General features: G+C 48.8%; 255 protein-coding genes, 1 pseudogene and 1 riboswitch (2 of these 257 running past the window's edge). Of the genes and pseudogenes, 128 read left to right on the forward strand and 128 right to left on the reverse strand.

Translation table 11 applies throughout. The features are described 5' to 3' along the window. On the reverse strand, positions 1-80 hold the beginning of the coding sequence (locus tag N7U64_RS03150) for a YebC/PmpR family DNA-binding transcriptional regulator (RefSeq protein ID WP_012370564.1). It extends 634 nt beyond the left edge of the window; the window shows 80 of its 714 coding nt (coding positions 1-80); it begins with the start codon at positions 78-80; the stop codon falls past the left edge of the window. 203 nt (positions 81-283) lie between these two features. Here N7U64_RS03150 and N7U64_RS03155 point away from each other — a divergent pair, with 203 nt between their 5' ends. After that, the gene (locus tag N7U64_RS03155) at positions 284-2,068 is read left to right on the forward strand and encodes a glycoside hydrolase family 13 protein (protein WP_318928479.1); all 1,785 of its coding nucleotides are present in this window, start codon (positions 284-286) and stop codon (positions 2,066-2,068) included. Positions 2,069-2,134: 66 nt separating this feature from the next. Here N7U64_RS03155 and N7U64_RS03160 read toward each other — a convergent pair whose 3' ends face one another. The 9 genes from N7U64_RS03160 to N7U64_RS03200 form a co-directional block, all read right to left on the reverse strand. After that, complete coding sequence (locus N7U64_RS03160) at positions 2,135-3,337, reverse strand: DUF1015 domain-containing protein (protein ID WP_318928480.1); 1,203 nt, start codon at positions 3,335-3,337, stop codon at positions 2,135-2,137. A 12-nt stretch (positions 3,338-3,349) separates the two neighbouring features. Beyond that, positions 3,350-4,507 (reverse strand): phosphoglycerate dehydrogenase, encoded by a 1,158-nt coding sequence (locus N7U64_RS03165; RefSeq protein WP_012370561.1) that lies wholly within the window; start codon positions 4,505-4,507, stop codon positions 3,350-3,352. Beyond that, positions 4,508-5,572: a 3-phosphoserine/phosphohydroxythreonine transaminase gene (gene serC / locus N7U64_RS03170; protein ID WP_318928481.1), complete on the reverse strand. Its 1,065-nt coding sequence runs from the start codon at positions 5,570-5,572 to the stop codon at positions 4,508-4,510. Positions 5,573-5,766: 194 nt separating this feature from the next. Next, positions 5,767-6,153, reverse strand: a complete 387-nt coding sequence (locus tag N7U64_RS03175; RefSeq protein WP_012370559.1) for a nuclear transport factor 2 family protein — start codon at positions 6,151-6,153, stop codon at positions 5,767-5,769. 88 nt (positions 6,154-6,241) lie between these two features. Then, positions 6,242-6,442: a cold-shock protein gene (locus N7U64_RS03180; RefSeq protein WP_012370558.1), complete on the reverse strand. Its 201-nt coding sequence runs from the start codon at positions 6,440-6,442 to the stop codon at positions 6,242-6,244. A 203-nt stretch (positions 6,443-6,645) separates the two neighbouring features. Continuing rightward, a complete protein-coding gene (locus N7U64_RS03185; protein WP_012370557.1) occupies positions 6,646-6,846 on the reverse strand; it encodes a cold-shock protein in 201 nt (66 codons plus the stop codon). A 202-nt stretch (positions 6,847-7,048) separates the two neighbouring features. After that, a complete protein-coding gene (locus N7U64_RS03190) occupies positions 7,049-7,249 on the reverse strand; it encodes a cold-shock protein (protein WP_012370558.1) in 201 nt (66 codons plus the stop codon). A 377-nt stretch (positions 7,250-7,626) separates the two neighbouring features. Next, on the reverse strand, positions 7,627-7,827 hold the full coding sequence (locus N7U64_RS03195) for a cold-shock protein (RefSeq protein WP_012370557.1): 201 nt from the start codon (positions 7,825-7,827) through the stop codon (positions 7,627-7,629). Positions 7,828-8,111: 284 nt separating this feature from the next. After that, positions 8,112-8,366, reverse strand: a complete 255-nt coding sequence (locus tag N7U64_RS03200) for a hypothetical protein (protein ID WP_290826436.1) — start codon at positions 8,364-8,366, stop codon at positions 8,112-8,114. 157 nt (positions 8,367-8,523) lie between these two features. On the opposite strand from N7U64_RS03200, the gene N7U64_RS03205 reads away from it, so the two are divergent. From N7U64_RS03205 to egtD, 4 genes are all read left to right on the forward strand, one after another. Next, positions 8,524-9,066, forward strand: coding sequence for a GNAT family protein (locus tag N7U64_RS03205; RefSeq protein ID WP_318928482.1), 543 nt, complete (start codon positions 8,524-8,526; stop codon positions 9,064-9,066). 253 nt (positions 9,067-9,319) lie between these two features. Then, positions 9,320-10,303 (forward strand): GMP reductase, encoded by a 984-nt coding sequence (gene guaC, locus N7U64_RS03210; protein WP_285801089.1) that lies wholly within the window; start codon positions 9,320-9,322, stop codon positions 10,301-10,303. Between the two features lie 135 nt (positions 10,304-10,438). Continuing rightward, positions 10,439-11,710: an ergothioneine biosynthesis protein EgtB gene (gene egtB / locus N7U64_RS03215; RefSeq protein ID WP_318928483.1), complete on the forward strand. Its 1,272-nt coding sequence runs from the start codon at positions 10,439-10,441 to the stop codon at positions 11,708-11,710. Further along, on the forward strand, positions 11,711-12,673 hold the full coding sequence (gene egtD / locus N7U64_RS03220; RefSeq protein WP_318928484.1) for an L-histidine N(alpha)-methyltransferase: 963 nt from the start codon (positions 11,711-11,713) through the stop codon (positions 12,671-12,673). It abuts the gene before it with no gap. Positions 12,674-12,752: 79 nt separating this feature from the next. Here the strand turns inward: egtD and N7U64_RS03225 are convergent, their stop codons facing one another. Next, entirely contained in the window at positions 12,753-13,091 is a 339-nt protein-coding gene (locus tag N7U64_RS03225) for a hypothetical protein (RefSeq protein WP_318928485.1), read from the reverse strand. Positions 13,092-13,191: 100 nt separating this feature from the next. Beyond that, on the reverse strand, positions 13,192-14,292 hold the full coding sequence (locus N7U64_RS03230; RefSeq protein WP_251139428.1) for an NAD(P)/FAD-dependent oxidoreductase: 1,101 nt from the start codon (positions 14,290-14,292) through the stop codon (positions 13,192-13,194). A 270-nt stretch (positions 14,293-14,562) separates the two neighbouring features. Here N7U64_RS03230 and N7U64_RS03235 point away from each other — a divergent pair, with 270 nt between their 5' ends. The 3 genes from N7U64_RS03235 (at position 14,563) to N7U64_RS03245 (ending at position 17,147) form a co-directional block, all read left to right on the forward strand. Continuing rightward, the gene (locus tag N7U64_RS03235; RefSeq protein WP_012370548.1) at positions 14,563-15,111 is read left to right on the forward strand and encodes a hypothetical protein; all 549 of its coding nucleotides are present in this window, start codon (positions 14,563-14,565) and stop codon (positions 15,109-15,111) included. A gap of 111 nt (positions 15,112-15,222) precedes the next feature. Next, on the forward strand, positions 15,223-16,179 hold the full coding sequence (gene corA, locus N7U64_RS03240; RefSeq protein WP_318928486.1) for a magnesium/cobalt transporter CorA: 957 nt from the start codon (positions 15,223-15,225) through the stop codon (positions 16,177-16,179). A 14-nt stretch (positions 16,180-16,193) separates the two neighbouring features. Beyond that, entirely contained in the window at positions 16,194-17,147 is a 954-nt protein-coding gene (locus N7U64_RS03245; protein ID WP_318928487.1) for a LysR family transcriptional regulator, read from the forward strand. A gap of 45 nt (positions 17,148-17,192) precedes the next feature. On the opposite strand, the gene N7U64_RS03250 is transcribed toward N7U64_RS03245, so the two are convergent. Both N7U64_RS03250 and N7U64_RS03255 read right to left on the reverse strand, forming a co-directional pair. Next, positions 17,193-20,780, reverse strand: a complete 3,588-nt coding sequence (locus N7U64_RS03250) for a dynamin family protein (protein ID WP_318928488.1) — start codon at positions 20,778-20,780, stop codon at positions 17,193-17,195. A gap of 261 nt (positions 20,781-21,041) precedes the next feature. Beyond that, positions 21,042-22,496 (reverse strand): NAD(P)H-binding protein, encoded by a 1,455-nt coding sequence (locus tag N7U64_RS03255; RefSeq protein ID WP_318928489.1) that lies wholly within the window; start codon positions 22,494-22,496, stop codon positions 21,042-21,044. Between the two features lie 199 nt (positions 22,497-22,695). Between N7U64_RS03255 and N7U64_RS03260 the strand changes: the two genes are divergently transcribed. The 5 genes from N7U64_RS03260 to N7U64_RS03280 all read left to right on the forward strand — a co-directional run bounded on the left by N7U64_RS03260 (position 22,696) and on the right by N7U64_RS03280 (position 27,777). Then, a complete protein-coding gene (locus N7U64_RS03260; RefSeq protein WP_318928490.1) occupies positions 22,696-23,082 on the forward strand; it encodes a hypothetical protein in 387 nt (128 codons plus the stop codon). Positions 23,083-23,356: 274 nt separating this feature from the next. Further along, on the forward strand, positions 23,357-24,715 hold the full coding sequence (locus tag N7U64_RS03265; protein WP_318928491.1) for a phenylacetate--CoA ligase family protein: 1,359 nt from the start codon (positions 23,357-23,359) through the stop codon (positions 24,713-24,715). Positions 24,716-24,945: 230 nt separating this feature from the next. Next, positions 24,946-26,292: a phenylacetate--CoA ligase family protein gene (locus N7U64_RS03270; RefSeq protein ID WP_214766940.1), complete on the forward strand. Its 1,347-nt coding sequence runs from the start codon at positions 24,946-24,948 to the stop codon at positions 26,290-26,292. A gap of 96 nt (positions 26,293-26,388) precedes the next feature. After that, complete coding sequence (locus N7U64_RS03275) at positions 26,389-27,120, forward strand: DUF5694 domain-containing protein (RefSeq protein WP_290826462.1); 732 nt, start codon at positions 26,389-26,391, stop codon at positions 27,118-27,120. Positions 27,121-27,132: 12 nt separating this feature from the next. Next, complete coding sequence (locus N7U64_RS03280) at positions 27,133-27,777, forward strand: hypothetical protein (RefSeq protein ID WP_318928492.1); 645 nt, start codon at positions 27,133-27,135, stop codon at positions 27,775-27,777. Here the strand turns inward: N7U64_RS03280 and N7U64_RS03285 are convergent. After that, the gene (locus tag N7U64_RS03285; RefSeq protein WP_318928493.1) at positions 27,742-28,665 is read right to left on the reverse strand and encodes a zinc-binding alcohol dehydrogenase; all 924 of its coding nucleotides are present in this window, start codon (positions 28,663-28,665) and stop codon (positions 27,742-27,744) included. The two genes, N7U64_RS03280 and N7U64_RS03285, sit on opposite strands and share 36 nt — an antisense overlap. 230 nt (positions 28,666-28,895) lie before the next feature. On the opposite strand from N7U64_RS03285, the gene N7U64_RS03290 reads away from it, so the two are divergent. The 3 genes from N7U64_RS03290 (at position 28,896) to N7U64_RS03300 (ending at position 30,500) form a co-directional block, all read left to right on the forward strand. After that, positions 28,896-29,471, forward strand: a complete 576-nt coding sequence (locus tag N7U64_RS03290; protein ID WP_318928494.1) for a hypothetical protein — start codon at positions 28,896-28,898, stop codon at positions 29,469-29,471. A 319-nt stretch (positions 29,472-29,790) separates the two neighbouring features. Next, on the forward strand, positions 29,791-29,988 hold the full coding sequence (locus tag N7U64_RS03295; protein ID WP_318928495.1) for a hypothetical protein: 198 nt from the start codon (positions 29,791-29,793) through the stop codon (positions 29,986-29,988). A gap of 116 nt (positions 29,989-30,104) precedes the next feature. Continuing rightward, the gene (locus N7U64_RS03300) at positions 30,105-30,500 is read left to right on the forward strand and encodes an RDD family protein (RefSeq protein WP_318928496.1); all 396 of its coding nucleotides are present in this window, start codon (positions 30,105-30,107) and stop codon (positions 30,498-30,500) included. 81 nt (positions 30,501-30,581) lie between these two features. On the opposite strand, the gene N7U64_RS03305 is transcribed toward N7U64_RS03300, so the two are convergent. Next, the gene (locus tag N7U64_RS03305) at positions 30,582-31,469 is read right to left on the reverse strand and encodes a hypothetical protein (RefSeq protein ID WP_214849124.1); all 888 of its coding nucleotides are present in this window, start codon (positions 31,467-31,469) and stop codon (positions 30,582-30,584) included. A 180-nt stretch (positions 31,470-31,649) separates the two neighbouring features. Between N7U64_RS03305 and N7U64_RS03310 the strand changes: the two genes are divergently transcribed. From N7U64_RS03310 to N7U64_RS03330, 5 genes are all read left to right on the forward strand, one after another. Further along, entirely contained in the window at positions 31,650-32,642 is a 993-nt protein-coding gene (locus N7U64_RS03310) for a LacI family DNA-binding transcriptional regulator (RefSeq protein WP_214849416.1), read from the forward strand. A 130-nt stretch (positions 32,643-32,772) separates the two neighbouring features. Beyond that, positions 32,773-34,047 (forward strand): extracellular solute-binding protein, encoded by a 1,275-nt coding sequence (locus N7U64_RS03315; RefSeq protein ID WP_214849126.1) that lies wholly within the window; start codon positions 32,773-32,775, stop codon positions 34,045-34,047. 57 nt (positions 34,048-34,104) lie between these two features. Beyond that, positions 34,105-35,361, forward strand: a complete 1,257-nt coding sequence (locus N7U64_RS03320; RefSeq protein ID WP_318928497.1) for a sugar ABC transporter permease — start codon at positions 34,105-34,107, stop codon at positions 35,359-35,361. A 5-nt stretch (positions 35,362-35,366) separates the two neighbouring features. Beyond that, complete coding sequence (locus N7U64_RS03325; RefSeq protein ID WP_012370531.1) at positions 35,367-36,215, forward strand: sugar ABC transporter permease; 849 nt, start codon at positions 35,367-35,369, stop codon at positions 36,213-36,215. Positions 36,216-36,261: 46 nt separating this feature from the next. Further along, positions 36,262-38,313, forward strand: coding sequence for a beta-galactosidase (locus N7U64_RS03330; protein WP_318928498.1), 2,052 nt, complete (start codon positions 36,262-36,264; stop codon positions 38,311-38,313). A 69-nt stretch (positions 38,314-38,382) separates the two neighbouring features. Here N7U64_RS03330 and N7U64_RS03335 read toward each other — a convergent pair whose 3' ends face one another. Beyond that, on the reverse strand, positions 38,383-39,267 hold the full coding sequence (locus tag N7U64_RS03335) for a LysR family transcriptional regulator (protein ID WP_318928499.1): 885 nt from the start codon (positions 39,265-39,267) through the stop codon (positions 38,383-38,385). Positions 39,268-39,379: 112 nt separating this feature from the next. Between N7U64_RS03335 and N7U64_RS03340 the strand changes: the two genes are divergently transcribed. Genes N7U64_RS03340 through N7U64_RS03355 form a run of 4 tightly spaced genes read left to right on the forward strand, consistent with a single transcriptional unit; the run spans position 39,380 to position 41,577 of the window. Next, complete coding sequence (locus N7U64_RS03340) at positions 39,380-40,117, forward strand: SDR family oxidoreductase (RefSeq protein WP_318928500.1); 738 nt, start codon at positions 39,380-39,382, stop codon at positions 40,115-40,117. A 5-nt stretch (positions 40,118-40,122) separates the two neighbouring features. Then, on the forward strand, positions 40,123-40,698 hold the full coding sequence (locus tag N7U64_RS03345; protein WP_318928501.1) for a DapH/DapD/GlmU-related protein: 576 nt from the start codon (positions 40,123-40,125) through the stop codon (positions 40,696-40,698). 1 nt (position 40,699) lies between these two features. After that, positions 40,700-41,167 (forward strand): cyclophilin-like fold protein, encoded by a 468-nt coding sequence (locus N7U64_RS03350; RefSeq protein ID WP_318928502.1) that lies wholly within the window; start codon positions 40,700-40,702, stop codon positions 41,165-41,167. Further along, complete coding sequence (locus N7U64_RS03355; protein WP_318928503.1) at positions 41,167-41,577, forward strand: cupin domain-containing protein; 411 nt, start codon at positions 41,167-41,169, stop codon at positions 41,575-41,577. Before N7U64_RS03350 ends, N7U64_RS03355 begins: the two co-directional genes overlap by 1 nt. A 75-nt stretch (positions 41,578-41,652) precedes the next feature. Here N7U64_RS03355 and N7U64_RS03360 read toward each other — a convergent pair whose 3' ends face one another. Both N7U64_RS03360 and N7U64_RS03365 read right to left on the reverse strand, forming a co-directional pair. After that, positions 41,653-42,123: an NUDIX hydrolase gene (locus tag N7U64_RS03360; protein ID WP_318928504.1), complete on the reverse strand. Its 471-nt coding sequence runs from the start codon at positions 42,121-42,123 to the stop codon at positions 41,653-41,655. Between the two features lie 40 nt (positions 42,124-42,163). Continuing rightward, the gene (locus N7U64_RS03365; RefSeq protein WP_318928505.1) at positions 42,164-42,913 is read right to left on the reverse strand and encodes an SDR family oxidoreductase; all 750 of its coding nucleotides are present in this window, start codon (positions 42,911-42,913) and stop codon (positions 42,164-42,166) included. Between the two features lie 142 nt (positions 42,914-43,055). Here N7U64_RS03365 and N7U64_RS03370 point away from each other — a divergent pair, with 142 nt between their 5' ends. Both N7U64_RS03370 and N7U64_RS03375 read left to right on the forward strand, forming a co-directional pair. After that, positions 43,056-43,604, forward strand: coding sequence for a DUF402 domain-containing protein (locus N7U64_RS03370; RefSeq protein WP_318928506.1), 549 nt, complete (start codon positions 43,056-43,058; stop codon positions 43,602-43,604). Positions 43,605-43,860: 256 nt separating this feature from the next. Next, positions 43,861-44,523 (forward strand): HAD family hydrolase, encoded by a 663-nt coding sequence (locus tag N7U64_RS03375; protein WP_318928507.1) that lies wholly within the window; start codon positions 43,861-43,863, stop codon positions 44,521-44,523. 63 nt (positions 44,524-44,586) lie between these two features. Here N7U64_RS03375 and N7U64_RS03380 read toward each other — a convergent pair whose 3' ends face one another. From N7U64_RS03380 to N7U64_RS03390, 3 genes are read right to left on the reverse strand one after another with little or no spacing between them, the layout of a single operon-like run. Next, the gene (locus N7U64_RS03380) at positions 44,587-45,291 is read right to left on the reverse strand and encodes an SAM-dependent methyltransferase (protein ID WP_290826499.1); all 705 of its coding nucleotides are present in this window, start codon (positions 45,289-45,291) and stop codon (positions 44,587-44,589) included. Positions 45,292-45,293: 2 nt separating this feature from the next. Beyond that, complete coding sequence (locus N7U64_RS03385) at positions 45,294-46,058, reverse strand: creatininase family protein (RefSeq protein WP_318928508.1); 765 nt, start codon at positions 46,056-46,058, stop codon at positions 45,294-45,296. Between the two features lie 14 nt (positions 46,059-46,072). After that, positions 46,073-46,426, reverse strand: coding sequence for a YciI family protein (locus N7U64_RS03390; RefSeq protein WP_318928509.1), 354 nt, complete (start codon positions 46,424-46,426; stop codon positions 46,073-46,075). A gap of 220 nt (positions 46,427-46,646) precedes the next feature. Between N7U64_RS03390 and N7U64_RS03395 the strand changes: the two genes are divergently transcribed. Next, positions 46,647-47,348, forward strand: a complete 702-nt coding sequence (locus N7U64_RS03395) for a hypothetical protein (RefSeq protein ID WP_318928510.1) — start codon at positions 46,647-46,649, stop codon at positions 47,346-47,348. 92 nt (positions 47,349-47,440) lie between these two features. After that, positions 47,441-47,809: a PH domain-containing protein gene (locus N7U64_RS03400; protein WP_318928511.1), complete on the forward strand. Its 369-nt coding sequence runs from the start codon at positions 47,441-47,443 to the stop codon at positions 47,807-47,809. A 117-nt stretch (positions 47,810-47,926) separates the two neighbouring features. On the opposite strand, the gene tnpB is transcribed toward N7U64_RS03400, so the two are convergent. From tnpB to N7U64_RS03420, 4 genes are all read right to left on the reverse strand, one after another. After that, positions 47,927-49,018 carry an IS200/IS605 family element RNA-guided endonuclease TnpB gene (tnpB, locus tag N7U64_RS03405; RefSeq protein ID WP_318928512.1) on the reverse strand — a complete coding sequence of 364 codons (1,092 nt, stop codon included), beginning with the start codon at positions 49,016-49,018 and terminating at the stop codon, positions 47,927-47,929. 5 nt (positions 49,019-49,023) lie between these two features. Continuing rightward, positions 49,024-49,422: an IS200/IS605 family transposase gene (tnpA, locus tag N7U64_RS03410; protein ID WP_012370514.1), complete on the reverse strand. Its 399-nt coding sequence runs from the start codon at positions 49,420-49,422 to the stop codon at positions 49,024-49,026. A 369-nt stretch (positions 49,423-49,791) separates the two neighbouring features. After that, positions 49,792-50,109, reverse strand: a complete 318-nt coding sequence (locus N7U64_RS03415) for a hypothetical protein (RefSeq protein WP_318928513.1) — start codon at positions 50,107-50,109, stop codon at positions 49,792-49,794. 85 nt (positions 50,110-50,194) lie between these two features. Beyond that, positions 50,195-50,815, reverse strand: coding sequence for a serine/threonine protein kinase (locus tag N7U64_RS03420; RefSeq protein WP_318928514.1), 621 nt, complete (start codon positions 50,813-50,815; stop codon positions 50,195-50,197). Positions 50,816-50,959: 144 nt separating this feature from the next. Between N7U64_RS03420 and N7U64_RS03425 the strand changes: the two genes are divergently transcribed. The 5 genes from N7U64_RS03425 to N7U64_RS03445 are packed head-to-tail and all read left to right on the forward strand — an operon-like array spanning position 50,960 to position 55,184. Further along, positions 50,960-52,438, forward strand: coding sequence for a carboxypeptidase M32 (locus N7U64_RS03425; RefSeq protein ID WP_318928515.1), 1,479 nt, complete (start codon positions 50,960-50,962; stop codon positions 52,436-52,438). Continuing rightward, entirely contained in the window at positions 52,435-53,166 is a 732-nt protein-coding gene (locus tag N7U64_RS03430) for a glycerophosphodiester phosphodiesterase (RefSeq protein WP_318928516.1), read from the forward strand. The genes N7U64_RS03425 and N7U64_RS03430 overlap by 4 nt, the downstream gene beginning before the upstream one ends. A 12-nt stretch (positions 53,167-53,178) precedes the next feature. Further along, positions 53,179-53,655 carry a hypothetical protein gene (locus N7U64_RS03435; RefSeq protein ID WP_290826515.1) on the forward strand — a complete coding sequence of 159 codons (477 nt, stop codon included), beginning with the start codon at positions 53,179-53,181 and terminating at the stop codon, positions 53,653-53,655. After that, positions 53,645-54,214 (forward strand): guanylate kinase, encoded by a 570-nt coding sequence (locus N7U64_RS03440; protein WP_290826517.1) that lies wholly within the window; start codon positions 53,645-53,647, stop codon positions 54,212-54,214. The genes N7U64_RS03435 and N7U64_RS03440 overlap by 11 nt, the downstream gene beginning before the upstream one ends. Positions 54,215-54,269: 55 nt before the next feature. Then, positions 54,270-55,184 carry a phosphotransferase family protein gene (locus tag N7U64_RS03445; RefSeq protein ID WP_318928517.1) on the forward strand — a complete coding sequence of 305 codons (915 nt, stop codon included), beginning with the start codon at positions 54,270-54,272 and terminating at the stop codon, positions 55,182-55,184. A 79-nt stretch (positions 55,185-55,263) separates the two neighbouring features. On the opposite strand, the gene N7U64_RS03450 is transcribed toward N7U64_RS03445, so the two are convergent. The 3 genes from N7U64_RS03450 to N7U64_RS03460 all read right to left on the reverse strand — a co-directional run bounded on the left by N7U64_RS03450 (position 55,264) and on the right by N7U64_RS03460 (position 57,842). Then, positions 55,264-56,187, reverse strand: a complete 924-nt coding sequence (locus N7U64_RS03450; RefSeq protein WP_318928518.1) for a tetratricopeptide repeat protein — start codon at positions 56,185-56,187, stop codon at positions 55,264-55,266. Positions 56,188-56,255: 68 nt separating this feature from the next. Beyond that, positions 56,256-56,699: a MarR family winged helix-turn-helix transcriptional regulator gene (locus tag N7U64_RS03455; RefSeq protein ID WP_014970479.1), complete on the reverse strand. Its 444-nt coding sequence runs from the start codon at positions 56,697-56,699 to the stop codon at positions 56,256-56,258. Between the two features lie 63 nt (positions 56,700-56,762). Then, positions 56,763-57,842, reverse strand: a complete 1,080-nt coding sequence (locus N7U64_RS03460) for a GTP pyrophosphokinase family protein (protein ID WP_290826526.1) — start codon at positions 57,840-57,842, stop codon at positions 56,763-56,765. A 136-nt stretch (positions 57,843-57,978) separates the two neighbouring features. On the opposite strand from N7U64_RS03460, the gene N7U64_RS03465 reads away from it, so the two are divergent. Then, on the forward strand, positions 57,979-59,118 hold the full coding sequence (locus tag N7U64_RS03465; protein WP_214849178.1) for a Six-bladed beta-propeller, TolB-like protein: 1,140 nt from the start codon (positions 57,979-57,981) through the stop codon (positions 59,116-59,118). Between the two features lie 203 nt (positions 59,119-59,321). Here N7U64_RS03465 and N7U64_RS03470 read toward each other — a convergent pair whose 3' ends face one another. Continuing rightward, positions 59,322-59,744, reverse strand: a complete 423-nt coding sequence (locus N7U64_RS03470; RefSeq protein ID WP_318928519.1) for an organic hydroperoxide resistance protein — start codon at positions 59,742-59,744, stop codon at positions 59,322-59,324. Between the two features lie 106 nt (positions 59,745-59,850). On the opposite strand from N7U64_RS03470, the gene N7U64_RS03475 reads away from it, so the two are divergent. After that, the gene (locus tag N7U64_RS03475; protein WP_214849180.1) at positions 59,851-60,285 is read left to right on the forward strand and encodes a MarR family winged helix-turn-helix transcriptional regulator; all 435 of its coding nucleotides are present in this window, start codon (positions 59,851-59,853) and stop codon (positions 60,283-60,285) included. Between the two features lie 22 nt (positions 60,286-60,307). Here N7U64_RS03475 and N7U64_RS03480 read toward each other — a convergent pair whose 3' ends face one another. Beyond that, positions 60,308-60,763 carry a hypothetical protein gene (locus N7U64_RS03480; protein WP_114595703.1) on the reverse strand — a complete coding sequence of 152 codons (456 nt, stop codon included), beginning with the start codon at positions 60,761-60,763 and terminating at the stop codon, positions 60,308-60,310. A 133-nt stretch (positions 60,764-60,896) separates the two neighbouring features. Between N7U64_RS03480 and N7U64_RS03485 the strand changes: the two genes are divergently transcribed. From N7U64_RS03485 to N7U64_RS03500, 4 genes are all read left to right on the forward strand, one after another. After that, positions 60,897-61,400: a PH domain-containing protein gene (locus N7U64_RS03485; protein WP_251135912.1), complete on the forward strand. Its 504-nt coding sequence runs from the start codon at positions 60,897-60,899 to the stop codon at positions 61,398-61,400. Then, positions 61,397-62,851 (forward strand): PH domain-containing protein, encoded by a 1,455-nt coding sequence (locus N7U64_RS03490; RefSeq protein ID WP_318928520.1) that lies wholly within the window; start codon positions 61,397-61,399, stop codon positions 62,849-62,851. Before N7U64_RS03485 ends, N7U64_RS03490 begins: the two co-directional genes overlap by 4 nt. A gap of 37 nt (positions 62,852-62,888) precedes the next feature. Beyond that, positions 62,889-63,815, forward strand: a complete 927-nt coding sequence (locus N7U64_RS03495; RefSeq protein WP_318928521.1) for an alpha/beta hydrolase — start codon at positions 62,889-62,891, stop codon at positions 63,813-63,815. Between the two features lie 66 nt (positions 63,816-63,881). Then, complete coding sequence (locus tag N7U64_RS03500; RefSeq protein ID WP_318928522.1) at positions 63,882-64,670, forward strand: protein phosphatase 2C domain-containing protein; 789 nt, start codon at positions 63,882-63,884, stop codon at positions 64,668-64,670. Positions 64,671-64,718: 48 nt separating this feature from the next. Here N7U64_RS03500 and N7U64_RS03505 read toward each other — a convergent pair whose 3' ends face one another. Continuing rightward, positions 64,719-64,868 (reverse strand): hypothetical protein, encoded by a 150-nt coding sequence (locus N7U64_RS03505; protein WP_012370495.1) that lies wholly within the window; start codon positions 64,866-64,868, stop codon positions 64,719-64,721. 144 nt (positions 64,869-65,012) lie between these two features. Here N7U64_RS03505 and N7U64_RS03510 point away from each other — a divergent pair, with 144 nt between their 5' ends. Further along, positions 65,013-65,606 carry a hypothetical protein gene (locus N7U64_RS03510; protein ID WP_318928523.1) on the forward strand — a complete coding sequence of 198 codons (594 nt, stop codon included), beginning with the start codon at positions 65,013-65,015 and terminating at the stop codon, positions 65,604-65,606. Between the two features lie 19 nt (positions 65,607-65,625). Beyond that, positions 65,626-66,828, forward strand: a complete 1,203-nt coding sequence (locus N7U64_RS03515) for a hypothetical protein (RefSeq protein ID WP_318928524.1) — start codon at positions 65,626-65,628, stop codon at positions 66,826-66,828. A gap of 58 nt (positions 66,829-66,886) precedes the next feature. Here the strand turns inward: N7U64_RS03515 and N7U64_RS03520 are convergent, their stop codons facing one another. Then, positions 66,887-68,356: a potassium/proton antiporter gene (locus tag N7U64_RS03520; protein WP_318928525.1), complete on the reverse strand. Its 1,470-nt coding sequence runs from the start codon at positions 68,354-68,356 to the stop codon at positions 66,887-66,889. A gap of 162 nt (positions 68,357-68,518) precedes the next feature. On the opposite strand from N7U64_RS03520, the gene N7U64_RS03525 reads away from it, so the two are divergent. The 9 genes from N7U64_RS03525 (at position 68,519) to N7U64_RS03565 (ending at position 78,725) form a co-directional block, all read left to right on the forward strand. After that, entirely contained in the window at positions 68,519-69,391 is an 873-nt protein-coding gene (locus N7U64_RS03525; RefSeq protein ID WP_290826549.1) for an SDR family NAD(P)-dependent oxidoreductase, read from the forward strand. Positions 69,392-69,624: 233 nt separating this feature from the next. Next, positions 69,625-70,110, forward strand: coding sequence for a GNAT family N-acetyltransferase (locus tag N7U64_RS03530; RefSeq protein WP_318928526.1), 486 nt, complete (start codon positions 69,625-69,627; stop codon positions 70,108-70,110). Between the two features lie 73 nt (positions 70,111-70,183). Next, a complete protein-coding gene (locus N7U64_RS03535) occupies positions 70,184-71,233 on the forward strand; it encodes an oxidoreductase (RefSeq protein WP_290826553.1) in 1,050 nt (349 codons plus the stop codon). 174 nt (positions 71,234-71,407) lie between these two features. Further along, entirely contained in the window at positions 71,408-72,487 is a 1,080-nt protein-coding gene (locus N7U64_RS03540) for a C39 family peptidase (RefSeq protein WP_318928527.1), read from the forward strand. Between the two features lie 146 nt (positions 72,488-72,633). After that, complete coding sequence (locus tag N7U64_RS03545; RefSeq protein ID WP_318928528.1) at positions 72,634-74,298, forward strand: DUF2339 domain-containing protein; 1,665 nt, start codon at positions 72,634-72,636, stop codon at positions 74,296-74,298. A 129-nt stretch (positions 74,299-74,427) separates the two neighbouring features. Continuing rightward, positions 74,428-75,258: an iron uptake system protein EfeO gene (efeO, locus tag N7U64_RS03550; RefSeq protein WP_214767015.1), complete on the forward strand. Its 831-nt coding sequence runs from the start codon at positions 74,428-74,430 to the stop codon at positions 75,256-75,258. A 3-nt stretch (positions 75,259-75,261) separates the two neighbouring features. Next, positions 75,262-76,503, forward strand: a complete 1,242-nt coding sequence (gene efeB, locus N7U64_RS03555) for an iron uptake transporter deferrochelatase/peroxidase subunit (RefSeq protein ID WP_318928529.1) — start codon at positions 75,262-75,264, stop codon at positions 76,501-76,503. Beyond that, positions 76,487-78,169 (forward strand): FTR1 family protein, encoded by a 1,683-nt coding sequence (locus tag N7U64_RS03560; RefSeq protein WP_318928806.1) that lies wholly within the window; start codon positions 76,487-76,489, stop codon positions 78,167-78,169. Before efeB ends, N7U64_RS03560 begins: the two co-directional genes overlap by 17 nt. 94 nt (positions 78,170-78,263) lie before the next feature. After that, positions 78,264-78,725, forward strand: coding sequence for a general stress protein (locus N7U64_RS03565; protein ID WP_114595719.1), 462 nt, complete (start codon positions 78,264-78,266; stop codon positions 78,723-78,725). A gap of 238 nt (positions 78,726-78,963) precedes the next feature. Here the strand turns inward: N7U64_RS03565 and N7U64_RS03570 are convergent, their stop codons facing one another. Next, positions 78,964-79,164, reverse strand: coding sequence for a hypothetical protein (locus N7U64_RS03570; RefSeq protein ID WP_318928530.1), 201 nt, complete (start codon positions 79,162-79,164; stop codon positions 78,964-78,966). 187 nt (positions 79,165-79,351) lie between these two features. Here N7U64_RS03570 and N7U64_RS03575 point away from each other — a divergent pair, with 187 nt between their 5' ends. Further along, complete coding sequence (locus N7U64_RS03575; RefSeq protein WP_318928531.1) at positions 79,352-80,020, forward strand: hypothetical protein; 669 nt, start codon at positions 79,352-79,354, stop codon at positions 80,018-80,020. Here the strand turns inward: N7U64_RS03575 and N7U64_RS03580 are convergent. Further along, entirely contained in the window at positions 80,006-80,854 is an 849-nt protein-coding gene (locus N7U64_RS03580) for an alpha/beta hydrolase (RefSeq protein WP_318928532.1), read from the reverse strand. The two genes, N7U64_RS03575 and N7U64_RS03580, sit on opposite strands and share 15 nt — an antisense overlap. Before the next feature lie 112 nt (positions 80,855-80,966). Between N7U64_RS03580 and N7U64_RS03585 the strand changes: the two genes are divergently transcribed. The 3 genes from N7U64_RS03585 to N7U64_RS03595 all read left to right on the forward strand — a co-directional run bounded on the left by N7U64_RS03585 (position 80,967) and on the right by N7U64_RS03595 (position 84,115). After that, positions 80,967-81,992, forward strand: a complete 1,026-nt coding sequence (locus N7U64_RS03585; protein ID WP_290826571.1) for a helix-turn-helix transcriptional regulator — start codon at positions 80,967-80,969, stop codon at positions 81,990-81,992. Positions 81,993-82,136: 144 nt separating this feature from the next. Continuing rightward, positions 82,137-82,463 carry a hypothetical protein gene (locus tag N7U64_RS03590; protein WP_012370479.1) on the forward strand — a complete coding sequence of 109 codons (327 nt, stop codon included), beginning with the start codon at positions 82,137-82,139 and terminating at the stop codon, positions 82,461-82,463. Positions 82,464-83,392: 929 nt separating this feature from the next. Further along, on the forward strand, positions 83,393-84,115 hold the full coding sequence (locus tag N7U64_RS03595; RefSeq protein ID WP_318928533.1) for a polymorphic toxin type 44 domain-containing protein: 723 nt from the start codon (positions 83,393-83,395) through the stop codon (positions 84,113-84,115). A gap of 269 nt (positions 84,116-84,384) precedes the next feature. Here N7U64_RS03595 and N7U64_RS03600 read toward each other — a convergent pair whose 3' ends face one another. The 12 genes from N7U64_RS03600 to N7U64_RS03655 all read right to left on the reverse strand — a co-directional run bounded on the left by N7U64_RS03600 (position 84,385) and on the right by N7U64_RS03655 (position 96,633). Next, positions 84,385-85,362, reverse strand: a complete 978-nt coding sequence (locus N7U64_RS03600; protein ID WP_318928534.1) for a hypothetical protein — start codon at positions 85,360-85,362, stop codon at positions 84,385-84,387. Continuing rightward, a complete protein-coding gene (locus N7U64_RS03605) occupies positions 85,359-86,405 on the reverse strand; it encodes a DUF58 domain-containing protein (RefSeq protein ID WP_318928535.1) in 1,047 nt (348 codons plus the stop codon). Before N7U64_RS03605 ends, N7U64_RS03600 begins: the two co-directional genes overlap by 4 nt. 1 nt (position 86,406) lies before the next feature. After that, positions 86,407-87,315, reverse strand: a complete 909-nt coding sequence (locus N7U64_RS03610) for a MoxR family ATPase (RefSeq protein WP_318928536.1) — start codon at positions 87,313-87,315, stop codon at positions 86,407-86,409. Between the two features lie 159 nt (positions 87,316-87,474). Then, the gene (locus N7U64_RS03615; protein WP_318928537.1) at positions 87,475-87,690 is read right to left on the reverse strand and encodes a DUF3006 domain-containing protein; all 216 of its coding nucleotides are present in this window, start codon (positions 87,688-87,690) and stop codon (positions 87,475-87,477) included. Positions 87,691-87,705: 15 nt separating this feature from the next. Beyond that, a complete protein-coding gene (locus N7U64_RS03620; protein WP_318928538.1) occupies positions 87,706-88,578 on the reverse strand; it encodes a ComEC/Rec2 family competence protein in 873 nt (290 codons plus the stop codon). Positions 88,579-88,580: 2 nt separating this feature from the next. Then, a complete protein-coding gene (locus N7U64_RS03625) occupies positions 88,581-89,132 on the reverse strand; it encodes a histidine phosphatase family protein (RefSeq protein WP_318928539.1) in 552 nt (183 codons plus the stop codon). 75 nt (positions 89,133-89,207) lie between these two features. Next, positions 89,208-90,002 carry a DUF3307 domain-containing protein gene (locus N7U64_RS03630; protein WP_318928540.1) on the reverse strand — a complete coding sequence of 265 codons (795 nt, stop codon included), beginning with the start codon at positions 90,000-90,002 and terminating at the stop codon, positions 89,208-89,210. Next, positions 89,999-90,646: a hypothetical protein gene (locus N7U64_RS03635; RefSeq protein ID WP_318928541.1), complete on the reverse strand. Its 648-nt coding sequence runs from the start codon at positions 90,644-90,646 to the stop codon at positions 89,999-90,001. Before N7U64_RS03635 ends, N7U64_RS03630 begins: the two co-directional genes overlap by 4 nt. A 238-nt stretch (positions 90,647-90,884) precedes the next feature. Beyond that, complete coding sequence (locus N7U64_RS03640; protein ID WP_233494529.1) at positions 90,885-91,355, reverse strand: NUDIX domain-containing protein; 471 nt, start codon at positions 91,353-91,355, stop codon at positions 90,885-90,887. 340 nt (positions 91,356-91,695) lie between these two features. Then, positions 91,696-94,101 (reverse strand): DNA topoisomerase IV subunit A, encoded by a 2,406-nt coding sequence (gene parC / locus N7U64_RS03645; protein WP_318928542.1) that lies wholly within the window; start codon positions 94,099-94,101, stop codon positions 91,696-91,698. A 1-nt stretch (position 94,102) separates the two neighbouring features. Beyond that, positions 94,103-96,064 carry a DNA topoisomerase IV subunit B gene (parE, locus tag N7U64_RS03650; protein ID WP_318928543.1) on the reverse strand — a complete coding sequence of 654 codons (1,962 nt, stop codon included), beginning with the start codon at positions 96,062-96,064 and terminating at the stop codon, positions 94,103-94,105. A 167-nt stretch (positions 96,065-96,231) separates the two neighbouring features. Continuing rightward, a complete protein-coding gene (locus tag N7U64_RS03655) occupies positions 96,232-96,633 on the reverse strand; it encodes a CoA-binding protein (RefSeq protein ID WP_290826600.1) in 402 nt (133 codons plus the stop codon). Between the two features lie 424 nt (positions 96,634-97,057). Here N7U64_RS03655 and N7U64_RS03660 point away from each other — a divergent pair, with 424 nt between their 5' ends. The 8 genes from N7U64_RS03660 (at position 97,058) to N7U64_RS03695 (ending at position 107,428) form a co-directional block, all read left to right on the forward strand. Then, positions 97,058-98,098, forward strand: a complete 1,041-nt coding sequence (locus N7U64_RS03660; RefSeq protein WP_318928544.1) for a tyrosine-type recombinase/integrase — start codon at positions 97,058-97,060, stop codon at positions 98,096-98,098. 41 nt (positions 98,099-98,139) lie between these two features. Beyond that, entirely contained in the window at positions 98,140-100,770 is a 2,631-nt protein-coding gene (locus tag N7U64_RS03665; RefSeq protein ID WP_318928545.1) for a DEAD/DEAH box helicase, read from the forward strand. 351 nt (positions 100,771-101,121) lie between these two features. Continuing rightward, the gene (locus N7U64_RS03670) at positions 101,122-101,799 is read left to right on the forward strand and encodes a 50S ribosomal protein L25/general stress protein Ctc (RefSeq protein ID WP_318928546.1); all 678 of its coding nucleotides are present in this window, start codon (positions 101,122-101,124) and stop codon (positions 101,797-101,799) included. A gap of 91 nt (positions 101,800-101,890) precedes the next feature. Next, positions 101,891-101,989, forward strand: a riboswitch (TPP riboswitch). 105 nt (positions 101,990-102,094) lie between these two features. Then, the gene (locus N7U64_RS03675) at positions 102,095-102,670 is read left to right on the forward strand and encodes an ECF transporter S component (RefSeq protein WP_318928547.1); all 576 of its coding nucleotides are present in this window, start codon (positions 102,095-102,097) and stop codon (positions 102,668-102,670) included. Further along, positions 102,670-104,229: an energy-coupling factor transporter ATPase gene (locus tag N7U64_RS03680; RefSeq protein WP_318928548.1), complete on the forward strand. Its 1,560-nt coding sequence runs from the start codon at positions 102,670-102,672 to the stop codon at positions 104,227-104,229. Before N7U64_RS03675 ends, N7U64_RS03680 begins: the two co-directional genes overlap by 1 nt. Further along, on the forward strand, positions 104,195-104,920 hold the full coding sequence (locus N7U64_RS03685; RefSeq protein ID WP_318928549.1) for an energy-coupling factor transporter transmembrane component T: 726 nt from the start codon (positions 104,195-104,197) through the stop codon (positions 104,918-104,920). The genes N7U64_RS03680 and N7U64_RS03685 overlap by 35 nt, the downstream gene beginning before the upstream one ends. Positions 104,921-105,000: 80 nt before the next feature. After that, a complete protein-coding gene (locus N7U64_RS03690; protein ID WP_318928550.1) occupies positions 105,001-106,041 on the forward strand; it encodes an FAD-dependent oxidoreductase in 1,041 nt (346 codons plus the stop codon). Positions 106,042-106,411: 370 nt separating this feature from the next. After that, complete coding sequence (locus N7U64_RS03695) at positions 106,412-107,428, forward strand: hypothetical protein (RefSeq protein WP_318928551.1); 1,017 nt, start codon at positions 106,412-106,414, stop codon at positions 107,426-107,428. Positions 107,429-107,568: 140 nt separating this feature from the next. Here N7U64_RS03695 and N7U64_RS03700 read toward each other — a convergent pair whose 3' ends face one another. Continuing rightward, on the reverse strand, positions 107,569-108,387 hold the full coding sequence (locus tag N7U64_RS03700) for an alpha/beta hydrolase (RefSeq protein ID WP_318928552.1): 819 nt from the start codon (positions 108,385-108,387) through the stop codon (positions 107,569-107,571). Positions 108,388-108,615: 228 nt separating this feature from the next. Here N7U64_RS03700 and N7U64_RS03705 point away from each other — a divergent pair, with 228 nt between their 5' ends. From N7U64_RS03705 to N7U64_RS03715, 3 genes are all read left to right on the forward strand, one after another. Beyond that, on the forward strand, positions 108,616-109,089 hold the full coding sequence (locus N7U64_RS03705) for a GNAT family N-acetyltransferase (RefSeq protein ID WP_214764749.1): 474 nt from the start codon (positions 108,616-108,618) through the stop codon (positions 109,087-109,089). A 522-nt stretch (positions 109,090-109,611) separates the two neighbouring features. Further along, positions 109,612-110,562: a hypothetical protein gene (locus N7U64_RS03710; protein WP_318928553.1), complete on the forward strand. Its 951-nt coding sequence runs from the start codon at positions 109,612-109,614 to the stop codon at positions 110,560-110,562. 2 nt (positions 110,563-110,564) lie between these two features. Continuing rightward, a complete protein-coding gene (locus N7U64_RS03715; RefSeq protein WP_318928554.1) occupies positions 110,565-111,785 on the forward strand; it encodes a hypothetical protein in 1,221 nt (406 codons plus the stop codon). A gap of 1 nt (position 111,786) precedes the next feature. Here N7U64_RS03715 and N7U64_RS03720 read toward each other — a convergent pair whose 3' ends face one another. The 7 genes from N7U64_RS03720 to N7U64_RS03750 all read right to left on the reverse strand — a co-directional run bounded on the left by N7U64_RS03720 (position 111,787) and on the right by N7U64_RS03750 (position 115,343). Further along, positions 111,787-112,017 (reverse strand): hypothetical protein, encoded by a 231-nt coding sequence (locus N7U64_RS03720; RefSeq protein WP_214849230.1) that lies wholly within the window; start codon positions 112,015-112,017, stop codon positions 111,787-111,789. 108 nt (positions 112,018-112,125) lie between these two features. Further along, a complete protein-coding gene (locus tag N7U64_RS03725) occupies positions 112,126-112,449 on the reverse strand; it encodes an antibiotic biosynthesis monooxygenase (protein ID WP_026828280.1) in 324 nt (107 codons plus the stop codon). Between the two features lie 71 nt (positions 112,450-112,520). Beyond that, complete coding sequence (locus N7U64_RS03730) at positions 112,521-113,132, reverse strand: hypothetical protein (RefSeq protein ID WP_318928555.1); 612 nt, start codon at positions 113,130-113,132, stop codon at positions 112,521-112,523. Further along, a complete protein-coding gene (locus N7U64_RS03735) occupies positions 113,129-113,581 on the reverse strand; it encodes a GNAT family N-acetyltransferase (protein WP_012370448.1) in 453 nt (150 codons plus the stop codon). Before N7U64_RS03735 ends, N7U64_RS03730 begins: the two co-directional genes overlap by 4 nt. A gap of 17 nt (positions 113,582-113,598) precedes the next feature. Further along, positions 113,599-114,312: a nucleotidyltransferase domain-containing protein gene (locus N7U64_RS03740; RefSeq protein ID WP_318928556.1), complete on the reverse strand. Its 714-nt coding sequence runs from the start codon at positions 114,310-114,312 to the stop codon at positions 113,599-113,601. Next, positions 114,305-114,787 carry a hypothetical protein gene (locus N7U64_RS03745; protein ID WP_318928557.1) on the reverse strand — a complete coding sequence of 161 codons (483 nt, stop codon included), beginning with the start codon at positions 114,785-114,787 and terminating at the stop codon, positions 114,305-114,307. Before N7U64_RS03745 ends, N7U64_RS03740 begins: the two co-directional genes overlap by 8 nt. A 151-nt stretch (positions 114,788-114,938) precedes the next feature. After that, positions 114,939-115,343, reverse strand: coding sequence for a hypothetical protein (locus N7U64_RS03750; protein ID WP_012370445.1), 405 nt, complete (start codon positions 115,341-115,343; stop codon positions 114,939-114,941). 143 nt (positions 115,344-115,486) lie between these two features. Between N7U64_RS03750 and N7U64_RS03755 the strand changes: the two genes are divergently transcribed. Then, on the forward strand, positions 115,487-115,870 hold the full coding sequence (locus tag N7U64_RS03755; protein WP_318928558.1) for a hypothetical protein: 384 nt from the start codon (positions 115,487-115,489) through the stop codon (positions 115,868-115,870). Here N7U64_RS03755 and N7U64_RS03760 read toward each other — a convergent pair. The 7 genes from N7U64_RS03760 to N7U64_RS03790 form a co-directional block, all read right to left on the reverse strand. Next, positions 115,867-117,204, reverse strand: coding sequence for an MATE family efflux transporter (locus tag N7U64_RS03760; protein WP_318928559.1), 1,338 nt, complete (start codon positions 117,202-117,204; stop codon positions 115,867-115,869). The two genes, N7U64_RS03755 and N7U64_RS03760, sit on opposite strands and share 4 nt — an antisense overlap. 158 nt (positions 117,205-117,362) lie before the next feature. Continuing rightward, a complete protein-coding gene (locus tag N7U64_RS03765) occupies positions 117,363-118,271 on the reverse strand; it encodes a methyl-accepting chemotaxis protein (protein WP_318928560.1) in 909 nt (302 codons plus the stop codon). Between the two features lie 179 nt (positions 118,272-118,450). Next, positions 118,451-119,209 (reverse strand): SDR family oxidoreductase, encoded by a 759-nt coding sequence (locus tag N7U64_RS03770; protein ID WP_012370441.1) that lies wholly within the window; start codon positions 119,207-119,209, stop codon positions 118,451-118,453. Between the two features lie 158 nt (positions 119,210-119,367). Then, the gene (locus N7U64_RS03775; protein WP_318928561.1) at positions 119,368-119,811 is read right to left on the reverse strand and encodes an Asp23/Gls24 family envelope stress response protein; all 444 of its coding nucleotides are present in this window, start codon (positions 119,809-119,811) and stop codon (positions 119,368-119,370) included. A gap of 47 nt (positions 119,812-119,858) precedes the next feature. After that, positions 119,859-120,065, reverse strand: a complete 207-nt coding sequence (locus tag N7U64_RS03780) for a DUF2273 domain-containing protein (protein ID WP_114595755.1) — start codon at positions 120,063-120,065, stop codon at positions 119,859-119,861. Positions 120,066-120,080: 15 nt separating this feature from the next. After that, entirely contained in the window at positions 120,081-120,623 is a 543-nt protein-coding gene (gene amaP, locus N7U64_RS03785; protein ID WP_214764760.1) for an alkaline shock response membrane anchor protein AmaP, read from the reverse strand. A 290-nt stretch (positions 120,624-120,913) separates the two neighbouring features. Next, the gene (locus N7U64_RS03790; RefSeq protein WP_318928562.1) at positions 120,914-121,354 is read right to left on the reverse strand and encodes a hypothetical protein; all 441 of its coding nucleotides are present in this window, start codon (positions 121,352-121,354) and stop codon (positions 120,914-120,916) included. A 108-nt stretch (positions 121,355-121,462) separates the two neighbouring features. Between N7U64_RS03790 and N7U64_RS03795 the strand changes: the two genes are divergently transcribed. Next, the gene (locus N7U64_RS03795; protein WP_214764762.1) at positions 121,463-122,191 is read left to right on the forward strand and encodes an SDR family oxidoreductase; all 729 of its coding nucleotides are present in this window, start codon (positions 121,463-121,465) and stop codon (positions 122,189-122,191) included. 37 nt (positions 122,192-122,228) lie between these two features. Here the strand turns inward: N7U64_RS03795 and N7U64_RS03800 are convergent, their stop codons facing one another. From N7U64_RS03800 to N7U64_RS03815, 4 genes are all read right to left on the reverse strand, one after another. Further along, a complete protein-coding gene (locus tag N7U64_RS03800; RefSeq protein WP_318928563.1) occupies positions 122,229-123,218 on the reverse strand; it encodes an LLM class flavin-dependent oxidoreductase in 990 nt (329 codons plus the stop codon). 62 nt (positions 123,219-123,280) lie between these two features. Then, complete coding sequence (locus tag N7U64_RS03805) at positions 123,281-123,973, reverse strand: ABC transporter ATP-binding protein (protein WP_318928564.1); 693 nt, start codon at positions 123,971-123,973, stop codon at positions 123,281-123,283. 93 nt (positions 123,974-124,066) lie between these two features. Continuing rightward, a complete protein-coding gene (locus N7U64_RS03810; protein WP_318928565.1) occupies positions 124,067-124,465 on the reverse strand; it encodes a hypothetical protein in 399 nt (132 codons plus the stop codon). A 55-nt stretch (positions 124,466-124,520) separates the two neighbouring features. Next, positions 124,521-124,937 (reverse strand): Rrf2 family transcriptional regulator, encoded by a 417-nt coding sequence (locus N7U64_RS03815; protein WP_214849244.1) that lies wholly within the window; start codon positions 124,935-124,937, stop codon positions 124,521-124,523. Positions 124,938-125,065: 128 nt separating this feature from the next. Here N7U64_RS03815 and N7U64_RS03820 point away from each other — a divergent pair, with 128 nt between their 5' ends. The 3 genes from N7U64_RS03820 (at position 125,066) to N7U64_RS03830 (ending at position 127,085) form a co-directional block, all read left to right on the forward strand. Continuing rightward, on the forward strand, positions 125,066-125,692 hold the full coding sequence (locus N7U64_RS03820; protein WP_214764765.1) for an NAD(P)-dependent oxidoreductase: 627 nt from the start codon (positions 125,066-125,068) through the stop codon (positions 125,690-125,692). A gap of 258 nt (positions 125,693-125,950) precedes the next feature. Continuing rightward, a complete protein-coding gene (locus N7U64_RS03825) occupies positions 125,951-126,493 on the forward strand; it encodes a recombinase family protein (protein ID WP_214764766.1) in 543 nt (180 codons plus the stop codon). 58 nt (positions 126,494-126,551) lie between these two features. Further along, on the forward strand, positions 126,552-127,085 hold the full coding sequence (locus N7U64_RS03830) for a DUF4256 domain-containing protein (RefSeq protein WP_318928566.1): 534 nt from the start codon (positions 126,552-126,554) through the stop codon (positions 127,083-127,085). A gap of 255 nt (positions 127,086-127,340) precedes the next feature. Here the strand turns inward: N7U64_RS03830 and N7U64_RS03835 are convergent, their stop codons facing one another. After that, positions 127,341-127,865 (reverse strand): transcriptional regulator, encoded by a 525-nt coding sequence (locus N7U64_RS03835; RefSeq protein WP_214764768.1) that lies wholly within the window; start codon positions 127,863-127,865, stop codon positions 127,341-127,343. A gap of 163 nt (positions 127,866-128,028) precedes the next feature. On the opposite strand from N7U64_RS03835, the gene N7U64_RS03840 reads away from it, so the two are divergent. The 4 genes from N7U64_RS03840 to N7U64_RS03855 all read left to right on the forward strand — a co-directional run bounded on the left by N7U64_RS03840 (position 128,029) and on the right by N7U64_RS03855 (position 131,016). Next, a complete protein-coding gene (locus N7U64_RS03840) occupies positions 128,029-128,271 on the forward strand; it encodes a PLDc N-terminal domain-containing protein (protein WP_012370427.1) in 243 nt (80 codons plus the stop codon). Beyond that, positions 128,255-129,145: an ABC transporter ATP-binding protein gene (locus N7U64_RS03845; protein WP_318928567.1), complete on the forward strand. Its 891-nt coding sequence runs from the start codon at positions 128,255-128,257 to the stop codon at positions 129,143-129,145. Before N7U64_RS03840 ends, N7U64_RS03845 begins: the two co-directional genes overlap by 17 nt. Beyond that, positions 129,142-129,906 carry an ABC transporter permease gene (locus N7U64_RS03850; RefSeq protein WP_214764770.1) on the forward strand — a complete coding sequence of 255 codons (765 nt, stop codon included), beginning with the start codon at positions 129,142-129,144 and terminating at the stop codon, positions 129,904-129,906. The genes N7U64_RS03845 and N7U64_RS03850 overlap by 4 nt, the downstream gene beginning before the upstream one ends. Before the next feature lie 207 nt (positions 129,907-130,113). Next, complete coding sequence (locus tag N7U64_RS03855; RefSeq protein ID WP_214764771.1) at positions 130,114-131,016, forward strand: sensor domain-containing diguanylate cyclase; 903 nt, start codon at positions 130,114-130,116, stop codon at positions 131,014-131,016. 1 nt (position 131,017) lies between these two features. Here N7U64_RS03855 and N7U64_RS03860 read toward each other — a convergent pair whose 3' ends face one another. Then, entirely contained in the window at positions 131,018-131,893 is an 876-nt protein-coding gene (locus tag N7U64_RS03860; protein ID WP_318928568.1) for an alpha/beta hydrolase, read from the reverse strand. 127 nt (positions 131,894-132,020) lie between these two features. On the opposite strand from N7U64_RS03860, the gene N7U64_RS03865 reads away from it, so the two are divergent. Both N7U64_RS03865 and N7U64_RS03870 read left to right on the forward strand, forming a co-directional pair. Then, entirely contained in the window at positions 132,021-132,686 is a 666-nt protein-coding gene (locus N7U64_RS03865; protein ID WP_318928569.1) for an HAD family hydrolase, read from the forward strand. 3 nt (positions 132,687-132,689) lie between these two features. Beyond that, positions 132,690-133,085 carry a GNAT family N-acetyltransferase gene (locus tag N7U64_RS03870; protein ID WP_214764774.1) on the forward strand — a complete coding sequence of 132 codons (396 nt, stop codon included), beginning with the start codon at positions 132,690-132,692 and terminating at the stop codon, positions 133,083-133,085. Positions 133,086-133,089: 4 nt separating this feature from the next. On the opposite strand, the gene N7U64_RS03875 is transcribed toward N7U64_RS03870, so the two are convergent. Both N7U64_RS03875 and N7U64_RS03880 read right to left on the reverse strand, forming a co-directional pair. Next, positions 133,090-133,917 carry a hypothetical protein gene (locus N7U64_RS03875; RefSeq protein WP_318928570.1) on the reverse strand — a complete coding sequence of 276 codons (828 nt, stop codon included), beginning with the start codon at positions 133,915-133,917 and terminating at the stop codon, positions 133,090-133,092. Further along, positions 133,914-134,441, reverse strand: coding sequence for an RNA polymerase sigma factor (locus N7U64_RS03880; protein WP_214764776.1), 528 nt, complete (start codon positions 134,439-134,441; stop codon positions 133,914-133,916). Before N7U64_RS03880 ends, N7U64_RS03875 begins: the two co-directional genes overlap by 4 nt. Positions 134,442-134,534: 93 nt before the next feature. On the opposite strand from N7U64_RS03880, the gene N7U64_RS03885 reads away from it, so the two are divergent. From N7U64_RS03885 to N7U64_RS03905, 5 genes are all read left to right on the forward strand, one after another. Continuing rightward, positions 134,535-134,936, forward strand: a complete 402-nt coding sequence (locus tag N7U64_RS03885) for a group-specific protein (protein WP_318928571.1) — start codon at positions 134,535-134,537, stop codon at positions 134,934-134,936. Positions 134,937-135,121: 185 nt separating this feature from the next. Beyond that, complete coding sequence (locus N7U64_RS03890) at positions 135,122-135,817, forward strand: ABC transporter ATP-binding protein (protein WP_318928572.1); 696 nt, start codon at positions 135,122-135,124, stop codon at positions 135,815-135,817. Between the two features lie 27 nt (positions 135,818-135,844). Beyond that, positions 135,845-138,481 (forward strand): ABC transporter permease, encoded by a 2,637-nt coding sequence (locus tag N7U64_RS03895; RefSeq protein ID WP_318928573.1) that lies wholly within the window; start codon positions 135,845-135,847, stop codon positions 138,479-138,481. Positions 138,482-138,575: 94 nt separating this feature from the next. Then, positions 138,576-139,163: a DedA family protein gene (locus tag N7U64_RS03900; protein ID WP_318928574.1), complete on the forward strand. Its 588-nt coding sequence runs from the start codon at positions 138,576-138,578 to the stop codon at positions 139,161-139,163. Positions 139,164-139,245: 82 nt separating this feature from the next. Continuing rightward, entirely contained in the window at positions 139,246-139,656 is a 411-nt protein-coding gene (locus N7U64_RS03905; protein ID WP_318928575.1) for a DUF2231 domain-containing protein, read from the forward strand. Positions 139,657-139,695: 39 nt separating this feature from the next. On the opposite strand, the gene N7U64_RS03910 is transcribed toward N7U64_RS03905, so the two are convergent. Genes N7U64_RS03910 through N7U64_RS03925 form a run of 4 tightly spaced genes read right to left on the reverse strand, consistent with a single transcriptional unit; the run spans position 139,696 to position 143,081 of the window. Further along, the gene (locus tag N7U64_RS03910; protein WP_318928576.1) at positions 139,696-140,079 is read right to left on the reverse strand and encodes a GtrA family protein; all 384 of its coding nucleotides are present in this window, start codon (positions 140,077-140,079) and stop codon (positions 139,696-139,698) included. Next, complete coding sequence (locus N7U64_RS03915; protein WP_318928577.1) at positions 140,076-141,026, reverse strand: glycosyltransferase family 2 protein; 951 nt, start codon at positions 141,024-141,026, stop codon at positions 140,076-140,078. The genes N7U64_RS03910 and N7U64_RS03915 overlap by 4 nt, the downstream gene beginning before the upstream one ends. Before the next feature lie 12 nt (positions 141,027-141,038). After that, positions 141,039-142,697, reverse strand: coding sequence for a DUF6044 family protein (locus N7U64_RS03920; RefSeq protein ID WP_318928578.1), 1,659 nt, complete (start codon positions 142,695-142,697; stop codon positions 141,039-141,041). Positions 142,698-142,727: 30 nt separating this feature from the next. After that, on the reverse strand, positions 142,728-143,081 hold the full coding sequence (locus N7U64_RS03925; protein ID WP_131503790.1) for a potassium channel family protein: 354 nt from the start codon (positions 143,079-143,081) through the stop codon (positions 142,728-142,730). A 161-nt stretch (positions 143,082-143,242) separates the two neighbouring features. Here N7U64_RS03925 and N7U64_RS03930 point away from each other — a divergent pair, with 161 nt between their 5' ends. Then, positions 143,243-143,764: an AAA family ATPase gene (locus N7U64_RS03930; RefSeq protein WP_131503791.1), complete on the forward strand. Its 522-nt coding sequence runs from the start codon at positions 143,243-143,245 to the stop codon at positions 143,762-143,764. A 2-nt stretch (positions 143,765-143,766) separates the two neighbouring features. On the opposite strand, the gene N7U64_RS03935 is transcribed toward N7U64_RS03930, so the two are convergent. From N7U64_RS03935 to N7U64_RS03945, 3 genes are read right to left on the reverse strand one after another with little or no spacing between them, the layout of a single operon-like run. Continuing rightward, entirely contained in the window at positions 143,767-144,150 is a 384-nt protein-coding gene (locus tag N7U64_RS03935; RefSeq protein WP_131503839.1) for a YkvA family protein, read from the reverse strand. A gap of 58 nt (positions 144,151-144,208) precedes the next feature. Then, on the reverse strand, positions 144,209-145,006 hold the full coding sequence (locus tag N7U64_RS03940; protein ID WP_318928579.1) for a phosphotransferase: 798 nt from the start codon (positions 145,004-145,006) through the stop codon (positions 144,209-144,211). Next, positions 145,003-145,242: a hypothetical protein gene (locus tag N7U64_RS03945; RefSeq protein WP_318928580.1), complete on the reverse strand. Its 240-nt coding sequence runs from the start codon at positions 145,240-145,242 to the stop codon at positions 145,003-145,005. Before N7U64_RS03945 ends, N7U64_RS03940 begins: the two co-directional genes overlap by 4 nt. Positions 145,243-145,377: 135 nt before the next feature. Between N7U64_RS03945 and N7U64_RS03950 the strand changes: the two genes are divergently transcribed. The 4 genes from N7U64_RS03950 to N7U64_RS03965 all read left to right on the forward strand — a co-directional run bounded on the left by N7U64_RS03950 (position 145,378) and on the right by N7U64_RS03965 (position 148,456). Beyond that, entirely contained in the window at positions 145,378-146,376 is a 999-nt protein-coding gene (locus N7U64_RS03950; protein WP_318928581.1) for an NADP-dependent oxidoreductase, read from the forward strand. 157 nt (positions 146,377-146,533) lie between these two features. After that, the gene (locus tag N7U64_RS03955; protein WP_318928582.1) at positions 146,534-146,773 is read left to right on the forward strand and encodes a hypothetical protein; all 240 of its coding nucleotides are present in this window, start codon (positions 146,534-146,536) and stop codon (positions 146,771-146,773) included. A gap of 40 nt (positions 146,774-146,813) precedes the next feature. After that, on the forward strand, positions 146,814-147,989 hold the full coding sequence (locus N7U64_RS03960) for a hypothetical protein (protein WP_318928583.1): 1,176 nt from the start codon (positions 146,814-146,816) through the stop codon (positions 147,987-147,989). A 119-nt stretch (positions 147,990-148,108) separates the two neighbouring features. After that, on the forward strand, positions 148,109-148,456 hold the full coding sequence (locus N7U64_RS03965; RefSeq protein WP_318928584.1) for a DUF2200 domain-containing protein: 348 nt from the start codon (positions 148,109-148,111) through the stop codon (positions 148,454-148,456). Positions 148,457-148,596: 140 nt separating this feature from the next. On the opposite strand, the gene N7U64_RS03970 is transcribed toward N7U64_RS03965, so the two are convergent. Then, positions 148,597-149,301 carry an alpha/beta hydrolase gene (locus N7U64_RS03970; RefSeq protein WP_318928585.1) on the reverse strand — a complete coding sequence of 235 codons (705 nt, stop codon included), beginning with the start codon at positions 149,299-149,301 and terminating at the stop codon, positions 148,597-148,599. Between the two features lie 105 nt (positions 149,302-149,406). On the opposite strand from N7U64_RS03970, the gene N7U64_RS03975 reads away from it, so the two are divergent. Continuing rightward, positions 149,407-149,880, forward strand: coding sequence for a M50 family metallopeptidase (locus N7U64_RS03975; protein WP_290826701.1), 474 nt, complete (start codon positions 149,407-149,409; stop codon positions 149,878-149,880). Between the two features lie 11 nt (positions 149,881-149,891). Then, positions 149,892-150,095: a hypothetical protein gene (locus tag N7U64_RS03980; RefSeq protein ID WP_318928586.1), complete on the forward strand. Its 204-nt coding sequence runs from the start codon at positions 149,892-149,894 to the stop codon at positions 150,093-150,095. A 74-nt stretch (positions 150,096-150,169) separates the two neighbouring features. Here the strand turns inward: N7U64_RS03980 and N7U64_RS03985 are convergent, their stop codons facing one another. Then, the gene (locus N7U64_RS03985) at positions 150,170-150,613 is read right to left on the reverse strand and encodes an Lrp/AsnC family transcriptional regulator (RefSeq protein WP_318928587.1); all 444 of its coding nucleotides are present in this window, start codon (positions 150,611-150,613) and stop codon (positions 150,170-150,172) included. Positions 150,614-150,762: 149 nt separating this feature from the next. Between N7U64_RS03985 and N7U64_RS03990 the strand changes: the two genes are divergently transcribed. Then, the gene (locus tag N7U64_RS03990; RefSeq protein WP_081578956.1) at positions 150,763-150,921 is read left to right on the forward strand and encodes a DUF1272 domain-containing protein; all 159 of its coding nucleotides are present in this window, start codon (positions 150,763-150,765) and stop codon (positions 150,919-150,921) included. A 47-nt stretch (positions 150,922-150,968) separates the two neighbouring features. On the opposite strand, the gene N7U64_RS03995 is transcribed toward N7U64_RS03990, so the two are convergent. Both N7U64_RS03995 and N7U64_RS04000 read right to left on the reverse strand, forming a co-directional pair. After that, entirely contained in the window at positions 150,969-151,436 is a 468-nt protein-coding gene (locus N7U64_RS03995) for a DUF4188 domain-containing protein (RefSeq protein WP_318928588.1), read from the reverse strand. Then, a complete protein-coding gene (locus N7U64_RS04000) occupies positions 151,433-151,978 on the reverse strand; it encodes a PadR family transcriptional regulator (RefSeq protein ID WP_131972695.1) in 546 nt (181 codons plus the stop codon). The genes N7U64_RS03995 and N7U64_RS04000 overlap by 4 nt, the downstream gene beginning before the upstream one ends. Positions 151,979-152,182: 204 nt before the next feature. Here N7U64_RS04000 and N7U64_RS04005 point away from each other — a divergent pair, with 204 nt between their 5' ends. Then, positions 152,183-153,268: a hypothetical protein gene (locus N7U64_RS04005; protein WP_318928589.1), complete on the forward strand. Its 1,086-nt coding sequence runs from the start codon at positions 152,183-152,185 to the stop codon at positions 153,266-153,268. Positions 153,269-153,318: 50 nt separating this feature from the next. On the opposite strand, the gene N7U64_RS04010 is transcribed toward N7U64_RS04005, so the two are convergent. Next, entirely contained in the window at positions 153,319-153,738 is a 420-nt protein-coding gene (locus N7U64_RS04010) for an SRPBCC domain-containing protein (RefSeq protein ID WP_114595800.1), read from the reverse strand. A gap of 162 nt (positions 153,739-153,900) precedes the next feature. Between N7U64_RS04010 and N7U64_RS04015 the strand changes: the two genes are divergently transcribed. From N7U64_RS04015 to N7U64_RS04025, 3 genes are all read left to right on the forward strand, one after another. Beyond that, positions 153,901-154,518 carry an ArsR/SmtB family transcription factor gene (locus N7U64_RS04015; protein ID WP_114595801.1) on the forward strand — a complete coding sequence of 206 codons (618 nt, stop codon included), beginning with the start codon at positions 153,901-153,903 and terminating at the stop codon, positions 154,516-154,518. Beyond that, positions 154,505-155,713 carry an MFS transporter gene (locus N7U64_RS04020; RefSeq protein ID WP_318928590.1) on the forward strand — a complete coding sequence of 403 codons (1,209 nt, stop codon included), beginning with the start codon at positions 154,505-154,507 and terminating at the stop codon, positions 155,711-155,713. The genes N7U64_RS04015 and N7U64_RS04020 overlap by 14 nt, the downstream gene beginning before the upstream one ends. 133 nt (positions 155,714-155,846) lie before the next feature. Further along, on the forward strand, positions 155,847-156,299 hold the full coding sequence (locus N7U64_RS04025; RefSeq protein ID WP_318928807.1) for a GNAT family N-acetyltransferase: 453 nt from the start codon (positions 155,847-155,849) through the stop codon (positions 156,297-156,299). Here N7U64_RS04025 and N7U64_RS15385 read toward each other — a convergent pair. Further along, positions 156,244-156,471: pseudogene (locus N7U64_RS15385) on the reverse strand (IS3 family transposase); the annotation flags it as partial. The gene N7U64_RS04025 and the pseudogene N7U64_RS15385 sit on opposite strands and share 56 nt — an antisense overlap. A 58-nt stretch (positions 156,472-156,529) precedes the next feature. Between N7U64_RS15385 and N7U64_RS04030 the strand changes: the two are divergent. Further along, positions 156,530-157,210, forward strand: a complete 681-nt coding sequence (locus tag N7U64_RS04030; protein WP_318928591.1) for a hypothetical protein — start codon at positions 156,530-156,532, stop codon at positions 157,208-157,210. A gap of 492 nt (positions 157,211-157,702) precedes the next feature. On the opposite strand, the gene N7U64_RS04035 is transcribed toward N7U64_RS04030, so the two are convergent. Then, a complete protein-coding gene (locus N7U64_RS04035) occupies positions 157,703-158,614 on the reverse strand; it encodes a methyl-accepting chemotaxis protein (RefSeq protein WP_318928592.1) in 912 nt (303 codons plus the stop codon). 238 nt (positions 158,615-158,852) lie between these two features. Between N7U64_RS04035 and N7U64_RS04040 the strand changes: the two genes are divergently transcribed. Both N7U64_RS04040 and N7U64_RS04045 read left to right on the forward strand, forming a co-directional pair. Continuing rightward, positions 158,853-159,194, forward strand: a complete 342-nt coding sequence (locus N7U64_RS04040; protein ID WP_318928593.1) for a PadR family transcriptional regulator — start codon at positions 158,853-158,855, stop codon at positions 159,192-159,194. Continuing rightward, the gene (locus N7U64_RS04045; protein ID WP_165871621.1) at positions 159,166-159,681 is read left to right on the forward strand and encodes a DUF2812 domain-containing protein; all 516 of its coding nucleotides are present in this window, start codon (positions 159,166-159,168) and stop codon (positions 159,679-159,681) included. The genes N7U64_RS04040 and N7U64_RS04045 overlap by 29 nt, the downstream gene beginning before the upstream one ends. Positions 159,682-159,728: 47 nt before the next feature. Here N7U64_RS04045 and N7U64_RS04050 read toward each other — a convergent pair whose 3' ends face one another. From N7U64_RS04050 to N7U64_RS04065, 4 genes are read right to left on the reverse strand one after another with little or no spacing between them, the layout of a single operon-like run. Next, positions 159,729-160,205, reverse strand: coding sequence for a VOC family protein (locus N7U64_RS04050; protein ID WP_318928594.1), 477 nt, complete (start codon positions 160,203-160,205; stop codon positions 159,729-159,731). After that, entirely contained in the window at positions 160,202-160,987 is a 786-nt protein-coding gene (locus N7U64_RS04055) for a hypothetical protein (RefSeq protein ID WP_318928595.1), read from the reverse strand. Before N7U64_RS04055 ends, N7U64_RS04050 begins: the two co-directional genes overlap by 4 nt. A 55-nt stretch (positions 160,988-161,042) precedes the next feature. Further along, entirely contained in the window at positions 161,043-161,222 is a 180-nt protein-coding gene (locus tag N7U64_RS04060) for a hypothetical protein (protein ID WP_318928596.1), read from the reverse strand. 27 nt (positions 161,223-161,249) lie between these two features. After that, positions 161,250-161,438: a PspC domain-containing protein gene (locus N7U64_RS04065; RefSeq protein ID WP_188004345.1), complete on the reverse strand. Its 189-nt coding sequence runs from the start codon at positions 161,436-161,438 to the stop codon at positions 161,250-161,252. A 136-nt stretch (positions 161,439-161,574) separates the two neighbouring features. Between N7U64_RS04065 and N7U64_RS04070 the strand changes: the two genes are divergently transcribed. Next, complete coding sequence (locus N7U64_RS04070) at positions 161,575-161,790, forward strand: hypothetical protein (protein ID WP_318928597.1); 216 nt, start codon at positions 161,575-161,577, stop codon at positions 161,788-161,790. Positions 161,791-161,860: 70 nt separating this feature from the next. On the opposite strand, the gene N7U64_RS04075 is transcribed toward N7U64_RS04070, so the two are convergent. Next, on the reverse strand, positions 161,861-163,171 hold the full coding sequence (locus N7U64_RS04075; protein WP_318928598.1) for a nitrous oxide reductase family maturation protein NosD: 1,311 nt from the start codon (positions 163,169-163,171) through the stop codon (positions 161,861-161,863). Positions 163,172-163,264: 93 nt separating this feature from the next. Between N7U64_RS04075 and N7U64_RS04080 the strand changes: the two genes are divergently transcribed. Beyond that, the gene (locus N7U64_RS04080; protein ID WP_318928599.1) at positions 163,265-163,879 is read left to right on the forward strand and encodes a hypothetical protein; all 615 of its coding nucleotides are present in this window, start codon (positions 163,265-163,267) and stop codon (positions 163,877-163,879) included. 44 nt (positions 163,880-163,923) lie between these two features. Here the strand turns inward: N7U64_RS04080 and N7U64_RS04085 are convergent, their stop codons facing one another. Next, positions 163,924-164,427, reverse strand: coding sequence for a DUF1572 family protein (locus N7U64_RS04085; protein ID WP_318928600.1), 504 nt, complete (start codon positions 164,425-164,427; stop codon positions 163,924-163,926). Between the two features lie 20 nt (positions 164,428-164,447). Next, complete coding sequence (locus N7U64_RS04090; RefSeq protein ID WP_318928601.1) at positions 164,448-165,626, reverse strand: hypothetical protein; 1,179 nt, start codon at positions 165,624-165,626, stop codon at positions 164,448-164,450. A 197-nt stretch (positions 165,627-165,823) separates the two neighbouring features. On the opposite strand from N7U64_RS04090, the gene N7U64_RS04095 reads away from it, so the two are divergent. Both N7U64_RS04095 and N7U64_RS04100 read left to right on the forward strand, forming a co-directional pair. Continuing rightward, positions 165,824-167,572: a methyl-accepting chemotaxis protein gene (locus N7U64_RS04095; RefSeq protein WP_318928602.1), complete on the forward strand. Its 1,749-nt coding sequence runs from the start codon at positions 165,824-165,826 to the stop codon at positions 167,570-167,572. 108 nt (positions 167,573-167,680) lie between these two features. Then, positions 167,681-168,082 carry a VOC family protein gene (locus N7U64_RS04100; protein WP_318928603.1) on the forward strand — a complete coding sequence of 134 codons (402 nt, stop codon included), beginning with the start codon at positions 167,681-167,683 and terminating at the stop codon, positions 168,080-168,082. A gap of 67 nt (positions 168,083-168,149) precedes the next feature. Here the strand turns inward: N7U64_RS04100 and N7U64_RS04105 are convergent, their stop codons facing one another. From N7U64_RS04105 to N7U64_RS04120, 4 genes are read right to left on the reverse strand one after another with little or no spacing between them, the layout of a single operon-like run. After that, the gene (locus tag N7U64_RS04105) at positions 168,150-168,515 is read right to left on the reverse strand and encodes a hypothetical protein (RefSeq protein ID WP_318928604.1); all 366 of its coding nucleotides are present in this window, start codon (positions 168,513-168,515) and stop codon (positions 168,150-168,152) included. A 33-nt stretch (positions 168,516-168,548) separates the two neighbouring features. Next, positions 168,549-169,091 carry a nucleotidyltransferase family protein gene (locus N7U64_RS04110; protein ID WP_318928605.1) on the reverse strand — a complete coding sequence of 181 codons (543 nt, stop codon included), beginning with the start codon at positions 169,089-169,091 and terminating at the stop codon, positions 168,549-168,551. Positions 169,092-169,106: 15 nt separating this feature from the next. Continuing rightward, on the reverse strand, positions 169,107-169,583 hold the full coding sequence (locus tag N7U64_RS04115; RefSeq protein ID WP_318928606.1) for a hypothetical protein: 477 nt from the start codon (positions 169,581-169,583) through the stop codon (positions 169,107-169,109). Continuing rightward, positions 169,580-169,756 carry a hypothetical protein gene (locus N7U64_RS04120; protein ID WP_318928607.1) on the reverse strand — a complete coding sequence of 59 codons (177 nt, stop codon included), beginning with the start codon at positions 169,754-169,756 and terminating at the stop codon, positions 169,580-169,582. The genes N7U64_RS04115 and N7U64_RS04120 overlap by 4 nt, the downstream gene beginning before the upstream one ends. A gap of 342 nt (positions 169,757-170,098) precedes the next feature. Here N7U64_RS04120 and N7U64_RS04125 point away from each other — a divergent pair, with 342 nt between their 5' ends. Next, positions 170,099-173,860 (forward strand): FtsX-like permease family protein, encoded by a 3,762-nt coding sequence (locus N7U64_RS04125; RefSeq protein WP_318928608.1) that lies wholly within the window; start codon positions 170,099-170,101, stop codon positions 173,858-173,860. Between the two features lie 18 nt (positions 173,861-173,878). Beyond that, complete coding sequence (locus N7U64_RS04130; RefSeq protein WP_318928609.1) at positions 173,879-177,577, forward strand: ABC transporter permease; 3,699 nt, start codon at positions 173,879-173,881, stop codon at positions 177,575-177,577. Positions 177,578-177,616: 39 nt separating this feature from the next. Here N7U64_RS04130 and N7U64_RS04135 read toward each other — a convergent pair whose 3' ends face one another. The 3 genes from N7U64_RS04135 to N7U64_RS04145 all read right to left on the reverse strand — a co-directional run bounded on the left by N7U64_RS04135 (position 177,617) and on the right by N7U64_RS04145 (position 179,484). Continuing rightward, on the reverse strand, positions 177,617-178,504 hold the full coding sequence (locus N7U64_RS04135) for a DMT family transporter (protein ID WP_318928610.1): 888 nt from the start codon (positions 178,502-178,504) through the stop codon (positions 177,617-177,619). Between the two features lie 178 nt (positions 178,505-178,682). Then, positions 178,683-179,120, reverse strand: coding sequence for a hypothetical protein (locus N7U64_RS04140; protein WP_318928611.1), 438 nt, complete (start codon positions 179,118-179,120; stop codon positions 178,683-178,685). A gap of 61 nt (positions 179,121-179,181) precedes the next feature. After that, a complete protein-coding gene (locus N7U64_RS04145; RefSeq protein WP_318928612.1) occupies positions 179,182-179,484 on the reverse strand; it encodes a putative quinol monooxygenase in 303 nt (100 codons plus the stop codon). Positions 179,485-179,603: 119 nt separating this feature from the next. On the opposite strand from N7U64_RS04145, the gene N7U64_RS04150 reads away from it, so the two are divergent. Further along, a complete protein-coding gene (locus tag N7U64_RS04150; RefSeq protein WP_318928613.1) occupies positions 179,604-179,951 on the forward strand; it encodes a hypothetical protein in 348 nt (115 codons plus the stop codon). Positions 179,952-179,961: 10 nt separating this feature from the next. Here the strand turns inward: N7U64_RS04150 and N7U64_RS04155 are convergent, their stop codons facing one another. Further along, positions 179,962-180,282, reverse strand: a complete 321-nt coding sequence (locus N7U64_RS04155) for a hypothetical protein (protein WP_318928614.1) — start codon at positions 180,280-180,282, stop codon at positions 179,962-179,964. A 104-nt stretch (positions 180,283-180,386) separates the two neighbouring features. Here N7U64_RS04155 and N7U64_RS04160 point away from each other — a divergent pair, with 104 nt between their 5' ends. Beyond that, complete coding sequence (locus tag N7U64_RS04160; protein ID WP_318928615.1) at positions 180,387-180,563, forward strand: hypothetical protein; 177 nt, start codon at positions 180,387-180,389, stop codon at positions 180,561-180,563. Positions 180,564-180,603: 40 nt separating this feature from the next. Here N7U64_RS04160 and N7U64_RS04165 read toward each other — a convergent pair whose 3' ends face one another. The 7 genes from N7U64_RS04165 to N7U64_RS04195 form a co-directional block, all read right to left on the reverse strand. Next, on the reverse strand, positions 180,604-183,072 hold the full coding sequence (locus N7U64_RS04165) for an FtsX-like permease family protein (protein WP_318928616.1): 2,469 nt from the start codon (positions 183,070-183,072) through the stop codon (positions 180,604-180,606). Then, complete coding sequence (locus N7U64_RS04170; RefSeq protein ID WP_318928617.1) at positions 183,069-183,812, reverse strand: ABC transporter ATP-binding protein; 744 nt, start codon at positions 183,810-183,812, stop codon at positions 183,069-183,071. Before N7U64_RS04170 ends, N7U64_RS04165 begins: the two co-directional genes overlap by 4 nt. Before the next feature lie 126 nt (positions 183,813-183,938). After that, positions 183,939-184,712: an ABC transporter permease gene (locus N7U64_RS04175; RefSeq protein ID WP_318928618.1), complete on the reverse strand. Its 774-nt coding sequence runs from the start codon at positions 184,710-184,712 to the stop codon at positions 183,939-183,941. Beyond that, a complete protein-coding gene (locus N7U64_RS04180) occupies positions 184,709-185,413 on the reverse strand; it encodes a phosphate ABC transporter ATP-binding protein (RefSeq protein ID WP_290826762.1) in 705 nt (234 codons plus the stop codon). Before N7U64_RS04180 ends, N7U64_RS04175 begins: the two co-directional genes overlap by 4 nt. Positions 185,414-185,520: 107 nt before the next feature. Further along, positions 185,521-185,895, reverse strand: coding sequence for a YciI family protein (locus N7U64_RS04185; RefSeq protein WP_318928619.1), 375 nt, complete (start codon positions 185,893-185,895; stop codon positions 185,521-185,523). Positions 185,896-186,143: 248 nt separating this feature from the next. After that, positions 186,144-186,608 carry a GNAT family N-acetyltransferase gene (locus N7U64_RS04190; protein ID WP_318928620.1) on the reverse strand — a complete coding sequence of 155 codons (465 nt, stop codon included), beginning with the start codon at positions 186,606-186,608 and terminating at the stop codon, positions 186,144-186,146. A 14-nt stretch (positions 186,609-186,622) separates the two neighbouring features. After that, entirely contained in the window at positions 186,623-187,060 is a 438-nt protein-coding gene (locus N7U64_RS04195) for an NUDIX domain-containing protein (RefSeq protein ID WP_012370370.1), read from the reverse strand. 161 nt (positions 187,061-187,221) lie between these two features. Here N7U64_RS04195 and N7U64_RS04200 point away from each other — a divergent pair, with 161 nt between their 5' ends. The 6 genes from N7U64_RS04200 (at position 187,222) to N7U64_RS04225 (ending at position 190,040) form a co-directional block, all read left to right on the forward strand. After that, positions 187,222-187,692: a GNAT family N-acetyltransferase gene (locus N7U64_RS04200; protein ID WP_318928621.1), complete on the forward strand. Its 471-nt coding sequence runs from the start codon at positions 187,222-187,224 to the stop codon at positions 187,690-187,692. A 21-nt stretch (positions 187,693-187,713) separates the two neighbouring features. Continuing rightward, on the forward strand, positions 187,714-188,283 hold the full coding sequence (locus N7U64_RS04205; protein WP_318928622.1) for a hypothetical protein: 570 nt from the start codon (positions 187,714-187,716) through the stop codon (positions 188,281-188,283). Between the two features lie 80 nt (positions 188,284-188,363). Next, on the forward strand, positions 188,364-188,747 hold the full coding sequence (locus N7U64_RS04210) for a hypothetical protein (protein WP_214764817.1): 384 nt from the start codon (positions 188,364-188,366) through the stop codon (positions 188,745-188,747). Positions 188,748-188,962: 215 nt separating this feature from the next. After that, entirely contained in the window at positions 188,963-189,169 is a 207-nt protein-coding gene (locus tag N7U64_RS04215; protein ID WP_131504147.1) for a helix-turn-helix transcriptional regulator, read from the forward strand. Then, positions 189,166-189,861, forward strand: a complete 696-nt coding sequence (locus N7U64_RS04220; RefSeq protein WP_318928623.1) for a DUF3169 family protein — start codon at positions 189,166-189,168, stop codon at positions 189,859-189,861. Before N7U64_RS04215 ends, N7U64_RS04220 begins: the two co-directional genes overlap by 4 nt. A gap of 17 nt (positions 189,862-189,878) precedes the next feature. Further along, positions 189,879-190,040 (forward strand): hypothetical protein, encoded by a 162-nt coding sequence (locus N7U64_RS04225; protein WP_214764819.1) that lies wholly within the window; start codon positions 189,879-189,881, stop codon positions 190,038-190,040. Between the two features lie 387 nt (positions 190,041-190,427). Here N7U64_RS04225 and N7U64_RS04230 read toward each other — a convergent pair whose 3' ends face one another. Continuing rightward, positions 190,428-190,952, reverse strand: coding sequence for a GNAT family N-acetyltransferase (locus N7U64_RS04230; RefSeq protein ID WP_318928624.1), 525 nt, complete (start codon positions 190,950-190,952; stop codon positions 190,428-190,430). 115 nt (positions 190,953-191,067) lie between these two features. Here N7U64_RS04230 and N7U64_RS04235 point away from each other — a divergent pair, with 115 nt between their 5' ends. Together N7U64_RS04235 and N7U64_RS04240 are read left to right on the forward strand one after the other, a co-directional pair. After that, positions 191,068-192,294: an MFS transporter gene (locus N7U64_RS04235; protein WP_318928625.1), complete on the forward strand. Its 1,227-nt coding sequence runs from the start codon at positions 191,068-191,070 to the stop codon at positions 192,292-192,294. Then, the gene (locus tag N7U64_RS04240; protein ID WP_318928626.1) at positions 192,291-192,779 is read left to right on the forward strand and encodes a hypothetical protein; all 489 of its coding nucleotides are present in this window, start codon (positions 192,291-192,293) and stop codon (positions 192,777-192,779) included. Before N7U64_RS04235 ends, N7U64_RS04240 begins: the two co-directional genes overlap by 4 nt. Positions 192,780-192,822: 43 nt before the next feature. On the opposite strand, the gene N7U64_RS04245 is transcribed toward N7U64_RS04240, so the two are convergent. Next, entirely contained in the window at positions 192,823-193,470 is a 648-nt protein-coding gene (locus N7U64_RS04245) for a hypothetical protein (protein WP_318928627.1), read from the reverse strand. Positions 193,471-193,621: 151 nt separating this feature from the next. Between N7U64_RS04245 and N7U64_RS04250 the strand changes: the two genes are divergently transcribed. The 4 genes from N7U64_RS04250 to N7U64_RS04265 all read left to right on the forward strand — a co-directional run bounded on the left by N7U64_RS04250 (position 193,622) and on the right by N7U64_RS04265 (position 196,001). Continuing rightward, a complete protein-coding gene (locus tag N7U64_RS04250; RefSeq protein ID WP_012370361.1) occupies positions 193,622-193,915 on the forward strand; it encodes a hypothetical protein in 294 nt (97 codons plus the stop codon). A gap of 21 nt (positions 193,916-193,936) precedes the next feature. Next, positions 193,937-194,824, forward strand: coding sequence for an NAD-dependent epimerase/dehydratase family protein (locus N7U64_RS04255; protein ID WP_318928628.1), 888 nt, complete (start codon positions 193,937-193,939; stop codon positions 194,822-194,824). Positions 194,825-194,864: 40 nt separating this feature from the next. Continuing rightward, positions 194,865-195,236: a hypothetical protein gene (locus tag N7U64_RS04260; protein ID WP_318928629.1), complete on the forward strand. Its 372-nt coding sequence runs from the start codon at positions 194,865-194,867 to the stop codon at positions 195,234-195,236. Positions 195,237-195,347: 111 nt separating this feature from the next. After that, complete coding sequence (locus N7U64_RS04265; protein WP_318928630.1) at positions 195,348-196,001, forward strand: homing endonuclease associated repeat-containing protein; 654 nt, start codon at positions 195,348-195,350, stop codon at positions 195,999-196,001. Between the two features lie 25 nt (positions 196,002-196,026). Here the strand turns inward: N7U64_RS04265 and N7U64_RS04270 are convergent, their stop codons facing one another. The 4 genes from N7U64_RS04270 to N7U64_RS04285 all read right to left on the reverse strand — a co-directional run bounded on the left by N7U64_RS04270 (position 196,027) and on the right by N7U64_RS04285 (position 198,804). Then, entirely contained in the window at positions 196,027-196,467 is a 441-nt protein-coding gene (locus N7U64_RS04270; RefSeq protein ID WP_318928631.1) for a DUF4362 domain-containing protein, read from the reverse strand. Between the two features lie 13 nt (positions 196,468-196,480). Continuing rightward, positions 196,481-197,773 (reverse strand): globin-coupled sensor protein, encoded by a 1,293-nt coding sequence (locus N7U64_RS04275; RefSeq protein ID WP_012370356.1) that lies wholly within the window; start codon positions 197,771-197,773, stop codon positions 196,481-196,483. A gap of 170 nt (positions 197,774-197,943) precedes the next feature. Next, a complete protein-coding gene (locus N7U64_RS04280; protein WP_318928632.1) occupies positions 197,944-198,459 on the reverse strand; it encodes an SRPBCC family protein in 516 nt (171 codons plus the stop codon). Positions 198,460-198,465: 6 nt separating this feature from the next. Next, positions 198,466-198,804: an ArsR/SmtB family transcription factor gene (locus N7U64_RS04285; protein ID WP_012370355.1), complete on the reverse strand. Its 339-nt coding sequence runs from the start codon at positions 198,802-198,804 to the stop codon at positions 198,466-198,468. Positions 198,805-198,947: 143 nt separating this feature from the next. On the opposite strand from N7U64_RS04285, the gene N7U64_RS04290 reads away from it, so the two are divergent. Next, a complete protein-coding gene (locus tag N7U64_RS04290) occupies positions 198,948-199,814 on the forward strand; it encodes a LysR family transcriptional regulator (protein WP_318928633.1) in 867 nt (288 codons plus the stop codon). Here N7U64_RS04290 and N7U64_RS04295 read toward each other — a convergent pair. Further along, on the reverse strand, positions 199,796-200,428 hold the full coding sequence (locus tag N7U64_RS04295) for a hypothetical protein (protein ID WP_318928634.1): 633 nt from the start codon (positions 200,426-200,428) through the stop codon (positions 199,796-199,798). The two genes, N7U64_RS04290 and N7U64_RS04295, sit on opposite strands and share 19 nt — an antisense overlap. A gap of 120 nt (positions 200,429-200,548) precedes the next feature. Here N7U64_RS04295 and N7U64_RS04300 point away from each other — a divergent pair, with 120 nt between their 5' ends. The 3 genes from N7U64_RS04300 to N7U64_RS04310 all read left to right on the forward strand — a co-directional run bounded on the left by N7U64_RS04300 (position 200,549) and on the right by N7U64_RS04310 (position 203,693). Beyond that, positions 200,549-201,316, forward strand: a complete 768-nt coding sequence (locus tag N7U64_RS04300) for an SDR family NAD(P)-dependent oxidoreductase (RefSeq protein ID WP_012370352.1) — start codon at positions 200,549-200,551, stop codon at positions 201,314-201,316. Between the two features lie 84 nt (positions 201,317-201,400). Further along, a complete protein-coding gene (locus N7U64_RS04305; protein ID WP_318928635.1) occupies positions 201,401-202,213 on the forward strand; it encodes an SDR family NAD(P)-dependent oxidoreductase in 813 nt (270 codons plus the stop codon). 628 nt (positions 202,214-202,841) lie between these two features. Beyond that, positions 202,842-203,693 carry an aminoglycoside phosphotransferase family protein gene (locus tag N7U64_RS04310; RefSeq protein ID WP_318928636.1) on the forward strand — a complete coding sequence of 284 codons (852 nt, stop codon included), beginning with the start codon at positions 202,842-202,844 and terminating at the stop codon, positions 203,691-203,693. 28 nt (positions 203,694-203,721) lie between these two features. Here the strand turns inward: N7U64_RS04310 and N7U64_RS04315 are convergent, their stop codons facing one another. The 3 genes from N7U64_RS04315 to N7U64_RS04325 form a co-directional block, all read right to left on the reverse strand. Further along, positions 203,722-204,711, reverse strand: a complete 990-nt coding sequence (locus N7U64_RS04315) for a hypothetical protein (protein WP_318928637.1) — start codon at positions 204,709-204,711, stop codon at positions 203,722-203,724. 24 nt (positions 204,712-204,735) lie between these two features. Further along, positions 204,736-205,722, reverse strand: a complete 987-nt coding sequence (locus N7U64_RS04320) for a hypothetical protein (protein ID WP_318928638.1) — start codon at positions 205,720-205,722, stop codon at positions 204,736-204,738. A 153-nt stretch (positions 205,723-205,875) separates the two neighbouring features. After that, positions 205,876-207,120 (reverse strand): polysaccharide deacetylase family protein, encoded by a 1,245-nt coding sequence (locus N7U64_RS04325; RefSeq protein ID WP_318928639.1) that lies wholly within the window; start codon positions 207,118-207,120, stop codon positions 205,876-205,878. Positions 207,121-207,310: 190 nt separating this feature from the next. On the opposite strand from N7U64_RS04325, the gene N7U64_RS04330 reads away from it, so the two are divergent. After that, positions 207,311-208,726: an NAD-dependent succinate-semialdehyde dehydrogenase gene (locus N7U64_RS04330; RefSeq protein ID WP_318928640.1), complete on the forward strand. Its 1,416-nt coding sequence runs from the start codon at positions 207,311-207,313 to the stop codon at positions 208,724-208,726. Between the two features lie 44 nt (positions 208,727-208,770). On the opposite strand, the gene N7U64_RS04335 is transcribed toward N7U64_RS04330, so the two are convergent. Both N7U64_RS04335 and N7U64_RS04340 read right to left on the reverse strand, forming a co-directional pair. Then, the gene (locus N7U64_RS04335; RefSeq protein WP_318928641.1) at positions 208,771-210,783 is read right to left on the reverse strand and encodes a Na+/H+ antiporter; all 2,013 of its coding nucleotides are present in this window, start codon (positions 210,781-210,783) and stop codon (positions 208,771-208,773) included. An 82-nt stretch (positions 210,784-210,865) separates the two neighbouring features. Then, entirely contained in the window at positions 210,866-211,753 is an 888-nt protein-coding gene (locus N7U64_RS04340) for a helix-turn-helix transcriptional regulator (protein ID WP_318928642.1), read from the reverse strand. 86 nt (positions 211,754-211,839) lie between these two features. On the opposite strand from N7U64_RS04340, the gene N7U64_RS04345 reads away from it, so the two are divergent. Continuing rightward, entirely contained in the window at positions 211,840-212,364 is a 525-nt protein-coding gene (locus tag N7U64_RS04345) for a dihydrofolate reductase family protein (protein WP_318928643.1), read from the forward strand. A 51-nt stretch (positions 212,365-212,415) separates the two neighbouring features. Here N7U64_RS04345 and N7U64_RS04350 read toward each other — a convergent pair whose 3' ends face one another. The 3 genes from N7U64_RS04350 to N7U64_RS04360 are packed head-to-tail and all read right to left on the reverse strand — an operon-like array spanning position 212,416 to position 214,398. Continuing rightward, the gene (locus N7U64_RS04350) at positions 212,416-213,636 is read right to left on the reverse strand and encodes a cation:proton antiporter (RefSeq protein ID WP_131972773.1); all 1,221 of its coding nucleotides are present in this window, start codon (positions 213,634-213,636) and stop codon (positions 212,416-212,418) included. A gap of 3 nt (positions 213,637-213,639) precedes the next feature. After that, the gene (locus N7U64_RS04355) at positions 213,640-214,140 is read right to left on the reverse strand and encodes a cation:proton antiporter regulatory subunit (RefSeq protein WP_131972774.1); all 501 of its coding nucleotides are present in this window, start codon (positions 214,138-214,140) and stop codon (positions 213,640-213,642) included. Positions 214,141-214,179: 39 nt separating this feature from the next. Further along, the gene (locus tag N7U64_RS04360) at positions 214,180-214,398 is read right to left on the reverse strand and encodes an AbrB/MazE/SpoVT family DNA-binding domain-containing protein (RefSeq protein WP_012370339.1); all 219 of its coding nucleotides are present in this window, start codon (positions 214,396-214,398) and stop codon (positions 214,180-214,182) included. A 192-nt stretch (positions 214,399-214,590) separates the two neighbouring features. Between N7U64_RS04360 and N7U64_RS04365 the strand changes: the two genes are divergently transcribed. Continuing rightward, positions 214,591-215,052, forward strand: coding sequence for a DUF2975 domain-containing protein (locus tag N7U64_RS04365; protein ID WP_318928644.1), 462 nt, complete (start codon positions 214,591-214,593; stop codon positions 215,050-215,052). Positions 215,053-215,352: 300 nt separating this feature from the next. Here the strand turns inward: N7U64_RS04365 and N7U64_RS04370 are convergent, their stop codons facing one another. After that, complete coding sequence (locus tag N7U64_RS04370; protein ID WP_318928645.1) at positions 215,353-216,591, reverse strand: hypothetical protein; 1,239 nt, start codon at positions 216,589-216,591, stop codon at positions 215,353-215,355. Positions 216,592-216,703: 112 nt separating this feature from the next. Then, positions 216,704-217,276 (reverse strand): GNAT family protein, encoded by a 573-nt coding sequence (locus N7U64_RS04375; protein ID WP_318928646.1) that lies wholly within the window; start codon positions 217,274-217,276, stop codon positions 216,704-216,706. Positions 217,277-217,363: 87 nt separating this feature from the next. Here N7U64_RS04375 and N7U64_RS04380 point away from each other — a divergent pair, with 87 nt between their 5' ends. From N7U64_RS04380 to N7U64_RS04390, 3 genes are read left to right on the forward strand one after another with little or no spacing between them, the layout of a single operon-like run. Continuing rightward, positions 217,364-217,570, forward strand: a complete 207-nt coding sequence (locus tag N7U64_RS04380; RefSeq protein WP_318928647.1) for a nucleic acid-binding protein — start codon at positions 217,364-217,366, stop codon at positions 217,568-217,570. 14 nt (positions 217,571-217,584) lie between these two features. Further along, on the forward strand, positions 217,585-217,758 hold the full coding sequence (locus tag N7U64_RS04385; RefSeq protein WP_318928648.1) for a hypothetical protein: 174 nt from the start codon (positions 217,585-217,587) through the stop codon (positions 217,756-217,758). Next, positions 217,755-218,234 (forward strand): GNAT family N-acetyltransferase, encoded by a 480-nt coding sequence (locus tag N7U64_RS04390; RefSeq protein WP_318928649.1) that lies wholly within the window; start codon positions 217,755-217,757, stop codon positions 218,232-218,234. Before N7U64_RS04385 ends, N7U64_RS04390 begins: the two co-directional genes overlap by 4 nt. A 40-nt stretch (positions 218,235-218,274) precedes the next feature. Here N7U64_RS04390 and N7U64_RS04395 read toward each other — a convergent pair whose 3' ends face one another. The 5 genes from N7U64_RS04395 to N7U64_RS04415 all read right to left on the reverse strand — a co-directional run bounded on the left by N7U64_RS04395 (position 218,275) and on the right by N7U64_RS04415 (position 223,569). After that, positions 218,275-218,808 carry a hypothetical protein gene (locus tag N7U64_RS04395; protein ID WP_318928650.1) on the reverse strand — a complete coding sequence of 178 codons (534 nt, stop codon included), beginning with the start codon at positions 218,806-218,808 and terminating at the stop codon, positions 218,275-218,277. Between the two features lie 13 nt (positions 218,809-218,821). Continuing rightward, positions 218,822-219,520, reverse strand: coding sequence for a permease (locus N7U64_RS04400; protein ID WP_318928651.1), 699 nt, complete (start codon positions 219,518-219,520; stop codon positions 218,822-218,824). Then, on the reverse strand, positions 219,511-220,008 hold the full coding sequence (locus N7U64_RS04405) for a hypothetical protein (protein WP_318928652.1): 498 nt from the start codon (positions 220,006-220,008) through the stop codon (positions 219,511-219,513). The genes N7U64_RS04400 and N7U64_RS04405 overlap by 10 nt, the downstream gene beginning before the upstream one ends. 175 nt (positions 220,009-220,183) lie before the next feature. Beyond that, complete coding sequence (gene bglA / locus N7U64_RS04410) at positions 220,184-221,644, reverse strand: 6-phospho-beta-glucosidase BglA (RefSeq protein ID WP_318928653.1); 1,461 nt, start codon at positions 221,642-221,644, stop codon at positions 220,184-220,186. A gap of 26 nt (positions 221,645-221,670) precedes the next feature. Then, positions 221,671-223,569: a beta-glucoside-specific PTS transporter subunit IIABC gene (locus N7U64_RS04415; RefSeq protein WP_318928654.1), complete on the reverse strand. Its 1,899-nt coding sequence runs from the start codon at positions 223,567-223,569 to the stop codon at positions 221,671-221,673. Positions 223,570-223,735: 166 nt separating this feature from the next. Here N7U64_RS04415 and N7U64_RS04420 point away from each other — a divergent pair, with 166 nt between their 5' ends. Then, positions 223,736-224,272, forward strand: the 5' portion of a protein-coding gene (locus N7U64_RS04420; protein ID WP_318928655.1) for a GntR family transcriptional regulator. Its footprint extends 174 nt past the window's final position; only the first 537 of its 711 coding nucleotides appear in the window; the start codon lies at positions 223,736-223,738; the stop codon falls past the right edge of the window.

The raw sequence follows: 224,272 nt of genomic DNA on the forward strand, positions 1-224,272 counted from the left end.
CCGAACTTCGCATAGACGCGACTAGTATTTTTGTCTTTCGACGCCTTTTTTTCTTTAATGTTATTCCATTTACGACCCATCAGAATCCACTCGCTTTCACATGACTTCGAATTAGTTAGGAACTGCTTGGTTCCTTCTGCTTCATCAGTATACCGCATAAGCTGTTGATTGCTAAACTGAAAAGATAGCAAATCCGCTGTTTTTTCGTGATTGACGTTTACATACAGTCTGAAATCGGGAAGTAAAAGAAGATGAAATGAAGAGGATGAAAGGGGAGGGACTTATGAATAAAGCAGCTGTGTTTCACCGGGCCCTGTCTCCGTATGTCTATACATACGATCAAGAAACGGTTCATATCCGCTTGATGTCAGCCAAAGGGGACCTGGACCGTATTGAACTGATCCACGGGGATCCTTATGAATGGGATGCAGAAAAAGAGGAAGATCGGGACTGGAACTTTGATCCTGATAAAGAAAAATTTTGGAAAACGGAGACGACAGACATGACGTTTGCCGGATCGGATGCGACACATGATTTTTGGTTCGTTGCCATCCGGCCCCCAAAGAAGCGGGTCCGCTACGGCTTTAACGTTCATGCTAACGGTGAATCGGCCGTCTATACGGAACGCGGCTGGTACGATGAAGTACCGCTCGATCATCCGGGCTACTACTTTGCCGTCCCATATATGAATGCGGTCGATGTATTTGATGCGCCGTCATGGGTCAAAGACACCGTCTGGTATCAAATTTTTCCCGATCGGTTCGCGAACGGGGATTTGACGAATGATCGTCCGGGTACCATCGCCTGGGGTGCCGAAGCACCGGCGTTTGACAATCATTTCGGGGGCGATTTTCAAGGAGTGATTGATCATATCGATTACTTAAAAGAGCTGGGGATTACCGGAATTTATTTTTGTCCGGTCTTTGTCGCACCGTCGAATCATAAATACGATACGTTAGATTATTTACGACTCGATCCGGCCTTTGGAACAGAAGAGACGTTCCGGGAAATGATTCAGTTGCTCCATCAAAATGGGATTCGGATTTTACTGGACGCCGTCTTTAATCACGTCAGCGTTGATCATCCGGCCTTCCAAGACGTCATTGCGCATGGCAATGAGTCGCAGTATGCGAATTGGTTTATGATGGACTCGTTCCCGGTCCAATCGACACCAGTGCCGAACTATGAAGTTTTTGCCTTTGAAGGGAATATGCCGAAACTTAATACGGCGCATCCTGATGTAAAAGAGTACTTGTTAAAAGTTGGGCGTTACTGGGTGGAAGAGTTCCACGTCGACGGATGGCGACTGGATGTCGCGAGTGAAGTGGATCATGCTTTTTGGCGTGAGTTCCGGCGTGAAGTCCGGGCAGCGAATCCGGAAGCCTATATTGTCGGCGAGTGTTGGACAGATTCACAACCGTGGTTGCTCGGCGATCAGTTTGATGCGGTCATGAACTACGGATTGACGGAAGCTTTCTTAACATTTTTTGCGACGAATGAAAGTACGGCGTCTGAATTCAGTCATGCAATCGTCAGGAATCTGAACAGCAATACGATGAATGTCAACGAAGTGATGTTCAATCTGGTGGATTCGCATGATACACCCCGTGCCTTGACGCGGGCGAATGGGGACCGTGACCGGATGAAACTGTTGATGCTGTCACTGCTGACATTCACGGGAAGTCCGGTCATCTATTACGGAGATGAAATCGGTATGACAGGCGGTCAGGATCCGGATAACCGGAAGTGTATGGTCTGGGATCAGGCGGAACAGGACAGGGATCTCTTGACGTATATCACAAAGTTGGTTGATTTACGGAAATCGCACCCCGCTCTCGCCAACGCGAGCGGCTATCAATTCGAACAAATGGATGATGAGACGGCAAGTTTCCTCATTCGTCGTCAGTCTGATGAAGCGACCTATTTGATTGGATTTAACAATGGTTCAGAAGAAATCCGCTTTGACTTGGACAAAGCAGCGGTTGATTTAATGGACGGACAACGGTATTTGGGAACCGTCACCGTACGTCCGTTGTCCGGAAAAATTCTCCGGGTGGAAACAACATAACCAAACTAAAACATCCGTTCAGGAACAATTAATTCCCTGAACGGATGTTTTGTTGTCTAAAAACGATCAGAAAAACGGGTGAATCAGCAAACCGCTTCTTAGTTTGGGTTCAAACCAGGTCGATTTCGGCGGCATGACTTCACCGGCGTCAGCGACCGCCATCAATTCGGTTAAGCTCGTCGGATGAAGGTGGAATGCGACGGCCATCGTGCCTTGGTCAACCAGTTGCTCGAGTCCATCATATCCGCGAACACCGCCGACGAACTGAATCCGTGCATCTGTTCGAGGGTCTTCAATTCCGAGGAATGGCGTCAATAATTCGTCCTGTAAAATGGCGACATCGAGATCTCCCTTAACAGATCCACGATTTTTCTCGTAATCCAGTGTATACCATTTTTGTTTGACATACATTTCGAAACGGTGTTTTTTGGTTTCCGTCGCACGTCCTTCGGTCACGTTGAACCGGCTGCTGAGTCTTTCGAGCAAATCATCAACCGACTGACCGTATAAATCTTCGACGACACGATGGTAGCCTTGAATGTTTAATTGATCACTTGAAAAAGAGACGGCGAGAAACAGACCAGCATCTTCATGAGGATTCAGCCGGGCGACTTGTGAAGCGGCTTCAGCCCGGTGATGACCGTCAGCAATATACAGGTGATCGTGACGGGCAAACTGGCTGCCGATCGTCATCATCGCATCACGGTCCGTAATTTTATAGATTGTATGCTCAATCCCGTCTTCAGCGGTAAATTGATAAAGCGGGGATTGACTCGTCTGTTCCGAGACGACACGATTCAGTTCATCATCCGGATGATGGGCCAGTAAAATCGGACCGGTATGGGCAGCGAGCGACTGAACGTGACGGACGCGGTCCCGTTCTTTATCCGGTCGCGTGAATTCGTGTTTCCGAATGATACCTTGGTCATAGTCCGCGACAGAGACACAACCGACAAAGCCGGTCTGCGTATGCGTCCCGTCGGTCAGACGATAGAGATAATAACTTTCGACGTCATCGGTCAGGAGAATCCCGCGTTCAATCGCTTCTTTGAAATGAAGGGCTGCTTGCTGATAAACACGCGAATCATGATCATCAATCAAGTCCGGTAATGTCACTTCGGCCTTATCGATTCGTAAAAAAGACAACGGACGGCGCCGGACTTCCAACCGTCCCTCCGCGCGATTGAAAACATCGTACGGGAGAGACGAGAACGCTTCTGCATATTTCGGATCAGGTCGCAAGGCATGGAAAGGTTCAAACGTAGGCATAGTCATCGCTCCTTAAAGTAATCTTGTTTTCAGTACACCGGGAATGGCGTTTAATTGTTCCAGTGAAATCGTTTCATCCAGATGGTTATCGATATCGATGATCGTGTAGGCGATACCATCCTTACTACCGTTGATCATATTGGCAATATTGATTTGTTCGGTCGCGAGGACAGAGGCGATTTGACCGACCATGTTCGGAATATTTTGATGGGCGATTGTCAGGCGACGTTTACCGGCATACGGCAATTCGACCGATGGGAAGTTCACCGCGTTCCGGATGTTGCCGGTCTCAAGGAACAGCTTCAATTGATCGACAGCCATGATGGCACAATTTTCTTCTGCTTCCGCCGTTGACGCGCCGATATGCGGCAGTGGAATGACACGAGGAAGAGAAAGAATGAAAGCATTCGGAAAATCAGTGACATAGTTAGATAACCGCCCTGATTTCAACACCGTTGCCAAAGCCTGTTCGTCAATTAATTCACCACGTGAAAAATTGAGTAATGTTGCTCCTTGTTTGACTTTTCCGAGTAACCGTTCATCGAGCAGATGTTGGGTGGAATCAATCAACGGCAAGTGGAGTGTAATGTAATCACTTGTCGTGAGCAATTCTTCAAGATTGGTGACGCGGTGAACCTGATTCGAGACGCGCCATGCAGATTCGACGGACATATGCGGATCGTATCCGGAAACCGTCATCCCGAGTTCGTGCAGTGTATTCGCTAAGCTGGCCCCAATCGCACCGAGTCCGACGATACCGATCCGTTTTCCGAGTAACTCTGTGCCGGCAAATTGTTTTTTGTTCGCTTCAATCCGTTCCGGGATGTCCGGTCCACGCAGGTTGTTGGTCCATAAGATACTGGGGATTAATTTCCGGGCAGTCAGGAATAAGCTTGCGATGACCAGCTCTTTCACGGCGTTGGCATTTGCGCCGGGGGTTGAGAAAACCGGAATTCCCCGATTCGCCAATTGGTCGAGCGGGATGTTGTTGACGCCGACACCGGCGCGGGCGACCGCTTTTAAGGAAGGCGGGAACTTCATGCCGTGTAAATCTTTGCTGCGGACGAGAAAAGCGTCCGCGGCCTCGATGTCTTGTTTGACGACATAGTGGTCGGTGAAGCGTTTTAACCCTTTTTCAGACACGTCATTCCATAGTTGTACATGATGCATTTACCGTTCCCCCTGTTCGAATCGTTCTAATACGGCAATCAGGGCATCGACGCCCGCCGTTGGCATTGCGTTATACAGACTGGCACGCATTCCTCCGACAGAACGATGTCCTTTTAAATTCACGAGCTGATGACGTTCTGCAAATTGCAGGAATTGTTCATCTAACTCTGTTTCACCGGTCGTAAAAGGAATATTCATTCGGCTTCGATCCTGTACAGCAACAGGATTTGAGAATAAGGTAGATTGATCCAAATAAGCATACAGGGAAGCGGCCTGCTTGCGGTTACGCTCGACGATTGTGTCGAATCCCTGCTCTTTGATCCATTCGAGGACCAGTTTCGTCAAATAGATGCTGTATGTGGGTGGTGTATTGTATAAAGAATGATGAGCAGCATGCGTATCGTACCGTAAATAGGATCCTAAACGGTCCGGTGTTCGTTGTAACAGATCCTCCTTTATGATGACAAGCGTCATACCGGCCGATCCCAGATTTTTTTGAGCCCCGGCATATATCACGTCAAACTGACTGACATCAATCGGTTCCGACAAGATGGAGGAGGAGAAATCTGCCACTAACGGGACATCGACTGTTGGAACCGAAGTAAACGTGGTTCCTTCGAGTGTATTATTCCAGGTGATATGGAGGTAATCGGCGTCAGAACGGATTGTATCGGTCGGGATCGAACGATAGCGGTCCGCTTTTGAGGAAGCAACGATATTGGTCTGAATAAAAGCCTCGGCATCCTGCATCGCTTTTTGTGACCAACTTCCGGTATCGATAAAGTCGACACGCTGACGGACAGTCGCTAAATTAAGCGGTAACATAGAAAATTGAAGGGTTGCACCGCCTTGTAAAAACAAGACACGGTAATGATCCGGAATTTGGAGAAGCTCCCGAAGCAGAGACTCTGTCTCCTCGATGATATGTTCAAATAAGCCGGAACGATGACTCAATTCCAAAACAGACTGTCCAGATCCTTGATAATTCAGAAGCTCGGATTGAGCTTTAAGTAAGACCGGTACCGGTAGGACTGCCGGACCGGCTGAAAAGTTAAATACAGTCATCGCATTCCGCCTCCAATAATTTTCAGAAAATATTCACAACTAAAGTGTAACGGAATGAAAACAGTTTATCAAACTTCATTTTGAGTATGATGAAGTTTCTGAAAGAGGAGGGCGAATCAATCCGTGCATTAAAAAAGACCAGCCCTCCTGAAGAGTGACTGGTCCGATCGGGAAATCCGTACAGCTTATTGTTCTTAAGAAGGATCAAGAGGTGTCAGCTGGTGAAAATGCCATTTCCATCCTTCGTTTGCCCAGTGATAAAGTGAAACACTTCGGAAACGGCCGATGTACATGCTACGACCGTATGAAAAATGATCTTCGACGATTTCCTGGACGAGAGCCGTCGTCTCGAAGACTTCAACCACCATCGATTCACTGATTTGATTACTCCATTGAATTTGGTCCGGATCGACATAATGATCGAGATACGTCTCAGCATCAAACTGCCGTCCCTGACCGTCAATGAATGAGAAATCACTTGAAAGCAGCTGATGCATCGCTTCTCGGTTTCCTTCCATCAAATAAGCATGTCGTTCGCTCAAGAGTGTTTGCAGTTGAAGGTGTTTAGCTGATGGTTCCATGAATATCATCCTTTCGGTCTTAGAATGAACAGTCAGTTCAAAGAAAAATCAAACAAAAAAGACCCTGCAACAGCAGAGTCTTGGAAAATTAAAGTTTAGTAACGTTAGTTGCTTGTGGTCCGCGTTGGCCTTCTTCAACTTCAAACGAAACTTCTTGACCTTCGTCAAGTGATTTGAAACCGTCTGTTTGAATAGCTGAGAAGTGAACGAAAACGTCGTCGCCGTTTTCACGTTCGATGAAGCCAAAACCTTTTTCTGCGTTAAACCATTTTACTGTACCTTGTTCCATGTGTGTTGCCTCCTGCGTATGACTGAGTCATACTGATTATTACTACCGTGATCAATTTCATCGAGTCAAAAGTGTAACCTTTGTATCTCCACCGAACAACAATAATTACTTAATAATATACCATGTCCGGTTTGAAAAAGATAGGGGAGATTGAAAAAGAATTAAAAAAAGAGGAAACGCGGCTGCGCTTCCTCTCAGGAAAATTAAAGTTTAGTAACGTTAGTTGCTTGTGGTCCGCGTTGGCCTTCTTCAACTTCAAACGAAACTTCTTGACCTTCGTCAAGTGATTTGAAACCGTCTGTTTGAATAGCTGAGAAGTGAACGAAAACGTCGTCGCCGCTTTCACGTTCGATGAAGCCAAAACCTTTTTCTGCGTTAAACCATTTCACTTTACCTTGTTCCATGTGTGTTGCCTCCTGCGTATGACTGAGTCATACTGATTATTACTACCGTGATCAATTTCATCGAGTCAAAAGTGTAACCTTTGTATCTCCACCGAACAACAATAATTACTTAATAATATACCATGTCCGGTTTGAAAAAGATAGGGGAGATTGAAAAGAATTAAAAAAAGAGGAAACGCGGCTGCGCTTCCTCTCAGGAAAATTAAAGTTTAGTAACGTTAGTTGCTTGCGGTCCGCGTTGGCCTTCTTCAACTTCAAACGAAACTTCTTGACCTTCGTCAAGTGATTTGAAACCGTCTGTTTGAATAGCTGAGAAGTGAACGAAAACGTCGTCGCCGTTTTCACGTTCGATGAAGCCAAAACCTTTTTCTGCGTTAAACCATTTTACTGTACCTTGTTCCATGTGTGTTGCCTCCTGCGTATGACTAAGTCACACTGATTATTACTACCGTGATCAATTTCATCGAGTCAAAAGTGTAACCTTCATATCTCCACCGAACAACAATAATTGTTCATAATATACCATGACGAGATATAAAAAGATAGGGATAGGCAAAAAAGATTGAATTCACTCCACTTACGCTTCATTAAGAGGTAGTAGATTCCTGAGTTATCCAACCGAGCGGTCGAAAATTGACGTGTCGCAAGACACGCTTTGCCCGAAGACGAGAATACTCCCACTCGCACGAGGGCTTCGGCCTGAATGTTAAAAAGTGGGAGTATTCTCGTCTAATTTTGATAACAAAAAGAGGATCCGCATCAGCGAATCCTCTAAGAAAATTAAAGTTTAGTAACGTTAGTTGCTTGCGGTCCGCGTTGGCCTTCTTCAACTTCAAACGAAACTTCTTGACCTTCGTCAAGTGATTTGAAACCGTCTGTTTGGATAGCTGAGAAGTGAACGAAAACGTCGTCGCCGCTTTCACGTTCGATGAAGCCAAAACCTTTTTCTGCGTTAAACCATTTTACTTTACCTTGTTCCATGTGTGTTGCCTCCTGCGTATGACTAAGTCACACTAAATTATTACTACTGTGATCAATTTCATCGAGTCGAAAGTGTAAACTTTGCATCTCCACCGAACAACAATAATTGATTATAATGTACCATAACTAAATAGAAAAAGGAAGTAATAAACAAAAAAAGTAGAAGTTCTCCCTAAAATTATCAAACTGATCTTTAAAAGATAAAGGGATTAATTTAAATTTTTCGAATATCTATAAAATCAATCATCTTCTTCTATAGAAGAAATACATCGTAAAAAGAAGAATTAATGAATCGGTTCGCGTTGCGATCGAACTTGTTTCACGGCTTTGATCAAATAACCGTGAATGGATGGGTATTGATTAGGACTTGTCCAGACATCCTGAAAGATTTGTCTTAGAGTAAGTTGGACTCTGTTTTCGTCATTCAACATACGTGTAAGGAGTAAGTATAAGGATTTCTCGTAACGGTCGTACAACGCTTCGAGAGCTTGCTTATTTTTTAATTCGATTTGTTTGAATAATTCTGTATCTGTACGCATGCTCTCCTCCTTTTCATGGTTTACATCCCCTCTGTAAACACTTTGTTACTTATTCAGGTTTTTATATTTTTCCCGAAAAACGAATTGTCAAACGCTTTAACTGTCTAAAGTTGAAGAATTATGAATTCATACTATTTTTTAATGGAGGAAATTAATCATGGGAACTATTTTTCTTCGCCCGTATCAGCTGTCTGATGCAGAACAGCTGCTCCAGTTAAACGTAAAAAATCAATTACATTTTGAATACTGGATGCCGGTGAAACCGCAAGCAAGTGCTTACACATTGACAAAACAACAAGAACGAATCGAACAGATGATGGAAAACAGCTTGTCGGACCGCTCGTATGCCTTTGGAGTGTTTTTAACGGAAAACAATCAACTGATCGGTGATGTATCTGCTGTATTCGTCGAACGGTTTCCGGCAGAGACCTGTATGATCGGATACCAATTGGACCGGGAACATAACGGGAAAGGGATCATGGCAGAAGCGGTCCGGCAAGCCGCAAGAATTTTGTTCGAGACGCATCAGTTTCACCGGTTGCGGGCAGAGGTCATGCCGGAAAATATTGGTTCCATCCGTGTGTTGGAAAAAGTAGGGTTCAGAAGAGAAGGCCTTGCTAAAAAAAGTTTGTATATTAACGGAGCATGGGAAGATTTTATTTTATTTGCATTGTTGAAAGAAGAATTTCTATTCGATTGAACCAATATCGGTTAAGTTTTTTTCTGAACATGTTGAAAAAAAGGAATAGATTCTATTTTTATGAAAAACACCTCTTAAATTGTTCTCTGAGGGGTTTTTTGATTTAAAAGACGAACATTAAATAAATTTAAAGGTAAAAAGTATGCTTTTTGGCAAAATATTTTTGACAAACCTTTAATCGTTCGTTATAGTATTATAGTGCGAACATTAAGAAACTATTTATAAAAAATATTCGTTATTTGGGGTGTTAATGATGGATGTAGTATTTGATTATGAAGATATTCAATTGATTCCAGCTAAATCGATCGTCGGAAGTCGTTCAGAGTGTGATACGACGGTTGAATTTGGAGGACGACGCTTTAAATTACCTGTCGTTCCAGCCAATATGCAAACAATCATCGATGAAAAAATCGCAACTTTTCTGGCTGAAAACGGCTATTTTTATATCATGCACCGGTTCGAGCCGGAAACGCGACTGAACTTCGTTCGCGAGATGCAACAGCGGGGATTGATTGCTTCGATCAGTGTCGGTGTGAAAACAGAAGAATATATGTTCATCGAAACGTTGGCGCAAGAAGGATTGACACCGGAATATATCACGATTGATATTGCCCACGGACACTCAGAAGCAGTCATCCGGATGATTCAACATATCAAACAAATACTACCGGAAAGTTTTGTCATCGCAGGTAATGTCGGTACTCCGGAAGCGGTCCGCGAACTGGAACATGCCGGCGCAGACGCTACAAAAGTCGGGATCGGACCGGGGAAAGTCTGTATTACGAAAATCAAAACAGGTTTCGGTACCGGCGGCTGGCAATTAGCTGCATTAAGATGGTGTGCGAAGGCCGCCAGCAAACCAATCATCGCAGATGGTGGAATCCGGACACATGGAGATATTGCCAAATCAGTCCGGTTCGGGGCAACGATGGTGATGATCGGTTCCTTATTTGCCGGACACGAAGAGTCACCGGGTGAAATGCAGGAAGTTGACGGTCTTCAAGTGAAGGAATATTTTGGTTCGGCTTCGGAATTTCAAAAAGGTGAAAAGAAAAACGTTGAAGGTAAAAAAATGTTCGTTGAATTCAAAGGCAGTTTATCTGATACGTTAACTGAGATGGAACAAGATTTACAATCGGCGATTTCATATGCCGGCGGTAATAAATTGCAAGCCATTCGAACAGTTGATTATGTAGTGGTTAAAAATTCAATCTTTAATGGTGATAAAGTTTACTAAAGAGATCGGAGTAAGGCCTATCCCAGGTCTTGTTCCGATTTTTTTATATTTATGAGAGCGCTTACTTTGACTGATAAGGGGTAAAGATAATGGTGTATATTTTCAGAATATTTCATAATAAAGGGAGTGAAAGCGTTGAGTCAGGAAACAACAACCTACTTAGCAGACAAATTTTATACAGTCAGGAACCAGACACTTACGTTGATTGAACCGTTAGAGCAAGAGGATTTTGTGATTCAGGCAAGTTCTGACGTCAGTCCGCCAAAATGGCATATTGCCCATACGACTTGGTTCTTTGAACGAATGATTCTTCAAGAATATGCTGATACGTATCAAGTTTTTCATCCCGCATATAACTATTTATTTAACTCATACTATAATTCAATTGGTCCTTATCAACCCCGTCATCAGCGGGGTGTGTTGTCCCGTCCGACAGTTAAGGATGTCATTGCTTATCGTAAACACGTCGATCAGGCTGTCCTGACATTTTTACAGGAAGAACGGGACACGTCGCTTCAACAGAAGATCGAGCAATTGATTGAAATGGGGTTGCAACATGAACAGCAGCATCAAGAGTTGATTCTGATGGATGTAAAATATAATTTCTTTACCAATCCGTTGTTACCGGCTTATCAGACGCGACAAGTCGAGCGTACTGAAACTGATCTTTCTCTGTCACTTGAGTTTACACGATTTGAGGGTGGACTCGTTGAAATTGGTCATGACGGTCGCGGATTTGCTTTTGATAATGAAAGTCCGGTGCATAAAGTCTGGCTCGAACCCTTTGAATTGGGGACACGCCCCGTCACCAATCGTGAGTTTTTAGCCTTCATCGAGGCGGGAGGATATGAACAGTCCGAATATTGGCTGTCGGACGGTTTCCAAGTCGTCAAGCAACAACAATGGAAGGCACCTCTGTACTGGATGAAAGATCAACAGGGAGACTGGTCGATCTTTACCTTAAACGGTGTTGAACCGTTGCAATGGGATGAACCGGTATGCCATGTCAGTTTTTATGAAGCAGATGCATACAGCCGATGGTGCGGTAAACGTCTGCCGACAGAAGCCGAATGGGAATATGTCGGACGGCAAGTCGCTCAACAAGGAAACTTCATGGAACAGGGATCCTTTCATCCGCGTTCGGTTTCGGATACGGACCACGCGATACACGGTATGTTTGGTGACGTCTGGGAGTGGACGGCGAGCGCCTATGCCCCGTATCCGAAGAGCCGCCCGCTCGAAGGCGCGCTCGGAGAATACAATGCCAAGTTCATGTGTAACCAAATGGTTCTTCGCGGCGGAGCGTGTGTGACCCCGGGTGACCATATCCGAGCGACGTACCGGAACTTTTTCCCGCCGGATAAACGTTGGCAGTTCAGCGGCTTCCGATTGGCGGGTGATCTTTAAATGCGGCAACGGGTCGAAAGTTTTGATATGTATACGGATCAGCAGAACATGCTGCAGGAAGTGTTGCACGGTTTGGCACAACCTCAAAAGGTATTGCAGGCAAAATATTTTTATGACCAAACCGGTTCCGAATTGTTCGAACAGATTACACAACAGCCGGAGTATTATTTGACACGGACGGAAATCGACATTTTATCCGAGTACCAATCCGCTATCGCAGATTGTATCGGACCCGTTCATACCTTGATTGAGTATGGGAGCGGCAGCAGCCGTAAAATCAAAAGTTTACTCAGCTCCCTTCATCAGTTGGAACAATATATGCCGATTGATATTTCCAAAGATTTTTTAATTCAATCCGCGCATCAATTGTCGAAAGATTATCCGTCACTCCGGATTAAAGCGGTTTGCGGCGATTATTCCGCGCCTTTACTTCTACCCGTCGAGGAAAAACAGAAAAAGGTAATTTTCTTTCCCGGTTCGACCATCGGGAACTTCCATCCGCAGGAAGCAGCCGACTTTTTACAACAGTCCAGTCAATTACTGGAGAAGGGAGACGGCTTCCTGATTGGAATTGATACAAAAAAAGAAGCCAGTGTGCTTCATGCGGCTTATAACGATCAAGCAGGCATCACGGCTCAGTTTAACTTAAACATTTTACGGCATATCAACGGATCGCTCAATGGAACGTTTGACGTCGACCTATTCGAGCATGTCGCTTTTTATAATGAACAGCAGGGACGGATTGAAATGTATCTGAAAAGTCGAATCGATCAAATCGTCACGATTGCCGATCAGCGGTTTACCTTTAAAAAGGGCGAAACAATTCATACGGAAAATTCCTATAAGTACAGTCAGGAAGAGTTTCAATGGTTGGCCAAGCAAAACGGATTTACACCGATCAGATGTTTCACGGATCCGCAACATCATTTCAGCGTGCACTACTTGGAAAAAACACGGGTCTGACTTAAAAAAAAGAAGGAATTGCGCATCTTTGATGGCGATTCCTTCTTTTTTTTAAGTCAGACCGGAGGTTCAGACAGTGTTAACTCAAGCGACTGCCGTCAGGAATCGGATGTTCCGGACAGGCGAGTACCGGCATCAGATGATCCCGTGTCCCGAGTTCCAATACACGACCGGTCGTACCGGCGACGATGCCGGGAACGTTGAGCAGGATCAAAGCTTGTTTCCCGATGATTTCTTCGTACTCGAAACGTGTTTCTTTCCAATTCAGAAAGACGGATTGCTGAAAATCTTCAAACACAACCGACAGAACTAATAAGTTTGCTTGAGTGTCTGAAAAGCTGAGGGAACGGATAGTGCCGACACGAATGTCCAACGCTTCAAATTGTTTAAGGGTCACCATAGCTTTTATCGGATGCACATCCAGAACTCCTTCATACGTCAAATTAAAAGAACGTTTGTTCTTGTTTTGTAAAGGGTATATCTACTATACAGATGATAATACGTAAACCGTGAACAGGTTACTGTAAAAGATAATCGTTCAAATCAATTTCTAACTCCTGATCGAGTGCCAGTTTCGCCAACTCTTGACCGAGATACGGACCAATCGTTAGGCCGGAGGCTCCGAGACCGTTAGCGATTAAAACATTCGGATGATTCGCCAGCCTGCCGATGACAGGTAAGGAATTACTTGTATACGGGCGGAGACCAACACGCATCTCATTAATGTTGGCTTCTTCGAGTACCGGTGCAACGGGAATGGCGCGAGTCAACAAGGCGTACATGCCTTTGACGGTCGGCTGAAGGTTATAATCGAGTTGTTTTTCATGTGTCGAACCGAGTGCGAGTTTGCCGTCCTCGATCGAGACGAGATATAAACCGCGCTGTCCCATGATGACGGGCCATTCTTTCGACTGGTCACTCGAGATATCCAGATGAAGAATCTGTCCTTTTTCGGCACGAATATCAAGTTTTGTTTGCAACGGTTCAAGTAACTCGTTGACCCAGACACCTGCAGTCAAGATGACCTGGTCGGCATAGTGGATGTCCTGACCGATTTGAACCCCTTGAACGTGACCGTCGACGACGACCAGCGAGGCGTCCGCTTCAAGGACGGTAGCCGCGTGTTTGATCGCTCCGCGTTCCATGGCAGCCCGTAAGGCACGACCGTCGACACGGGCGCCTCCTGAGACGAACAGAGCATCTTCGACGAACTCAATCAAAGGAAACATCGACCGGACCTGATCAGCCGTCAATCGTTCGATGCGTTGAATGGCCGGTGCTTCCGGGAAACGATTTTCCGCAATCATCTGCATTTTTTCGATTTTTGATGTTTCATGCAAGGCGATGGTTCCGACTTTTTGATAGCCTGTCGTTGTTTCGCCGAGCGCCTCCAGTTCCGGGATCAACTTATCGTAGTAATGGGCTCCGTTATTGGCGAGGCGGTACCAGGCTTTATTTCGTCGCTGTGTCATCCAGGGACAGATGATACCGGCTGCGACATGTGTGGCACGTCCGGCTTCTTTCCGGTCGACGAGGAGGACATTTGCTCCTTGTTTTGCTAAATGATAAGCGGTCGATGTTCCGAGGATTCCGGCACCGACAATGATGTGGCTGTACATGTTTTTCATCTCATTTCCAAAGTGATCTTTATTAAGTGTAAAGAAAAAAATCAAAATCGACAAATTTTGATGAGGCAGCACATTATAAATATGGGGAATGATGGGAAAGTAAAACTTTTTATCAAAATATTTCGTATACTGAATATAAACCGATATTTCACACGAAATATACGATTAGAAACGCTTCAATGAGGAAACATACCCTTATAGGCATCAGAACCCGACATCATCGACTCGAACATGTAGTCATCACTGAAGGAGGGGAAGGCAATGAACATTAGTCGCGCCATCGTACGCAAACGCTACACGGATCACACTTTGTTTTATTCCGCCATCCTAATTTGGAAGTTGCTCTTCTTCCTGCCCTTGCTCATGTATGTCAATAGTGGGTCGGACAACATTTTTCGTCTTTATTTTGTACCATATTTGACGGTCATTGTTTTATTTCGTGTCATGACGTATTTTGCAACGTATAAAGCTTCCTTTATGGAAATGACGGAGATGGGGTTATCCGTCTTTTTAATCGTTGCGGACTTTTATTTAATTGCGTTGTTTGATATACCGTTACCGTTCGGTATGATCATCATGCTGTTATCGATCCTACACTTTACAGCCGCATTTAGTCGGTTCCGTTGGTTCCGTCGCCGGTTGTGGTTGAATCGTCATCTAGAGATTCTAAACTTCTTGACGGATCACGGGGAAACACCGGTTAAGATTGCTGTCGTTTCGGAAGATGAAATGCTTGTGACGACTAAAAGCGGTAAAGAATTTACGTATCGTCATGTCTACTGGAGTGGCTTTTACTTCGAACGAGGATAAAGGAAGGGACTGTAGGGCTTGATAAAACCTGCAGTCTTTTTTTTATGGAAATCGAACAGATTGTTTGCGATACTGATTACACAAACCGTGACGAAAAGAAGGTGAATGTTCATGATACGCTGTCTTTTGGTGACGACAGATCATCAAGTTGTAGTGGACGATGGCTTGGGTCGGATTCACGCACCTGACATCAAATGGTATTTCGTTGATTTTAATCAGCCGACGGAGCAAGAAAAACAACAGTTGATTTCCGTCTTTGATTTTCATCCGCTGGCCCTCGAAGACTGTTTTCAATACTTACAGCGTCCGAAGCTGGAATATTACGACGGATACAGTTTTTTTGTGCTCCATGCCCTGGATACGGAGTCATTGAAAGGAAAAGAAATCAACCTGTTTGTCAATGAGAACTATGTGGTGTCCTACCACGAGCAGCCGTCAAGTGAAATTGACGTAGTGTTCCAAGCTTTCCAGCGTCTACATGATGATTCCGAGCACTGGACCATTGAAATTGTACATAAAATCATGGATAAAATCGTCGATGGTTATTTTCCGATCGTTCATGCGTTGGAAGACAAGATTTTTGCACTGGAAGGGCGGTATGAACAGCGTGGGAATGATAAACGGATCATGGAAGAGATATTTGAGATTCGGTCCGATTTATTAGTTGTTGCCCGAACGCTCTTACCGATGCGGGATTTGTTATACCGGGTCGTTGAATCCCGTCGGCTTGCGATTCATGCCAATAAAAAAGCATTTTTCCAGGATATTTACGATCATCTGCTCAAACTGAACGAAATGATTGAGTATAACCGGGAAATGACGTCCGAATTCCGGGATAATTTCATTTCCCTCAACTCGTACCGGATGAATAATATCATGAAAACGTTAACGATTTTTACAACCATCTTCATGCCGTTAACGTTCATTGCCGGCATCTATGGGATGAACTTTGAACATATGCCGGAACTGACGACACGTTTTGGTTATTTCTTTACACTCGGGGGGATGGCAGTCATTGCGCTGGGGATGATTGTGTACTTTAGAAAAAATCATTGGTTTGATGAGTAAGAGGGGGGAGTCCGGTGGATATCCGGCAATTGACGTTTTTTACGACGATCGTAGACCATGCGTATAATTTAACGCGGGCATCCAAACATCTGCATATTTCGCAACCGGCGCTCAGTCAACTGGTGCGAGAATTTGAAGAATTGGAACAAGTGGAATTGTTTTTGCGGCACCATGGACGACTGACCGGTCTGACAGACGCCGGACAACAATTTTATGAGGATGCCCTCAGTGTCCTGCACGGACATCAACAAATGATGGAACACCTGCACGAGCGGTCGCGTGTCCTGCGCGGGAAAGTCCGGCTCGGGATTCCGCCGGTCATTCTGCCCGTTCTCTTTTCGCAACTGATTCCGAAATTGATGGCGGAACATCCCGGTATCGAGTTGGAGATCATCGAAGAAGGGGCATTTGAATTGAAACGCCGGCTGCTGCTTGAAGAATTGGATCTGGCGATTTTAATTGAACCGGGGGAGACATACGGAATCGAACGGCATCGGTTGATTGAAGATGAAGTCGTCGTCGCGGTCAGACCGAGCCATCCGTTAAGCGAATCTGAAAGCGTGTCTTATCGTGATTTGGCAGAGGAACCGCTCGTCATCCTCAATGACAGTTTTATGTTGCATCATCAAATTTTATCCCAGTTCCGCCATGTACAGGTCGAACCACAAATCTTTTTTACGTCCGGTGCCTGGGATTTATTGATCGGGATGGTGCAAGAACTCGACGTTGTGTCGATTTTGCCGGAACCGATTCTCCGGTTTCATCATGCCGATGATATCCGTATCTTACCGTTTGACCCGCCGATGTTATGGGACGTCTCGTTAAACCGTTTGTCGGGAGTCGAGCAGCGTCCGCTTGTGCGCCACGTCGAAGACTATGTGCTGCATTATTTCAAATCGTATTGGCCGCATCCGTCTGATCGCACAGCAGACGCTAAAAAGAACCCGGACCAGCCGCCTCTTCTGTAGAAGAGCAGCTGATCCGGGTTCTTTGTGTACCGCCTACGGGAAAAATTAAACGGTTTGATTGAGATGGCTGATGCTGGTGTAAGCTTGTTTGAATTGCTCGAGATGGTCGGTCGTCGCCAAACTGGTTCGTTCCATCTCGATTTGTTTATGCAGGGTTTCGGAAATCCGGGCATACATCTCGTCGAGCAGACGGGCGACATGTTGCTGCGCGAGTTCGCGCAATCGCTGTTCTTCTGTTTCCAGATAAGAAGTCGCATCCGGTTTCGTCAACTGAATCAAAGCATCTTTCAATTGTTCCTTTTCATTGCGTTCAAAAAAGGCTTTTGGATTACGGAAATACTGTTTCACGGACTGATACGGCGTCGCATCCTGGAACGGCCCCTCGAAATGAACGGACGTCATCGCCGGCGCTTCGAATGGGGACAGTTGGAAAGAGGGATTCAACTTCACCGCATACCGTTCCTCTTCCTGGAAACGTTGGACGAGCACAGCTTTGATCCAGCCGTCAATCCGGAAGTGGGTTACACGTAATTCTTGTTCAAAATCATATTTCAAAAAGCCGAGCAGCTCGACAAGCGCTTCCTGCAACGCCTGCTGTTTTGTGGCATTCGCAAAGCGGACGGGATGATACGCTTCCTTGAAGAAGTCAGGGAAACGATAATAGATCCGTTGGTTGACATGGTGCAGCAGCTCATGAATTTCCGCAAACAAGGCATGACGAAGTAACTCGGTTCTTGGATCCGAAAAGTGTGCTTCAATCGTCTGTTTCAAGTCATCCAGTTCTTCGAGACGTGTTTCTTTACGGGCGATGTTGAACTCGGTCTGCTCCATCAATTGACGTAACCGGTGCACGGTTTTCTCCGTTTCCTCCGACAATACTTGGACAGCCAGTCCTTTCAGATCCCGTTCCAAAAACTGATGGAAGGCGTCTTCGAAGACAGGAAGACCCGAGTCGAGCGCTCGGTCCGTCTGCTTCTCTGCCAACGCCTGAAGACTCGAGACGCCGAACAGACGAGGGGTCCGAATCCCGAACCGCTGTAGTTCCGTCTCGACATACTGCAGCACCGCTTGTTTTTCACCCTCGTTTTGTGCGAGGTCAATTGCATTGACGATGAAAAACATCTTGTCCAGTTCGAAGGCATCCTTGACACGGCCGAGCTGAATCAGAAACTCCCGGTCCGCACGGGCGAACGCGTGATTGAAATACGTCACGAATAAGATGGCATCTGCATCCTTGATATAGTCGAACGCGACATCCGTATGACGGGCATTGATCGAGTCGGCACCCGGCGTATCGACCAATGTAATTCCGAGACGGGTCAACGGGCTGTCAAAGTACAAATCGATAACATCGACGAAGCAACTGAGGTGCTCTTTTGCGACGTAATCGGTGAACGTCGTTTGATCGACTGTTTGTGTCGTTCCGACGAACGGCGCAACAGTCGGATAACCGGTTGCAAAGGCCCGTAAGAAAGAAGCATCCCGTAATGTATGTGTCGGCTGGGATTCGATCCAATCCGCCGCTTCTTTCAAAGAAGTGACTGTGGCATTGAACGCCTGAAGGAGGTCGTTTAATTCAGCAACGAGTTCCTGCTCCGTCTTAAAGCAGATGGTCGCCGTCCCGTGCAGATGTGCTGCACTGACGGGGTTAATCCGGTTAATCGAAGCCGTCGTCGGATTAGGCGAGACAGGCAAGACTGGTTGTCCGAGCAGCGCGTTGCAAAAAGATGATTTTCCGGCGCTGAACGCACCGAATAAAGCAATCGTAAAGGTACTCGAAGCGACCCGCTTCAGTTTGTCTTGCAAGTAGGCGACCGTCTCTTCGAATCCGGGAACGGACGACAAAATCGTTTGAATCTGGTGCATTTCTTCCGGCGTATAGGCACGTGTGTCCTCGACATCGGTTAACCGAACCGCTTCTGCCGCGACGGCGACTTCCTCCAGCGTTTCCTGCGGTTGGAACGGGATTAACGCTTGCTCGGCCTGAATCAGTTCCTGTTGCCAAAGCAAAACCTGTTGTTTTGCGGTTTGCAATTGCTTGTCCGTCGGTGAGTCGGCCTGTTCGAGATACGTGTTTAAGACTTGCCGGGCGTCTGCTTCGGCTTTCAATAGGTCACATTTTTGACGTAAACGGGTTTGTTCTGTCAGCACCTCTTGTTTGACGCTGCCATCTGTTTGTTCGAGTTCCGCTCGAATTCCGTCCCGCCAGCGGTTCGTCTCTTTCGTATACCAGTCAGCCGTCAGACTGACGACACGATTCGTAAACTGGAGGACGGATTCACCGGTAATCGTAATGCCTTCCTGGACAGCATCCTCGATGACACGAAGCGGTGGATCAAGTGGATAGTTGTCGATCTGCATCGTATGCTGATCAGTTAAGATACCGGCTTCCGCCAACGATTGTTTCATCAATTTCCGAAGATGCAAGGCAATTTCGGATGTCGTGACGGATTGATACGCCCGCAAGAGTTCGTCTGCTACCTGTTGCTGGGTGGACTGTGTCTTTTTCGCACTTCTGAAGAACCCGACTTTAAAGGACGCTTGTCGTGTCTCTAAAAAGGTCCGCATTTTCTCGCGAAGTTCAAACGGCATCAAAGTGGCATTTCGCAACAAGCTTTCCCGGTGCTGTGAAAACCGGCTGACCCATTGTTCGGCAGCCATCAGTTCGAGTTGTAAATCCAGTTGGTGCAACTGTTCAAGCAATTCATCCGATTGTCGCCGTTCTGCCGGTGTCAATCCTTCATTTGTCGATTCGGCGGCTTCCTCGATCCGTGTTTCGAGGTACGCCACGTGTTCGGCATGTAAGGATTCCAGTGTAGTAGCCGCTGATTGCAACAGTTTCGGCTGGACGTCCCGGATGCTGTGATCGACGAGTTCTTTAACGGTCTGGAAGTCATTTTCCGGATGATCCGCTTCCCGTAAGCTCGTAAAGAAGATTCCTTTTGGTTCCACGCTGTGGGAAGCAAACGACTGAACGACGGAACGCTTAAAGGCGGCAAAAGATAATTCGCTGGACTGGTGTTTATCGATTTGATTAACGATTAAATACAGTTCAGGTACGGAAGTCAACAATTCACGAGTGACGGTGAAGTTCAACTCGGACTGGACATGGTTGTAGTCCATGACATAAAAAATCAAGTCAGCCAGGTGTAAAGCGGATTCGGTGGAAATCCGGTGGGCGTCATCGACGGAATCGACACCCGGTGTATCCATTAAAACAAGTCCTTGCGGTAAGTTTGAGCCAGCATGGGTGATATCAATCCGTTCAACGGTACCGTCACGTCCTAACGTCTCGAGATGCGGTAAATCGGCCGCTGCGAGCTTTACGGCAGGGCGGTCGTGAAAATGAATGATGGCAGCATCCTGTTCTTCCCGGCGTAATGTGACGATGTTGGCACTGGTCGGAATCGGACTGGTCGGTAAAATCGACTCACCGGTCAGTGCATTGATCATGCTTGATTTCCCGGCTGAAAAATGTCCGGCAAAAGCAATCGTAAATTCGCGTTTTAATAATTTCTCGGAAAATTTATTTAACTTGTCGAGCCGGAGTTGATCCGACGAGGGTTGAATCAATGTCGTGAGAAGCGCGGTCGCTTCAATGTGATTCGTTAACCGTTCTTCAAATGAGCGCATGCGTGTGAAACCCCTTTCTTACAATCCAGCTTCAGTGTATCACGCTTATTTTGGTTCCGTCATCTGTTCATCGGTAAGTTCCGCAGTCAAGCGACAGGCGAGACATTAAAACTTACGGATTCCGCAAAATGCTATATGATAATAACAGACTGATTACCAAGCGGTCCGTCGAAAACCCGGCTGGTGAAAAGTCATTAAAAAAGACTGAATCCCCGCTTCTCGGGGAATTCAGTCTGGTAGGAAATCTGATTTTGTTTAAAATCAAGCGTTTGTTTCCGGGACAATCATATCCGACTCGTCAGGAGCGTGTTCCGTCGTCTGCATCAGACGGAGAAGATGGAGCTTAAACAGGTACATGACGAGCAAATGAATATTGGCTTGCGTCGATTTGTAAATGATCCATGGTAAGGCCGGTACATATTCATGAATGGCAATCAGGCACTCCTGGGATCCGGGAATTTGTCGGAATTCAATCCGCCCTTTGCTGCCTTCCTGAACTTGCGCAAACATTCCGCCGGTAATCCGGTACGTAGCTTGCTCGGCATCCTGAAACGGTTCTTTCGTCAATTCGAGAAGCGGTGCATCGAGAAACGGCACTTGAATCTTTACGACGGTCTCGTTCGCAACAGAAGTGAGGAACGGCTTAGCGAAAGAGGAGAGCCAAGATACATAGTTATCTGCCGCCCAGTTGGCATCGCGTCCTTCCGGCAGACGGACACGCTGAACGGACCGGACATCGAGCACTTCGTCTTTTTCTTTTTTAGACGAATGACCCGATTGTTTTTTCTGATCCTTTTCCTTCTGCTCTTCTTTTAACGCCATCCGAACGGATTCCTCGAATGTGACTTTCCCGTCGCTGATGCCGTCCACCATTTTATCCGGATCTGCGACCATTTCGTGGACCATGCTCTCGACGAGCGGGTAGACCGTCTCCTTCGGCTCTCCGGAAACTAATGTCACCCAAAGGCGGGACAGTTTGACTGTCATTAAAGGAATATCGAACGTCGGTTGGTTTTTCCCCATGACTTCGGCTGTTTTCAAAATCATTTCTTTATACGTCATCGATTCCGGACCGCCGATATCGATGGCGCGGTCTTTCAAATCTTCCCGTCCGACGCTTGCTCCGAGGGCATGAATGACATCTGGCAATGCAACGGGATGCGTCTGATTCCGTGTCCATTCCGGCAACAACATGACGGGAAGCCGTTTGACGAGCTTCGATAAGATCGGGAAGGAAGATCCTTTTGGGCCGACGATCAACGCAGCCCGGATGGTCGTTACGGGAGTCCCGTAAGCACCAAGCACACGTTCCACTTCCAAACGGCTTTTCAAATGGCGGGACAAGTCTTCCGTTTCTTCCGGAATGATGCCGCTCAGGTAGACGATTTGCTGAATGCCGTTTTCTTTGGCGGCACGGGCATAATTGTCCGCTAAAATCAAATCCATATCTTCGAATGAGCCTTGTGTCAGTTTAGCGGACGGCATCATCGAATGGACCAGATAGATGGCGATATCCGCCCCCTGTAACCCGTCGATGGTATCATTCAGCGAAAATAAATCACACGAGCGCCACTCGACATGGTCTTCATCATCCTTGTCATCACCGTTTCGCGATAAGGCGATGACATCATATTTTTTCTTGAGTTCGTTTAAGAGATTATGTCCGATATATCCGGTTGCACCTGCAAGTGCCAACCGTTTGCGTGTTTGAGTCATGAGTTTTCCTCCTCGATTAACGTTACTCGTTGAATTTACCCGAATCAATCGGTTCGTAATCCCTTCAGATGTTTTCAGGAAATAACAGGCTTGAGGCATAAAAAACAGGGAAAAGAAAAAAGAGACCGAATAGGAGTGGTGACCTCCACCAACTTCCATGTACATATTACTTAATTTCTACTTTAAGGAGAGGGCGAAGATGAACGCAGTCTGTTTCTTAGATGAGCAACACCAGAAGCGGTACCAGATGATATTAAAACGTTTGAGTACGCGGAATCGTATGAAACCGCCGTTTCAAGCCATTTTGTTTTTGGCGACGGGAAATTTACAATTGATGCAATTATTCAGTGACTATTTTTTCCCGGAAACGGGTGAGTTTTTTTATCAGGAAATGTTGGCGGAGTCGATTGATGACCGGATGATCGATGTGGAGCGTCAACTCCTTGTGCAGTTGTATAATGGGCGGACGACGGTGACTGTGATCGAAATCATCGATCAGTTGAGTCCGACGGAATTGAAGTTGGCACTCGGAGCCATTCAGGTCCGGATGTTTGGAACAGCAGATGAAGAGGCGGAACGGCGTTAAACGTAACCGGAATTCGAACGAAGGAGAAGAGGCTGAAAGCAGTCTCTTTTTTTGTTTTTTACCGGAAACGGTAAAGAAAAGATAATTATAAGAATTTTATTAAAAGATGTTTGTGATGTAAGTTTACTATCATAAAACGGTATCCGAATAAAAGCTAAGCTTGTTTACTAAGATTTGATTGAACCGCCGAATCACTGGAAATAAGATGTAAGTAACAGGAAATGGATAACGGCTCAACTGAAATTTCTGACTGAGATGTGAGAGGAGTGGACATATGCAACTCAAGCAATCGATTTACTTTCATTCACCGATTTTTCTTCAAAATATCTTAACGACGATTTATGGTCGCGTGCTGTATCAGGAACGATATGGTCCGGTTTATCAGAAACGTTTACAGGAGTTGAAGGAAAAAGAACGTTTTCAGACGAATGCACAGGCAGAACAGTTGGCGCGTCTGAATCAATTTCTGCTGTTTTGTCAGACGTACAGCCCCTACTATCAAGAGCTGTTTGAGCAACACCGGATCACTTTACCGCTTGAAACATTAGACGAACTAAAACAGATTCCGATTTTAAGCAAGGAAATCCTCCGGACACGTAATGCGGACGTGCATGCTAAGATCCGAGCGCCGATCCTCGGGAAAACGGGCGGAACGACGGGGAAGTCGATTCAAGTCCATTATACAAAGGAAGACATGCAGATCCGGATGGCGCACCTCGATTACTTTAAGTGGACACACGGGATTGAACGCGGCATGCGGCGCGCCAGCTTTACGGGACAGACACTGGCGGCAGAATCACAGAAAGCACCTGTTTACTGGCGGATGAATAAAGTCATCAATCAGATGCTTTTTACGATCAAAAACATTAATCCGCAAACGGCAGCCTTGTACATCGAACAATTGAACCGATTTAATCCGGAATCGATTGACGGCCTCCCTTCAGGTATGATTGAAGTGGCGCGTCATGCCAAAAAGTACAATATTCCGTGTACGTTCCGACCGAAGGCGATTTTCCCAACAGCGGAAATGATGACGGCGGCGGAACGCCAATTGATCGAAGAAGTGTTCCATGCGCCGATTTTTGATCAATACGCATCGTCTGAAGGAGCACCGATTGTCGCGGAATGCCGTTACGGAAAAAAACACCTTCACTATGAAATGGGCATCATCGAGGTTGAGGAAGATGGTCAGATTCTCGTGACGAGCTTTGATACCCATGGCACGCCGCTCGTCCGGTACCGTGTCGGGGACCGGATGACGTTAAGTGAAACCACGTGTCAGTGCGGACACGCCGGTCCGGTCATAGCATCCATTGACGGACGGGGACGAAGTTTCATTCAGCTGAAAGACGGTCATCGGATTTTTGAAGGAGAACTGGCCGGGATCGTACGGGCCTTCCCGAACTGTATCGAACGGGTCCAGTATATTCAATCCGACAAAGAAGAAATCGTCATGTTGTATGTACCGGACGAACGTTGTTTCAAAGAAGAACATGAAAAAGAACTGTACTTCGTCTTAAAACGTTTGTTCGGCGGACAAATGGAAGTGTTGTTACGGGCAGTGCCGGAAATTCCGAAAGAAATCAGCGGAAAAACATTATTGATCAAACAACTATTGCCGGAAACAAGTTGAAGAATTCGCTATACGACGCGAGCAGACTCCCTTTATTTTCAAAAAGGTCGTCTGCTTTTTTGATGTCTTTTCAAAAAAAGAAGGAGTTTGCTAAAGGAGGAAAAAAATCGAAGTGAAAGTGTAGTGCGGTAGATTTTGTCATGTGATTGTCAGAATGCCGACGTAAGCTGAACCTATTAAGAATATGTTCAGTGAAGGCGTCGAGTCGTTGTTCGAAAGGACGTGCGCAGATGGGAATCAAAGAGCAAGTCTATCTGTATTCACCGGTGTTCATGCAAAATCTTCTTACCACTTTGTATGGCTATCGACTTCAACGGGAACGTTATGGACCGGCGTACCAAACACGATTTCAGGAATTAGCAGACAAATTAGAAAAACCAATCGATGTGGAACGGGATCAATTGGCGCGTCTCAATACGTTTTTGCTGTTTTGCCGGCAACATAGCCCCTATTACCACACGCTGTTTAAAGACTTGAATCTGCAATTGCCTTTTCGAGCGTTAACGGAGCTTCGGCAGATTCCGTCACTTGAAAAGGAGATGTTACGGCAGCAAATCGAATCGATTCGTACGGACCTCCCTGCACCGATTCTCGGGAAAACAGGCGGGACGACAGGGAAGTCGATTCAAGTCCGGTATACGAAAGAAGATATGCAGGTGCGGATGGCGCATCTCGATTTTTTTAAGGCGACTCACGGTGTAAAAAAAGGAATGCGCCGGATTAGTTTTACAGCACAGGCGCTCGTTTCGGAACGGCAACAAAAACCTGTCTACTGGCGGATGAACCATGCGCTGAATCAACTGCTGTTCACCGTCAAGAAACTCAGCCCTGAAACGATGACTGCTTATTTGCAGGCAATCGACCGGTTTGATCCGGAATCGATTGACGGGTTGCCGTCAGCGATGATTGAGTTGGCCTACCATGCCAAACGAATCGGAATGGAGTTGCAGTGCCGGCCGCGCGCTATCTTTCCGACGGCAGAGATGATGACCGCGACGGAACGGAAATTAATTGAAGACGTCTTTCACGCGCCGGTGTTTGATCAGTATGCCTCATCGGAAGGGGCACCGATCGTTTCCGAGTGCCGTTTCGGAAATAAACACCTGCACTACGAGATGGGCATCATTGAAATTGAACCGGACGGACAAATTCTTGTCACGAGCTTTGATACCCATGGGACGCCGCTCGTCCGTTACCGGGTCGGGGATCGGATGACGAGCAGCGGCAAAACCTGTTCCTGCGGCCATCCGGGTCCCGTGATTGATTCAATTGACGGTCGGGGACGGGGGTATATCGTCAAACAAAACGGACAAAAGGTTTTTGAAGGTCAGTTGTCCAGCTTGGTCAAAGTGTTGCCGAACAGCGTCGAACGGGTCCAATATATCCAAAACAGTGAACGGGACATCACGTTTTTATATATTCCGGACCGGACCCGGTTTTTATCGGAGCACGAAGAACAACTGTACCGGTTTTTAAAGACTTTACTTGGTTCCGAGATGAACGTCTCGTTACGTGCTGTCGATAACATTCCGCGGGAAGTCAGCGGTAAGACGCTTCTAGTCAAACAGTTGATGTAAACGGAACACGGATCCAGTTGAGGATCCGTGTTTTTTGATGGATTTTTTTACAATTGTTGTAGTATAAAAGAAGATCATCGAAAAAGGAGGAAGACGATGAGGTCACGTGCCGCGGTACTACTGCTTGGAACGATACACTTCGACCGACCGGATAACGGAGACTTACTTCATTTGCGAGGCGTGTCGATGCTGACGCCGGACCGGCAAAAACAAATTGAGGACGCATTAAATGTCTTGTCCGACTTTCGTCCGACGAAGATCATGCTTGAAAGCCCTTCTGAACATCAACAGGACTTGACGCGTGAGTACGCGGCGTATCGCGCCGGAAAATTGACGTTGACCGCCGACGAACGGCATCAACTTGGTTTTCGTCTCGCCTCTCAAAATGGTCTCGATGATATTCAAGCAGTTGATTGGAACCAGTTGATTGACGGGATACCATCGCTCGACCAGCTGAGAAGGGAAAAACCGGAACAATTTGACGAAATCATTGCAAGGGAGACCACACGGATGCAACAGATGGAACAGGAGTTTACTGAACTACCGTTGCTTTCCTTTTTACAGAAAATCAATACTGACGGACGTGTGCAGGAGATGCACCAAACTTATTTAAAACTTGCTCGTCTTGGTGAGTCCGGAATGGAGTGGGTCTCGCGATATTGGTATTATCGCAATCTGATGATCTTTAAGAACATCCTTGCGGGTGTTACAGAACCAGATGAACGGGTTATGGTCATCTATGGTCTTGCACACGTTCACTTGCTGCAACAGCTGTTGACGGAGAGTGGCGAGGTCATGCTTTTGACGCTTGACGATATTATGATATAAGGAGCGATACATATGTTATTTCATTATCATCTTTGGACACCGTTCGTGGAGGAAACAGAACGGTTTTATCAACAGCTTGGTTTTCAGGTGACACAACGGATTGGGAAATACGCGGGGGAGTTCACTTCGTTTGATCCTCCGCTCGATTGGGACGATTTTCGTGAGCAACAGATTTTGTTTCGGATCATCGAGATGAAACGAGGAGCCATCAATCTTACGTTTGGTTACGGGAAAAAAGTGATGTTTGACCATATCGGCTTCCTTGTAACGGAAGCCGAGCGACTGCAGGTACTCGGCCGGGCGGAAGGTCTGGGACTGACGATTCAGGCGAACGAACGTCGGACGTTCATCGGAACGCCGTTTGGTTTCCGTATTGAATTGCAGACCCATCCGGATGCCGTCGAGTCAGAAACAGGGGACCGGCTCCTGCAGCTTGGAATCGCGACACCGACACCGGGTCTTGAGCCGTTGCTGTCTCAATTACTGGCTCGACCGGTTCCGGAAATTACGTCGGTTGTAGCGGAACGGATGCATGCCAGACAGGTTGTATTTTCCGGAATACCTGCGCTGCCGGTGCAAGATCCGAACGGTCTCGAGGTCCGGACGGTGAGTCCGCCTGCATTAATCGACGGACGGATAGAGGACCAGCACCTTTAAAGGCGGCGCGTCTGTCCGCAAACGGTCGAAACATTCGACTAAGTCACGGGCTGAGACCGTTTTTTCAAACAACTGTTCGAGATGTGGAACATGTGGTGCCGTCTTGAAAAACCAGGCGGCATGTTCCTGGTAATCCCATCCGTCACTCGAACCGACGAGCCGCAATTCTTTCTCGTAAAAGGCCGGCGTCAACGATAAGGTTTCATGATTCCCGTCTGAAAGAATACAGAGCTGTCCGTGGGGAACAAGCTTTTCCTGTAATAAGGCGAAAGCGTCCTGTCGTGCAGAACACCCCAATGCGTGTGTAAACGACTCATCCGAATCTGAGTATGAAGCATGCGCCCCGAGTGACAGTGCAAGCGATGAGCGGACGGGATCAGGGTCAAAGACGACGATCCGGTCGACATGATAGAAGTGCCGCAGATAGAAAACGGCCAGCAGTCCGATGACACCCATTCCGGTCTCTAAAACCGAGTCCGTCGGTTTAGGGACCAGTTTCCGGACGCCTTTCGCAGCGTCGCACGATAAGATGTTCAGCAAGGCGAGTTTGGCGGACACACCGTTCGGAACAGGAATGGCTTTGGCTTCGTCGACGAGTGCGATATCCTGATGACCGTAAAAGGCAAGTAGACGGTCGCCGACTTGAAACCGGGTGACCTGATTTCCGACGGCAATGACAGTGGCGTAGCTTTCGTAGCCAGTCTCCTTCGGATAGACGGGAGCCGGATCGGTCGGATCGTCGCCCCGGACTTGCGGCAGTTCAGCCCCAATGCTGATTGCACCGGCAATTGTCCGGACAAGCAGTTCGTGTGCTTGGACCGGAGGAAGATGATGTCTCGTCCAGGTGACAGACCGGGCTGCCGTGACCTGTAAGCGTTCTTGATGCATAAAAACCCCTCTTTTCTAAAAACATAAAACTTCTTTCTATAGTATAAGGTAAAAAATCCCTTATCAAAATAAAAATATGACAATTTTGTAAGGTGGAAACTGTTCGGACAGTGTCAGTTTACGAACAAGTCTGTGTTATTCTGAAAAAAAGACAGAAACAGAAAAAGGACGTGACCCCCATCGAACGAATCGAAATGTCAATTCATCGCGGATTAGTGGAGTTAAAAAATTTGGATAAACGGATTCAAAAAGCACAGGCGAAAGCGTTTATCGGTGTGCAGAACGGCAGTCAGGCGCCGGCGGGATATCCTTCAGTCGCGACGTTTGCGGAAGAAGCGAAAGCCAACCTGCAGTCGATTCGCGATTTGATCGAGCGGCGGAACCGGATTAAGTCTGCCATCACGGCATCGAATGCTGTAACGGTCGTCCGTATTAACGGCCGTGAGATGACCGTTGCGGAGGCGATTGACCGGCGGGATGCCGGGCTTGTCTATGAACGGCAACTGTTGCAGACATTACGGGAGCAACTCCTGCAAGTCGAACAGACCATCGAGACAGAGCGGCAAGATATCGTACGGCGGGCAGACAGCCACATCGAGGCAACGTACGGTTCCCGGGAAAAAGGGAATGCGGACGAGATGGAAAAATCACGTCGACTGTTCATCGAGCGCCTGGAGCCGAAGTTGATTGATCCGTCGAACTTGCGCCAGGTCATCGCTGAAATGGATGAGACGATCGATACCTTTGAAACGGAAGTGGACTTTACATTGTCGGAAAGCAATACCGTAACGAAAATTTTTGCGTAAGAATCATACCCCTGTTAGTCTGATATTCCTGCGACCAAACACGCCTGTTTTGTGCGATAACAAAACAATCCGTGCTTCGGCACCTCACATCGGTTCCACTGAGAACCGGAAGTGAAAGTTCAATGTTCACAGCTCAAGGAACAACGAACAAAGGTGAACGCTCAGAGCATGAAAGCTAAACCATCAACGAGCAAAGAGTGATCAAATCCACGATTAAACGGGATAAGAGAGGGCTTGTTTGTTGCCTCTGGGAGTACCGCGTGGCTGGGCTGACAGGGAACCTACATATAAAAACGTTAACCGGAAAGGATGGAGAGATATGCTGAATCTGTATTTGACTTTGCTTGACATGCCGAGCCTCACGCTTGCAGCACTTGTCATCGGCCTTGTTTTAACCGTGAAGTACGGACGGCTGTTCGTCCGTCGGGATATTCCGGGATCCAGTAAACGAATAGCAGCTGTTCTGTATACGGGCTGTCTGTTCGGTTTGGGCAGTATCGTCCTGTTGTATACGTGACGCATGAACCTTTTTTGATCGGAGTCATCCGTCTCAAAGAAGGTTTTTTTTAGTTGCGGCACGAAAGGATGTATAAACAGATCTGCCAATTAAAGTGAAAAAAGGAGGAAGGGAAGATGGATGACTTATTAAAACGCCGAATCGGAGCGGGCGTCGTCGACGTACTGGTCCAGGGAATCGTTTCCGGTGTGCTGGAACAAACCGTGTTAAGGCGTATTAAGAACAAGGCGGTACATGCCCTGATTACGGAACCGGCCGTTAACTGTCTCATCGAGACGGTCCAGTTGTCGACGGGGAGCGGGCAAACCGTCGGACAACGCCTGTTTCGGATTCAAGTCGTCAGCGAGAACGGACAACCGCTTGCCGTAAAACAGATTGCGAAACGGATTGTGTACCGGGAAACGATTGCTCCGGTTAAAGCCTGGAAAAATCGGAAAGTATATCTGCGAGACGGATCGATCCTGCCGGAGGATGAATTTGCCGGAACCCGGGTCATCCGGAAAATCAACTAGGTTTGCGGGTGGACCCGTAAAACAAATCAAACGGAGGAGGATGACAGATGCACAGTCTGCTGTCCTCCTCTTGCTGTGAAATCAATACGTCGTGCTAAACGAATAAGTCGTCTCGTGAAAGTAGGGAATTGGACCGTTGATGAGAGATGACAGAAGGAAATCGGTTGAATCAAAACAAATACCGGAGAAGGACGTGTCGGTATGATGCGCTGCTGCAGACAACACAAAGCCGGATTGGGAAGTTTCGATTGTCATCCAGCGCCCGCTTACGGCTTCATGAACAGAGATGACCGGTTGTTCATGAAATAAAAAATAGGTATCGGCAGGAGGCCTTGAAATCATCTTGTCTAAAAAGAAATGGTGCAGACGACGCCCTAACCGAAAATCAAAGGGGGTCCCTTTCGTCTGTTGCAAGCACGGATTCATCGACAACGCCGGTACGGGGTGGATGAAACAAGAACTGGCAAACTTTAAATCATGTTGTGTAATACTAGCTTTTAAATTACCGCTTAGGTTAAAGAAAATCGGAAGCGCCAAAGAGAGGCGAAGGGGCTGGTTGGTCGTCGCTGCATAACGGAGAATCAATTGATTGTTGTTAGTCAGCACATAAAGCATGTCGATTGCGATCACCTGTCCATTGACAGCGATTTCCGCCGACAGACGAAGTCCGGATTCTTGTGTTGTCGAAAACGGTTCAGCTGTGAATGAAAGCTGATGTAATGACAGATCGATTTCGTGAACGGAACCGGATGACGTATCATACAACCGGCCGGATAAACCGCGAGGAATCGTAGGAACCGTTACCAAAGAACAGTCAAACATAATATCTTCCGGATGCCCATTCCGGTCAGGCACGATCAAACGTTCAATGCTTCCTCCTTTGCTTGAAATCTCGACTTCCATTCCCCGATCATTTTTCACACAATATCGTGTCGACCGGTCTTGTTGTAGATTCATCCGGACCTGCAATTTCTTTCCTCCTCTTTTCGTATGAAATAAAACGCTTTTTAACGGTATAATACAAATACAACTATTAACCATTCAATGAGTAAAATTATTTCCTCTCATTTTACCATATGTTAAAATTTAAAAAATTAAAATTTACTAAATTGTTTTACTTAAAATAATTCAAAAAGAGGCGGATGTATGATGGCGACGATCAAAGATATTGCAAAAGAAGTGGGCTGTTCGATTTCGACGGTATCCCGCGTATTGAATAACGACCCGACGTTATCAGTGGGTGACGAGACAAGATCCCGGATTTTTGAAGTGGCGGAAGAAATCGGATACCGGAAAAAAACATTAAAAACACTCGTGAAGAACATCGCGTTTTTATATTGGCTGACCGATAACGAAGAGCTCGAAGACGTCTATTTTCAAACGATGCGGGTGGAAATCGAAAAAAAAGCACGGGAAAATAACATCGAATTGACGACCTACAAACTCGAAGGCGGGATTGAAAAAATCCCGCTGGATATTGATGGATTCATTGCTGTCGGTTCATTCATGAACCGTGAGTTGGAGTATTTGAGAGAATTGACACCACATGGCGTATTCATCGACTCGACACCTGATCCCGCACATTACGATTCGGTTCGTCCGGATCTTGCACAAATCACCCGTCAGGCAGTTGAAGTGCTAGTGGAGCAAGGTCATGAAAAGATTGGGTTTATCGGCGGCACGTACCATAATCTTGATACGGATGCGGAAGAGATGGATGGACGGGAGCGGGCGTTTCGGCAAACGATGGAGGAACGTGACTTGTTACGGGAAGACTTCATCTTTTGCCGGCGGGGATTTTCGGTCGACAATGGGTATTACTTAATGAATCAGGCGGTCGAACAACTCGGGGAAGAGTTGCCGACAGCGTTTTATGTAGCGGCGGATCCGATTGCAGTCGGTTGTTTGCAAGTCTTGAACGAGCAACAGATCGAGATTCCGAAACGGGTCAGTCTGATCAGTGTCAATGATACAAGTATTTCGAAATACGTGTCGCCGCCGCTGACTACGTTCCATATTGACCTCGAAGAGATTTGTCAAAATGCGATTCAACTTTTACTGGAACGTGTATTACAGAAACGAAATATCGTCAAAACGGTCTATATCGGTGCAGAATTAATCACTCGTAAAAGTACTTTGTAAATAAATTTAGTAAAATTTTTTACTAAATTTATTTACAAAGTTTTCTTGTGGTGCTATATTTTGATTATTAAAGCGCTTTCAAAAAGTGTTTTAATCTTTTCATAATATGATCCACAGGAGGAAAAAGAAGATGAAAAAAACCATTACATATATGACTGTCCTGAGTAGTCTGGCATTGACAGCCTCGCTCGCGGCGTGTGGTCCCGGGGAAGAAGCGCAGGGAAACAAGGAACAATCATCAAATAAAGAAGCGAAGCTAATCGTCTGGGAAGACATTGAAAAAGGCGAAGGAATCAAAGACATCGTTTCAAAATTCGAACAGGACAACGATGTCGACGTACAGGTCATCGAAAAACCGTACGCTAAGCAAATCGAGGATTTACGATTAGATGGTCCGGCTGGCACAGGTCCTGATTTGTTGACGATGCCGGGGGATCAGATTGGCACAGCGGTAACGGAAGGAATCATCAAAGAGATGAATGTCCCGGAAGAGGTCCAGTCGATTTATACCGATGTCGCCCTTGATTCGCAAAAAGTGAACGGAAAACTCTACGGTGTCCCAAAAGCGGTGGAAACGACGGTTTTATACTACAACAAAAAACTGGTCTCAGAAGACAAGCTACCGAAAACACTGGAAGAGTGGTACGCCTTATCGAAAAAAACGACAACCGGGCAATCGTTCGGATTCCTCGCTTTATTTGATCAAATCTATTATGCCCAAAGTGTCTTAAGTGGATATGGCGGTTATATTTTCAAACAAGATAATCAAGGAAAATACCAGACAAAAGAAGTCGGCCTTGCGAATACCGGAGCCATCGAAGGTGCGTCCTATATTCAAAAGTTCTATCAGGAAAAATTATTCCCGGCAGGTATCATCGGGGAGCAGGGCATCAACGTTTTGGAATCCTTGTTTACGGAAGGGAAGGCAGCCGCCATCATCTCCGGTCCCTGGAATGTCGAACCCTTTACGAAAGCAGGCATTGATTTCGGCATTACGAAACTGCCGGAACTGGAAAACGGAAAAAACATGAGTTCCTTCATCGGTGTCAAAAGTTATAATGTCAGCGCTTACTCCAAACAGTCGGAAATGGCGAACAAGCTAGCGCTTTACCTGACGAATGCGGAAAACTCGAAAAAGCGTTTTGAAATCACAAAAGAAGTCCCGGCCGTCAGTGCGTTGGCAGAAGATCCTGCCGTCACAAAAAGTCCAGCCGCACAGGCAGTCGCCGAACAATCGAAATTTTCCGAGTTGACACCGAACATCCCTGAAATGAATGAAGTCTGGAAGCCGGTCGATGCCGCCCTTCAAACGATTGCGACCGGAAAAGCTGAACCGGCAGCCGCGATGAAGCAGGCCGTCAAAACGATCGACGGGCAAATCGAAGCGAAACACGGAGCGAAGTAAGAACGCTTCATATGATACGACCAGACAGTCAGAGATTCTAGTAAAGAGGTGAAGGACGTGCAGCACCGGAAAATTGGATTGATGTTATCGATCATTCCAGGACTTGGCCAATTGTATCACCGGCAATGGATGAAAGGCGGACTCCTGCTTATAGTCAGCATTGCTTTTTGGATTACGTTCGCCGACTTGCTCAATATGGGATTATGGGGAATCGTGACGCTAGGAACGGAAGTCCCGCGCGACAACTCGATTTTTCTGTTGGCGCAAGGCATCATTGCCATCATCGTCTTGTTGTTTGGGACAGGAGTCTATGTGTTTAATTTACGCGATGCCTACCGCAATGGACAAAAGCGGGATCAAGGGATGCGGCCGGATTCGCTGTTATCGGATTATCGGAATTTGATCAATCAGGGATATCCCTATCTGGTCAGTGGTCCGTCCCTGTTTCTGTTGATTTTTGCCGTAATTTTTCCGATCTTATTCAGCTTCGCCTTGGCATTCACAAATTATGATTTATATCATTCCCCGCCTGCGAAACTGGCGGATTGGGTCGGATTTTCTACCTTTGCTCAAATTTTCACAGTTGATATTTGGCGATCGACGTTCTTTGATGTCTTGTCTTGGACTGTAATCTGGACCTTGGTCGCCTCGACGTTACAAGTGTCGCTCGGTATCATGATGGCAGTCCTCGTCAACCAAAAAGAGGTCCGGTTCAAACGGGTCATTCGGACGATTTTTGTCCTGCCGTGGGCGGTTCCGGGATTTGTGACGATTCTTGTTTTTGCCGGTCTCTTTAATGACAGTTTTGGGGCCGTCAACATGGATCTGCTGTCTCTGTTGGGAATCGATCCGGTTCCATGGCTGACCGATGAAAAATGGACACGGGTCGCGCTCGTCTTCATGCAGGGATGGCTTGGATTCCCGTATGTCTTTTTAGTGACGACGGGTGTGTTGCAATCGATTCCGGAAGATTTATATGAAGCGGCAACGATTGACGGTGCCTCGATGTTTGCAAAGTTCCGGCACATCACGATGCCGATGGTGCTGATTGCGATGTCGCCGATCATCATCACCCAGTTCACCTTTAACTTCAATAACTTTAATATCATTTATCTCTTTAACGGCGGCGGACCGTCCGTGCCGGGTTCAAATGCCGGCGGAACGGACATCCTCGTCTCCTGGATTTATAAATTGACGATGCAGTCCGGTCAATATGCGTTAGCGGCCGCGTTGACAATCTTACTGTCGATTTTTGTCATCGGGATTGCCTTATGGCAGTTCAGACGAACAAATGCATTTAAGGAAGGAGCGTGATCAAGATGGTGACACGGAACAAAACGCGGACGGTTCGCCTGACGCTGACCTATTTGATTCTGCTGTTCGTTGCGACTTGTATCATCTATCCGCTCCTGTGGACGATTGGGGCGAGTTTTAATCCGGGCAACAGTTTAGTCAGCACATCAATCATCCCGAAAAATCCGACACTGGATCATTACCGGGAATTGTTTGCCGGAAAAGAAAGTCTGCAATACAGTCACTGGTATATGAATTCGTTAAAAATCAGTCTCTTTACGATGCTCGGGACGATCGTCAGCGTTTCCTTTACGGCCTATGCCTTTTCGCGCTTCCGTTTTAAAGGACGTCAGCAGGCCTTAACGTTGTTTTTGCTGTTACAGATGATTCCGCAGTTTTCCGCCTTGATTGCCCTGTTCGTCCTGGCCCAGATGCTTGGCATGATGAACAGTCACTGGCTGCTGATTCTGTTGTATATCGGCGGTCAGATTCCGATGAACACCTATTTGATGAAAGGATATATGGATTCGATTCCGGTCGATCTCGATGAAAGTGCCAAACTCGACGGCGCCGGTCATACACGGATTTTCATCCAAATTATTTTACCGCTCTGTCGGCCGATGCTTGCCGTGGTCGCGATGAACGGATTTACGGGCCCGCTCGGGGACTTCGTGCTCGCTTCGACGATTTTACGGACGCAGGAAGCGTATACGTTACCGATCGGTCTGTTTAATCTCGTCAACGAAGCGATGGGTGCAAGTTATACGACGTTTGCTGCCGGGGCGATTTTAATCAGCATCCCGGTTGCCGTTCTGTTTGTCCTGCTGCAAAAACATTTTGTGTCCGGGCTAACGGCAGGGGGAACAAAAGGGTAAGAGAGATAGAGAAACGAAATAGAGGATTAAGGGAGAGGCTTAAAAAATGAGGCAAACGATTTATACGACAAAAGCGAGACATCTGTTGCACGGCGGGGACTATAATCCGGATCAATGGCTCGACGTACCGGACGTCTTACAGGAAGATTTACGGTTAATGCGTCTTGCGCATACGAATACGTATTCCATCGGCATCTTTGCCTGGAGTGCGCTCGAACCGACCGAAAATCAGTTCACGTTCGACTGGCTTGACCGGATTATTGACGATATTCACGCAAACGGCGGACAGGTAATTTTGGCGACACCAAGCGGGGCACGTCCGGCCTGGCTGTCGCAAACGTATCCGCAAGTGTTACGTGTCGACGAGCACCGTATCAGACAGTTGCACGGCGGGCGTCATAATCACTGTCTGACGTCTCCGGTCTACCGTGAAAAAACACAACGAATCAACCGCTTATTGGCCGAACGGTACGGGAATCATCCGGCACTGCTGATGTGGCATGTTTCGAACGAATACGGTGGCGAGTGCCATTGTCCGCTTTGTCAGGCAGCCTTTCGCGACTGGCTGAAAGTGAAGTATGAGACGCTCGATGCACTGAATGCTTCCTGGTGGAGTGCCTTTTGGAGTCATACGTTTGACGACTGGTCGCAAATCGAGTCGCCATCACCGATCGGCGAAAGCATGGTCCACGGTCTGAATCTCGACTGGAAACGGTTTGTGACCGATCAGACGATTTCGTTTTTTGAGCAGGAAAGCGTCCCCTTACGCGAATTGACGCCGGCACTTCCGATTACGACCAATTTCATGGCGGATACCGAAGACCTGATTCCGTTTCAGGCCCTTGACTATAGTCGATTCGCGAAGAATGTCGATGTCGTCAGTTGGGATGCTTATCCGACCTGGCACAATGACTGGGAAACAACAGCTAATTTAGCGATGAAGGTCGGATTCATCAATGACTTGTTCCGGAGTTTGAAGCAGCAACCGTTCCTCCTGATGGAATCGACGCCGAGTGCTGTCAACTGGCATCCCGTCAACAAAGCGAAACGTCCGGGCATGCACCTGTTGTCCTCGTTGCAAATGATTGCCCACGGTTCCGACAGCGTGCTGTACTTCCAGTGGCGGAAATCCCGCGGCTCGTCAGAAAAGTTTCACGGGGCGGTCGTCGACCATGACCGGTCGGAAGAGAATCGGGTCTTTCAGGAAGTCGCCCACGTCGGACAGACGCTGGAGCAACTCGACGCCGTCGTCGGTACGACGCGTCCCGCAGAGGTCGGGATTCTTTACGACTGGGAAAATAACTGGGCATTAAATGATGCGCAAGGGTTCGCAAACGACACGAAACAGTATCCGCAAACGCTGCAGGAACATTATCGTTTCTTTTACGAACAGGATATTCCGGTCGATGTCATCACAAAAGAACAGCCATTTGATGCTTACAAACTGTTAGTTGTGCCGATGTTGTATTTGGTCAGTCGGACGACGCTGCGGCAGTTGCAACAATTCGTCGAACAGGGCGGTACGGTAGTTGCGACGTACATGACGGGTCTGGTCGATGAACATGATTTGGCGTATGCCGGATGGCCGGAAGAACTGCAGACAATCTTTGGTCTGAGACCGGCGGAAACAGATACGCTGTACCCAAGCGATCGAAATCACGTGATGTTTAACGGGAAACAGTATGAACTGCAGGATTATGCGACGGTTATCGAGGTTGAGCACGCGGAAATCGTCGGCCGCTATACGGACGACTTTTATCGACAGATGCCGGCCGTGACGAAACATCAGCTGGGACAAGGCGAAGCCTGGTATATCGGCGGACGACTGGAAGCCGCCTTCCAGCATGACCTGTATACCTTGCTGACGGATCGTTTACGAATCGAGGCGCCGCTCGCGACATCGCACAGCACGGAAGTATCCATTCAAGTACGGCGCGGTCAGGAGACGGATTACGGATTCATCATGAATTTTTCCGAAACCGAGCAATCCATCGAACTGTTGGAGCCGTTGCTGGAATCGGCGACACAAACAGCACTCAGCGGTCGGCTGACGCTGAAGCCGTATGAAGTCAAGATCGTTGAACGGAAGAAAACATGAATGCAATACAAAACGGCTTTTTAGACAGAGATATGTTCTGTCCGAAAAGCCGTTTTTTGGATGTGTTCGTTAAAAAGTCGTTTTCTCTTGTGGAAAGCTCATCCATTCGAGCAATGTTTTAGCCGGACGCGACAGAATCGCTTGTTTTTTCCAAATTAAGTAGGTGTTGGAAGTGAGCGCCGGCGCAAGCGGAACGAAAATGAGTTCACTTCCACTTGTGTTAATGATGCGGTCGAGACACACGGCATGACCGATTTCTTCCTTGACGAGGAGCGAAGCATTAAACAGCAGGTTGTAGGTTCCGACGATATGGACCGTGTCCCAGTCCAAACCGGTTTGTTCGGCAAACGTCCGGTTTCCTTGGAGTTGTTCCGAAACGATTAACGGAAGGTCCCGCAAGTCGTCTGCCGTTACCGTCGCCTTTTGACTGAGCGGATGATCGCGCCGTGTCAAGATACCCCATTGATCAGGCTGATTCAATTTCAGATAATGATAGGCGTTGACGTCAAACGGTTCAATGACCAGTCCGAAATCCAGAATTCCTTTATCGAGCTTATCCAGAATATCCTGACCGTTCCCGCTGTGAATCCGAATCGTGACGTCCGGGTGCTGTGATTGCATTTGTTTGAATGACCGGATGACGGGCAATAGACTTTCCGTTTCACCGCCGCCGATATAAAGTTCGCCACGCAACGTTTCCTCGGTCAAGAGATTGGTGACGATTTTATCGGCCAGCGTCACAAGTTCACGCGCCCGTTCCGCCAAATAGTACCCGCTTTCCGTCAGGATGATGCCCCCCGGAGTCCGGTCGAACAACGGACTGGCCAATTCGTCTTCTAACCGTTGGATTTGACGGGACAGAGCAGGCTGTGAAATCCGAAGAATCCGTGCTGCCCGAGTAATGTTTTTTTCCTCGACGACTGCTAAAAAGTATCTTAATTGTTGAATTTCCATGGGGTCCTCCTATGCGTTTTGGTTATGGTATATGATTTTATATTAGCATTAGACATGAAGGGTGAATACTCGTAACCTTGTAGACAAGCAACAACTAAGAGGAGGAATACACATGAACACACCACTAGATAAAGTCATTGTCATCATGGGCGCGTCAAGCGGAATCGGCGAAGCGACCGCACGACTGCTCGCGTCACGTGGAGCCAAATTAATGCTTGCGGCCCGTCGGGTTGAGCGTTTACAAAGCATTCAGGAAGCATATCCTGAGGCGAACATTCAGATTAAACAGGCGGACGTCACGGAGTTCAATCAAGTCGAAGCCGTCGTCGAGGAAGCAAAAGCCGTCTACGGACGGATTGATGTTCTCTTCAACAATGCCGGCATCATGCCGACCGCTCCGCTTGCAGCCGGGCATCGGGAGGACTGGAAAAATATGCTCGATATCAATGTGATGGGCGTCTTGAACGGAATTGCCGCGACACTGCCGATCATGGAGCAGCAACAGTCCGGTCATATCATTGCGACGGATTCGGTCGCGGGACATGTCGTCTATCCGGAATCAGCCGTCTATTGCGGGACGAAGTTTGCCGTCCGGGCGATCATGGAAGGATTACGTCAGGAGCAACGTGAAAATAATGTTAAATCGACGATCATCTCACCGGGAGCCGTCCAGACAGAGCTGTATACGACGATCAGAGATCAAGCAACAGGCGAGTCGCTCCGTCAAGCGCAACAAGAGTGGGGATTGACGAGCGAAGATGTCGCCGAGGCCGTCCTGTATGCCATTGATACGCCGGACCGCGTTTCGATCAGCAACTTAATCATCCGTCCGACCCAACAAGAAGTGTGATGCGCATGAAGCATTCATCGATCTACCAACAAATCGAAAATCGGCTGATCGAGCCACAAGATGCCGTGTTCGAGCAAATTCATGCCATCCAGCAGGACGGAGAACGATTGCTACACCGGTTAAACTGCCAGCTGTTGTCACCGGCAGAGTTTCGCGAGACGCTGAGCGAGCTGATCGGTCAGCCGGTTGATGAAAGTGTGGTCGTGTTACCTCCGCTCTATACGGATTTCGGGCACCATATCTCACTCGGGAAAAACGTCTTTATCAATCGTGGCGTCATGTTGACGGATCTCGGATCGATTCAGATTGATGATCACGTGCTGATTGGTCCGTTTGCCAAGCTGTTGACCGTCAATCATCCGGTCAGTCCGGCAAAGCGGCGGGGCTTATCCGTCAAACCGATTCACTTAAAACAAAATGCCTGGATTGGAGCGGGGGCGACGATTTTGCCGGGCGTGACCGTCGGGAAACACGCCATTGTCGCAGCCAATGCAACCGTGACGAAAGATGTCCCGGACAAGGCCATCGTTGCCGGCACTCCGGCACGGATCATCCGTTATATCGATGAATCGGAGGATTGATATGAAGCGTCGGGTCGGAGCCGCCATTGTTCTGCTCTCACTTGTACTGGTAGGTTGCGGTCCAGCGGTTCCGGTTTCAACAGAAATCAAACAGGAGGTTGAGGAGAACGATACCATGAACATCAACATCAACGGTCAGGTCGCTTCGGTTCAGTTGGAAGACAATACGACAACAAAAGCAATCCTTGCGAACATGCCATTTACAATTCAGATGGACGATTTACACCAGAATGAGAAATACCATTATTTCGACAAGTCGTTTCCGACGCAGCCCCAACCGATTCAGACGATTGAAGCCGGAGACGTACTGCTGTATCAAAATAACTGTCTGGTAATCTTTTATCAAGCGGCTGAACCGGTTGTTCCGTATACACGGATTGGAAAAATCAGTCGTTTTCAGGATATCCGGGCGTCGTTCGGAAACAAGTCGGTTTCCGTCCAATGGTATGAAGGAGAGGGAGGAGAATGATGACAAAATCGAAGACAGCTGTAGAACATCCTTTTCAACGGGGAGAAAAAAATGAAGCATTTGCGGCTTACTTTATCGGTCAAAGTTACCTGAACCCGTTAGTCAATGATTCGACGCTCGACATTTCAGTCGGTCAGGTGACATTCGAACCGGGCTGTCGCAATCATTGGCATATCCACCGGGACGGATACCAAATCCTCCTCGTGACAGACGGAGAAGGATGGTATCAGGAAATGGGCACACCGGCCCGCCTGTTACGAAGCGGCGATACGGTCGTCACACACGACGGCGTCAAACATTGGCACGGAGCGACGTCAGACAGCTGGTTTTCGCATCTGACGATCACGGCCGGGACACCGGACTGGCTGGAACCGGTTGCGGAACAGGAATACGATGTGCTGAAGAAATGAATTAAAAACGAGATCTATCTTCAGTCCGTCATCCGGACCAGAGCGTAGATCTCGTTTTTGTTTGGAGTAAAAAAATTAAAACGAACTACCAAGTTTAAAGATGGAGTCACCAAGATGTTGCATCAGTTCGTTGGCCCGGCTTTCAATGTGTTCCGGCAACGTCGCTTGACTGAAATAGGCGAGATCGAGACTTTCCCCGTCCAGCATCACGAGTGTCCCCGTAACGTTTTTCGCATGATAGAGATGAATGACGCCATGCACTTCATCTCCGTTCGGATACTGGTAGTAAAAGCGGGGGCCGGAAAAGACGCCGATCAGTTCCAGTTCGCTTGTCTGTAGTCCGGTTTCTTCGTGTAGCTCGCGAATAGCGACTTCTTCCAGTGTCTCGCCGAGCTCCATTGACCCGCCTGGCAGTCCCCAGTCGAGCGTGTCGGACCGGTGTTGGAACAAGACTTCCTGTTGGTCATTGGTGACGAGAATTGTCGCGCCGACACTGATGATCGGACGGCTGCCGATTTTTTTGCGTAATTCTGAGATATATCCCATCTGATTGAACAACTCCTTTATGTGATGAAACTCTGTTTGTTTACCGACTGAAACCGCCCTCAGCATGGATGACCTGTCCGGTGATCCAGGCCGCGTCTTTACTAACGAGAAACGCAATCGTCCGCGCGGCGTCTTCCGGTGTCCCGATCCGGCCAAATGGAAACTGTGGTGTTAAATGCGTCCGAATCTCCTCTGTCATCCAGGTCGAGTCGGTTGGTCCGGGATTAAGTGCATTGACCGTGATGCCGAGTGGTGCGACGGCTGCTGCAAAGGAAGTCGTGAACGATGAGACGGCTCCTTTTGTTGCCGCATAGGCCAGTTCTTCGGGCATCGCGCCAAGATCCTGTCCGGACGTCAAATTGACGATCCGGCCGTCCTTCAAACCGGCTTCCGCGAAAGCCCGGGCAAACAAGGTAGATAATAAAAGCGTACTCCGGACATTGACGGCGTAATGGGCATCGAGTGCCGTCACGTCAAGTGTCGCGAAATCGGTGTGTGTCGAATGCGCGGCATTGTTAATGAGAACGGACGGTGCACCGATCGTCGCGACCGCATGCGCCAGAACACGTTCCGCGGCATCGGGTGCGGACAAATCAATTTCGAATGCTTCACTTGAAATACCGGCCGCCGACAGCTCAGCTTGAAACGTATGGATCCATTCGGAGTCCGCTTTCCAATATGTAAAACAGATGTTTAAACCTTGGGCAGCCAGTTTCCGGCAAATGGCTGTGCCGATATCCTGGGGATGGCTCGCACCGGTAATCAGGGCAAGCTGTCTTCGATCAGTCATAAGAGTGCCTCCAATCTAAAGATATGCGCTTTCATCGTACCGTTTCTGGAGGAAGGAAGTCTAGAGAAAGAGGGATTTTTTTACAAAAATCAACAGAATTATGCCTTGCTGGATGATATGATGAAAAAAGAGGTGTTTTCAGATGATCAAGCGGAAATACGGGGCCCGCACGGCGTGGAACCGGATCAGCGAACGGAATTACCAGGAGCTTTACCTCGAGACCGACGACTTCACTGGTCATGTGACACGTCTTGAGATGATCCGGGTGACGGATCCGTTGTTTGTCCAGTATACGGAACAAGCGCTCCAAATTGCCGGTGACGGTTACGTCTGGATTCAACAGTTTCCTGCGGGCAAGCAGCACGTCATCACGACGATGTTTAATGATCAAGGGCAACTCGTGCAGACGTACATTGATATTTGCCTGCGACACGGACGTGATGCAACCGGTATCTTTTGGGACGATTTAATGCTCGATCTCGTATTATTGCCGTCCGGAGAATATTTTGTGCTGGATGCGGAGGAGCTGGAAACGGCTTTGACGGCCGGCGAGATTACACGGGAGGATTACGACCGGTCGTGGCAGGAAATCAACCGGTTGCAACAACAAATCCGGACAGCGGGGTTTGTTCCCAGTCCACTTGCCTGTGCCCATGCGGACCTGTTCAGGCAGATGAACAAGTCCCGTTGAAAAAATCAACGGGACTTTGCGAGACGGTTAAACCATCTTGTTGCGGTTATTGTAGACGACAAATACGACGATACTGATGACAGCTAAGGCAACCACGATGAGGACCATGGGGATTCATCTCCTTTTTCCCGCCGAAAAAATAGCAACTGCTGTTACTGGTCTTTACCCGTAATTCAAAAAAACGAATAAAGGATACCAAAAAAGAAGTTATCAAACGGTGACGAAATGAGGCATTATCATCAAGGAGGAAATGATTGTGAAACAGGCTTACATTTTTGATATGGACGGCACGTTATTTCAAACAGACCGGATTCTTGGTCATGCGCTGGAGGATGTGTTTGCTTTCCTGCGTGAACAGGGCCGGTGGACAACAGAGACGCCGCTCGCCGAATATCGGGCGATCATGGGCGTACCGTTGCCGGAAGTCTGGCGGACGTTGTTGCCGGCACATACAGAGGCGGACCGGGCGCAAGCTGATCAAATCTTTCAAGACGCATTGATCCGCCATATTGAACAGGGGCATGGTGCCCTGTATCCGGGGGCGGAAGAAGTACTGGCTGCATTACAGGCAAGCGGACATGCTGTTTATATCGCGAGTAACGGCTGGAAAGGATATCTAGCGGCTATCGTGCGGCAGTATGCGCTGGAGCGTTGGCTCGACGGTGTCTACAGCATCGAAGACGTGGCCTCGTCGCAAAAAAGTGATCTGGTGGCGCATATCTTGGCGCATCACCGGTTAAAAGAAACGGTTGTCGTCGGGGACCGGATTTCCGATTTTCAGGCGGCCAAAGTCAACGGGTTACCGGCCATCGGTTGTCGGTTCTATTTCTCAAACGAAGCCGAACTGGCGCAGGCCGATGCCGTCATTGACGACTTACAGGAACTGCTTCAACTGGATGTTAACGCCGTAACACGGTGACCGAACACACCAAAACCGGTGTCCCTCAACACGTGAAGGGACGGCCGGTTTTGGTGTGTCCGATTAATTTTTTCGGAACAGGGCCGTCCACAGGCCGGACAGTCCGAAGACGGAATCGGTCGGAGCAGCCTCCTGCATCAAGCGGATGTCGAGTACCTCAAACGTGTCGAAAATCGACCGCAGTTTCTCTTCCGTAAAGCCGAGACCGCCGTTTAGACTCCGCTGGCGGTAAACCTCCCAGTCCGTTATGTCGGAGCCGCCGTACTGTCCGCCTTCGACGAAGCAGGTCAGGGCAAAACAGCCGCCTGGCCGGAGGGCATCCGAGACGACGCGGATATAGTCATTTCGGCGGTGCGGAGCGATATGATGAAAGCAGCCGGAGTCATAAACAAAGTCGTAGGCGCCCTGTTCAAACGAAAGGTCAAACAGGTTTGCTTGACGGAATGAAACGTCGAGTTGCCGCTCCCGTGCCCGGTCATTGGCCCAGTCGACCGAGGTTTTCGCGAGATCGACCGCGTCGACCTGACTGCCGTGTTCCGCAAGATACAAGGCATTGCGGCCGGGACCGCTTCCCAGTTCGAGCACCCGGTTCACCGGGATCTCCAGTTGTTCGACGTAGCGGACCAGGTTCTCGTCCGGTTTGTCGACGAAAAAGGGGATCCGTTTCGTTCGGTCGGCATAAAAGCCGTCCCAAAAAGCGGTCGGTTCCCGGAGTAAAGCGTCAAGCATCTGCAACAGGTCGTCGTGTGTCCGAATCGTTTCGTTCATCATCAGTCCTCGTTTCTTCCTGGCAGGTTCCGCAGGCGGACCGCCGTCATGAGTGTTTCTTTTAAGTGTTCCGCCCGTTTTTCCGTAAAGGTCGTCCAAAACGTCTCACCGATCGTTGCGAGTTCGTCCGGCGAATAGACACCGGGTTCAAAGCTTCCCCAACAACCATCCGTCGTCAGCTGGTCCCAAAAGACATAATCGGCGACCGGATAATAGGGCAGCGGAACGTCGCCGCCCATCGGTTGCAGGTCAACGAGCTCCGGGCAAAGCCACATCGCGGTCGCGACGGACAACAGACCGCCGTGCCGTTCGTTTAATCCGGCGAGTCCCGCAGCACTCAAAGCTTCCTCGAAGGCCCGGTAGCGGTGCGTCGTGATGACGACGAGCTCCGGATATTTAAAGTTAATCTGTTTGACGAACGCCGACTCCCAGTAGGCACCGCCGTGTCCGTTGCAGAGAACGAATCGAGTAAATCCTTGGCGGTGCAGATTGACGATGATTTCTTCGAGCATCAGCGCGATCGCCGTCGGACTGACGGTGACGGTCCCGATTCGATCGGCATGTTCTTCGGAGGTGTTAAACGGCAGCGTCGGTAAGACATAGGCGTTTAACCGTTCACCGAAGACAGCGGCCTGGTGCTCGGCAATCAATGTATCAAGATGCATCGGCAGATACGGTCCGAACTGTTCCGTTGCCCCGACCGAGAGAATCGCGGTGACAGTCTGACTGTCTTGAATAACCTTCGTACTGTTTTTGTAGCTGAGCATTAATTGATTCTCCTTTATTCAAATACTTGGCGTAATTCGATTTGTCCTTCGCCGTGACCTTGCGGATCCGGCATACGTCTGGCCCAGGCCACTGCTTCCTCTTTTGACGCCACGTCAATCAAGATGAATCCTGCCAATTGATCCGCCGGAGGTTCAGACGGTCCGGATGTGACGTCCGGCTCCTCGTCGGGACGGCGAAACGAAATCCGGAGAGCTTCTCGCGTCGGATGCAGTCCTTTCGCCATAATCCGGACACCCGCTTCGACCAGGTCCCGGTTAAAGGCGGCCATCGCTTCTTGGAGGGATGGATTGGGAAAAAGACCGGCTTCAGAGCGGCTTGACGCTTTAACGAGCAATAGGAATAACATGGATCAACCTCCTTGCAAAATGTGACCGGTGGGGATGAAAAACGTCTACTGTATGTTATTCGACAAATCGGTTGTAATCCCTGTTTTTTAACTAAAAAATGGATGTTAAAATTCTTTTTATGGAAGAAGAAAGGAAAAAAAGTTACCGCGTCAGATCTACTTCGATTAGTATAAAGTCAGAAGACAGAAGATCAAGTTTTCTCAGGAAAGGAGCTCGGAAATGGTCTATTTTATCGGCATGTTTGCGGTCGGTGTGGTTGCCCTGACGGCGCGGGGACTGTATTTTGACATATTTCGCTGGACGGAGTGGGGGAGTGTATTCGCATTTCTCCCGGCTGCCCTGTTGCTCTTTTCGATTGAGCGGCGGCAGCAAAAACAAGATACAGCGTTTGCCGGAAACGGAGCCGGCTACACGTCGCGACTCAGTGACCGGCAATCGACGGGAATCAAACAGATCTACCGGGCGGAGACGGTCGTCGGTTCCTACCGCCGGACGTTTAAACAAGTCTGGCACCGCTGGTTTGTCGCTTTTCCGAAAGTCGAGAATTTTTTTCTGAATCTCGATTTTAATCTATCGCAACGTGAACTCCGGTTCGAGGAAAAAGCGGGGCAACGGTTGTGGAGCAATCAGACGGAGTGGACAATCGAAGAGAGCGGCGAAACCGTCGGTGACATTCGAACTGAAAATACGGTCCGGCATGCCGTCGAATTCACTGAAGTATTAAGGATGACGTACCGTGGCGAGACGTATCAGATCCGGTCGCCCCGGTTATCCCGACGGATTGAAGTGAGACGTGACAAGAAAACGATTGCGACAAGTCACCGGAAACGGTACCTGCTGACGTTTGATGTTCCGGATCTTGAGACACAGGCGTTGTTGCTTGCCGGCATGATTTTTTTTCGGTTGCATTTTCGCGAGTGAAGCTGGACATTGTACATGACTTGGTAAAGGTAGAGAAATCGGATATCCTAGACAGGTAACCCAATCAAAAAACAGAAAGCAGGCGATGTTCGATGAGTAATCCACTGAGCCAACTCGCATGGACCTTTGTTTCCGAGTGTGACATCCCGCAAGACGTAACAGGATTGTTGATTCACGGGGAAGACGCGTTGTCCGCCTATAAGACGATCCGCGACGTCGCGATTTTTACGACACACCGGCTGATCGTTCGCGACGCACAAGGATTGACGGGCAAGAAGGTCGAAGTCTATTCGATTCCCTACAAATCCATCAATATGTATTCAACGGAAAACGCCGGCGGCATGTTTGACATCAATTCGGAAGTCCAACTGTTTACGCGGGCCGGAACGATCAAAATCAATCTCAACAAAAAGGTCGATGTCCGTAAAATTGACTTGCTGATTGCGAACGCGATTCTGTGAACTACTCACCACTTATTTGCTTCGCAAATTGAAGGGGGAGCTTCTTGGGAAGACCGTACTTTTAAGAGCTACGATTATTTGCCAAGCTCATCGGGTGGTTCCCACCCTGAAGGGTTTTCAGTCTGCTAACAGCAACAAGTTGATACTTGCATTGATATCTCGATCATGATGCGCACCGCAAGTACACATCCACTCGCGTACATCGATTGTTTTCTTCTCGCCTTTTACTCCACAAGAAGAACAGATTTGGGTCGAGGCGTACCATTGATCCGCCTTGATAAGTGTTCGTCCGTAGAATGCGCATTTGTATTCTAACTGTCGGACGAACCCATACCAACTGACATCTCCAATCGATTTGGCGATCTTATGGTTCTTCATCATGTTCTTCGATTTAAGTGTCTCGACGACGATGACTTGGTTATCGTCAACCATCCGTTTCGACAGCTTATGAAGAAAATCTTGACGTTGATGTGCAATCTTTTCATGCTTCTTGGCGAGGATGATCCTCGCCTTCTCTCGGTTCTTACTCCCGATCTTCTTGCGGGACAAGGCGCGTTGCGCCTTCTTTATCTTCTCTTCGGACTTTCGAAGAAAACGAGGATTGTCAACTTTCTCAGAAACACGCTCATCATTTGTCATGATGGCGAAGTGCTCCAAACCAAGGTCGATTCCTACTTTATTTTGGGCCGGAACCCATTGCGCTTCGGCTTGATCGACAAGGATGGAGATGAAGAATTTCCGCGTCTTCGTCATCGAGACCGTCGCGGACTTGATCACACCATCAAACGGACGATGTTGTTTCAACTTCACAAAACCGATTTTAGGAAGTTTCACCTTACGATCTTCGATGCGGATGCTTCCCTTCAGATTGTTTGTTGTGTAAGAGGCTCGGTCGTTGTGCTTCGATTTGAATTTCGGAAACCCGACAGACTGATCTCGAAAAAAGTTTTGATACGCCTGGTTTAAGTCCATCTGAGCGTTCGCAAGAGAAAGACTGTCGACTTCTTTGAGGAAAGGGAATTCGGGCTTGTACTTCGCCGGGGTTGGGAGCTTCTGCTTCGCGTCAGGATTGAGCTTCGAATCTTCATACAATTGGATCCGCTCTTCGAGCATCTTATTGTAGACGAAACGGACACAACCGAACGTCTTCACGAAATATTCTTGTTGTGGTTTCGTCGGATAGAGTCGAAACTTGTACGCCTTCAGCAAAGCAATCACTCCTTTCCTTGTTTTTCGATATAGTGTCTGATGACGTCGCTTGTCGCACCTCCGGTCGTCACTAGACAGTAACTTCGAGACCAAAACATTTCTTTCCATAGTTGTTTCTTGACATGTGGAAAGTCTCGTTTGATCAGTCGACTGCTTGCGCTCTTGTAAGCGTTCAGAAACTTTGACATCTCCGTGTTCGGGTGTGCTTTGAAGAGCACATGGATATGATCGCCGTCATGATTCCACTCGTTCAGCGTGATGTGATACGACGCGCCGATTCGTTCGAACGTCTGTCTCGCGAACTCCGAGATGGCGTCATCGATCACTTTGCGTCTGTATTTCACTACTAGGACAAGGTGATAATTCAGAAGGAAGACTGAATGTTTATTTGTGTCCATTTTCATTGATATATCAGTCCTTTTGGTTAGTCACACTGATTTTATCAAACGATTGCAGTCTTGCCAAGAGGGGCGATTCATCTCCCACCTACGCTCGACTTCGCCCCGGTACGCTTAGAGGTGGGAGAATTCTCGCTAAATTTAGTTAAAAAGGGGGACTGGACGATGAAACGAGGAATTCCAAAAACGGCGGTGCTGGTTGTCTTGACGTTACTTGCAAGCCTCTGTCGAGCAAAACGAGTCCGTTAATTTTATTTCAATTCTCGTAATCTATGTATAAAATGATTTCATACAGGAACGAACAATTCTACTCCTTCCAAACCGTCAGCTGTCATAACAGGTAAAAAAAGAAACATGTTCAAAAAAACGGATCCTTCAAGGACCCGTTCCGCAACTGACGCTATACTGTTGTGCTGTTTTTTTGCTGTAACAGATCGTCGGGGTCATCCCGGTTTCACTGTCATAGTCGTACCACATGACATCATACATCCGGCCGTATTCCGGATCGGCCATTCGTTTGTCGAGGATGGCGGTGTAACTTTGGTACGGATGACCCGCTTCATACAGATAATGCCGGATGGCACCGCTCTCGGTCTCATTCGAAAAGACGACCGGCGACAACGGCGGTAAGACGATCAGCAGGAGAAGAATCAGCAGACCGGACCACAGTCCGATTTTAGTGAATCGTTTCATGGAAACATCGCTCCATTTCGCTTAGAATATTACCTTATATGCACAATAATAACCGCCAATCCCAGGGATTGACGGTTATTTTAAATCAGCCGGTTTTCCGCATCGACTCGAACAATCGTCCTTTATACACGTCGGCGACCGCGTTCAAAAACGTTTCCGAGAACCGTTTAGGGAAATACGATTTTGCATAAAAGTACTGGTACGCCCGTTTTAAGTCATCCCACTGCGTACACGGATCTGTCTGCCGGAACCGGGCAACATCGATGATCCGCGTCCCGGTCGGCGTTAACAGAATGTTGCGCAGGTGGATATCGGACGGATTCAATCCGACCGAGCGGGCTTCCGTAAGCGCCCGGTCAACGGTCTCGATGACGTCGTCCGTAATGACCGTACCGCTGATCAAACATTCGAACAATGTTTGTCCTTCGATGTATTCAATGATGAGGTAATCCGGACCATAGGCATACTGTTTGGCGAATGTCGGAAAAGGGTTCAATTGTTCGTAAATCGATCCTTCAACGGATGCAAGATGCCGGTGCGACGGGAAAAACTTTTTGATGACCCGGTCGGTTCCGGTGATGCGAAATACAAAGGCGCTGCGGCCTGTTCCAATCCACTCCAGTTCGTCCGGATGGGACGTTACTGTATATCCTTCCGGAGTCTCCGTCAGCCGGATGGCACAAGCCAGTTCGGAATCTGTCTTCACACATGCCACTTCCTTTCTCTTCTTTTATATTATACGACGGTTTCCTGCGGATGGTTTCATAAAACGGCTCCTGTGTGAAAGTTTTGAACATTTTGTGATATGCTGAAATCGTAAGGCAACTACTTAGCTCAAGGGGGCATTTTGATGACTACTTTACAACAATGGCGTGACCATTTTGAAGCGCTTCGTGCATACGATGAAGCTGTCGCGTTACTTTACTGGGACATGCGGACATACATGCCGGAACAATCGGCCGACAACCGTTCGAAATCAATCGGATTCCTGTCGACGGAAAGTTTCCGCCGCCGGACGGGGACAGCGTATCAGACGTTACTCGAAGCGATGGGCCAAGAGACGTTGACAGGCGTCGAAGCGGTCTCATACGCGAAAGCGAAACAAGCATATGACCGCGACTCGAAGATTCCGGAAGCGGAATACCAGACGTTCATCACCTTGATTTCAGAAGCGGAAAGTGTTTGGGAAAAGGCGAAAGATGCGGATGATTGGGACTTGTTTGCACCTTACCTTGAAAAAATCGTCGCCATGGAACGGAAGTTCGTCGAATACTGGGGGTACGACACTCATCCGTACGATGCATTGCTGCATGACTATGAACCGGGCATGACCGTTGCGGAACTCGATCCGTTATTCGCTGAACTGCGCCAGGCGATCATCACGCTCCTGCAACAGCTTGACGGGAAAACGTTCCCGACGCTTGATTGGTCGGCCGACCGCGAGACTCAGATCCGATTGAATCATGAATGGCTGCAGGATATCGGCTATGACTTTACGGCCGGACGACTCGATGAGACCGTCCATCCGTTCCAGACGACGATTAACCGGAAGGATGCCCGGGTGACGACGAAATATGACGAATCCGACTACCGTAATTCCGTTTTCGGAACGATGCATGAAGCGGGACATGCGACGTATGAACAAGGCATTGATCCGAATCTTGATACACTCGGACTCGGTGAAGGGGCTTCGATGGGGATTCACGAATCACAATCGCTGTTCTTTGAAAACTTCATCGGCCGCAACCAAGGGTTCCTGTCCGCCCGTTATGCCGGTCTGCAACGGGCGATTCCTTCATTGACGGATGTACCGTTTGAGACGTTTTATGCGGCTGTCAACGAAGTCAAACCGTCGCTGATCCGAATTGAAGCGGACGAACTGACGTATGCCCTGCATATCATCATCCGTTACGAGCTGGAAAAACGCTTGATTACGGGCAAACTCGAAGTCAAAGACCTGCCGGCGGAATGGAACCGTCTTTACAAGGAATATCTTGGGGTCGATGTTCCGACGAACGCAAAAGGTGTTCTGCAGGATGTCCACTGGTCCGGCGGATCGTTCGGTTATTTCCCAAGTTATGCGCTCGGACTCGTCTACAGTGCTCAGCTGAACGAAGCGTTGCGCCGTGACGTTGCGGATGTCGATCAACTGATTGCCGACGGGACATTGGCACCAATCAAGGAATGGCTGAACGTCAACATCCATCAGCACGGAAAAGCGAAGACCCCGGCGGAATTGATTCAAGCGGCGACCGGACAATCGATTTCCGTTCAACCGTTGATCGACTACCTGACGGCGAAATATACGCGGGTCGTCGAAGCATTATGATGAAGTGGTTCGCTCATCGCGGAGCGAGTGATCGGTTTCCGGAAAATACGCTCGAAGCGATTGAAGCGGCGATTCCGTATGTCGACGGCATTGAATTTGATGTTCATTTTTCGCGCGACGGTGTCGGCGTCATCATTCATGACGAGACGGTGAACCGGACGACGGACGGAACGGGGCGGGTCGTTGATTTGACGCTGGCTGAATTGAAGCGGCTGAATGCGGGAGCGCGGTTCAAAGGGAACGGCGGACCGATCCAGACGACGATTCCGACGCTTGACGAAGTCCTCGAATTACTTACGCCGACCGATCTTTTACTCAATATCGAGCTGAAGACAGATACGATCCGGTATCCCGGCATCGAAGCGTACACCCTTGAACGGTGCCGGGCACACGGCATTGCCGGTGAACGGCTGATTCTCAGCTCGTTTAATCACTATTCGGTCGCGACCGTCCGTGATCTTGATCCGTCGATCGAAACCGCGATTCTGTATCCGTACCCGTTGTATCATCCGGAGCAACAAGCGATTCTGCTCGGAGCCAAGGCGATCCATCCGGATTACCGCCGGGTGACGCGAGAAGATGTCATCCTTGCCCATCAAGCCGGGATTGAAGTCCGGGTCTACACACCGAAATCAGCTGCGGATGTAGGACGGATGATCGAGCTCGGAATCGATGCCGTCATCGTCAACGATCCACAAGCATTCCAGAAAAGTCTATCCATCCCATAAGGAGGTAGCGTCATGCGGAAGGAGCATCTGTTCATCATTTTAGCGTCATTGGTCGCACTCGTCATCGGTCTGCAGATTGGTTTCGCCAGTCTGCCGGAACCAAAACCGAAACAGGTGGAGGAATCGGTGACACGACCAAATGATTTTCAGGCAGGACTCCGCGACGCAAAAACCGAATTGAAGATGGTACAAAGGTTCAGCCGATCGAGCACGATCGAGCATAACCGATCGAACCAGACCTGGATTTACTCCAGTCCGACACCGACACGTATTGCCGTTGATTGGTATTACGTCGCGAGTTATCCCGAAAAAAATGTTCAGATGACTCGAAATGAGGTATCCCGGATTTTAACGTATGACCGGTATCTTGTTGTCATCCGCCCGATTTACGGTGTGGTCGAAGACAGTGAGCTTGAACAATTTGCACTTCGCTTTTCAAGCTACTTCATGGCAGTGCAACAACAAAAGGAGGAGAACGATGTCAGGTAAAATCATTCTGTTGATTGGTGGATCGGGCAGCGGGAAATCTTCCTTGATTAAACGATTACGCCAGGAATATGAACGGGTCCGCTTTATTCCGTCCGTGACGACACGTCCGAAACGTCCGACGGAACACGACGGGGAAAGTTATCATTTCGTTGATGTCAAAACGTTCCAGCAACTGATCCAGGAAAACGGATTCATCGAATATGCCCACGTCCACCGGGCCTGGTACGGGACACCGCGCCAGGCGTATGAAGAAATTCTTGCGACCGGTGGAATTGTCATCAAGGATATTGATCCGAAAGGGGCGACAGCGTTCAAAACGTTGTTTGCCGATCACGTCATCACGATTTTCGTATCCGTTCCGCCGGATTTGATGAAGGAACGGTTGCTGATGCGGGGGGATACGCCGGAGTTCGAGGCACGGCTCGTCGACTACGAAGATGCGTGGAAAGAGCGCGATCATTACGATTATATGATTGAAAACATCGACTTTGAACAGGCCTATGCGGATCTGTTGAGTATCATTTCCGCCTATATTCCCGGACAACCGTCCGAATCGTAACAGCAGGGAACCATCCCTGCTGTTTTTAGTATCGTTAAGGAGAGGGGGAACGTGGATGGATGTCTGGCTACGGCTTTTGCAGGCGGAACCGGAGCTCCGGTCCTTGACCGGCTGGGACCGTCTTGCGACGCGCTATACCGATTCACCGAAATACACGGCGCACGACGCCAGCGGAGTGTCCATTATTCATACCGCTCCGCTGGCATCATTGGCGCGGAAAAAGCGGGAGTTTGAGCTTTTGCAGCAGTTACGACACGACGGGTTGCCGGTCCCGAAACCACTTGATTTAAAGCAGATTCCGGCAGCGGCTGTCTGTTACAGCCGCTATCGTTTTCTCGAAGGGAAGACGATCCAGGCATGTTTACCGCTCAGCCGGGACAAGGCGTACCGACTCGGTCAGGAGACGGGCCGCTTGTTACAACGGATCCATCAGCATGAGGTGCCCCGGGCGACCGAGTGGGCGATCCGCTGCCTCGAAAAACACAAGCGGTATGTTGCGCTGTACCAAGCAGAAAGACCGTTGACCGACGATTCAATCATCCTGTCCTTCATTGAACGAAACATCCATTTGATCGCGGGACGGCCGAACCGGCTGCAACACGATGATGTTCACCTCGGAAATCTGATTACGGACGGGGAACACCTCGTCGGACTGATTGATTTCTCGAATCACGATGTCGGTGACCCGTGGCATGACTTCGTCAAAATGGGACTGTTTCAGGTAGACGACAGTATTCCGTTTGCCGTCGGTCAAGTCGACGGTTATTTTGCAGGGGATGTTCCGGAGCTATTTTGGCGTGTCTACAGCGTCTATCTGGCGATGGCTTGTATTTCATCGATCGTCTGGACAAGCCGGCATGCACCGGAGGAAACGGACCAAATGCGCCGGCGGCTCGAACGTGTGTTGTCCGATCACCGGCGGTTTGAGTGTGCCGTCCCGATTTGGTATGCAACGTTTGACCGGACGTGATCGTCTGAGTAGACTTTTCGTTCGACCGGAAAAGCCGTGCCTTCACCGATTGATTCGGTCAGGGCACGGCTTTTTTGGTTCAGTTTCCGTCCCAGGTCTCGTCGACACGGGAGGCATAAAAGCGCAGGGCGCGGGCATAAGCATGGATTTCCGGATTTCCCGTCGTATCGACAAGCGTTCCGATCAACCGTTCGATTGCTTCGGCCGATCGGTCGAGATTATGTAACGTCAGTGCTAAAAATGTCTGCAAAACGGCATGCTGCGGAAAATGGACGAGTCCTTCCGTCAGCGTCCGGTAGGCATCATCGTACCGTCCGAGGGCGCGGTACGTACTGCCGAGCCCGACGTACGCCTCCTGTAAATCGGGAGCAGCCAGCCCTAGCTTGATGGCAGCGACATAATGCGGGACGGCGGCGGCTTCCTCTCCGAGATTATCATGACACCACGCCATCTGATAATGAATCATCGGATCGTCTGGCAACTGCTTCAGGTAAGAGGCGACGAAAGCTTTTGCAGCCTGATACTGTTTCGCCTGACGAAGACGCGAGACGGCTGTCAGGTCAAACTCGACTGCCGGGGAGGGTTCACCTGACGGACGGTAAACGAAGGTCAGGTGCTGACTCGACGGTCCGTATAAAACGCTGTAGTCAAACGGCAGTCCGGCTCTGGAGGCGACAACGAGCGCCGGTTCATTGTTCGGGTTCATCGTCGCCTCGACCCGTCGATAATCGAATGTCGCGAAACTGAGCGTCAGCATCGCAGGAAGTACTTCAGTGGCATATCCTTGTCGTCTAAACAGCAGATCGATCTCGCAGTCGATTTTCGCCGAGCGGACGTCCGCTTGACGGATCGGCGAGATTCGGATCGTCCCGACCCTCGTTTCATCGTCCGAACGAAACAGACCAAACGTGAACGTGTCTGTTGCCGACCGGACCGGTTCGTTTTGAAACGGCACCGGTCGAATTTGTAAGCGCGCCGTCTGAATCGTGATGGCATCTGTCATGTCAAGGCACTCCTCGCGTTTGGTATCATACAAAAACCCTTCAACCGGTCAGGCTGAAGGGATGGATGTTAATTTTGTTGTTCGAGTTTCGTTAATAATGTCCGGAACGTATCGAGTTCGGCATCCGAGAAGTCAGCGAAGACGTCCGACAGGTATTCCATCTTCATCGCTTCAAGTTTCCCGTATAATTCAATCCCGTCTTCCGTTGCCCGGAGTTCGACGACACGACGGTCGAGTTCACTGCGTTCACGTGAAATCAGCCCTTTTTTCGTCAATTCATCGGCCAGTGCCGTGATCATACTCGCTGAAAACTGAAATTCGTTGGATAAAGCCGATGCGATTTGGGGACTGCTTGTGCAAAGCGACTTCAGGATAAAGAATTCGTTTCGCGTCAAGTAAGTCGTGAACATGCTCCGGACATCTTTTTTGATGGCGCGGTAGTTCATGCGTAACCCTTTTTCTGTATCCACGATCAACTGATCGCGATTTGCTACTTCTAATGTAGTTGCCATAGTTTCACTCTTTCCATACCGTAGTTTCTTCTTCCGTGATTTAGTATAGTGAAAAATTTTAGTTTAATCAATATTTTTCTCTTGAATCATCTGTTTAGTTAACGGTTGGACCTGTTTGATGATGTCGTCGACGTTCCGGAGCTCCGGATAGAACCGGCGGAAGAAGTAGTCAATCCGGTGCGGATCATTCCCGGCAATCGTCACGGCCATACAGATGTAGGCGATCCCGATTCCTTGACGGGGAAGGAACGGGTTCGGCATGACCTGGGCACACTTCAAGGCGAGCGGGCTGTGGACGGCGACGGCTTCAATCAATTCTCCATAATTCCGGATATCGACATAATGGAACATCCGGATCAGTTCATTGATCAACTGCTGATCAGAATCGAGCATCATCTGGGACGTGACCAGTTGTTTGTCGAGATCGTTGATGACAGCGGAATGGTCGATGAAATAGTTTAAGTTATCGGAAGTGATCCGGACCTTTTGCGGATCCGATAAGATTTGCTGGACCGTTTCGTCTTCGAATTGCTTCAATTGTTTTTTGATGTTGACGAATTCCTGATCGGCGATTTCAAGGAGTCCGGCAACCCGGCTGAAACTGCGGCGGACTTCGGCCGGCACACTGTTCGGATTTTTGTACCCTAAATCGTGCTCAATTTCCGCCCAGGCATGCTGGAGAATCGACCGGATCTGAATTTCGGCTGTATGATCCTTAAAACGGCCGTATTCACTTAGCGCGAGCCGCTGTTCATTTAAGGCGGCGACGAAATGGACCGACAGATAACCGAACTCGGTCGTATCGAGCAACGTGGATTTGTCGACGGATTGATCCCGGTCGATTGAAAATTCATTTTCGATGATCCGGGCCGCTTCCCGGACATCATCGTGAAAGTACGTCACTATCCGGATTCCCGTCAAATCGTGCACATCCCGGAGCGATTGGTATTTATTCGGTTGCCGTAATACTTTTTGGTACAGGCTGTCGGACTCTTTCGTCCGGGCGACGATCGAATGGTATTTGATGCCGGCTGCATCGAGCAATTCCGATAATAAGACTTTTAATTTATCGGCAAAGGCGTCATAGTCTTCCTTGTCATTGACATATTCAAGCATCATCGTATTTAAGTCCTGTGATTGCACGGAATTCACCTTCCTTGTCATGTCTTCTTCTGACATTATTGTAGCACTCGTTTTCACCGGACGCACGGAAGGACCCTGTTTCAAGGAGGACGCTTCGTGGGAAAGACAGAGTAGAACATCTGGGAGGGGTGCTAGAATGGAAATTTTGGACGCGCGGGCGTTGCCAGCTGATCATTCTGATATCTTACATGTCACACCATCATCGGTTTATTTCCGCCGCCGACTCAACGACAGTCAATTTCATATCAGCCGGTTTGATTTAGAAGATCAAGAACAGGTCGATCTGACGCCGGAAGTGTTGCAGGACCACGGACCAACCCGGCCGTTCGTCAAAAAGGGAAAAGTGTATTGCCTGAATGAAAAAGACCGGGAAGAGGGCGGTGAGACGCAATTGATTTCGATTGACCTGCATTCAGGAAAAAGCGAGCATCTCGCGTCGTGGCGTCTTGGAGGCGATTTGACGCTCTACTGGGTCCTGAATGAGCGGTATATGGTCTTGTTGCATGTCGATGAGGGGACGACCGCCTTTTTGTATGACGTCGAGACGACGCGTCAGCATCCGATTAAAGATGAACGCTTGTATGGCATCACGGAAAACTACCGTGAACTATATTTTTTCCTCGTCACGTTAGCGGATGCCGATTATATCGTCTGCAATGCCCGGCTTGATGAGTTCTCCTTTTATGATGCGCTGGAAAGCGGAGTCATCTCACCGGAAGATCCAATCGACCACTCGGAAAGTCTGTTGATTGCTCCGTTGTCGACGATCGTCACGGAAATCGAGCAAGGCGTGGAACACCTCTCCTTCCGGACGTTGTTGCGGCTGGATGGGGAAGGCGATACCGTCCAGTACCTGGGTGAACAGGACGGCCATCTCGTGTTTAGTGCTTATACGGAACGCCTGAATGAAGAAGTGTTTTATGAAATCAAGGAACAATCGGCCGTTACGGAGCGGGAACGGATTCGCTGGAGTGATTTTGAACCGCTTGACTTCACCTATGACGATGTCGAGTCGACGATTTTCATCGTCAATGACCGGTCGGATCAGCACCATGAAGTGATGAATCTGCGGACGGGTGCCCGCTACCTGGACCGTGACCCGTTTGAGCGGGTGTTGCGCGACCGGTTTTACCTGCATGAATCGATCGGGACGGATGCTGAACCGATGGTCACGGTGTATGATGGTGAGCAGGCGGTGCGTCACCGGTTCGAGGATGCTTATTATATGATTGTTTCCGGAGAACTCGTCATCCTTTCCGTCAATCAATTAAAATGAACGAAACAGCCGAACAATCCAGGGAATCACACTGTGAAGAAGACAGTGTGATTTTTAAACAGAAGATATATTTATTTCATATACCGTAATAGTTACATAAAAACAAAATAAAAAATGAAAAGTATAAACTTAATTCCGTCAAAAACAATAAAAAACTCCTCTCTGTCAGCGAAATACGCCAAGCAAGAAGAGGAGTGGTATGCTTATTCTGAGTCAGTCGTCCGTGTGAAGATGTCGACCTGAATATTTCCAGCTGTCGCACGTGAGTAAGGGCAAACACTGTGGGCGAGTTTACCAAGCTCCGCAGCTTGTTCTTCTGAAACACCACGGACAAGAACATCAAGTTCCACTGAAAGTGTGAATCCGTCTTTAGCTTCATTAAGTGTGACATGTGCCGTTACTTCACTGCCGTCATGCTTGATGCCTTGTTTCCGAGCGACAAGGTTTAACGCGGAATCAAAACAAGCCGAGTATCCAGCAGCAAATAATTGTTCCGGGTTGGTTGCTTGTTTTTTAGATCCCGGTACAGGCATGGCGAGTGCAACGTCTAAGATACCGTCTTCCGATACGACGCGACCGTCACGGCCTCCGACAGCTGTAGCAGATGATGTGAACATTGGTTTCATAATGATAACTTCCTTTCGGGTTGGCTGATTAATTTAAGTAGCTTACAATTAGATTGTATACAATCTATATAAGAACGCAACTATTATGCTTGAAGGAGGAACTTATATGCCGAATCCTTTATTACTGGAGGAACAACTTTGTTTTCCGTTTTATGCGATTTCTAGGGAAATTACGAAACGGTACCGTCCCTTGCTTGAACCGCTGGGGTTAACCTATCCGCAATATTTGGTCATGCTTGTCCTGTGGGAGCAGGATCAACAATCATTAAAAGCGGTCGGAGAACGATTGCACCTCGATTCGGGAACATTGACACCCTTATTAAAAAAATTAGAAGCTTCCGGCTTAGTCGAACGAGTCAAAAATCCGGCAGACGAACGGCATATTCAAATCACGTTGACGACAGACGGGCAGGCTCTTCGAAAGGAAGCCGAACAAATTCCGCTCGCTTTAAAAGAATTACTGGGTGTATCGGACGAAGATTTGGAACTGGTCAAACAGACATTAAACCGTCTGACCATAAAAATGAACGGGACTGATTGACAGCCCCGTTCATTTTAAATGTTTATTTGCGGCGGAATCCTTCTTCTTCAAGGTAGTTCGCTGCTTCTTTATACGAATTGAACGCTCCGTCAAGCAAATCGCCCGCATACACCAACCACGTGTCGAGGTCTTCGTTTAATAACGTCAATTCGAACTGGTTGTCGTTGACCCATGTTTCTTCCAGCGTTTCGACTGTTTCGACCGTCTCGAGTGCTTTGATCGCATCTTGTAACAAAAGGATTAAAGCGGGCTCGGAGAATTCACGGATGTTGACGAAACCTTTCCGGTCCGTCTCATATCCCGGTAATCCTGCAGCGTAAACAAAACCGTTGCCGTTCGGGTGAAGATGATAGACGACGATTTTTTTCTCGAACTGACTCTCCGGGAAGTGGAAATTGACACGGTTAAGCGAAACTTCTTTCCGGACAAGTTGCGGGAAAGTCTCGATGATGTTTAATTTTTCTTCAAATGTTAGCATGGTTCCTCCTTGAAATACATTTCTACTCTCTTATATATGCGATGATTCGCAGTGAAATGTCAACGTCTGTTTGATGACAGTGAAACTTGAGCAAGTCTCTTCCCGTATGAAAAAAGGAAAGGCAGGGGATTGGATGCAACCAAATCAACCGACCGGGGACTGGCAACGTCTGCCACGTGCCTCGGTGACCGCCGAACGTCAATACGTCGGTATTAAGTATACCATTTATCTGTTGCTCATCGGAACGGCAACCGTGGTTCAGATCAAGTGGCTTGATCTGTCTCCCTGGTGGATGTGGATTCTGGCCGGTCTGTGGACAGGATTCTTTTTACTTCAGTTCGTCTACGTCCCGAAGATCCGACAACGGTATTTTAAATACCGGGTGGATGATGAATTTTTAGTCGTTGAATTCGGGATTTTTATCTTACGGCATGTCGTGACGCCGCTCGTCAAAGTACAAATCATCGATACATCGTCCGGTCCGTTGCTCCGTCGTTTGAACCTGATGAACATGAGCGTGCATACGGCGTCCGGACAAATTGAGTTACCCGGACTTGAGGTGACACAAGCCGGCATCTTACGAAAGCGGATTGAACGATTCGCCAAACTCGAGGAACAGGAGGAGGAGTCGTTATGACACGGAGGGTGCATCCCCTGTTCATCTTAATGACGACATTGACACAGCTCCGGTCACTCGTCATTCCAATTGCCGTCATCCTGTTTAATGATTTGAAAAATGACGGATTCGGCATGTATACGATGATTGGTGTCGTGGTCATCAGTTTCCTGTTACTCGTGTTCGGCATCATTTCCTGGTACTTTTATACGTTTACGATTGATGAACAAACGATTCGGGTCAATAAAGGGATTTTCCGTAAAAGTGAGCGGACGACGCAACGTCAGCGGATCGAGTCGATCGGGATCAATCAAAACCTGCTCGAGCGGATTCTCGGTTTGGCGACACTGACGGTCGAAACTTCATCCGACAGCGGCAAACCGGAAGTCGAATTAAAAGGGGTCCGGCTCGAGTTTGCCAAACAATTGAAATCGACGATCGGAACAGCGGTCTTGGCACCCGCCGAAAATGCGGAGACAGCCGTCACCTATACGGTCGGCTTAAAGGATTTAGTGACGGCAGGGGCATTATCCGGCCGGCTCGGTCTGGCACTCGTCGGATTCGGAGCCGTCTATCAGTTCGCCAACCGGTTCATCGAGCCTTACATCAGCCGGGCGTTTGACGAATTGTTGCATTTATCACTTATGATTTTGCTGATTCTCGGCGGAATGCTTTTACTCTTGATTTACCTTGGCTCGATTTTGGTTTTCGTCCTCCGGTACGGTTCCTTCCGGGCGACACGTGATAAACAGCGGATGACGATTGGCTACGGCCTCTTGAACCGGACGGAAATCGTCTTTCATCAAGATAAGGTGCAGGCACTGGTCATCGAGGAAAGCTGGATCAAACGGCGCTTGAAACGGGCGCATCTCTCATTACACATTATCTCGGCAAGCGGTGAAGAAGAGAAGCTGCTCTTGCACCCGTTTATCCGCACGAGTGAGATCGACGATTTTTTGAGTCGGTTTTTACCGCGGTTTCAATTGCAAAATCCGCAGAAACGAGCCGTCGACCGGGGATTTTTTTACATCGTCCGTTGGCCGCTGCTCGGCTACAGTCTGGGGTTACTTCTGTTGAACGGGGCGATGCTCTATACGTTACCGGAACCATTCCGATATTTCGGATTACCGTTTCTTCTGCTGTTGCCTGTTTATTACGCGGTCGCACGGTCGGGCTATCAAAACACCCGTTACGGGCATCAGGATGATTTGTTTGTCCTCCGCAAGGAACTCGTCAACCGGGAAACGATTTATGCGCCACGCCTCAAGATTGAAGCCTTCTCGAGCCACGTGTCCCGTTTTCTCGAACACAAAGATATCCTGAAGTTTCAGCTTACATTACGCGGTTCAAGTGTCTTTCATACCGGTTACTTTACACAGGCAGAGTTTGAAGACGTACTGCGTTGGTATCAACAGACTTTTCTCAAGCCACCGGCTCCACCGGCAGGGACACGGCTGTCGGATGACGAATAGCTTCTGAAAGAAACAGATGACAAAAGGAGTGAACGTGGTGCGCAAATGGATTTTGATACTCTTGCTGATCCTATTCGGAATCGGAAGTCTGATCGGATATGACGGCTACCGGTTACAGCACACTTTAACAAAAGCGTCCGACCGCTCTCGTCTCTTGCCTGCGAAGCAAACCAATCCGGACACAACGGATCAGGCATGGATGAAGCGGCAGGATGTGAAAACCATCCAATTAAAGACGACCGGAGAAGCGCGCGTCGGTCGTTACCTGACCGGTTCTCCCGCGTCCGACAAGACGGTGGTGCTCCTTGCTGATGATGTGCGCCTCGGTTCCTCCGAGACGGAACCACTCATCCGCTTTTATCAGGAACAGCTCGGATACAACGTATTTGTTCCGGACCGCCGCGGTCAGGGAGGCAGTAAAGGACCATTGAACTATGGTTGGCTTGACCGGCTGGATTTGATCGAGTGGACCAATCAATTGATTGAGGAGACCGGAACCCGTCACATCATCTATCACGGACTGGGTGTCGGAGGGGCGACGGCACTGCTCGCAGCAGGAGAGCCGACCGTTCCCAAACAAGTCAAGGTCGTCATTGCCGAAGGCGCATATGCCCGTCTGGATGATTGGCTCCAGTCCCTTGCCAAAGCAAATCTGTTGTATCCGGCCGGTCCGTCGCTTGCTGTGGCAAGTATCTTGAATAAAGTCGAACAGGACTTCTTTTACGGGGATGTTTCCGTCACGCGGCAGACGAGCCGGATCATGGTGCCGACGTTGTTCATCCAGGGAACGGAGGACAAGATTGTTCCAGCACGGATGGTCTATGAGCTGTATCAGGCAAAACCCGGGATCAAACAATTGTATCCGGTCCGCGGAGCGGGTCACGGCATGACCTATTCCGAAAATGCCGGGAATTACGAAAAACGTCTGCGTTTGTTCGTTCAACCTTTTGTCACGACCCCTTAACCGGTCGTGTCATGAGGGTGGAGGAACGCGAGGTGAACAGACAGATTGAAAGGGGTCACAACAGAAATGACGGATTTGGTTTGGGTAGGCAATGAAACACCGTTCGTCGATGTCATCTCCATTGAATCGGTCGGACCGATCACGGTCGGACGATTCGGAGGATGCAGCCGTTCCGGACAGACTAAAAATGAGGACGGTTGTGTCGTCTGGATCGGGGAGGACTGGGAATGGACGATGCTCCTCGACGCGCATGATACGGCGGAAAGTGCGGTCTTATTGACCGGCTATTTTACTGCGCATCGTCCGGAGATCGAACGGATTCTGAACGAACCTCCGGAAACACTATTCTCCGAGCTGGAACGGCAGGTCGTATCCTTGTTGCAAAACGAAGCCTTCCGGACTGCCTGTCAAGACGTACAGGGCGAGACCGCCTGTCTGTTTCTTGTCCGGAAAGGAAAATATGTCTGGTGGTTATCGGTCGGCGATGTCGTCGCTTATCTGTTCCATCCGGAGTTAAGTAAACATCTACAATACAAATTAAACGAGCGGCAATTTTTTGAATGGATCGGACGGGTCAATACATTTGATTTACCGGTTCCGTGCTACAGCCGGGGGATTCGTGAATTACGTCAGGGAACCAATCAGCTGTTGTTGACGACGGACGGATTGATTGAATGTCCGGGAGCCCCGTTTCAGGACGGAAAACAGATCGAAACGATTCTGAACACTTCAACAGCCGGCGTTAAGACGTTACTGACAAAAATCGAGCAGCTTGGTGTCCGGGACAGCACGACCATCTTGGCCTGGACGGTCGAGGTCGAGGAAAGCGTCACGATGCCCGGAAATGCAAAATAAAAAAGCATGACCCGTCTTTTCCGTTGATCTGGGAAAGGGGTCATGCTTTTATTCGGTTGTTGCCGATTCGGCATCCGTCTGGTTCGTTTGTAACGGGATCGGTTCCTGTGCCTCTTTTTCGGTATGCGCCAACGGCAGGGCAATCCCGACGCTCGTTAGTAAAGCGATCAGCGCCGTGTTCGTTAAGGTTTGGTACATCTGGGTCCCTCCTTTTCTGAAATTGTGTCACCTTTTTAACTATTCTGAATATTTATTCGCGATTCGTCAAGTAATCGTCATCTTCCCGGTAGTCTTTTTTTCCTTGAAACCGGTATACTTAAACGTGAAAAAGGGGGATCTCGCTTGAAACTTACTAAAGCCAACACACGAATTCTAGAGTCATTATTACCACGGTTGAACCTGAACGTCGAAGAACCGGAACGGACGGATATCGAACGCCGTCTCCAAGCGGATCTGTATGAAGCCCAGCGCTTGCAAAAACCGTTTGAAACCGTCCACGGACAATCACCGGAAGAACGGTTGAATCAAATGATTGCCGAGATTCCGGAATTGCGGCGGATCGAAACTCAGAAGCGCTGGACCCGGAATTATATCTCGACGATTTTGATGTTTATCTTCATCGAAGGAATCGATGGGACCTTCCAGTTCGCTCTCGCAGATTACATTTTATTTTCGATCATCGCCTTGTTCCTGATTGATGCGATGTCGATTTTAATCACGTCGCCGAAAATCCGCGACGTCAAAAAACGGGTCTGGATTCAATTTTTAGTCAGCTTTATCTTGTTTGCGACGTATAAAGCGGTTTTGATTCAATTCGTGCCGAATCCCGTCGTCCTGATGCAAGTCAGCGGCACCCCGGCGTATCTGATCGGAATCGCCGGATTGGTCGGTCTTTATCTTTACTGGTCCAAAAATCCGCTTCGTAAACGCGCATAAGGCAGAAGGAGGGAAAAAGATGGAATTCACGCACTGGAAAAGACGTTTGCAAGATCATCTGGAACGGATGGGGTTTGATTTACGGATCGAGCGGCTTGCCATGCAGGATATCCTGAAACTTGAAGCCACACATGGTGCTTTCTTATTTTTCCCGATTACGATCAACTTATATGAACGGATGGGGTGGCAGATGGTGGCCATCGAATCCCATCATCCGGAAAACGTCGACGATTTGTTTGCTGAAGCCCAGGTCCAGTCCCTGTTTCAAATGACGATGATGACGTTCGAAGAGGAAGAGCGGGAATACATTTTAGGTTTTTACAGCAACACCGGCCGTTATCTGACGGATACACTCTCGTTGACCGGACAGCTCGTCCGTGTCATCGAAGAGGAGTGGAACGACGGCGAACCGCTCCGGATTGCTACGTTCGAACCGTTCCCGGGTCTGTTCGTCGCTCCATCCTTTGCCCATCAGACCTATGCCTTTGCGGCGGTTGAAGACCACTGGCAACTGTTCGTCGGGCGGACGGGACGTCCGGCAAGTGATTACCGGCTTGACGGGACGGTCCTTGCACCGCACCGTGTACCGGAAAGCGAATTGTTCACGCGGATTCCATTGGCTGTCCCGCTTCACGAGTTCGAGGATGTCCGGACCCGGTTGCAGGCGGAACGAACGGAAGTGCAATCATTTCTTGCACAGGTGATGGCGGTCATGCAGGCTTACGATCCGTCGTTCGGTTTCGCCTGGCGCGGGACAGTAACGTTTTTCCATGGTATTCCGGTCAATCCGTTTGCCCAGCGCCTGTGGCTTGACGACGGACATAAGCGTTTCCGGATCATGCAGCAAGGATCGCGACGGATCTTGGCGCTCGGGGACACGGCACCGGAGGCCATCGAACGACTCGACGAAGCGGTCGGGGCGGGGGAGCCGGACGGAACTCCCGTCAGTGCCGTCGGTCAATTGCTGTTAGGGATCTGGAAACAGTTCGAGTCCGACGAGACGACCTATTTGACGGAAGTCTCCTGTGAAGGGATTTCGAGACAACAGGTCGAAAATCGGGTCCGCAACGCCTTGGCACGGCAGGAAACGATTGATTGGATCGTCCGGGCACAAAACAGTAATGACAGTTGCCGATTTGCGGGACTGACGATCACGTTCCCGCATCGTCCGCCGGGTCTTGTCCGGATTCAACGGACGGAAGATCTGACCGGAAACCGGTGATTGCCGGAAAAAGAAGAAATAAAAAGACCGGACGCCCTCAGGTGTCCGGTTTTTTGTCTTAGATTCCAAGGGACGCAATCAGTTTCCGGATCCGTTCTTCCGATTGTTTCGGCGTCAGGATCAACAGTTGATCGCCTCCGATTAACCGGGTTTGTCCCCTCGGTGTGATGATGGCATTCTGCCGGATGACGGCGACGACCAGCAAATCCTGCGGCATCTCAATCTCCTGCAGTGTTTTCCCGTCGATGCGGCAATAGGACGGGACACTGACTTCGACGATTTCGGCATTCGGATTTGCGACCGTCATGAACTGAATCAACGGTTCAATGTCGATGGTCGGTTTCGCATCAAGCTTCATCAGCTTGACGACCCACGGCAAGGCAGTCCCTTGCAGGAGAGCCGATGTCATGACGGCGAAAAAAACGATATTAAATAACGGATAGGCGTCCGGTAAGCCACTCGACAAAGGATAGGTCGCAAGGATGATCGGCACAGCGCCGCGTAAGCCGGCGGCCGTGATGACACTCTGTTCGCGGAAGTTATAACGAAAAGGTAACAGGGATAAATAGACGGCGAGTGGACGGGCGACGAGAATCAACGTCAAGACGATGATGCCGGAGACGAACAGCGTCTGTGGATCGAACAGTTGCCTCGGGAAAACGAGCAGTCCGAGCATGATGAACATGCCGACTTCCGCCAAGTGAGACAGGCTGCCACTGAACCGGACGAGAATATCCCGGTAAATCAAATCATGGTTGCTGAGCCATATTCCAGTCACGTAAACGGCTAAAAAGCCGCTCGCATGAAGGCTGGTTGCGACGCCGTAGGAAAGGAGTGCGCCGCTGATCAAAAGCGTCGGGTAGAGGGCCGACGACTGCAACTGGATGCGGTTCATCAAGGACGTCAACAACCAGCCGACGAACAGACCGATTACAAGACCAAGGCCCATCTCGTAAAATAACAGCAAGATGCCGTGTAAGGCGGAAAAGGCTGCCGGATCCAAAGCGAATTCCGTGAACAGGATCGTCAGGAAAACGGCCATCGGGTCATTTGTTCCGGACTCCGCTTCGAGCGTATGCTTCACTTTTTGATCGATCGGACGACCGTTCAGCAGGGAAAAGACGGCAGCGGCATCGGTCGAGCCGATCAAGGCCCCGATCAGTAAGGCGATCGGCCAACTGAAATCAAGCAGGTAATGCGCGACGCCGGCAATCAGCCCGGTCGTGACGAGGACACCGACGGTTGCGAGGGATAACGCTGCCGGCAGTACGGTTTTGAAATCCCGCCATTTCGTATTCAAACCGCCGTCAAACAAGATGATGACGAGTGCGATTGTACCAAACAGACGGGCTTGTTCGAAGTCGGCGAAATCAATCAAGCCGGAGACATCCGTTCCGGCCAGGATGCCGACAAACACAAACAGAATCAGGGTCGGGGTCGGGACGTTCAGACGGACAGAAAATTTCGTCGTGACGATGGCAAGCAACAAGAGAACACCGGCCAGCAACAGGACGGTTCCTTCGTTCATAGGCGATCCCTTCCTTCAATGAAAGACGTCTTTTCTTTAGTATACGTCATTCGTTGCGGTTGCTTTCGAAAATAGTTTGCCGGAAGATGTGTATAAATCCGTAAAAAAAGGAAAACACGTATCATAATGGATCATTGATTGAAGAAAGAGGAGGCATCTGATATGAACATCTGTGTAGTCACAGGAGCAAACTCCGGTATGGGGATGGTGACGATTCAAGAATTGCTGGAACGCGGAGACCGTGTCATCGCAACCGTCCGTTCGCAAAAAAAAGCGACGCTGCTGATTCAACTTTTACGGGAACATGCTGTTTCCGATGCGAATCTGGAAGTGGAAATCGTTCAACTCGATCAGCTTGATTCCGTACGGCGTTTTGCAGATGTGCTGTTTGACCGGATTGGTCGGATCGATCGCCTGATTTTAAATGCCGGTATCATGGTTCCGCCGTATCATGTGACGAAAGATGGATTTGAATCACAGTTCCAAGTCAATTACCTCAGTCACTTTTATTTGATTGAACGGTTAATGCCGTTAATCGAGCAGGGACATGATCCCCGTGTGATCTCGATTTCTTCCTTGGCGGGAGAAGGCGGGATGATCCGGACCGATATCGAGCTCGAGGCGATTGCACATGTCAGAAAAGAGCAGTATAACCCGATGAAGTCATATCGGGAATCAAAGCTTCTGCAAATGGTTCACATGCGGGAATTAGCGGAACAATACGGCACGCTGGCGACGTTTGTCAGTGTTCACCCGGGAATCGTCAACACAGACCTGTTTTACCGGGGCAAATACGGAAAAGTGCTTAAAACCGTTCTGAAGCCGGTTGCTCAGGTGGGCTATTGGACCGGAAAGCTGTACACCCCGGAATACGGGGCAAAAACTGCCCTGTATCTGGCAACGACCGACGATGTGATTGACAACGGCGGGTATTACGCGGATTCTGCGCCGCGACTCAGTAACCCCGTCGTAGAAGATGAGGCATACCGTCAACAAGCCCGCGCACTGTCCAAACGTTGGGTCGGATTGGACTAAACGGTTTAAAAAAAGGTCTACCGACTCGTGGGAAGTCGGTAGACCTGTGTTGTGCAGACTGGGGGTCTGTTCACTCCCTGACTATACAATATTGAGATATAGAATCTGAAACTATGAAAAAATTTACAAACTCATGCGTTTTTGTGATTTTTGCAGGACTTTATGCAAAACGGTTTTCTTCTGGGTTCGCTTTCGTTAGGATGAAGGAGAATTTTTTTTACAGGAGGAACAGTATGATACGACTAGCTACTGAACAGGACGTCAAACAGATTGCGACCTTGTTGCGCGAAAAAGCCGAATTGTTTCAAGCACGCGGGAGCCAGCAGTGGTCCGCTTATCTGAAGGAAGATTTACAGCAACTGGTCGCAAACGATCTGGCGGCCGGGCGACTATATGTCTTTGAACAGGGGACGGAACTGCTCGGTTCGATTGCGCTGTTGCCGTCGCTCGCCTGGGATCAGACGTTGTGGCCGGATACGGAAGGGCTGTACATCCACCGGATTGTCGTCAGCGAGACGGCAAAAGGTCTTGGCGTCGGCAAACAACTGTTGCGGTATGTCATTGCGGTCACGACGACAGAGCAGGAACGGTTGCGTCTCGACTGTCTTGCGACAAATGACTTCTTGAACCGTTATTATGCGTCCTTTGGTTTTGAGCCTCAAGGGATTCGTGACGGTTTTGCGACATATGAGTATAAGGAAACACCGGTTCTGAAATAACGGGACATTTAGATAGGACAAGTTCCGTCTGCTTTGGTATGGTTAGAAAAAGAATGTTTCGAGGAGTGATCGGATGCGACTTCAGATTGGTTTTATCGGCTTTGGAAAAAGTACGACCCGGTATCATCTGCCCTACGTCATGATTGAGGACCATTTTGATATCACCTGGATTTATAATCGAAAAGCAAAACCGGAATTAGAGACAACCTATGCGTCTCGATTGCCGCATGTCCGCTTTACAACGGATTTGGACACGATGCTGAACGATCCCGAGCTTCAGGTCGTTGTCATCAACACCCCGCCGGCGACGCATTTCGCCTACGCCCTGCAAGCTTTGCAACACGGAAAACATGTGTTGGTCGAAAAACCGTTCACCGTAACGGAGCACGAGACGCACCGGTTGTTCGAGGAAGCAGACCGGCAAGGGGTCAAGCTGCTGGCGTATCAAAACCGGCGTTTTGACAGCGATTTTCAAGTCGTCGAACAAGTCATCCGTTCAGGCAAGCTCGGACGACTCGTCGAAGTGGTCTCACACTTCGACCTTTACCGGCCGGACGCGGCTCCGGCCATTCCGCGTCCGGAAAACGGTGCCTTATACGGTCTCGGTGTCCATACGATTGATCAAATCGTTGCCCTGTTCGGGAAACCGGACCGGGTCGGTTACGATATCCGGACGGTCCGCCTAGCCGGCAATCCGGATGATACGTTTGCCCTCGATTTCTATTATCCGGACTTAAAAGTCAGCGTCCGGACCAGTCATATCGCGTTAGCGGGTGCTCCGCGCTGGATGCTTCATGGCACAAACGGAACGTTCATCAAACAGCATATCGACCGGCAGGAACTTGATCTCAAAGCAAACTACTTCCCGGGAGAAGAAGGATTTGGTGAAGACTCAGAAGATGATTTCGGTCGTCTGTTGTACCATGACGATCACGGTCATCTCCAGGATGTCCGGATTCCAAGCCCGGTCGGAGACTACGGCAAATTATACCGTGCCTTTTATGAAAGTATCGTCCACGGGACACCGTTGCCCGTCTCCGAAACCGACACGAAATTGGTCGCGCACTTGATAGGGCAGGCTTTTTCGAAACCGTCCCCGTTCATTTTAGAGCTTCAAAACTGATTTTTACTAAATATCAATATAATTACATCTCAGCAATCTGTCTATACAGAGCTGAGATTTTTTGTTATAAAGAAAAAGATATCGCTATTTCTCAGAATTTTCTTGTGGAATATTGATTAAAATTCCAAAAAGATGGGAAAAATGTGTGTATTACAGAAAATAAGGGGGTTTATCATGAAAAAAATCATTACGTCCTTCATTTTGGCAGGGGTTTTGTTCGGTGTGTTCAGTCCATCGCTCATTGCAGAAGCTGCCACGAAGCTGACGGTCACGACAGATGTATTACGTGTTCGTGAGAAACCATCGACAACAAGTAAAATCTTGGGGAAAATCACAAAAGGAGCCGTCTATACTTCAAACGGGACGTCCGGCAGTTGGTATAAAATCACGTACAAATCAAAACCGGGTTACATACACAAAGATTATGTCCGGACGTCTACGACATCGAAGTATACGTCGACCGGCGCGCGTTATACGACGGTCGGGACATTAAACGTCAGAACTGCTCCAAGTACGACAGCGAAAACCGTCACACAACTAAACAAAGGTGTAAAGGTCGCATCTTACGGAACATCCGGCAGCTGGACACGTATCTTATACAACGGTAGCTACCGTTACGTGTCGACACAGTATTTGACGAAAACGGCACCAAGCAGTTCGTCGAAACAATTGAACGTCCCGTATTACAACCAGTATACGCTCGGTTATCCGTCAGGCTGTGAATTCGTTTCACTGAAAATGGCACTCGAATACAAGAAAAAGGCCGTTTCCGCGTCTTCCTTATATAACCAGATGCCAAAAAGCATGGCAAACGCCACTTATAAAAATGGTAAGTATTACTGGGCCGATCCGGAAAAAATGTTTACCGGAAATCCGGCAGGAACACTCGATTATTATAAAAACTGGGGTATTTATCCGAAAGGCATCCTGCCGCTCGCGAAAAAATACCGCAGCGGAGCTGCTGATATCTCGAAACAAGGGGTCAGCAAAATTGAAAGTGAAGTCCGTAACGGAAACCCGGTCATCGTCTGGGCGACCGTCGATTTCAAAAATCCGTACGGTTACTTCTCTTGGATCAAGCCGGACGGTAAAACGTTTACCGGTTACCGCAACTACCATGTCATGCTCGTGACAGGTGTCTCAAGCAGTGCATTTACGGTATCCGATCCCTACCGTGGAAAATATACGGTCAGCCGTTCACAATTTACGTCTGTTTACAAAACGACAGGACAGTACGCGTTATCTGTCCGTTAATCGATTGACCGGTGAAGCGGTTGGCTTTACCGGTTTTTTTATGCGGTCGACCAAGGGCGCTTTTTTAAAGAAATGGGAATCGATTTAAAAATCGTGTAAAATAATTACAACCTCTGTAAGTTCTTCTTGAAAGGAGTGGTGAAGAAATGGATGACCAACGACTGGAACAGCTGGAACAGGAAATCGTCCGCTTAAAGGCTCGTGTCGATCAATTGGAACACCAATCGGCAAAAGAATTGCCGCCGGAACCGGTCTCTTCCGTAACGCGCCCAGCCGTCCGACCGGCGTTCGTCAAAAAAAACCGGACACCCGTCGTGAAAAAAGCCCGAACACGGGAGGAATGGGAAAACGTCCTCGCGACGGTCTGGTTACCGCGGATCGGGGCGATTTTTGCAGCAATCGGGGCGATTTTTCTGTTTTCCTATGCGTCACTTGCCGGACTGATCAGCCCGGCGGTCCGGATCGGAAGTGGTGTCGTCATCGGTCTGCTCGTCATGGCCCTCGGAGAATTTCAGTATGAGAAGAAACGACGTGAGCTCGGCGTCGGGCTTGTCGCGACCGGAACGATTGTCTCCTTGTCGGCGTTATTTGCCGGTATGGCCTTATATCAATTTTATCCACCGCTGTTGGCCTTTTTCTTAGAGATTGTCGTACTCGCGATCGCATATGGATTAATGTTGTGGATGCGTTCGACGGCATTGCTGGTGCTGGTTTCGATTACCGGCTTTTTATTGCCGTTTCTTCAGTTGACGGACGAGCCGAACGTCTTCCTCTTTTTACTGTACGAAGTGCTGTTGTTTACCGCCTTGCTATTTGCTGTCCTTCGTCTGAAAGCGGTCAAGGCGTACCCGGTTGCTGCCGGCGTCTTTTTCCTGGCGCTTGTTTTCGGCAGTCTCACTGTCAATTTTGAGACACGTCCTCTGATTGATGAAGTGACGTTACTCGTTGCCTCTGTTATGGCTTATCTCGGTCTCGCCTATATCGGGACGCGACTGCCGCTCACGTATAACTATCCGAGCTGGATAGCGGGCGGGTTCGTCCTGCTCAGTCTGTCCGTGATCGATTGGCCGTTTGGTTACGGACTCGCGATTCTGTTTGCACTACTCGCTTACGTCGTCGCGAATCAAACGAAAGACGCGTGGCAAAATGGTGTCGGTCATGTCGCCGTTCTGTTTGCGATTTCGCAGATACCGGTCGATCCACTGAGTTTCGGTGATCAATTCCGTTCAATTCTCTACGCTCTCGTGATTGCCGGTTTATGGTTCGTCAAACGTCAGCAAGTACCACACCAACGATTTTTCGGGATTGTCGTGTATGTGATGTTCGTGTTATATACGATCGGAACATATGAAACGTACCGCTTCAACGATCAGTCGTATGCCGTCTCCGTGTTCGGTCTGACACTTGCAACGACAGCGTTCATCGTTCTGCTCGTTCGGACGCACGGGGAAGCAGTGTGGCGGAAATATTGGCAGCTTGTGCTGTTTTTCGCCGCTGCCGGTGTGTTCGTCACCTATACGCTGATTGTAATGGAACTGCCGTTTTACGCGGCGCTTGATCAAACGGATCGCAGTACGACGTTATCTGTTGCCTACATCCTGTTATCGTTTGTCCTCGTGGCAATCGGCCGAATTCGCGGGACAGCGGCCTGGCGCCTGTCCGGTCTGCTGTTGTTGTCGGTCAGTGCTGTCAAACTGTTGTTGTTTGACTTGTCGTTCTTGTCGTTGATTCAAAAAGCGTTTGTATTTATCGGCTTCGGCATCGTGGCCTTTATCATTTCGCGGACGTATTTCAAGAAACGTGAATCCTGAATCAGTCATCCTCCCTCCAGACAGCGCCGTCTGAAAGGGAGGATTTTTTTATTGAAATATATTGATAACGATTATCATTATCGACTATACTGATTGATGAACTTACTTAACGATCAGGGGGAACCATCCATGCGACATACAAAAACACTGGCCATCGGACTTTTATCGATGACGGCTTTACTGGCAGCCTGTAACGAACAGACCGCGACGACGAAACCGGCGACGCCCAAGCCAGACCCGTTCAAACAGGTCGTGGCCGATTACCGGACCTATGCGATTGCAGAACTGGAACAGTTTACGAAACAGACGGAAGCGTTCACGACAGCGGTCAAAGAGGGTGACTTGGCAGAGGCGAAAGCGCTCTACGCACCAACGCGGATGCATTATGAACGGGCGGAACCGATTGCCGAAGTATTCGGGGATCTCGATCCGAAAATCGATGCCCGTGAAGGGGATGTCAAGGAATCGGAATGGGGCGGTTATCACCGGATCGAACAAGGACTGTTTGAAAAAGGGACGACCGAAGGATACGAAGGATACGCCGATCAATTGATGCAGGATGTTCATCTGCTCCGGGCAAAAGTCGAAACCGTCGAGGTGACTCCGGAACTGCTTGTCACCGGGGCGACTGATTTATTGAACGAAGTTTCGACGTCGAAAGTAACAGGGGAAGAAGACCGCTATTCCCACACGGACTTGTATGATTTTGCAGCCAATGTTCAAGGGGCGGAAAAAATTTATCAACTGTTGAACCCGGCGCTTCAAAAACAGGATGCCGCTTTGTCGAAAGAGATTGCCGCCCGCTTTGCTGATGTCAACGGTTTACTGGAAGCCAAAAAGAAAGAGGATGGGTATGTTCTCTATACCGCGTTATCCAAAGCGGACGTCAAACAATTGAGTCAAGCCATCAACGAGCTGGCCGAGCCGCTCTCGAAGATGGGGATCGTACTGGAGGGCTGATCGATGACACGAACTACTTTAGAAGCGGGCGTTACACGGCGTGACGTCCTGAAAGTTGCCGGACTGACCGGACTCGGAGCTGCACTTTACGCGAGCGGGCTCGAACGGTGGTTACCGCGTGCCTTGACCGCCGAAGCGACGGATCAGGTCCCGTTCTACGGCAAGTATCAGGCGGGTATCCTGACACCGCCCCAAAATCATGTCCAGATCGTCGCCTTTGATGTCCAGACGACACGACGCGATGAATTGATTGACCTCTTGAAACGCTGGACACGGGCATGCGCCCGGCTAACGGCTGGCTTGCCGCTCGGTGACTCGGACAGTCTGTACGTCCCGCCGGAAGATACGGGGGAGGCGGAAGGGCTGTCAGCGAGCCATCTGACATTTACGTTCGGTTGCGGACACGGTCTGTTTGCGGACGACCGGTTCGGAATCGGTCATAAGCGTCCGAATCTGCTCCGGGAGTTGCCGGCTTTTGATCTTGATCAGCTCGACCCGAAATGGGCGGGCGGAGATCTTGTCGTTCAGATTTGTGCTGACGATCAACAAGTCGTGTTTCATGCGTTGCGGAACTTGACCCGAATCGGTCGGGGCGTCGTCAAAATCCGCTGGACCCAGACCGGTTTCCAACGGTCAAAAGCAGCGGATGCAACAGGAGGGACACCACGGAATCTGTTTGGATTCAAGGACGGAACCGGAAATCCGGATGTCTCGCAGCCTGCTATTCGGAATAAACACCTCTTTTACCAGTGGCAGGACGGGGCACCATGGATGACAAATGGCAGTTTTCTTGTCGTCCGCCGGATTCAGATGCATCTTGAAGTCTGGGACCGGACGATTTTGAAAGAACAGGAGCGCACCTTCGGCCGAGACCGGGCATCCGGTGCACCACTCGGTTCAAAAGACGAATTTGCATCCGTGACGCCAAGTAAACGCATGGCACGCGGGGAAGCATCACTTCCGAAAGATTCGCATACGGCAGTCGCGCACGGATCAGGTGAAGAACAGTTGTTACGCCGCTCCTACTCCTATCAGGCGGGCATCAATGAAACAACCGGGGCACTCGATGCCGGCTTGTTGTTTTTATCGTACCAGCGGTCACCGGAACAGTTCATCACGATTCAGCGGCGTTTAGCGGCGTCCGACCGTTTAAATGAATACATTACCCACCGCGGCAGTGCTCTTTTCGCCTGTTTCGGCGGGATTCAACAAGGAGGCTACATCGGTGATGCGCTCTTTGCTTAACGTGTTCCTGGCACTGTTCCTCTTCACGGCAATCGGCAGTCCGGTTGTCCACGCGGATTCCGAGACAGATGCGCTGTACGTCTCGATTGGTCAAGCGTTGTCAGCAGTCAATGACAACGACCGGAGTACGCTCGGGACGACTTTGAACACACTTGAAAAACAGATTGACCGCCTGCCGGCTTCTGCCGAACAAAAGGTCATTCAACATCGGTTGACAGAAGTTCAGAAACAAACCGACCTCCCGGAGATCAGACAACGCTTGACGGAACTGTCGACAGCCGTCCGGACGCTGGAGGAAACAGATCAGCCGAAAACAGATCCTGCGGCTAAAAAACGCTTAACAGAGTTGTTCGGCTGGACGAAACAGCTCCGGCAGGCTACGACGATGCCTGAACGTCAGCAGCTGCAATCCGACTTACTGCAGGCGTGGACGGACCGCGAGACCGTCGTCCGGGAGACAAGCATCGGTCATTACGGTCAAGTCGAGATGGGGTTGTCTGCCATCCGAATCGCTTTGGCGCGGGAAAATTTTGATCAGTCGGAGCTGAATGCAGCACTCGATCAGTTTGACGCAAGCATCCGTTCTTTCCTGCAAGGTGATACCGTTCAAGCGGCGGAACAGACAGGATTGTCCGAACTGACAGCCTTGCTGAAACAGACCGATCAGCAACTCGCTGCCGGGAACGTCCCGGCGGCGCAGAAGACGCTGACGGCATTCATCGAACGATGGCCGAGCGGGGAAGGGGAGGTCCGGACCCGGAGCAGTTCTTTATATACGACGATCGAATCGGAAGTGCCGGTGCTGTTGTCACGTTTAGACGAGTCGACGGTTGACGCCACCCGGACCGATTTGGCACCGATCATCACGTCACTTCAGGTCTTGGCGCAGAAAACGACGTATTCTTTTGTCGATGCGATGCTCGTCATGTTACGGGAAGGGCTCGAAGCATTGCTGATCATCAGTGCACTGGTCGCTTTCACTCGAAAAGCCAAGGTGACGGGAGAACGAATGATTTGGAGCGGCGCACTGTTCGGATTACTTGCTAGCGGAGCACTGGCGCTCGTGATTCAACAATTCTTTTCGACGGCACTTGCTGCTGTCGGTCGGGAGCAGATTGAAGGATGGACCGGACTGGCCGCGGTATTGATGATGCTGCTCGTCGGTTCCTGGTTACATTCGAAAACGGTTGTTGCTTCACGGCAAACCGGACTGGCAACAAATCTTGCGGGACGGTCCTTATTCGCCGTCAGCTTTTTGACGATTTTCCGGGAAGGGGCCGAGACACTGCTGTTTTATGTCGGGATGGCACCAGCGATGACGACGACTGCTTTGGCCGGGGGAATCATTTTAGCGATCGGACTGGTCGGTATCTGTTCACTCGCGGTTATTTATTTCGGGGTGCGTCTACCGATCAACCGGCTCTTTTTAGCGGCGACCGGATTGATTTATCTTATGGCCTTTAAAATCTTAGGCGCCAGTCTGCATGCGTTACAACTGACAGGCATCGTGCCGATTCATGCCGTTTCCTACCTGCCAACCGTTTCCTGGATCGGTTTTTATCCGACGTACGAAACGATGATACCGCAAATCTTGTTATGTCTGGTGGTCGGGCTGACGTTAGTATTGAAACGGCGTCCGGCGGTCCGTTTGCGAAAAACCGGTTGATACGTTTTGGCGATTCATGTTTTATTCATTATGTTTCGGGAATAACTTTATATCGAGAGTAGAAAGTCGGCTCGCATGAAGGAGAGGAAACAAGATGATTGAAACTAGAATCGTACGGAACATGACAGCCGTCGACGCAGAAGTGACGAGCTTGAAGTCAAGCGGTTATTCGAATAAACAAATTTACATTTTTGCGAAGGATGAAGAGTTGGCGGAACGGATTGCCAACGACACGCAGACGTTAGCGTATCGTGTAACTAAAAAATCATTTTTCGAGACATTGATGTCGACCGTCCGCAGCAACCGGAAAGACCGGATTGCCCAGTTGTCGGAGCTCGGTATGACGAAAGATGTAGCTGAAGATTTGGAAGAGGAAGTCCGACACGGCCGGATCGTCATCGTGGGCTCAAAATCCGATCTGCTGAATCCGGCGTTTGCCGCCTCTTATGTCGAAGACGAGACGACAGAGTACGGAGCAGGTGTACCAAAGCTCGAAGAGGAAGAAACGACGACAACCTTGCCGGCTGACCAAAATGTCAAGCTAGATAAAAAATAAGGGGTGTCCATGAAAGCAGGAACTGACAAGCCGGTCAGTTTTTCAATAGACAAGGGGGACGGATTCAGATCCGTCCCCCTTGTCTGCATGTATAAGAAGATTTTTGGATAACCGGATTTTTATGTGATGGATTCACGGACGTCCATTATTGTGTCAGACGAGATATGACGTCGTAAGCCGGTCGAGGTCTTGATTTCAATGAGACCGCGGGCATGAAAAAGAGCCGTAACCGATCCGGTCAACGTGGTTTCGTTTCCCTGATCCAGATAACGGACCGCCCGCTTCGAATAGCATCTTCCAACAGTTTGGAAAAAATCATTTTGGTTTGTGTCGTCGTTCGGACAGGATGTGCTTTGTACAAGTGTTCCAATTGCAGGATATGATTACGTGTCGTGCGTTGTCTCCACTTCCGCTCCGTGTGCTTTTTGGACTGTAACACGTTGTTCCACCTCCGATTGAATCGTTTAGACCACTGCATCAAAAATATTCCCGATTTATTTGGGAGATAAACCCGCTTCAGGAAGAACAAGTCATCCGGTACCGGGAGACAAACAGAGGATGGTTTTGAATGTCCGATTTGCGGAAAAAGACTAGAAGTATGCCACGAACAGAGGAGGAACTGTCTGATGGAACGAAGTACATTGATTGCTCTTGAAAAACACTTATATGCCGTTCAGCTCGAACTGGACGGACTTGCCCGTCTCATCACGAAACAGTTGATGCAACTCAGTCAAGTCGCCGGGTCTGTCGAACACTTCCGGCGGATGAGTTTTGATTTATATCAAAAACGGGAGACGCTTGACCGGATCCCGCCCCAGGTCTTATATGAAACTGCGTTGGATTACGAAGACTTTCTCGATGAAGAGTTTGACGACATTCCGGCATCCTGGGCATTACGGCAAGATGAAGCGGAAGCGCTCGATCAGTTATGGTGGTTTGAATTTTTCCGGATTCAGGCGGACGTGGAAGACTGGTTGAGTCTCTACCTCATCCGGCGCATCCGGGAGGACATCCGGTACGTCCCGCCGGTCATCGAAAAAAATGCATATGCGCTGTCGGATGATGCCCGGCAAGTCTTTTGGCGTCTGTTGCAACGTTCCGTCGCCAAACCGTCGTCGAAAATCAAGGCGAATCAGCTGTCCTGCCGAATGTGCATAGCGGAGATTGCCCGATATGCCCGCTTTAATTTGGAACGGACCCGCTTGGCAATCGAAGAACTGACGGCGCGGGGAATCATCTCCATTGAGGAAGAAAACGAAAAGCTGAACCTCCGTGTCCGCCTACAAGTGATTTAAGGCGATAAAGCGTTCAATCATTCGTTCGTCGCGACGCGCAGACGGCCCGATCCAAATCAGGTGACCAGGGCTCGCCGACTCGATGAACTGGGCATGCGCAATGGCACGCCGGGCGTAAAGGGCATGTTCGAACGGGACGGCCCGGTCCGCTTTGGAGTGAACGATCAGCACCGGACAACGGATGGCCTGCAGGAGGGGACGATCGATCTGTTGCGTCAAGTCAAACAACACCCCCCGGCCCGGTCCGTTCTGCAATCCGACTTGATACAACAATTGCTGGTCGGCTCCATTTAATTGACGGCGGATCTCGTCCCGTTGCAACAGACTCGTCATTTCAACCATCCGAACGGATGCTTCCTGTGGAAACTTAACCAATTTATCTTTCACGTAATGCCACAGGATCCATTGCACGAGTTGCAGCGGACGCTGAAGGAGCGGTTGGACAAGCCAGTCCTGATAAGGAAGTGAAATCTGGTGTGTCATCGCACAGGCTAGTACGAGCGAACTGACAGCTGGATTACCGCTCGCCAAAGCAATCGCGGTCGGTCCACCGGCAGAAATGCCGTATACGGTGTAACGTTCGATGTGACGAGAAGCCAGCCATCTCCGGTAAAAAGCCGCCAACTCGCCGGGTGACGAGGCGACACGGAGCGGTGTTTTTCCATATCCAGGACGAGATGGGACGATGACCCTGTAGCCGGCTCCGATTAATCGTTCGACGTGATAGACTTCCCGGTAATCGGATTGTGTTCCATGAATCAATAAAATGACGGGACCGGTTCCGCTGTCACGGTAATCAAATCGGTAACCTTCCCAATCGGCAATGTGTTGCATCCAAATTCTCCTATCTCTTAAATATTTCCATATTATTGTTATTCTTAATTTCTTTTTGAGGTATAATCCAAGTATAATCAAACATCTTATGGATAGGAAATGAGGATGCCCCGTGCCAAATGAAAAATTATCCAATCGGGATCGGTTGTTAGCCGTTCGAGACATTTTTGAGCAGTATTCAGATGAAGAACAGACGTTGACATTAGAAGAATTGAGTACCGAACTGTCGAAAAGAGGACTGATTGAAAAGCTGTCCCGCAAGTCCTTAAAAGAGGACATTGCTGCTTTGGCTAAATCAGGATTCGATATTCATGCGGAAGAAACCAAAAACGGTCTTGCGATTCCGTATCACCTGGTCAGCCGTCCGTTCGAATACCATCATTTACGATTACTCGTGGATGCGATTGCCAGCGCCAAGTTCATCTCTGAGAGTGAAACGGAGGTTCTGGTCCGTAATATTCATACGTTAACGAGTAAACGTTTGGCAAAAACGTTGACGCCGGTCATACATACCGTCAAGAAACCGAAAGGCGTCATCCCGTTTTCGATTGATACCATCCAAAAAGCGATCATCGAACAGGACATCATCAGTTTTCAATATCAGGGCAAATTTAACGAACGGACCCGAAAGTTCGAGTTGCGTCGCGACGGGGATTACTATCTCGTCACGCCGGCTCATCTGATCGTCGATAACGGGAACTACTACTTGATTGGACGGGATGAACGGGTCGAAGAGATCCGGACCTACCGCGTGGATCGAATCGTTAATTGCAGTGTCTTTGAGCCGGCCCAGACACCGGTCGAGGTCGAAGCCACTTATTTGAGCAGTATGTTCAATATGTACGGTGGCGAACAGGAACAGTTGACGTTAAAGTTCCATGAGAGCGTCATGCCGACTGTCGTCGACCGGTTCGGGACGGACATTCGTTGCCGGCGTCTCGAAGGGGACTGGTTTGAGGTCAAGGTCGGAGCGCTGTTTTCCCAAGGTTTCATGATGTGGTTGATTCAGTTTGCGGAGCAAGCGGAGATTTTGGAGCCGGCTTTTTGCCGGGAGGCCTTCAAGAATAAAGTGTTGGAGCTTGCCAAGGTGTATCAAGCAGGTGTTCCGGTCAGTCCACAGATGAATGAAAGTGTCTAAAACGAACAGAGAAGATCTTTTGCTGAAGGGAGCAGAAGATCTTTTTTTTTGTCGTTTTTTGTCGTATATTCATATTTGAATATTTTTAAGGGCTTTTTCCGATTACCATTAAGGATATCTTATTTTTGTTACAGGAGGGGCATCATGCAACATATGGAAAAACCACGGATGGGAAGCGTTATTGCGGGCGTGTCATACCTCTTTTTCATCTGTTTATCCTACACGTCTTGGTATTTATTATCGATTTTCGCCTTTAATCTACTCTTTAGTACAGAGCTTTTGATGTCCATGGATCTTGTGGTCTTCGGCTTTAGTCCTTTATTTGCGTTAGGGATCACGATGTTTTCACTGAAAGTGCTGAAACGGCATGCTCAGCCGAAATTCGCACCCTACATATTGTTAGTCTATAGTGTCTCGACTAGTGTCTTGATCTATTATTCCGTCATCTACTCGATGTTGCCGCGGATCTGACGACGCTTGCATGGTCCCGTCTTTTGGAATATGCTACGTGTAGAGTACCAGCATGTCTTGGAGGAGGGGATACGATGAATACACAGTATATCCTGGACTGGATGCCACTCGTGCTTCCGGTTGCTGCCATCGTCTTTATTGTTATCATCGCGCGTAAAGCGTCTAAAATTGATTCTAAATAAGAAAAAGAAGGTGTTCCGGTATCGGAGCACCTTCTCAGATTGTAGACAAACCCTCATTTCAACGTTGAAATGAGGGTTTGTCTTATGTAGTCGTATAAAATAGTATGAAAAACAAGGATTCCCACCGGAATCCCATAACCAGTTCGCCAATTTTTTGAGGTTCAAGGCACGTTTAGTATCTTACTTACAGATACATATCGATTTTTTTAATTACGTGCTGAATGAACATTATCCATTTCAGCCTATGTTTTGTACCTAGTCTTCATAATAATTTAAGAGAATAAAGAGCCGATCAAATCCACTATTCCTGTTACGAATAAGAATGCTAAGTTAATTATAAGGGTAACTAACATCCCAATAGTTGCTTTTTTATCATTGAATGAACTTACTTTTATTAATAATAATATTGAACACAAACAAGTAATAAAGCTGAAAGCGAGACCAAGATGTATAGGTGCTGTTGAAAAAATAGATGAAATAAATTTAAAAAAATCATAATTAAAAAAAGAATTATAAATAAATAAAAATAACAAAAATGTAATAGTATATAATAACCAGCGTATTTTTTTCATAAACGCTCCTTTCTAAAGAGATATTCAAAAAAGATATCCCTAAAAAATTAATTTAAATCTATCTCAAGTCAATTTAATCCTATAATATTTGAGGATGGAAGGGGAGTTTTATTTTGAAAAGAAAAATAATGATTAGTTTATCTATGTATTTTTAATTACATCATCTTCTCAACACTTGGTAAAGGCCGAAGACTCTGATGTAAATGATGATCCTGTAGGTACATACAGTGCAATTAATCCTGGTGGGGATGTGACGGCATCGTTTTCCTCAAAAATGTTAAAGAATGCCGCATCACTTTATCAATATACAATATCCGATAAAACATATCCTATAGGCACGGGATACTATTTCACTGGAAAGGTTAATAGTAGAGGTCCTTGGGATTACAAGCATGCGTATGGAGTAAATGACAGATATGTATTCGGTGGAAGAGTGATGAAAGGTGAAGATTTAGGGAATATGCATTTTGGATATGTTGGACGGTTTGGTGGATTTCAGCCGAAAGTACTTTTAGCAGCAACAGGTGCAGTGCAAATTAAATGTAAAACTTCAAATGTAAATTGGTATAAGTCTTATTTCGATGATCCAAACGACCAAAAAAGTATAAAAATAGGAATCAACTATGCAGATAATAAAAACTTGCCGACTAAGTCATCTAATTCTAGTGTTACATATCAATCTTTATCTAAAACAAATCTTAAAACAGAAGCAATTCAAGAAGGAATAAATCAAAACAATATGAGTTTTCCAAACGGAATGACAGAATCTCAGTTCTTGAATCAATTAAGTTTTAAAGAAAGAACACAAATAATCAATGAAGCAAATAAAAATTCTGAAGAAATTTTAAATGACCCTGCATATGAAAATATTTTAAACGAATATGATATTGTTAATTAAAAGTTGACAATGTATTAAGTGACTATTAATACGTTGTCTTATAAACAAAATCAGTCAGGATATTTCATATCATACTCTTACGACATGAGTAGCTAGATGAACATAACTGCTTACATTTGTTTAAATCTTTTTATACCTGGAACAGACCTCTTGAAGGTCTGTTCAGACTGAAGACAAAGTAGTGGTTTTTCTCTTTATCGAGAAGAACCACTACTTTGTCTTCAGTCTGAGAAGGTGCTCCGATACCGGAACACCTTCTTTTTTTGGATTCAGCGTTCGATTTGTTCGCGGACATATTTCCGGAACAATTGAAGATCGTACGCCGGCTCGCTGCGGCTGAATTCAATGCCGTCGAGAAGCCGCGCATGGGCAACAGCTTCCGGAAATTCAATCCGTGTCAGCCATTCGACGGTCGTCTCGTCATGGCGTCGCGGGAAAGCCTGTTCGAGTTGCGAGGCGATTTTCAGAAGCGGATGCTGGCTGTGTTTTTTGACAGGCGCTGCCTGCTTCGGCATGGTCATCCGGGCGACCGGTTCAGCCTCCGTTGCCACGACCCGGCGTTTACGAATCAGGTAGAACGTGAGACCGACGGCGAGAAGCGCCAGCACCACTCCTGCCAGGTTCAAATAAAACAGTGTTTCGGAACTCAGGGTAGCCGCTTTTAGACTTTCCTGCGGGGCGATGTCTGATAAACCGGATGTACTGTCGGCTTTCGTTTTTTGATCGATCTGTTCCGCGAGCGGTAATGTCCAGGTGAAGAGGGAACCGAACGCCTCGAGGGCCGGACGGGTCAGGTTTGCGACAGAACCGAACAGCGCTTCTTTCAGCAACCGGGTCAAGGTGACGAGGACCAGACTGGCACCTAGAAACAACGAGACACCTGCGACAATCCGGCGCCATTCAATCAGATGCTGTCTCAGGAACGGAATTCCCCAGACGAAACCGAGCAGAAGATACGCACCGAGCGGTGGATTGAATCCGGGTAACAGTAAACACAGTCCGGTCAGAACCGTCGCACTGACGGCAAATTTATACGGGTGATCCACGGTCTCGAGCCATGCGCTGAGTGCAATCGCAAGCAACAGCAGGATGCTGATCAGCGGGGAAATCAACAGAAAAGCAACAGCTGCCGCCAGTTGAACGCCGATCCGGATTGGGCGCGCCGGAATGACGGCGAGCAACGGGAAAATCAGAATGATGAGCGGGGCTTGCAACAAGCTGATGACGAGAATCCACCAGATGATCATGCGCTCACCCCCTTATGGCGGTGTCCGAGATGAATTTCAGCTGTCGTCGACGGAACGGCCCGTTGAAGCCGTTTCGTGAAGTAACGGCGTTCGAGCGGTAAATCATATTCGGAAATCCGGGCGAGACATTCCATCGTCCGCAAGAACTGTTCTTTCCCTTTCCCGGAAGGTACGTGATACCACTGTCCGTCCCGGTTGACCATTGAAATCCAGAGGCTGTATGAAGCGCCTTGTTTTTCCAGTTCGCGGATAATTGTTGCCGCCCGGGAGAGTAGCTTTTCAAAGTCGCCGCGTAACGCCAGACCGTCCGCCGACAGTCCATCAATGATGACGGCATAATCATGATTACGCATCCGGTCATACTGGTAGGAATACAGTTCTCCCGTCTTGGCATAAGCAGACCAGTAGATGGTTTTCGCATCGCCCGCGTAAGGGACGACCGAATGAAAGCTCGAGCGATCCGTAAACGGACTCGACCGGTCAATCGTCTCACCGGGAATTTGGCGTTCATTCCATTCGACGGAAGCCGGTGCGAAATCAGGGAAGACATGACCAAGCTGTTGAATCGGTAACGTCAAGTACAGTGTCATCAGATGAAACGGATCGGAAATCATGATATCAAACGACTGGATCCGAATCGTTCCCCGTTTGGCTGCCGTGACATCGATTTGAAACGGCACATGGGCCTGGCGCGGCACATAAACATGTTGCCGCCAAAACTGACTGCTGGCATCCTCAATCCGGACCTGTTCCCCGAGGAGACCGGACACGGTCACCTTCCCAAGGGCAAACCGTGTCGGATTATGAATTTCGAACGGAATGTTGAGTGGATCGTCCCGGAACGCCCGGACGGTTTCGACGAGCCGAACGCTCAGACGTTCTCCGAGGTATTCAAGGTACTTCGGGAAGAGATACCCGTACAACGTGTACGCGACGAGCAGTGTCGCAATCAGGATCGAACCATACAGTGTACAAATACCGGCTGCAACGGCAATCCAAAATAAAATCATCGGATGAAAGGACTTTGGTGTAATCAATTGCATATTACACCTCGGTCGGAACAGTCAATGACTCCAAAATCTGCTGGACCAGGCGACCGTTCGTCATCTTTAATGTCGCTTCAAGTGTCAGGACCAGCCGGTGGGCAAGCAATGGATTTGCCAGCTGCTTGATATCTTCCGGTGTTACGTATGTCCGGTCATGCATCCAGGCCCGCGCTCTTGCCGCCTGGAGGAGCGCCAAGGTAGCTCGTGGACTTGGACCGATCTCAACGTCCCGGTGCGCCCGTAAGGCATCACAGACGTCGAGCAGGTAATCTTCGACGGCATCTTCCATGGTGACCGCCTGGACTTCCTGTTTCCAGGTATTCAGTTGCTCAAGCGGTACCTGGAATGGACTCGGTTGTAAGTGAGCTCCCTGTAACAGGGCTTTTTCGACCTGTCGATCGAGCGGAGCAAACGACAGTTTGAACAAAAAGCGGTCGAGTTGTGCATGGGGGAGTGGAAACGTCCCCTGACCGTCAAACGGGTTTTGAGTCGCAATGACCAGAAAATGTTGCGGTAACGTATAAGAGGTATCTCCGATCGTCACCTGAGCTTCCCCCATCGCTTCGAGCAGGGCGGACTGTGTCCGCGGCGTCGTCCGGTTAATTTCGTCGACAAGGACGATATTGGCGAACAGCGGGCCAAACCGTTGCTCGAATGAACCGGTCAATGGATTAAACAATTCCATCCCCAGCAGATCGGTCGGTAAGGTATCCGCGGTGCATTGAACGCGTGAAAACTTGGCATCCAGTGTATTGGCCAGTGATTTGGCCAGTGTCGTCTTACCGGTACCCGGCCGATCCTCAAGCAGAACGTGACCTTCCGACAACAGTCCGATCAGAAGATAATCTATGACATGTTCTTGTCCGAGGACCGCTTGCTTTAAGTTCGTTCGTAATTGTTGGAACATGGATAAATCCCCCTTTTTGTTTCGTATTCCTAAAGTTTACGAAAATTCAGAAAAAACTGCTAGTGATTTAAGTTGATTTTTTAGATTTGCTGTTTATTATTGGAAAAACAAAGGTGAATAAAAAAATCCTTGACCACTGACAGGCCAAGGAACGGAGTTTTAGTCTTCAAACAGTTCATTCATCAAATCATCAATTTCCTGCCGACGGTTCTGTGTTTCCTCCCGGAGAATCCGGATCGAACGACCGCGCCATTCGAGCCAGTCGCCGATTGTTGCAGCATGGGGCAGACGCGAACGGGGGACTTGCACCGTTTCACGGTTTTCCGTCTCACAAATCGCCTGGTTTCCGTCAAATTCCGTAACGGTCATTTTCATCGTGTATCCTCTCCTTTACTCGGGACGTAAATCGGTCCGGCTTTTGACCTGAATCGTCTGTCCGTCCGACGTGTACTGAACGGTGCCCATCCGGTCCGTCCGATCGACCTGGATACTTTCCGCCGCCAGCGCATTCATGACGGTCGGACGCGGATGGCCATATGAATTGCCTTCGCCGGCTGAAATCAAGGCGCGGGAAGGGTGGACTGCCTGTAAAAAAGGAATTGAGGACGAGGTATCCGCACCGTGATGCCCGACCTTTAACACATCAGCCTTTAAATCCACTCCGGATTCAAGCAAGTCCTGTTCCGTCCGAATCGGAGCGTCTCCCATGAAGAGAAAGGTATTATCGCCATGAACGAGTTGCAGGACTGTACTCCAGCTGTTTAAATCACGGGTGCCGTCGCGGAGCGGGGCGAGTAAGTTCAGTTTCACTTCGTCACTCGGAATCGAAACACCGGCTTTAGCCGTTTTAATGGTGATCCCTTGCCGTTTGACGGCGAGCAGGAAGTCCCGGTAGGTTTCTGTCGTGTGATTGACGCGTGGTGCGTAGACTTGATCGACAGGCAGGGCATCGAGAATCGTATCGAGCCCGCCGATATGGTCTGCGTCCGGATGTGTTGCGATGACGGCTGTCAGGCGGGTGATACCCAGGTTCTTCAGGTAGCGGACGACATCATCCCCTTTGCCGTTATTCCCGCCGTCGATCAAAATCGTTTCGTTTTTCGTCTGAATCAAGGTACTGTCGCCTTGACCGACATCAAAGCCGTAGACGTGAATGACGGTAGACGATTCCGGACGATCACCAGGTAACGGCTCGTCGTCGCGTGTCATATAAAAGATGACAATCAGACAGAGCGCAAGTAGCAGAACGGAACCCCATTTCATACTTAGCCCTCCCGTTTCTCAAACAGATACAACATACCGTTGCGTGGATGACCGAAGCGGGGACCGACATAACCGCGTTTTTTTAAGGCAGTCCGCATCAGAATCATCATCCCGCCGTGTCCGACGAGCAAAACCCGTTCATGTTCTGGTTGTTCAAACGTCAATTGGTTCAGAAGAACCGTAATCCGCTCGTTGGCATCTTTGATTTCCGCTTGAATTCGTTTGCTGAATGGCGCGACAAGGCGTCCGATCAATGCCCAGGCAAGGAACGGGAGACGAATCCGTGAACGGATCGTCGGGAATGGGACTTCCCGTAACAGATCCGTCACGATGATGTCTTTTCCGTAGACGCTTTCCGCCGTTTGAACGGCTCGCGGCATACTGCTGGCGTAACAGATCGTCCAGTCGATATTTCCGAGTTCAACCGGTTGGACATCGATGGTCGAGACATCATAACGCTCAATCCAGGCTTCGATGTCGGCTGCACTGATCCAGCCTTTGGTCGGGTAACCTTCCGTCACCCGGTGGTGTCTGACTAATCCAATCTGTTTCATGATTTTACGACGGTTCCTTACCTTAAGAGACCGTCCACCTCTCTTTCTGTATCTCAATCTATCGTCTTGCTGTATTCACAGGGCCAGCCGGATGGCCATTCCGCACAGTAAGGCAGCGAGAATACTCAGTAAACTGCCGATGATATAATATTCCGCAAATCGGCGGTCATCAAACTGTTTGAAACGAGCCAACGCTTTTAAGGCGATGATGAATCCAATGGCGCCTGTTGCGTTTACTGCTACGAGGCAAACGATGATGGCGCGTTCGACGAGTCCGATGTAGCGGCCGACACCGTTGATTTCCGTCGTATAACTCCGGGCGGAATCTTCGACTTCATGCGTGACAGACCGCTTCAGTCCGTCCAGTTGTTCTTTCCGCGTCACTTTGCGCTCAAAGTGCGACTCAATCAGGCGGGGCGCAAAGGGCGCAAGCAGCGGGGCAATCCCGCGGCCGATCAATTCCGTCGCAATCAAACCCCAGACGCTGACCCATAAGATTTGGTCGAGTAACAGAAACGTTGTCGGCCAGTCGACCGGTGTCAAATAGACGACAATCCCTGTCAGAATCGCAAGATGGAGTAGTTGATCAACCCAAAATGCGAGCGTTGGATGCAAAAGACGTTTGAAGGGCGAACCGTCCAGTAAGGTATGTGTCCCAATGATAACACCGCCGATGATCCAGGCAGTCGCGCCGCTCAAGTCACCCCACGTATAAAAGATGCCGAGGACAACAGCTGTCCCGATGCTATGTACCGTCATATGTCCAAGTAATACCCGGAGTTGCCGCTGTTTCAATTTTGCCATCCGTTGGCTTTGGAACGGAAAATCCGCCAACAGATGGACGAGGAGCAGACTTAAGAGTAAAGTCATCCGATCGCCTCCCAGACCTGCAATTGGTTTAAAGCATCGACGAATGCCTTTTCCAGGCGTTTACGTTGTTTACGTTGGGAGCGGGCAACAAGTTTCGCAACATTCATGCGTGCATCTTTTTCATGAAATCCCATCTGTAAGCCGATTTCTTCATAAGTGGCCTCCGGATGCTGATCCATCAGCCGGTGTAATTCGATTTGGCGGTCTGTTTTACCGAAATACGCCGGGTATAACATCTCGATATAACCGTTCAGCAGGTCGGTCGGCAAATAGGGCGGCCCGGCAAAAGCAATCCGGTTGGCCGTCTGTTTAGCAGCGTTCTGGGCTTCAAAAGCGAAAATAACGGCACTGCCGTTAGCTTCATCGGCATGGGTCGTCGATAACGTCTCATATTGGCCGAATCCGATCCCGATATAACCGTCCAATGGCTGATTCAGCAGCATCAGTATAAGCGGATAACTGACGGCATACTCGTTAAACACACCAAGCAGACTGTCACCGGACTTAATTTGAAACGGTACGAGCGCCGCCGGAAATTCATCGTTCAACTGATCCGCTAATTGATGCAGATCGGTTAACAACTGTTCTTTACTCGAATAGCTCCGGGAGTTTTGAATATCAAAGGAAACCGCAACAGCTTGCATAAAATCCTCCTCCTTGTTACCGAATATACGGTTACTTATCGCTTGTTACCGGTTAAAAGGTAACAATATAGATGTTACTGTATTTAGAGTAACAGGGAAGCGGAGGAAAACAAAGACCAACTGGATAATTTTTATTTTTTTCTTTGAGTTAACATAACATATATTATCAATAGTTAATAATTATTGTCTCATAAGTCAGGTAAACTCAAGATAGTGAGACAAAACAAAAAACACGGGATTAACCGTGTTTCCGACAATCGTAATGATGTGTCCGTTCCAAGCGGCTCATTAAACGATCCAAGAAAATATGATGCCGGCGTTCGAGTTGCGTGATTCGTTCAAGCGGTAACCAGGCAAAATGGAAAAAATCACCGCAATCTTGACCGTCACCAGCGACACAATGCGTCCATCGGTTTTCCTGACATTCGATATGAGCATGATAGAAATACGTGTAATGCACCCGCATTCGTTCCGGATAACGCATTTCTTCTTCACCTACGTACTGAACGGTCGCAAGCGATAAACCACTTTCCTCGAGTGTTTCCCGAACTGCCGCTTCCTTGGCGATTTCAGCATCCTCGATGGTGCCGGCAGGAATTTGCCAATCACTGTCTGGAGCGGATTGCGGATGAAAAACAAGTAGTTCCCATCCCTCTGGTTGCTCCCGTGTGATATAGATTGCTACTTTTTCGCGTCTTCTGAATTTCATCGTCATCACCTCTCCAGTTGGCAGATGGCACAAAAGCAGCCGAGGAACATGTCCGTAGCTGCTTGATGAAACGAATCCTATAAGCTAAAGCTCCGAACTGCCCGCTCCACATACTTCGTGGTAATCTTGCCTGACCATTTTCTTTTATTGTAGCGGTTATCGGCAGTCGTTTCAATTTGTAAACGGGTGATTTGGCGATAATTCGAAGAAAAGTCTGAAAAAGCGGTCAAAACAGGCGTCAGAAAGCTAGAAACGAACAGGAAGGAGCGACGAAACACCATCTAACCTAAAATAACCTAAAAAAAGACACCCCTCTTTAAAAATGAGGGGCATCTGACCATCAAACGGTATACCAATCAAGAAGCGGACCGAATTTTTCTTCGTCATAAGCAAACGAACCGTTTGATAACCGATCGAGGAAGGACAAGGATGGGACTTGAATCGTCTTTTCCTGTTCTTTTCCGATCAGAATCAGTTCTTTTGCTTGCGTGACGTCAATCAAGGCAGCCACTTGATGCGGTTTTGATTTTAAATCGCGCAACAATTGCGTACCGCGTAAGGCACGATTCGAGACTTGGAACTGATCCGCAAGGCGCATTTTCTTCAACGCACCGCGTTGCGTCAGCAAGACGATATTCGGTGCCTGTTTAAAGCCAATCGCACCGGCTACGACATCCTGGTCACGCAGGTTGATCGCTTTTACACCCGCTGCCCGGACACCGACGACCGGGACATCGTCTTCCGTGAACCAGAGTCCGAATCCGTGCTGGGTCGTCAAGAACAATTGCTCCTGTCCTGTTGAAATCTTGGCGTACAGCACTTCGTCATCCGCCCGTAAACGGACGCCCTGGAGCGGTTTCGACTTCCGCTGCGCATTATAATCACTCAGCTTCGACCGTTTAACCATCCCTTGGCGCGTCACGAACAGGCAGTGTGATGTCTCGTCAAACGTCCGGACGAGATCGACCGATAAAATCCGGTCACCCGGCTCGAGCGGTACGAGATTGGCGACGTGTTGTCCACCGTCTTTCCATTTCGTATCCGGCAACTGGTGGACCGGAATCAGGAGATAATTCCCTTGAACCGTCCAAACGATTAGATGATCCGTCGTCATCGCCTGTCCTTGATACAACAGACGATCCTGCTCCTTCATCTCCGGCAAATCGTTGGTTGCGCCGAACGAACGCATCGAAGACCGCTTGATATAGCCGTTTTTCGAGACGAAGACCATGGTTTCTTCGACAGCAATCATGACTTCCGTCTTCAGTTTCAGCTCTTCGACTTCCGCTTCGATCGTCGAACGCCGCTTGTCCGCGACTTGCTCTTTCAGAACGGTTAATTCTTTAATGATCAACCGGTTCCGTGTTTTTTCGTCGTTCAGGATTTTTTCAAGGCGGGCGATTTCTTTTTCAAGTTTCGCCGCTTCTTCCTGTAATTCAACGATATCAGTATTCGTCAACCGGTACAGCTGAAGCATGACGACGGCTTCCGCTTGGCGATCGGTGAAACTAAACCGTTCAATCAACTTGTCTTTCGCTTCCGATTTGTTGGAGGCCGACCGGATCAACGCAAGTGTCTCATCCAGGACGGAAATAGCGGTCATGAGGGCTGACACAACCTCTTGACGGCGTTTCGCCTGCTCGAGATCAAACGTTGTCCGGCGGATGACGACATCCTTGACGTGACTGAGATACGCGTCAAGTAACGCGAGAACACCCATCTGACGCGGTGTCCGCTCGTGGATGGCGACCATATTGTAGTTATAGGCGATTTGCAGGTCGGTCTGCTTCAGGTAAAAGTGAAGCACCCCTTCCGCATCCGCTTCTTTTTTCAGCTCGATGACGACACGAAGACCATCGCGGTCCGTCTCGTCGCGGACTTCCGCTACCCCTTCGACTTTGCGGTCGAGGCGGAGTTCTTCCATCCGTTTGACAAGGTTTGCTTTGTTGACTTCGTACGGCAGTTCCGTGATGATGATTTGCTGGCGTCCGCCGCGTAACGTTTCGATCACTGCCCGCGACCGGATGATGACTTTGCCGCGGCCGGTTTCAAACGCCTTTTTGATGCCGTCGAGACCTTGGACGACACCGCCGGTCGGGAAATCGGGTCCTTGCATATGTGTCAGTAAATCATCGACATTATGCACAGTTCCCGAAATTCGGCCAATTGCCGCGTCGAGCACTTCACCGGCATGGTGAGGCGGGATTTCCGTCGCATACCCGGCCGAAATCCCTGTCGAACCGTTCATCAGCAGGTTCGGTAAGAGGGACGGCAAGACAAGCGGCTCTTCCGTCGTATCGTCAAAGTTCAACGTGTAATCAACGGTCTGTTTATTGATGCCTTCGAGAATCAGGCTCGACACTTTCGATAAACGGGCTTCCGTATATCGCATGGCAGCGGCGCTGTCGCCGTCGATCGAACCATTATTCCCCTGCATGTCGACTAACGGATAACGTAATTTCCACTCCTGGCTGAGACGGACCATTGCTTCATAGACCGACGAATCGCCGTGCGGGTGGTAGTTACCGATGACGACGCCGACCGTCTTGGCCGATTTCCGGTAAGCGCGGTCAAACAGGTTGCCTTCCGTATGCATCGCATACAGAATCCGGCGTTGCACCGGTTTTAATCCGTCGCGTGCGTCCGGTAAGGCCCGGTCCTGGATGATATATTTCGAATAACGTCCGAACCGGTCCCCGACGACTTGCTCAAGAGACAGATTCAAAATGTTTTGCAGGTTAGACATATCAGTTCACACTCTCTTTCGTGACGTGTTCATTTTCAATGATTGAGAGGTCTTCCGTCAGTCCAAACGCTACATTGTCTTCAATCCAGCTCCGGCGATGACCGACGTTGTCGCCCATCAGGACGGAAACCCGTTTCTCAGCGACAGCCGCATCATCGATCGTAACGCGGATCAACGTCCGCGTCTCGGGATCCATCGTCGTTTCCCAGAGTTGCGGCGCATTCATCTCACCGAGTCCTTTATAACGCTGAATCATATACCCTTTGCCGAACTTTTTCGTTGTTTTTGCAAGCGTATCTTCATCCCAGACATATTCGAACTTCTCAGACTTGCCCTTCCCTTTCGAGACGCGGTAGAGCGGTGGCAAGGCGACAAAGACTTTCCCGGCGTCGATTAACGGTCGCATGTAACGGAAGAAAAACGTCAATAACAAGACTTGGATATGCGCCCCATCAGTATCGGCATCCGTCATGATGATGACCTTATCGAAGTTGCAATCGGACAAGTCAAAATCTGCTCCGACGCCACTGCCGATTGCGTGGATGATCATATTGATTTCTTCGTTTTTCATGATATCCGCAAGTTTCGCTTTTTCCGTGTTCAGGACTTTCCCGCGTAACGGTAAAATCGCCTGGAACGTCCGGTTACGGCCTTGTTTAGCTGAACCGCCGGCGGAATCTCCCTCGACGAGGAACAATTCATTTTTCTCGGCGTTTTTCGACGCGGCCGGTGTCAGTTTGCCGTTTAGGATGCTTGAACGTTTCTTTTTCTTCCCGTTCCGGGCTTCTTCGCGGGCTTTCCGGGCCGCTTCCCGGGCCTGGGCAGCACGGATCGCTTTTTTGATCAGAAGGGTCGCCGTTTGCGGGTTCTCCTCAAGATACGTCGACAGACGGCGTGTAATGACCGCGTCACAGCTCGTCCGGGCTTCCGGCGAACCGAGTTTTGATTTCGTTTGCCCTTCAAATTGCAGGAATTCTTCCGGAATCCGAATGGACACGATCATCGTCAATCCTTCACGGATATCATTTCCGTCGAGATTTTTATCTTTTTCTTTCAGCAATGTATTTTTACGGGCATATTCATTCATCACCCGGGTCATCGCCGTTTTGGCGCCAACTTCGTGTGTGCCGCCATCGCGAGTCCGGACGTTATTGACGAACGACAGGACGTTTTCCGAATAAGCATCCGTGAACTGGAAGGCGATATCGACTTCGATGTCGTTTTCCGTTCCTTCAAAGGCAACCGTCGGGTGTAACGTATCTTTATCGTCGTTCAAGTAGCCGACGAATTCACTGACGCCGTCTTCGTATTGGAAAACATCTGCTTTTTCCGACCGTTCGTCGGTCAAGGTGATCTTCAGACCCTTCAGTAAAAAGGCTGATTCGCGCAGACGTTCTGCTAACGTATCATAGTTGTATGTCAACGTACTGAAGATTTTTCCGTCCGGCTTGAAATAGACACTTGTTCCTTTTTGGCGCGTCGTGCCGGTCTCAAGTAACGTCGTTTTCGGAATTCCCCCGTCTTCAAACGTCTGTTCAAACTGTTTACCGTCTCGGTAAATCGTGACTTTCAATTGTGTCGACAAGGCATTGACGACGGATGCGCCGACGCCGTGCAGTCCACCTGATGTCTTATAGCCGCCCTGACCGAATTTCCCGCCGGCGTGAAGGACGGTGAAGATGACTTCTGCCGTCGGTTTTCCGGAAGCGTGCATCCCGGTCGGCATACCACGTCCGTGGTCACGGACGGTAATTGCATTATCTTTATGGATGATGACATCAATCTGTTCCCCGAATCCGGCCAGTGCCTCATCAATCGCATTATCAACGATCTCATACACCAAATGGTGGAGTCCGCGATGATCGGTCGAGCCGATATACATACCCGGGCGCTTGCGGACTGCTTCGAGTCCTTCGAGCACCTGTATGGCATCATCATTATAATTGTTTAAATCTGTCGCCATGTTTTTCACCTCAAATAGAAAAACGTCGAATATTCCAAACGTTCGTTCGTTTTTCTAGTAGTCTGTATCTAATTGTAGGCATCTTCTTGCTATCTGACAAGGATAATCTAGAAAACAAGAAAAAAAGACACCTACGGCAAGTGCGTAGATGTCTGGTCGAATCGCTCTTATAGGTACTGGTGTTCAATCTTAATACAACGGTTTTCGATATACGGAATCCCGGCACCGAGGGCTAAGCTTTCCGCTTCGACGCTCGATAATCCGAGTTGATTCCAAATCATACCGACATCGCCGTGCGCGACAGCATCCTTGGCAACGTCCGCTAAAAACTCCGACCGGCGGAAGACATCAACGATATCGATGTGTCCCGGAATACTGGCGACACTCGGGTACACCTTCTGTCCGTTCCATTCATTTAACGTCGGGTTGACCGGAATGACTTCGTAACCATGCTGGACCAGGTAATCGGCAATCCAGTTTGCCGTTTTACCCGAATCGCTGGATACCCCGACGACGGCGATCCGTTTCGCGTCTTTTAATAACTGCCGTGCTTGTTGATCTGAAATCATATGATTTCCCCCTTATGGTGAATACAAGATAGTCTTAGTCTATATACCCGATTCAATTTGGATTAAGCCTTTCAACTGGAGGAAGGTACACGTTCGAGGTGTAAAAACCAGAAACGGTCTGTACGAAAACGAGACGACCAACTACCCGCCGGAACGAATTTCGATGCAACTGAGAGCGAAATGATTTTCTGTGAAAAATAATCATCTAGTTAGTTTACATAATATTATTATTGTATTTAATTGTCGTTATAACGATAAAAAGCTGATTTGCAACGAGTCGAATGGTTACCCGTCTTCACCCATTTCGATGCAACTGAGCGCTCCCTGTCTGACAATTTAACGTTGCGTGAAATAACTATTTCACGCAAACTAGTGTACCGTCTACCAACGTTTGGTATACTCATGACAGAGAGGGGATAAAATGATGAGTTTGTTTAAAAACCTAGGAAAAACAGTAAAACCGATACCCCTTCCCGTCCATACGATGGATCTGCCGGGGTATGTCCGGATGCCGGACTTCATCCGGTCCTATATCGATCACTTGGCGTCAAAAAATTTCTCGAAAGCAACGATGCGGCGGTATGTCTACGATTTTGATTCGTTTTTCCAGTTCGTTGCGGAAGCATCGGGAGAATCAATTCAGGCGCGGGATATCACGCAAGAAGCGTTTCTTGAAATTGACGGGTCCGGGATTGCCGCTTATGCGGAATACTTAGCGTTAACGAAACAAAATGCCCCGAGTGTCATCAACCGGAAACTATCGGCCTTGCAGTCGTTATTCCGGCATTTGATTGATATCGGCGTGCTGTCGGAAAATCCGGTCGCGAAAATCAATCGTCCGAAACAGGCGAAACGGGATCCGGTTTACTTAACGAAACGCGAATGGGACGAACTCATGCAGCTGTTGCCGTCGAACGTCGAGATGAATGCCCGGGAAGCCACGCATTATGAGCGGGATCGCGTCCGGGATATCACGTTGTTTCAGCTGCTCGGGTACAGCGGGATGCGGCTCAGTGAGATGACACAATTGACCTGGAATGCTGTTGATTTTCACGAAGGGACGATTCGCGTCATCGGGAAAGGTAACAAGGAACGGGTCATTCCGCTTGCGAAACCGGTCCGGGTCGCTCTGCGAAAATTTGCGGCGCATTACAGTTTGACGATGCGGGGACCGGAACCGATTTTTCAGAAGCAAGGAAAAGCACTGAGCCCCCGGGCGGTCCAACATATCTTAAAGCGGCACGTCGACCGTCTGCGTCCGGTTTTGCCGTTTTTGGAACGGAAACAGATCACGCCGCACAAATTACGGCATACATTCGCAACGCGCCTCGCGACCGGCGGGGTCGATGTCTTGACGATTCAACAGTTGCTCGGTCATGAGTCGGTCGCGACGACCCAGGTTTATGCCCATATTGGTGATCGAGAGAAAAAACGGGCGATTGAATTATTTGATAGTGAACGATAATTGTATTATGTCACCTATATCCTGATGAAAGGAGTAACGGGATGAATTATGGACTAAGTGAACGGAAAATCAAACAAATGTCGGATACCTATGCGTTCCGTCGCGGCAAACGCTATGTCGCCGCTAAAAAAGTCACGCTGCGAAACTACCAATCCGGTGACTTGCTTGTCGAAGCCGCCGTTCAAGGCGAAGATCTGTTCACCGTCACCGTCCGCGTCAAGGAACACGGCGTAGATGCGGGCTGCAACTGTCCGTCACTTGCGATGGATCAATCGTTTTGCGGACATATCGTTGCCGTGTTGCTAGCGATGCATCATGTGCAAGTCTACGGCACACCTGGCGGAAATCAATCATTAATCCGTCCGTTTGCGACGACGCGGCAGACCGAAGATGCCGCGGTGACGGCTTATTTGCAAACATTAAGTAAAGCGGAACGGGCAAAAATCAGATTTGATGTCAACGGTTCGGCGATTGTGATGGAAAGCATCACGGCGCAACAACGTTTTATCATCAGCCCAATGTATTTTGACCGACTTTTACAAAGGCGTGACCACTTACGGAATCTTGCCGATGTCTGGCTCAGTCCCCCGCTCAAACACCGGCTCGTCAGCGGTCCTCCGACGGTCGAGCTGGCGCTGGACCGGGAAGCTGGTGGACTTGAACTGCTTGTGACGTTTAGCTATCAAGGGGTTCGGATTAATCCGTTGCAAGAGACAGATTGGCTCGGGCGCGATGGATCGCTCGAAGGGGCCGTCCTCCGCTACGTGACGGAGAGTGGTTTCCTGGAGCGGAACGGTCGCTACCGGTTAGAGGAAGAAGCGGCGGAATATCAATTTCTGAAAGGTTTGCTCGATCCCCGCGTCGTTTACGGCGAACTCGTCGTCCAAGTGACGGAAAGTATCCGCCAATCCTTACCGAACGGACCGTTTCATCCGCGGATTGATGTCGACACGACGGACCGCCTGGATTGGTTAACCTTCCGCTTTTCCATGGACGGGATTCCGGAAATGGAACTGAAGCGGGTCCTCGCGTCACTTGTGACCCGGAAAACGTACCACCGCTTAACGAATGGTCAGTTCGTTTCCTTTGAGACACGAGCCTTTCAACAATTGCAACGTCTGTTTCGGCAACTCGAAGCCGCGGAACAGGATCAACTCGACGCGGTGCTCCGGATGCCGGCCCTGCCGAACCTCAAGCATTTGGTCGGTGCCTCGTTCTTACATGTTCATAAACAGCTGACGGAACGGTGGTTGGAGCTGAAAAACGGAACCGGTGTCTATCTGAACTTCCCGGACATACTCGACCAGTCGTTGTATCCGTACCAACGGGCAGGCATCCAGTTCATGGCCAATCTCGCCGGACATGACGGACACGGAATTTTAGCCGATGAGATGGGACTCGGGAAGACGATCCAGGCAATCGGTTATCTCGAGACACTTCCGGCAGGGCGGATGCTGATTGTCGCCCCCGCTTCCCTGCTCCATAACTGGCAGGCGGAGCTGAAGAAATTTGCACCGACGAGAACGGTTCATCTGTTGACCGGAGCGCGAAAGCATCGGTTGGACCAAATCGAGACAGTACCGGCAGACGGGATTTTTCTGATTTCCTATCCGTCGTTACGGACCGACATGGAGGCACACCAAACCGTCGAATACGACGTCGTAATTTTTGATGAGGCACAACATCTGAAGAATCCGGCGTCACAAACCGCTGTCCGCTTGCGCCGGATTCGGGCGAAACGTCGGTTTGCCTTGACCGGAACGCCGCTTGAAAACCGGACTGATGATCTCTGGTCGATTTTCCGAGTCATCTTCCCTTCTTTGCTGCCGGACTTACAGACGTTTCAAACGTGGTCGCATGACGAGATCAAACGATTCGTCCGTCCGTTTCTGATGCGGCGGACCAAAGATGAGGTGTTACAGGATTTGCCGAAGAAGCAGATCGTCCATCACTATACAGACCTTGGTCCGACGCAAAAGAAACTCTATGCCTCGTACCTTGCGAAACTGCAACTCGAAACGTTGCAGCACCTCGATGAAACGAAACGCGAGGACCGGATCAAGCTGCTCGCCGGTTTGACGCGTCTGCGGCAGATTTGCTGTGATCCGGCCTTGTTTGTCGACGGCTATACGGGTGAATCGACGAAACTTGAACGGTTGCTGTCGTTAATCGACGAAAAATTAGCCTCCGGACATCGGATCCTGATTTTTTCCCAATATACGAAGATGCTGGCCCGGATTCGGGAACGACTGGCAGCACAACAACGTGACCACTTTCTACTGACGGGTGAGACACCGATTGAGGACCGGGTCGCGCTGTGTGACCGGTTTAATGCCGGTGAAGTCGATCTCTTCCTGATTTCCTTGAAGGCCGGCGGGACCGGTCTGAATCTGGCGACGGCAGATACCGTCATTTTATACGACAGCTGGTGGAATCCGGCCGTCGAGCAGCAAGCGGCTGACCGGGCTCATCGATTGGGACAACAGTCGCCGGTCGAAGTGATCAAGCTGTTGATGACCGGGACGATCGAGGAAAAGATGGCGGAATTACAAGATCGCAAAGCAATGATGATTGATGCCGTCTTATCGGATCAGAAGCCGGATGTTTTAACGATTCGCGAACTCGTCCGTCTGCTCGATTCACCCTCCTTTGTCGATTCAGCAGGTGATTAATCACACAAATCAAAGGAAATCTTAAAAAAATGAAGGACCTTCAATCCGTTGTCTATCAACAGGTTTGAAGGTCTTTCGACAATCAAATTCAGAAAAAAAGGTTTTAAGTTTTGAAAGACAGGGGTATATCTACATTAGCACCGTACAACACGGTCGCTTTTCAATTATTGTTTCTCAATATCAGCGTAATGACCTGGGAGAGAAATGCTACTTACTCACTTCGTTTTTCATTTCTGATGAAATCCAATGAAACTAGCATTTAGCGCACGATTTTCTATATGGGACCCTGCTGTCCCACTCCTACATGCATTACCTTTTGAGGGCTATACCAAATTCAAGGGGGAAATGAACATGTCAGTAACATTAAAAGTAGAAGAACGCGAAGTACGCCCACGCTCACTTAGAAAGCAATTACGTCATGAAGGAAAAGCTCTTGGTGTCGTGTATGGCTACAAAGTGGAAAGCACACCGATTTCATTCGATGAAAAAGCATTGGTCAAAGTTATCCGTGATCACGGTGAAAACGTCTTGGTCGCTCTTCAAATCGGCGGCAAGAAAGTCAACACATTGATCAACAAGCTTGATATGGATATCTTTACACCAACGATTAAACACGTTGAATTCATCGCGGTTAAAATGGATGAAGAAACAGAAGTGGAAACGGATATCGTCCTCGTCGGCGAAGCAGCCGGTGCAAAACTTGGCGGATTCCTTTCACAAACACTCTTTAAAGTAACAGTTGCCGCAACACCAGATAAATTACCGGAACGCATCGAAGTGGATGTAACGGATCTTGCAATCGGTGATTCCATCACAGTAGCGGACCTTCCGGAAGAAAAAGATTTCCGTGTCGTCACAGAAGGTGATATTCAAGTCGCAGCAGTCGTTGAATCAACACTCGAAGCTGAACTTGAAGAAATCGAAGAAGCAGAAGCTGAAGCACAAGCAGCGGATGCAGATTCATCAACAGATGATTCAGAAGAAACATCTGAAGAGCAAGCTGAAGAAAACAAAGAAGACAAAGAATAATCTTTTCTCCCCTCCCCTCGCGGAGGGGTTTTTTAATGGGGATTGACAAGTCGGAGCGTCAGACGTACAGTGAAAGCTGTACACCACAATACACATCCACTAGGGGAGCCATTTGGCTGAGACGATTCACTTCGGACCCTTTGAACCTGATCTAGTTCATACTAGCGTAGGAAAGTGGAGCGGACCCATTCGTGCCCTTTTTCTGTCCCCGGACAGTTGACGCGACCGCTCTCTTTTCTAGAGGGCGGTCTTTTTGTGCTTTCTTCGTGGATGTACATTTAAAGGAGAACTGATTATGAACAGTTGGAAAATGAAAGAAATTATCGTCATGATGATGCTCGCAGTCGCATGCGGCGTTCTCTACTTAGGCTGGTCAACGTTATGGTTGCCAATCTCTGCCATCTTCGGACCGGTCGGATCAAACTGGATGTTCGGCATCTGGGTTATTGCCAGTCCCCTCGTCGCCTACATCGTACAAAAACCGGGTGCGGCTTTGATTGCCGAAGTCGTCGCAGCAGCGGTCGAACTGTTTACCGGCAGTCACTTCGGTTTATCAGCTCTATTGATTGGCCTTGCGCAAGGCATTGGCGCTGAGGTTGCTTTTCTGTTATTCGGGTACCGGACATTCAATACCTTTACCTTGATGTTGTCTGGCGTATTTGCCGCAGTCGGCAGCATGATTTACAGTCTGATCGTCAATGGATTCGCCTACTATACGACGACCACTCTTCTGCTGACGTTTTCCCTACAGTTGGTCAGCGGTGCCCTGCTCGGCGGGTTACTCGCGAAAATCATCGTCGACGCACTCGTCAAGACGGGAACGCTGAACGGCTATGTCGTCGGACGACAGAAGAAACGGCGGGCTGCCTGATGTGGTGCCGAAATCTGACCGTCCGCTATCCGGATCAAGATTGCGCTGTCTTAAACGACCTGACCGTGTCGCTCCGGCAAGGAGAGACGACCTTATTGATTGGTCCGAGCGGTAGCGGAAAAACGACCTTCTTGCATGTCCTCGCCGGACTGATACCGGAAACCATTGAGGCGGAAGTCAGCGGCGAATGGCGCGCGGACGGAACCGTCGGCATGCTGTTTCAACAGCCGGACGATCAGTTTTGTATGCAGACGGTCGGAGCGGAAATCGCCTTCAGTCTTGAAAACCGGAGCATCCCCCGCGACGAAATGGAGGGACGGATCAGAACGGTTTTGAAACGGGTCGGACTCGATCTCGCCTTGACGGCACCGATTGCCGAGCTGTCCGGCGGGATGAAACAACGGCTCGCTTTAGCCTGTGTACTGGCACTCGAACCGGACATCCTGTTACTCGATGAACCGACGGCACAACTCGATCCGTACGGTCGCCAAGTCATGATGGAGTTGATTGAAGAATTGCACCACGACCCGGAAGTAACACTCATTTTGATCGAACATCAACTGGAAGAGTGTGTGACGTTTGCTGACCGCGTGTTGGTCTTTCGGGAAGGACAGATGAGGCTTGACGGTTCCCCGCTTGATGTCTTCGAGGAGAAACGGGAGGACCTGACCCGACACGGTATCATGTGCCCACTGCTCTATCCCTATACACTCGAGACGATTCCACTGACGATCGCAACAGCACGGTTCCTGAATAACCCGCCGGTCGCAAGACGTCCGGTTGCAAACGAAACGACGCTTGATTTGACCGATGTGACGATCGCGCATGGCAAACGGGTGATTCTCGACCAGATTTCGCTGACCGCGTCCGCCGGAGAATGGATCATGCTCGTCGGGCGCAACGGTGCCGGTAAAAGCACCCTGCTTGAAACGATGGCAAAACTGTTGCCGGCGCAAAGCGGGACGATCAAGCTGTTTCAGACACCTTTGAAAAAATGGCGGGACCGGACGTTTTACCGGCAGGTCGGTTTCGTGTTTCAGCAACCGGAGTTTCAATTTCTGAAACAGACGGTCGCCGATGAACTGGCCATCAGCTCTCCGTCACCGGCACGAAGTCAAGTAGCTGACGCTCTGCAACACTACCGTTTGGCGGATGTCGCCGCTCAGTCCCCGCTTGCACTCAGTCTCGGGCAAAAAAGACGCCTAAGTGTCGCGACGATGTTGCTGGAACGAAAAGCTGTCCTGTTACTCGATGAACCGACCTTCGGACAAGATGCTGAGACGACGGCTCAGATTCTCGATGTGTTACACCAAGCCCGGGAAGCGGGAACTACGCTGATCATGGTGACGCACGATATGGAGCTGGTCCACCGTTACGCTGACCGTGTTGTCGTCATTGGCGAGAAGCACATTCAGTTTGACGGGGCACCGGATGAATTGTTCCGGAACGAATCGTTGCTTGAACATAACCAGTTGCTCCGTCCGCTATCGGTACGCTATCAGCAACGCGAGGAGGTGCATCACCATGCAGGAAAACGATTCACTGCTCGCGCGCGTTAATCCGGCCGTTAAGCTTGGAACACTGGTGTATGTCATGCTGGTGCTGATTTCGACGTCACGTCTGTCGGTGACATTCGCCTTGCTTCTATTTGCAGCCGTCGGTGTAGCCTGTTCCGGTTGGCGGCTGTCGATACTGTTGCTACGGCTCATCCCTTACAGTCTGTTATTTCTGCTGACATTTTGGATGATGGCGGCATTCGGTAAAGGAGAGACGGAATTGTGGACATTCGGCTGGTTCCGGATCACGGAAGAGAGTCTTGCTCACGCTTGGCTCGTCGCAACGCGGATGTTTGCTTTTGTCCTGTTGAGTATAACGTTCGTCGCAACGACCGACCCGACCCGGTTCGTCATGAGTCTGATTCATCAATGCCGGCTGCCGGTCCGTCTGGCTTACGGATTTTTAGCCGGACTTCGCTTCATTCCGATTTTCCGTCAGGCGATCCGGACCATCCGTCAGGCACGCCGAATCCGGCAACAACGGTCGATTTGGCCGTGGCAGACATTTTTTGCAATCAGCCTGCCGTTGTTTACGACGAGTATCATCCGCTCGGAAAGGATTGCGATTGCGATGGAAGCCCGTCAGTTTCGGGTCGATCGGACCTATTATATCCGACCGGTCGTGACAAGATGGGATCTTGTCTTCCTGTTGATGACCGTCACGCTCGCAACATCACTTCGTCTGTTCCTCTGAAGAGGAACGATTACGCTACTCCGCATAAGGGAATAATAGTCTCAGTGACAGCGAATTTTTAAAAAGAGTAGGTGAAAGGCGTGAAGCGAATCGTTTTAGTCGGCGCAGGTCATGCGCATTTAGAATGCATCAAACAAGGGAGTCATCCGGAAATCGACTGGATTGTCGTCACCCCCTCCCGTTATCAGTATTATTCCGGCATGTTCTCCGGATTAGCAGACGGCACCTATACACTCGACGAAACCCGCATCGATGTCAAAGCATTATGTGAACGGCACGGTAAGACATGGATTGAGGACCGGGTCATGCGGATCGATGCCGCGGGCAAACAGGTCATTTGTCAGTCCGGACGGGTCGTCCCATATGATATCGTGTCCTGCAACATCGGTTCGAGCGACTGGGAAGCAAGCAACCCGATCCATGTCACGATCAAACCGAACTATCGCGTGGAGCAAGCGTTAGAGACGTTCCGGAGTGCCGACTCCCCTGTCATCGTCGGCAGTGGTGCGGCTGCAGTCGAGATGGCCGCGTCCTTTCAGTCAAACGGTACACCGGTCACCCTGATTCATGAAGAACCGTTGCTCAGTGGTCATCCGGCAGGTCCGGAACTGGCCGCGCGTCTCGATCAGCTCGGTGTCATCCGAATCGTGGACCGGTTCGAAACGCTGGACGGCCAAACAGCGCGCTTGCGGTCCGGGCGTTCTCTTGAGACGGACGCCGTCTTATTTTTAGGCGGCGCCAGTGCAACCGAACTGTTTAGGTCATCCGGCTTGTACTGTGATGCGCGCGGATTTTTACTGGTGCACGAGACACTGCAGTCGCTTGAGGATCCGTCGATCTTTGCCGTCGGGGACTGTGCGACTCTGGCCGCTTATCCGGAAACACCGAAGAATGGGGTGACGGCGGTGCGCCAGGCGCCACTGTTGCTTCAGAATCTGATCCGGTTCGCGAACGACGAACCGTTACGGACGTTTCGACCGCAACGGTATTATTTGACGCTGCTTGCACTCGGTCATCGCCAGGCCACCTTGCTGTACGGCCGATTTTACCGAACCAACCGGCTCAGCTGGTACTTCAAACAATGGATCGACCGACGATTCATTAAGAAATATACGGTCTGAATCAACAGGCAGAAAGGTGAATCGCTCATCTTTTCTGCCTGTTTTTCGTTTAGGGAATATGTTTAAAAAAAGGAAGATGATCTCGTGAACATGGTAATATAATGGATAATTCATTAAAGGAGGAATTATCATCAAGAATAATGTACGGATTCTCGCGCTTCTATCCAGCATCGTGTTAACCGGCTGCGGGCAAGAACGTTTGCTGGATCTTCAGCCTGTCCCTTCCAATTGGTCCGCCTATTCCTTTGTTTCCGACGAATACTCGGATCAGGAAGTCCCCGTTGAACAAAAGAACCAAATGTTGCGGACCTGTATGCAGAACAAAACGGTGTCTCTTCCGAAATCATATCGGACATTAGAGACATTTGGCATGTTTTTTACGTTAAATAATCTGGGAATTGCGCCGTTTCCGACCGAGATTGTTTATTTGGCACAGGGCAATCAGATGTACCTGTCATGTCGCTCGCCGAAGACACAGGACTTGCGTGTCCATCCGGTGAAAGCGTCGGACCATCCGTGGGTCCGCTTGACGAAGGATTCGGATCATGTCGCCCTTCAAGCACCCGTCTCGATTCCGTTGACAGAAGAACAAATGGACCGACATGTATCCGTCAATCAGGAAATGAGCGTAGACAATGAATTTGCGATGGATTTGAAGCCGTACCATGCGTTTCAATTGCCGATTTCGGGACAGTTGTTGTTTGTCATGACAGAGTCCGGTCAAGAGCACATCATTCGAAACATTCCGCTGTCGTCCCTTCACCAGCAAGGCGAGTTTTATTTGGTGAGCCGCCGTCATATCGACGGATCAACGTCCCGCTCGTTGACTTTTTCACGTGACGGTTGGGACATGACGGATCGACAAATCATGACAGCCGACAAATCGACCCGGATCAAAACGAAGCAACTTTCCTTGCCGAAAACATTACCGATCAATCAAACCGTTCCCTTTGTGACCCTTCAAGTCGTAAAAAAAGAACGGGTAGTGGAAGAAAAGACGCTGTCCGTTCGTTATCGGCCGCTTTACCGTCCGGTCAAGGAATACCAACTCGAAGATGAGCCGCACGGAATCACGGCTTACTTCCATCCGACGATGAAATCGTTTGAACAGGCGAAATTAAGTGAGATGGTCATTCTGCCGGAGCGGCTTTCCCGGGCGATGACGGAAGAGTTAAAGGCGGTGACGTTGGAAGATCCGCGAGGTACACGCACACCATTTTCTTATATGACATTGCTTGAATACGGCAACACGCAAACGTTTAACGTGTATCTGAAAAAACGTGCGAATAAGACGGACCTTTATTTGCAGGATCAACGGACGAAAAAAAGTGCCCGATTGTCAGGTGAGTTGGCACGCCAAGTCAGCGAACAATTAGAAGCACCGTAATTCGGAACAGTTCCAGACGTTATCCTTTCCGAGATCTGATAGTTTCATTCAAAAAGACGCAAACTCAAAAAGAGATCAGGATGACAGATTTGGAATCTGCCACCCTGATCTTCGTAGAAACAGACTTTTATGACCGATGATCAGACCGTTTGACCTGATTTTAAATACGCAACCAGTGTTTCCGTGAACTTCTCGCGTTCGTCGAGGAACATCCCGTGTCCGCTCTCTTCAAAGACTTCAAGACGTGAACCGTTGATGTTTTCATGCATGACTTCAGCAAACTCGAACGGACAGACTTGATCTTTTTTACCGTGCATGATGAGTGTATCGACCGAAATCTTCGGCAGACCGTCCCGTAAGTCTTCGTCCCGTAAGGCAATCGCCGACTGGATCGTACCGTGGGATGAAGCATCGACACTCAAATTATGGAACCATTGCTGGAGCGGTTCCGGATGCTCTTTCGCAAAAAAGATTTCCCCGAATCCTTTTAACATCGATGGACGGTCCTGTTTCGTGTCCTCAATCAAGGCATCGACTTCCTCTTTCTTCATGCCGTACGGATAACCGTCGCGTTGCGTGAATACCGGTGCAGCCGCCCCTGCTAGGATCAGTTTTGAGACGTTTGACTCTCCGTGGTTCAAGAGGTATTTTAAAGCGATTCCGCCGCCCATCGAGAAACCGAGTAATGTGACGTTCGTTAATTTCAATTGCTGAATCACTTCGTTGATATCCGACGCCATCGTCGTATAGTCATATCCGGTCGCCGGCGCATCCGATTTACCGTAGCCGCGGTAATCGACGCCGATATAACGGTACCCTTCTTCAAGCAAACGGTTTTTCTGATATTCGAACATGTTATTGTTTGCCGGCCATCCGTGGAGCATCACGACCGGTTGTCCTGAACCGATATCTTCTACATAAATCTTCGTTCCGTCGACTGCCTGAATAAATGTACCCATCTGTAAAAACCCCCATTGTTTTAATTGATGTAACTTCCGTGCACAATTAGAAGATACCCGGTTATAACAGGAAACTAACATCTTAATTTTAAACTGTTTTCGCAAAGTCGTTCGTTTTTGAAAGGATTACTGATATATCTTTGAAATAACACATAATGGAAATAGGTGTTATTCAACTAACAGGACAGGATTGATGAATGGAAATATGCAGAAAAGGCGGTAGGTTCTATGGAGATAAAAACTAAGCGATGTACTGTACGTCGGTTTGATAAAGAAAATCTAGATGATTTTATGCGATATAGAAATGATGAGAACTGGATGCAGTTTCAAGGATTCAAAGGATTGACCAAGCAAATGTATGCTAAAGAATTACTTAGCGAACCCTCTCTTTTAAAAGGTGCACAACTTGCCATAATCAACAATACAACTAATCGATTGATTGGTGATATTTATTTAAAAAGGGATCATTGCACTTTTTGGGTGGGATACACGATAAGTCCTCTTCATGCTAAGCAAGGCTATGCATATGAAGTACTTGCCGCAATTGTAGACTGGGTCAAGCAAAAAGGTTGTGTCAGAATAAATGCGAGCGTGTCACCTGAAAATCTTCCTTCAATCAACTTACTTAAAAAGCTTACATTTACTTTTCTTTCTTCAGATGAAGGAGAACATCTATATATATTGGATTTACAAAAGATGTGAAGTGATTCGCTTAAGCGATCACGGGCTTTAATTCAGGTCTTTTTTTAGTACGTTAAAGGGCTCTGTTTGGTCTTTATTTTACAGTTCAAATGCCTGTTCATATAGCTTAGTCCACATTGTCCAACGTCTCACCGGATTAGATTATAATAACTCTCTATTTTCAGATTTGAATTTTATTGGAAGTGAAAGGGTGTCCTCATGGTAAAATATTGTTAAAAGAAGGAAGGAGCGATTACCATTAAAAAATCCGTACTCGCAATCAGTTTCGCCGGTAGCCTGTTCCTGACAGGATGCGGGACAGAATCCTTATTACAGTTAGAACGCAATCCGAATTACTGGGAAGCTGTAAATTTTTCGGATGAATTATTTGAACCGGTACCGAGACAGCAGTCCGCCTACCTGTTAAAAACATGCGAAAACACAAAAAAGACGGCTCCCCTGCCGAAACAATACCGGACACTTGGTGAATATGGACTTTACTTCAGCTTACAACAAGTCGGAACCTATACCCCGCCGATTGAGTTGCAATACATCGCAACAGGAGATACCTACTACTTAACGTGTCGTTCACCGAAAACAAATCGGCTGACGGCGCACCCGATTCAATTAAAAGAGCATCCTTGGCTGAAATCAACCTCCGGTCAAGAACGTTCACCGATCACAGAACCGGCTTTAACCGTCCGTACATATAACAAAGCAGCAAAACGGAAAGCAGAGGCTGTAGATGTGTCAAAGAACGTGCAACGCCTGTCAATCGAGTTCCCGGTAACAGGACAACTCGTGTTTCTGGAAAAAGAAGAAGACGGTCAACAGCAACCCCTTTTCGGATTACCGGCATCGTTTTCCTATCCGAAACTTGAGTTGTCGTTCGAAAAGACGACGGAGGGTCTGTCGTCCAAGACATATGCATTGATGATCAAATCAGACCAGTACTTTAATCAAGAAGACGTTGTAAAAACTATCGGTAAACAAGCCGTTGATTTGACCTATCACCCGCTTCCTGACATCTTACCGGTGAACAAGACGATTCCGTACGTGACCTTCCAATCAAAAGACACGGAAAAGCCTCTGAATAAGACGATTTCTCTGCGTTACGAGACAACAGTAAAAGATATTCGTGTCCGCGGCTTTAACGGGATTGGAAATGATAATAAAGAGATCCACGGATTCCTGCATCCGAACGACGCTGCACTCAAAGACGGAAACTTCCGGCAACTGTCTCTGTTACCGGACAAGCTTGCCAAGCAGGTTTCGAACGATTTAAAGGAAGTAACGCTTGAAAAAACCCAAGGGAAGCGGGCAGATATCCGGTATATGACATTGATTCAAAACGGAAAAAGCCAATCGTTTGAACTATACGTAAAAGCACGTGCCAACAAAACCGATATCTATGTCAAAGATACAAAAACGAAAAAAACAGCGAAACTGTCCGGTAAAGTCGCAGCCGATCTCCTGACAGAAGTGGAGGAATAACTATGCGTCAACTGATTCCCGTCCTGCTTGGTGCCGTCCTGTTGAGCGGCTGTAGTCCGGAGGCAAAACCAATCGATTACACCTACTTACCGCAAGTGTACGACACGTTGAACCTGACTGATCTCAAGAAAGATGATCCGAAGCTGGGTGCCCTCATCAAACAGGTGTGTGCGACAAAACGGGTGGCTGCCCCGAAGGATTATGCAGTCGGCACACAATATTTCGTTAATCTCGTCAGCCAGTTTCCGGAATCGATGGGCGAGCAGGCCGTCTATCTGAAAACAAAACAGGATCGTTTTTTGTATTGCCATGACTATATTTCAAAACCCGGTTATCACAAGTTGACTCCAAAACAGGATCGCTTTCCATCCAAACACCTGGTCACGCCTCACGATCAGATAGAGTTTCAGAAGTTATCTTCTAACTTCGAGGAAAGTGTCCGCATCTCCGGCAGATCCTTGATGAAATCTGCACGACAGCTGACGGTCCCGACGACCGGTTATCTTGTCGTCCGGGCAACAAATGATCAAACGAAACAGACGGTCGTCACGAACATCATGGAGCTGACACCGTTTGTCGGATCCGTCCCGCTTGTTCTCGAATCGAACATTCAGATTCAAGAACCGTACGAAGTCCAGTTGAATCTGATAGGGCAAGCACGCTATCGTGCGCCCATTCATTCTTCGAAGGAGCGAAGTACGATTCAGTTCAAGGAGGCACCACATGCAGACGGCACTTACGGTACGGTCACCGTCAAAGAAAAAACCGGACAGACGACCCGTTACCAGCTGACCGTCAAGCACGAACAACAACTTCCGCCTAATCTTGACGTGCCGCCGGACGAACTGTACGACGCGGACTATTCGTTACCGCGTTTCGCCCTGTTTCATGACCGGCCGCTCGGAAAGCTGAAATTTGTGAACGGCGATTTAGATATGGCGGAGCCGCTCGCACCCGATGCCTACATCGAGACGTCACTCGAAGAATCCAAACAGTTGGTTCGGCTGATTGAGGACAGTGAAGAGGCGGAGCGGAAAGGACGACTCGCCGAACGACCGTACTTAACGTTGATGAAGGACGGAAAAGCGCAACAATTTAAGATTTATCTCGACCGGCGAATCAAAAAAACCGATATCTATCTGGAAGATGTCCACCGGAAAATCAGCTTTAAGTTACCTGCAGAAGGGCGCGATTTGCTGCTTGATACCTATCAGATCAAATGAGTTAAAAAATCAGCTGTTCGACGAGGAAAATGACCGCACAAAACAAGATAAAGGCGATTCCTTCCTGCAACCACTCCCCGCGCGTCAGCCGTTCCCGTAAAAAGGACGCGCAGGCAATCAGCAGGGCAAAAAAGTACAGGTAGACAAAACCGCCGGACAGGAAAAAACCGATGATGAACATCATGCCGAACAAAACTGTCAAACCGGAAACGATGCCTTTACGTGTCGCCATCTTCCGTCACCTCTCGAGGTTCAATTTTAATTCTTTTACCCGCTTTCCGAATCATCCACTCCAGACAAAAACCGTCTCTTCCCCATTCATGGGAAAAGACGGTTTTGCTTAAGCGTGGGTATGATCGGCGACGACGGCATATTCCGTGACAGCGTTTGACAGGACAAGCGGTTTGACTTCCGATGTCCCTTCATCCCGTTTCTTATGGACACCTTTATAGGCCTGGCTCGCCTGCCAGGCATGGAAATGCTCCTGTTTGTCCCACGTCGTCATGATCGTGACGACATCATGCTCATCCTGACTGAGATCCACTAAGACCTGCATCCGGACAAATCCTTCCATCTGCTCAATTCCTTTTGTCGTCTGAAAACGTGCCGCGACTTGATCGGCTTTCCCGTTTTGTACACGCAGTTGATTCATGACAATCCACATACTATGTCCCCCTCTGTCTTAACTATCTTCAGTATACCGAACGCAAGACGGCTCTTCCCAGTCCGGAGACTTCAGTCAAGCGTATTCGACAACCGGCGCAACTGTTCGTTGCCCTGTGCATCGACAGCATGAATATCAAAAAAGAGCGACCGGGGAAAGGCTTCCGGCAAGGCTTGAATCGTATGGAAACTGTCCTTTTTCCGGACATCCAGCGTCCGTTTGATGTCTTTCAGCGGTACGTTCCGTTCCTGTTTCCCGTCGTAAGTCGCTTTATACGGATCAAATGTCAACCGGTTCAGGTTTTGGGAGCGATTTTCCCCGTAAACGGCCAAATAACGTTTTTGCTCGACTTCCAGTAACCGTCCTTCAAACCAGTCGTTTGGTTGCGGCGCTTGGCGGATCAGGCGGACGATCCGATAGGTCGAGTCCGTTTGTTGCAACACGAGTAACAGATGCGCTTTTTCCGTTTTGACGAATGCAATCGTATGGCTGTCACCGAGCGGTTCGATCCAGTACACCTGTTTGGTCGAGAACGGAACCTTCGCCGGATACTGATTCATGACATCGATCAGCGTTTGAGGCGTCACGCCATAAGCAGCAATCTGTGCCGTTTGTTTCAGTGAGGAGACCAATCCGCCAGCGAGACAAATCATAGCCAAGAACAACCAAATCCGTTTCTTCATGCCGAACCTGAAGACGGAATAAAGTGTTTGACGAGTGTGTAGTGCGAGAATCCGGGTGGATAGTCCGCGATCACGCCGACTGTCTCATATCCGTATTTTTGATAGAAGTCATACGCCTGAAAAGAAAACGTCGTCACAAGAACGCGGTTAACCCCGGATTGACGCGCTAACGTTTCGATTCGGTGTAACAGTTGACTGCCGAGACCTTGCGCACGTAAGCTGTCCGGTAGATAAAGAAATTCAATCTCAAGCCAACCCCAATAGATTTCCCCATAGATTCCTCCGACAATCTGTTCTTCCTCGAATACCATCACATGGACGGGATATACCGCAGCACGGCGTTTTTTGGCATGGTGCGGGGATTGTTCATTATTATACGTCCGAATTTTTTCTTGCAGAAACGTTTTGTAGGGAGCGGATTCTTCCGTCCCTTCCCGAATAGTTAGCATCCGCCTCTCCCCTTTTCTCACTTTCCGATTGAAAAACCGTCAAAATAACGACCGCCATGCGAATCGAGCCACTGTTCCACCAAATCGATGACAGCCTGTTTTTGATCGGATCGGAAATACACATTAAAAGCGTCCGCCAATCGTTTGGCCTCGACCGGATCGACGATTGCCAGACTGCGGATCAGCCATTTCCCTTGTCCCGTCCAGTGACCGGAAGCCCGCAACCGGAAGTCCGTCGCTTGTTCGAGCAACCGGGCAGCGATTCCGAGCCCGTCCGTCCGGTCGCTCACGCCGATGAAATCATCGAGCAGATCGGTCAGAAAGTACCGGGCCCGGTTCATTTCAGTAAGCGAAAGAACCGGCGGACCGGCAAGTAACTCTGTTTCGGCTTGTGTTTTCAGCGGCACAAGCATCGGATGATCCCGTACGACGAGACCTTCTGCGACCATCCGTTGCATCGACGGACGTCCGCGTTCCCGGTCCTGCCGGAAAAACTCCCGGATGGTCGTACTCGAATGGATGAATGCTTCGACCGGATATTGATCGAAGGTGAACGATTCCCGGTAAGAAGCTGCAACGGATTCATAAAACACGACGAGATCCAAATCGGATGTCGCAGTCGCCTGCCCCCGGACAAAACTTCCGGCGAGTAAAGCGGCGTTACAATCCGGATAACGATTTTCGATAACGGAGCGTGCGGTCAGAAGTGCCTTTTGAAGCTGATCACTCATGTGTCTGATTATGCAAAAGCGTATTGTCGGAAGCGAAAACTGCCAGTTCATCCCCCGGGACGGCGACGATCGAGACAAGTCCTTGATCCGGGAGCGTCATGTCGATGGCCCATGATTCGTAATACGTATCCGACCCGTTGATCACAAGCGTTTTTCCCGAACTGAAGGTGATGAACAGATGAGGAGCGGCTTTTCCGATTCGGACGGCAATGATTCGTTCGGTATGTAACGTCACAATCAAGTGAAGCATCTCTTCTTTCGGCATATGGCGGACGACCCAGTCCTTCGAAGATTCGACATCCCCGTAATACAAGCGGTCGGTTTCAATCCGGATTGAGATATCTGGAATCGTGGCATCATAAAGATTAATCAGTTCGATGCTGATAAAGCCTGTCAGGTGAATCGTCGAGATTTGAGTCCCTGTCAAATACGTAGATACGAGCTTGCGGGCAATTTGATGATCTTCTTTGTTCATAATTCCACCTCTTTACGAAATAGTTGACGGTGATGTCGATCTGGTTGTCATTTTTCTATCCTCTAAATTTACCACATATTTGCAGACGACGGGAATGGCAACAACAAAAAAACAGATGACCGTCCCGTGAACGTCATCTGTCTGTAAAAGGTCAATTCGCTTTTTTCAGGATATTCAGCAGCCACTTCTGCAAGTCTTTGCCGCCTTCATAAAACGAACAGTCGCGGAGCTCAATCGTATGTCCGCCTGCTTGAATCAATTCGTTGAACGTATCTCCAAGATCGCGGTTTTCCCACTTCCGTTCATCGTTGAGGTACTTGAAACCGAAGTTGCATTCCACATTAAAGATGATATGGAACGGCTCTTTAAAGGACTGCACGGCGCGGATCATCTCGAGGAGAATCATCCGTTTCGGCGTTGATTTTTTAAACGTATCGATGACGGTTGTCCGGCGTCCGTGAAATTCGACGACACGTACGGCACGTCCTTCATCGGCTTTGAAATCGTAACTCGTCCGGATGGAAACGATGATTTCGCGTTGATCTGTCTGTTGCATGTTTTACCACTGCCTTTCTCTCGCTTGAGTATACCATCACCCACGGCTTGTCTTGAAGGGTTATTTCAGAATCCGTCCCGAGAATGATTGAACCCTCCCATTATTTGTCTTATAATGAAAAATATGCTGAAAGGAGCTTGATTGTGAAACCGTTATTTTCCATTATCCTCACTGTTTGCTTAATTTTCACCGGGTGTTACTGTACGCTCGACGAGCAGACGGACGGCCCCCACTTCAAGTCTCGTGCGCGGACGATTTCGAAGTATCATACGTTTGATATCGAATTCTCGAAAGGACTGCGTCCGGAACAAGTCTCGGACCGGACGGTCACGATCACGGATTCGACCGGCGAACGGATGCAGACGGAGCTTGAAGTCATTGACGGCAAGGAACTCCGGATCAAGCCGCCCCGCTCGGGTTATCAAAAGGGACGCCGTTACATCATACATATCCGGGATTCGGTTGATGCACGAAAACAAATTAAAAGTAATACGATAAAAGAACGGATCTTCACTGTTGATCGTTAAACAGGAAGATCCGTTTTTTTGTCCGGTCGTTCAAATGTCAGGTTCAGCCGGCGCTCCGCCAGATGGAGTGACAGCGATCGTGCCAGACCGAAACCGATGAATGCGAGCCAGACCCCGTGATTGCCGATCCAGTAAATCGACAGCAGTAATAGTCCGAACACAAGAAAAGCCTGAATCATCGAGTTCCGGACCGGTTTTGCCCGGGCCAGTCCCGAAAAGACCCCTTCGTACAGCATCGCAAATCCACCGGTCAATGGAAAGACGAGGATCCACGCGTAATACAGAGCGGAAACGTCGAGCAAGAGCGGATCGGTTGAAAACAGCCGCAGGAAGGCATCCTGGAAAACAGCTAACAGTCCGATGATCAACACGATGGAAGCGATCCCGAATTGCCGTGTCAATGAAAGACTTTTCCGGTAACCGGCTTCATCATGCCGCCCCCGCGCCCGTCCGACGAGAATCGTCGAAGCACTGCCGAGTCCTCCGAACCAGTAGGCGATCACATACTGGATTTGCAACAAGATGGCGTTGGCCGCCAGCACATCCGGTCCGAATTGCGCACCGGTCCGGGTAAACCAGCCGGTCACGAGCAACAGAAAAATAGTCCGGACGAATAAATCGGCATTGACGTTAAAAAACTGCCGGTACGCCTGGACATGAAATAAGAGATCGCGATAGACGGCTTTCCAGGCGAGTTGCCGGAACATGATCAGGAATCCGGAAGCGACGATACTGATTTCAGCGACGAGTGTCGCAATCGCGACACCGGTAACACCGTATCCGAGGCCGAGGACAAAGACGACATCGAGGACGATATTGATGAGGTTGCTGAATATTTGAATCAACAGAGCACGTTTCACCTGCCCCTGCCCGATCAGCCAGCCGAGAACCGCGTATCCGACCAGGACGAACGGTGCCCCGTAAATCCGGTAATCAATGTACGTCGCGACATCCGGCAACAAGGATTCAGGCGCTGCCAGTAAGTAAAGTCCCCCTGCCGTCAACGGAACACGTAAAAGGATCAATACGAGTCCGATCATGAATCCGAGCAAAACCGGGCGGTATAAAGCAAAGTGCAACGCCGTTTCATCCTGATGGACACTCGCTTGGGCACTGAAGCCGGTCGTACTGACTTTTAAAAATCCGAACAGCCAATAAATCGTGTTAAAGAACACAGCGCCGATCGCTATCGCCCCGATGGCGACCGCATCCCCGGTCTGTCCGATCGTAATCGTATCGGTGACGCCAAGCAGCGGCGTCAAAATACTCGACAGAATCAGCGGATATGCCAGTAGTCCGTACTGGCGTGCTGTAACAGTCGTCGAGACTGACATGACCAGCCCTCCTTTTTTGAGTAGCCAGGCTACTTTCGATTTCATCAAACATCTGCTTAGTATAATGTATTTTTGACGTAAAAAGACCTTCTTCCGGATGACTCTTGTCAGAATCACACGAAAGAAGGCAGGAATGAGTCATTAAAACCATGCAGGCGTCATAACACCCGCACAAATTCTTTTGCCTGTTTCTCCAATTGCTTGGCAGAATCCGCCAAGAGATCAAATTCGCGGACCGTCTGTTCGAGCTGTCCGCTGCTTGTTTTGACTTTTAACGAGATGTGTTCAATACTCGTTGAGACTTCCGAAATCCGTTGAACGATCCCTTCGATATTCTCCTTGATTTCACCGATTGATAGCGAGACTTTATTGGACAGATTGCGGACTTCTGTCGCGACGACGTTGAACCCGCGTCCGTGTTCGCCGGCGCGCGCCGCTTCGATCGCTGCATTGAGTGCCAACAGGTTGGTTTGGGCGGCGATGTCACGGATTGTCGTGACGATATCGGTGATTGAATCGGTCTGCGCCTGGAGTTGGACGAGATTCGCGAGGTTTGCTGTCGATTCCGCTTCGACCTGCTGAACGGTTGCCAATACATGGAGTCCATCCTGGCGTCCGCTTTCTGATTTCACCGTCAAAAAAGCTGAGGTGGCATTCAATTCGTCTGCCATCCGCAAGACATCCTGTTGTCGAACGGTGATGTCGGTTGCAATTTTTGACACGCCGACGACACTCCGTCCGTCCTCCGAGAAAATCGGCATATACGTCGCTTCGAGCCACTTTTGTTGTCCGTCCGCCGACCGCCGCTCGATTTTGTCTTGATACGTGATGCCTTGCATCAGCTTGCGCCAAAACAGTTCATAAGCCGGACTGTCCGCGAATCCGGGGAAACAAAGGTCCCGGTGGTACCGCCCGATTAACTCATCGGCCTCATACCCCATCGTCCGGGCAAACAACTCATTGACGTAAGCGACCTTACGTCGGTCATCAAATCGGATAATCGCCAGGTTCTGTTCAATTGCCCGGATGACTTGGGTATCCGTCACGCGTGTCGTCTGTTCTTGCATCGATTGATCCACCCTTTCCCGTCTGCTGAAGACTCCTCATTTGGATTACACTATCTTATTATTCCTTTTATCGACTAATTCCTTCCATATTGAATAGCGTTCCATCAATTAATGACTGCTCTAAATTATTATTCAATCAAAAAAGGCCCCCTTTGATCAGGGAACCTTAAGAAATCTCTTTAATAAGCACTCCAGCCGCCGTCCGCGATGACAATTGCCCCGTTGACGAAACTGCTCTCTTCGGAAACAAGGAACAACGCCAACCGGGCAATTTCTTCCGGCTTCGCTGACCGGGGATTCAGTCCCATCCCGAGCATCGTCCGGCCCATCCCGAATTCATTGATGTTCGTCATCGACTGACCGATGTTCGTCTCGACTGCACCGGGAGCAATTCCGTTGCAACGGATTCCTTCCTTAGCGTACAGATAGGCGGTGTTTTTCGTCAAGCCGACGACGGCGTGTTTCGACGCCGTATAGGCGGCTCCGGCCCGCGCACCGTTCAACCCGCCGATTGAAATGTTATTGAGAATGACACCGTGACCCTGTTTCTGGAACAACGGAACGGCAAGCCGCATCGCACGCATGACGGCGGTCGTGTTAACGGAGAAAACACGTTCCCAGCGCTCGTCCGAGATATCCCCTACGCCTTCCATTCCGTCCATGATGCCGGCATTATTGACAAGGACATCCAGCTTCCCGTACGTCGTAATGGTTTGATCGATCAATTGCTGAACGGCGGTTTCTTCTGCCACATTCGTTTCCACTGCGAGTGCCGTTCCTCCGTTTTCAGTAATCGACTGCGCGACTTGTCGTGCTGCTTCACCATGAATATCCGAAACAACGACATGTGCCCCCTCCGCTGCAAATATCTCTGCCATCGCCTTACCCATTCCGGAAGCAGCTCCGGTAACGATGATGACTTTTCCGTCTAAACGCATGATCATCTCATCCTTTCCGATTGGATTGAAGTCTTCCTTTGTCTTTTCCCGTTTTCAATCCTTACAGTCACGCGGATTGATGGTAATTTGGTAAACGTTTTTTTGGAAAACACGAAAAAACCAGGAACTCTCACAACGAGAATTCCCGGTCGATTCGATTATTTTAATTCGCGGCTTGTTTTTTCTTCTGCGGCTTCATTGTTTTTGCTTTTCGCATCGAATTCGGCCCGTGTCATGACGTCTTCGACATGCATGTTGACTTCGACGACTTCAAGTCCTGTCATATCACCGATTGCTTTTTTGATTTTAGCGACCGTTTCCTGGAAGATCGACGGGATGTTTTTGCCGTATTCGACGATGACGCGAAGATCAAGCGCGACCTGGCGCTCACCGACTTCTGCGCCGACACCTTTTGTGATGTCTTCCGTGCTGCGGAGGCGATCCGTCAAACCGCTCATGAATCCACCACTCATTGATAAAATGCCTTGTACTTCATTTGAAGCAATCCCGGCGATCTTTTTGATGACTTGATCTTCGAATGTTAATTTATTCGTACGTACCTCTTCATTTTGTCCAGTTGTGTTTAATGATTCGTTTGCCATTTGAAATCTCTCCTTTTGAATAAAGTGTAGGTTATTTTATATATGAATCAGTCCCGGTTAAAGAACTGAATCCATCCTTCAATATCGAGTGCCCCGTCCCGCCATTTCCCGATCAAAAAGCCGATCGCGGTGAAGACGAGCAGTAACATCGTGGGTCCGAAACCGATTGTCAGGAACAGAACCGCGATCACGAGTCCAACGAGACCGCCGATTAACCGGAACCGGTACGGATACAACTGTTCTTTCGTACTCATGTTCAATTCCTCCCTTTAAACGACTCGTTCCGACGTTTTTGTTTTTGTATCACTGATTTTGACTTTCGTGCTCGTTACCGGTAATTCCAGTAACGACTCGACCGCGTGTTTCGCCCGTTCTTGAATATCTTTCCCGATCGTCGGCAACCCTTCCTGTCCGAAAACCGAACAGTCAACGGTCAGAGCGACTGTTTCTTTCTTCGAATGGATATCCGCATGGACACTTGGTGTCCGGACGCCATTAATCCCACGAATCGACTCAAGTGCCGTCCGTTCGATGGTTTCTTTCGAAATCGTGATGTTGCCGTCTCCTGTCCGGATCAACAATCGTTGACCTTTCGAGCGACTGAGTAATCCGGTAAATAAGAGAATGACGAATACGAAAGCTAAAAATCCACCAATCGAGAGCACCGTGTAGCTGTACCATTGTTGATCCTGCCATTGTTCGAGCAACGGACTGATGCGCGGAACGTCATAAACGCCGAGGACCAGTAAACCGACGCTGACTAACCCAAGCAGGCCGATGAGAACGAGTAAGAAACGATTGAACCCATTCATCTTCATCTCTCCTTTAGATAACGTTGTAAGATTCTTTCACATAAGACTTTCGCTAGCTGAAATATTATGTGTATGGTGTGTTTATTCCCGTTCACTAGACCTTAAAACATTAAAATACACTTTTAATTAAAGTTTCATTATTCTGATAATTTAAAGGCTGAATTGCTCTAATCCAGTGTTTTATTTACTTTATTTCATAAAAAAAGTCCCTCCCATCGAAAAATCAAGGAAGGAACTTTCGTATTTTATGAAAAAACGAGATTTACCACACGATTATTGCGTTGTCAATATCATTTTACCTGGACAGGGAAAGCGACGTTGCCGTCCCCTTTTTTCCACCAGGCATAGACATGGTAGGTATAGACCCCTTTTTGATCGGGGGCGGTAATCTGTTCATTCTTCAGCCGAATCGTTTTTTTCGTGTCATTTTTCTGCCATTGCTCGGCTTTGATTCGTTCCGGTGCTGGACCATCGTTAAAGGCGACCTCAATTTTCTGACCGGGTTTGACGACGGTTGGTGTTTGTTCCGCTGTCATGTCGAGTGGAGTCGAGTCACTCAGGTCAATACACTTGCTGTTCAACAAGCTATTCCAGCAGGACGAACCGCTCGTTACAGCGATGTCCGTCCCGTTGACGGAAACGTCCGGTTCCGGAGGGGTTCCGCGAAACGGTTCGAGATATAACATCAATCCGACTATTAATAGAAGAACAAGCCAAAATCGTTTTTTCATAATCGGTATCCTTTCTTCCTTCGAACTGTCGGTCCGAGGTTTGCTTGTGTTGAAAAAAGGCTAATACCTCTAGGGTTGAGTTAAAAAAATATACAGGAGGTTTTTTGCATGATCGAAAATAAAGTCGTCATCATTACAGGAGCATCAAGTGGTATCGGGGAAGCCACGGCTAAGTTACTGGCCAAACAAGGTGCACAACTGGTTCTCGCGGCACGCCGGGAAGATCGTCTGAAAACCTTGCAACAGGAAATTGAACAGCTTGGCGGCAAAGCCGTTTATCAAGTAACGGATGTCACGGATTCGGCGCAAGTCGAGCAACTCGCAAAACTCGCGCAGGATACGTTCGGTTCGGTTGATGTCCTCGTCAATAACGCCGGCCTGATGCCGCTGTCGAAACTGAACAAAAACAAGCAGGACGAGTGGAACACGATGGTCGACGTCAATATTAAAGGTGTGCTGTACGGCATTGGTGCCGTCCTGCCATACATGCGTGAGCAAAAACGCGGACATATCATCAACATCTCATCCGTTGCCGGACACGATGTCATGCCGTCGAGTGCGGTCTACAGCGGGACGAAGTTTGCCGTCCGTGCGATTACGGAAGGCTTACGAAAAGAAGAATCGGTCGACAATAACATCCGGGCGACCATCATTTCACCGGGAGCGGTCGATACCGAGCTGAAAGATCACATCACGGATGAAGAGATCAAACAAGGAATCGGTAACTTAAAAGCGATGGACGCTGACGCGATTGCCCGGGCGATTGCTTACGCTGTCAACGAACCGGACGATGTGGCGGTCAATGAGATCCTGATCCGCCCGACAGCCCAACAATAAGAGAAAACGAACACCGCCTGCTTTCAGGCGGTGTTTTTTAACGCAGTAATCGTTCCGCAATCAACTGATAGGACCGGCGCCGCTTTTGCTGATCAAACGCGTTGTTGATCAATAAGAACTGATTGGTCTGGTAACGGTCGGATAACGCCTGCAATGCCTCGGCGACTTCGTCCGGTGTCCCGACGATCGTCCGCCGGCGATCATTTTGAATACGCCGTTGCTGCTCTTCGTTCCACTGTTTGTTTTCCGTTGTCGCAAACGACGGTACAATCGAGTGACCGAGCCGGATGCCTTGAATCCAGGCGCCCTGTGTCCGGGCCAAGGCTTCCGCTTCTGCCGTCGTCTCGGCACAGATGACGAAGACACAGACGATAACGTTTGGTGTCCGTCCATCGACTGGGACAAATTCGTCGCGATATGTCTGTAACGTTTCTTCCCATTTGTCGGGATTGATGAAGTGACCGAATACGAGTCCATGTCCGCGCTCAGCGGCCAGTGAGGCACTTCGCGGTGACAAACCGAGCACGGATAACGGCACCTGTTCCTTGATCCGGGGTGTCGTCTTGACGATCCGGTATGGGTGACGCGATGACAACCGGTCGGTCAAAAACCCGTCCACTTCATCGAGTAACCGCGGAAAGTCTGCTGCCGCGTTGCCTGCGCCATCCGTCAATGCCCGCCGGGTCCGTTCACTGCCGCCCGGTGAATTGCCGATGCCGAGTTCGATCCGGCCCGGATAAAACGCGGCGAGCGTTGAAAAAGTCTCGGCGATTTTGAGCGGATGATACTGGGGTAACAGAATACCTCCGGACCCGAGTCTGATCCGGGAGGTGACGTCTCCCATCCGGGCAAGGAACAGTTCCGGTGCGGCACTGAGCAGTCCGTTTGTATTATGATGTTCGGCAAACCAATAGCGGTCGTAACCAAGCCGTTCCGCCTCGACGACCAGTCGTTTTGTTGCTTCCATCGTCTGTTCGATTGTATCCCCTTCGTGAAGCGGGACTTGATCCAGGATTCCTAAGCGCATGACCTCGCCTCCTCTACACATTCAGTGTACGCGGTCGATGCGGTGAATTCAAAAAGAAGGTGTCAGGTGCGGACAAGCCGTTGGTCTTCGATGACGAGACCGTCACGCATCTCGATTTTCCGGTTGGCCCGTTCAGCAAGTGCCGGATCATGGGTGACGAACAGGACACCGCACCCCTTCTCCTCGTTTAAACTGCGCAACAGGTTAAAGATGATTTCACCGGTTTCGGTATCGAGATTCCCGGTCGGTTCATCTGCGAGTAGCCACTTCGGTTCATGGACAAGCGCCCGGGCGACGGCGACCCGTTGCTGTTGACCACCGGACAGTTGTGACGGCAGCGAACCGGCTTTGTCGGCGAGTCCGACTTTTTCAAGCAAGGACAAGGCCCGTTCTTTTTTGTCATACGTCACTTTCCGTCCGAACAACGGTGCCATGACATTTTCGAGTGCCGTCAGGGTCGGAATCAGATGGAACTGTTGAAAGATGAAGCCGACGTTCTCAAACCGGAAATCGGACAGTTCCTTGCTTTTGAGTTGATGAATCGCCTGATCCCCGTAGGATAACGTGCCGCTCGTCGGACGATCGAGTGTCCCGATCAAGCTGAGCAACGTCGATTTGCCGGAGCCGGACGGACCGATGATGGAAATAAAATCGCCGGCATCCAGTGTCAGGTTGATGTCGGATAACGCATGTGTCTCGATGCCGTCTCCGATAAAGGACTTCCCGAGTTGTCGACAAATGAATGTATCTTGCATGAACATTCTCCTCCTCTTTAAGTAGCTGTCTACCTTTTTCTCCTTTTTATTGGGAATTCCTGCAAAAAAGACCTTCTTTTCAGAAGGTCCCGTTCAGGAAGACATCGAAGGGTGATTGGGCGACGATTTTTTTTGATACAGCCATTCATACGGCACGATATAAAACAGACAGGCCAGTGTCGCGAATCGGACGATCCCGCTTAAGTTTTGCCGTGACTCGACAAATGTCGCCTGACCAAAATAATCATAAAAGCCGACGAATAATAAAATCGTAAAGACACCGGCCGTCACATAAATCAAACAGCGTAAAGGAAATGGATACCGCCTTGTCAGGAAAAGTACCGGCAAGCCGACAGCGAATGTAAACAAGGTCGTCGCAAACGTCCCAAACTGATACAAGAATTCATTTTCGATATTTGTCAGGAAGGCATAGGCCGTGAACAGCAAAAAGGATCCGATTGCACTGACGGCTGAATAACTGATCAGTCGCATCTTGACATTTCCCCTTTCAAAAGTGAAGGCGTTTTCATTAAACGGCAGACGACCATCATCTTGTCCGGACAAGACGATGGAGGATATCCGCAAGCGTTTCGGTTCCGAGCTCTGCTTCAAGAGCCTGTTGAGCCCGGGTAAATGACTGGTTGAGTGTGGACTGGATGTCGCGGCCGACCGGACAGGCCAGATTCGGCTGCTCGTGCATGGAAAATAAGGTCTCTTTCGGTTCGACGGCCCGGTAAATCATTAGTAATGTAATGTCCTGCGGATTTTTTGTCAAAGTCGCCCCGCTTTTTCCGGCGACCGTCGACAGTAATCCCGCTTGGCGTAACGAGCCGATCAAGCGACGGATGACGACCGGATTCGTATTGACACTTCCGGCGATGTAGTCCGACGACAAGGCTTGATCCGGATGTGTCGCGATCAAGGCCAGGATGTGGACAGAAACCGCTAGTCGACTGTTAATCATTTGTTTCACCACCAATGCATTTAGTGTAATGAGCATCCCGTTTAATGTCAATTGGCTTGACAATGATAAATTCTGTAACTAAAATAATTACATGTAAAGCTACATATAATCCCAAGGAGGCGTTTTGGATGAAGATTGCAATCATTGGAGCCAGTGGAAAAGCAGGACGGGTCATTTTGGAGGAATTGGCTGAACGGGGTCATGCGTTGACGGCAATCGTCCGGGATGCGGCGCGGACCCAACACGATACGGTGCTCGAACGGAATGCGTTCGCATTGACGACGGAGGAATTGACAGATTTTGATGTCGTCATCAATGCGTTCGGAGCGTCACCGGGAAATGAACACCAACATGTCGATCTCGGTCGGCACTTGATTGATCAGTTACGCGGTACGCCGACCCGCTTGATCATCGTCGGCGGTGCGGGCAGCCTGTATGTCGACGAGGAACAGACACTCCGTCTTGCGGATACACCGGATTTCCCTTCTGCTTACCTGCCGACAGCAAAGAATCAGGCGAAAAACCTGGAAGATTTGCGACAGACCGTTGATTTACACTGGACGTTCATCAGTCCGGCCGCCTTCTTTGATCCGGAAGGACCGAGGACCGGAAAGTATCAATTGGCGAAAGATGTCCTGACCGTCAATGCCGCGGGTGAAAGTTACATCAGTTACGCTGATTATGCCGTTGCGTTAGCGGATGAAGTCGAGCATCACCGCCACGACAAGGAACGGATTTCTGTTGTATCAGTTTAATGGATTGCCGACGTTCTCGTCTGACGAGGACGTTTTTAATGTATTAAAAATCAGGTCATGCAGAAAGTGTTCTTATCGTTTATTTCTCCACCGATTCCTGTATAGTACCCCACCTTTCTTCTCGTCCAGGTTTCCCTTATACTAGGAAGTGACAGATAAACACCGGCTGGATGAACTTTGAATACGAGTTTCATCTAGAACAGATCCGCTTATTCCTTTCATCGCAGCAGGTATTTTGATTCGAGCGAGGAGAACATTATGATTATTGGTTACATGCGCCCCTACTTTGAAGATCCGGCTTGTGAGAAACAAGTCGAGGCATTTAAGACCTATGAAACCGATCAAGTAAGAATCGAAGAACACAGTTCCTCGAAACGACGATATGTGCTTGAACAATTGTTAGAAGATATCAGGCCGGGTGACATCATCCTTGTCTCTCATTTGTATGTGTTGGCGGATTCGACGCGTCACCTGATTGAAGTGTTGAACGCCTTGGATATAAAGCAAGCCTACCTCTTATCAATCCGGGAAGACATTGACACCCGACAGGCCCTGAATCAGTCGTTCCGTGACATCGTCCAGCATCTCGTCGCCCTCCAAAGTGACGTCGTCAGCATGGCGACCCGCGAAGGACTGTCGAAAGCAAAAGAGCTCGGCAAACAGACGGGACGCCCACGAAAGCCGGATGAAAATGTCAAACGAGCGATTGACATGTATCAAAGTAAACAGTACAGTTTGGCTGAAATCCGGGAGCAAACAGGTATCAGCAAAAGTACCCTCTACCGTTATTTGGAAAAATGATGTACATTTAATACATCTTCTAGAGAAAATAAACTAGCTATCGAAAGGCGGAAAGAACATGGATCAAGCAACGTTAATTGACATCCTTCACCACCGGTTTACGGAGCATCCTGATCGGCATCCTGACGTGAACTGGGATGATGTCGTGTCACGACTATCATTGGAAATGCTCCGTTCCCTTGAATGGATGGAACAGACCGGCGGCGAACCGGATATCGTTACAATGCCACATGGTCAGTGGTTTTTTGTTGATTGTGCAGCGGAAAGTCCTTCGGGTCGCCGCAGTTTGTGTTATGACGATGTTGCACTGGAAAAGCGGAAGAAAAATAAACCTGCCGGCAGCGCCGTCGCGGAAGCTGTTGCACACGGTGTCTCCTTATTGACAGAAGACCTTTACCGTCATCTGCAAACGATCCAACCGTTTGATGTAAAGACGTCGAGCTGGATTGAGACGCCGGAAGCGATCCGGGCGCAAGGCGGCGCGTTATTCTGTGACCGGCGGTATGATCATGTTTTCGTATACCACAATGGAGCCGACTCGTATTACGCCAACCGCGGTTTTCGAACGTATTTCATGTTAGGAACGATTTAAAGAGGCTGACTCAAAAAGCCAATCTCTACAAAGGTAAGGGTGGCAGAATTGAAATCTGCCACCCTTATCGGGTTAAAAAAGAACCACTCTTTTCACGCAACTCCCACAGGAAAAGTGCCTTTTTGCGCTATCAGAGATAAACAAGACCCGCTTTCCTGCCTGATTAAGGCAGAAAAATCGGCTTGAATCTCCCCTGAGGAAAAGGGCGTGAAAAAATGAATGGTTCTTTTTTGAGTCAGCACCTTTGATCTTCCGTCATGGGATGATGACTAAGGATACGGTTCTTTTCGTCTCCACCTCTTCGTGATGTGCGGATAATCCGTGATACTTTTCCAGTAAGGCGGCGAGCTCGGATTCAAAAGTCCGGAATGTTTCATCGGGTAAATTGAGTTTTACAAGCGAGAATGTCGCCTGATCCGGGCTGTCGGTTAAAGAAAGCGTCTCCTGATAGTTCTTATAATTTTGCAAGATATACATAAAATAAAGCGAGACGAAATTGACTTTTTCGTCGTACGTCGCAGAAGTCCAGTCTTCCTCTTTAATTTTATATCCGGAAGTGTTCAAGGCATAAATTTTTTCCTCGACTTTTCCTGCACGCTGGACGCCGATTACTTTCAACAAAGAATCTTGAAGCATCGCATTCACATGACGGTACAGCGTAGCTTGGGGAACATCATCGAGCCGTTTGTTCAGCTGCATGATGGACATTCCCTCATCACGATCAATCAATTCCAGTGCGATTTTGAACCTGACCTGATTCTTAAACAAATCTAAATTCATTTCATTGCTCCCTTTCCTGGCACATTAAATGTGCCGTATTTCAAACAAAACACGTTCCGCTACATGAACATACCATATGTACAGTGCAATTTTTATCAAAAGTGAAAACAGGTTGACTTATTAATTATCATTATCGATAATGATAATAGAAAGGAGTGACTGTATGAATACAGAGATAACGCCTTTACTTGAGATTGACTGGCTGCAATGGCTTCCCCTCCTCATCCCGATTTTCTCCTTACATGTATTGTTGATCGGAATTACCCTTTTTGACTGGTCGAACCGAAAAAAACAGATTGCTTTGCCGTATGTCTGGTTATTCGTCATTTTAAGTATGCAACTGATTGGCCCGATCCTGTACCTGATCGTCGGAAGGAGGAGCATCCGTCATGATTACCATTCATAATCTCCACAAAACGTTGAATAAACGAAAAATTCTCGACGGAATTGATTTTTCGATTCAGGAAAACGAATGCATCGGCTTGCTTGGCCCCAATGGAGCAGGTAAAACAACGCTGATCAAATGCCTGATGGGAATTCTTTCATATGAATCAGGTGAGATTTCATTTCAGGATCAACCGATTGAACGTTACAAAAAACAGATCGGTTACTTATCGCAATACACGGATTTTAAACCCTGGATGACGTGCCGGGAATCTTTGCTCTTTTTCGGAAAATTATCCGGCATAAAAAAAGAGTTGCTAGAGAAGCGTATTTCACAAACATTAAAAGAAGTCGGTCTTCAGGACAAACAAGATGTTCCGGTCGAACAGTTATCAGGCGGAATGAAACAACGCCTCGGAATTGCGCAAGCCATTCTGCATGAGCCGCAATTTTTAATTTTAGACGAACCTGTCGCCTCCCTCGATCCAATCGGGCGAAATGAAATCCGGAACTTGATCGGGCGTCTGAAGCAACGGATGACGATTTTGTTGTCGACGCACATACTGCATGACATCCGGGAGATTTGTGACCGTTATATTATCATGAAAAACGGCCGGATCATCAAACACCTTTACCGGGAGGATCAAACGATTGATCTTCAACAGGTGCGCCTTCAGTTCAGGAATGCCGTATCAGTCGATCAGGTCCTGAATTGCTTTCCATCCGTCACCGTAGAAAAACTATCCCCTGTTGCCTTTCTCATCACCGGAACACATGCGTTCAATTTGAAACACGTCTTAACCGCCTGCTCTTTAAAACAGTTGGACGTGATATCCGTCGGTTTCCATGAAGTGGGACTGGAAGACACGTTTCTCGAACTGGCGGCGGATGTATGAGTCAGTTCACAGCACTTGTAAGGGTAGAACTGACAGAAGCGGCAAAGGAATATAAATACGTCTGGTTGACGATTTTTTTTGTTCTACTCGGTTTGACCCAACCGTTGATTAATCTGTATATGGACCTCATTCTGCAACAGATGGGCGGTTCGATCGGAGTCATCCTCGACCCGGACAAACCGGCTCCGACAGCAAACGAAGTATTTTTATCGACCATTTCCGGTCAATTTAATCAAATCGGACTGATTATCTTACTGATCAGCTTCATGGGACTGATTGCAACGGACCGTCAAAACGGGATGCAGGATTTTATTCTGACGCGCCAGGTTTCGATACACTGTTATGTTTCCGCCAAACTGATTGCCCATTGGTTCATCAGCATGTTCAGTCTTGGATTCGGGATTCTGACCTCCTACGGCTGTACCGTGTATTTGTTCGGCGCGTTCCCGATGACAAAATTGATTTCTTTTTCCGTTCTCTACAGTTTGTGGATTCTTTATTTGATCAGTCTGGTCATCGTCATCAGTATGTATGTAAGACATCAGGTCCTGATTGCGATCTCTGCCATCGGAATCAGCTTTCTGCTTCTGGTCCTCAAGAACCTTGATCCTGTTTTTTCTGATGGGTTCCCCTCGTCGATCCTAAACGTCGCGGAGCATCAACTGGTCAGATCGTCTGTTGTGTCATATCGAAGTATCTTTTCGTGTTTGCTGTTCACCTTTTTGAATCTCATGTGGGCTAGTAAAAAGCTCAAAAATTGACGATTTTCCATCTCCCTTTTCATGGCTACGACAACACGGCACCTGCCAAAGCGGGTGCCGTGTTTAGGATGTTCGAGACTTTCGGAAATGAAAATGGGATTTTCTGTATATCAAGAACGGTTTCTTTGCTATACTTTACTGTGTCTGGTTTTACAAATCATTCCATCTTCAGATTAAGGAATAACTACATAAGGCAGGTGAACCCGTGTGCTGTGGGTCGGAATCATGATTGGGGTTGTATGTACGCTGCTTGGACGCTTCATGTTCCAAAAAATGAAGCGGTCGTCTTCGGTCCAGCCGACGATCGCGACATTCGGAAAACATTCGAAAGATATCATGTACATTTTTGAAGTGAGACCGGTCTATCGGTTCCGTTATATCAGCCCTGCCCTCGATGAACATATCGGTGCCGGGACGGTCGAGGCGAGTTATGCCGACCCGTCGGATTGTTTCGACCGGATTCATCCGGATGATGTCGAGATTCTGATGTCGAAAATCTCCGGCAACTGCAACTATGACGAGCCATTTCCGCAACGCTGGCGGACGAACGATGGAATCTACATCTGGTTTGAGGAATACACGACACCGATTTATGAAAACGGCGAAATCGTTGCTGTCCAGGGCGTCATCCGGAATATGGATGCCGCGAGAGCACGTCAGAAGGAACTCGAGCAACTGTGCGAACGTGATTCCTTGACGGGACTGTACAACCGGCATGCGTTTGACGGGCTGGTTTCGGAGTTGCAAGACGGTCCATTGCTTCCTCTGGGTTTAATAACCCTTGACCTCAATGACTTAAAGCAAGTGAACGACCGGTTCGGACATGTGGCGGGAGACGCTCTGCTCGAACAGACGGCTCTTTGTTTAAGCCGATTCAGCCCAGACGCCTTTCGTCTCGGCGGGGATGAATTTGTCATCGTCAGTCAAAATGGGACAGAACAAACTGTGCTCGATTTAATCGCCGCCCTACGATGCGATTTCGATCGTCATGAGTTGTCGGTTTCGCTTGGTTTTGCTTACCAAACAGCGACGACAGACGTCCTGGACTTGTTACGAAAAGCCGATCAGATGATGTATCAAGAAAAGCAACGGTCGAAAACGTTGGTATGAGTCATGTGACGTCGAGCTTGGTTACAGCTGAGATGACAAAATCAGGACGGTCAAGATGAATCGCGTGACCTGCGCCTGTTGCCGTGATGAAATCAGCTTGTTTCGTTAATGTTGCCTGCCGTAAGACTAACCGGTTCCATGTCTCCTCGACCTGCCGCAGCTCGTCTTCCGGTAAGCCGTCGTTGATGCCGTTCTGGATGGAAAGCTCCGGATCCCGCCCAATCACAATCAAGGGAACGTCCGGAAACGGGCCGGTGCGGATCCGCGCCGCATCCGTTTTCCAGTGTTCCACTTCAGAATCCATCATCGCATACAGGTTTGGTTCGGTCTGAAAGTCGACCAGAGCATCCTGGACTGCTTGGGGTAATCGCTTTTGAGCCCCGGTCAGGACCGGTTGCAACAACTGTTTGAGTTGTTCTTTTGTGTTGGTCGCGTAGTCCCGGCATAACGCTTGCCAGGCGGCATCCGATGATACCGCATCGAGAACCGGCGTATCGAGCGCATCAAGTTCATGTAAATCGACGGATGTGGAATCAACCAGTATCAGGCCTTTGATGCATTCCGGGAACAGTTTCGTAAATTCCTGAGCAATCAATCCCCCGTAGGAATGACCGATCAGCAGAATTGGTTCATCAACGTTTGATCCGCTTAACAGAGTTTGCAACTGTTGGATGGCGTGACCTGTCCGGTGAATACCGTCCCCTTCTTTCCAGGAATGGCGGTGGAAACTGAGAATCCTGTAGGCGGGTCGCAGCGACTGGATGACTTCATACCATTCTTCATAGGAACAGCCCATTCCAGTTAAAATGACGACCGGTGTTCCGGCTGATTTCGTGTCGAACCATTGTTTCGGGTATGATGGAGCATTGAAATGCATGGTGGACCTCCTTTTTGTTGACAGGACTGGTAGTATAGAAAGAATTGAATTATCCTTTTTGGCGTGGTTTATTTAATTTAATATTACGGTAGTTGAAATATTTAATATGTATAGGAGTTATTTTCTGATGCCGATTCAAGCCCTCTTATTTGATCTTGATGGCACGTTGCTCAATCGCGAGATGTCTTTAGTGCGTTTTATCGCCGATCAACATCTCCGCTTGATCGCTCCGATCTCGAACTGTCCGGCTGATGTCTACCAGACCCTGTTCATCGAATGGGATCAACGTGGTCTCGTTTGGAAAGACCGCGTCTACCAGCAACTCGTCGCTCACTTTCAGCTGGATGTCTCCCCGGAAGTGCTGCTCGACGATTACTTGACCGGGTTCGCAAAACCCAGTGTCCTCTTCCCGGGAACGATTTCTTTGCTCGAGTCGTTGTCGTTGTCTTCCTCTTACCGTCTCGGTCTGATTACGAACGGGCGGAGCGATCTGCAACGGTCCGTTATCGAAGCGCACGGCTTACAGCACTTTTTTGATCCGATTTTGATTTCGGAAGAAGTTGGTCTTTCCAAGCCGGAGCCTGCGTTGTTTTTACGTCCCGAACAAGCCTTTGGACTGGAGCCGGAACAGGTTCTCTTCATCGGCGATCATCCGTTGCATGACGTCGCCGCGGCTAAAGCCGTCGGGATGCCGGCACTTCTGAAATCGACCGCTCCCGTTGAGGGCACGTTACACGACTGGTCGCAGCTTTTACCTTTCATCACACGACTCAACCAGGAAAGCAGGTTTTAACACATGAAATCAGAATATCAGATCCGCCCCTATCAGGAACAGGACTTCCCCGCGATTCAGCGCTTAAATGCGGCGGAAGGCTGGAATCAGCTCGTCCGTCTGCATGACCGGACAAAACTGGCCTGGCAACATTCCAATGCGGCGTTTGTCGTCGAACAGGCGGCTGAAGTCGTCGGGTATGTCCGCGGCATGACCGACACCCAAGTCACGTTATACATTTGCGAATTACTGATTGATGCCGAATTTCGAGGCCAGGGTCTCGCACAACAGCTGTTTGCCCGCCTGCATGAAGCGTTTCCGACGACGCGAATCGAAGTCCTCGCGTCGAGCAGTTCGGAGAGTTTTTACCGCGGTCAGGCGTTCCGCCCGTTTTACGGGTTTCGGAAATCCTTCGAATAACGGTTCATCGCATGTCTTTCCAAACGGTCTCAAAAGCCGTCCCCTTCACGTCAAAATAAGCATGGAGCGGTTCATACAACACATATCCGCCTTCCAGCAGTTGAAACCGGTTCGTGACCCCGTCCGCCATCGTCACATCGACAATCCGGACTTGTCGATTGTTCTGTACGTCAACCGGCAGTTCAGCGTCTGAAAGCGGCACGGTCGCACTGAGACCGGTCAACAGATCCATCCAGGCTGCGGAAGGAGCAAGCAGCTTGTTCTGCCCCGTTTCCCGCGTCTGTTCAGTCTGATAGCTGATTTGCTTGATGCCTTGATCGAGCCGGAGTTTTTGGAAATAGTCCGCGTGGAAGGTCGTTCCGTCCAGGATCCGGATCATTCGCTTCCCTTCTTCACGACCAATCGCAAGCAACCGGACCGTCGGAGCATAGCCGTCCAGTTCGTAAATCGTATAGTCCGTCAGGTTTGAGGCAAAGGAATCGTTTAACCGTGCCGTTTCATTTTCTTCCGTCCACGTGTTTTCGGACGTCCCTAGCTTCTGTCCGCGCAACTGTTGCGCTGCTGCTTCCGAGACCGTCGTTCCGGTCTCGGTATACATCATCCCTTGATAAACAAGTCCCGGTACCATCGAAGCGGTCGACTGTCCGCTCGGCGGATGAATCCAGGAAGCAATCCGGTCATACTGCATCAGACCGATCAGCAGGATGGCTGCCAACATCAGTTGCGGTACCCGGTGCTTCCGTCTGTTCCGGTGGATGCCCTGCTTCATCCGTTTATGGACGCTGTCCGGTACGGGAAGTTCTTCTAACGCTGACTCCAATTGCTGTTTCATCCGGACTCTCCTCCTTTTAGTTGTTGCCGTTGTAATTTTTGAATCGCCCGGTACAACGTACTTTTGACGGTACTGACCGGAATGTCGAGCAGGTCGGCGATTTCCTGAAGGGAATAGTCGGCTTGATACCGTAACGTTAAAAGCGCCCGTTCCTTAACGTCGAGTCGTTCCAGTAAATCAGCCAGGTACAGTTGATTTACGACGACGTGTTCAAATGAAACAGTATGTGGTTCGCTCAAATCCGTCATCCCGTCGGTCGTCCAGACGAGCGTTTGGTGTTTCTTGAGCTGATCGAGTGCCGTGTTGATCGTGATCCGCGTCAGCCACGTTTTAAAATACGTGATTTCCTTCAGTGACTTGCGATACTTCCAAGCCCGAAAAGCGACTTCCTGCACGTTTTCGAGTGCTTCCTGTTCCTGCTTCAAATACAGAAATGACATCCGGTAGATGTAATGTTCTTCGGCATACAACGCCGCAAGGAACGTTTCATCCGTCCAACTGCCGGCACGCTTTTTTCGGAACACGGGACTTCCCTCCTTTCTTCTCTCTTCATTAGACTGAGCATACACCGTTTTAGTTTCAAAAATCTGTAAAAAATTAAGAGAGGAGATGAATACATGAACTTTTATACCGCCAGTAGCTTTCGCAATATCAAAGACGTCCGTTTTATAAACGATCGGCTGATCCAGCAAGGGCACCAGTTGACATACGACTGGACAAGATTAGAGCGGGTCGAAACAGCGACAGAACTGAACCGAATCGGACAATTGGAACTGGACGCCGTTCAGGCAAGTGATTGTTTGATTTTGATCCTGCCTGCCGGGAAAGGCAGTCACGTCGAACTTGGGATTGCCCTCGCGAAACAGCTCCCCATATTTCTTTGCATGACGGACGTGACCGGTTGGACCGGTCCGGAAGCGAGTACGTTCTATCATGTTGGTGATGTGACAACGTGTGTCGGTGCCGTTGACGACTGGGTCCGGACAATTCTTGACGCGATGACAGAGCGGGCTGATTAGTAAAATTCATCCTGAAAAAGCATTCTGACATAAGCATTCTTTCACGCAGCTAACTAACGGTTTAGCTGCTTTTTTGTTACCGTCTGTTTCCTGTTTTCTAATTCTTATGTTCATCTTTTTGAATAGACAAAATTTTCAAATAATATTACACTTATTTTACCTTATTTTGTAAAAGGAGTGGTTCGATGGATATTTTCGTCAAAGACGTTTCGCATACGTTTAGTCAGGCAGGATTACAGAGCGATGTTCTGAAAGAGTTAAACTGTCAGTTTTCCGCGAATGACATCACAGCACTTATCGGTCCATCCGGCTCGGGCAAGTCAACGTTTTTAAGCCTGATCGGCTCACTCGACCGGCCGACAGGAGGACAGATTACATACGACGGACAGGATATTACGAAGTGGAAGAACCGGCAACTGTCGAAGTTCCGGGCGCAGGAAATCGGTTTTGTTTTCCAGCAGTTTCATCTGTTGCCGGCGTTGACGGTCAAAGAGAATCTGCTTGTCCCCCTGCTGAAACAAAAAACCGACTTCAACAAAGAAGAACGGATGGCGGAGATTTTGGAGAAAGTCGGACTGACAGCGAAACAGCACGCCTTGCCGGCGCAATTGTCCGGCGGGCAACAGCAACGGGTCGCGATCGCCAGGGCCCTGATCAATCGTCCGCGCTGGATTCTCGCCGACGAACCGACCGGTAACCTCGACTCTGTCAACGGCGAGATGATTTTCCAACTGTTGCTTGATCTTCATCAGGAAGAAGAGTGCGGGATTTTGTTCGTGACACATGACTTAGCACTGGCTGAACGGGCGGATCGGATTTTATTTATGCAGGACGGCCGGATAATTGAAGACCGACGGAAGCAGACCATTCGCAGTGTCTGAACCCATCATTTCTAAGGAGGTTTCATCATGTTACGTTTCGTATTGAATCACTGGCGCCGGCAACGGTTTAAATTCATCCTGACGCTTGTCGGTGCGCTGATCATCAGCGCCGGACTCAGTCTGATGTTCAATCTGACCGACTCCAGTCAAGGCACGGTCGAACAGACGTTACAGAAAAAATGGTCGTCTGCCTACGATATCGTCGTCCGGCCAAAAGGTAGTCAAATGTCGACCGAATCAAGTGACCTGCTGGAACCTAACTATTTAAACGGTATCAACGGCGGGATTTCTTTGGAGCAATATGAAACCATCAAACAGATCAAAGAAGTTGATATTGCAGCACCGATTGCTGTCATGGGCTATGCCAACACGTTTGTCATGTTCAAGAAAGCCATGACGTTTCCAAAGGAACCCGGTATTTACCGCTTCAAGAGAACGACTTACACCGAGACAGGGCTTGGTAAAGAACTGCAATTCGAAGACCTCATTCATATTGCTCAAGGCACAAAGATTCAGTTACCAAAAAAAGTCCCATTCTCGACCTCGCCGGTGGACAGCTTTCGGGATGTCTCTGCCGGTAATCCGGTTCTGATTGTCGCGGTCGATCCGAAAGAGGAAGCCCGACTAGTCGGGCTCGATCAAAGCGTCAGTTCCAAAAATAATTCCCGTTATTTTTCACAACTGGATCAGCATGAGTCACTTCGAGGGGCTGACGACAACATCATTCCGGTTCTTGTCAATCCACATTCCTTTAATAAAGGAACATATGAATTTACGATTGAAAAGCTGGATGCCCCGTATCAAACTGAGCAGGATCAGCAAAAGCTGGTCCAAGAACTGGTCAAAAAACAGCCGGACGGTGACCGTGTAAATTCTATCCTTCAAACGTATCCAGCCAAATTGACGCAACGCCTTGAGATGCCGTCTTCTAAAGTCGAAGAAACATATCTCAAAACATTGTCGGAAGGGACAAACCTCCAGACGTTTGTTGCAGAAGATGCTCCAGGCGCCCAGTTGCTGTATAAATCAGGTCCGCTTCAATTCAAGGAAACCAAAAGTCCATATCCGACGCGCTGGAAGAGTGCTTTTGAAGTCAGCACCTCTGCGATTCATTTAAAGAACTGGTACTTTCCGAAGTCGACGCATCCTTCAAAAGGATATCGGTCACTTGTCTCGACCGGAAAAAAAGTTAAAAATCCGAGCGAGATGGAAATTCCGTTTAAGTATCCTTACCTCACCTTTAAAGTCGTTGGTCTCTATGATCCGAACAAAATTAAAGTCTCAAAAGATCCGCTTAATGAACTGCCGATGGAAACCTATCGACCGTCATCCGCTGATCTGGTCCTCGATGCGAAAGGTGAGCCGGTTAATCCGTCCAAATCAATCGACACGTCCGGTAATCCGGTTGGTTTATTGACGAACTCGCCAAACATTCTGACGACGCTGGACAGTGCGTTTGCCGTCAATGGAAAACAAGCCATCTCGTCGATTCGCCTCAAAGTCAAGGGCGCAACGACCGTCAGTGAAGAGTCGGAACAACTCCTTCAAGACGTCAAGACACAAATCGAACAGGAAACCGGACTGATCGCCACGATTACCAAGGGTTCGTCCCCGCAACCGGTCGTGACGAAAGTCGTCGATAACGGCAAAACACTCGGTTGGATCGAACAGCCGTGGGTTCACATCGGTGCCGCAATGACGATCTTCCGCGAGACGAGTGTCGGCTTTTCCGGTGTCATCTTCGCAATGCTCGCTGTTGCCATCGTGTATGTCCTTGCGACGAGTTACGTCTCGATGCTCGCCCGGCGAAAAGAATTCGCTGTGCTGCTGGCACTCGGCTGGCGGATAAAAGACTTGTACCGGATCGTTTTAATTGAAGCTGCCCTGCTTGCCGGCTTTGTCTCTGTCGTTGCGCTGATCGTCGAAAGCATTTTCTCGTATGTCCGAAGTGAGGCGATAAACGGGTGGAGTTTACTTTGGATTACCCTGTTCAGTCTCGTGATTTACTTTGCCGGTGCCGTCTGGTCTGCCTTTACGATCCGGAAAATCTCGCCGTACGAAGCGATCAAGACGGGTGAATATGCCTCCTCGTCCCACGTTAAACTCGGTCTCCGTTCGACCTGGACACTCGCGCTGAAAGAGATCTTCGGAAAATGGAAACGTAATGCCCTGTCGATTTTATCGATTGCCTTGCCGACCGCCCTATTGACGTTCTTCCTGTTCGTGACGTTCCACCTGCAAGGTGTCCTCTATACATCATGGCTCGGTCAGTTCGTTGCCTTACAGGTCGGTCCGATGCATTACGTGACGATGGGGGTTGCGATTACGATTGCGATCCTGACGACCGGGGAAATCATGTGGCAGAACGTCACTGACCGCCGGGCGTCGCTCGCCATCCTCAAAGCCGTCGGTTGGACGAACGGTTCCGTCCGTCAGTTGATTGTCTTGGAAGGGATGCTGATTGGATTTGTTGCCGGAATCGTCGGCCTGAGCATCTCCTATATCACGATTTATGTCTTGTATGACTTAGTTCCCTGGGACGAACCATTGTTGATTGGGGTCTCGCTGCTTCTGCCGGTGTTGTTCGGGACAATCGCTTCGCTCCTGCCGGCGCAAATCGCGGCACGCGTCAATCCGTATCAGGAGTTGAAAGATGCCGGGTGACTTTAATCATTAATCCGCCTGAGGATGGACTCGCTGTACGGAAAGGCATGCTACACTGGGTTCACATCAATTCCGTATAGAGAGGATGTTCGATATGGGAAATTGGCAATCGTGGCTTGAACTGTACAGCTACTGGGGTGTCCTGCTCGCTTTACTGGCCCATTTCATTCCGACTGAACTGATTATGGGCTATGCCGGCTATTTGGTTGCCTCCAATCAGATGTCGTTTCTCCTGATGTTCGGAGCCGGTTTAGTCGGGTTTTATGTTTCCCAATCCATTCTGTATGTGCTCGCCTATTACGGCGGTGAACCGGTCCTGTCCTTCTTAACGCGGTTGCTTCATGTCAATCCGGTACGGATGCAGCTTGTCGAAGCGAACCTTCGGACGTACGGCGGCTGGTATCTGTTGCTATCGCCGATTTGGAAGACTTTATTCGGTCTGCTGGCTGGGACGTTACGGATTCGTTTTTCAACGTTCACCCTCTCGACGTTACTTTCCTTCACCATCTGGTCGTTGTTTTTCCTGACGAGCGGTTATCTGTTACAGGAGCGCTGGACGCTTGTCGCGACGTTTGCAACACGTCACCTCAGCTGGATCATCATCGGCAGCATCGTCCTCTTTTTACTCGTGCGAACGGTCATCAAAAGACGGAAGCTGAAAAAAGATCGAGTGGAAGATTGACTTGATTCACAAATTCCCGAAAATAATTTTTAAAAAATATTGATACACTTAGCTAAATTCGATTGTCAGAGGAGGCCGGTTGATGTTAGGTGGAATTCCGCTTCACCCGTTACTTGTGCATATGCCGATTGGTCTTTTGCTATTTGCGACCCTGCTGCTTCTCGGCAGCTTAAAGTGGACAAAATTGAAACTTTTTTCGCTGATTACGTTAGTCGCCGGGTTACTGTCCGGTATAGCCGCTTACTTAACGGGAGACGGCGCAGAGGAATTTGCGGAAAGTCAGTTGAACGTGGCACGTGATGCCATTCATACGCATGAAGACTTCGCCTTGTACAGTCTGTTGACGTTTGGTTTATCGCTCGTCCTGCTCCTGCTGCACTATCGTTCAAAAAAACAACCGTTGCTGATTGCAAGTCTCGTCGTCGCGATCATCGGCAGTGGTCTTCTCGCCTATGCCGGCCATCTCGGCGGACAGATGGTTTACGTGAAATAAGTCAAGCCAAGCGCTCTTTTTCTCGATGTGAGAACAAGATCAGCTTGGCTTTTTGAATACCCAATAATTTTGTCCGATGAAATTCAGAGCGGTATACAGGATCATTCCGACGAGGATCGCTCCCGTTCCGCCAAATGACGGAAGGAAGAAATCGATTACATACAAACTGAGACGATAGGCAATCAGGTAGCTCAGGAGGACGACGAGCAAAAAACGCAGCCAGTCGGTTTTTAAGCTGGTCGTCGCAGAAAATGTAAATCGGCGGTTCAGCAGATAACTGACTATGATTCCGCATCCGTTTCCGAGTGCCGTCGCGACCCAGTATCCTGTTTGAAAACCGTGGTACAGCAAAAGCGTCACACCGAGTCCGATCAGCGTGTTGACGAGACCGACCAATAAGAACCGCAGGATTTTACCGGTCATTTTAACGTCTCCTCGACCGTGTAGGAGGGGCGCCTTTTCACTTCACTGAAAATTTTACCGACATATTCGCCGATCAATCCGATTCCGAACAGCTGTATGCCGCCGATGAACCAGATTGACAGCATCAAGGACGCCCAGCCGCTCATCGTCTCCCCTTCCGCAAACCGGTACAGCGTGTATCCGACAAAACCGACGGACACGAGGACCATGAATAACGATAGAAAAAATAACAATTTGATCGGTCGGACGCTAAAGGAAGTCACTCCGTCCCAGGCGAGCGCCAACATTTTCCGGAGCGGATATTTTGATTCACCGGCCAAACGTTCCGTCCGGGCATACGGCACTTCCTCCGTCCGAAAACCGAGTGTCGGGACAAGTCCGCGCAGATACAGATTCCGTTCCGGATAACTGGCCAATGTGGCAACTGCCCGCCGGCTCATCAACCGGTAATCGGCATGGTTATAAACCGTTTCGACTCCGAGCATTTTTTCAAGGCGGTAAAACCACTGAGCGGATGTCCGTTTGAACCAGCTGTCACTTGTCCGGTCCGTCCGCACCCCATAGACGATATCCGCCCCGTCCTGAAATCTTTTTAAAAATGTTTCGATGATCCCGAGATCATCCTGCAAATCGGCATCGACCGAGACGAGACAGTCAGCTCCCACATAGGCTTCCATCAATCCGGCGTGAAGGGCATGCTGATGCCCGACATTATGCGCCAGTTTGATTCCCTGAAACCGCTGATCCAACTGATGAATCCGTTCGATTTGCCGCCACGTATCATCCTGACTGCCGTCATCGATGAAGAAGACAAATGATTGTTCGGACAGTTGACCGTTCGAAATCCATTCCGACAATCGTTCCTGCAGTGCTTCGATCGTCAAAGGCAGCACTTCCGACTCGTTGTAACAGGGAATGACGATACCGAGAACCGGTGCTTCAGACATGGAATAACCTCCTTAAGGCGCGACACGGTACAAGTAAATGATCCAGGCTGATTGCTTGTCACGAAACATTTTCTCGAATTCCAGACCAATCGATGGGGCATTTTCAATCGGGACAGCCGATAAGAGATAGGCACCGCCCATCTGTTTCAGCTGCCGGACATTGATGTCCAGGTGACGAACGGGCTGTTGATTCGTCTTCGTATAGTCATAGTTTTTTCCCAGTTCCGCGGAATAGATATAGACCCGATTTCCCCAGTCGTCAAAATAGTGCTTCAGCTCGGGACTTTTATTCAGCTCCCCTTTAATGATCGTTCTGAATTTCTGTTTATAGGTCAGCGGGTAAAAGTTGACGTATCCGTCCAGTGTCCGAAAGTCGTTATACTGTGCGATTGCCGGGTGCAAGCCAAACGAAACGACCTGATAAGTGTCGATCGGCTTTCCGATGTACGACTGAATCTGCGCAAACTGTCTGACCGCATAAAATTCACTGAAACTCGGCTGGTTCCGGTAAATGATTTCCGGATTCCAAATCAACAGGACGACTGCCTGTAACAGGACTGCGACGAGAACCAAACGTTGACGGGAACGCCGCCATAACCAATCCATTGCCAATGCGAACAGGATATACCACAGCATTGGTTCTATAAAATGAAAGCGGGCAAAATTAAACGTCTGCATGACGTGAATCCGTTCTTTCAATGGTTGCCATCCCGTATAAAACCAACAAGCGTACCACAACGATAATCCGACCAGTAACATCAGACCTTGTTTCAACCAACGGGCGGTGGAATCTTTCCGGTAAACAGCGACGACGAACACGCCAAGGATCAGGAACAGTAAGATCGGTGTCTGGGCGGCTTCGGCATGCGTATGACCCAACACAAATTGTTTGAAAAACAAGCGGATTGTCCGCCAGAATCCGTTATGACCGATATCAAATTGGTCACGGCTTGTCACGTCACTTTCCCATAACATCGAATAGACCAACCGGTATTCAATCAGAAGGTAGAGCAGGACCTGTGCTGCATATGCCGACCAAAATAAAGCGTGGAACGATTTGTGACGCCATTCCCTGTACAAACCGAACAGGACTAATAAAGCCAAGAAAAATACGATCCCGAGAACGAAGCTCGAGTAAAACGGGACAAGCACCAGTGTGACGATACTCGGTCCGATCCGTCTTTTCTGCCACAGGTTTAAGTAAGCCCATAACAATAGCGGCATCCCAAGCGTACTGAGCATCCCGGACGGCCAAACCGGTGTCCAGGCGAACAAAACCGACACAAGCACGATGACGTGGCGCGGTAGTTGAAGCTTCAGTTGATCCCGTAACAGAAAATATAAGCCTAGGAAGGCAAAGATTCGGATTAAGGTCTGACTGATGACATAGGCCGTGTAAGGGGTGAACCATTCATACAGCCACACGATCCCTGTCCATTCACTGACGAAGGCATTTCGTGAGACATTCCCTCCGACCAGATTCGGCACAGTGTCCTGTAAGCCGGCATGAACGCTTCCTGACTCGACTAAATTTTTATACCAGACGACATTGGAATCCAAATTGTCATGGATTCGAATGTGTGCCTGTTCACCGAACCAGATGAGCGGCAACAAATAGCAGAGGACCAAGACCAGTCCTGCGCCAACCCCAACCAGCTCCTGTCGCTTCATGTAACATACTCCCCTCTATAAGTTTGGCTCCTATGATTTCTTCTGCTTCGCCGAGTCTTTGCTGGCATGAAATTCTTTTAACGCCCGGTTAAAGTTAACGATCAGGGCACTGATGACACCGATTCCGAGCAGGACATACCCCATCGTAAAAATCTTGCCGATCGGCGTGACGGGATGAATATCGCCATAGCCGACCGTCGTCAGCGTCATGACGGAAAAATACAATGCATCGAGATAACTCAATTCCTCCGCGCCGTGGTAAAAAAACATCCCGACTGCAAGGAGAAAAGCGACAGAGAACATGACGGCTTTTTGCTCGTCTTGCCGAAACAGAATACGTAACACGTGGTACATGTTGCGCATCAAGATGAAAAACGGAATCATCCTCACTGCCCCCTTCACAGGTAAACACGACCGTCCGCTGTTTTGCTTATCTGTTAGACAAATACCCGAAAAAAGGGAGAACGATTCTTCCGTCTTCTCCCTGCCTGCTATGGTAAAATCGTTTACATCAACTGCGCCTTATGCGCTAAGGAGGTTACCCCTTGCGGATTCAGATCATTGGTGGTTCCGGCACCGGCAAAAGTACGCTCGGAGAATGGATGGCACGTCACGAAAACATTCACTGGATCGACACGGATCATTACCTGTGGAAGGACCGCACCTTTACCGAAAAACGTTCGATTGCAGAGCGGTATGCGTTATACAGATCGGATATCGAACAACATCGGCACTACATTGTATCCGGCTCCGTGTTCTCATGGAATCCCGACGGTTTTGCCGACCGGGAATTGCTTGTTTTTTTACGTTTAGATGAAAACACACGGATGAACCGCTTAATCAAGCGGGAACAAGAACGCTATCCCGATTTCAACGAATCCAATGAATTTCTCGATTGGTGCCGGACGTATTTGACGGCGACTGATCCGGAGATGATCGGGACGTTCGCTGAGCACCGTCTCCAAATGGAACAATCCGCATCTCCCGTCATTCAAATCGATGCCACGTTGTCGACAGACGCCATGTACAAACAAATCAAATCCGCCTATCAGAAACTATTGATCTGAGCTTATCGGACGGCATCGTAAATCTGTAGACCTATCCATATGGTCAGCCCACACCAAAGCAACAGGATCAACGCGCCGACAAGCCAATTTTTCGGTTTATCCGTTCCGAGCCGTTGCTCTGCCTTGACGGTACAGTCGTCGATGACTTCCTGCGGTAACATCCTTAACGCAAGCAGGATGCCTAATGGGACAAGAATGATGTCGTCTAGATAACCTAATACCGGGATGAAATCCGGGATCAAGTCAATCGGACTGAACGCATACGCGACGACAGAGGCCGTAAATAATTTGGTATACCAGGCGACCCGTTCGTCCTGATAGGCAAAATACAGAATGAAAATCTGCTTTTTTAATTTTTTCGCGGTATCCTTCAATTTTTCCAACATGATGATTCTCCATTCTTCGTCCATTTGAACCGGTGGTAACCCGTTCGATATTTCCGGTTCACCGGAACCAGTCGGCTCCCTCGCGTTTGAGAAAATCGAGTTCTTGTTCGTAATGCGTGACATGCCCCTCTTCGATCATTCGTTGGAAGGCCTCGTCGCCTTCCGCTGCTTTCCGATGAATGATTTTAATCAATGCCTCCACACGAAGTAAAACCGTCTCATATAACATGCTCGTCAGTTCCGGTGTCCCGTACGCGGACAAAAACAGCTCAATTCGTCGTCCAATCCGCTCCTGGTCTTCGACTGAATCATAAAGCTTCGGTTCACCGTAATCCGTCATCTGATGCCGACTTAACGGTACAAACGTGTACATCGTATAAGCGATATCCCAAATCCGTGGTCCCGGGGCAGCGACGTCGAAATCGATGATCCCGACCGGACGCTCGTTTTGGAAGATGACATTATAGACGGCGAAGTCATTATGACAGATGAGTTCAAGCGGTTCCGGTGTTCCATCGAGCGGCTGCCAATCGGTTGGGATCGGAAAATCCGCGACTGCCTCGTGATAGGCCCGCAACAATCGTGCTGTTTCTTCCAAAACGCTGTTTGATCGCATATACGGCTGAAGTGGATAATTCCCGGCCTCGCCTTCGATGAAGGACAGAATTTCGCGCCCCTGTGGATCCATTCCTAAAAAACGCGGGCTTCCTTCAAAACCGTTCTTCTCAAGATGTTGCAGTAACCGGTGGACTCGAAGACTCTCCAATTTTTGTTCCCGTCTGACCGTATCCCCGATCCGTGAGACGTCGGAGACATTCCCGCCCGTCAATGGTTCTTCCTGTTCCGATTGTTTCATATTTTATCTTCCCCTTTTGACTGATTGAATACCGGAACAAGAATCGCCGCTCCGGCTAAACTGATGATGAGATCGCGCCATGAGACTAATTCGATATCAAAATGAAGGATCGATACCACTCCGTTCGTGACAATCAGTAAGAGGACGTACAATGTCAGACTGAGCGGCACCATCCGTTTAACGAACCGCGGCACACGTAACCACAGCCGTAACAATCGTTCTCCGGTCTTGTTCATCTCATTCACCCCAAACTCCAGTTTTTCCCTGTTCCTGTTTAGCTTATCATGTCCGAATGAATCACTCAAAGTGTTCTCCCGCTGGATCAACTGGTAGACTAAAAGCAGAAGAACCAGGAAATGGAGAGGATTTTCATGAAAGCGATGACGATTTCAAAATACGGCCAAGTCCCGCTCGAACAAACTGAACAGCCCCGCCCGGACGTCCGCCCGCATGACGTTCTTGTCGAAATTCACGCAGCGAGCATCAATCCGGTTGATTTTAAGATTCGGGATGGAAACGTCAAGCTGTTGATCCCGTATCAGTTCCCACTGATTCTCGGTAATGACTTCGCCGGCATCATTGTTGAAGTGGGTCATGCCGTAAAACAGTTTCAAGTCGGTGATGCTGTCTACGGACGGGCTGAGAAAAACCGGATCGGCACCTTTGCCGAATACATCGCAATTGATGAACAGATGCTTGCCTTAAAACCGGCTTCGCTCTCCTTTGAGGAAGCGGCCTCCATCCCGCTCGTCGGCTTGACGTCCTATCAGGCATTACACGACGTCTTGCAAGCGACACCGGGACAAAAGATTTTAATCCAGGCGGGTGCCGGCGGCGTCGGAACTTTTGCTATCCAACTGGCGAAAGCGATGGGCTTGTATGTCGCAACGACGGCAAGCCCCGCCGGACATGACCTCGTCGCGTCACTTGGCGCTGATGAAATCATCGATTACCGGACCGAAGCGTTTGACGAAATCCTGCATGATTATGACGGCGTCTATGATACGATCGGCGGTGAGACACTCCGGCGGTCGTTTAAAATCGTCCGGCCGGGTGGACACATCGTCTCGATTTCCGGTTTGCCGAACGGACGGTTCGGTAAGTCCTACCGGTCCGGTTTCTTGAAGACCAACCTGTTCCGTCTGCTCACCCTTCGCGAGACATTGCTCGAACGAAAACATCGTGTTAGATACACATTTTTGTTCATGCGACCGAGCGGCCGGCAACTGGAACACATCACCGAATGGATCGAGACCGGACAAATCAAACCGGTCATCGACCGCATTTATCCGTTTGAAGAGGCACAGGCGGCGCTCGAGTACTCGGAGTCAGGCCACGCCAAAGGAAAAGTCATTTTAAAGATCAAGTAAGAGACGAAAAACGGTCCAGCAGTCACCCGACGACGGGGGGGTTGCTGGACCGCTTTTTATTGATGATTTATTTAAATTTATTCATCGAATTAAACAATAAATAATATAATATGTTAAATATAGGATAATTAATTTGGATATGGGAAGGAAGAAATCAATGGATGACCGTACCGGCACTCCGTACAAGTATTATTTCTGGAAACGATTTTTTCTGCTGTTTATTCCGCTGTTTTTGATTGGTGCGTTACCTGACCCTTTCATTATGGGTAATCCGTTCGCCAGTCTTGAGGATTATGGCGAGTTTGCTTTCGCCATCTGTTTCTATTTGCTCACCTTGTCCGGCATTTCTGCTTTTTTGGTCTCGATACGTTGGCGAATGAAACACAACCGCCGTTGAATTCGATTCCCACACTTCACTTTAAAGGAGACTACATACTATGTCCCGGAAGACTTTCTTTACGGCGGCGTTGACGTTGACGCTTGTCGTCACGGCAGGATGCACCGATTCGACTGCAACGAAGCAACACTCGAAAGTTCCGGCAGATACGCAGGCTCAAGCTGCGCCAACCCTTAAACCCGTCACTGCTCCGTTGTCCGACTATAGAAAATACGTGCCGCTGAAGCGACAATCAGAAACGGTTACGCTTGGAAACCATCAGACATACAATCTGGCCCCGTTCTTTACCGGACAAACCGTTGTCATTGCGCCGGACTACCTGTATCAGCAATCGATCTACTATACGCACGTTAAACAAACGAGTGATACAACCATTAACAGTTACATTTACCGCTACAGCCAAGGGTCGAACGATAACCAAGTGCTGCATACGGTCAACCGGACGATCGGTATGATGACCGGAGTGTCGCATTACCTGTTTTGGGTCGAATACAATCAAACCAAGTCCGGACAAAAATGGGCGATTCGCTTAATGGACTTGAAGACGGGAAAAATCAATACGCTTGATCAAGGCATCAGCCGTTATGACACGGCGATTCCTTATCTGGATGCGTCCTCAAAACGGGTATTCTGGATGACGCATGAAGCGACACCGACCCGAACGAAAACAATCCTCAAGTCGTTTGATATCGGTGAGGATGCAATCATCATTCATCAGGATTACATTTTGAAGGAAGGTAAAAAGCGGGACGGTCTGTATCCATTTGACTTCCGCCGGAGCGATGCCGGACTGATTTTGCATACAAGCACGTTTAAGAACGGTCACAAAACACCGACGCTCGAGACGTTTGACGGTACGTTTAAACGACGGATGAACGGACTGATTGATTTTGAACACAACAAAAAGTACGTTGCGATCGGCGATGAAGGCACTGCCCTCTTCATGCCTAAGAAAGGACAACAACCGGGGTACCAGTTCAAACCGTCGGACAACCGGTTGACGGTTGATGCATTCCGCTTTTTATCGGCTGATCGGGTCATTTTCCGGGAGAGTATGACGCGACTCTGGTACGCCGATCTTGCACATGGAACCGTCGCTCCTTTGACGGATATGGTGGATACGACATCCAAGCCGATTTATATAAACGGAAAATTGGCGTACGCTGTATCAGACGGAGCACAGATTGAATTCCATGTCATCGATTTGAAAAAATAATTGCATCCAGACCATTCTGTTCATCTGAACAGGATGGTCTGCTGTTTGTCCGGGTATCGAACCCGAGCAATTCGATATGCTATAATTTTGGTAATAATTAGTTCCGAGGAGGGAGTATAATGACGAAACACCGTTTGTACACGACAGCGTTTTCGAGTGTCTATCCGCATTACGTGACAAAAGCGGAACGCAAGGGTCGGACGAAACAGGAAGTCGATACGATCATTTGCTGGCTGACCGGTTACTCGGAACAACAACTTGCAACGCTGACAGCAGATAAGACGACATTCGAAGCCTTTTTTGCGGATGCCCCACAGATGCAGGAACGGCGATTGTTAATCAAAGGTGTCGTCTGCGGCGTCCGCGTCGAAAACGTCGAGGAGCCGTTGATGCGGGAAATCCGCTATCTTGACAAGCTGATTGATGAACTGGCAAAAGGGAAAGCTCTTGATAAAATCCTGCGGTAGAAAACAAGCAAGACAACCAGTATGCTGATAATGATTGCATCATGTCTCGCCATCGCGACACTAGTGATGAGCGTTTTGGATGGATCACTCAGTAAAAGAACCGGGCACCTCAGGCAGGTGTCCGGTTCTTCCGTCTAACGTTAAAAGCGCTGATTTAACCAATCCAGGACATCCGAAACCATCTGATCAGATACCGTATGATTGATGGACGGATATTTAAGAAACGTCAAATCACGATTCAGTTCCGTTGATTGTTGCACGCAGTGTTCCTGCGTCTCGATCGGAATGACCGTATCGCACTGACCGTGTACGAATAACGTCGGTGCGGACGTTGCTTGCAAGACAGGATCATACCCCTGCAAACGTTGTTCTTCTTCCAATGTCAAATCGGCTCTGTTGTCGCGCTGTCGAAAAAGCTGTTCCGAAAACAAAAAGGATCCGGAGCCGTTGATATTGATTACCCCGGCACTGCCCTGTTGTTTCGCAGCGATACCGCTCGCGATGAATCCGCCCATCGAAACACCGAGCCAGATGATGTCTACTTGTGTTACGTTCAACTGCTTCACGAGCGTAACGGACTCCTCAATGCTTTGAAAAACGATCTGCCAAAAATGTCGTTCGACGACACCGCGGTCAAAGCATGCCTCCAGCCGATCGCGGCTGTCATGCAGGTGCAGTTCCGGCACAATGACCGTAAACCCTTGTTCCGAAAGCATCCGGGCGAAGTCTTCATATTTTGTCACGCTTGATCCCCAACCGTGATACAAACAGATAATTTTGCGGTAATTCTGACGCTGAGCTGGAAATGTCCTAATTGGCAAAATGGAATCAGTTAACAGGTTCATTTAATACGCCTCCTTTTTTTAATCTATAGATGAATAAATGACAATTATGTAAGTTGCTTGAAACATCCATTTTTTGTTATGTTTGTGGATGAGAGGAGGAAGAACATGGGTTTACTCTGGTTTAATCTAATCATGCTCGCCTTTTACTTACCGAGTTTGATTCTGCATGAGTACGGGCATGCATTCGCCGCCCGCTTAGTCGGTCTGCGCTTACAATCAATTTCCATCGGCAAAGGTGAACCATTCTTAAAAATCGGTCATTTTTCCATCGCCCGAAAGCAATTTTGGGAAGGACTGCACCGGTCTCAACCGTCAGAGATTTCGCTCAGCCGTGGACAACGAGCTGTTGTCTTACTCGGCGGGATTGGCGCCAATTTTATCGCCGGAACGTTCGTCGCCGGATTAAGTCAGCTCTTTCCAAGTCCGGTTATGCATCTGTTGGCGCCACCATTTATTCAGGTATCCATCATTTTCATTTTATTTAATCTGATTCCTATTCGGTTGACTAGTGGCTTTCCAAGTGACGGACTGCAATTAAAAAGGTTGTTCTTTAACAAAAACTCACGGACCGACTGGTAGGAGATGATTTCATGCTGAGACTTTTATTGCTTGCAAGCAGTTTATTACTCGTCGGGTGTAACTCTTTCGAGCAACCGAAAACCGTTCCATGGGGAGAAGAGACACCGGCTCAAATCGAGCGGCTAAAAGAGCATGATATTGAGTTTACGGTCAAAGACGGACAAGTCCTGATTCCGGAAAATCAGGTCGAAGAAGCAACGAAGTGTTGTACTTAACTTAAAACATTATCATCCGGTTATTTCCTTTAAAAGTTCTGGGGATAGCCGTTTTTTAGTACTGAATTACATCATTAAATCAAAACACCGTCCCCGACCGTAAACGCTTTAAACGCAACGGGTGACGACAAGCGGATCCAGGTCGACGGTTTGCCGTACCTCATCGAGGCGTCGATAAACGTTTCCAATGTCTCGACCGACGGTGTATACAGTTTGACCATGAAGTTAAACGTCCCGGCGAGCCGGTGGCACTCGACTACATTCGGATGACTCTTGCAAAATGCGATAAACGCGTCGCATCTTGTGTCTTCGAACATCAAAATCGCCATGATTGTTTTTTCAAGCGCAACGGGATTGATGACGGCCCGGTATCCTTCGATGACACCTCGGTCCTCAAGTTTTTTGACGCGTTCGTTGACAGCAGGCGTCGAAAGACCCACCGTTTTGCCGAGTTCCGTCCAGGACATCCGCCCGTCTGCCTGCAATGCACGGATAATTGCGTAATCAATTTCGTCCATTTTTCAACCCTCCTAATATTATGAAGACATATCTTAAAATTACCATTCATTTTCAGGTGAAGCTACTGAAAAGCAAGGAAAATTATCTGCCTGGTCACGTTCTTCTTTCGTACAATAAAGACAGATCAAAAATAAGTGAGGTGAAAGACATGCAGGCAACCAACTGTACCCGCTGTGCGGAGACATTTGAAGACGGTCAGGAAACGTATCACTGTTCGCACAACTGTACCTTTTGTAAAGAGTGTACCGAGACAATGAATTCGATTTGTCAAAACTGCGGGGAAACCTTAGTCCGGGTAGAACAGTAATACATACAGCAAGGGAGCGGATCATTGGAGTCCGCTCCCTACTTTCGTTATTCACGTGTCGACACCGGCTTGCGTTCCGCGAGGCGGTCTTTCGCCTGTTCCTGATGTTTCTGAATCGTACTTTCTCCGACCGCTTTCGCCAGTCCCCGTGTCGGCAGATTGACATACATCGTCTCATAGTTGCTGATTTCAAACGTCTCATGGAAAATCCCGACGGCGTTACTCGCCCGCGACGACTGATTAAACTTTTTCCACGCGGTCAGGTGACGGTGACCGTGCGAATAGGCAATCAGAGCGTCGGAGGAACGCCAATACTGAATCAACGTAACCGACCGCCAACCGACGAGCATCTCATGCGACAATAAACCAACCTGCTGCTCATAACATTCCTCAATCATCGGTGTCATCGCCTGGACGGTCGGCCACCATTTCCGGACCGATCGCAGACGGTTGATCCGTAAGCCGATGATGAATACGACGATGTCTTCATTTGGTGTCGCGATCACGCGTTTCATGATGATGTTCCTCCTTCGAGTGTCTGAACGGACGCTTCACACCATTCCAGCAGTGCTTGTGTCTTGCGTTTGCCGTAATCAAGCGTCAGCAGCCAATACATGGCGTCATCCGCTTCTTTGTAGGCCAAAATCGATTGTTCAATCATCTGGTATGTCTCCAATCGCTCCCGGAGCAGAGCAGCATGCTGGTCGATTTTTTGAATCGTCATCTCCTTTGATTCATGCCGGGCAAAATAGAGTTTCAGCAACAGTTCATTCCGCTGGACCGGAAGTTCCGTCGTCGGCTCCTCGACCCAGCGTCCGAGTTCCGCCTCGCCGTCCGGTGTCAGAACAAACGTCTTCCGGTCATCCCCCTCTCCGGTTTCTTCGACGATCAATCCTTCCTGCACCAACGTTTTCAGCATCGGATAGACCTGTCCGAAGCTGATCTTCCAAAAGTGATTGAGACTCGTATCAATCGTATGTTTCATTTCGTAGCCTGACGTACAGCCGCTTGCCAGTAAACCTAAAATCGCATACCGGGTCATGTTTTCTTTTGGCATAAGTCGCTCCTATATCTTTTAGATAGTATCTTTTAGATATATATTCCCGGTCTTTCAGTTACTAAACGAATATTCAGAATATTTATAGTTAGAAAATTATCTTACATTTTTGTAAGTCCCACTTCTTTTTTAGGGGAATGGATTTATTTCCCTATACACTAATAGAGTTTTCATTTTCTTAAAACAGAACGGGAGTTTTCCGCTATGCCTTATTTTTTAAAACTCAGCTTATTCAGCCTTGTCCTGCTGCTTGCCGGATGCAGTCAGCCGAAGACGGAATCAATTCAGCCGGTACCGGTACCAACAGAATTAATACGCAGTGAGGGTTTTTCGACACTTGGACCAAGTACGAATTACGACTTAACAGATGTCTATCAACGTTACCCTTACCTGTCCGGTCCAAGCTATATCGATGAAGCGGCCGTGTACTTTTATGCCTCAAGCGAAAAAAGCAGTTCGGTTTTCCGTTACTCGCTGACGGATCGGCACCTGAAAAAACTCTATTCAACGAACCAAACCATCTATAAGTTGGTCGGCGTCGGACGACAACTGTACTGGATCCGTTATCAGGACAACGGAAAAAACAGCAACTGGACGCTCGACGTGATGGATTTAGCAACCGGGTCGCTTCAACAACTTGACCACGGAACAGAACCGTCTCGTTTTTATCCGGATTTGCAAGCCACGTCGGCACATGTCTCCTGGATCAAACATATCAATCAGAAAGATAAGACCCAGTCACTCGTCCAGAAATATGATGCAGCGACCGGGTACGTCACGACACAAAAAACACTGACAGTGAAAGAAACAGCAACCCGGAGCGGCGACTATGCCCAGTACTTACGGGACGATGATGCGGGAATTCTTCTTGATCAAACGACCTACAAAGCAGATGAAAAAACGACCGCCTATACGACGCTTTCCGGAAAAGCAATTAAAAAGACGACGATGCCGTTTGATTTCGCCTACGGTCAGCATTATCTGGCGACGGGCGCGGAAGGATCTGCGGGATTTCAAGCACATGTGTCGAATCATACGTCCTATCGTTACAAGACGCCGGAACCGTATTTCATCCTTGATGGTTTTTGTTTCCTGACACCGGATCACATCGTCTTCCGGGAAGAACAGCATCAACTCCTTTATGCGGACCTGATAAACGGGACGGTTGTCCCACTGACGGATAAGGAAGGCGAGTATTCGAAACCGGTTTTCACAAATGGTCGGCTTGGTTACAGCGTCGTCCAAGATGGTGGAACCGTGTCTTTCCGCATCATTCAAGTCAACAACTGAACATGAGAAAAGCCCGTTCCAGATTGGACGGGCTTTTATCGTGCTCGTATTCACTGTTGTTCCGCGTATGCCTTGAAGCGGTCAAGAATCGCCTGCCACCCGGCCTGTTGCATTTCCGGCGGATTCATCGACTCCGCCTCGAATGTTTCCACGACTTCCGTTTCCTCCCCGTTCGCCGTAAACCGTACCGTTACATTCCGACCGTCGTCGAGCGTATAGGCCAGTTTTTCATACAGGATCACTTCCTGATAGACGCCCGAGAAGTCAAACCCCATACTGCCGTCTTTTGCCGCCATGTGACTGGAAAAACGACCACCTGCTTGAACATCATTCGTCGCTTCCGTCGTATGCCAATCGTCAGAAGCCGCATTCCATGCTTTGATGTGTTCCGGTTCCGTCCAATACGTCCAGACTTCGGCGACCGGACGTTGGATTACGGTCTGGATTTGAATTTCTTGAGCTTGGTTCATATGAATCACTCCTCTGTAAGTTCAGAATCTGTTCTTTGTTTAACGTTCTGTTTTAACTGAACAAATCCTTCTTTTAAAAAATGGTTTATTTTGTCAATCATTCAGGTATACTAGCTTTACAGTTAATAAAAGTTAACCGGTTAATAAAAGGGAGTGTTAATAATGGAACAGCAGGCGATTTTGATTCTCGAACAGTACGAACAACTCAAAGTCATCAGTGATCCGATGCGGACAAAAATGCTGATGCATCTGATTGAACAGCCACATACCGGCCAGCAATTGGCACAAAAACTTGACGTCTCACGGGCAAAGATTTTGTATCATCTGCGTGAACTCGAAAAGTATCAGTTGATTCAACTCGTCGAGGAAGAAATCCGAGGCGGAAATGTATTGAAGTTTTATCAGGCCGTCGCCCGCGGATTCATTCCGGCTGATCATCTCCTGAATCTTGTCGAGACGAAACAAGCGACACGCCAGTCTTATGTCGAGGTCCTCGACCGGGCGAAAACACGTGTCTTGACGGCGCCTGACCGCTCGTTTGCCCCGCGTTCCTCTGACGTAGAGGACTGGGAAAGCCTGTCGTTCCAACAAGAACTCCGACTTTCACCTGAGCAATTCTTGACGTTTACGAAACGGTACCGGGAACTGTTGCAGGAAGTCGAACACGATGCATCAACGGATGAGACAGATAAAAAATTGTATTACGTGATGGCGACGGCGTTTGAGATTGATGCACCGTTAGTTCAAGCGGACGAGGAGGGAGGACATGCAGGCAACTGAGCAAAAACCACATCACCCGCTCTTGCGGAATCGTTCGTTCCGAGCACTTTGGCTCGCCAGTACCTGTTCCTTCCTCGCCTTATCGACCTACTTATTTGCCGAGCAGTGGTATATCCTCCGCGTCTTGAAACTGGATGCGTATTTAGGTCTCGTCTTGATGTTGACGTTGTTGCCGCGGATTTTTTTAATGATGTTTGGCGGTGTCATTGCTGATCGGTTCAACAAATCGATCATTTTACGCTATTCCAGTCTGCTGCGATTTACCTTTGTTCTGCTGTTGCTGTCCGTCTATCACTTCGAGCTGTTGACGATTGTTCCGCTTGCATTATTTGCGTTTACGTTCGGTTGCATCGATGCCTTTTTCTCCCCTGCCAGTGCGTCCCTGTTGCCCCTTCTCGTTTCAAAAGAAGATCTGACGCGGGCCAACTCAATTCTTCAAACCTCCAATCAGATGGCCTTGTTCTCCGGACCGTTGCTTGGCGGCGTACTGCTGACCTTCTCATCGTTCCACTTCATATTTTTGACGATTGCACTGTTTCTTTTGCTCGCATCGCTCGGTACCTTTTTCATTCGCGAACATCCCATCGACAATCCGACTCGGACATCTGCCCGGATTGAACTTGCTCAAGGATTTCATTATGTATTTGCCGACCCATACTTAAAACGGATCCTCTTCCTGCTGATTATCATCAACTTTTTCTTTTTTGGTCCGTTGCTGATGGGGATTCCGTTACTCGTCGATCGGGTTTTAGGAGGTCAAGCCCTGGACCTCAGTTATCTCCAAGGCGCGTATCAGCTCGGCATGCTGCTTGGTGCCGCCTGGATCGGCTTCAGCAACCTAATCAATCAATCTTTTCGCCTGTTGCTGTCGCTGATTGGTCTGCTTGGAGTCGGTCTTGGGTTACTCGGACAAATCGAACACGTCTGGCAAGGCGTTCTGCTGCTGCTGACAATGGGAGGCATCTCCTCCATCATCAATGTTCTGATTTTGACGACGATTCAAACGACGACACGGCCACAGATGATGGGACGGGTCATGAGCCTTGTCAACGCCTCGTCAAACGGCTTGGTTCCATTGTCTTATGCGGCCTTGTCTCTTTCGCTGTCATTTGATGTCCGTCTCGAACAGATTCTGTTTTTGTGTAGTTGCGGTATCCTGATTGTAGTGTGTGCTGCCTTCGTTCGGATTCGGTGAACGCGTCAAAAAAAGTCATGTCCCGCCCGTTTCGGGGGTATATGACTTTAACTTGTCGAAATGAATAAACAGGAACGAAGAATCATGAGCCATTGAAACAAAACTAATCCGTGAGGAGGATGCCTGTATGAATATAAACATCCGTCAACTGTCAGCTCATGAGAATCCTCCGATGGAGCTTTTGCTATTAGCGGACCCGTCTCAGAAACTAATCGAAGAATATTTGAAAAGAGATCGTTGTTTCGTAGCTGAAACAAGGAATCAACTGATTGGGGTACATGTGCTTCTACCCACGAGACCGCAAACGATCGAAATCGTAAATATTGCAGTAGACGAGAAGTATCAAGGTAACGGCGTCGGAAAATATCTCTTAAAACATGCAATCCAAACCGCGCAAGCGATGGGCTACACAACCATCGAAATCGGGACAGGAAATTCAAGCATTGGCCAGTTGGCACTTTATCAAAAATGTGGATTTCGGATTGTTGGAGTTGATCTAAATTTCTTATTGCGGCATTACGAAGAAGACATTATGGAAAACGGTATCCGGTGCACAGATATGATTCGGTTATCTCAAGACGTATAAAGGTCTCTATGCTCTTCATCCAAAATAGTTCGTCTATCTTGATTGGATTTTCAGCACTAAACCAGACAATTTTCTTAACGAATGATTGCATATAGCGAAAGTGGTTGAACCAATTTATGTAATCCTGTAACTTACGTTTCAGTTCCATCAAACTCGAGAACACTCGTTTTTTGACAAACTCTGAAGTGAACTATAAATTAGTTACTAATGAATGAAAGGAATATTTTATTATGAATTTAGAAATTAAAAGTTATATTAAAATTCCTCCTGAAAAAGAAGAACTAGATAAAAATCAGGAATATCCGGGATTTGTAGAGATGACTGATTCAGAAGATAAAGATGTATTCAATTATGCATTTGGACGATCTGACGGCTATCCTTCAGGAAAAGTCGTTTTTTATTTAGATGGTGAACCACTCCCTTTCAACGCACATGTTAGTGAGCTGTACATGTTTTGGCATTTATTAATAAAGAGTGTATCAACAAATGATTTATATGACATTGAAAGATCAGACTGGACTCTACAATATGAAAACGAAGAAGTTTCTTCTCATTTTACCATTCGATTTTTCTATCCAAAAAAAATAGCGGAATTTCATTATAAAAATCAAATTTTGGCTACTTTTTCATTAGATACATATAAAAAAGCAGTCCTACAAGGATTTTTAGATTTTATGTGGCATACGAATTTAGAGTTTGAAACGATTGTTTATGATTCGCTAGGTGAAGAAATTGATTATGCTTCTATGAGAGAAGATACTGGAGATGATTTATATAATTGTCGCTATATCTTCTTGCAATTCATGAAAGAAATTTATCGACAACAGAAATACGATTTAAACACTCTCATTAATCTCGATTTTAAGGTAAGTCGTTCTTTTTCTGATTTAAAATATGAGTTAGAAGATTAAATCTATAAGAGTAATCCCTGTATCACTTCTTCAAATGTTTCATCAATGACGACAAAAGTCTCGTGTTCAACGCATTTGATATCCTTTTTAAAGAAAGAACTTAATCTATAAACAGGAACAACCTGAAGCGGACTAATCCATCTATCAACATGGCATTTCCAAAGCATTTGACACGATTTCTGTCGTATTCTATACCTATGTTAATACATGAGCAGGCTAGACGAATTAGCCAACAACGGTCTCTTACCTTTTGGTGAGGGACCGTTGATCATATCAGCACTTTAAGTATCTTTTCATCGCAGAGACTCAGGAGGAAGATGGATTGTCAACAATAAACTAGACAATTGTCTTAAGGAGTGTTTGATGCAGCAAAGTGTGTCTCAAGAAAACGATTCGAAGCGACAAAAAAGTGGCCCTTCTCAATAAAGAGAATAACCACCATCTTGTCTTCAGTATTAAGTCATGTCCGAGCTTAGGGCATGACTTTTGCGTTTAAATAACTGTCGTGAATTTTTTTGCTGTTTCATTCAGTTCATGCGCCGATTCGCTGACGGTCTCAAACCGTTGCAACGTCTCTTCCATGACGGAGACACTGGACGAGGCATCGGCGTTTGCCCGCGTGATGCCCTGTTGAATCCGCTCCAGTTCCTTGTTCATCTGTTCCGTCGTGTCGCGGACGTTAATGACGGCGAGCTCAACGAGTTTTGAGAGGTTACGGACTTCTGTCGCGACGACATTAAACCCGCTTCCGTGCTCACCGGCGCGTGCTGCTTCGATCGAGGCGTTCAGCGACAATAAATTGGTCTGGGCGGCAATCTCTTTGATCGTCCCGGTGATTTTTGTGATCTCGGAAGATTGTTCCTGCAGATTCGTTAAGGTCCGTAAATTTTCCTTGGCATCGTCTGCCATCTTCTCAATCGTTTGTTTCAGTTGACGGCTCTCCTGTTTGCCTTGCGTGGATCGGTCATCCAAATCGGTGGCGATGCCGGCAAAGGACGTCGCATACTCTTGGATGGTTTCCTGCCGATCCGTGATATCAGAAGCAATCTTGACGACACCGACGACTTGGTTTGCTTCGTAAATCGGCATATAAGTTGCTTCGAGCCATATCGAATCGCCGCGGGCATCAATCCGTTCGATTTTATCAGCCGAGCTGAAACCGGCCAGTAGTTTGCTCCATAATTTCTGATATGCCTCACTGCTTGCAAAATCCGCTCGGCAAAACAGATGATGGTGCATGCCAATCATCTCATCACGTTTGTACTTCATGGTCTTGGCAAACAAGTCGTTGACATCAACGACCCGGCGTTGTGTATCAAAACGAATCATTGCGACATTGTGGGTCAGGGCTTCCAGAATATCAGCAGAAGCAAGGGTTGGGTTTGCTAGTTGAGGTGTCGTCACGTGGTTAATCTCCTTCAGGTCATCATTTCAAATTTCATCCATTTAGTAACAAAACTATTTTGTGAAAAAATATTTTATCTGCCACTCATCATAACAAGTCCCATTTTCGCTTCACATCAATCTGATCAGATCCAGAAAAACATTGACCCCTTTCTCAAAGCAGGTCTTTTTTAGGAAGATTTTTTATCCTTTACAACTTTTTTCCAATCATGTATCATTTATATCGGGAGGCGATACATTGAGGAACGATACATCAGTTTTGACCGAGAGTACGTATTATGTTTTGCTTTCGTTGACGACACCGAAACACGGATACGCGATGATGCAACAAATTGAACAATTAACAGACGGGCGCGTCCGAATGGGACCAGGCACGATGTATGGGGTCTTAAAAAATTTACTTGAAAAAGGTTGGATCAAAATTGTCGAAGAAGCCGGTCGCCAGAAAATTTATGGTTTAACAACATCCGGCTATGAAGTATGTTTGGCAGAACGGGCTCGTCTGTCGCAAGTATTACAGCATGCTAACGACTTACTTAAAGGAGCAACTGATGAAAAAATTCAAACTTTACCTAAATGATGAAACGGAAGAACGCTGGGTCAATGAGATGAGTCGTAAAGGCTGGCAACTGACGAAGTTTTCTCCGTTCGTCTACACGTTTGAACGGGAGGATACGGTCTATACGTACCGGAATGAAATGATTACTCAACGGCCAAACCGTTCTGAGTATTTCGCTTTTTTAGAAGAAACAGGTGTCGAAATCGTTCATGCCAATCCTTTTTGGGCATACTACCGGAAAGCCGGTACCGAAGAATCCTTTGAATTGTTTACGGATACAAGCTCGACCAAACGCTACTTAGAAAAGAAACTCCAAACGTATTGGATCACCCTACTGTTTTTACTGATCTCGATGCTGTCCTTGTTTTTAATCCCAAATATCGTACAAGAGATGACACATCCTGTGACTGCTTCGGTGATGATCGGATTCGCCGTCCTTGAAGTTCTGTTGATTGTAGCGATTTTCTCGATCATCTACCGGACTAAAAAGCATCTACGGTCGCTCTAACACCAAAAAAACCTCTTCGATTTTATTGTAAATCGAAGAGGTTTTGCTTATTTCAAGGTATAACCTTGCTCGTTCAATAATCGTTCCCATTCGCTTAAGTACATGTAATCTTGTGCGCCGAGCGGATTGTCGAGCTTCGTGATGAACTCGAGACTGTTGCCGTCCGGATCGTTAAAATGGATCTTCGCATGAGCATGCTGGGCAATCGGCATGACGAACGGTTCCATTCCTTCAAAACCAAACGCTTTGCGCGGCGTAAACCCGCGTTCCGTCAGCCAACGGACCGAATCTCGTAAGCCGTCGAGCGAAACGTGAAACGCGATATGCCGGATCGACGGATGATACGGCAGTTCGACTTGATCCGTCTGCCAAAGACCAAGCCAACTCTGATCCTCGACAATCCAGAGAAAGGCGATTTTTTCATCCACGATGTGATCAAGCTTTAATCCGAGTCCCGTATAAAACGCGATGGACTGCTGTAAGTCGCGGATGGGCAGATGTGCTTCATATAGGCCAAGAATCATCGCCGTTCACGTGCATTCACGTGTCCACTTAACGCCTCGATGTAGCGGCTGGCGGAACGGGCGACAGCGGCGTTCGCATCCGTAACGACGATTTTATGGAAAGCATCATAGATTTGATTAAAGCGGACGTCTTTTAGGGCGGACGCCATTTCAGCGACTGTCGCTGTCGGTAAAGGAATCAGATTCGGATAACTGTACATGAAGCTGACCCACGCCCGGTCGGCGACGACACGGACGATATCTCCCGTCAGTAATATCCCGCGCCCGTCGTTGCCTGTCGTCCATTCGAGAACGGTCGCCCCGTCAAAATGACCGCCGATCCGGTGTAACACTACATCGTCAGCTAATTCCAAACGGTCACCGGACCAAAAGACAATCCAGTCACTCGACCGGGTCACCCATTCCTTGTCCGCTTCATGAATGTACAGCGGAATTTCGAACGTTTCCGCCCACTCGACCTGGGTCGCGTAATAGTGCGGATGCGATAAGGCCATCGCGTCGAGCTGTCCCATTTCCGCGATGACCGCCTGATCGAGATAGGTGATGCAGTCCCAAAGAATTCGTTTCGTTCCCGTGACAAGATAAGCCGTCTGCCCGATCCCGAACTTCGGTGTCGTGACGAGACTCGAAAGTCCCGGTTGTTCCTCCGTCACGGTCGTCTGATATGTACCGGACGAAATCATATCCGGAAGTGTCGTCCACGATTGACCGTTTGGATTCACATATTGCCGCTCGTCCGTACAAATCGGACAGATGTCGTCCTGTGTTACGTTCTCATCCATCTGGACCCCGCACGTCGTACAAATTAAGTAAGTTATGCCTATTTCCCCCTGCTGTTTAAGATCTTTTAACGCGTAACCAAATGATGTTGATCAGGGCAAAAATCAAAGCACCGGCCACGAATCCGAGTAGGACACTGACATCAAAGGTCCCCTTCGCTTCGTAAACAATCAGTAAACCGACGATCGCACCAATCAGAACACCTAACACACGAAGTGCAATCTTTCCGTTCGTCATCGTCATGCCCCCTTTTGTTCATTTGTTTTACAACGTTCTTGGTGCATCCGCCATCGCGTTAGCGAGAATCATGTAAATGATTAAATTGATCGGAAGCGGAATGACAAGGAAAATCAGACGGACGGCTAGTGACGAAATACCGAAGTGTTCCGCGAGTCCGCCGCACACCCCCTGAATCGAGCGATCTGTTGCTGATCTGCGTAGTGATTGTGCCAATCGTCTCCCCTTCTTTCTTTAATTTCATTTTGGGTGATCCATCCATATGTTACAATAATTAGTATAGCGTAATGGAGTTCAATTTTGCAGGGGACAGCCCCTTTGATTCGGAATCTGACAGAAAGGACGTGAGACATTGGAACTTTTTTATTTGATTCAGGAACGGGCGTTACCGTTCTCGATTTTGGCTTTACTGATGATGGCGAGTGCCGTCGTCGTGTATGTTGTTTGGAAAAAACAGGTCAGCTTGCCGTTGCCGTTGCGTATTTTTACGACCGTCATCTGCCTGACCTGTATCATCGGTTCAGCCTGTTTAATGCTTTTCACACTGTTCGTCGGCTACAACGCTTAAAAAAATACGAGTCCGGTAAACAAACAGACGTCACCTTCCCTCAAGGAGAAGAATGACGTCTGTTTTTCATTCATCGTATGACTGCCCGCTCAAAAGCGGTTTGAGTACGGTATTCTTGATCCTGCCAAATCCAACGCTTCGCTGTTCCTTTAGCCAAGCGATAGGTGTTCTGTTCGAATTGATTCCCGGAGCTCGTCTTAAAGAAGTGGGCGACAAACAGATTGTCTTGCCCCGTCGTAAATGTATTGTGGTCGATCCGGTTATTACGGACATCGTGCTGGACCAGCAGCTGTCCCCCTTCGAGCCCTTTCGTATCATTGCCGGAGACCTGATTCCCTGTAATCCGGACCTGTTTCGTTCCACCTCGTTTTTTATCGTATCCGCCGATTGAAACACCGGTAAACCGGTTTTGTTGGACAAGATTTCCACGGACCGTAATGTCTTCCGCATACTTCTTTGCATGTTCACTTGTTACTTCAATCCCGATATCATTCCGCTCGACGGTATTGTTTTCAATCGTCAGCTGTTTGCCGCCGTCGACATAAATGCCGGCTGCATTGTACTCTTTGCCGTAGACCGGATTGCCGTAACTTGAACTGTCGGAGACGTGATTTCCGGCAATCGTTCCGTTCCGTGCATAGTCCTCCGCCAGATTCGTTGCGACCCCTTCATATCCAATTAAGTCGATGCCGATGTTATCGTTCCGGCGGACGGTATTGCCCGTGACGGAGAATGCGTCGATGTTGCCGTTCAGAACCAATGCTTCGCTGGCCCCGAGCCGGTTGTCTTCGACACGGTTCCCTCGGACGGTGATCTGTTTTAAACGACCGGTTCCATAAATCGCAATCCCGTGGGCGTTGCCGTCCTTTGCCTGCGTCTTAATTCGTCGGACCTGATTGTGAAGCAGTTGAATGTTCCGGCCAGTCCCCGTCACAAAAATTCCGATCGGAGTCTCGTTCGTCCGCGTCGTCTTGAGGTCAGCGACCACCAGTCCTTGAATCGTCACGTACTGCTTGTCCTCGATCCAGACGAGCGCTGTGTCTCCGTCTTTCTGCTTCAGCGTCTTGCCGCTTAACACCACTTTCTCCTGTTGATAGTTCCGGAAGACGACCGGTGCTTGTTTCGTCCCGCTGTGCTTGACCGTCAACGCTTCCCTGTACGTTCCGTTGCGGAGGTACACCGTCGTGCCGGCTTTCGCGAGCTGACTGGCTCGTTTCAGCGTTTTCAAAGGTTGTTTGATGGAACCGGTATTCGTATCCTTGCCGGCTGGCGCGACATAGAGAACTTTTTTTGCAGCTGTCGACTCCGCCGGTTCTTGTTGCCAGGTCGCCGAACACCCAAACAGTCCGAGTGACAATAAGAGAATAAAACGTTTTTTCATGTAATCCGTCCTTCCTGTGACGCCTAATCAGATTGTAAATATCATCCATTCCCCTTACACTGAATATACTTACATATAAAGGACGTGACATGGATGTTGAAACAACTGCTTGTCTGTTCACTATCGGCACTTTTACTTGCCGGTTGCACCGCGGAAGAAACCGGTCCAAAAAAAGTCATCAAACCAACGGAACTGCCGTTGACACTTAAATTCGTTGAGTCCAAAGAACCGGCAGATGCCTTTGTAAATAGCGCGACCTATCTTATGACCGGTCAAACGGATCAACCCCTTTACCTGACCGGAATCGAATATTTTGCGTCGGGTAAGCAGAAAATCTGGTTTTCCGAGACCATCAAACCCGGTCAATATGACGGAAAATCATTGAAACTCAGTCAACAGTCTGATCGCGCAAAAGGCTACCGGTCCTACAGATATGAGCTCGAGAGTACGATGAATGAGTGGTCCGAAGAATCAAATGATTTAAAAAAATTCTTGATGACGGGTGTCGAGTTTCAGAACCAATCATTTCACGCATCTGAATATGACCTGTTGATGTTAGAAAAGTCGACCGTCCATGAGTCCATGGTGGGAAGATCATTAGCTGCTATCGATTCTCCCGCAGGCATCAAACTCAAAAAGGGCGAGCATGCTTTTACGATTTCATTATCGACTAAATCCTTCGGTACACCAAGTGCACGTACACTATGAAAACAGACCTGTCTCTTTATCGAAAAGAGGCAGGTCTGTTTCGTTCAGTGCCGCTGATGCGGCAAGGGAATCGTCAACGGTTTAAAGTCCGGTCCGAGCAGGATCTTCATCAAAAAAATCAGCTGTCCGGTGTGATAGGCATAATGCGCGAGTTGCCGTTCCATCGCGTCGACGACGAGATGCGGTTCGCCGCGGATTAAAACGGTCTGTTCCAAATCGTCCGGTGTCAAGGAAGCAAGCGTTGATTCGACGAGTTGCCAGCCGTCGTTCCACAGTGTCAGCAAGGTCTCTTTATCATGACCCTGGTCGACAAACTCGGCGTCCCGGTTACGGTCCGGCTTTTCCCCGTCCGTCGTTAAAAAATCGGTCCAGCGTGACGTCATATTGTTCGTCATATGCTGAATCAACAGTGCGATGCTGTTCGTATCCGGCGCCAGTATCTGATGAAACTGTTCCTCGTTCAGCCAACCGAGTGCCTGCTCCGCCGGTTCGCGGACGGCCCGGAACCGTGCTTGAATTGCCGTCAAATACACCTCTTCGAAAGCCATTTCATTCCCTCCCTTTGCTGTTAGTCCATCACGAAGTCCACACCGTTTGCTCCTGCGACCGGTATCGTCCGTAACGTTTTTAAGTTGTCATCCGTGACGATCAATTTGCCTTTTCCGGAAAGTGACGTTTTACTTTCCGTGAAATACGACGTTTTCTTATACGGATTCCGGTAGAGGTACCGGTAATAGTGACCCTGCTTCCAGAAATCCGGTCGGACCTCTTCAACCCGGAACGCTTGTCCGAACGTCCACTTCACGAGCCGTTGATCGGTATCGTTTTCACCGGTGCCGATGATTTGATAACCGGTCTGTTTGTTGATCATCCGCATCGGTTCCGTTGCCCAGTAGTTGACATCATCTAGTACTGAAAATGATTTTTGCTGCATCGTTCCGTCCGTCTTCAGTTTGATCATCACGCCATCGGTCGTTGCAAAGTACGCGGTGTCTTTCGCACCGTATAACGCCGTATAGGCATACGGTTCGTCCGCTTTTCGAATGACGCGTGATTTTCCGGTCGTCTGGTCGAGCAGGACCATTCCGGCCGCCCCTTCTTGATCATCCTCGGTACCATTGTTGGCATAAGCAATCGTCTGATCCAGTTCAAGGATCGGTGAATCAAAGACCGGCATCAGCCGGTCTTCAATCGGATACCGTTTGTCTGTCCGAACGTTGATTAACTGAATGTTTTCCTTTGGCTTCGAGGCATTCGATTCCAGCCAGACATCTTTCCCGTAATGGGCAACGGACGTGATCGCTGTATTCGGCACTTCGTGTTTTGTAAACGTGCCCCGTTTTAAATCGTACGTAAAAAAGTGATCGGCTTCGATGCCATCCGGGTGATGTGCATAGATGTGCCGCAGATCCGTTCCTTTTTGTGACAGCCTCATCCAATAGAAATCCGGGTCAGCAATCGTTTCCCTTTTCAGTTCTTTACCCGTTTTCGACAGTGTCGTCATCAATCCCGGTTCCTGCGGATCGTCCTGTGTTTCTTTATGACGGTTAATATCGCTTCCATACAGCAGGATGACCTGACCATCTTTTGGTGTAAACGTCATCGTCGTGAGATCCTTCGAAATGACCGGGTAGGAAACGGCTTTTGGTTCCTCCGGACGTAATCCGAGATATACAGCACCTGCACTGACAAAAACGGCCAGTCCCGCCGTTCCGTACAGCATTCGTTTTTTCCATGGTTGAAGCATCTTCATCATCCTTTTTCTGTATCGTTATCCTCTTTATTATAGGTGTCATTTGGAAAATTGACCCTAATTGAAATAGAGAAAGACCAAGGATTTACGGAATAAATACCCAGTACTTTTTTTATTCAGTTGTCATTCATTTTTTGAAAAACTGTCCGATAGATTAGTAAGCAACACGAATTACTCATCAGGAGGTTTATATGAACACGACTCGGACTCATTCCATCAGAACACGTTTACTGCTCATCATCAGCTTGATTCTCATCCTGTTCTTTGTTTTCAGCAGTGTCTCGCTTTACCTGACGACGAAACAAACGGCGTTATCGACGCTTAAAAAGACAGCGGAACAGGATGCGCTCCGGATTGCCAAAACGGTTGATTCCGACGCCTACCAAACATTTTTAACGAATCCGACGAACGACGCGACGTATGACCAATTACGCGAATCGCTTGATCAATTACGCAAACAAAACGGCTTGTTGTATGTCTATACGGCAAAAATCGATCAAGGCAAGGTCAAACTGTTGATTGACGGACTTCCGATTGCTGACGCCGCAAAAATCAATGATCCGGCAACAGGAGCCGTCGCCTCTGACATGAAAGAAGTTTTACAGGGAAAAACCCACGCAACTGATGTCATTGATGATCCAAAGTACGGAAAATATATCAGCGTTTACGTCCCCTTAAAAAGTCCGACCGGTGACATCATCGGCATTTTAGGAACCGACATTGCCGCGAAAGATGTCGAGAACTTGACGTCTGCGATGCTCAAACAATCGTTGCCGCTCTTCATCGGTCTATTGGTCAGTTTACTGGCTATGACACTGGGGCTCCTCTACTACATACTCGGACGGAAATTAAAACCGCTCGAGACCCTGCAATCCGTCGCTAAGATGATTGCCGACGGAAAACTCGATCAGGCACAGCAAACGATGCATCATTTAAAAATTCCGGCAAAAGATGAAATTTATGCACTCGCCCGCTCGATTCAACAGATGAATGAAACACTTCGAACGATGATCGTCGACATTAAACGGACGACGGTACTCGTCACGGAAACGAGTCAGGCGATTGATGCCGGAACAACGGAGGTCTTGGACGGTTCGACGCAGATTGCCGAGACGATGTCGGAAATCGCGATCGGAACGGAAAGTCAGACCCATACGACACTCACCTTGACAGATGAGATGAACGGTTTCTCAAGGCTGGTCCAAAAAACCGCAGCTGACAGTCAAGAAATCGAACAGACGGTCGAGACGATGCGCAGCACGACGCAAGACGGACAAACCCAGATGAAGCAGTCCGTTGTCCGGATGAATACGATTCATACGCATGTCGCGGAAGCAACGGAGCAGGTCCGGCAATTAAAACAACAGTCAAGTGATATCCAAGCGCTCGTTACGATCATCCGGGACATCGCGGCGCAAACGAATTTACTAGCCTTGAACGCCGCCATTGAAGCGGCGCGTGCCGGCGAACAAGGCAAAGGATTTGCGGTCGTCGCAACCGAAGTGAAGAAACTGTCGACACATGTCGCAAGCAGCGTTGATCAAATTGCGGCAATCGTTCAGAACATCACCGGCAATTCGTCCCAAATGGAAGTCCGGTTTGCTGAGACGTTACAGGAGACGGTATCCGGTCAACAGGAAATTCAGGCAACGGACAACTCGTTTTCGCACATCGCGGCACAAGTCGGATTAGTGGCCTCGTCCGCCGCCGGGATGCGCCAACAAATGCTGGATGTTGCCCGGACCGAGGCACGGATCAGCAGTGCCTTGACGGAAATCGCCGCTGTTGCCGAAGAACATACGGCAGGTAACGAAGAAGTCGCCGCCGCATCCGAACAGATGATTGCAACGATTACCGGACTGCATGTTCTGGTCGAGACGTTGAATGAAACATCGGCTTACTTGACAGGTCAGACAGAGAAGTTTGAACTGGAATCTTGAAAAACGTCCGTTTCCTCGATGGGAAGCGGACGTTTGTTTATGGTAAAATTTGATTTGATATTGCTACAGACTACATACGATCCATATAGCCTGAAAGGATGATTGACGATGAAACAAATCCATCACCTCTGTATCCAAACGACCGATTACACCGCGTCGAAAACCTTTTACGAACACCTTGGCTTCGAACTGGTCCAGGAATCCCCGGATTTCCACACCCGGGCGTTTAACAGTTGGCTGAAGCTCGGTGACTTTTACATCGAACTTCAGACGAACAAAGTCGACGAGACCTTGACGTCCTATACGAAACATGCGGCCGGTCCCGTCCATTATGCGTTGTATGTCGATGATTTACAGGCGGAAGTCGCACGGCTCGAACAGCTCGGGATGCCGTTTTTACCGAAACACGGCGGCAACATCTACTTCGTCGTCGACGGGCATCTCAGTAAACTGAAGGCACCGGAAGGAACGATCATTGAACTGCGGGATACATGGACGATTAAAGGATAATGAAACAAACGCTTATGCCTCGTATGTTCAGGTCATAAGCGTTTTTCTGATTCCTTTAGATGTTCCTTCACTTGATTCCCAAGTTTTCGATATACGTCGTATCCGATTTGTCGAGTTGATCGGAAACCTTCTTGATATCCGTCACCCGGACGTACCGGTCCCCCTGCTTTTGGTAGACACTTCTTTGATCTCCCTGCAGAGGAGTATCATAGTACAATTCAATCCAGTCCCCGTCATCACTGACTTCAATTCCCGTTTCTTTTCGGACAATCGGATCGTGATTCTGCCGAACGAGTTCTTCGTTTTCCAGTTTAATCACGGTCTCGATGGAGGTATTAAATTTCTTTTTATAGTCAGGCGCCGGTGGTTCCCGGAACAGATAAAAAATCAGTAGGACACCGATCCCGGCAACAAGCATCTTCCGAACATTCATCTGAACTCCCCTTTGACAGTTGATCCTGATTTTTTAGAACCGGTCGACGATTCGTAAATCAGACCGCTTGTCCCATCCCTTACCGGCGACACGTCTTTGAAAAATCGTATGACGCGGTAATCCCTTTGAAAAGAGCGGTGTCGGACGGATCGTCCGGGTCTGTAAATCGGCTGCGCCGTACGCCAGATACAACTGTAACTGTCCGTCCGTTAACTTTGCCGCAATCGCTGTCACCGTTTCCGGAAAATGCGCGATCGCATCACACGTCGATTGATACGGCGGCAACTCGTTTTTCAGATGCATCCGCGCCTGGTTTTTGACCGACCACGGCAATGGTTGCCATGATTTTAACTGTTCCTCATACTGTTTTTCCGTCGCTTCCGATGTATCGACCGCGTCGTAATAGACGACATCGATATCCTGTTCCTCAGTCAAAGTCAGTCCCCAAATCAACGACCGGATATAGCCGGCGCAAATCCAGGCATCCGGCAGTCCGAGGTGGTCGACGAGAGCCAACTGTTCTTGTAATGCTTCGTTTTCAAGTAACTGCTCGTAGATTCCGGTTGTGTCTTGCATCTGTCTTCCCCCCGATTATGTCTTGATCTTTTTCCATGTCTTCGGATAGGTCCGTAACTCTTTTTTTGTCGGATGTTCGGGATCGAGTAGTTTTCCACGGCGTTCAAGGATCGTATCCGCCATCAAGAGTATAATGGCGAGCAACAGATAAACCCCGATGCTCGTGAAGAACGGCAGACTCAGATTTAATACGACCGGCAGAAAAAGACCGACCAAGACGATGAAACAGTAATCAATCACGTATTGAATTTGGATGATCCGCTTCATTGCCGGGTTCGATGTCAGCGCCATATCCCGGTTGACTTCTTTTGAATGCAGGCGGGCAATCAGGACCAGCGCAACGATGAGAACGGCAAATGGCCAGTACGCTCCGCGATTGGCGACAATCAGGACAATACTTGTTCCGTACAACAGTGCACTCAACATGCGTTGTTTCATCAGACGCCGTTTTGCCTCCTGAATGAACTGGGTCCGCTCCTGTTTATTTTTCATGAATATTTCCTCTCCTTACCAGGACGGCGGGTCATTTCGATGATGGATATCCAGTTCGTGATCGTTTGACGTATACGCACGAGATCATCCATTAACCGTTCCCGGTAACCTCGTCGTGCCGCTAAAATCGTCATTCCTAAAGCAATCACGGCAAATATACCAATCATGATCATTGCCATGCCTCCTTTTAGAAATCTTCTACTTTATATCCTATTCGCTTCCATTTACCGGATGTCCTTTAACCAGATTAAGCGGTCCTTCTGGACGAATCGCAAAAATAAATTGATGGAATTTTTAGATAATTATCTCCATTCTGAACCAAAAAGGTTCTTTAATTGTATATAATGGTAAAATAATCATTTTAAAATGAAAAATATGTCATACAAATTTTGAGGGAGGAACTGTGATGAGCGATGTACGTAAAAATCCAATCGTCATCCGAATGAATGAACCATCATTTATTGAACCTATTGTTTCGTTTTTTTATAGCCAAAGGATGATCGGAGGAACGGCCGATGCTTAAATTCATCTGGAATTCCTGGTGGCGGAACAAGGAGCGGTTTATCCTGCTCCTCGTCGGTGTCCTGATTGTCAGTACCGGCCTCAGTTACCTGATCGGGACGACGCAGGCGAACAACGGCACCGTCGTCGACGAGCTGCAAAAACGTTGGGGTTCGTCTTACGACATCGTCGTCCGGCCGCCGGACAGCCGCAGTGTAACGGAAGACCTGAAGCTGCTTGAGCCGAACTATATGAGCGGGCTCGACGGCGGCATCACGCGAAAACAATATGAAACAATCAAACAGATCACGGATGTTGAAGTTGCGGCACCGATTGCGATGATCGGGAATTATTATGCAGATGCCCAACTGGGTACGTACGATTTCAAAGAGCCGGGTATCTATAAAGTTACGATCCAAGACGTTCAGGATACCGGTTTACAACAGGAAAAGGAGACAAACTCCTACTTTTTAGGTGCCGGATGGTCTCCTTCCGAAAGTGATGGCTTAAACCGGGATCTTTCGCCGCAAGAGTTGGGAAAACAACCACTGATGGAGTTCGGCAGTGCGACGATGCTCGCCGGAATCGACCCGGAAGCAGAGGCAAAACTTGTCGGTCTTGACCAAGCAACCAAAAAAGCGACACACAGCCGCTACTTTACAAAAGACGATATCGCAACAGACAACGGAAACGATATCTGGAAGATCCCGTTGATTTTAAACAGTCATGAATACGTCGATGCCTACCGGAAGTATCGTTACGAAAAAGTCGATGTGTCCTTAGTCAATGATTCGATGACGGAGACCGTCCAGGACATTATGGAAAAAGGCGGGAAATCGTATCTGAAGACGCTTCCGCTTCAACCTGCGAAAGTCTACAAGATTACGACAAACGAAACCTCCGAAGAACTGGTCAACGACATCTTAAAAGGAACGGTTCCGTCCAAACCAACCGGAAGCTTCGATTGGATGTACCTGAAGCCTTCCTCCGTTGAATACCAGGCGCTCGCGAGTCCGTTCGCTACTCGATGGCCGTTTGCCTATCAGATCACACCACAGGAAGTGCCGGAAGATATTCAATTGGCCAAACGAACGATGTACCGAAAAGCACGGACATTTGGAGATACGTCCATCAATTTTAAGTCCGTACCGAAGATGACTTTAAATTTCATCGGTGTCTTTGATCCACAAAAGCTGAACATTTCAAAGGATCCATTGACGGAACTACCGATGGAAACGTACTTCCCGGCGAAAGCGCAGTGGGTTATGGACAAAGACGAACGGCCCGTCAATCCCGTCCGTGACGTCAAGCCGACGAATGACCCTTATGACTTCCTGACGAAACCGCCGTCGATGCTGACGACGCTCGATGCGGCGTTCAAACTCCGTGGCGACAAAGCCATCTCGGCCATCCGGGTCAACGTCAAAGGGGTCGAAGCCATGAATGCGACGAGCGAAAAAAAATTACAGGCGGTCGCGCAAGAGATTGAAGACAAGACAGGACTGATTACTGATGTGACACTCGGGTCCTCGCCGCAGCTCGCCCTGACCTACCTGCCCGGCTTAAAAAATGAATCGGCTTTAGGATGGGTCCAGCAACCGTGGATCAAACTCGGTTCCTCGATGGCGATTTTCCAGGAAGCAAAAGTCGGGATGAGCGGCGTCATCGCAAGTGTGATTGCGGTCGCCCTCGTTTACGTCTTCAGTTCAAACATCATCTTGCTCTATGCCCGTAAAAAAGAGTTTGCGATTCTCCTGTCACTCGGCTGGCGTCCGCGTCAGTTGTCGAAGCTGCTGTTTTTAGAAGCAACACTGCTCGGAACGTTCGTCGCCCTGATTTCCTGGACGATACTCGGTTCGTTCTGGCTGACGACGGCTCACCCGATTGCCCTCGGCCGGATCCTGTTGATCGGACTCGCCGGTCTGTTGATTTATTGGGGCGGCACGCTCGTCCCGATGGCTCTGATCCGCCGCATCCGGCCGTTTGAAAGCATGCGGTCCGGTGAAGTCTCAAAAGGCCGCCGTTTCGTCCGGTCGCAATCGATTTTCGGGATGAGTCTCAATCAACTGTTCACCTACTGGCAACGGACGTTGCTGTCGATTATCGCAATTGTCCTGCCGACCAGTCTGTTTATCTTCTTCCTGTTCGTGACGTTCCGACTGCAAGGCGTCTTGTATGCGACCTGGCTCGGCGAATACGTCGCACTTGAAGTCGGGACAATGCATTACGTCGCGATGGCGGTCGCCCTCTTGATTGCGATCCTGACGACAACGGAAATCATGTGGCAAAACGTCAATGAACGAAAGCCGCAACTCGCCGTCTTAAAAGCAACCGGTTGGCGCGACGGTTGGATTCGGTCCCTTGTCCTGACGGAAGGCATGCTGACCGGGTTGTTCGCCGGTCTGATCGGTCTCTTGCTTGCGCTCGCGATGATCGGATACGTCTACAACCAGTTCCCGGTTAATGAGCTGTTGTTCCTCAGTGTGATGCTGTTCATCCCGGTCGTGACCGGGGTCCTCGGTGCCCTGTTGCCGGCACAGCGGGCCGTCCAGATTACGCCGAATGCGGCAATCGGCAGTGTCGCCGTCAATACCCAGGCGACGGAACGCCGCTTTAAACTGGCGCTCGGCACGATCGGTGTCGTCTTAGTCGCCGGCGTCTCCAGCCTGTTCCTGTTTGCAACAAACGAAGATATCACGCAAGCACCAAAACAGGCGCAGGATAAACCGCCTGCCGTTCAAACGACCGGTGCGAAAATGACCGATTTAAACCAGACCGATTCGAAGAAAAAGACGGCGGTTTCGCAGACGGAAACCGATAAAAAAATCAAGAAGCTGATGAAAAAAGGTATGGTGCAGACGACTCCGGGTGGCGAACAGATCAACAATCAGTTCTTTTATGTCGCTCCGCTGATCGAAACACCAAAAGAGCTCGATTTACAAGAAAAACCGGGTTACCGTTTTGTGACGCTTCCGGTGACCATGCAGGATAATCAGGATCCCCGCTCAAAAGGTTTGGTAGCCAATTATCGGCCAAGTACCTATGCGATGACCGCTCCTGACGGGAAAGAATACTTGCCGGTTGATTATGTCAATCATAATGAAAAAGCCTGGAAATTCAGTTATCAGTATGTTTCGGGCGAAAAATCACGCGTTGATCTCGTCTATCAAGTACCGGAAGACGAAAAAGTATTGGTCCTGTATGCATCGGATGATGCGTTCCCGAGAACGGTCACCGTCAAAATTGACCTGGATGCCGCTCCCGGTGCTGATTCCAAACCGAAGCAAACACCAAAAACCGCCAAACAGGATTCCGGTGCGGTTCAGGAAATCATGAATCAGGCGATGGTCCGCACGTTCCCGGGTGATCCGGAGCTGAAGAAATCGATTTTCCGGGCTGATGCTTTGTTGCCGGAACCGCCGAAAGAGTTAAACCTGCCGGCGCTGAAGGACGAACAGTATCTCACCATCCCGATTATTTTACGGAACTATACAGCACCTGAAGGCGAAGGATATGGCACCTACCGGCCGAACCGTTACACGCTGACCGACGCTGACGGCACCGTCTATGAGTCCGTCGATTATGTCAATCGCAATCCGGACGTCTGGAAATCCGGTTACCAGTACTTCTCGCCCCGTGCATCCCGCGTTGACCTCGTCTTCCGAGTACCGAAGCAGGACAACACGTATGTCCTGTTCGCCAAGGACGAAGCGTTTGCGAAGTCCGTCGCCGTCAAAATCGAGGTGAAGGCAAGCAATGATCGTCCATCAAACTGATTTATAAGGAGGCTTTTGATGCTGAAATTCATCTGGAATTCCTGGTGGCGCAACAAGGAGCGGTTCATCCTGCTCCTCGTCGGCGTCCTCATCGTCAGTACCGGACTCAGTTATCTGATCGGGACGACACAGGCCAACAACGGCACCGTCGTCGACGAACTGCAAAAGCGTTGGAAGTCATCGTATGACATTGTCGTCCGTCCTCCCGGCAGCCGCAGTGTCACGGAAGATTTAAAGCTGCTCGAGCCGAACTATATGAGCGGACTTGACGGCGGAATCACGATGCAACAATATCAAACGATACAAGAGATGGCCGATGTCGAAGTCGCGGCACCGATCGCGATGATCGGCAACAGTTCGACCGGCGGAAATCTCGGGACACATACGTTCGAAAACGAAGGCATCTATAAACTGACCATCACAGACCGGCAGGATACCGGTTTAAACGTCGAACAGTACTCGTCCGCGACCTACATCGCAGCCGGCTGGGAACCGTCCGGTGATGCGACAAATGCCGGTGTCACGCCGATGCCGCTTGGCAAACAACCGCTCTATGAATTCGGCAGCAGTACGATGCTTGCCGGAATCGATCCGAAAGCGGAAGCCCAGTTGATTGGTCTTGATCAGGCGACGTTCGCTGATACGTACAGCCGGTATTTCACAAAAGACGACCGTCCGAGTGTCGTCGATGAAGTCGGGACCGTCGCCATTCCGGTGCTGTTGAATGAACGCGAGTATGTTGATGCGTCCCGCATCTATACGTACGAAAAACTGGACGTCCCCTTACTCAACGACTCGATGAACGAGACGATTCAGGATGTGACGGAGCGCGGCGGCAAAAAGTATCTGGAGACGCTCCCGGTGACGTCCGACAAAGCGAAAAAGTACACCGTCACGACGCAACAAATCCAAAAAAAGTTAGTGCAGGATATTCTCAGCCATGCGCCGGCTGTCACGGATGTCAGCCAGTCCAACTGGATGGCGTTGAAACCTTCTCCGATCACCTATCAGCCGATCAAAAGTCCGTACGCCTCCCGTTGGCCGTTTACGTATCAGGTCGAACCGAAGAAGGTCAATCCGGATTCGTTACTCTTCAAACGGACGATGTATCGGGAAGCGCGGGAATTCGGCAGCTCCAGCGCGGACTGGAAGCGGCTCAGGCTCGATTATATCGGTGTCTTTAATCCGAAAAAATTGAATGTCTCAAAAGATCCGTTAACGGAATTGCCGATGGAGACCTATTTCCCGGCGAAAGCCCAGTGGGTCATGAACGCCAAGGAACAACCGGTCAATCCGGTCCGTGACGTCAAACCGTCCAATGATTCCTATGACTTTTTGACGAAACCGCCGTCGATGCTGACGACGCTTGAGGCAGCGTTTCAAATTCGCGGTAAAAAAGCGATTTCCGTCATCCGTGTCAATGTCAAAGGTGTTGACGCAATGAACGAACAGAGCGAGGCCAAATTGCAGGCGGTCGCCCAGGAAATCGAGGACAAAACCGGCCTGATCACGGACGTCACGCTCGGTTCATCGCCGCAACCGGCCTTGACCTATCTGCCGGGACTTGAGAAACAGGCGGCACTCGGTTGGGTACAGCAACCGTGGATCAAACTCGGCTCATCGATCAGCATCTTCCAGGAAGCGAAGGTCGGGATGAGCGGCGTCATCGCCAGTGTCATCGCGGTCGCCCTCGTTTACGTCTTCAGTTCGAACATCATTTTGCTTTACGCCCGCAAAAAAGAGTTTGCGATTTTACTGTCGCTTGGCTGGCGGCCGAGTCAGTTGTCGAAGATGCTGTACCTCGAAGCCACGCTTCTCGGGACGCTCGTCGCGCTGATTGCCTGGTCGATTCTCGGGACGTTTTGGCTGACGACGGATCATCCGATTGCCCTCACTCGGATTTTATGGATTGGCCTTGCCGGTCTGTTCATTTACTGGGGTGGGACACTTGTTCCGATGGCGCTCATCCGCCGGATTCAACCGTATGACAGCATGCGGTCCGGTGAAGTCTCAAAAGGCCGCCGGTTCGTCCGCTCCCAGTCTGTTTTCGGGATGAGTCTCAACCAGCTTGTCACGTACTGGCAACGGACGTTATTGTCTATCGTTGCCATCGCTCTGCCGACGAGTCTGTTCATCTTTTTCCTGTTCGTGACGTTCCGCTTAAAAGGAGTGCTGTACGCCTCCTGGCTCGGTGAATTCGTTGCGCTTGAAGTCGGCACGATGCATTATATCGCAATGGCGGTTGCCCTCTTGATTGCCATCCTGACGACGACGGAAATCCTCTGGCAGAATGTCAACGAACGAAAATCCCAACTGGCGGTCCTGAAAGCGACCGGTTGGCAGGACCGGATGATTCGCCGACTTGTTCTGCTTGAAGGACTGTTGACCGGTTTGTTCGCCGGTATCGCCGGACTCATCATGGCCCTGTTCCTGATTTTAAAAATGTACAATCAATTCCCGTCAGCTGAACTCGGTTTTCTGAGTCTGACGTTGCTGATCCCGGTTGCGACCGGTGTCACCGGGGCTTTGTTACCGGCCCAGCGTGCCGTCCGGATTACACCGAATGCTGCGATCGGCAGTGTCGCCGTTAACTCCAAGGCAACGGAGCGTCGTTTCCGAATTGCCTTTGGCACGATTGGCGGAGCGCTTGTCGCCGGTGTCGCTTCGCTGTTTCTGTTTGCGACCAATGAAACCGAGCCGCAACCGGTGGCGACCCAAGCGACCGAAACCCCTGTCGTCACGACAACCGGTAGTAAAATCAAGGACGGGCTGACCGGAGTCAAGCGTGATGAGCCGACAGCTTCAAAATCTTCTGACTCTGACGCCATCAAAAAATTGATGGCGAAAGGAAGCGTCCGCACCTTCCCGGGTGATCCGGCCCTGAAGACAACCTATTTCTGGGTCGGCCCTCTGTTGAAGGAACCACCGGCGTCCTTAAAGCTCGAGGAAAAAGCCGGTTACCGGTATATTACCGTTCCCGTCTATTTGAAGACGGTAGGCAGCCCGGACGAAAGTACGTACTACTTCCCGAACCGTTTCCAGATGTTTGACACAAAAAACAAGCACTACGTTCCGGTCGATTACGTCAACCGGAACGATGCCTGGCAACGCGGCATGGATTATACGGTGAACAAACGATCACACGTCGACCTCGTGTATCAAGTCCCGGAAGATGAAACCGAGTTTGTCCTGATTGCTTCCGGTGCGGCGATCAGTAAATCGCGTGCTGTTAAAATTGAAGTCAATCCGCCGCCGAAAGCGTTGACGGACAAAGAAGAACAAGCCGTCAAACAGATGATGAATAAAGGTGTCGTCAAGACCTATCCGGGTGATCCGCTTCAGAAAAAAGCAGTGTTTCATGTGGACGCTATGTTGCCGAATCCGCCGAAAGAGTTGAAATTAAAACCGCGGAGCGGTTACCAATTGGTCACGTTGCCGTTGATTTTTCAGGATACGTATTACGATTATGACGGAAGTTCCGTGAATTACCGTCCGAATACGTTCACGCTGCAAGCACCGGACGGAACCGAGTATGAACAAATCGATTACGTCAACCGAAACGAAAAAGCATGGAAAAATGGATTCCAGTATTATCCTCCGTTTCGTTCGCAAATCGATTTTGTTTATGAAGTGCCGGACGATCAGTCTGTTTTCGTCATGTATGCGTCAAGTGAAGCGTTCCCGAAACCGACGACCGTCAAAATTGAACTGGATTAAAAAATGCTCCCTTCCACTGACGGAAGGGAGCATTTTTAGTTAGAGCCGGATCAGCACGATACCGACAATCATCAGCCCGAGGCTGATCAATTGAACACCGGTGACCGGCGTTTTGGCTGCGCCAAACAAACCGAACCGGTCAATCAGCAGACTGCCGGTCAACAGACCGATGGTGACGATGACGACAGCAGCTCCTGCTCCGACAAGCGGCACGATGACAGCATTGCCGGCGATGAACAAGGCGCCGATCAAGCCGCCGATCCAAATCCACCACGGCGTCGGGAGCGACCGGTTAAACTGCCACTTCGTCCGGACAATCAGATTGACAAGCAACAGGGTCACCGTTCCGACGACAAAGGAAATCAATGCTGCTTTAATGGCGGAATCGAGCACCACTCCAAGATGGCCGTTGATTGCGGCTTGGGCGGCACTCATCATTCCCATGACGACGCCCATGATCCGCCAGCCGTAAATCGTTGAATCAACCGGCTTTGCTTGTTCCGGATGCCGGCGTTTCGCAAGCCAATCGCCGAGCGCAACGGTTCCGACGACACCAAGCAGGACAAATCCAGCGCCGAGCAGACGACTTGGGGAAACCGGAGTGACGGCGGTCGAAAACCAACCGAAATTATCAATCAACAGACCCATCAAGACCTGTCCAAAAATCGGCATGATGACGGTCTGAACACCGCCGATTCGCGGGAACAGCAGAATGTTTCCGGTTAAAAAGATGACACCGAGCACACCGCCGATCCAAATCCAGGCGGGTTCCGACCAGACACCCGGATTCAGACGGAAATTCTGTTCCACGAACAGCGTCAGGACGATCAAAAAAACCGTCCCGATGCTGAACGACAGCAGAGAGGCAAGGAACGGCGAGCCGACGATGCCGCGTAAGCGTGTGTTGACACTCGTTTGAACGGGCACGAGGATCCCGATGATTAATCCGATGATAATGGCAAGAATAAGAAGCCCTCCTTTTTACGAATCGTTCCTATCATATGCCAGAGGCGGACAGGAAAGCGATTTGCCTGCTTATACCGTCAGTTGAACACAAGAAAAAGCATCCGATTGTTGCAGATGCTTTTTCAACAGATGGATTTAGTCAGCGGTATTCTTTGCTCATCGGCTGTTCCGGATCGGCTCGACGGATCCGGTACTCGATGACGGTTTCGATGACGATTCCAAGCAGCATGAACCCTGCCACGTAAAGCAGTGCCATGTCCGTATCATCTCTAAGTTCAGTCATGACGATCAGGAGCAGCATGAGAGCAATGATACCAAAACCCATGATGGACCGGAGTCGAATCAATCGTTTGGCACGTGTCGAGTCCGACAGCCGACTGATTTTGAAACTTTCACGACTTAACATCACGCCGGAAACCGCCAGTGCACAGATCAGTACCAGAATCGACCAAATGGATTGGTCAAAAAAGTGAGCCGCTAAAAAGGCGCCGCCGGTAACAACTGCCGACAGAATCCGGACCGGTTTCGTTCGCTTGCGGATGGTCTGAATGGTTTGGATCCGTTCTTGCTTGTTCATCTTCTCACCTCATAACGATCATACATGTTCTGACTATATGGGTTCCCTCTTTTTGTAAAAATCATGCTAGTCCTTTGCCCCCGTGCGGCTGATCTTCCAGCATTCGCTCGACCTTTAGCAGAATCGGTCGCGCCTGTTCAATCAATTGCCGGGTCGCCGGCAGCTGCAAAGACGCAGCATGCGCCGCTTGGTCCGTCCAAATCTCCCGGACTATTACGGTATCGGGTTGCTCTGTGACACTGACGACATACTGCTTACAGTCTGAGACATCCTGTAATGAAGTTGCTGCTTCTAACAATACCTCCACCAGTCGTTGTCCCTCACCGGCTTGCGTCGTAAACTTTGTCCATAATCCGTAAAACATCTTCATTTCCCCTTTCATGACATGGTGATTGCTTGTTTAAGTAAAGAATTCTGGGAACACTTGGTTAAAACGGACGTAAATGAAGTCATAGCTTACATAAGAAAAAGGAGGATTCTCTCTTGAAGAACCGTCTGATGTTAACGACCGGTTTATATCTGCTTGTCATGATGATGACGATTTACGCCATCTTTTTCGAACAATCCGATTCGACTTTTCTGCTGGTCATCCAACTCGGACTGTTAATCCACTTCTACTTCCAGTACCGGATGGCATACATGGTACCGGATCAGGATGTGCCTGCTGCACCACCCGGCTCAAATCTGCTTCGGACTTTGCTCATTCTGGCGGCTATCGTGACGTTCTTCGCATGGAAGACGGTCCCGATTGCGCTCGCAACGGCCGTCGCGTTGGCGCTCGCTGTCCCGACACTTGTTTCTTACTTGCGTTTACGGACGCAGGAAGACTGACGCGTTCAGCTTATTCCCGTTCCGGCAACGAGCGGGTCCGCCCGATGAAGACGACCTGTTGTTTTGCCAGTCGAAAAACCTGATACTCGCCGCGCGGATCGGTTTTTAATTGAACGGCAACCTGATGCCTTGCCTCTTTCGAAGAAGCCGTCTTGTCATAAGCGGACCGGACCGCAATGATCGTTCCTTTGCCATATTGCTCGGCGACGTGTTTCGTCACCCGGGCCCGTACGATTTGTTCAAACGTCTCATCCTGTTCCTGCTCAAGAAAAAACCAACCGATGCCGCCGATCATTCCTAATAAGAGTAGTGCCAGTACCGTCTTTCGCATTTCGAACGCCCCGTTTCCGTTTTGTTCTCTGTAGACAGAATTCGCTGTTCATTAAAGATTTCCTGCTTTGTAAAGAAAATCCGGGAACGAAAGGAGGTCCTCCATTGTTTTCTCGCACTTTTCGCTGGTTCCTCGCTGGATTGATTTTCATCAATCTGCTGAATACAACAATCCTTGACCTGCCACGCTTGACGCTTGTGACGAATATTTTACTCGTACTGGTCGCATTGTTCTTTCTCGTCCGTTTGCTGAAATCTTCGGAACACAAAAAGAAGCCGTGAATCCGTCCCATTTGCAGGAATCGGATGCACGGCTTGGTCGTTACTGATTTAATTCGTCGACCAAACTCTCCTGTTTGCGTCTTGTTGCAAAAAAGACCAGTCCAAACACCAACATGACCAGTCCGGCAACTGTCGCACTGATACTCGTCAAGTTCAATGCGATGTCTCCGCCATCGACGCGTGAAATCAAGAACGTCGTTCCGATGCCGGTAATGAGTCCGAACCCAATCCCGCTACCGATGAAAATTAACATTTGAATCACAATTAGACGCCGGAGGGACGACCGGGTCAAGACCAACGTCCGAAGCAACGCGTACTCACGCCGTTTCGTCGCTAAATAATTCAACAACGAATTGGCAAGTCCAAACCAGACCGAGACGCTCATGACAGCGAGCGCAACGATGAAAACAATCCACCGTTCCTGCAATTGTTGATTCGCCAGTTTAACAGATGTCTCATACCGGTTCAGTTGAAGCGTCGGATAACGTGTCGTCAGTTCCTGCAACGCTGCCTGTGTCTGCTTGGTGTCGGCTGCATCAATATACAGTTCACCAATCCGGTCTTCAGAAGTACGGATTGAAGACCGCCAGTCGAACCAGGCATCTATTCGTAAGTCCGGATCAACCCGACCGACTTCATATTGACCAACCGAGACGGTTCCCGCTTCTCCATCGATAAACCGCCCCATCTCAAGCCGGTCGCCTACCGCTAAGTCATTCGCTTTTGCAAATACCTTGGAGACTATGACTTGATCGTGTGTTGAAGAGAGAACCGGTTTTCCGAGTGCGTCGAGCCTTTCAAAATCGGTCAGCGCATAATTTAAAGTGATGGTGTGATCAGACTTGAGGATTTCAAGTCCACTTGCCGGAGAAACAAACGTACTTTTTGCGTCCGGCAGCTCCTTTTCAATCGTCTGTGTCAGTTCAAGCGGATCAGCTTTTGTCCCCTCAATCAAACGGCTTTTCAGAACCAGTTCTGTCGGATACTGTTCTTTCAGATAGGTCAGCTCATGTTGTTTGATCGTCTCCAGGAACGTCGAACCGAGTACAACAACAATCAGCAGGATTTGGACGATCAGCATCAACAACGCATTTTTACGCAGTTGCGGTAAAACACTCCGAACCGCCACAAAGGTCGTCGGTCCGGCTAATTTTTGAAGTAACGGCTCAATCCGAACCAATAGCCGTTGAAGCAATAAGGGGGTCACGCTGTACATCAGCACGAGAAAACTGATGGTCGATACGAGATAACCACCGGCCCGGTGATTCTCGGTTTGTGCGAGAATCGTCGCATATAACAGCGCACCGACAGTCAGAGCCGCGAAAGTCTTGGCCATCCGTTCCCGGAGCCGCGACACTTTAGGTCCGGCATGGTTTTGACGCATGACGTGAAGCGGCAGAATCCGCCGGTTGCGGTAAGCGGAACCACTCAGCAACAAGAGAATCAACAGACTGCTGCCGACCGTGACTAGACCTGCCAGCTGCCAGTCAAAGGCAATCACCGTTCCATTCAATGCAAACAGTTCCCGCAACTGCTCCTGCAACGTTCCGTAAAATAATCCGCTTAATACGAAAGCCAACAGTGCTCCGGCGCAGACAATCAGACCCGACTGGATCATGAAGATTTGGAACAATTGCCGCGTCGTCGCCCCAAGCGTCCGCATGATTGCAAATTGATAGCGGTGTTTGCGAAGGAAGACATCAAAATTCGTCATCAGAATAAACGCGGAGACAATTAAAATCAACGCGGCGATGATTCCGACGTAGACCTGCATCGCCGAAACACCGTTAACGTCAGAAGCGGCAGTTTCTGCAAGATCCACGCGCAGTCCCGGGACTTTTTGAGTTAAACGGTCGGCATAGTCTACGACGTCTGCATTCCTTTTTAACTGAATCAAGACATACGTCGCACGCTTCTTCTGACCGACAACGGCATTCAGTTGTGTCACATCGGCATAGTTCATCACAAGCGTATCCGGTGCCGTCCCGCTTGCCGCAGCATCCGGCAAAATCTCAATCACCTCGTACTCAGCACCTGAAACGGTCAGTGCCTGCCCGACTTTTACATCAAACACCTCGGCTAATCCCGCATTCAGGATGATATCACCACGGTCGATGGATCGTTTGATGTGATAGCGGCTTTTCGCAAGTGAATCGTTCTTTATACCGATTGTATACACATCGGCCGTCGTTTGACCGGTCACGGTCAGATTCGTAATCAACACCGGTGAGAGCCGCCTGGTCTGTTTATCCTGCGTTAAGCGGTCGAGGAAGGACTGATCAATTACTTCCGTCCGTTTATCTTGATAGCCGACCGATAAATCCATCTTGCCGTAAAGCCGCTCGATATCCGCTTGAACGGACGCCTGGCTTTGCGAGACGAATAACACCATCGACAGGACAAGTAAAATCGAAATCATGACGCTGCCGATTGATGTCAGAAGAATCATTGGACTTTTCCGGTATAATTTCAGTGCCAACCGGAACAAATGCCGTTTTTCCTGCTTCATACCGACCTCACGTAACGCTCAAACGTCTCCATGATGGGTCCAAGTTCTCCGGTCGACGGCTGATCGGCGACGATGCGTCCGTCGTGGAAGTAGAGGATCCGATCGGCGTAAGACGCAACTTGCGCATCATGTGTGACGAGCAGGATGCTGGTCTGTTGTTCTTTGTTCAACGCCTTCAGCAGCGTCATGATTTCCGTCGACGTCCTGAAATCAAGATTCCCGGTCGGTTCATCTGCTAAAATGATCGGCGGATCGGCAATCAACGCCCGGGCAATTGCCACGCGTTGCTGTTGGCCGCCCGATAACTCGGTCGGCCGGTGTTTCGCCCACCGTGACAGACGGACGTGCTCCAGCAAATGGTCCATCCGTTGCCGGATAGTCGTTGCATCCACTCCTTTGAGCATCAACGGCAAGGCGATATTTTCCGAAACCGTTAAATCGTCGAGCAGATGAAACGATTGAAAAATAAAGCCGATATTTTGTTGCCGGTATAATGTCGCTGCCGGCTCGGTAAAGATATCGCTTTGCGGCTCGTCCCGCAGCCGCAACGTACCGCTTGTCGGCTGATCGAGCGCCCCGAGAATGTTCAGCAAGGTACTTTTTCCTGAGCCACTCGTTCCCATGATGGCAATAAATTCCCCTTCCTGCATCGAAAAAGAGACGTCGTCCAGTGCATGAATTGTTTCGGTTCCTCTTATGTATGTCTTCGTCAATCGTTCGATCTGTAATAATCTGGTCATTCCAACACCTCTATTTTACAATTTAATTCCATTTCTAATTATACACAAGACGACATCTTTAAACTAATATTTTCCAAAATCAAAAACAGCCCGCTGAGCATCTCAAGGGCTGTTTCCAAATTCAAATTAGTTGCGCGTGTCTTTTCGGTACGTCAGACCGATGAACTGTGATTTCTCATTAAACAACTTCCGGTACGACATGTATCCGACGAGGACAGCCGACGCCGCTGCTGTCGTCAGCAACAGGAATAAGATCAGCAGTTGATACAGAACGGCTTCCATCGGGTCGGCCCCGCCGATGATCAGACCGCTCATCATGCCCGGCAGTTGGACGAGGCCCATCGTCTTTTGCGCTTCAATCGTCGGAATCATACTCGTCCGGATCGCGCCTTTCAGACTCGTATCAATCGCCGTTTTCGTATCACCGCCGAGGGATAAAATCAATTCAATCACTTCGTCGCTGCGTTCGACCTCGTCCTTGAACTTATTGAGAAATAACAGTGACAGAATCATACAGTTCCCGATGACCATCCCGCTGATCGGGATAACTTGCTGGGCTTCAAACGGAATGATGTTCAGTCCGAGCATCAGTCCCATCGTCAGGACTTCGACCGAAATCAGCGTCGCGAGAACAATCCATTGGATCCCCGGGATGCCGTCGCCCTTGCGGATGACGTTCAGCGTCGCGGCACCAATCATCAACAGAATCATCAACAGGATGTAAATCGGACTGTCGCTCTCAAAAACGAATGTCAGGATATACCCGATGATCAGCAGTTGAATGATCGAGCGGACGGTCGCAATTAAGATATCTTTTTCAAGCCCGAGTTTCAGCGTAAAGGCGAGAATGAGTGGTATCGCGATGAAAATCAAGGAAGTTGCCAGTTGGACGTAACTCATGACAATTCCCCCTTTAGGAACGCCTGAATGTCCGAACGTGCTCCGTCCGGCTCAAGCAACGAGACGTCCCCCTGCTCAAGCAATTGACCGTCTTTTAAGAACCAGACCTCTTCACTGACCCGGCGTGCCTGATCGAGATCATGCGTGATCCAGATGACGGTCACCTGAAGCTCGCGTTGCAGGCGCTGAATCAGCTGTTCGATTTCCTTGACCATCCGAAAATCAAGACTGGCCGTGATTTCGTCGAGCAACAAGACATCCGGTCGATTGACGAGCGTCCGGGCAATCGCAAGCCGGCTCCGTTCACCGCCTGACAACTCTTTGACCGGCTGCTTTAAGTCGACATGGAGGTCGACTTGTTCCAGCAGCCGCTTTGCTTCGTCCGGTGCCAAAGTCTCACGGAAAATCGTTTTCGGCAAACTGAGATTATCCAGGACGGACCCCGGCAACATCGGCGCACTTTGAAATGCCATCCCGATTTGTTTCCGCAGTTCGACAAGGTTCATTTGTTCCAAGTCCTCGCCGCGGTAACGAATCCGTCCGCTGTCCGGGGAAATCAGTCCGTTGATTTGTTTTAAGCACGTCGATTTGCCGGCACCGCTTGGTCCGACGAGCGTCGTGATTTTTCCTTCCGTAAACGCACCCGAGATGCCACGGAGTATGTGTTTGTACTGCACGTCTTCAAAGGTAATGATCGACACGTCTGCTTCACCTGACTTTCTGGTTTCTGTTGATAGCTATGAAACAGGTATACCCGAAAATCACAAAAACATACAACGCACCGATGCGCTGTATGTTCGTGAATCCTTCATGTTGCGTCCTTTGGATCAATCAGCGGCCGCACTTCCATCCGCCAGCCGTACTTCTGTGCTTCCGGTAACTGGGTCGTCGGATGAAGCAACGCCAAGTCGACCGCCTGTTCCATATCATCCGCTTCAAACACGATCAGACTGCCGATCTGTTCCGTTTTGTCCGGGTCCGGTCCGTCCTGATGCTGAATCTGACCGTCGAGAAGCCGGGCCCGTTTCGTTTCGGCTCCCGGATGCCATTCAGACAAAACGTTGAGCTTCGTAAAAAAGGTCTCGAGCGGTGGATTACACCGTTCCATGACGGCATCGAGCTCTTGTTGCGAGGACTGATTCATCTTTTCTGCATCGTAATAACCGATGAATAGAAATAACATCTGATCCCTCCTAGTTCCAAGGCTTTCCTGACACGTCGTTCATTATTTAACTACCCTGTTTTTAATGGATGTAATACAAAACACCTTGTCTCCGTCGAGGAAACAAGGTGTCGCTTATTTATTAGCAATCTTCCGCAACAGATACAACGCGTACACCATTGACGGGATCGCCATGACGAGAACTGCTATGCGCAGCAAACCAAAAATGAAATTCAAGTCTGTATAATCCATTCATACTTCCTTCTTTCTTAATTTAACGATTTTGCGACGACTTGGCGCATCTTTTCAAAGCCGAGCCGTTCGTAGAAGACATCGACCCCATCGTTGCTCATCCAGTAGTCGAGATCGATTTTATGTATGTCCTGTTCGAGTGCGCGACGTTCCACTTCAAGCAACAACTGACGGCCAAACCCTTGCTGCTGTTTGTCATCGACGATACAGAGATGATGAACGCGGGCTTTCGAATGGGCAAACTGAAAGGCACTTTCCGGACGCCGGAGATATTCAATCCAGACGTAGCCGATCGCTTCTCCGTCGAGTTCGGCAATCAAAAACTGATGGTTCCCGGTTCCGACGATTTTCGCAAAAAATGCCCGGACCGTCGCAAAGTCGTACGGTTTAAAGAAGTCCGGCTGCTGCGCGACGTGCGGCTCATGGACGTAGCGATTCAGCCTAGCTAATGTATCCAGGTCCGTTGTCTCGACAATCTGCATGTGTACCCCTCCGCTCAGTGTGTGATTTGTCCATTGAAGACGTACGGGACCGTCTGTTGCGTCGTCAGAATCTGTTCGTATTCTTTCGACAGATTCATGAACTGAACGGCGTCGGCAATCGTCACCCACGAAATCTCTTCGATTTCATCCGGAAAAATCGTGCCGATTTCGCCCCCGCGAATCTCCGACTGGAAAAAGAAGAACAGACAATGTTCATCGACTTGCGGAAAAAACGCTTCGCTGACGTGTAACAGTTCCCCGACCGCAACGTCATATCCGGTTTCTTCCTTCGCTTCCCGGACGGCTGCTTCCGGTAACGTCTCCCCCGCTTCGACTGTTCCCCCGGGCAGCGTGTAATACGAATAAGACGGTCCGATGTTTTTGACCATTAACACTTGATCCCGTTCCTCGTTCAATAAGACGTTATAGACGATATTTTTTTGACGTGTCATGCTCATTCCCCCCTCAAATCGGTAGATGGTATTTTTTAACTTATTTACTATACCATAGTCTTTTTCAGACAGGGACAGTCCTCTATAAAATAGGAAAAATAATTCCATATGAATGACCTTATGGTAAAATAATTCCATTACGTCAAAAAAGGAGGATCAGGATGATTCATTTGGAAAAAGCAACAGCTGAAGACGCGCTTGCTTTATTCGAGCTGCAAGTCGCGGCGTTCAGTCCATTGCTTAAAAAGTATCAAGATTACGAGACGAATCCGGCCAATGAAACGATTGACCGGGTCTACGCGCGCATTCATCATCCGACAGGCTGTTTTTTAAAGATCATCGCGGACGGACAGCTCGTCGGCGCGATCTGTATTCGCTGGAACGAAGACGTTCATTTTCGGATCAGTCCGTTGTTTCTGGCACCGGATGCACAAGGCAAAGGATTTGCCAAACAATCCATGCTGCTCGCGGAAGCCTGTTATCCGCTGGCCAAGACATGGGAACTGTCCAGTCTCTTCGAAGAGACGAAGACATGCGAGTTGTACGAAAAGATGGGATACGTCGAAACCGGTGTCCGAAAATCGTTGAACGGCAAAGCGACGCTGATTCACTATCAAAAAATCATGGTCTGAAAAAGGAGAATGAGGATGTCGATGATGAAAACTATATGTACGGCGTTAACGGCTCTTACGTTACTGATTCCGTTATCCCCGGACGCGATCGCCGAGACAAACGGACCGACGACGGAGCAAAAAAATGAATGGTATCAGCAATATGAGATCGTGATTGAATCCGTCAATCAAAGCAATCCGGACGGTGAGCTGGAGTTGGCCCCGATCTATTCCTTTCAGGATGAAGACTGGCGTCCGGTCGAGGAATTCAGAAAAATCGCCAAGAAGCGGAGTACCTTCAAAATCGCTTTGACATCAAACGAGAAACAGGCGGTCAAAGAGGAGTCAGCAAGTGACATCAACGTCCGGCCGGATATTACAACCGTCTACAGTCAAAGTGCCGGACGTCATCTCTGCTCGGAGACGGTTTCCGTCACGTCCGAATCCCGGACAAAAGGGACATGGGTTCAAAAAGGCTATACCGCGACGCGTATCGATGCCAACCAAACGTATGAAATCAGTCTCGGCGGGTACTATACGAAGGATGGAATCGTCACGGGGCATATTCCGACGATTGAATTCCATTGCGGACGGAACGGTGAAATCAGTTGAAGAATAGGTAACATCTAAAAACCATTATTTTACATATAAAGACCATTTGTGGTACTCTGAACATCTAAGGAGGGTTGTCCATGATTAAAAGAGTATCGTTTGTTCTTCTTTCCATGACACTGGCTGTTGCCACCCTGCTGCTTGCCGCGCGGTATGCCGTCGGTCAGAGCGTCATTTCATTTGACCAGCCCAAAGCTCTCAGCCTTTCAATCGCAATCGTTGTTTTATTATTCCTACCACCTCTTTTTCTGTCGTTTTTTGAGAACACTATCATGAAAGTGATGAATGCGGCCTATCAATCAATCATTTCTTTGTCCTTCATCGGACTGATTCCCATGGGATTCATGACACCCGATGGCTCACTTGTGATTGTGCTGACTGCGGTGATTGGAACAGTCATCAGCATCTTCAGTACGGTGACGGCAGTCGGAAAAAGCAATGCACTTTCTACTACGCGTATCTAACTCTTTAATCAGAACCGAAGCGTTTTCGCTAAATCCTTGAAGCAACAGATGATTCATTTGTTGCTTCAAGGATTTTTTCATATAAATAAAACCTATTTTAACCCTGTGATTAATTGCAAATAAACATCGAAATAATGACATTTTTCATAATCATTTTGACTAATATCATTGTCATTACGACTAACATCGTTTACAATTTAAGTGAGGTGAAGGATATGAAGTCAAAAGTGAAGGAACTGCGCGCACGTCATGGATGGAATCAGACTGAACTGGCAAAACGTGCTAACATTTCCCGACAGACTGTCAGTTTGATTGAGCGAGGAGAATTCATGCCGTCGCTCCTGATTGCAGCTAAAATCGCCCGGGTCTTTGAAACAACGATCGAGGACATCTTTCAATTTAACGAGGAGGAGTTACTGTGAGTAAAAGTCTGAACCTGGTTTTACGGATGATTGTCGGCGGTACCATTGGATTTTTCTTGATGTACTGGGTATTAAGTAGTCCGCTTGAAGGGATTGCCTTTTCGGAGTACAGCTTGTGGGTCAATGGATTTTTACTTGTTGTTCTAATCGGATTACTTCTATTATCGTTCATTCGATACCGGAAAATTCATCGCCTTCTCAACCAACCGTTGACAGGAGACGCGGAAGATTTGGCCGATCAACAGATGTATCGTTGGTTCAGCGACGGCACACTGAGTTTAAATTTAGTACTTCCGCTTAGTCTTGCAGTGATCAGTGTGAATTTAGTACTCGATCAACAGCTTTCATTGGTCGTGACTGGCTTCGTCGTAATGGGTGTCGGACTGATTGGTTCGATCCGGTTTCAGGCGCTGGTCCAGCACATGTATCCGGAACGGAAGCTTCCGGACATCAGTGAAACGGATTATGCCATGAAACTCCTCGCGGCATCGGATGACGGGGAAAAACACGTCATGCTCGAAGGACTGTACAAAACACATTCTCTTGTTAATATGATGCTGATTGTTGGAATCATCTTGCTGCTCTTCTACTCACTGTCGACATCGAGCTCTCAGCTATTCAGCATTTTCGTCATTACCTCCATCTTGATGGTCAGTAACGCAAAATATTATCTGACGATTCGTAATCGTTAAGAACAGGAGAAATCAGCATGCTTCGAAGCATTATTGCCGGTATGTTCACCTCCGTTTTGATTTCCGGTGTTTTAACCTGCTGGTCCTCTACACCAATGTCGGAACGGGCAAGCCATACGATGTATTCATCAGCGAGCGGCATCTTTATCAAAATCAGCCGAGAATACTCCCCCTTCTAAACGTTCAGGGCGAAGCCCTAGTGCAAGTGGGAGATGAATCGTCTTCGGCCAAAGCGTAGGTGGAGGTAGTTCAAACGTTCTATTCGTTTCCCGTCATCTTCATTTCAGGAATCCTCGTTGATTGGCTGAAGAAACGATTTGTTTCATTCTTCCCTAAGCGCCGGAAGACAGTTCCTTTGTTGTATGGTGTGTCAGGCAGTACAATCGCCCTGGTTATTGTTTTACTAAATCATAACGGAGCCGTTCGGTTCAGTGAACTGTTGTTCTTGCTGCCTTTCCTGATGCTTTGCGGCGCATCAGCGATTCTGTATTTTTGGATTTCGCATAGGATTCTCAAAAAATCGTATAATAATCCTAAAAAATGACTCGCGGTTAAAACTACCGGAGTCATTTTTGACGTCCATCGAGCATCGTCTGTTTGAACTGAATGAGCATCATCCGTTGACCGTTCAGTTCGACTTCTACTGCTGTGTTCTCCTGTCGGAATCCGTTACCTGTCAGGACTTTTTGCGAAGCGATATTTCCGTCCGTCGTCTCCGCTTGAATTTCCTCAATATCAAGTTTCGTACATTGTTTGATTAGCAACCGGACGGCCTCTTTGGCAATCCCCTTACCCGTATGATTTTGTCCGATTCGGTACCCAAGTTCTGCCAGTTTCGTAGTTACATCCCGATCGACGAGATTGATCCGACCCATAATTTCTCCGCCTTCACCTTTGATCAGGTAAAAGAACGAAGTGCCATCTCGCTGTTCCTGTAAGAGTGACGCATGCCGTTGCTTAAAAATCTCAGGCAGGTAATAGTCTTCGCCTCGCGAAGGAATCGACTGTTCGAAATACAGACGGTTCTCGAGTTCAAATGCATATAACGCTTCTGCGTCCAGTGCCGTACAGGCTTCCAGCTGTATTTTCATACCACCCCTCCTAAAATTCCTAATTATCCCTTTCAAATTCCATATATTATCATTATAATCATATACGATACGTTTTATCAAAGCGTCTCCATTACAGTTCAAGTTAGGACATACCATGTTCATCAAACGAAATCATCATAATCTGGCTACCCATAATGTCCGTGTCTTTTATTTCATCACCTTGTTCGGCACGATCAACCTCCTTGATCCGGTCATCACCCTATTTTATTTTCAGCGCGGCTTGTCGGCATCTGACATTTTAATCATTCTCTTCATGTATTGTGCCGCCACATTAGTATCGGAAATCCCGACCGGGGCCTTTGCTGACCGCTTCGGACCAAAAACGTCGTTTTTAACCGGCAGCTTAATCAGTATTTTCTCAACCAGTCTGTCGCTGATTGCGGATGACCTTTGGTGGTTTTCGATTCAGGGGCTGCTCTGGGGACTATCCACGTCCTTCTTTTCCGGATCGGACGATGCTCTGATTTACGAATCATTAAAGGAAAGCGGACAGGAAAAGACGATGAGTCAGGTCATGGCGAAGATCTCGTCTGTCATGTTTTTCGTCACGATTTTTACCAGCCTGATCGGCGCCTACCTCGTCCGCGATTTAGCGGAAAGCCAGTTCCAATTTCTGATCCTCATTGGAATTCTCTTTAAAATCATCGAATTCTTGTTGATTTTCAGTCTGATCAATCCTAAATCGTTTGATCAGTTCCGGTACAACCCGTATACCCATGTCAAAAATGGTTGGCAGATCATCCGCCGATCACCGGATCTGATTAAAGTTTTTCTCAACTTCACGATTGTGTTGATTCCATCTGTCGTCATTTTCGGAAAGTTTGAGCAACCGTATGTGACGGGAGCCGGACTTCCAGTTGCATGGCTCGGTGTTTTGTACGCAAGCGCCGCTCTACTCAGCATGCTGATCACTCGTCATCTCGCGTGGCTTCTCCTCCCGTTTAAACGAACGACGCTGATGCAACTGTCCGGAATCGTGACACTGCTTGCCGTTACGCTGGCAAGTTTCCTGTTTGACAGTTTATGGATTGCCTTAGTGCTCTTTTTTGTCCTTCGAATGATCCGGTCGATCCGCCAGCCGCTCTATTCCGGCATAATCAACGAACACATCCCGTCCGGCAGCCGGGCGACGACACTCTCACTGCTCAATCTCGTCGATTCCGCGTTCGACTTAATCATTCTCGGAACAATGTCATTTGTCGCGACCCTCGGATTACAGGCCATCTTTATCGGTTGTGCTCTGATTATCGGAGTCGGTCTGTTGTTTCCGGTACGGGAAGCGAAACATGTACAGGAGCAAGAAGGGAGACATATCGTATGATTTACCGGAAAGTAATTTCGGCTTCGATCTCCGGCGCCATCTTTGCCATTTTGTTCGGTCTGTTCGTTCCGGATCCGACGAGCGCTCCTGCCAACTCGATTTGGCAGTATCTTTCAAGTGTTATAATCACCATCCCGTTCTACCTGATGTACAGTTTTCCGTTCATCCTGATTTACGGCGGGATGACGTCACTGCTCAGTGAGGTCATCAGCCGACGGATCACCAAACATCAAAAAGCTGAATTCATTGTATCGGGTGTATTGCATCTGGCATTCGGATCTGTTTTTTTCCTGATATTTAATCCTTACGCCGGTATCCTCAGCTTAGCTGCAGCACTCCTTTTTTTCGTGACAGATCGTTACTTACAAAACAAACGAGCTTCGTACCGGCTGACGCAAGCCTTGATGAGTCTTGAAATTCCGATTGGTGTTTGGATTTTGTTCATGGGAATCGTTTACCTTCAAAGCCTGGTAGCTGGAAACTGAACAAGAGCGGACGACCTGACACTCCAGGTCGTCCGCTCTTTTATTAAAAGTACGTATTAAATCCGATTTCCTCTTCCCGCAGAACACCATTTACATTTATGTATTCCGTGGTCAGATTTCCGTGCCGGAGTAACTTCTTTTTCTTTATAGCCGTTGCCAGCCGCATCAGATTTTTTTCTTCCGTCGGTAACCGGTCCTGTTGCAGTGTAATCGTAATGAATGGCGGGATTTTTGCTTTTTGATATTTGCTTGACGATGTCGGATCCAATTTCAACTGTTGGACATCGTCCTGATAATAGACGGCCCTGTACACCGTCCCTTTACCGAAGATGTTTTCAACAAGCGGACGAATCTGTTCCGTCAGTTCCTGTGACCACTTCTCAGACAAGTACGTATCCGTGACCTGCTTTGTCTGCTGATCGATGTAGACGAAAAATTCCGTATTGGTTTTTGGCTCCTGTAATTGTACGGCATAATCAAACTCAGAGTATTTCCCCGCGGCATCATAAAAGACACCTTGCAGTTCTGCCTGTTTAAAATACTTTGCGATGTATGATTTTGTCTCGCGCCCCACACGGTCGGCTTCCGGTTCGTCCGGTTCCATCGACTGGACATACAGGAAAACCACCAGACCGGACATCACGACCATGACGCCGAAAAGGCTCAGTACTTTTTTAGCAAAAGCATTCATGACACTCCTCCTTTTTTTCTTAATATTACCATTCTTTTTATTAAATTGACTAAATTCATCCATATTGCACTTTCGCATTTCGTTTCCTATCCCTACAATGAACATAACCGATTGATCTCTGAATTCTACTAATTGAAAGCGTGGTGGAGACATGCGCCGAATCATTTGGCTGATGCTGTTGAGTCTATTCATAGTAGGCATTTTATCCGGTTGTTCCGATCAGGCATACGTGATCGAAGAACTGAACGGCAATCAGCTTTCGCTCGGTCCGGACGACCAAAATCCGGAGGAACAGTATGCCTTGACCGAAGTCACACTGGACGGCGAGACAACAATTGACGGGCGGACGAATCAATTATCCGTTCTCCAAAAGGGGGATATTATCCGCTTTGCATACCGGAACGGTAAAAAACCGCTCGTCGCAACGATTGAGCGGGTGAAATAATTTAGAAAGAAGGTTGAACAGATGGAACTGTCCGGAAAACGGATTCTCGTCACCGGTGTCACCGGGACGCTTGGACTGCGCATCGCAAAACGATTATTGTCAGAGGCGCTTGAAGTCCGGGGATTGATACGACAGGCGGAGCGGTTCAACGAATTCGAATCACTCGGGATCACGCCGGTTTTTGGTGATTTGACCAATCAAACGTCACTTGAAAAAGCGATGGATCAGATTGACTGGGTCGTCCATTGCGCCGCCTATCTCGGTGATGATGAAAATCTTGCCCGCCAGTCGAATGTTGAAGGTGTCATTCATTTAGCAACGGTCGCGTTAAATACCGGAGCACGTGTCCTTCACATCTCGACGACATCCGTTTACGGGGAACCGGCAGATGGTCATTTGGCGGAGTCGTCGCCGCTCGCGGTTGAACATCCGGCACCCTATATCCAAACAAAAATCCGGTCGGAACAGATTCTAAACGATTACGCCGCCCGCGGCTTGGACGTCCGGATTCTCCGCCCCGGTGCCATTTGCGCCGAACAGGATTCCCACTGGGGCGACCGGCAAGTCAGACGGATGCAGGAAGCGGATTGCGTGACCTGGGTCCACCCGGACGATCTCGTCAACTGGGTCCATGCCGATAACATTGCCGAGATGGTTTTCCTCGTCCTGACACGTGGAAAACCAGGTGATGTGTTTCACGCCGTCGATACCAACATTCCGGAAACGGACTTCCGGATGCGGATGGTTGAAGCCTCCGGCAAACCGTATCAAATCCCTGATCGTGTCGCGGAACGTCCGACCTATGCAACAGACAAAATCAAGACACTCGGTTACGAACCGGTTCGATCGTTTGACGAGACAATAGAGCGGTTGCTCCAGTTGTTCTCACTGCAACCGAACGCCAAATAAAAGAGCTTCTTCTGCCTGACTAACGAAACGGAGGACTGAAATGAAAAAACAGTTGATTTTCATCCTGCTGAGCAGCATTTGTCTGACTGCCGGCTGTGCGCGGGAAACCGAAACGATCTCAACGACCGACATCATTGCGAAGGAAGCCCGCCAGGATCAATCAGCGGATTTGATTCGAGTCCAAGATCGTGTTTATAAACGGAGCGGCAAAGACATGACTATCGCGAAAAAAGATCTGGTTGCCATTACTACCGTCCAAAAACAGCTGTCCGGAAAAGAAGCGCTTGCCGACCGGACAGCAACTGACTGGCCGAAAGGAACCAAGTTGTACCAGTCAAAAAACTCGACGGGTGAACTGTATGTGTTTCAGGGGACTGTCGCGTATCGGTATAAAGCGATTACAGAGGGCTGAACCCGTTTCAGGACATCAGTCCGAACCTTACGATTTTGTTAGTTAAATCTCTTAAGGCTAGATGGTACACTAGCGGCATTATGAACAGCCATCCGCTAAGGGAGACTTCCTATGAAAGAAACCACGCCTACATCCACTTCTATTACGACCAATGAAAAAATCATCCGCTTGATCCAAGGATTGCACCAATTGCACATAGCTCCGATGAAAGCTGCCCACTATCAAAAGTTAGCCCGCTATTTACCGTATCCGTCTCTGACGGAAATCGAACGGCGATTCGGCTCCTGGACTCGTTTGCTCGAACAGGCGGGAATCATCCGGACTTCCGAACTATCGACTGAAAAACGGGCGGTGCTCGACCGCTCGAAAACCGATTCGGCAAACAGTGACCGCTGGAGTGTTGATGACAGCATCGCCTTTTATGTCAAAACATGCGGCTCCCGGATGACCATCCGGTCCTATTCCGAACTGAGGGCCAATTATCCGCAAATGATGAGTGCGAATACCATTATCCGCCATCACGGTACCTGGAAACAGGCGTTGGCTCATTTTCAGTTATCGTCAAGCGGCCTCTACTCAAATGAAGACTGCTTAAATGCCTTACGCGAAGCCTATGACGCGATTGGTCCGACTATCACGAGCCAGGAATATGTCCGGTACTCCCGGACACATCAAGCTCCTTCCTTAACGTTATTGATTGAACGCTTTTCCAGCTGGCGGGAAGCCCTGAGACTGCTCGAGGAGACACTGGACACAAAAGGTTGATCCCCGTCTGAGGATCAACCTTTTGTCATCTGTCAGATAATTCACCTGGACGTGCAGTAAAAACAATATGATCCTGACCTTCCTGACAATCGGTCAATGTAAAGACATATCCTTCGTTTTCAGCTTTCTTCTGCATGTTTCGACAGACTTCTTTTTCCCGGTCGTCGGCCTGGGAACCGTATTCGTCGCGCGATGAATCCAGTGAATAGACGAACTGTTTTCCGTCGTAGGTGATGTCTTCCAGAATTGCATCTCCTTCCGTCGTATAGTTCGTGATCCGAATTGTGTCTTTTTTATTCGCCTCCACCCGCTGTAAAAACGTTTCAAACTGGTCAACGTTCGCCCGTTCCGGTGTCGTGACGATATCGCCGTTTTTAATGGCTTCCTCTGACGGGTAATCGTTATTTGCACAACCGGCAAGCATCAGAATTCCAACTCCAAACAACAGATAGATTCGTTTTCTCATCCCCATCCCTCCTTCAGAGTGTCGTCGCAACGGTTTGTAAATCGTCAGCCGTCTCGGCAATCGATTCCGCGATATGGCGCATCCCTTCAATCGTTCCGGCAACCTGTTCCGTATCCTGCGACAGCGTAATGATCTGTTTCGAGACATCGACCGTTTGGCGGGAAATCGTCGTAAAGGCGGTGACGACGCGCGCCAGCTCCTCCGTCGTTTGCACGACCGATTGTTCTGTTCCGTTCATCCGCCGTGAGACTTGTCCCATTTTCGAGGTGATTTCCTGCGCGATGCTTGATGCTTCTGACGCGGAACGTTTACTTTCTTCCGCCAGTTTCCGGATTTCCTGGGCGACGACGGTAAAGCCACGTCCCATCTCGCCGGCCCGTGCGGCCTCGATCGAGGCGTTGAGACTCAACAGGTTCGTCTGATCGGAAATCGCCGTCACCATTCCGGCAATTCGTTCGATTTCTTGCGATAAAAAAGCAAGTTGCGTCATCTGTTCCGTCGTCTGCGTCATCTCGTTGACGACGTGCTCGAACCGTTTCGTTTCCGCCTCGACCAAATCGACGCCATCCTCTGCTTCTTTCGCGGCTTGGCTTAATTGCGTCGCAATCGTTCCCGTCGTCAACGAAACCTGTTGGGCATGTCGCTCCATTTCCTGAAAACTGGCGGACGATTGTTGACTCATCGCGGCCAGTTCCTCTGTCGACTTTTGAACGGTCTGTCCGACACGCTGTTTCGCATCCGTCACAGTCTGCCGCTCGGCATCGACCATCTCCTCATACATCGTCAAAACGATCTGTTGTTCGAGATTAAACAGTTTCCCGGCGGAGCGGACAATCCGGACCTGTTCCGACTCCGGTAACGTACTGTCCTCGATTTGCCGGCTCAAGACGTTTAATACCTTTTGGAACGCGGCGATGTACCACTTGTTTTGCAGGCCGATCCGGACATGCCGGTCGGCGATCCGTTTTCGGACGTTGATGTAGTCCGGTGTGACCTGTCCGTCAAACATTTGGAGGATATGCTTGGCGAGCGTTCCTTTTAACCGTTCAAGCGTCGAATGCCGTTCAATCAGTTGTTTCAGCTCCGGCACCCGGACCAACTCCGCATAAAACGCATCAACCATCTGCGGCATCCACTCCGCGACATCGTGACGGATCAAACGAACGATTTGTAAATCCTCGACCGTCAAATCAATCAGCTGGAGTTGTTGCGCAAATGCTGACCCCGCTTCTAAGCGAACATGTACCTGTTCTTGTTGCATCCGTTCTGAAAACGTCATCTCTTGTTGTTTTGCCCACCATTTCACACTATCGATCCCCTTTTTCAATCATCTCATCTTGTATAACGGCTCCATACTGCCAAAGATGAAGCATTTTCCTTTGAATTCCCAATATGGAAGACCTTTTTTCCAAAAGAGTTACAGATATGACCGAATATTCGAAAAAACAATCCGTCCGTGACGGATTGTCAGATCTTTTAGGATACGGTTCGTTGAAGAAGCCATTGATCGAGACGATGCAGTTGTGACGTAAACCCTTCTTTCATCCCCATCTCAAGGACTTGTTTTACCGCTTCCTCGGTCTTAAAGTCCGACCGGAACACTACCCGGGTCCGGTCACCGACGGCTTCGAACGTCGTCACGTTTTCACTGCCCGGCAATTCTTCGGAAATTGTTCCGGAAGCATCCGAAAAATAATCGGCGTGGGCGTAACTTTGCGGAGCATCAATTTGTCGGAAGATCGCTTTTCCCCACGACTCCATTCCGTAGAATTCCCCTTGCGCGGGATCCTTGCAGCGCATACAGTAATGCCAAATGCCGCCTTCGACGAAATCAAAGGTCGTGATTTCCGTTTGCCAGCCTTCCGGTCCCCACCAGGCTTCGAGATGCTCTTTTTCCGTAAATGCGGCAAATACCAGCTCACGTGGAGCGTTGAACGTCCATTCCATCTGTAAAATGGAACCGTCGACTTTCGTTTTTAATTTTTCCTGCATCTTCATTCACTCCTTTAGGTTGACTGTGTCCTGTATCTGTTCCAAATATCCTTCAAGTCGTGTCATCCGGCTGACCATCTGCTGTTCAAACGATTGGCTCCACGCAGTGAGACCTTGGAACGGCTCTGTTCGCAAATGATAAATCCGGCGGTTCGCGGCCGGTTCGATGCGAACGAGATCTGCTTCGAGCAAAACCTTTAGGTGTTTTGATGTCTGCGGTTGGTTAAGACCTAACTGTGCGGCAATCTCACCGACCGGCAACGGACCTGTCTTTAACAGTTCGACGATGTTCAGGCGATTGGTATCGGATAATGCAAATAACGTACGTGCAAGCCTCTCTGACATAATTTCCACCTCTTCTTATTTATATATACCCTTAAAGGAATATTCCAAACAAAGAATATATAAAATTGAGCGAAACAGTTGTCAGATGAAACGAACGTACAGTATCGTCAAAGCACACGCATGTAAAGAGAGAGTGAAGTCTGATGAAAACCGAATGGCTCGAAGCCTTTCACGTCACGGCGGAAACATCCAGCCTGACGAAAGCGAGCGAACTTTTGCATATGACGCAACCGGCGCTTAGCAAACAAATCAAAAATCTCGAACAGGCGGTCGGCGCTCCCCTGTTCACACGGACGACGAGCGGCGTCTCATTGACGCCGGCAGGAGAAATCGTCTTCAAAGACGGACAAAAAATTCTCGAACAGCTCGATGACATGCAACGAAAAATTGATCAGTTGCAGGGACAGACGTCGTTTACAATCGGTTCATGGCCGAGTGTCGCCATGTCTTACCTGCCGCAACACTTCGCCAACCATCCAACAGTGGGTGGTCCGGAACTGAAGATCAAGACGGCCCATACGTACATCGAACTGATGGCCGGTTTGGAGCAGCATCAGTACGATGCCGTATTGCTCGACGATCGGCAAATCGAGCATCCGTATCCGTCGACGCATCTGTATACGGAACCGTTTTTACTGTACTTCCATGAAGCCGATGAACGGTTCGAAGGCTGTGTCGATGTCCGGTTCGATCAAATCGAAGCCTCGTCGTTCCTGTCTTTGCCGATTGACTGTGACTCGACGAATATCCTGAAAGCCGCGTTTGCGGAACGCGGGGCGACCTATACCGTCGCCTCGGAAATGGAATTTGGTTCAAGCGTCCTTGGCTTCATCCGGGCAAAACTCGGGATCGCGATTTTACCGGCGATTTTTCAGGACGGACTGCCGCCGGAAATCCGGACGTTGCCGATCACAGGGTTTGATGTCACACGCGAACTATCGCTTGTGACACGTAGTACGGAACACCATCAGACGTTACTCCGTTTGATTGGTCATCCCCGCAACCGTTGATCCAGTCGGTTCCGCAAAGCATCGATCTCGGAACGGTCGAGCATCTGATCGTCGATTTCGCCGTAACGGACCATATGATAGAGCGTCGGATCAATCGTCAACTTAATCCGGTCGAGCCAGTCCTTAACCGTTTCTTCCGGTCGGCGTTTTGATCCGTCCGGCAGCTGCCGGTCAAAGGAAGCAATCAATTGACGGACTTCGGAAACGGAGTCCGTTTGCTGTCGTTGTCGCTCCGGAGGCCAGTCAAGCGGTGCTATCTTCGGACGTAAGATTTGCGAATCCCCCTCTTCCGTCGGTTCATGCAACTGTTTACGCCGACGGTATCCGAGTAACCGGCGGAACACAAACACAGATAAGAAGGCTGTGACCAGTGCTCCGACCGGCAGCAGCATATCCGGCAAGAACAAGGAGGCACCTTTGATCATTGGACCTTTCGGGAACGGTTTTGCTCCAAATTTCGGCCCCTTCATTGCTTTGCGCGGCTTAATTTTGTAATGGAAGGTATAATCTGCCGGTTTATAAATATAAGTCGTGTAGACATAACGTTCAAAAGCAACCAGCGATGCGGCCATTACCAAAACGGATAGAATCATCAGTCCGAGCTTCCGTTTCATGTCGCCCCTCCTTTTTTACCAAATAATAACATATCGTTATCAGTCCATCAGCATTTTTCTTTCTTTTCAGTCAATTTGAGCGTACAGTAAAATTACACTGTCAGAATAGGATGTGATCATATGTACTTACCTTCGTTTCAACTGGATCAGAAAACCGTTCTTGTGACCGGTGCCGGTCGCGGCATCGGCCGTGCCCTGGCGATCGGAATGGCGGAAGCTGGCGCGGATGTCTTACTGGTCGCCCGGACGGAATCCGATTTACAGGAAACCGCAAAACAAATCGAACAGCTTGGACGACGGGCCTTTGTTTTGACGTGCGACGTCACCGACCGGACGCAGGTCCAGGCGACAGTCGACCGTGCCTATACATATGTCGACCGGATCGATGTGCTCGTCAACAACGCCGGAATGAACATCCGCTCGAAAGCACTGGATGTCACCGAGGACGAGTGGGAAACAATCCAGCAGACGAACTTAAAGTCTGCCTTCCTATTCTCACAGGAAATCGGTCGCCGGATGCAGGACACGGGCGGCAGTATCCTGAACATTGCTTCTGTTGCGGGACATGTCGCCTTACGGACCGGTGTCGTTTATGCGACGACGAAAGCCGCCTTGATTCAGATGACAAAAGTCCTCGCGCTTGAATGGGGTCCGAAAAATATCCGCGTCAATGCGATCGGACCGTGGTATTTCAAGACACCGCTGACGGAACCGTTGCTCGCCGATCCCGCTTATTTGCAGGACATCGTTGACGTGACACCGCTCGGCCGGGTCGGTGAACTGACGGAACTCGTTGGACCGGCTGTGTTCCTTGCGTCGGACGCCGGAACGTACGTCACCGGACAGACGCTGTTCGTTGACGGCGGGATGACGATTAAAGGATTTTAACGTGAGACGAAAAGGACTTCCGATTTTAATCGAAAGTCCCTTTTTCTGTCGTGTCCTATTTTTAAAGTGAGGTGGGAAAACCAGATGGATTCATTAAGAGATACGATTGCTGTCGTTACCGGCGCATCCCGCGGCGCCGGTCGCGGAATCGCTTACGAACTGGGACGATCCGGAGCAACCGTCTACGTGACGGGTCGCAGTAAGCAGGAAAGCTCCACCGACGGTCGTCCGGAAACGATTGAACAGACGGCCGCCGGTGTCACGGCTCGCGGTGGTTTCGGTATTCCGGTCCGTTGTGACCATACCGATCCAGACGAGATAACTTGCTTGTTCCAACAGATTCAAGACCAGCACGGGCGGATCGACCTGCTCGTCAACAGTGTGTTCGGTGGTTCGGAAGCTTCCCTTCCTGCGGGGCAAGGCAAACGATTTTGGGAACGTCCCCCGGAACACTGGGACGCGATGATGGTCGCCGGCCCGAAAGCCTATTTGCTGACGACGAGGGCGGCTGTTCCGTTGCTTCAGCAAAGTCCAGCAGCATTGATCGTCAATTTGACGTCGTTCACGCCGGATCAAGCCGCCGGCAATTTGTATTATGACTTAGCGATGCAGTCAATCAACCGGATGACATTTGTGATGGGTCAGGAACTTCGAACGTCTCGCGTCGCTTCGATTGCGCTCTGTCCCGGCTTCATGCGGACGGAACGGGTCATCGACGCAGGCTTCAGCAGTGATGCGACTGAAACAACTGCTTATGTCGGACGGGCTGTTGTCGCCCTTGCACAGGATCCGGACATTCTGCAACGGACCGGGCAAGCTTTGTTCGTGTCGGATCTCGCACGTGACTACGGCTTTACGGATCAGGACGGAACGCAACCGGCGACGTTTATAACGTAACTTACGCTTTCCGCTTTGATATTTGAATGGCCATAATAACCGGATAGGCGGTAATCGCTAAAATCCAAATTAGCTTCATCATCAGAGGTTTGCTCCTTTTATATGCGATTTATTTGATTCGCTTACACTTTTAACGATTGAGCTTGTAATCAACAAGAAAAACGGATAGATCAGGAGTGAGCCGATTAAAATAAAGCCGACAATCGGCCCTGGTGCATCCCCTTCATAAGTCACTTGAGATTCCTGTCGTACGGTTTAACCGATAGACGTTGAGAAACGCTTCTAACGGAATAAGTAAGGCGACCGCGTACATGATGCTTATTGCATTGATTTTCAAAAACGTTTTTATAATGCCTTCTCCTCTCTATAACAGATTTTCATAGTATACATACGTGTCTAAACAGAAAAAGAAACACACAAGGAGGAAACGAAGATACTTCATTCAAGCACTCATGACTTAATCTAACAAGCTCTTACAAGTTACGGTCTCGATTTCCACTCATTCGAAATCGAACCCGTCTCTTTAACGACCTACGGCAAACACGGAGATTTACACTACAAAATCCTGGTCGATGAACGACCTTATTCGATTCGTCTGTTACCAAAAAAGCGTTATGTCAATTCTGATTTGTCCCAATCTACACCGGATCTACTTACAAAACAGTTGCGGTATACCGATTATCTGCGGGCAAACGGCATTCCTTTCATGAAGCGCGTGAAACCAACAGATGAGGCTCTTTTTACGACAATCATGGATTCAATCGGACAGGAGTGGACATGTTGTCTGTTCCACTGGATCGACGGACACCACGTGACGGCGAATACAGAACAGACAGCCGCTCGGATGGGTCAGTTAGCCCGTCAGTTACATGATGTTTCGCTGCACGAACAGGAAATTCAGTTTCCGTTTATTGATCATACGGTTACCTATCAGCGTTGGCTCGGCGATTTACAACGGCTCTCGGCTTCTCGAATGCCGGAACCGGTCCAAAATTCATTTCAGGAGTACCTGACTTTGGCACAACAACATCTCGACACCGCAAGACTCCCAAAATCTTCTTCACTTCAACCGGTCATCTCGACTGACTTGAATTCGCTCAACGTCTTATGGGATTCTGATCAACACATCGTTGGAATCGTTGATCACGAACACATCGGTGCAACCGACCGTGTGCAGGATTTGGCCTGGTTGATCAAATGGTATGCCCGGACGGAAGGGATTGACTCGCATGACGTGTCCGGCCGTTTAGCCAAAAGTTTACTGACCCACTATAATTCGCCGACCGTCCTCGTACCGAAAGAGGATCCGCGACTGGCTTCGTTGCTCTGGCTCTCGGGCTGCATGAATCTTCATTTCGTCGAACGGACGAAACAGCTTGCGTTCGATGCAGAAAACAATCCGGTCGGTTATGATCAGTTTCAGCTTCATTTGCAGACATACCGTCTTCGGGGCGAGCGACTGGTCGGTCTGTTAACCTAACAAAAAAACAAGTCACAGGACTTGTTTTTCATAATACGCGGAACGGACTGACGCTGTCGGATGATTTTAAACGATATGTAGCAATTGATTTAAAGTGGCTGTTCAGCGTCTTGACCTGGTACTTGCCTGTTTGCGTAACTAACTCAAGGACATGATAGGTTTTCGTTTTGCTGTCGTACGCGTAGTCGATCAAATCATGATCATTGTTATACAAAAGACGGGCTTGTTTCGTCCGATGATTGATTTCAAAGAAACAGTCCATATTGAAAATCAGTTCGGTTTCCCGTGAGAGCATCTGTGTTTTCTCTACTCCACCTTTTACATACTGGTTCGAAGTCATCGTTTTCGTGCTGCGTTGCTTTTTTGTATCATAAGACAGAATCGTTAATTTATTATCGTTCTTAGGTGAGGTACCGTAAATCTTCAGTTGTGAACCGGCCAGGCGAATGTAATCGGCATAGATTAATTCTTTGATTGTTTCCTGCTGGAGAGGATTCAATGATGTTGTATCAAAGGTATGGAGTTTGATCGAGTCATCGGTTCCTTTCATATGCTCTGCCAGCACATATAATTTGTCACCGGTCACGATCAAATCTTTTCCGAAGCCGCTATAACGTTTCGTCGCACCGATTTTCTTGAAATCCAATGTATATTTCGTCAGTGAAAATTGATTGATTGCCGATAAACTCATCATGTAATAGGCATTTTTATACTTCTTGATTCGCATCGGTGCCGGCTCAATCTGCTTGATGGTCGTCTTACTATTTTTCAAGTTGATGACACGGTTATGATACGAGCTGTACAACAGTCCGTCATGCAGACGATCAGCGCCTTTCAGCGCATAGCGCACCGTTTCGATCTTTTTATTGCCGATATAAGTCTCGAATGTCGTGAGCGGCTGTTCGTAACTTGTTGAAACGACTTGATACGTATCTTTTTGCGCCGCTACAGCGTGATTAAATCCAACAGTCATACTGACAACTGTTGCTGCCATCAGCAGCTTATAGGCTTTTTGCATAAGTTAGACCCCTTCCTGAATTTGTCACAATACCTGAAACGGCATCAAACGGCCGATTGACTGAAACTTATAATCGTCAACCGGTTTAAAGTGGCTGTTCAGCGTCTTGACCCGGTAGTTACTTGTTTCATAATTTCCTTCGAGCACGTGATACATTTTTGTTTTGCTGTCGTACGCATAGTCAATCAGTGCCTGTTTACTGCTGTACAGAACCCGGACCTGTTTCGTCTTTTGATCGACTTCGAGCATGGAATACATATTGAAGACTAAATCTTTTGTCGGTGACAAGGCCTTTGTTTCGTTGACCCACATGACGGGTTGCTTGGACGTCAAAACGATTTTACCCTGTTGCTTTTTCAAGTCATACGACGCAATCGACAGCTCTTCCCCTGCTTCAGTTTTATTGCCGTAAATTTTCAACTCGTTACCGGCATGCCGGAAATGAAAAGCAAAAATCATCGGCTTGATTTTCTCAAGATGGAGAGACGTAAAGTGTTTAGTATCAAACGTATGTATTTCAACCGAATTCGTTTCTGTCTCCATGTTATTGGCGAGGACATACACTTTATCTCCGGTTACGATCATGTCCCGCCCATGACCATCAACTCGTTTCGTCTGGCCGATTTTTTTGAAATCAGACGAATATTTTGTCAGTGAAAATTCATTGAGTGCAGATATAGTTAAGACATAGTAGGCATTTTTATACTTCGTAATCCGCAGTGGCGAGTCGGCGACTTTTTTAAGTGTCGTCTTGCTGTTTTTCAGATTAATCACCTGGTCACCGTAGGAACTGTATAGCAAGCCGTCATGCAGACGGTCAACACTGCCGAGCTTGTAACGAACCGTCTCGACTTTTTTCCCGCCGATTATACTTTCGACTTGCGTCAACGGTTGACTGTAGCTCGTCGAAGCGATTTTGAAGCTGTCCGCCTGAGCAGATGCTGCTTCACTGAAAGCAAATGTACTGCCGGCAACCATGAAACTAATCACTAATTTATTTCTGATGGACATGTCTCTTAACCCTCTCTACGCAAACTGTATTGAGGTTCCAGCAACCGTCACATCGCGACGTCCCCTTTCTCCTCTATATAAATAATACCCATTTAATGTCACTTAGGAAGTCGTGAATCATTAAATGGGTCAATTCGTTTTTCATTAATAAAATTATTTTTTGACGACCGGCCGCATCGGATCAAAGACGGCTTTCGAATCGAAGAACGGGTCCAAGACCTTTGTTTTTTTCGCCAGTGCCTGGTGGAGCCGGATCCCGTCGACATTGATCCGGGCCTGACGGTAATAGTCTTTGCCTAACTGTTTCCAGGCATGCTGCGATGCATCGACGTTATAAAAATAATGGAACCCTTGCTGCGTCAAGTAGCGGTATTTGTCCCCCGTATACCCATGCCAATTCTGAATATCACTGCCGAACGGATAGATTAACTGGCGGGTCGACCCAATCAGTGGTGCGACATCACGGTTGTAGCGGGCCGTATCCGCCTGAATCGTCGCCAGACTGACTTTCCCGATCGCGATGTGACCATACGTATGGCTGGCAAACTGCCATCCGTCCTTCTTCAGAGCGGTCGCCGTCGCTTTCGCCTGTTGACGCGCCTGCTCGACTTTAGTCGATGAACCGTACTGCGCATACGACGACCGGTACCCGAGGACACCGTTGTAGCCGGTGATACCAAGCAATCCTTTTGCGCCGTGGTAAGAGAAGTCCGGATGGCGGTTGACGAACGCATCCACGATCGGCACGAGATCATACGCACCGTCCGGTTTTCCGGTCATAGAATTGGTGATCCGTCCGTTTTTCACTTTCAACGTCGTCGCAAAACCGTCTCCCGTCATATATTCATAGTAGTTGACATCATCCTGCGACAGGACAAGCGGCTTTTTTCCCTTTGGAAAAGGGAGCCCCTTTTCCGTCATCCGTCCGTCTTTCCACGCCGCAAGATCAGTCGGTCGGACGAGGACATAGTTCCGCTGATACAGAGCGGTCAACATCCGTTCGAACTCCCCTTGCGTCACCATATAATCATCGTAGCCCTGCTGTTTCCGGTCCCCGTCAAAGGCGCGTTTCGGTTCGGCGATCAAGGAGTGGAAAAACAGGTGCGGGACGGACGTGCCGGCTTTAATCATACTGAGATCCGCCTGTTTCGCCTCGTATTCCTTCCGCTTTTGTTTGGCTTCCGTCGTTTTTAACCGGTCGACAATCCGGATCGCCCGGGCGTAATCATACTGAGCGGCAATGAAATCAGCTCGCTTTAACTCCTGCCGTATGTAATCCGTGTCTGTCGCCTGTCGCTCGGTCTGTTTTGCTTTCGTTGCCGATACGGCCGACTGTTGATTACATCCACTGACCAACACAATTCCGGCAAGCGTGACTCCGATCCACTTCCTGTTCATATTCATCCCATCCCTTCTTCGATCTGAGGTTTTCTGTCATTATTCTTTATATTCCCGATTATTCAGTTACTTAACGGTTTTCCCGGGGGTATTCCAGTTCGTTATGCCCCCCATCCAAAGCGGAAGTACACAAACCGGCCGGATGGGTGTTTAATAAGGGACGTAATAAAAACACACGGAGGTGCAACACATGATAGAACAAAATGTAATCAATGGAGTATGGTATGACACAGAGGAAACGATTCCGGTCTTCAACCCGGCAACAAAAGAATTGCTCGGACACGTCCCGAGCAGCACGGCAGAAGATGCAGCACGTGCCGTCCAGGCGGCAAGTTCAGCTTTCGTCGACTGGTCACAGCGGACGGCGGACGACCGTGCCGATAAAATCGACGCCTGGTACCGCCTGATTCAACAACATCGTGATGAACTCGCGGAAATCATGACGCTCGAACAAGGGAAACCATTCGTCGAAGCACGCGGCGAAATCGATTACGGAAATCAATATGTCCGCTGGTACGCGGAAGAAGCGCGCCGGATTTACGGCGAAACGATTCCGGCATCCGTTCCCGGAAAACGGCTCTTCGTCGAAAAAGAACCGGTGGGTGTCGTCGCAGCGATTACACCGTGGAACTTCCCGGCGGCGATGATCACACGGAAACTCGCTCCGGCCCTCGCTGCCGGCTGTACTGTTGTTCTCAAACCGTCAGAAGAAACACCGTATACGGCACTCCGTCTTGTCGAACTGGCAATCGAAGCTGGTATTCCGGCTGGTGCAATCAACGTTCTGACGGGTGACGCGGCAACGATCAGCGGTGTCTGGCAAGCCGATTCCCGCGTCCGGAAAATCACGTTCACGGGCTCAACAGCCGTCGGTAAATTGATCATGCGTCAAGCAGCAGATACAATGAAAAAACTGTCGCTTGAACTCGGTGGTCACGCGCCGTTCATCGTCACGGAAAATGCCGATCTCGATAAAGCCGTTCAAGGCGCCATTCGCTCGAAATTCCGCAACGGCGGACAAGCCTGTGTCGCAACAAACCGCTTTTATGTCCAGGCATCGGTCCTTGATGCTTTCACTGAAAAATTCGTCGCCGAAGTCAATCGTCTGAAAGTCGGTAACGGACTCGATGCGGATTCGACGATTGGACCGTTGATCAATGCGAAGGCTGTCGCCAAAATTAAAGCACATATCGACGATGCCGTCGCCAAAGGTGCAACGATTTTAACAGGCGGCACAATTGACGACTCTGTCGGCTATTTCGTCGAACCGACCGTCCTCGGTAATGTCACGGAAGACATGATCTGCATGCAGGAAGAAACATTTGGTCCACTCGCACCGATTTCGGTCTTCGATACGCTTGACGAAGTCATCGAACGCGCGAACAACACACCATACGGTCTTGCGGCCTATGCGTTCTCGGAAAAAATCGACGAAGCTCTCCTGCTCGGTAAAAAACTCGAGTACGGAATCGTCGGTCTCAATGACGGTGCACCATCCGCTGCGCAAGCACCCTTCGGCGGTTATAAAGAAAGTGGACTCGGCCGTGAAGGCGGCGTCTACGGTATCGAAGATTATCTCGAAGTCAAATACTTGTCACTCGGTTAATCACAAAGCAGCCCCTGTCCACTGGACAAGGGCTGTTTTTTCGTTTACTCGACGTACTCATAAAGAACGACACTCTCAATATAATGAATGAAGCGGCGCAATTCTTTTTCTTCCTCGCCCGACAAATCGCCTTCTTTTGACATCGAAGCGATTTCCTGGCGCTGGACTTCGATTGCCCGCAGACAGAGTTCTTCTTTTTGCTGATCGACGTCGGCTTTTCCGCCGACCGGTGACGACCAGCGCGTGTGTTTAAAGCGTAACCGTTTGTAAAATTCAAGTACACTTTGTACGACATCTGCCGGATAGTCGCCGCGGCATCCTTCAAGCCGGGTGATGACCTCTGTCATGACCTGTTCGTACAGCTCATGCTCGACCTGCGTCAAGTAAATCAACTGCTCGGACGACATGTTCGACCGTTTCCGTTTCCAGAGGATTTTCCGGATCGGTTGCATCAGACGAAAACGGGCTTCCTTGTCGATGGCTTCGCGCCGGTTATCGATTGACCGGAAGACTTCTTTTTTCAGCTGATCCGGTGTTTTATGCTCCTGCAGGAACTGCTTTGTAAAATCACGTTCCCACTGGACCGCCTCGAGCCGCAGTTTTTTCAACTGTTGGTTGAAGTGCGTCAATTCTTCCTCACTTTTCTCCTGTGCCCGTAGCAGACGCAGCATGACGTGATATTCATTTAACAAGTCAAAGGCGACGGTCGAGTTTTCTTCCTGGACGACCTGTTTGATTTCCGTGATCGCCCGTTTGACCATCCGCTGTTTGTACGAATTCAAATCGAGTTCCGGTTGGACATCCGCCTCGCCGCGGTTAAGTAACGGCAGAAGAATCGTTGCAAGCACCAGCGTAAAGATGATGACACCGGCCGCGAGGAAAATAATCAATGACCGTTCCGGGAACGCTTCGCCTGATTCCGTCAGAAACGGCAGAGACAGGACCCCGACCATCGTAATCGTACCGCGGACCCCGACCAGTGTCGTGATGATGTCCTGTTTGAATGCCGGCTTTTGATGATCGGCCTTTTTCAGGAAGCGATGGTCGAACCAGTTGAAGAATATCGTCCAAATCAAACGGATCAATAGAATGACACTGCCGATTTCAATGACGTAGAGCATCAGCCGCCAGTTATTGATGGCGTCGTCAGCAAAGATTTCGCGTGTCGCTTCCGGCAACGTCAGACCGAGCAACAGGAAGATGATCCCGTTTAAGATGTAGGCAATCATCGTCCAGATGTTGTCCGTCAATGTCTGTTCCTGAGCGAAAAACGTTTCGGTCCGCTCTTTAATCAACGCGTGCAGGATTCCGCCTGTGACGACGGCGATGACGCCGGATGCATGCAGAATTTCTTCCGCGACGAAAAAGATGATGAACGGTGTCAGGATTTGCAGTAACGCATAAAAGACGACATCTTCAATCCCCGTCCGGCGTAATTTCATCTTCAGCCAGTTCATCGCGATGCTGATCGTAAGACCGACGACGGCTCCGACGACGAACATGTAGACGAATTCCGTCGTCGCCTGCTGGATCGAGAAGTAACCGGTGACGACGGCGGCGACCGCATAACTGAAGGCAACCAGTCCCGAGGCGTCATTGATCAACGACTCACCGCGGACAAGATTTAAGATCTGTTCCGGAATCTGAACGCGTTTCGCGATCCCGTTGACGGCAATCGGATCAGTCGGTGACAGGATGGCCGCGAGCGCAAAGGCGGCCGCGACCGGAATGACCGGTACAAGCCAGTTGATGAAGTAACCGCCGATGACCGTCGTCAACAGGACGAGGACGATGGCATTACCGAAAATGGCGGCACGCATCTTCCACAGTTCATCACGCGGAAAATGTGAACTGTCGTTATAAAGCAATGGAGCGATGAATAATAACAGGAACCATTCCGATTCGACTTCAATCTTCAGCCCGCTGATCAGCAGCGCGGCAATCGTTCCGACGAGGATTTGAATCAACGCGGTCGGAATGAAGCGGATGTAGTGTCCAAGGACTTGAGTCAAGATGATTAAGGCAAGCATTAACAAAATAAGTGATAACGTTTCCATAGAAAACCCCTTCCATACTTTCACTGTTTCTCTGGTTATATCGTAACATAGTTTCTCACTGACTTAGGAACAGAACCCCTTGTCAGTCCTCATATAAGGCGATGACCGCCCGGGCCTGCTCCTGGATCTCTTGACGCAGGAGCAACGGTTCGAGAACCCGCACTTCCCGCCCCAATCCGAATAACTGTCGTCCGAGAAACGGCAGTTCGGCAACCGGCACGAACCACGTCCGCAACGCATTCAGCGGCAAAACCCCTTCAAGTAACCGTTCGCCGAGCGGCGTCAACTCGAGACGGACCGTCACCTGTTCTCCCGCCTGCCCGAGCTGCTCCGCCTCCTCAAACGTCATTCGCTGTGACGGAACCGTCGTCTCGGTCACCTGCTCCATCCGGTCGACCCGGTACTGTCGTAATCCGCGGTCTGTCTGCGCGAGCATATACCAGCGGCTCCGTTCAAACGTCAGACCAATCGGATCAATCCGAATCGTCCGGCGGCCGCTTGTCGTCCGGTAAATCAGCTCACCCTGCACTTCCGTTTCCATCAGCCGCAACAAGTCGCGCGTCAACGGAGACGCCGGTGTATCCGGTTTGGCAAAACGGACGCGTCCTTTGAGCCGGTCGAGCTTCAGTTCGAGATCCGCCGGCAGTTCGTGCAAATACCACTCGGCGAGATTGCCGCGTAACGTACCGAACGGCAAATCCGGCACCTGGCCGACCCAGTCGAGCATCAAAAACAGTGTGATGGCTTCCTGTTCCCGCAAAGCAAGCGGCGGCAACAGACGGTTTGGTAAGACCCGGTAGCCGCCAGCCGGTCCGCGTTCGCTGTAAAACGGATAGCCGTTTGCTTCGAGCTCCAACAAATCGCGCTGGATCGTCCGTAAGGAAACGCCGCATGCTTCCGCCAGTTCCCGCGCCGTCAGCAGTTGTTGCCGGTTCAACAGACGCATCAGTTTCAGCTGTCGGGTTTTCATGATAAAAAACCTCCTTTAATTATGACATCTTTTGTCATGATTATACCGTAGACTAAAAACAGAACGAACCAAAGGAGGAAAAAAAGATGACACAAACCGTTTTATATATCGCCTGCAGCTTAGACGGTAAAATCGCCCGTTTGGACGATTCACTCGATTGGTTGTTCGCTGTTGAAGGAGACGGTGATAACGGCTACGCGACGTTCATGCAGGACGTCGGTGCCGTCATCATGGGGCGGAAAACGTTTGACGAAGTAATGATTCTCAGTAACGACTACCCTTACTCCGCCATCGACAACTATGTCCTGACCCGGCAACCGGACAAACAGTCGGACCATGCCACGTTTACGAATGAGCCGCTCGATGTCTTGCTTGACCGGATTGGTCCGACGGTTGACGGCAAGATTTGGCTGATTGGCGGCGGCGAACTGATTCAGGAAGCGTTACGGTTGAAACGAATTAATCAGATGGAACTGGCGATTGCCCCTGTCGTCCTCGGCAGCGGCATCCCGCTGTTTCCGGAAGGAACGCTCGAAACCCGGTTCCATCTGACCGGTTGCCGTCCGTCCGGACAGTTCATCATGGCCACGTATGACGTCTTAAAAGGATGACACCTCAAAAATACGCTGACCGGGCTTGAAGCCGGTCAGCGTATTTTCGAATCAGGATTTTGGTTTCGTTTTTTTCGGTTTTGGTTCCGTCCACTTGAATATTCCGTTCATAAAGTTGAAAATCCGTCTTGATTCCTTTGTCATCAGCGGTCCGAGAATCGCGAGAATCAGGACATAGAGTGCCGAGAACGGGGACAGGATCTCCATCAAACCGCCGGCGATGCCGAGGTTCGCGACGATGATTGAAAACTCACCGCGCGAGACGATTGTCAGCCCGATATTCGAGGACGCTTTGTGCGACAGTCCGGCCCGGCGTCCGGCAATCATGCCGGCGACATAGTTTCCGACAATCGTGATGACGACGGCACCGAGGGCAAGCCAGACGGCGTCAAGCAACATCGTCGGATCGATGCTCAGTCCGAAGCTGAAGAAGAAGATGGCACCGAAGAAATCACGGAACGGCACGACGAGGTGTTCGATCCGTTCGCCTTGATCCGTTTCCGAAAAGACGAGTCCGAGCAGTAAGGCCCCGATGGCTTCCGCGACATGAATCGTTTCCGAGAACCCGGCGACGAAGAACAGGGCGGCAAAGACGACGATGATGAAGACTTCATCCGACGCAATCTTCAGCATCCGGTTGAGGAGCGGTGTTGCCTTCCGAGCTATGATGAAGAACAGCAGCATGTAACCGAGAGCGATTAAAATCGATGTGACCGAAGACAGTAACGTCGTTCCGTCGCCAAGCAGGAGTCCCGATAAGACGGACAGGTAGACGGCGAGGAAAATGTCTTCGAACATGATGATCCCGAGAATTAACTCGGTTTCCGTATTCCCGGTCCGTCGCAGATCGACGAGGACTTTCGCAACGATTGCGCTCGACGAAATCGTGATGATTCCGGCGATGATCAGCACTTCATATAACGGGAAGCCGGCGATGAATCCGTACAATAATCCACCGGTGAAGTTAATCGATAAATAAATTGTTCCACTCGTAACGATCGATTTACCCGACCGGATTAATTTCCCGATTGAGAACTCCAGTCCCAGATAAAACAGGAGGAACAGGACACCGATGCGTCCGAGGAAGCTGATAAACTCAGCACTTTCAATGAACTTGAAGTCTAGTATCCCGATTGTCGGAGCGTGCGGTCCGACGATCATTCCAAGGATGATTAAAAACGGAATGATCGAAAAATTCAATTTGTTCGCAAGCAAAGCTGCGATCGCCACTAAGATAAGCGCGGTACCGACTTCAAATATTAAATGATCCATCTATCATCCGCCTCCTTCGATTGAGAAGAGTGCTTTCGTGATGTGGCGGACATTTTGACGCTCTCCCGACAGGACAATCGTGTCTCCGGCTTCAAGACGTGTCTCCGGCCCCGGATTCAATGATTTTGATTTATCATGTTTGAGAACGGCAATAATCGAGATATCATACTCGTTTCGTACGTCGAGTTCGCCGATCGTCCGGTTGTTGACGGATGAATCCTCACCAATCTTAAACCATTCAATGACGAGATCATCAAACGCCAATTCGATTTTTTCAAGGTCCTTCGGTTTATACGCCAGGCCGCCTAAAATACCTGCCATCTGTCTTGCCTCCGCGTCGTTGAATGTCACACTCGAGATACTCTCATCAAAATCGTCATCGTCATAGTGGTGCATTTCCCGGCGTCCGTCATCGTGGACAATCACGACCACCTTGTCTCCTCTTGTCGTAATTCCTTCGAACTTCCGGCCAATTCCCGGTAAATCTACTTCACGCATATCCATGTTGATAGTTCCTCCTTTTAGTTGGTCAATCTGATAATTTTACAGGTGATGATGTGCTTTTTGGATGAGTGATTTGAATTTCTCGTCACTCAAAATATCTTGAAGGTCATGCAGCTGTTGTAAATCCGCTTTCGCCATGATGACAAACCCGTCTTCCTCGATGAAGGCAACGCGATCTCCTTCCTCTACTTGTAACGCCTGTCTGATTTTTTTCGGGATCGTGATTTGCCCTTTGGACGTCAACTTGGATAGCTCCATTCCGAACTTCCTTCTTTCTTTGTCTGATTTTCCTTACTTCCTTACTTTTCTTATTCCCAGTGTAACATACGTTCAAACCAATTCCGAGTACTTTGCTTTGAATTGATAAAAAAAGATTTTTTCTCATCCTTCAGGCGGGTAATTTGCGGACAAAGATGGACTATACTGAAGGAAAGAAAGGAGGAACGGATGATGAAAAAATGGCATCTTGTCTATTTGCAACTTGTCTGCAGCGGGTTGTTGATCAGTCTGTTCGGATTGGCCGGAGTCGCCATTTCCCTGCTGATTAAAAGAGCACAAAGGGGATTCTCACTGGAGGTTTTACTTGATAAACCGGGTTATTTCATCTTAATGGCGGGACTGCTCGCATTAATTCCGAGTCTGCTAATCCTGGTGCATGTCTTAAAAATTCTCCGGTCGCTTAAGAGAAATATGACTGAAACAAATGTCCTCTCTTCTTCCTTCGGCACAATTAAAATCTGTTTTGCCCTTATCAGTTGTGTCGCGGTCGGTCTGTTTCCGGTCATGTTCATCGTCGCCGATCGAGATGATGCACCGGGTCTGATCCTATTTGCTTTTATACTGATTTTGATTCCCTTTACGTTGAGTGTGATCAGTTCGCTTCTGCAGTCACTACTTCAGAAACCAGATTGACGTTCTGAACAAGTATTCGATTTTTTTGGTACAGCACATCATGTATACTTCCTGTATATTTTTAGAAAAATATGTATTTGTAAAGTAGGTGAACCATTGTTACTCGTGCCTCAACACTCTTTGTATCATTTGAAACTTAATCGTTTAGAGATTTTTTTGTACTACTTAATGTCTACTTCATCGATATTATACGCGATAATATATTTAAACCGAACAAAACATATTTAAATCAAAGAAAAAGAAGAACTCTATTTTGAGATTCTTCTTTTGAAAAATAAACTTATTATTTAAATTTTAATTTTAATAATATACTATGTTTTCTCCTGATATTAATTGTTTCGGAATTTCTACAGCACTACCTAATGGATGATTTGAAAAAATCAATCTAATATTTCTAACAGCTGTATATGTTTCGATTACTAAATCACGTTGCTTTTCATATAGAGTAGTATCATATTTGTTATTAGTTAATTCATGTGCAGGAACTTGTCTTATTTTTCGAATGTTTTTCAAAGGTTGAATAATATCTAAGTTAAGGTTATTTGAAGTTCTTATATTTTTTGACAACCATTCTTGAAACATAACTAAGCTTCCTTTAGGATTTCCATTTTCATCTTTTCTCTCAATTTTTTTTATTAAAAATTCATCTTTTTGGAATGTTTTAACAGAAATATTATGAACAAACATCTTTTCCATCACTAATACAAAGTCATAATAATTTTTCATAGTTGGTAAAAGAATATTTCTGTAACCTTCAGGCATATCAAAATAATGAGTTCCAAATGTTTTTGAAAACAATGAAGGTATTCCCATTGCTTTACATTGCTCATTAACAATTATCATTTCATCTATTAACGCATGAAATATCCAATATTTTGTAACCCACTCTCCATGAAGCAAGTTTTTTATAAATCCTTCTTCAATAGTATATAACTTTTGATTTTCAAGTTCATATGCATTCCATAACATCTGAATTTTTGGAGGTAAGTTTGATAAATCTATTAAGAATACTCCCATTGATCTTATCAATGGTTCATCCTTCACATATGCCATGCCGTAGTCTTTTATATACTCATTTTCAGCATATTCGTTGTAAAAGTCATGATTAATTTCTATCGTACCTCTATAGCCACTATCATACACAATATATTTAGGATTATTAATATATCTTTCTAATATTTCTATATCAAAATATATGATGTCAAATTGTCCTCTTCCCGACTGCATCAATACTGTGTAAGGACTTTTATAATCTACTTCAATTTCCTTTAGCGCAGTTTCAGTTGGATAAAGACATGCATGCGTTTTTTTATCAGAAATATATTTTTTTTGTACTTCTATAGATATATTTAAATTAAATCCTCGAATATGAGGATTTAATACTTCATTCTCTGATATTACTTCTATCATCCCTCTATCTATTAGTTCAAATAATTCTTTTTCGTTATAATGACTCATTTTTAAAATAGGTAATCCATTAAAATCCTCAGAATTCAGGTAATAATCAATTATCTCAGTTAGAGCAATATAATCGTTCATTTCTAGTGCCTCTTTCCGTTTAATTTTTTTGAATAAGTTGTATACATTATTCTCATTTCAAAATAATTTTTTCTGAAATTATAAATAATAATAAACGTATGTAAAATATCTGTTACTGCGTGATTATATACTCATCCCGTAACATCGCATACATCTTGACATCATGAAATGCTCCTTTGATGAAGATTAACCGGCGTAACGTTCCTTCGTACGTCATCCCGACTTTTTCCATCACCCGGGCTGAACCGATATTCGGCTCCATGCACCGCGCCTGGATCCGCTCGAGCATCAGTTCTTCAAAACCATACGCCATGACCCGTTCGACGGCTTCCGTGACAATCCCTTTGCCCCAAAACTGACGCGATAACGCATACCCGAGTTCCGTTTGTTTATTGTCGTCGAGCAACAGGTGGATGAAATCAATCGTTCCGATCATCTTGCCGGTTTCCTTCCAGATGATTGCCCACGGTGCTTCTTTCCCCTGTTCGTAGTTCGACAGGACATAGTTCAAAAACTGTTCTGCCTGTTCGACCGTCTGATTGGCATTCCATGTCACGTAACGGGCGGTTTCCTCGTCCTGCGTGTATTCGAATAAATCGTTAAGATCGCTTGCTTGAAGCGGTCGCAGCACCAATCGTTTGGTCTCAAGGACCGGTAAGTGCTGATAAAATTCCGTTTCCGTCATGTTCGTTCCCCCGTTCTTTTTTTACATTATATAGAAAAAATAACAGGAATGCGATACAGTGGAGACAGAATCTTAAGGAGGTGTTGGATGATGTCACGAGAATGCACATCCTGCCAAATTGACATGGTTGAAAATTGCGATGTCCATGTCAAAGGAGCTCTATACGGTATAAAAATCAAAAAGCCCGGGCTCCTGTTCAGTAAAGCGTCTGCCGAAGCCAAAGCCGCTGTCTGCCCTCAATGCGGTCGTGTCGAACTGTATGTTGAAAATCCCAAAGATTTTCTTAAGGCGTAAAAAGGAGGTTAAGTATGTCTATCAGATCACGATCCGTCAGTCTAATCACACTGATTTCGTTCGTATTGCTGCTGTTATGGACGACCGAAATCATTTCTCCAATCCTGTTCGTTATGGGCTTTGCTCCGCTTGCCCTTGCGATGCTCGGAATCGGTATAGTTGAACTCAGAGAGGTGCTTCGATCATGATTCCCTCGCTTTTTCAAGCTGTCCCGATGACCGTTGATCAGGCAACTGCCATTCTGAAGTGGACCTATCCGCCGCCGTACGATTTTTACAACATGGAAACGTCGGAGGAGGCATATGCTGAACTGCTTGACGGTTCCTATCAGGCCGTCATCGCTCACAAACAACTCGTCGGCTTCTTTTGTACGGGCCGTTCTGCGCAAGTCCCACCTGGTCGCCCGCTTCATTTGTACCCAGATGACCATTTGGATATCGGACTCGGCCGGCAGCCCGAACTGACCGGACAAGGGACAGGATTTGCGTTTTGTTCGTTTGTCCTTGATACGGTCAAAGCGAAATCGGCGTTACCGCTCCGTTTAACGGTCGCTTCGTTTAATGAACGGGCGATTCACCTGTATGAACAGCTCGGATTTCAACGCCACGCCGCGTTTTCGACGACGCATGCCACGTTTCTCATCATGACGCAATCTCATACATAAAACACCATTCCGACGTGATGCCGGAACAGCGTTTTTTCTGTTACTGCTGTCGTTTGTTTTTGACCGTTTCCACCGTTTGAAAGACATTCGAATACATGGCGGTAATATGTCTCTTCGTTTTAACATCGTTGTATAACCCGTATGTCCAAAACAAAGTCGTTTTCCCGTTTAAGTAACCGGCTGCATAATCGGTCGTCTCTCCCGCCGCTTCCTTGTACGAAATCCAGTCCGCGATAAACGGCACATGCCCCTTATTCGATCCGATGAAAAACGTCGGAATTCGCATTTTCAGGTAGGTGTCGGCATACTCGCCTTGATCCGCTTCCAGTAACTTGTTCGGCATGATCATGACCGCGTCGAAAGCAGAAGCGACCTGCTTACGATTTTTTAATTCAGCGAATGAAATTTCCTTTAAATGGACGTTGTCTTCCCGAACTTCCGGTGCTTTCCCGATATAGGCAATGTGTAAATATTCGCCAGTATACCGAGGGAAGTCGGGCTCTTTCGGTTGTCCGGTTCCACATCCGCCAAGCATCAGCGCCATCGTGACCGAACAAAAAACTCGTTTTTTCATAACGGCACTCCTTTTAAATGAATATGTGCAGATAGTCGTCAAAAATCCTCGTCATAACCTTCGGTGTATTGGCGATGTAGACGTTGATCTGTTCCTGATTCGACTGAAGCGGATCAAGATCCGTCTCGTCCGTCGGAACATCTGAGATGCCTTTAATGATGATGCATTCGACGTCATTTTTCCGGCAGATATAGGCAATCGCCGCTGCTTCCGTATCGGCAATCGTGATATCGTTCGCCTGCAGTTCGAGATAATCGTTCCACATGACGACGGCACGATCGGCCGTCCCGATCGTGCCGTTACCTTTCATGCCGTATTTCAGTACATCGATTTCAACGATAAACGACGGCTTAAGCAACGGTTCGATTTCCTTGACCGTACAGTCATATTGAACGGCACGGTCCGGAGTGAGGATGTCGAGGATGTCAAACCGTTCGTCGATTCCGGCACATGTTCCGATGACAAGCACTTTTTGAAGCGGAAAACGCGCCAGCATATACTGATTTGCACCGACCCCGTTCACTTTACGGATACCGGTACTGTAAAAGACGACCGGCGTCCCGTTGATCTTCCGGAAAAAATATTCTCCGTACGGATACGTCGTTCGTTCCGTTTCTTTTACGTCAAAGTATTCTAACGCTGCTTCGAATTCCCAAACGGTGGCGATACTGACGCCGATTTCAATGCGCTTTAAATCAGGGATTAATCCCATTTTTCTTCTTCGTCGATCCAGACATTCCGTTTTAAATCAAGTGTCTGTCCTTCATCGTGAACACCGAAGTAACACGGCAACTCTACAGTGGCACCGCCGGCTTGCTCAAAGCAGGTCCGGAACCATTCACCGATCAGGCGCTGTTCCTCTTCAATCAGCGTTTCCTCATGTTCTTCATAAAAAGCATCAAACGCCTCAGACTGATTGTCCGGTACAACCGCATAGACGATTTCATCGAGTACCGATTTACTGCCGGCAAAACCCGGTGTTCCCTCTTCTTCAAATACTTCGTTGGCGTCTCGGTCCATCGAAAAGAGCGTAATCGATACCTCATGGCTCAACGGCTCGATGAAGGCCGCGAAATCGAGCAGCTCGACATCCGCTGCAAAAGTCGATGCCGTGAGGGTCTTTAACTGGTTGACCAACGACTCTGTGTGTGGCGCAAGATTCTCTTGGATGGAAGCCAAGTATTCATTAACTGTAAACATATGTATAACCTCCGTCATCTTTTTTTGACCATCCTGTATTTAGGATTCTTTTAAATTATCCCATACAAAAAATGGATGTTCCTTTCTTCATCATCCCGTCTTTCCCTTGTTCAAGCAAGTCTTTTTTGAATGTAAAAAACAACCTCCACCCGTATTCAGGTGGAGGTCTGCCGGCTTAACGTTGCTCGGCTTTGTCGTACGATAAGTTTTGACCGTTTGTCGCGATGACTTGTTTGTACCAGTCGAACGAATCCTTTTTCATCCGTTCCATCGAACCGTTGCCTTCATTGTCACGGTCGACATAAATCATCCCGTAGCGTTTTTTCATCTCGCCCGTCGTAAACGACACGATATCGATGATGCCCCATGGCGTGTAACCCATCAGTTCGACGCCGTCTTCCGTGACCGCTTCCGTCAACGCTTCGATGTGCGTTTTCAGGTAATCAATCCGCGCTGCGTCATGAATCTGACCGTCTTCAATCGTATCGACGGCCCCGAAGCCGTTTTCGACGATGAAGAGCGGGAGCTGATACCGGTCATAGAGACGGTTCAGGACGTAGCGGAGTCCGATCGGATCAATCGCCCAGCCCCAGTCGCTCGACTGGATGTACGGATTCTCGACACCGTTCGCAAGACCACCGTTAACGATGTTGCCTGTATTGTTGACAGTCGCATCGTGTTTGACGGTCGTCGACATATAATAGCTGAAGCCGATGTAGTCGACCGTTCCGTTTTTCAGGATCTCATCGTCGCCCTCGAGAATCGGAATCTGATGGCCTTCCCGTTCAAACTCTTTTAAGGCATAGTTCGGATAATAACCGCGTGCCTGAACGTCCGGGAAGAAGTAGCGCTGACGCATCGATTTTTCCGCCAGCATGACATCTTCCGGATGCGACGAGTACGGATAAATCGGGACGTGCGAAATCATTGCCCCGATCTGGAAGTCGGGATTGATTGCTTTCCCTTTCGCGACCGCAAGGGCACTGGCAATCAACTCATGGTGACCGGTCTGATACATGACTTCCATCGCGTTTTCACCCGGCTCGACTTTGACACCGGAGTTCGTCCAAAGGAACAACGGGTTTTCGACATCCATCTTATTGTTGATTTCGTTGAACGTCATCCAGTACGTGACTTTGTCTTTGTAACGCGTGAAGCAGACTTCAGCGAACCGTTCGAAGAATTCAGCCACTTTGCGGTTGCGGAACCCGCCGTATTCACGGGCCAGGTGCAACGGCATCTCGAAGTGTGACAGCGTGATGATCGGTTCGATGCCGTGTTTCAATAACTCATCAAAGACGTCATCATAAAACTGCAGTCCGGCTTCGTTCGGTTCCGCTTCATCGCCGTTCGGGAAAATCCGGCTCCAGCCGATGGATGTCCGGAGACATTTTAATCCCATCTCGGCGAATAGCGCGATGTCTTCTTTATAGCGGTGGTAAAAATCGATTGCTTCATGGTTCGGATAAAACGTTCCTTCTTCAATCGTCTCGGTGATCCGGCGGGCGACGCCGTGTTCGCCTGCTGTCATGACGTCGACGACGCTTGGTCCTTTACCGCCGGCGTTCCAGCCGCCTTCAAATTGATGGGCAGCGAGTGCCCCGCCCCATAAAAAGTCGTTTGGTAATGTTTTCATCTTCATTTCCTCCTTGTTTCTGTCTCTTATTTTACGATCGTCAAAATCTCTGTGTTTGCTTTGACCGAACCGTTTTGCGTCGCAATGACTTCGGCGTAACTCGACGCGTTCGTGACGATGACCGGTGTAATTGTCTGTAAGCCGTGCTGTTCAATCATTGCCGCGTCAAACGTCAGCAATGTTTGACCCGCTTCGACATGCGTTCCGTCTTCAACATGTAACGTAAATGGCTGACCGTCCAAGCCGACGGTTTCGAGACCGACGTGAATTAAGACTTCAACACCACTCGTCGACCGGAGACCAATCGCATGTTTCGTCGGCGCAATCATGACGATTGTACCGGTGAATGGCGCGACGACTGTGTTGGACGTCGGGTGAATCGCAACACCTTGTCCCATAGCTCCTGAGGCAAACACTTCGTCCGGAACGTCCGATAATGGGACGACTTGTCCCGCGAGCGGTGCTTGAATCGTTTCTTCGTTCGTCAATGTCGCGCTGACTTCCTGAGCCGGCATCGGTGTTGTCGGAGCAGTTACGACCGGGGCAACTTTTTCTTCTCCAAAACCAAGGATTTGAATCAGAACGATTGGCAAAATCAAGGCAATCGCCGTTCCGATCAACAATCCGACAATCGACGACGGATAATCGGAACTGATGCCGTTGACGAGGGTCAATGGTCCCGGGAGACCAGCGTAAGCAAAGTAATACGGTTTGAAGAAGCTGGCAACGACCGCTCCGACCGCTCCCGAGATACAGCCGTAAATGAACGGTTTCTTAAAGCGTAGCGTCACCCCGTAAATCGCCGGTTCCGTAATTCCGAAAATTCCGGTCAGACCGGCCGAAATCCCGACTTTTTTTGTTTCTGTATTGCGTGTTTTTAAAATGACACCGATAACGGCACCGACCTGGGCGATGACGGCAATCGTCTGGTACGCCTGGAACGAATCCCGACCGTATTGTTCGAAGTTCGCCAGGACCATCGGCGTGACGCCCCAGTGGACACCGAAGATGACGATGATTTGCCAAAAACCGCCGATGATGAGTCCGGCCAACGCCGGTGCATTTTCCGCTAAATAATTGTATCCGTTTGCAATTCCTTCCGCTCCGAGGGTCGTGATCGGACCGATGACGAGAATCGTCAACGGGACCATGATGACCATACAGAAGAACGGGACGAACAACGGCTTGATGACATCATTGATCGTCCGGTTCAGGAACCGTTCGAGGTAAGACAGTAACCAGACGAGGAACAACGGCGGTAAGACCGATGACGTGTAGGTTGTTCCCGATAACGCGATACCGATGAATGAAATCGACTCGCCGGACGTGATCCGTCCCGCCATCTCAGCCCACGTCGGACTGACAAGTGCCGCACTACAGGCGACGGCGATGAACTGATTGACTTTAAAATGATTCGCTGCCGTGATCGCAATGAAAATCGGCAGGAATGTAAACGGTGCCCATGATATAAAGCTGAACACTTCATATGTTCCCGTCGCGGCAAAGTCTTTAAACACAAGCGAAATTAAGATGAGTGCCCCTTGCAGGATACCGGCTGCCGCTAAAATATAGACGAACGGTGCAAACACTGCGGACATCGTCGCGATGATCCGGTTTAAGATTGTGCCTTTCGGTGCTTCGGTTCCCTGATCCGAATTCCCGTCATCTAATGAAACGAGTGGACGAAATGCTTCATAGACTTCTCCGACGTGTTGCCCGATGACGACCTGGAACTGACCGCCTGATTCGACGACCGTGATGACGCCCGGTAAAGCAGCTACCTGGTCTTTTGCTTTCGCATCCGACCGTTTCAACACTAAACGCAACCGTGTTGCACACCGCGCGACACTGATGATATTGTCCTCGCCGCCGACCGCTTCTAAAATCGAATGCGCCAGCTGCTGATAATCCCGCACTTTACTCATCCCTGAACCCCCTTATGGTGTAAATCCGTATCGTACGTTCTTATTATAATTGTACATGTACAATTTATCAATCCATATTTAATTTAATTATTCGTATTATTTAGTTCGAAATCGTCTTATGCTATAGTAAAAAAGCAGAACAATTACTGGAAAATGAGGGTGAACCATGCTGAAATACCAACAGACGGCAACGGAAATCGAAGCCTATATCGAGCAACATGCGTTACAGCAAGGAGATAAATTACCGGTTCTCGATCACTTGATCCGTCAATTCGAAGTCAGCAAAACGACGATGACGAAAGCACTGGAACTACTGGAGCGAAAAGGTACCATCTTTCAAGTCCGCGGCAGCGGTATTTTTGTCCGAAAGACCAATCGAAAAGGCTATATCGAGCTGTTTTCGACGCAAGGTTTTAAGCAGAATCTCGTCGAGCACGACATCCAGTCCAAAGTCCTGTCGTTTGAGCTGATTCCGTGTCCGGAAGCGATCGCTGAAAATCTCGGCTGTACGACCGGTGACATGGTTTATTTCATTAAACGGATCCGTTACATCGACGGCAATATCATGTGTCTTGAGGAGTCCTATTACCGTCAAACCATCGTGCCTTACTTAAACCGGGAAATCGTTGAACAGTCGATCTTCGAGTACCTCGAGACGGCGCTTGGCCTGAACATCGGGTTTTCGGACATGTATATGCATGTC

Origin of the sequence: Exiguobacterium sp. K1 (assembly GCF_033721435.1) — a bacterium.
GTDB classification, from domain to species: Bacteria; Bacillota; Bacilli; order Exiguobacteriales; family Exiguobacteriaceae; genus Exiguobacterium_A; species Exiguobacterium_A artemiae.

Excerpts from the sequence above, each read along its gene's own strand:
- N7U64_RS03955 (WP_318928582.1), top strand. The coding sequence starts at position 146,534 with ATGGATGACCGTACCGGCACTCCGTACAAGTATTATTTCTGGAAACGA.
- N7U64_RS03840 (WP_012370427.1), top strand. The coding sequence starts at position 128,029 with ATGAATACAGAGATAACGCCTTTACTTGAGATTGACTGGCTGCAATGG.
- N7U64_RS03715 (WP_318928554.1), top strand. The coding sequence starts at position 110,565 with ATGCGTCAACTGATTCCCGTCCTGCTTGGTGCCGTCCTGTTGAGCGGC.
- egtD (WP_318928484.1), top strand. The coding sequence starts at position 11,711 with ATGCGGCAACGGGTCGAAAGTTTTGATATGTATACGGATCAGCAGAAC.
- N7U64_RS03310 (WP_214849416.1), top strand. The coding sequence starts at position 31,650 with ATGGCGACGATCAAAGATATTGCAAAAGAAGTGGGCTGTTCGATTTCG.
- N7U64_RS04155 (WP_318928614.1), bottom strand. The coding sequence starts at position 180,282 with ATGCGAAAGACGGTACTGGCACTACTCTTATTAGGAATGATCGGCGGC.
- N7U64_RS03620 (WP_318928538.1), bottom strand. The coding sequence starts at position 88,578 with ATGAAATGGGGTTCCGTTCTGCTACTTGCGCTCTGTCTGATTGTCATC.
- N7U64_RS04110 (WP_318928605.1), bottom strand. The coding sequence starts at position 169,091 with ATGCAAGACACAACCGGAATCTACGAGCAGTTACTTGAAAACGAAGCA.
- N7U64_RS03435 (WP_290826515.1), top strand. The coding sequence starts at position 53,179 with ATGCGGAAGGAGCATCTGTTCATCATTTTAGCGTCATTGGTCGCACTC.
- N7U64_RS03445 (WP_318928517.1), top strand. The coding sequence starts at position 54,270 with ATGGATGTCTGGCTACGGCTTTTGCAGGCGGAACCGGAGCTCCGGTCC.
- N7U64_RS04415 (WP_318928654.1), bottom strand. The coding sequence starts at position 223,569 with ATGAGTAAAGTGCGGGATTATCAGCAGCTGGCGCATTCGATTTTAGAA.
- N7U64_RS03980 (WP_318928586.1), top strand. The coding sequence starts at position 149,892 with ATGCTGAGACTTTTATTGCTTGCAAGCAGTTTATTACTCGTCGGGTGT.
- N7U64_RS04255 (WP_318928628.1), top strand. The coding sequence starts at position 193,937 with ATGGAACTGTCCGGAAAACGGATTCTCGTCACCGGTGTCACCGGGACG.
- tnpA (WP_012370514.1), bottom strand. The coding sequence starts at position 49,422 with ATGAAAATGGACACAAATAAACATTCAGTCTTCCTTCTGAATTATCAC.
- N7U64_RS04080 (WP_318928599.1), top strand. The coding sequence starts at position 163,265 with ATGTTGAAACAACTGCTTGTCTGTTCACTATCGGCACTTTTACTTGCC.
- N7U64_RS03560 (WP_318928806.1), top strand. The coding sequence starts at position 76,487 with ATGCGCTCTTTGCTTAACGTGTTCCTGGCACTGTTCCTCTTCACGGCA.
- N7U64_RS04060 (WP_318928596.1), bottom strand. The coding sequence starts at position 161,222 with ATGACGAACGGAAAGATTGCACTTCGTGTGTTAGGTGTTCTGATTGGT.
- N7U64_RS03315 (WP_214849126.1), top strand. The coding sequence starts at position 32,773 with ATGAAAAAAACCATTACATATATGACTGTCCTGAGTAGTCTGGCATTG.
- N7U64_RS04090 (WP_318928601.1), bottom strand. The coding sequence starts at position 165,626 with ATGCTTCAACCATGGAAAAAACGAATGCTGTACGGAACGGCGGGACTG.
- N7U64_RS04285 (WP_012370355.1), bottom strand. The coding sequence starts at position 198,804 with ATGTCAGAGAGGCTTGCACGTACGTTATTTGCATTATCCGATACCAAT.
- N7U64_RS03970 (WP_318928585.1), bottom strand. The coding sequence starts at position 149,301 with ATGAACCTGTTAACTGATTCCATTTTGCCAATTAGGACATTTCCAGCT.
- N7U64_RS03625 (WP_318928539.1), bottom strand. The coding sequence starts at position 89,132 with ATGAAACAGATTGGATTAGTCAGACACCACCGGGTGACGGAAGGTTAC.
- N7U64_RS03655 (WP_290826600.1), bottom strand. The coding sequence starts at position 96,633 with ATGATTTCAGATCAACAAGCACGGCAGTTATTAAAAGACGCGAAACGG.
- N7U64_RS04400 (WP_318928651.1), bottom strand. The coding sequence starts at position 219,520 with ATGGGATTAATCCCTGATTTAAAGCGCATTGAAATCGGCGTCAGTATC.
- N7U64_RS03395 (WP_318928510.1), top strand. The coding sequence starts at position 46,647 with ATGGTCTATTTTATCGGCATGTTTGCGGTCGGTGTGGTTGCCCTGACG.
- N7U64_RS04240 (WP_318928626.1), top strand. The coding sequence starts at position 192,291 with ATGATTTACCGGAAAGTAATTTCGGCTTCGATCTCCGGCGCCATCTTT.
- N7U64_RS04250 (WP_012370361.1), top strand. The coding sequence starts at position 193,622 with ATGCGCCGAATCATTTGGCTGATGCTGTTGAGTCTATTCATAGTAGGC.
- N7U64_RS04095 (WP_318928602.1), top strand. The coding sequence starts at position 165,824 with ATGAACACGACTCGGACTCATTCCATCAGAACACGTTTACTGCTCATC.
- N7U64_RS03740 (WP_318928556.1), bottom strand. The coding sequence starts at position 114,312 with ATGAGTGATCAGCTTCAAAAGGCACTTCTGACCGCACGCTCCGTTATC.
- N7U64_RS03720 (WP_214849230.1), bottom strand. The coding sequence starts at position 112,017 with ATGGCGACACGTAAAGGCATCGTTTCCGGTTTGACAGTTTTGTTCGGC.
- N7U64_RS03190 (WP_012370558.1), bottom strand. The coding sequence starts at position 7,249 with ATGGAACAAGGTACAGTAAAATGGTTTAACGCAGAAAAAGGTTTTGGC.
- N7U64_RS03440 (WP_290826517.1), top strand. The coding sequence starts at position 53,645 with ATGTCAGGTAAAATCATTCTGTTGATTGGTGGATCGGGCAGCGGGAAA.
- N7U64_RS03705 (WP_214764749.1), top strand. The coding sequence starts at position 108,616 with ATGGAGATAAAAACTAAGCGATGTACTGTACGTCGGTTTGATAAAGAA.
- N7U64_RS03725 (WP_026828280.1), bottom strand. The coding sequence starts at position 112,449 with ATGTGGATTGTCATGAATCAACTGCGTGTACAAAACGGGAAAGCCGAT.
- N7U64_RS04115 (WP_318928606.1), bottom strand. The coding sequence starts at position 169,583 with ATGAAAAATAAACAGGAGCGGACCCAGTTCATTCAGGAGGCAAAACGG.
- N7U64_RS04145 (WP_318928612.1), bottom strand. The coding sequence starts at position 179,484 with ATGTTTTACGGATTATGGACAAAGTTTACGACGCAAGCCGGTGAGGGA.
- N7U64_RS04405 (WP_318928652.1), bottom strand. The coding sequence starts at position 220,008 with ATGTTTACAGTTAATGAATACTTGGCTTCCATCCAAGAGAATCTTGCG.
- N7U64_RS03765 (WP_318928560.1), bottom strand. The coding sequence starts at position 118,271 with ATGCAAGAACAGACGACACGCGTGACGGATACCCAAGTCATCCGGGCA.
- N7U64_RS03465 (WP_214849178.1), top strand. The coding sequence starts at position 57,979 with ATGGAAATTTTGGACGCGCGGGCGTTGCCAGCTGATCATTCTGATATC.
- N7U64_RS03600 (WP_318928534.1), bottom strand. The coding sequence starts at position 85,362 with ATGATCATCTGGTGGATTCTCGTCATCAGCTTGTTGCAAGCCCCGCTC.
- N7U64_RS04170 (WP_318928617.1), bottom strand. The coding sequence starts at position 183,812 with ATGACCAGATTATTACAGATCGAACGATTGACGAAGACATACATAAGA.
- N7U64_RS04105 (WP_318928604.1), bottom strand. The coding sequence starts at position 168,515 with ATGAATGTTCGGAAGATGCTTGTTGCCGGGATCGGTGTCCTACTGATT.
- N7U64_RS03860 (WP_318928568.1), bottom strand. The coding sequence starts at position 131,893 with ATGCATTTCAATGCTCCATCATACCCGAAACAATGGTTCGACACGAAA.
- N7U64_RS03935 (WP_131503839.1), bottom strand. The coding sequence starts at position 144,150 with ATGTTGGAAAAATTGAAGGATACCGCGAAAAAATTAAAAAAGCAGATT.
- N7U64_RS04085 (WP_318928600.1), bottom strand. The coding sequence starts at position 164,427 with ATGGCTTTCGAAGAGGTGTATTTGACGGCAATTCAAGCACGGTTCCGG.
- N7U64_RS03990 (WP_081578956.1), top strand. The coding sequence starts at position 150,763 with ATGCAGGCAACCAACTGTACCCGCTGTGCGGAGACATTTGAAGACGGT.
- N7U64_RS03940 (WP_318928579.1), bottom strand. The coding sequence starts at position 145,006 with ATGAAACAATCGGAACAGGAAGAACCATTGACGGGCGGGAATGTCTCC.
- N7U64_RS04360 (WP_012370339.1), bottom strand. The coding sequence starts at position 214,398 with ATGGAGCTATCCAAGTTGACGTCCAAAGGGCAAATCACGATCCCGAAA.
- N7U64_RS04020 (WP_318928590.1), top strand. The coding sequence starts at position 154,505 with ATGCAGGCAACTGAGCAAAAACCACATCACCCGCTCTTGCGGAATCGT.
- N7U64_RS03515 (WP_318928524.1), top strand. The coding sequence starts at position 65,626 with ATGGAATTCACGCACTGGAAAAGACGTTTGCAAGATCATCTGGAACGG.
- N7U64_RS03945 (WP_318928580.1), bottom strand. The coding sequence starts at position 145,242 with ATGAACAAGACCGGAGAACGATTGTTACGGCTGTGGTTACGTGTGCCG.
- parC (WP_318928542.1), bottom strand. The coding sequence starts at position 94,101 with ATGTCTAACCTGCAAAACATTTTGAATCTGTCTCTTGAGCAAGTCGTC.
- N7U64_RS03155 (WP_318928479.1), top strand. The coding sequence starts at position 284 with ATGAATAAAGCAGCTGTGTTTCACCGGGCCCTGTCTCCGTATGTCTAT.
- N7U64_RS03820 (WP_214764765.1), top strand. The coding sequence starts at position 125,066 with ATGAAGATTGCAATCATTGGAGCCAGTGGAAAAGCAGGACGGGTCATT.
- N7U64_RS03995 (WP_318928588.1), bottom strand. The coding sequence starts at position 151,436 with ATGAAACGCGTGATCGCGACACCAAATGAAGACATCGTCGTATTCATC.
- N7U64_RS04005 (WP_318928589.1), top strand. The coding sequence starts at position 152,183 with ATGCCTTATTTTTTAAAACTCAGCTTATTCAGCCTTGTCCTGCTGCTT.
- N7U64_RS03280 (WP_318928492.1), top strand. The coding sequence starts at position 27,133 with ATGTTATTTCATTATCATCTTTGGACACCGTTCGTGGAGGAAACAGAA.
- N7U64_RS03915 (WP_318928577.1), bottom strand. The coding sequence starts at position 141,026 with ATGTCTGAAGCACCGGTTCTCGGTATCGTCATTCCCTGTTACAACGAG.
- N7U64_RS03505 (WP_012370495.1), bottom strand. The coding sequence starts at position 64,868 with ATGTACCAAACCTTAACGAACACGGCGCTGATCGCTTTACTAACGAGC.
- N7U64_RS04390 (WP_318928649.1), top strand. The coding sequence starts at position 217,755 with ATGATTCCCTCGCTTTTTCAAGCTGTCCCGATGACCGTTGATCAGGCA.
- N7U64_RS03530 (WP_318928526.1), top strand. The coding sequence starts at position 69,625 with ATGATACGACTAGCTACTGAACAGGACGTCAAACAGATTGCGACCTTG.
- N7U64_RS03325 (WP_012370531.1), top strand. The coding sequence starts at position 35,367 with ATGGTGACACGGAACAAAACGCGGACGGTTCGCCTGACGCTGACCTAT.
- N7U64_RS04330 (WP_318928640.1), top strand. The coding sequence starts at position 207,311 with ATGATAGAACAAAATGTAATCAATGGAGTATGGTATGACACAGAGGAA.
- N7U64_RS03300 (WP_318928496.1), top strand. The coding sequence starts at position 30,105 with ATGGATGACTTATTAAAACGCCGAATCGGAGCGGGCGTCGTCGACGTA.
- N7U64_RS03810 (WP_318928565.1), bottom strand. The coding sequence starts at position 124,465 with ATGCGACTGATCAGTTATTCAGCCGTCAGTGCAATCGGATCCTTTTTG.
- N7U64_RS04280 (WP_318928632.1), bottom strand. The coding sequence starts at position 198,459 with ATGCAGGAAAAATTAAAAACGAAAGTCGACGGTTCCATTTTACAGATG.
- N7U64_RS03900 (WP_318928574.1), top strand. The coding sequence starts at position 138,576 with ATGGGAAATTGGCAATCGTGGCTTGAACTGTACAGCTACTGGGGTGTC.
- N7U64_RS03520 (WP_318928525.1), bottom strand. The coding sequence starts at position 68,356 with ATGAACGAAGGAACCGTCCTGTTGCTGGCCGGTGTTCTCTTGTTGCTT.
- N7U64_RS03730 (WP_318928555.1), bottom strand. The coding sequence starts at position 113,132 with ATGAAGAAACGGATTTGGTTGTTCTTGGCTATGATTTGTCTCGCTGGC.
- N7U64_RS03685 (WP_318928549.1), top strand. The coding sequence starts at position 104,195 with ATGCAGGAAAACGATTCACTGCTCGCGCGCGTTAATCCGGCCGTTAAG.
- N7U64_RS03745 (WP_318928557.1), bottom strand. The coding sequence starts at position 114,787 with ATGAACAAAGAAGATCATCAAATTGCCCGCAAGCTCGTATCTACGTAT.
- N7U64_RS03485 (WP_251135912.1), top strand. The coding sequence starts at position 60,897 with ATGCAACCAAATCAACCGACCGGGGACTGGCAACGTCTGCCACGTGCC.
- N7U64_RS03590 (WP_012370479.1), top strand. The coding sequence starts at position 82,137 with ATGCAACATATGGAAAAACCACGGATGGGAAGCGTTATTGCGGGCGTG.
- N7U64_RS03815 (WP_214849244.1), bottom strand. The coding sequence starts at position 124,937 with ATGATTAACAGTCGACTAGCGGTTTCTGTCCACATCCTGGCCTTGATC.
- N7U64_RS03430 (WP_318928516.1), top strand. The coding sequence starts at position 52,435 with ATGATGAAGTGGTTCGCTCATCGCGGAGCGAGTGATCGGTTTCCGGAA.
- N7U64_RS04375 (WP_318928646.1), bottom strand. The coding sequence starts at position 217,276 with ATGACGGAAACGGAATTTTATCAGCACTTACCGGTCCTTGAGACCAAA.
- N7U64_RS03835 (WP_214764768.1), bottom strand. The coding sequence starts at position 127,865 with ATGAATTTAGATTTGTTTAAGAATCAGGTCAGGTTCAAAATCGCACTG.
- N7U64_RS04225 (WP_214764819.1), top strand. The coding sequence starts at position 189,879 with ATGCTTCGAAGCATTATTGCCGGTATGTTCACCTCCGTTTTGATTTCC.
- N7U64_RS03800 (WP_318928563.1), bottom strand. The coding sequence starts at position 123,218 with ATGCGCTTAGGAATCCTGGATCAAGTCCCGCTTCACGAAGGGGATACA.
- N7U64_RS03675 (WP_318928547.1), top strand. The coding sequence starts at position 102,095 with ATGAACAGTTGGAAAATGAAAGAAATTATCGTCATGATGATGCTCGCA.
- N7U64_RS03295 (WP_318928495.1), top strand. The coding sequence starts at position 29,791 with ATGCTGAATCTGTATTTGACTTTGCTTGACATGCCGAGCCTCACGCTT.
- N7U64_RS04030 (WP_318928591.1), top strand. The coding sequence starts at position 156,530 with ATGAATTTAGAAATTAAAAGTTATATTAAAATTCCTCCTGAAAAAGAA.
- N7U64_RS03965 (WP_318928584.1), top strand. The coding sequence starts at position 148,109 with ATGACGAAACACCGTTTGTACACGACAGCGTTTTCGAGTGTCTATCCG.
- N7U64_RS04165 (WP_318928616.1), bottom strand. The coding sequence starts at position 183,072 with ATGAAGCAGGAAAAACGGCATTTGTTCCGGTTGGCACTGAAATTATAC.
- N7U64_RS04055 (WP_318928595.1), bottom strand. The coding sequence starts at position 160,987 with ATGGATGAGAACGTAACACAGGACGACATCTGTCCGATTTGTACGGAC.
- N7U64_RS03180 (WP_012370558.1), bottom strand. The coding sequence starts at position 6,442 with ATGGAACAAGGTACAGTAAAATGGTTTAACGCAGAAAAAGGTTTTGGC.
- N7U64_RS04190 (WP_318928620.1), bottom strand. The coding sequence starts at position 186,608 with ATGCAGATTGTCGAGACAACGGACCTGGATACATTAGCTAGGCTGAAT.
- N7U64_RS03230 (WP_251139428.1), bottom strand. The coding sequence starts at position 14,292 with ATGTACAGCCACATCATTGTCGGTGCCGGAATCCTCGGAACATCGACC.
- N7U64_RS03605 (WP_318928535.1), bottom strand. The coding sequence starts at position 86,405 with ATGCAATTGATTACACCAAAGTCCTTTCATCCGATGATTTTATTTTGG.
- N7U64_RS03775 (WP_318928561.1), bottom strand. The coding sequence starts at position 119,811 with ATGGCAAACGAATCATTAAACACAACTGGACAAAATGAAGAGGTACGT.
- N7U64_RS03760 (WP_318928559.1), bottom strand. The coding sequence starts at position 117,204 with ATGTCAGTCTCGACGACTGTTACAGCACGCCAGTACGGACTACTGGCA.
- N7U64_RS03255 (WP_318928489.1), bottom strand. The coding sequence starts at position 22,496 with ATGACTCAAACACGCAAACGGTTGGCACTTGCAGGTGCAACCGGATAT.
- N7U64_RS03265 (WP_318928491.1), top strand. The coding sequence starts at position 23,357 with ATGCAACTCAAGCAATCGATTTACTTTCATTCACCGATTTTTCTTCAA.
- N7U64_RS04295 (WP_318928634.1), bottom strand. The coding sequence starts at position 200,428 with ATGAAACGGAAGCTCGGACTGATGATTCTATCCGTTTTGGTAATGGCC.
- N7U64_RS04100 (WP_318928603.1), top strand. The coding sequence starts at position 167,681 with ATGAAACAAATCCATCACCTCTGTATCCAAACGACCGATTACACCGCG.
- N7U64_RS03385 (WP_318928508.1), bottom strand. The coding sequence starts at position 46,058 with ATGCTCAGCTACAAAAACAGTACGAAGGTTATTCAAGACAGTCAGACT.
- efeO (WP_214767015.1), top strand. The coding sequence starts at position 74,428 with ATGCGACATACAAAAACACTGGCCATCGGACTTTTATCGATGACGGCT.
- N7U64_RS03480 (WP_114595703.1), bottom strand. The coding sequence starts at position 60,763 with ATGCTAACATTTGAAGAAAAATTAAACATCATCGAGACTTTCCCGCAA.
- N7U64_RS03670 (WP_318928546.1), top strand. The coding sequence starts at position 101,122 with ATGTCAGTAACATTAAAAGTAGAAGAACGCGAAGTACGCCCACGCTCA.
- N7U64_RS04290 (WP_318928633.1), top strand. The coding sequence starts at position 198,948 with ATGAAAACCGAATGGCTCGAAGCCTTTCACGTCACGGCGGAAACATCC.
- amaP (WP_214764760.1), bottom strand. The coding sequence starts at position 120,623 with ATGAATGGGTTCAATCGTTTCTTACTCGTTCTCATCGGCCTGCTTGGG.
- N7U64_RS04140 (WP_318928611.1), bottom strand. The coding sequence starts at position 179,120 with ATGAACAAGCAAGAACGGATCCAAACCATTCAGACCATCCGCAAGCGA.
- N7U64_RS04315 (WP_318928637.1), bottom strand. The coding sequence starts at position 204,711 with ATGCAAAAAGCCTATAAGCTGCTGATGGCAGCAACAGTTGTCAGTATG.
- N7U64_RS03415 (WP_318928513.1), bottom strand. The coding sequence starts at position 50,109 with ATGAAACGATTCACTAAAATCGGACTGTGGTCCGGTCTGCTGATTCTT.
- N7U64_RS03275 (WP_290826462.1), top strand. The coding sequence starts at position 26,389 with ATGAGGTCACGTGCCGCGGTACTACTGCTTGGAACGATACACTTCGAC.
- N7U64_RS04265 (WP_318928630.1), top strand. The coding sequence starts at position 195,348 with ATGAAAGAAACCACGCCTACATCCACTTCTATTACGACCAATGAAAAA.
- N7U64_RS04365 (WP_318928644.1), top strand. The coding sequence starts at position 214,591 with ATGAAAAAATGGCATCTTGTCTATTTGCAACTTGTCTGCAGCGGGTTG.
- N7U64_RS03260 (WP_318928490.1), top strand. The coding sequence starts at position 22,696 with ATGAACGCAGTCTGTTTCTTAGATGAGCAACACCAGAAGCGGTACCAG.
- N7U64_RS03195 (WP_012370557.1), bottom strand. The coding sequence starts at position 7,827 with ATGGAACAAGGTAAAGTAAAATGGTTTAACGCAGAAAAAGGTTTTGGC.
- N7U64_RS04050 (WP_318928594.1), bottom strand. The coding sequence starts at position 160,205 with ATGATTCTTGGCCTATATGAAGCACATCTGCCCATCCGCGACTTACAG.
- N7U64_RS03490 (WP_318928520.1), top strand. The coding sequence starts at position 61,397 with ATGACACGGAGGGTGCATCCCCTGTTCATCTTAATGACGACATTGACA.
- N7U64_RS03925 (WP_131503790.1), bottom strand. The coding sequence starts at position 143,081 with ATGATTCCGTTTTTCATCTTGATGCGCAACATGTACCACGTGTTACGT.
- N7U64_RS04325 (WP_318928639.1), bottom strand. The coding sequence starts at position 207,120 with ATGAACAGGAAGTGGATCGGAGTCACGCTTGCCGGAATTGTGTTGGTC.
- N7U64_RS04205 (WP_318928622.1), top strand. The coding sequence starts at position 187,714 with ATGATGAAAACTATATGTACGGCGTTAACGGCTCTTACGTTACTGATT.
- serC (WP_318928481.1), bottom strand. The coding sequence starts at position 5,572 with ATGACTGTATTTAACTTTTCAGCCGGTCCGGCAGTCCTACCGGTACCG.
- N7U64_RS03160 (WP_318928480.1), bottom strand. The coding sequence starts at position 3,337 with ATGCCTACGTTTGAACCTTTCCATGCCTTGCGACCTGATCCGAAATAT.
- N7U64_RS03700 (WP_318928552.1), bottom strand. The coding sequence starts at position 108,387 with ATGGGTACATTTATTCAGGCAGTCGACGGAACGAAGATTTATGTAGAA.
- bglA (WP_318928653.1), bottom strand. The coding sequence starts at position 221,644 with ATGAAAACATTACCAAACGACTTTTTATGGGGCGGGGCACTCGCTGCC.
- N7U64_RS03285 (WP_318928493.1), bottom strand. The coding sequence starts at position 28,665 with ATGCATCAAGAACGCTTACAGGTCACGGCAGCCCGGTCTGTCACCTGG.
- N7U64_RS03250 (WP_318928488.1), bottom strand. The coding sequence starts at position 20,780 with ATGCGCTCATTTGAAGAACGGTTAACGAATCACATTGAAGCGACCGCG.
- N7U64_RS03450 (WP_318928518.1), bottom strand. The coding sequence starts at position 56,187 with ATGACAGATGCCATCACGATTCAGACGGCGCGCTTACAAATTCGACCG.
- N7U64_RS03380 (WP_290826499.1), bottom strand. The coding sequence starts at position 45,291 with ATGAACGAAACGATTCGGACACACGACGACCTGTTGCAGATGCTTGAC.
- N7U64_RS03985 (WP_318928587.1), bottom strand. The coding sequence starts at position 150,613 with ATGGACGAAATTGATTACGCAATTATCCGTGCATTGCAGGCAGACGGG.
- N7U64_RS04120 (WP_318928607.1), bottom strand. The coding sequence starts at position 169,756 with ATGATCATGATTGGTATATTTGCCGTGATTGCTTTAGGAATGACGATT.
- N7U64_RS03975 (WP_290826701.1), top strand. The coding sequence starts at position 149,407 with ATGGGTTTACTCTGGTTTAATCTAATCATGCTCGCCTTTTACTTACCG.
- N7U64_RS03360 (WP_318928504.1), bottom strand. The coding sequence starts at position 42,123 with ATGGGATATATCTCAGAATTACGCAAAAAAATCGGCAGCCGTCCGATC.
- parE (WP_318928543.1), bottom strand. The coding sequence starts at position 96,064 with ATGGCGACAGATTTAAACAATTATAATGATGATGCCATACAGGTGCTC.
- N7U64_RS04305 (WP_318928635.1), top strand. The coding sequence starts at position 201,401 with ATGGATTCATTAAGAGATACGATTGCTGTCGTTACCGGCGCATCCCGC.
- guaC (WP_285801089.1), top strand. The coding sequence starts at position 9,320 with ATGGATGTAGTATTTGATTATGAAGATATTCAATTGATTCCAGCTAAA.
- N7U64_RS04185 (WP_318928619.1), bottom strand. The coding sequence starts at position 185,895 with ATGTTATTTCTATTCATCGGTTATTACGATGCAGAAAAGATGAATCAG.
- N7U64_RS03165 (WP_012370561.1), bottom strand. The coding sequence starts at position 4,507 with ATGCATCATGTACAACTATGGAATGACGTGTCTGAAAAAGGGTTAAAA.
- N7U64_RS03750 (WP_012370445.1), bottom strand. The coding sequence starts at position 115,343 with ATGCAACAGACAGATCAACGCGAAATCATCGTTTCCATCCGGACGAGT.
- N7U64_RS03635 (WP_318928541.1), bottom strand. The coding sequence starts at position 90,646 with ATGCAAGCTGTTGCGGTTTCCTTTGATATTCAAAACTCCCGGAGCTAT.
- corA (WP_318928486.1), top strand. The coding sequence starts at position 15,223 with ATGATACGCTGTCTTTTGGTGACGACAGATCATCAAGTTGTAGTGGAC.
- N7U64_RS03185 (WP_012370557.1), bottom strand. The coding sequence starts at position 6,846 with ATGGAACAAGGTAAAGTGAAATGGTTTAACGCAGAAAAAGGTTTTGGC.
- N7U64_RS03920 (WP_318928578.1), bottom strand. The coding sequence starts at position 142,697 with ATGAAGCGACAGGAGCTGGTTGGGGTTGGCGCAGGACTGGTCTTGGTC.
- N7U64_RS03425 (WP_318928515.1), top strand. The coding sequence starts at position 50,960 with ATGACTACTTTACAACAATGGCGTGACCATTTTGAAGCGCTTCGTGCA.
- N7U64_RS03890 (WP_318928572.1), top strand. The coding sequence starts at position 135,122 with ATGGATATTTTCGTCAAAGACGTTTCGCATACGTTTAGTCAGGCAGGA.
- N7U64_RS04320 (WP_318928638.1), bottom strand. The coding sequence starts at position 205,722 with ATGTCCATCAGAAATAAATTAGTGATTAGTTTCATGGTTGCCGGCAGT.
- N7U64_RS03790 (WP_318928562.1), bottom strand. The coding sequence starts at position 121,354 with ATGAAAAAACGATTTTGGCTTGTTCTTCTATTAATAGTCGGATTGATG.
- N7U64_RS03500 (WP_318928522.1), top strand. The coding sequence starts at position 63,882 with ATGACGGATTTGGTTTGGGTAGGCAATGAAACACCGTTCGTCGATGTC.
- N7U64_RS04195 (WP_012370370.1), bottom strand. The coding sequence starts at position 187,060 with ATGACACGTCAAAAAAATATCGTCTATAACGTCTTATTGAACGAGGAA.
- N7U64_RS03805 (WP_318928564.1), bottom strand. The coding sequence starts at position 123,973 with ATGCAAGATACATTCATTTGTCGACAACTCGGGAAGTCCTTTATCGGA.
- N7U64_RS04260 (WP_318928629.1), top strand. The coding sequence starts at position 194,865 with ATGAAAAAACAGTTGATTTTCATCCTGCTGAGCAGCATTTGTCTGACT.
- N7U64_RS03580 (WP_318928532.1), bottom strand. The coding sequence starts at position 80,854 with ATGCAACACATTGCCGATTGGGAAGGTTACCGATTTGATTACCGTGAC.
- N7U64_RS03875 (WP_318928570.1), bottom strand. The coding sequence starts at position 133,917 with ATGAAACAGCAATTGGAGTCAGCGTTAGAAGAACTTCCCGTACCGGAC.
- N7U64_RS03665 (WP_318928545.1), top strand. The coding sequence starts at position 98,140 with ATGAATTATGGACTAAGTGAACGGAAAATCAAACAAATGTCGGATACC.
- N7U64_RS03235 (WP_012370548.1), top strand. The coding sequence starts at position 14,563 with ATGAACATTAGTCGCGCCATCGTACGCAAACGCTACACGGATCACACT.
- N7U64_RS04270 (WP_318928631.1), bottom strand. The coding sequence starts at position 196,467 with ATGAGAAAACGAATCTATCTGTTGTTTGGAGTTGGAATTCTGATGCTT.
- N7U64_RS03660 (WP_318928544.1), top strand. The coding sequence starts at position 97,058 with ATGAGTTTGTTTAAAAACCTAGGAAAAACAGTAAAACCGATACCCCTT.
- N7U64_RS03270 (WP_214766940.1), top strand. The coding sequence starts at position 24,946 with ATGGGAATCAAAGAGCAAGTCTATCTGTATTCACCGGTGTTCATGCAA.
- N7U64_RS03330 (WP_318928498.1), top strand. The coding sequence starts at position 36,262 with ATGAGGCAAACGATTTATACGACAAAAGCGAGACATCTGTTGCACGGC.
- N7U64_RS03200 (WP_290826436.1), bottom strand. The coding sequence starts at position 8,366 with ATGCGTACAGATACAGAATTATTCAAACAAATCGAATTAAAAAATAAG.
- N7U64_RS03795 (WP_214764762.1), top strand. The coding sequence starts at position 121,463 with ATGATCGAAAATAAAGTCGTCATCATTACAGGAGCATCAAGTGGTATC.
- N7U64_RS04350 (WP_131972773.1), bottom strand. The coding sequence starts at position 213,636 with ATGGATCATTTAATATTTGAAGTCGGTACCGCGCTTATCTTAGTGGCG.
- N7U64_RS04370 (WP_318928645.1), bottom strand. The coding sequence starts at position 216,591 with ATGAACGATTATATTGCTCTAACTGAGATAATTGATTATTACCTGAAT.
- N7U64_RS03905 (WP_318928575.1), top strand. The coding sequence starts at position 139,246 with ATGTTAGGTGGAATTCCGCTTCACCCGTTACTTGTGCATATGCCGATT.
- N7U64_RS03345 (WP_318928501.1), top strand. The coding sequence starts at position 40,123 with ATGAAGCATTCATCGATCTACCAACAAATCGAAAATCGGCTGATCGAG.
- N7U64_RS03910 (WP_318928576.1), bottom strand. The coding sequence starts at position 140,079 with ATGACCGGTAAAATCCTGCGGTTCTTATTGGTCGGTCTCGTCAACACG.
- N7U64_RS03350 (WP_318928502.1), top strand. The coding sequence starts at position 40,700 with ATGAAGCGTCGGGTCGGAGCCGCCATTGTTCTGCTCTCACTTGTACTG.
- N7U64_RS04000 (WP_131972695.1), bottom strand. The coding sequence starts at position 151,978 with ATGCCAAAAGAAAACATGACCCGGTATGCGATTTTAGGTTTACTGGCA.
- N7U64_RS03475 (WP_214849180.1), top strand. The coding sequence starts at position 59,851 with ATGCCGAATCCTTTATTACTGGAGGAACAACTTTGTTTTCCGTTTTAT.
- N7U64_RS04395 (WP_318928650.1), bottom strand. The coding sequence starts at position 218,808 with ATGAAAAAACGAGTTTTTTGTTCGGTCACGATGGCGCTGATGCTTGGC.
- N7U64_RS03175 (WP_012370559.1), bottom strand. The coding sequence starts at position 6,153 with ATGGAACCATCAGCTAAACACCTTCAACTGCAAACACTCTTGAGCGAA.
- N7U64_RS04010 (WP_114595800.1), bottom strand. The coding sequence starts at position 153,738 with ATGAACCAAGCTCAAGAAATTCAAATCCAGACCGTAATCCAACGTCCG.
- N7U64_RS04015 (WP_114595801.1), top strand. The coding sequence starts at position 153,901 with ATGGAACAGCAGGCGATTTTGATTCTCGAACAGTACGAACAACTCAAA.
- N7U64_RS04045 (WP_165871621.1), top strand. The coding sequence starts at position 159,166 with ATGAAAAAATTCAAACTTTACCTAAATGATGAAACGGAAGAACGCTGG.
- N7U64_RS04385 (WP_318928648.1), top strand. The coding sequence starts at position 217,585 with ATGTCTATCAGATCACGATCCGTCAGTCTAATCACACTGATTTCGTTC.
- N7U64_RS04245 (WP_318928627.1), bottom strand. The coding sequence starts at position 193,470 with ATGAATGCTTTTGCTAAAAAAGTACTGAGCCTTTTCGGCGTCATGGTC.
- N7U64_RS03895 (WP_318928573.1), top strand. The coding sequence starts at position 135,845 with ATGTTACGTTTCGTATTGAATCACTGGCGCCGGCAACGGTTTAAATTC.
- N7U64_RS03390 (WP_318928509.1), bottom strand. The coding sequence starts at position 46,426 with ATGTTATTCCTATTGCTCGTTAAAGCGTCAAGCCGCTCTGAAGCCGGT.
- N7U64_RS03615 (WP_318928537.1), bottom strand. The coding sequence starts at position 87,690 with ATGAAAATGACCGTTACGGAATTTGACGGAAACCAGGCGATTTGTGAG.
- N7U64_RS03960 (WP_318928583.1), top strand. The coding sequence starts at position 146,814 with ATGTCCCGGAAGACTTTCTTTACGGCGGCGTTGACGTTGACGCTTGTC.
- N7U64_RS03540 (WP_318928527.1), top strand. The coding sequence starts at position 71,408 with ATGAAAAAAATCATTACGTCCTTCATTTTGGCAGGGGTTTTGTTCGGT.
- N7U64_RS03885 (WP_318928571.1), top strand. The coding sequence starts at position 134,535 with ATGAACTTTTATACCGCCAGTAGCTTTCGCAATATCAAAGACGTCCGT.
- N7U64_RS04380 (WP_318928647.1), top strand. The coding sequence starts at position 217,364 with ATGATGTCACGAGAATGCACATCCTGCCAAATTGACATGGTTGAAAAT.
- N7U64_RS03630 (WP_318928540.1), bottom strand. The coding sequence starts at position 90,002 with ATGACTTTACTCTTAAGTCTGCTCCTCGTCCATCTGTTGGCGGATTTT.
- N7U64_RS03335 (WP_318928499.1), bottom strand. The coding sequence starts at position 39,267 with ATGGAAATTCAACAATTAAGATACTTTTTAGCAGTCGTCGAGGAAAAA.
- N7U64_RS03365 (WP_318928505.1), bottom strand. The coding sequence starts at position 42,913 with ATGACTGATCGAAGACAGCTTGCCCTGATTACCGGTGCGAGCCATCCC.
- N7U64_RS03695 (WP_318928551.1), top strand. The coding sequence starts at position 106,412 with ATGTTTTTTACGTTAAATAATCTGGGAATTGCGCCGTTTCCGACCGAG.
- N7U64_RS04345 (WP_318928643.1), top strand. The coding sequence starts at position 211,840 with ATGACACAAACCGTTTTATATATCGCCTGCAGCTTAGACGGTAAAATC.
- N7U64_RS03870 (WP_214764774.1), top strand. The coding sequence starts at position 132,690 with ATGAAATCAGAATATCAGATCCGCCCCTATCAGGAACAGGACTTCCCC.
- N7U64_RS04210 (WP_214764817.1), top strand. The coding sequence starts at position 188,364 with ATGATTAAAAGAGTATCGTTTGTTCTTCTTTCCATGACACTGGCTGTT.
- N7U64_RS03355 (WP_318928503.1), top strand. The coding sequence starts at position 41,167 with ATGACAAAATCGAAGACAGCTGTAGAACATCCTTTTCAACGGGGAGAA.
- N7U64_RS03535 (WP_290826553.1), top strand. The coding sequence starts at position 70,184 with ATGCGACTTCAGATTGGTTTTATCGGCTTTGGAAAAAGTACGACCCGG.
- N7U64_RS03770 (WP_012370441.1), bottom strand. The coding sequence starts at position 119,209 with ATGCGTTTAGACGGAAAAGTCATCATCGTTACCGGAGCTGCTTCCGGA.
- N7U64_RS03950 (WP_318928581.1), top strand. The coding sequence starts at position 145,378 with ATGAAAGCGATGACGATTTCAAAATACGGCCAAGTCCCGCTCGAACAA.
- N7U64_RS03525 (WP_290826549.1), top strand. The coding sequence starts at position 68,519 with ATGAACATCTGTGTAGTCACAGGAGCAAACTCCGGTATGGGGATGGTG.
- N7U64_RS03865 (WP_318928569.1), top strand. The coding sequence starts at position 132,021 with ATGCCGATTCAAGCCCTCTTATTTGATCTTGATGGCACGTTGCTCAAT.
- N7U64_RS04300 (WP_012370352.1), top strand. The coding sequence starts at position 200,549 with ATGTACTTACCTTCGTTTCAACTGGATCAGAAAACCGTTCTTGTGACC.
- N7U64_RS03205 (WP_318928482.1), top strand. The coding sequence starts at position 8,524 with ATGGGAACTATTTTTCTTCGCCCGTATCAGCTGTCTGATGCAGAACAG.
- N7U64_RS03470 (WP_318928519.1), bottom strand. The coding sequence starts at position 59,744 with ATGAAACCAATGTTCACATCATCTGCTACAGCTGTCGGAGGCCGTGAC.
- N7U64_RS03825 (WP_214764766.1), top strand. The coding sequence starts at position 125,951 with ATGATTATTGGTTACATGCGCCCCTACTTTGAAGATCCGGCTTGTGAG.
- N7U64_RS03610 (WP_318928536.1), bottom strand. The coding sequence starts at position 87,315 with ATGTTCCAACAATTACGAACGAACTTAAAGCAAGCGGTCCTCGGACAA.
- N7U64_RS04230 (WP_318928624.1), bottom strand. The coding sequence starts at position 190,952 with ATGAAAATACAGCTGGAAGCCTGTACGGCACTGGACGCAGAAGCGTTA.
- N7U64_RS04340 (WP_318928642.1), bottom strand. The coding sequence starts at position 211,753 with ATGAAAACCCGACAGCTGAAACTGATGCGTCTGTTGAACCGGCAACAA.
- N7U64_RS03455 (WP_014970479.1), bottom strand. The coding sequence starts at position 56,699 with ATGGCAACTACATTAGAAGTAGCAAATCGCGATCAGTTGATCGTGGAT.
- N7U64_RS03545 (WP_318928528.1), top strand. The coding sequence starts at position 72,634 with ATGGATGACCAACGACTGGAACAGCTGGAACAGGAAATCGTCCGCTTA.
- N7U64_RS03640 (WP_233494529.1), bottom strand. The coding sequence starts at position 91,355 with ATGAAATTCAGAAGACGCGAAAAAGTAGCAATCTATATCACACGGGAG.
- N7U64_RS04075 (WP_318928598.1), bottom strand. The coding sequence starts at position 163,171 with ATGAAAAAACGTTTTATTCTCTTATTGTCACTCGGACTGTTTGGGTGT.
- N7U64_RS03680 (WP_318928548.1), top strand. The coding sequence starts at position 102,670 with ATGTGGTGCCGAAATCTGACCGTCCGCTATCCGGATCAAGATTGCGCT.
- N7U64_RS04335 (WP_318928641.1), bottom strand. The coding sequence starts at position 210,783 with ATGGAAACGTTATCACTTATTTTGTTAATGCTTGCCTTAATCATCTTG.
- N7U64_RS03780 (WP_114595755.1), bottom strand. The coding sequence starts at position 120,065 with ATGAGTACGAAAGAACAGTTGTATCCGTACCGGTTCCGGTTAATCGGC.
- N7U64_RS04200 (WP_318928621.1), top strand. The coding sequence starts at position 187,222 with ATGATTCATTTGGAAAAAGCAACAGCTGAAGACGCGCTTGCTTTATTC.
- N7U64_RS03400 (WP_318928511.1), top strand. The coding sequence starts at position 47,441 with ATGAGTAATCCACTGAGCCAACTCGCATGGACCTTTGTTTCCGAGTGT.
- efeB (WP_318928529.1), top strand. The coding sequence starts at position 75,262 with ATGACACGAACTACTTTAGAAGCGGGCGTTACACGGCGTGACGTCCTG.
- N7U64_RS04235 (WP_318928625.1), top strand. The coding sequence starts at position 191,068 with ATGTTCATCAAACGAAATCATCATAATCTGGCTACCCATAATGTCCGT.
- N7U64_RS04175 (WP_318928618.1), bottom strand. The coding sequence starts at position 184,712 with ATGAGTTACGTCCAACTGGCAACTTCCTTGATTTTCATCGCGATACCA.
- N7U64_RS04130 (WP_318928609.1), top strand. The coding sequence starts at position 173,879 with ATGCTGAAATTCATCTGGAATTCCTGGTGGCGCAACAAGGAGCGGTTC.
- N7U64_RS03845 (WP_318928567.1), top strand. The coding sequence starts at position 128,255 with ATGATTACCATTCATAATCTCCACAAAACGTTGAATAAACGAAAAATT.
- N7U64_RS03850 (WP_214764770.1), top strand. The coding sequence starts at position 129,142 with ATGAGTCAGTTCACAGCACTTGTAAGGGTAGAACTGACAGAAGCGGCA.
- N7U64_RS03575 (WP_318928531.1), top strand. The coding sequence starts at position 79,352 with ATGGAACGAAGTACATTGATTGCTCTTGAAAAACACTTATATGCCGTT.
- N7U64_RS03830 (WP_318928566.1), top strand. The coding sequence starts at position 126,552 with ATGGATCAAGCAACGTTAATTGACATCCTTCACCACCGGTTTACGGAG.
- N7U64_RS03370 (WP_318928506.1), top strand. The coding sequence starts at position 43,056 with ATGATCAAGCGGAAATACGGGGCCCGCACGGCGTGGAACCGGATCAGC.
- N7U64_RS03340 (WP_318928500.1), top strand. The coding sequence starts at position 39,380 with ATGAACACACCACTAGATAAAGTCATTGTCATCATGGGCGCGTCAAGC.
- N7U64_RS04355 (WP_131972774.1), bottom strand. The coding sequence starts at position 214,140 with ATGGATATGCGTGAAGTAGATTTACCGGGAATTGGCCGGAAGTTCGAA.
- N7U64_RS04215 (WP_131504147.1), top strand. The coding sequence starts at position 188,963 with ATGAAGTCAAAAGTGAAGGAACTGCGCGCACGTCATGGATGGAATCAG.
- N7U64_RS04125 (WP_318928608.1), top strand. The coding sequence starts at position 170,099 with ATGCTTAAATTCATCTGGAATTCCTGGTGGCGGAACAAGGAGCGGTTT.
- N7U64_RS03565 (WP_114595719.1), top strand. The coding sequence starts at position 78,264 with ATGATTGAAACTAGAATCGTACGGAACATGACAGCCGTCGACGCAGAA.
- N7U64_RS03735 (WP_012370448.1), bottom strand. The coding sequence starts at position 113,581 with ATGCTAACTATTCGGGAAGGGACGGAAGAATCCGCTCCCTACAAAACG.